The organism is Pseudomonas sp. St316 (genome assembly GCF_018325905.1).
GTDB lineage: Bacteria > Pseudomonadota > Gammaproteobacteria > Pseudomonadales > Pseudomonadaceae > Aquipseudomonas.
Window position 1 is genome coordinate 2,793,612 of the sequence record NZ_AP021901.1, and the last position, 230,686, is coordinate 3,024,297.

Annotated in this window: 184 protein-coding genes and 5 pseudogenes (2 of these 189 only partly in view); 92 read left to right on the forward strand and 97 right to left on the reverse strand. The window is 62.3% G+C overall.

Annotated elements, in window-relative coordinates; translation table 11 throughout:
- From KI237_RS12725 to tssB, 9 genes are all read right to left on the reverse strand, one after another.
- On the reverse strand, positions 1-1,200 hold the 5' portion of the coding sequence (locus KI237_RS12725) for a type VI secretion system Vgr family protein (protein WP_212800102.1). 810 nt of this gene lie to the left of the window's left edge; 1,200 of the gene's 2,010 nt are visible here — the first part of the coding sequence; its start codon is at positions 1,198-1,200; its stop codon lies beyond the left edge, outside the window.
- Positions 1,200-1,958: a hypothetical protein gene (locus KI237_RS12730; protein WP_212800103.1), complete on the reverse strand. Its 759-nt coding sequence runs from the start codon at positions 1,956-1,958 to the stop codon at positions 1,200-1,202. The genes KI237_RS12725 and KI237_RS12730 overlap by 1 nt, the downstream gene beginning before the upstream one ends.
- Before the next feature lie 7 nt (positions 1,959-1,965).
- The gene (tssH, locus tag KI237_RS12735) at positions 1,966-4,509 is read right to left on the reverse strand and encodes a type VI secretion system ATPase TssH (protein WP_212800104.1); all 2,544 of its coding nucleotides are present in this window, start codon (positions 4,507-4,509) and stop codon (positions 1,966-1,968) included.
- Between the two features lies 1 nt (position 4,510).
- Positions 4,511-5,536 (reverse strand): type VI secretion system baseplate subunit TssG, encoded by a 1,026-nt coding sequence (gene tssG, locus KI237_RS12740; protein ID WP_212800105.1) that lies wholly within the window; start codon positions 5,534-5,536, stop codon positions 4,511-4,513.
- On the reverse strand, positions 5,500-7,290 hold the full coding sequence (tssF, locus tag KI237_RS12745; protein WP_212800106.1) for a type VI secretion system baseplate subunit TssF: 1,791 nt from the start codon (positions 7,288-7,290) through the stop codon (positions 5,500-5,502). Before tssF ends, tssG begins: the two co-directional genes overlap by 37 nt.
- Positions 7,274-7,717 carry a type VI secretion system baseplate subunit TssE gene (tssE, locus tag KI237_RS12750; protein ID WP_212800107.1) on the reverse strand — a complete coding sequence of 148 codons (444 nt, stop codon included), beginning with the start codon at positions 7,715-7,717 and terminating at the stop codon, positions 7,274-7,276. The genes tssF and tssE overlap by 17 nt, the downstream gene beginning before the upstream one ends.
- Positions 7,718-7,729: 12 nt before the next feature.
- Positions 7,730-8,227, reverse strand: coding sequence for an Hcp family type VI secretion system effector (locus tag KI237_RS12755; RefSeq protein WP_109756006.1), 498 nt, complete (start codon positions 8,225-8,227; stop codon positions 7,730-7,732).
- A gap of 246 nt (positions 8,228-8,473) precedes the next feature.
- Positions 8,474-9,955 (reverse strand): type VI secretion system contractile sheath large subunit, encoded by a 1,482-nt coding sequence (gene tssC / locus KI237_RS12760; RefSeq protein ID WP_014337906.1) that lies wholly within the window; start codon positions 9,953-9,955, stop codon positions 8,474-8,476.
- A 29-nt stretch (positions 9,956-9,984) separates the two neighbouring features.
- Positions 9,985-10,545 carry a type VI secretion system contractile sheath small subunit gene (gene tssB, locus KI237_RS12765; protein WP_212800108.1) on the reverse strand — a complete coding sequence of 187 codons (561 nt, stop codon included), beginning with the start codon at positions 10,543-10,545 and terminating at the stop codon, positions 9,985-9,987.
- A 224-nt stretch (positions 10,546-10,769) separates the two neighbouring features.
- Here tssB and KI237_RS12770 point away from each other — a divergent pair, with 224 nt between their 5' ends.
- From KI237_RS12770 to tssA, 5 genes are all read left to right on the forward strand, one after another.
- On the forward strand, positions 10,770-11,219 hold the full coding sequence (locus tag KI237_RS12770) for a type VI secretion protein (protein ID WP_212800109.1): 450 nt from the start codon (positions 10,770-10,772) through the stop codon (positions 11,217-11,219).
- A gap of 64 nt (positions 11,220-11,283) precedes the next feature.
- Positions 11,284-12,615, forward strand: coding sequence for a type VI secretion system baseplate subunit TssK (gene tssK, locus KI237_RS12775; RefSeq protein WP_212800110.1), 1,332 nt, complete (start codon positions 11,284-11,286; stop codon positions 12,613-12,615).
- 18 nt (positions 12,616-12,633) lie between these two features.
- A complete protein-coding gene (locus KI237_RS12780) occupies positions 12,634-13,395 on the forward strand; it encodes a DotU family type IV/VI secretion system protein (protein WP_212800111.1) in 762 nt (253 codons plus the stop codon).
- On the forward strand, positions 13,392-17,216 hold the full coding sequence (locus KI237_RS12785; protein ID WP_212800112.1) for a type VI secretion system protein: 3,825 nt from the start codon (positions 13,392-13,394) through the stop codon (positions 17,214-17,216). The genes KI237_RS12780 and KI237_RS12785 overlap by 4 nt, the downstream gene beginning before the upstream one ends.
- On the forward strand, positions 17,213-18,289 hold the full coding sequence (gene tssA, locus KI237_RS12790; protein ID WP_212800113.1) for a type VI secretion system protein TssA: 1,077 nt from the start codon (positions 17,213-17,215) through the stop codon (positions 18,287-18,289). The genes KI237_RS12785 and tssA overlap by 4 nt, the downstream gene beginning before the upstream one ends.
- Here the strand turns inward: tssA and KI237_RS12795 are convergent.
- Entirely contained in the window at positions 18,286-19,239 is a 954-nt protein-coding gene (locus KI237_RS12795; protein WP_212800114.1) for a 2-hydroxyacid dehydrogenase, read from the reverse strand. The genes tssA and KI237_RS12795 overlap by 4 nt on opposite strands.
- Before the next feature lie 426 nt (positions 19,240-19,665).
- On the opposite strand from KI237_RS12795, the gene KI237_RS12800 reads away from it, so the two are divergent.
- Positions 19,666-20,946: a serine/threonine transporter gene (locus tag KI237_RS12800; RefSeq protein ID WP_212800115.1), complete on the forward strand. Its 1,281-nt coding sequence runs from the start codon at positions 19,666-19,668 to the stop codon at positions 20,944-20,946.
- A gap of 534 nt (positions 20,947-21,480) precedes the next feature.
- On the opposite strand, the pseudogene acnB reads toward KI237_RS12800, so the two are convergent.
- Positions 21,481-24,089: pseudogene (gene acnB, locus KI237_RS12805) on the reverse strand (bifunctional aconitate hydratase 2/2-methylisocitrate dehydratase).
- Between the two features lie 408 nt (positions 24,090-24,497).
- On the opposite strand from acnB, the gene KI237_RS12810 reads away from it, so the two are divergent.
- A complete protein-coding gene (locus KI237_RS12810; RefSeq protein WP_212800116.1) occupies positions 24,498-24,968 on the forward strand; it encodes a DUF1289 domain-containing protein in 471 nt (156 codons plus the stop codon).
- 79 nt (positions 24,969-25,047) lie between these two features.
- Here the strand turns inward: KI237_RS12810 and uspL are convergent, their stop codons facing one another.
- Complete coding sequence (gene uspL, locus KI237_RS12815; RefSeq protein ID WP_212800117.1) at positions 25,048-25,911, reverse strand: universal stress protein UspL; 864 nt, start codon at positions 25,909-25,911, stop codon at positions 25,048-25,050.
- A gap of 179 nt (positions 25,912-26,090) precedes the next feature.
- On the opposite strand from uspL, the gene KI237_RS12820 reads away from it, so the two are divergent.
- Positions 26,091-26,696: a MiaE family protein gene (locus KI237_RS12820; protein ID WP_212800118.1), complete on the forward strand. Its 606-nt coding sequence runs from the start codon at positions 26,091-26,093 to the stop codon at positions 26,694-26,696.
- 139 nt (positions 26,697-26,835) lie between these two features.
- Here KI237_RS12820 and KI237_RS12825 read toward each other — a convergent pair whose 3' ends face one another.
- The 4 genes from KI237_RS12825 to KI237_RS12840 form a co-directional block, all read right to left on the reverse strand.
- A complete protein-coding gene (locus tag KI237_RS12825) occupies positions 26,836-27,324 on the reverse strand; it encodes a GFA family protein (protein WP_212800119.1) in 489 nt (162 codons plus the stop codon).
- A 199-nt stretch (positions 27,325-27,523) separates the two neighbouring features.
- Positions 27,524-28,141: a DNA-3-methyladenine glycosylase family protein gene (locus tag KI237_RS12830; protein ID WP_212800120.1), complete on the reverse strand. Its 618-nt coding sequence runs from the start codon at positions 28,139-28,141 to the stop codon at positions 27,524-27,526.
- Positions 28,142-28,162: 21 nt separating this feature from the next.
- Positions 28,163-29,245, reverse strand: a complete 1,083-nt coding sequence (locus KI237_RS12835) for a bifunctional transcriptional activator/DNA repair enzyme AdaA (protein WP_212800121.1) — start codon at positions 29,243-29,245, stop codon at positions 28,163-28,165.
- Positions 29,246-29,363: 118 nt separating this feature from the next.
- Positions 29,364-30,818 (reverse strand): TrkH family potassium uptake protein, encoded by a 1,455-nt coding sequence (locus KI237_RS12840; protein ID WP_212800122.1) that lies wholly within the window; start codon positions 30,816-30,818, stop codon positions 29,364-29,366.
- 142 nt (positions 30,819-30,960) lie between these two features.
- Between KI237_RS12840 and KI237_RS12845 the strand changes: the two genes are divergently transcribed.
- Positions 30,961-31,548: a LysE family translocator gene (locus KI237_RS12845; RefSeq protein ID WP_212800123.1), complete on the forward strand. Its 588-nt coding sequence runs from the start codon at positions 30,961-30,963 to the stop codon at positions 31,546-31,548.
- 68 nt (positions 31,549-31,616) lie between these two features.
- Here the strand turns inward: KI237_RS12845 and KI237_RS12850 are convergent, their stop codons facing one another.
- Positions 31,617-32,441 (reverse strand): helix-turn-helix transcriptional regulator, encoded by an 825-nt coding sequence (locus KI237_RS12850; protein ID WP_212800124.1) that lies wholly within the window; start codon positions 32,439-32,441, stop codon positions 31,617-31,619.
- A gap of 138 nt (positions 32,442-32,579) precedes the next feature.
- Here KI237_RS12850 and KI237_RS12855 point away from each other — a divergent pair, with 138 nt between their 5' ends.
- Positions 32,580-33,542, forward strand: coding sequence for a GGDEF domain-containing protein (locus KI237_RS12855; protein WP_212800125.1), 963 nt, complete (start codon positions 32,580-32,582; stop codon positions 33,540-33,542).
- 316 nt (positions 33,543-33,858) lie between these two features.
- On the opposite strand, the gene fabI is transcribed toward KI237_RS12855, so the two are convergent.
- The 8 genes and pseudogenes from fabI to gloB form a co-directional block, all read right to left on the reverse strand.
- A complete protein-coding gene (fabI, locus tag KI237_RS12860; RefSeq protein ID WP_090282903.1) occupies positions 33,859-34,653 on the reverse strand; it encodes an enoyl-ACP reductase FabI in 795 nt (264 codons plus the stop codon).
- Positions 34,654-34,672: 19 nt separating this feature from the next.
- A complete protein-coding gene (locus KI237_RS12865; protein ID WP_212800126.1) occupies positions 34,673-36,283 on the reverse strand; it encodes an ABC transporter ATP-binding protein in 1,611 nt (536 codons plus the stop codon).
- 1 nt (position 36,284) lies between these two features.
- Entirely contained in the window at positions 36,285-37,304 is a 1,020-nt protein-coding gene (locus KI237_RS12870) for an ABC transporter permease (RefSeq protein WP_046062782.1), read from the reverse strand.
- A gap of 1 nt (position 37,305) precedes the next feature.
- Positions 37,306-38,379 (reverse strand): microcin C ABC transporter permease YejB, encoded by a 1,074-nt coding sequence (locus KI237_RS12875; RefSeq protein WP_212800127.1) that lies wholly within the window; start codon positions 38,377-38,379, stop codon positions 37,306-37,308.
- 4 nt (positions 38,380-38,383) lie between these two features.
- Positions 38,384-40,237, reverse strand: a complete 1,854-nt coding sequence (locus tag KI237_RS12880; protein ID WP_212800128.1) for an extracellular solute-binding protein — start codon at positions 40,235-40,237, stop codon at positions 38,384-38,386.
- Positions 40,234-42,065 (reverse strand): annotated as a pseudogene (locus KI237_RS12885) (extracellular solute-binding protein). The gene KI237_RS12880 and the pseudogene KI237_RS12885 overlap by 4 nt, the downstream one beginning before the upstream one ends.
- Before the next feature lie 261 nt (positions 42,066-42,326).
- Positions 42,327-43,775 (reverse strand): transglycosylase SLT domain-containing protein, encoded by a 1,449-nt coding sequence (locus tag KI237_RS12890; RefSeq protein ID WP_212800129.1) that lies wholly within the window; start codon positions 43,773-43,775, stop codon positions 42,327-42,329.
- 99 nt (positions 43,776-43,874) lie between these two features.
- Positions 43,875-44,642, reverse strand: a complete 768-nt coding sequence (gloB, locus tag KI237_RS12895) for a hydroxyacylglutathione hydrolase (protein WP_212800130.1) — start codon at positions 44,640-44,642, stop codon at positions 43,875-43,877.
- 65 nt (positions 44,643-44,707) lie between these two features.
- On the opposite strand from gloB, the gene KI237_RS12900 reads away from it, so the two are divergent.
- Together KI237_RS12900 and rnhA are read left to right on the forward strand one after the other, a co-directional pair.
- Positions 44,708-45,466 (forward strand): class I SAM-dependent methyltransferase, encoded by a 759-nt coding sequence (locus KI237_RS12900; RefSeq protein ID WP_212800131.1) that lies wholly within the window; start codon positions 44,708-44,710, stop codon positions 45,464-45,466.
- 89 nt (positions 45,467-45,555) lie between these two features.
- Positions 45,556-46,008, forward strand: coding sequence for a ribonuclease HI (gene rnhA, locus KI237_RS12905; RefSeq protein WP_212800132.1), 453 nt, complete (start codon positions 45,556-45,558; stop codon positions 46,006-46,008).
- A 103-nt stretch (positions 46,009-46,111) separates the two neighbouring features.
- On the opposite strand, the gene KI237_RS12910 is transcribed toward rnhA, so the two are convergent.
- Positions 46,112-48,157 carry a patatin-like phospholipase family protein gene (locus KI237_RS12910; protein ID WP_212800133.1) on the reverse strand — a complete coding sequence of 682 codons (2,046 nt, stop codon included), beginning with the start codon at positions 48,155-48,157 and terminating at the stop codon, positions 46,112-46,114.
- A gap of 185 nt (positions 48,158-48,342) precedes the next feature.
- On the opposite strand from KI237_RS12910, the gene dnaQ reads away from it, so the two are divergent.
- A complete protein-coding gene (gene dnaQ / locus KI237_RS12915; protein ID WP_212800134.1) occupies positions 48,343-49,107 on the forward strand; it encodes a DNA polymerase III subunit epsilon in 765 nt (254 codons plus the stop codon).
- A gap of 262 nt (positions 49,108-49,369) precedes the next feature.
- The gene (locus tag KI237_RS12920; RefSeq protein ID WP_060741973.1) at positions 49,370-49,984 is read left to right on the forward strand and encodes a GNAT family N-acetyltransferase; all 615 of its coding nucleotides are present in this window, start codon (positions 49,370-49,372) and stop codon (positions 49,982-49,984) included.
- On the opposite strand, the gene KI237_RS12925 is transcribed toward KI237_RS12920, so the two are convergent.
- Positions 49,950-50,843: a LysR family transcriptional regulator gene (locus KI237_RS12925; RefSeq protein WP_212800135.1), complete on the reverse strand. Its 894-nt coding sequence runs from the start codon at positions 50,841-50,843 to the stop codon at positions 49,950-49,952. The genes KI237_RS12920 and KI237_RS12925 overlap by 35 nt on opposite strands.
- 87 nt (positions 50,844-50,930) lie before the next feature.
- Positions 50,931-51,164 carry a hypothetical protein gene (locus KI237_RS12930; RefSeq protein ID WP_212800136.1) on the reverse strand — a complete coding sequence of 78 codons (234 nt, stop codon included), beginning with the start codon at positions 51,162-51,164 and terminating at the stop codon, positions 50,931-50,933.
- 185 nt (positions 51,165-51,349) lie between these two features.
- Between KI237_RS12930 and KI237_RS12935 the strand changes: the two genes are divergently transcribed.
- From KI237_RS12935 to KI237_RS12945, 3 genes are all read left to right on the forward strand, one after another.
- On the forward strand, positions 51,350-51,907 hold the full coding sequence (locus KI237_RS12935) for an NADPH-dependent FMN reductase (protein ID WP_212800137.1): 558 nt from the start codon (positions 51,350-51,352) through the stop codon (positions 51,905-51,907).
- Between the two features lie 192 nt (positions 51,908-52,099).
- Entirely contained in the window at positions 52,100-52,450 is a 351-nt protein-coding gene (locus KI237_RS12940; RefSeq protein ID WP_212800138.1) for a metalloregulator ArsR/SmtB family transcription factor, read from the forward strand.
- Between the two features lie 37 nt (positions 52,451-52,487).
- Complete coding sequence (locus KI237_RS12945; RefSeq protein ID WP_212800139.1) at positions 52,488-53,771, forward strand: arsenic transporter; 1,284 nt, start codon at positions 52,488-52,490, stop codon at positions 53,769-53,771.
- Between the two features lie 131 nt (positions 53,772-53,902).
- On the opposite strand, the gene KI237_RS12950 is transcribed toward KI237_RS12945, so the two are convergent.
- Complete coding sequence (locus tag KI237_RS12950) at positions 53,903-54,979, reverse strand: DUF1853 family protein (RefSeq protein ID WP_502937087.1); 1,077 nt, start codon at positions 54,977-54,979, stop codon at positions 53,903-53,905.
- On the opposite strand from KI237_RS12950, the gene KI237_RS12955 reads away from it, so the two are divergent.
- The 8 genes from KI237_RS12955 to KI237_RS12990 all read left to right on the forward strand — a co-directional run bounded on the left by KI237_RS12955 (position 54,971) and on the right by KI237_RS12990 (position 65,426).
- Positions 54,971-55,861: an NAD(+) kinase gene (locus tag KI237_RS12955; protein WP_003202709.1), complete on the forward strand. Its 891-nt coding sequence runs from the start codon at positions 54,971-54,973 to the stop codon at positions 55,859-55,861. The two genes, KI237_RS12950 and KI237_RS12955, sit on opposite strands and share 9 nt — an antisense overlap.
- The gene (locus tag KI237_RS12960; RefSeq protein WP_212800595.1) at positions 55,858-56,832 is read left to right on the forward strand and encodes a metallophosphoesterase; all 975 of its coding nucleotides are present in this window, start codon (positions 55,858-55,860) and stop codon (positions 56,830-56,832) included. Before KI237_RS12955 ends, KI237_RS12960 begins: the two co-directional genes overlap by 4 nt.
- The gene (locus KI237_RS12965) at positions 56,829-57,701 is read left to right on the forward strand and encodes a rhomboid family intramembrane serine protease (RefSeq protein WP_212800141.1); all 873 of its coding nucleotides are present in this window, start codon (positions 56,829-56,831) and stop codon (positions 57,699-57,701) included. Before KI237_RS12960 ends, KI237_RS12965 begins: the two co-directional genes overlap by 4 nt.
- 45 nt (positions 57,702-57,746) lie before the next feature.
- The gene (locus KI237_RS12970) at positions 57,747-58,007 is read left to right on the forward strand and encodes a YeaC family protein (protein ID WP_212800142.1); all 261 of its coding nucleotides are present in this window, start codon (positions 57,747-57,749) and stop codon (positions 58,005-58,007) included.
- Complete coding sequence (locus KI237_RS12975) at positions 58,004-58,834, forward strand: DUF2797 domain-containing protein (RefSeq protein ID WP_212800143.1); 831 nt, start codon at positions 58,004-58,006, stop codon at positions 58,832-58,834. The genes KI237_RS12970 and KI237_RS12975 overlap by 4 nt, the downstream gene beginning before the upstream one ends.
- Positions 58,835-58,847: 13 nt before the next feature.
- Positions 58,848-61,505, forward strand: a complete 2,658-nt coding sequence (gene pepN, locus KI237_RS12980; protein WP_212800144.1) for an aminopeptidase N — start codon at positions 58,848-58,850, stop codon at positions 61,503-61,505.
- Between the two features lie 449 nt (positions 61,506-61,954).
- Complete coding sequence (locus KI237_RS12985) at positions 61,955-63,007, forward strand: WD40/YVTN/BNR-like repeat-containing protein (protein ID WP_212800145.1); 1,053 nt, start codon at positions 61,955-61,957, stop codon at positions 63,005-63,007.
- 43 nt (positions 63,008-63,050) lie between these two features.
- Positions 63,051-65,426 (forward strand): efflux RND transporter permease subunit, encoded by a 2,376-nt coding sequence (locus KI237_RS12990; protein WP_212800146.1) that lies wholly within the window; start codon positions 63,051-63,053, stop codon positions 65,424-65,426.
- A gap of 86 nt (positions 65,427-65,512) precedes the next feature.
- On the opposite strand, the gene KI237_RS12995 is transcribed toward KI237_RS12990, so the two are convergent.
- From KI237_RS12995 to KI237_RS13005, 3 genes are all read right to left on the reverse strand, one after another.
- Positions 65,513-70,222 (reverse strand): dermonecrotic toxin domain-containing protein, encoded by a 4,710-nt coding sequence (locus KI237_RS12995; RefSeq protein WP_212800147.1) that lies wholly within the window; start codon positions 70,220-70,222, stop codon positions 65,513-65,515.
- Between the two features lie 106 nt (positions 70,223-70,328).
- Positions 70,329-71,048: a FadR/GntR family transcriptional regulator gene (locus tag KI237_RS13000; RefSeq protein ID WP_212800148.1), complete on the reverse strand. Its 720-nt coding sequence runs from the start codon at positions 71,046-71,048 to the stop codon at positions 70,329-70,331.
- A gap of 237 nt (positions 71,049-71,285) precedes the next feature.
- Positions 71,286-73,022, reverse strand: a complete 1,737-nt coding sequence (locus tag KI237_RS13005) for an IlvD/Edd family dehydratase (RefSeq protein WP_212800149.1) — start codon at positions 73,020-73,022, stop codon at positions 71,286-71,288.
- Between the two features lie 193 nt (positions 73,023-73,215).
- Here KI237_RS13005 and KI237_RS13010 point away from each other — a divergent pair, with 193 nt between their 5' ends.
- The 7 genes from KI237_RS13010 (at position 73,216) to KI237_RS30725 (ending at position 79,614) form a co-directional block, all read left to right on the forward strand.
- Positions 73,216-74,538, forward strand: a complete 1,323-nt coding sequence (locus KI237_RS13010; RefSeq protein ID WP_212800150.1) for an MFS transporter — start codon at positions 73,216-73,218, stop codon at positions 74,536-74,538.
- A gap of 157 nt (positions 74,539-74,695) precedes the next feature.
- Complete coding sequence (gene araD1, locus KI237_RS13015) at positions 74,696-75,688, forward strand: AraD1 family protein (RefSeq protein WP_212800151.1); 993 nt, start codon at positions 74,696-74,698, stop codon at positions 75,686-75,688.
- A gap of 12 nt (positions 75,689-75,700) precedes the next feature.
- Entirely contained in the window at positions 75,701-77,281 is a 1,581-nt protein-coding gene (locus KI237_RS13020; RefSeq protein ID WP_212800152.1) for an aldehyde dehydrogenase (NADP(+)), read from the forward strand.
- 238 nt (positions 77,282-77,519) lie between these two features.
- Positions 77,520-77,816, forward strand: a complete 297-nt coding sequence (locus KI237_RS13025) for a DUF5629 family protein (RefSeq protein ID WP_212800153.1) — start codon at positions 77,520-77,522, stop codon at positions 77,814-77,816.
- Positions 77,803-78,978: a lactonase family protein gene (locus KI237_RS13030; protein WP_212800154.1), complete on the forward strand. Its 1,176-nt coding sequence runs from the start codon at positions 77,803-77,805 to the stop codon at positions 78,976-78,978. Before KI237_RS13025 ends, KI237_RS13030 begins: the two co-directional genes overlap by 14 nt.
- A gap of 156 nt (positions 78,979-79,134) precedes the next feature.
- Positions 79,135-79,314, forward strand: coding sequence for a hypothetical protein (locus KI237_RS13035; RefSeq protein ID WP_212800155.1), 180 nt, complete (start codon positions 79,135-79,137; stop codon positions 79,312-79,314).
- Positions 79,315-79,488: 174 nt separating this feature from the next.
- On the forward strand, positions 79,489-79,614 hold the full coding sequence (locus KI237_RS30725; protein WP_283246308.1) for a hypothetical protein: 126 nt from the start codon (positions 79,489-79,491) through the stop codon (positions 79,612-79,614).
- A gap of 148 nt (positions 79,615-79,762) precedes the next feature.
- Here KI237_RS30725 and KI237_RS13040 read toward each other — a convergent pair whose 3' ends face one another.
- The 15 genes from KI237_RS13040 to KI237_RS13110 form a co-directional block, all read right to left on the reverse strand.
- Positions 79,763-80,365 (reverse strand): glutathione S-transferase, encoded by a 603-nt coding sequence (locus KI237_RS13040; RefSeq protein ID WP_212800156.1) that lies wholly within the window; start codon positions 80,363-80,365, stop codon positions 79,763-79,765.
- Positions 80,362-84,003 (reverse strand): SbcC/MukB-like Walker B domain-containing protein, encoded by a 3,642-nt coding sequence (locus KI237_RS13045; protein WP_212800157.1) that lies wholly within the window; start codon positions 84,001-84,003, stop codon positions 80,362-80,364. Before KI237_RS13045 ends, KI237_RS13040 begins: the two co-directional genes overlap by 4 nt.
- The gene (locus KI237_RS13050) at positions 84,000-85,244 is read right to left on the reverse strand and encodes an exonuclease SbcCD subunit D C-terminal domain-containing protein (RefSeq protein WP_212800158.1); all 1,245 of its coding nucleotides are present in this window, start codon (positions 85,242-85,244) and stop codon (positions 84,000-84,002) included. The genes KI237_RS13045 and KI237_RS13050 overlap by 4 nt, the downstream gene beginning before the upstream one ends.
- A gap of 276 nt (positions 85,245-85,520) precedes the next feature.
- On the reverse strand, positions 85,521-87,158 hold the full coding sequence (locus KI237_RS13055; protein WP_212800159.1) for a BatD family protein: 1,638 nt from the start codon (positions 87,156-87,158) through the stop codon (positions 85,521-85,523).
- The gene (locus tag KI237_RS13060) at positions 87,155-88,891 is read right to left on the reverse strand and encodes a vWA domain-containing protein (RefSeq protein WP_212800160.1); all 1,737 of its coding nucleotides are present in this window, start codon (positions 88,889-88,891) and stop codon (positions 87,155-87,157) included. The genes KI237_RS13055 and KI237_RS13060 overlap by 4 nt, the downstream gene beginning before the upstream one ends.
- Entirely contained in the window at positions 88,888-89,967 is a 1,080-nt protein-coding gene (locus KI237_RS13065; protein ID WP_212800161.1) for a vWA domain-containing protein, read from the reverse strand. Before KI237_RS13065 ends, KI237_RS13060 begins: the two co-directional genes overlap by 4 nt.
- Positions 89,960-90,454 (reverse strand): DUF4381 domain-containing protein, encoded by a 495-nt coding sequence (locus tag KI237_RS13070; RefSeq protein ID WP_212800162.1) that lies wholly within the window; start codon positions 90,452-90,454, stop codon positions 89,960-89,962. The genes KI237_RS13065 and KI237_RS13070 overlap by 8 nt, the downstream gene beginning before the upstream one ends.
- Positions 90,451-91,395, reverse strand: coding sequence for a DUF58 domain-containing protein (locus KI237_RS13075; RefSeq protein WP_212800163.1), 945 nt, complete (start codon positions 91,393-91,395; stop codon positions 90,451-90,453). Before KI237_RS13075 ends, KI237_RS13070 begins: the two co-directional genes overlap by 4 nt.
- 9 nt (positions 91,396-91,404) lie before the next feature.
- Positions 91,405-92,364, reverse strand: coding sequence for an AAA family ATPase (locus KI237_RS13080; protein ID WP_030142594.1), 960 nt, complete (start codon positions 92,362-92,364; stop codon positions 91,405-91,407).
- 452 nt (positions 92,365-92,816) lie between these two features.
- Entirely contained in the window at positions 92,817-94,532 is a 1,716-nt protein-coding gene (locus KI237_RS13085) for an ATP-binding cassette domain-containing protein (RefSeq protein WP_212800164.1), read from the reverse strand.
- A gap of 399 nt (positions 94,533-94,931) precedes the next feature.
- Positions 94,932-95,921: an NAD(P)-dependent oxidoreductase gene (locus tag KI237_RS13090; protein WP_212800165.1), complete on the reverse strand. Its 990-nt coding sequence runs from the start codon at positions 95,919-95,921 to the stop codon at positions 94,932-94,934.
- A 15-nt stretch (positions 95,922-95,936) separates the two neighbouring features.
- Positions 95,937-97,235 (reverse strand): MFS transporter, encoded by a 1,299-nt coding sequence (locus tag KI237_RS13095; protein ID WP_212800166.1) that lies wholly within the window; start codon positions 97,233-97,235, stop codon positions 95,937-95,939.
- Between the two features lie 92 nt (positions 97,236-97,327).
- Positions 97,328-98,302: a sugar kinase gene (locus KI237_RS13100; RefSeq protein WP_212800167.1), complete on the reverse strand. Its 975-nt coding sequence runs from the start codon at positions 98,300-98,302 to the stop codon at positions 97,328-97,330.
- Positions 98,295-99,077: a sugar phosphate isomerase/epimerase family protein gene (locus KI237_RS13105; RefSeq protein ID WP_212800168.1), complete on the reverse strand. Its 783-nt coding sequence runs from the start codon at positions 99,075-99,077 to the stop codon at positions 98,295-98,297. Before KI237_RS13105 ends, KI237_RS13100 begins: the two co-directional genes overlap by 8 nt.
- Positions 99,078-99,231: 154 nt before the next feature.
- Entirely contained in the window at positions 99,232-100,257 is a 1,026-nt protein-coding gene (locus KI237_RS13110) for a LacI family DNA-binding transcriptional regulator (RefSeq protein ID WP_283246309.1), read from the reverse strand.
- Positions 100,258-100,501: 244 nt separating this feature from the next.
- Between KI237_RS13110 and KI237_RS13115 the strand changes: the two genes are divergently transcribed.
- Positions 100,502-102,655: a WG repeat-containing protein gene (locus KI237_RS13115; RefSeq protein ID WP_212800169.1), complete on the forward strand. Its 2,154-nt coding sequence runs from the start codon at positions 100,502-100,504 to the stop codon at positions 102,653-102,655.
- A 201-nt stretch (positions 102,656-102,856) separates the two neighbouring features.
- Here the strand turns inward: KI237_RS13115 and KI237_RS13120 are convergent, their stop codons facing one another.
- A complete protein-coding gene (locus tag KI237_RS13120) occupies positions 102,857-103,210 on the reverse strand; it encodes a hypothetical protein (RefSeq protein WP_212800170.1) in 354 nt (117 codons plus the stop codon).
- A 441-nt stretch (positions 103,211-103,651) separates the two neighbouring features.
- Here KI237_RS13120 and KI237_RS13125 point away from each other — a divergent pair, with 441 nt between their 5' ends.
- Entirely contained in the window at positions 103,652-108,520 is a 4,869-nt protein-coding gene (locus tag KI237_RS13125; protein WP_212800171.1) for an NAD-glutamate dehydrogenase, read from the forward strand.
- Between the two features lie 180 nt (positions 108,521-108,700).
- Here the strand turns inward: KI237_RS13125 and KI237_RS13130 are convergent, their stop codons facing one another.
- From KI237_RS13130 to pdxR, 3 genes are all read right to left on the reverse strand, one after another.
- Positions 108,701-109,105, reverse strand: a complete 405-nt coding sequence (locus KI237_RS13130) for a cupin domain-containing protein (protein ID WP_212800172.1) — start codon at positions 109,103-109,105, stop codon at positions 108,701-108,703.
- 173 nt (positions 109,106-109,278) lie between these two features.
- Positions 109,279-109,572: a putative quinol monooxygenase gene (locus tag KI237_RS13135; RefSeq protein WP_212800173.1), complete on the reverse strand. Its 294-nt coding sequence runs from the start codon at positions 109,570-109,572 to the stop codon at positions 109,279-109,281.
- A gap of 121 nt (positions 109,573-109,693) precedes the next feature.
- Entirely contained in the window at positions 109,694-111,127 is a 1,434-nt protein-coding gene (pdxR, locus tag KI237_RS13140) for a MocR-like pyridoxine biosynthesis transcription factor PdxR (RefSeq protein ID WP_212800174.1), read from the reverse strand.
- Positions 111,128-111,322: 195 nt separating this feature from the next.
- On the opposite strand from pdxR, the gene KI237_RS13145 reads away from it, so the two are divergent.
- A complete protein-coding gene (locus KI237_RS13145; RefSeq protein WP_212800175.1) occupies positions 111,323-111,763 on the forward strand; it encodes a carboxymuconolactone decarboxylase family protein in 441 nt (146 codons plus the stop codon).
- A gap of 126 nt (positions 111,764-111,889) precedes the next feature.
- On the opposite strand, the gene KI237_RS13150 is transcribed toward KI237_RS13145, so the two are convergent.
- Positions 111,890-112,240: a hypothetical protein gene (locus KI237_RS13150; protein ID WP_212800176.1), complete on the reverse strand. Its 351-nt coding sequence runs from the start codon at positions 112,238-112,240 to the stop codon at positions 111,890-111,892.
- Positions 112,241-112,445: 205 nt separating this feature from the next.
- Here KI237_RS13150 and KI237_RS13155 point away from each other — a divergent pair, with 205 nt between their 5' ends.
- From KI237_RS13155 to KI237_RS13165, 3 genes are read left to right on the forward strand one after another with little or no spacing between them, the layout of a single operon-like run.
- Positions 112,446-113,078: a secretin and TonB N-terminal domain-containing protein gene (locus KI237_RS13155; protein WP_212800597.1), complete on the forward strand. Its 633-nt coding sequence runs from the start codon at positions 112,446-112,448 to the stop codon at positions 113,076-113,078.
- Positions 113,075-113,620, forward strand: coding sequence for a sigma-70 family RNA polymerase sigma factor (locus KI237_RS13160; RefSeq protein ID WP_079305559.1), 546 nt, complete (start codon positions 113,075-113,077; stop codon positions 113,618-113,620). Before KI237_RS13155 ends, KI237_RS13160 begins: the two co-directional genes overlap by 4 nt.
- Positions 113,621-113,657: 37 nt before the next feature.
- The gene (locus KI237_RS13165) at positions 113,658-114,599 is read left to right on the forward strand and encodes a FecR family protein (protein WP_212800598.1); all 942 of its coding nucleotides are present in this window, start codon (positions 113,658-113,660) and stop codon (positions 114,597-114,599) included.
- 1,041 nt (positions 114,600-115,640) lie between these two features.
- Here the strand turns inward: KI237_RS13165 and KI237_RS13170 are convergent.
- Both KI237_RS13170 and gspH read right to left on the reverse strand, forming a co-directional pair.
- On the reverse strand, positions 115,641-116,252 hold the full coding sequence (locus tag KI237_RS13170; protein WP_212800177.1) for a PulJ/GspJ family protein: 612 nt from the start codon (positions 116,250-116,252) through the stop codon (positions 115,641-115,643).
- Positions 116,249-116,701: a type II secretion system minor pseudopilin GspH gene (gene gspH, locus KI237_RS13175; protein WP_212800178.1), complete on the reverse strand. Its 453-nt coding sequence runs from the start codon at positions 116,699-116,701 to the stop codon at positions 116,249-116,251. The genes KI237_RS13170 and gspH overlap by 4 nt, the downstream gene beginning before the upstream one ends.
- 117 nt (positions 116,702-116,818) lie before the next feature.
- Between gspH and KI237_RS13180 the strand changes: the two genes are divergently transcribed.
- A complete protein-coding gene (locus KI237_RS13180) occupies positions 116,819-117,247 on the forward strand; it encodes a type II secretion system protein N (protein ID WP_212800179.1) in 429 nt (142 codons plus the stop codon).
- Positions 117,248-117,402: 155 nt separating this feature from the next.
- On the opposite strand, the gene gspI is transcribed toward KI237_RS13180, so the two are convergent.
- Complete coding sequence (gene gspI / locus KI237_RS13185) at positions 117,403-117,780, reverse strand: type II secretion system minor pseudopilin GspI (RefSeq protein ID WP_212800180.1); 378 nt, start codon at positions 117,778-117,780, stop codon at positions 117,403-117,405.
- Between the two features lie 149 nt (positions 117,781-117,929).
- Here gspI and gspG point away from each other — a divergent pair, with 149 nt between their 5' ends.
- The 9 genes and pseudogenes from gspG (at position 117,930) to KI237_RS13230 (ending at position 140,525) form a co-directional block, all read left to right on the forward strand.
- Positions 117,930-118,379, forward strand: coding sequence for a type II secretion system major pseudopilin GspG (gene gspG / locus KI237_RS13190; protein WP_212800181.1), 450 nt, complete (start codon positions 117,930-117,932; stop codon positions 118,377-118,379).
- A gap of 8 nt (positions 118,380-118,387) precedes the next feature.
- Complete coding sequence (gene gspK, locus KI237_RS13195; RefSeq protein WP_212800599.1) at positions 118,388-119,374, forward strand: type II secretion system minor pseudopilin GspK; 987 nt, start codon at positions 118,388-118,390, stop codon at positions 119,372-119,374.
- Positions 119,371-120,552, forward strand: a complete 1,182-nt coding sequence (gene gspL, locus KI237_RS13200) for a type II secretion system protein GspL (protein ID WP_212800182.1) — start codon at positions 119,371-119,373, stop codon at positions 120,550-120,552. The genes gspK and gspL overlap by 4 nt, the downstream gene beginning before the upstream one ends.
- A complete protein-coding gene (locus KI237_RS13205) occupies positions 120,545-121,129 on the forward strand; it encodes a type II secretion system protein M (RefSeq protein WP_212800183.1) in 585 nt (194 codons plus the stop codon). Before gspL ends, KI237_RS13205 begins: the two co-directional genes overlap by 8 nt.
- Complete coding sequence (gene gspD / locus KI237_RS13210; RefSeq protein WP_212800184.1) at positions 121,126-123,486, forward strand: type II secretion system secretin GspD; 2,361 nt, start codon at positions 121,126-121,128, stop codon at positions 123,484-123,486. The genes KI237_RS13205 and gspD overlap by 4 nt, the downstream gene beginning before the upstream one ends.
- Positions 123,487-123,670: 184 nt before the next feature.
- The gene (gspE, locus tag KI237_RS13215) at positions 123,671-125,089 is read left to right on the forward strand and encodes a type II secretion system ATPase GspE (protein ID WP_212800185.1); all 1,419 of its coding nucleotides are present in this window, start codon (positions 123,671-123,673) and stop codon (positions 125,087-125,089) included.
- Positions 125,089-126,300 carry a type II secretion system inner membrane protein GspF gene (gene gspF / locus KI237_RS13220; protein ID WP_212800186.1) on the forward strand — a complete coding sequence of 404 codons (1,212 nt, stop codon included), beginning with the start codon at positions 125,089-125,091 and terminating at the stop codon, positions 126,298-126,300. The genes gspE and gspF overlap by 1 nt, the downstream gene beginning before the upstream one ends.
- Positions 126,301-126,727: 427 nt before the next feature.
- The gene (locus KI237_RS13225) at positions 126,728-127,900 is read left to right on the forward strand and encodes a substrate-binding domain-containing protein (protein WP_212800187.1); all 1,173 of its coding nucleotides are present in this window, start codon (positions 126,728-126,730) and stop codon (positions 127,898-127,900) included.
- A 210-nt stretch (positions 127,901-128,110) separates the two neighbouring features.
- Positions 128,111-140,525, forward strand: a pseudogene (locus KI237_RS13230) (filamentous hemagglutinin family protein).
- A 676-nt stretch (positions 140,526-141,201) separates the two neighbouring features.
- Here the strand turns inward: KI237_RS13230 and KI237_RS13235 are convergent.
- Both KI237_RS13235 and KI237_RS13240 read right to left on the reverse strand, forming a co-directional pair.
- Positions 141,202-143,775 carry a bifunctional diguanylate cyclase/phosphodiesterase gene (locus tag KI237_RS13235; protein WP_212800188.1) on the reverse strand — a complete coding sequence of 858 codons (2,574 nt, stop codon included), beginning with the start codon at positions 143,773-143,775 and terminating at the stop codon, positions 141,202-141,204.
- A 179-nt stretch (positions 143,776-143,954) separates the two neighbouring features.
- Positions 143,955-144,205, reverse strand: a pseudogene (locus KI237_RS13240) (thiamine pyrophosphate-binding protein); the annotation flags it as partial.
- 186 nt (positions 144,206-144,391) lie between these two features.
- Here KI237_RS13240 and KI237_RS13245 point away from each other — a divergent pair.
- The 3 genes from KI237_RS13245 to KI237_RS13255 all read left to right on the forward strand — a co-directional run bounded on the left by KI237_RS13245 (position 144,392) and on the right by KI237_RS13255 (position 146,506).
- Positions 144,392-144,778: an EF-hand domain-containing protein gene (locus KI237_RS13245; RefSeq protein ID WP_212800189.1), complete on the forward strand. Its 387-nt coding sequence runs from the start codon at positions 144,392-144,394 to the stop codon at positions 144,776-144,778.
- Between the two features lie 107 nt (positions 144,779-144,885).
- The gene (locus KI237_RS13250) at positions 144,886-145,752 is read left to right on the forward strand and encodes an HvfB family MNIO-type RiPP peptide maturase (RefSeq protein WP_212800190.1); all 867 of its coding nucleotides are present in this window, start codon (positions 144,886-144,888) and stop codon (positions 145,750-145,752) included.
- Positions 145,745-146,506 (forward strand): HvfC family RiPP maturation protein, encoded by a 762-nt coding sequence (locus KI237_RS13255; protein ID WP_212800191.1) that lies wholly within the window; start codon positions 145,745-145,747, stop codon positions 146,504-146,506. The genes KI237_RS13250 and KI237_RS13255 overlap by 8 nt, the downstream gene beginning before the upstream one ends.
- A gap of 112 nt (positions 146,507-146,618) precedes the next feature.
- On the opposite strand, the gene KI237_RS13260 is transcribed toward KI237_RS13255, so the two are convergent.
- The 3 genes from KI237_RS13260 to KI237_RS13270 all read right to left on the reverse strand — a co-directional run bounded on the left by KI237_RS13260 (position 146,619) and on the right by KI237_RS13270 (position 149,379).
- On the reverse strand, positions 146,619-147,125 hold the full coding sequence (locus KI237_RS13260) for an HvfX family Cu-binding RiPP maturation protein (protein WP_212800192.1): 507 nt from the start codon (positions 147,123-147,125) through the stop codon (positions 146,619-146,621).
- 206 nt (positions 147,126-147,331) lie between these two features.
- A complete protein-coding gene (locus tag KI237_RS13265) occupies positions 147,332-148,642 on the reverse strand; it encodes an ATP-binding protein (RefSeq protein WP_212800193.1) in 1,311 nt (436 codons plus the stop codon).
- The gene (locus KI237_RS13270) at positions 148,639-149,379 is read right to left on the reverse strand and encodes a response regulator (protein ID WP_212800194.1); all 741 of its coding nucleotides are present in this window, start codon (positions 149,377-149,379) and stop codon (positions 148,639-148,641) included. Before KI237_RS13270 ends, KI237_RS13265 begins: the two co-directional genes overlap by 4 nt.
- A gap of 223 nt (positions 149,380-149,602) precedes the next feature.
- Here KI237_RS13270 and KI237_RS13275 point away from each other — a divergent pair, with 223 nt between their 5' ends.
- From KI237_RS13275 to KI237_RS13285, 3 genes are all read left to right on the forward strand, one after another.
- Complete coding sequence (locus KI237_RS13275) at positions 149,603-149,866, forward strand: DUF2790 domain-containing protein (protein ID WP_212800195.1); 264 nt, start codon at positions 149,603-149,605, stop codon at positions 149,864-149,866.
- 178 nt (positions 149,867-150,044) lie between these two features.
- Positions 150,045-151,253 carry a cytochrome c biogenesis protein DipZ gene (locus tag KI237_RS13280; RefSeq protein WP_212800196.1) on the forward strand — a complete coding sequence of 403 codons (1,209 nt, stop codon included), beginning with the start codon at positions 150,045-150,047 and terminating at the stop codon, positions 151,251-151,253.
- A gap of 251 nt (positions 151,254-151,504) precedes the next feature.
- Positions 151,505-151,834: a hypothetical protein gene (locus tag KI237_RS13285; protein WP_212800197.1), complete on the forward strand. Its 330-nt coding sequence runs from the start codon at positions 151,505-151,507 to the stop codon at positions 151,832-151,834.
- Positions 151,835-151,879: 45 nt separating this feature from the next.
- Here the strand turns inward: KI237_RS13285 and KI237_RS30730 are convergent, their stop codons facing one another.
- The 10 genes and pseudogenes from KI237_RS30730 to KI237_RS13330 form a co-directional block, all read right to left on the reverse strand.
- Entirely contained in the window at positions 151,880-152,008 is a 129-nt protein-coding gene (locus KI237_RS30730) for a hypothetical protein (RefSeq protein ID WP_283246310.1), read from the reverse strand.
- Positions 152,009-152,075: 67 nt separating this feature from the next.
- Positions 152,076-152,630: a DinB family protein gene (locus tag KI237_RS13290; RefSeq protein ID WP_212800198.1), complete on the reverse strand. Its 555-nt coding sequence runs from the start codon at positions 152,628-152,630 to the stop codon at positions 152,076-152,078.
- A gap of 223 nt (positions 152,631-152,853) precedes the next feature.
- The gene (locus tag KI237_RS13295) at positions 152,854-153,771 is read right to left on the reverse strand and encodes a dihydrodipicolinate synthase family protein (protein WP_003202565.1); all 918 of its coding nucleotides are present in this window, start codon (positions 153,769-153,771) and stop codon (positions 152,854-152,856) included.
- Between the two features lie 153 nt (positions 153,772-153,924).
- A pseudogene (locus KI237_RS13300) lies at positions 153,925-154,952 on the reverse strand (trans-3-hydroxy-L-proline dehydratase).
- A gap of 155 nt (positions 154,953-155,107) precedes the next feature.
- Positions 155,108-155,830 carry an amino acid ABC transporter ATP-binding protein gene (locus KI237_RS13305; RefSeq protein WP_212800199.1) on the reverse strand — a complete coding sequence of 241 codons (723 nt, stop codon included), beginning with the start codon at positions 155,828-155,830 and terminating at the stop codon, positions 155,108-155,110.
- Positions 155,823-156,473, reverse strand: a complete 651-nt coding sequence (locus KI237_RS13310; RefSeq protein ID WP_003202560.1) for an amino acid ABC transporter permease — start codon at positions 156,471-156,473, stop codon at positions 155,823-155,825. The genes KI237_RS13305 and KI237_RS13310 overlap by 8 nt, the downstream gene beginning before the upstream one ends.
- Positions 156,474-156,485: 12 nt before the next feature.
- Complete coding sequence (locus KI237_RS13315) at positions 156,486-157,151, reverse strand: amino acid ABC transporter permease (RefSeq protein ID WP_060742046.1); 666 nt, start codon at positions 157,149-157,151, stop codon at positions 156,486-156,488.
- Entirely contained in the window at positions 157,144-158,922 is a 1,779-nt protein-coding gene (lhpI, locus tag KI237_RS13320; protein WP_212800200.1) for a cis-3-hydroxy-L-proline dehydratase, read from the reverse strand. The genes KI237_RS13315 and lhpI overlap by 8 nt, the downstream gene beginning before the upstream one ends.
- A gap of 10 nt (positions 158,923-158,932) precedes the next feature.
- Positions 158,933-159,751, reverse strand: coding sequence for an ABC transporter substrate-binding protein (locus KI237_RS13325; RefSeq protein ID WP_024616202.1), 819 nt, complete (start codon positions 159,749-159,751; stop codon positions 158,933-158,935).
- 234 nt (positions 159,752-159,985) lie between these two features.
- A complete protein-coding gene (locus tag KI237_RS13330) occupies positions 159,986-160,735 on the reverse strand; it encodes an AraC family transcriptional regulator (protein WP_212800201.1) in 750 nt (249 codons plus the stop codon).
- Between the two features lie 368 nt (positions 160,736-161,103).
- Between KI237_RS13330 and KI237_RS13335 the strand changes: the two genes are divergently transcribed.
- Positions 161,104-162,251, forward strand: a protein-coding gene (locus KI237_RS13335) for an IS3 family transposase (RefSeq protein ID WP_212799811.1) whose coding sequence is annotated in 2 segments (ribosomal slippage) — positions 161,104-161,359 and positions 161,359-162,251 — 1,149 coding nt in all. Because the reading frame shifts where the segments join, the coding sequence is not laid out codon by codon here.
- A gap of 390 nt (positions 162,252-162,641) precedes the next feature.
- Here the strand turns inward: KI237_RS13335 and KI237_RS13340 are convergent.
- From KI237_RS13340 to KI237_RS13365, 6 genes are all read right to left on the reverse strand, one after another.
- Positions 162,642-163,898, reverse strand: a complete 1,257-nt coding sequence (locus KI237_RS13340) for an NAD(P)/FAD-dependent oxidoreductase (RefSeq protein ID WP_212800202.1) — start codon at positions 163,896-163,898, stop codon at positions 162,642-162,644.
- Complete coding sequence (locus KI237_RS13345; protein WP_212800203.1) at positions 163,895-164,131, reverse strand: 2Fe-2S iron-sulfur cluster-binding protein; 237 nt, start codon at positions 164,129-164,131, stop codon at positions 163,895-163,897. The genes KI237_RS13340 and KI237_RS13345 overlap by 4 nt, the downstream gene beginning before the upstream one ends.
- 74 nt (positions 164,132-164,205) lie before the next feature.
- A complete protein-coding gene (locus tag KI237_RS13350; RefSeq protein ID WP_212800204.1) occupies positions 164,206-165,321 on the reverse strand; it encodes an NAD(P)/FAD-dependent oxidoreductase in 1,116 nt (371 codons plus the stop codon).
- Positions 165,318-166,250, reverse strand: coding sequence for a 4-hydroxyproline epimerase (locus KI237_RS13355; RefSeq protein WP_212800205.1), 933 nt, complete (start codon positions 166,248-166,250; stop codon positions 165,318-165,320). Before KI237_RS13355 ends, KI237_RS13350 begins: the two co-directional genes overlap by 4 nt.
- 112 nt (positions 166,251-166,362) lie before the next feature.
- On the reverse strand, positions 166,363-167,034 hold the full coding sequence (locus KI237_RS13360; RefSeq protein WP_212800206.1) for a GntR family transcriptional regulator: 672 nt from the start codon (positions 167,032-167,034) through the stop codon (positions 166,363-166,365).
- 215 nt (positions 167,035-167,249) lie between these two features.
- Positions 167,250-168,416, reverse strand: a complete 1,167-nt coding sequence (locus KI237_RS13365; RefSeq protein ID WP_212800207.1) for an MFS transporter — start codon at positions 168,414-168,416, stop codon at positions 167,250-167,252.
- Between the two features lie 138 nt (positions 168,417-168,554).
- Between KI237_RS13365 and KI237_RS13370 the strand changes: the two genes are divergently transcribed.
- Positions 168,555-169,946, forward strand: a complete 1,392-nt coding sequence (locus KI237_RS13370) for an aminotransferase-like domain-containing protein (RefSeq protein ID WP_212800208.1) — start codon at positions 168,555-168,557, stop codon at positions 169,944-169,946.
- A gap of 233 nt (positions 169,947-170,179) precedes the next feature.
- Entirely contained in the window at positions 170,180-172,309 is a 2,130-nt protein-coding gene (locus KI237_RS13375) for a TonB-dependent siderophore receptor (RefSeq protein WP_212800209.1), read from the forward strand.
- A 111-nt stretch (positions 172,310-172,420) separates the two neighbouring features.
- Here KI237_RS13375 and KI237_RS13380 read toward each other — a convergent pair whose 3' ends face one another.
- Both KI237_RS13380 and KI237_RS13385 read right to left on the reverse strand, forming a co-directional pair.
- Entirely contained in the window at positions 172,421-173,155 is a 735-nt protein-coding gene (locus tag KI237_RS13380) for an SDR family NAD(P)-dependent oxidoreductase (protein WP_212800210.1), read from the reverse strand.
- A gap of 292 nt (positions 173,156-173,447) precedes the next feature.
- Positions 173,448-173,654 carry a tautomerase family protein gene (locus KI237_RS13385; protein ID WP_212800211.1) on the reverse strand — a complete coding sequence of 69 codons (207 nt, stop codon included), beginning with the start codon at positions 173,652-173,654 and terminating at the stop codon, positions 173,448-173,450.
- 126 nt (positions 173,655-173,780) lie between these two features.
- Between KI237_RS13385 and KI237_RS13390 the strand changes: the two genes are divergently transcribed.
- Positions 173,781-174,704 carry a LysR family transcriptional regulator gene (locus KI237_RS13390; RefSeq protein WP_212800212.1) on the forward strand — a complete coding sequence of 308 codons (924 nt, stop codon included), beginning with the start codon at positions 173,781-173,783 and terminating at the stop codon, positions 174,702-174,704.
- A 172-nt stretch (positions 174,705-174,876) separates the two neighbouring features.
- Here the strand turns inward: KI237_RS13390 and KI237_RS13395 are convergent, their stop codons facing one another.
- Entirely contained in the window at positions 174,877-175,311 is a 435-nt protein-coding gene (locus KI237_RS13395; RefSeq protein ID WP_212800213.1) for a nuclear transport factor 2 family protein, read from the reverse strand.
- Between the two features lie 221 nt (positions 175,312-175,532).
- Between KI237_RS13395 and KI237_RS13400 the strand changes: the two genes are divergently transcribed.
- From KI237_RS13400 to KI237_RS13410, 3 genes are all read left to right on the forward strand, one after another.
- Complete coding sequence (locus KI237_RS13400; RefSeq protein WP_212800214.1) at positions 175,533-176,435, forward strand: ADP-ribosylglycohydrolase family protein; 903 nt, start codon at positions 175,533-175,535, stop codon at positions 176,433-176,435.
- Between the two features lie 94 nt (positions 176,436-176,529).
- Positions 176,530-176,925 (forward strand): hypothetical protein, encoded by a 396-nt coding sequence (locus KI237_RS13405; RefSeq protein ID WP_212800600.1) that lies wholly within the window; start codon positions 176,530-176,532, stop codon positions 176,923-176,925.
- 637 nt (positions 176,926-177,562) lie between these two features.
- On the forward strand, positions 177,563-177,925 hold the full coding sequence (locus KI237_RS13410; protein WP_212800215.1) for a DUF6124 family protein: 363 nt from the start codon (positions 177,563-177,565) through the stop codon (positions 177,923-177,925).
- Positions 177,926-178,044: 119 nt separating this feature from the next.
- Here the strand turns inward: KI237_RS13410 and KI237_RS13415 are convergent, their stop codons facing one another.
- A complete protein-coding gene (locus tag KI237_RS13415; RefSeq protein WP_212800216.1) occupies positions 178,045-178,941 on the reverse strand; it encodes a LysR family transcriptional regulator in 897 nt (298 codons plus the stop codon).
- 107 nt (positions 178,942-179,048) lie between these two features.
- Here KI237_RS13415 and KI237_RS13420 point away from each other — a divergent pair, with 107 nt between their 5' ends.
- The 3 genes from KI237_RS13420 (at position 179,049) to KI237_RS13430 (ending at position 183,264) form a co-directional block, all read left to right on the forward strand.
- On the forward strand, positions 179,049-180,452 hold the full coding sequence (locus tag KI237_RS13420; protein ID WP_212800217.1) for an MFS transporter: 1,404 nt from the start codon (positions 179,049-179,051) through the stop codon (positions 180,450-180,452).
- On the forward strand, positions 180,449-181,723 hold the full coding sequence (locus KI237_RS13425; protein WP_212800218.1) for a glucarate dehydratase family protein: 1,275 nt from the start codon (positions 180,449-180,451) through the stop codon (positions 181,721-181,723). Before KI237_RS13420 ends, KI237_RS13425 begins: the two co-directional genes overlap by 4 nt.
- A gap of 356 nt (positions 181,724-182,079) precedes the next feature.
- Positions 182,080-183,264, forward strand: a complete 1,185-nt coding sequence (locus KI237_RS13430) for a porin (RefSeq protein WP_212800219.1) — start codon at positions 182,080-182,082, stop codon at positions 183,262-183,264.
- A 157-nt stretch (positions 183,265-183,421) separates the two neighbouring features.
- On the opposite strand, the gene KI237_RS13435 is transcribed toward KI237_RS13430, so the two are convergent.
- The 11 genes from KI237_RS13435 to KI237_RS13485 all read right to left on the reverse strand — a co-directional run bounded on the left by KI237_RS13435 (position 183,422) and on the right by KI237_RS13485 (position 192,711).
- Positions 183,422-184,918, reverse strand: coding sequence for a nitrite reductase (locus tag KI237_RS13435; protein ID WP_212800220.1), 1,497 nt, complete (start codon positions 184,916-184,918; stop codon positions 183,422-183,424).
- Positions 184,915-185,757: a uroporphyrinogen-III C-methyltransferase gene (gene cobA / locus KI237_RS13440; RefSeq protein WP_212800221.1), complete on the reverse strand. Its 843-nt coding sequence runs from the start codon at positions 185,755-185,757 to the stop codon at positions 184,915-184,917. The genes KI237_RS13435 and cobA overlap by 4 nt, the downstream gene beginning before the upstream one ends.
- 39 nt (positions 185,758-185,796) lie before the next feature.
- Complete coding sequence (gene nirJ / locus KI237_RS13445) at positions 185,797-186,975, reverse strand: heme d1 biosynthesis radical SAM protein NirJ (RefSeq protein ID WP_212800222.1); 1,179 nt, start codon at positions 186,973-186,975, stop codon at positions 185,797-185,799.
- A 92-nt stretch (positions 186,976-187,067) separates the two neighbouring features.
- Positions 187,068-187,634, reverse strand: coding sequence for a siroheme decarboxylase subunit beta (ahbB, locus tag KI237_RS13450; RefSeq protein ID WP_212800223.1), 567 nt, complete (start codon positions 187,632-187,634; stop codon positions 187,068-187,070).
- The gene (locus tag KI237_RS13455) at positions 187,609-188,052 is read right to left on the reverse strand and encodes an Lrp/AsnC family transcriptional regulator (RefSeq protein ID WP_212800224.1); all 444 of its coding nucleotides are present in this window, start codon (positions 188,050-188,052) and stop codon (positions 187,609-187,611) included. The genes ahbB (KI237_RS13450) and KI237_RS13455 overlap by 26 nt, the downstream gene beginning before the upstream one ends.
- A complete protein-coding gene (ahbB, locus tag KI237_RS13460; protein WP_212800225.1) occupies positions 188,045-188,557 on the reverse strand; it encodes a siroheme decarboxylase subunit beta in 513 nt (170 codons plus the stop codon). The genes KI237_RS13455 and ahbB (KI237_RS13460) overlap by 8 nt, the downstream gene beginning before the upstream one ends.
- The gene (locus tag KI237_RS13465) at positions 188,554-189,012 is read right to left on the reverse strand and encodes an Lrp/AsnC family transcriptional regulator (RefSeq protein ID WP_212800226.1); all 459 of its coding nucleotides are present in this window, start codon (positions 189,010-189,012) and stop codon (positions 188,554-188,556) included. Before KI237_RS13465 ends, ahbB (KI237_RS13460) begins: the two co-directional genes overlap by 4 nt.
- 2 nt (positions 189,013-189,014) lie before the next feature.
- Complete coding sequence (locus KI237_RS13470; RefSeq protein ID WP_212800227.1) at positions 189,015-190,193, reverse strand: cytochrome D1 domain-containing protein; 1,179 nt, start codon at positions 190,191-190,193, stop codon at positions 189,015-189,017.
- Positions 190,190-190,519, reverse strand: coding sequence for a c-type cytochrome (locus KI237_RS13475; protein WP_212800228.1), 330 nt, complete (start codon positions 190,517-190,519; stop codon positions 190,190-190,192). Before KI237_RS13475 ends, KI237_RS13470 begins: the two co-directional genes overlap by 4 nt.
- 179 nt (positions 190,520-190,698) lie before the next feature.
- Positions 190,699-191,007, reverse strand: coding sequence for a c-type cytochrome (locus tag KI237_RS13480; RefSeq protein WP_063320835.1), 309 nt, complete (start codon positions 191,005-191,007; stop codon positions 190,699-190,701).
- Positions 191,008-191,031: 24 nt separating this feature from the next.
- Complete coding sequence (locus KI237_RS13485) at positions 191,032-192,711, reverse strand: cytochrome D1 domain-containing protein (RefSeq protein WP_212800229.1); 1,680 nt, start codon at positions 192,709-192,711, stop codon at positions 191,032-191,034.
- Between the two features lie 267 nt (positions 192,712-192,978).
- Here KI237_RS13485 and KI237_RS13490 point away from each other — a divergent pair, with 267 nt between their 5' ends.
- The 6 genes from KI237_RS13490 to KI237_RS13515 all read left to right on the forward strand — a co-directional run bounded on the left by KI237_RS13490 (position 192,979) and on the right by KI237_RS13515 (position 198,613).
- Complete coding sequence (locus KI237_RS13490) at positions 192,979-193,713, forward strand: CbbQ/NirQ/NorQ/GpvN family protein (protein WP_502937114.1); 735 nt, start codon at positions 192,979-192,981, stop codon at positions 193,711-193,713.
- Positions 193,697-194,281 (forward strand): cytochrome c oxidase subunit 3 family protein, encoded by a 585-nt coding sequence (locus tag KI237_RS13495; protein ID WP_212800231.1) that lies wholly within the window; start codon positions 193,697-193,699, stop codon positions 194,279-194,281. The genes KI237_RS13490 and KI237_RS13495 overlap by 17 nt, the downstream gene beginning before the upstream one ends.
- A gap of 12 nt (positions 194,282-194,293) precedes the next feature.
- On the forward strand, positions 194,294-194,551 hold the full coding sequence (locus tag KI237_RS13500; RefSeq protein WP_212800232.1) for a cytochrome C oxidase subunit IV family protein: 258 nt from the start codon (positions 194,294-194,296) through the stop codon (positions 194,549-194,551).
- A gap of 173 nt (positions 194,552-194,724) precedes the next feature.
- Positions 194,725-195,165: a c-type cytochrome gene (locus KI237_RS13505; protein ID WP_030137671.1), complete on the forward strand. Its 441-nt coding sequence runs from the start codon at positions 194,725-194,727 to the stop codon at positions 195,163-195,165.
- A 3-nt stretch (positions 195,166-195,168) separates the two neighbouring features.
- The gene (locus tag KI237_RS13510) at positions 195,169-196,596 is read left to right on the forward strand and encodes a cbb3-type cytochrome c oxidase subunit I (RefSeq protein WP_212800233.1); all 1,428 of its coding nucleotides are present in this window, start codon (positions 195,169-195,171) and stop codon (positions 196,594-196,596) included.
- Between the two features lie 178 nt (positions 196,597-196,774).
- Positions 196,775-198,613: a nitric oxide reductase activation protein NorD gene (locus KI237_RS13515; protein WP_212800234.1), complete on the forward strand. Its 1,839-nt coding sequence runs from the start codon at positions 196,775-196,777 to the stop codon at positions 198,611-198,613.
- A 4-nt stretch (positions 198,614-198,617) separates the two neighbouring features.
- On the opposite strand, the gene KI237_RS13520 is transcribed toward KI237_RS13515, so the two are convergent.
- Positions 198,618-198,818, reverse strand: a complete 201-nt coding sequence (locus KI237_RS13520) for a protein DnrP (protein WP_212800235.1) — start codon at positions 198,816-198,818, stop codon at positions 198,618-198,620.
- Positions 198,815-199,498, reverse strand: a complete 684-nt coding sequence (locus KI237_RS13525; RefSeq protein WP_212800236.1) for a Crp/Fnr family transcriptional regulator — start codon at positions 199,496-199,498, stop codon at positions 198,815-198,817. Before KI237_RS13525 ends, KI237_RS13520 begins: the two co-directional genes overlap by 4 nt.
- Positions 199,499-200,052: 554 nt before the next feature.
- Between KI237_RS13525 and KI237_RS13530 the strand changes: the two genes are divergently transcribed.
- The gene (locus KI237_RS13530) at positions 200,053-201,243 is read left to right on the forward strand and encodes an NnrS family protein (protein WP_212800237.1); all 1,191 of its coding nucleotides are present in this window, start codon (positions 200,053-200,055) and stop codon (positions 201,241-201,243) included.
- 25 nt (positions 201,244-201,268) lie between these two features.
- Entirely contained in the window at positions 201,269-201,706 is a 438-nt protein-coding gene (locus KI237_RS13535) for a hypothetical protein (RefSeq protein WP_212800238.1), read from the forward strand.
- 154 nt (positions 201,707-201,860) lie between these two features.
- Here the strand turns inward: KI237_RS13535 and ytfE are convergent, their stop codons facing one another.
- Positions 201,861-202,535, reverse strand: coding sequence for an iron-sulfur cluster repair protein YtfE (gene ytfE, locus KI237_RS13540; RefSeq protein ID WP_212800239.1), 675 nt, complete (start codon positions 202,533-202,535; stop codon positions 201,861-201,863).
- 159 nt (positions 202,536-202,694) lie between these two features.
- Here ytfE and norR point away from each other — a divergent pair, with 159 nt between their 5' ends.
- From norR to KI237_RS13580, 8 genes are all read left to right on the forward strand, one after another.
- Complete coding sequence (gene norR / locus KI237_RS13545; protein ID WP_212800240.1) at positions 202,695-204,227, forward strand: nitric oxide reductase transcriptional regulator NorR; 1,533 nt, start codon at positions 202,695-202,697, stop codon at positions 204,225-204,227.
- A 278-nt stretch (positions 204,228-204,505) separates the two neighbouring features.
- Positions 204,506-205,153: a pyridoxamine 5'-phosphate oxidase gene (gene pdxH / locus KI237_RS13550; protein ID WP_212800241.1), complete on the forward strand. Its 648-nt coding sequence runs from the start codon at positions 204,506-204,508 to the stop codon at positions 205,151-205,153.
- 217 nt (positions 205,154-205,370) lie between these two features.
- Positions 205,371-205,925, forward strand: a complete 555-nt coding sequence (moaB, locus tag KI237_RS13555; RefSeq protein ID WP_212800242.1) for a molybdenum cofactor biosynthesis protein B — start codon at positions 205,371-205,373, stop codon at positions 205,923-205,925.
- Positions 205,922-207,157: a molybdopterin molybdotransferase MoeA gene (locus tag KI237_RS13560; RefSeq protein ID WP_212800243.1), complete on the forward strand. Its 1,236-nt coding sequence runs from the start codon at positions 205,922-205,924 to the stop codon at positions 207,155-207,157. The genes moaB and KI237_RS13560 overlap by 4 nt, the downstream gene beginning before the upstream one ends.
- An 81-nt stretch (positions 207,158-207,238) precedes the next feature.
- A complete protein-coding gene (ubiU, locus tag KI237_RS13565; RefSeq protein WP_212800244.1) occupies positions 207,239-208,234 on the forward strand; it encodes a ubiquinone anaerobic biosynthesis protein UbiU in 996 nt (331 codons plus the stop codon).
- A gap of 10 nt (positions 208,235-208,244) precedes the next feature.
- Positions 208,245-209,135, forward strand: a complete 891-nt coding sequence (locus KI237_RS13570; protein WP_003202470.1) for a U32 family peptidase — start codon at positions 208,245-208,247, stop codon at positions 209,133-209,135.
- The gene (gene ubiT, locus KI237_RS13575; RefSeq protein ID WP_003202468.1) at positions 209,129-209,599 is read left to right on the forward strand and encodes a ubiquinone anaerobic biosynthesis accessory factor UbiT; all 471 of its coding nucleotides are present in this window, start codon (positions 209,129-209,131) and stop codon (positions 209,597-209,599) included. The genes KI237_RS13570 and ubiT overlap by 7 nt, the downstream gene beginning before the upstream one ends.
- Positions 209,599-209,964, forward strand: coding sequence for a putative zinc-binding protein (locus tag KI237_RS13580; RefSeq protein ID WP_212800245.1), 366 nt, complete (start codon positions 209,599-209,601; stop codon positions 209,962-209,964). The genes ubiT and KI237_RS13580 overlap by 1 nt, the downstream gene beginning before the upstream one ends.
- Before the next feature lie 792 nt (positions 209,965-210,756).
- Here KI237_RS13580 and KI237_RS13585 read toward each other — a convergent pair.
- From KI237_RS13585 to KI237_RS13595, 3 genes are all read right to left on the reverse strand, one after another.
- Positions 210,757-211,434, reverse strand: coding sequence for a Crp/Fnr family transcriptional regulator (locus KI237_RS13585; protein WP_212800246.1), 678 nt, complete (start codon positions 211,432-211,434; stop codon positions 210,757-210,759).
- Between the two features lie 229 nt (positions 211,435-211,663).
- Positions 211,664-212,311 carry a two-component system response regulator NarL gene (narL, locus tag KI237_RS13590; protein WP_003202460.1) on the reverse strand — a complete coding sequence of 216 codons (648 nt, stop codon included), beginning with the start codon at positions 212,309-212,311 and terminating at the stop codon, positions 211,664-211,666.
- Positions 212,308-214,107 (reverse strand): HAMP domain-containing protein, encoded by a 1,800-nt coding sequence (locus KI237_RS13595; RefSeq protein WP_212800247.1) that lies wholly within the window; start codon positions 214,105-214,107, stop codon positions 212,308-212,310. The genes narL and KI237_RS13595 overlap by 4 nt, the downstream gene beginning before the upstream one ends.
- Before the next feature lie 308 nt (positions 214,108-214,415).
- On the opposite strand from KI237_RS13595, the gene KI237_RS13600 reads away from it, so the two are divergent.
- The 12 genes from KI237_RS13600 to KI237_RS13655 form a co-directional block, all read left to right on the forward strand.
- Complete coding sequence (locus KI237_RS13600) at positions 214,416-215,717, forward strand: MFS transporter (protein ID WP_502937115.1); 1,302 nt, start codon at positions 214,416-214,418, stop codon at positions 215,715-215,717.
- Positions 215,695-217,092 (forward strand): NarK family nitrate/nitrite MFS transporter, encoded by a 1,398-nt coding sequence (locus KI237_RS13605; protein WP_212800249.1) that lies wholly within the window; start codon positions 215,695-215,697, stop codon positions 217,090-217,092. The genes KI237_RS13600 and KI237_RS13605 overlap by 23 nt, the downstream gene beginning before the upstream one ends.
- 65 nt (positions 217,093-217,157) lie before the next feature.
- Positions 217,158-220,931, forward strand: coding sequence for a nitrate reductase subunit alpha (locus KI237_RS13610; protein ID WP_212800250.1), 3,774 nt, complete (start codon positions 217,158-217,160; stop codon positions 220,929-220,931).
- 1 nt (position 220,932) lies between these two features.
- Complete coding sequence (gene narH / locus KI237_RS13615; protein WP_025213361.1) at positions 220,933-222,471, forward strand: nitrate reductase subunit beta; 1,539 nt, start codon at positions 220,933-220,935, stop codon at positions 222,469-222,471.
- 2 nt (positions 222,472-222,473) lie between these two features.
- Entirely contained in the window at positions 222,474-223,229 is a 756-nt protein-coding gene (narJ, locus tag KI237_RS13620; RefSeq protein WP_212800251.1) for a nitrate reductase molybdenum cofactor assembly chaperone, read from the forward strand.
- Positions 223,222-223,902 carry a respiratory nitrate reductase subunit gamma gene (narI, locus tag KI237_RS13625; protein WP_212800252.1) on the forward strand — a complete coding sequence of 227 codons (681 nt, stop codon included), beginning with the start codon at positions 223,222-223,224 and terminating at the stop codon, positions 223,900-223,902. The genes narJ and narI overlap by 8 nt, the downstream gene beginning before the upstream one ends.
- Positions 223,903-223,912: 10 nt before the next feature.
- Positions 223,913-224,884, forward strand: a complete 972-nt coding sequence (locus tag KI237_RS13630) for a peptidylprolyl isomerase (RefSeq protein WP_212800253.1) — start codon at positions 223,913-223,915, stop codon at positions 224,882-224,884.
- 25 nt (positions 224,885-224,909) lie between these two features.
- The gene (gene moaA / locus KI237_RS13635) at positions 224,910-225,902 is read left to right on the forward strand and encodes a GTP 3',8-cyclase MoaA (protein WP_212800254.1); all 993 of its coding nucleotides are present in this window, start codon (positions 224,910-224,912) and stop codon (positions 225,900-225,902) included.
- A 1,427-nt stretch (positions 225,903-227,329) separates the two neighbouring features.
- Positions 227,330-229,345, forward strand: coding sequence for a ribonucleoside triphosphate reductase (locus KI237_RS13640; RefSeq protein WP_212800255.1), 2,016 nt, complete (start codon positions 227,330-227,332; stop codon positions 229,343-229,345).
- Between the two features lie 31 nt (positions 229,346-229,376).
- Complete coding sequence (gene nrdD / locus KI237_RS30735; RefSeq protein ID WP_109756121.1) at positions 229,377-229,538, forward strand: anaerobic ribonucleoside-triphosphate reductase; 162 nt, start codon at positions 229,377-229,379, stop codon at positions 229,536-229,538.
- Positions 229,535-230,230 (forward strand): anaerobic ribonucleoside-triphosphate reductase activating protein, encoded by a 696-nt coding sequence (locus tag KI237_RS13650; protein WP_249410732.1) that lies wholly within the window; start codon positions 229,535-229,537, stop codon positions 230,228-230,230. The genes nrdD and KI237_RS13650 overlap by 4 nt, the downstream gene beginning before the upstream one ends.
- A 112-nt stretch (positions 230,231-230,342) precedes the next feature.
- On the forward strand, positions 230,343-230,686 hold the 5' end (the start) of the coding sequence (locus KI237_RS13655) for a methyl-accepting chemotaxis protein (protein WP_212800256.1). The gene runs 1,276 nt beyond the window's last position; only the first 344 of its 1,620 coding nucleotides appear in the window; the start codon lies at positions 230,343-230,345; its stop codon lies beyond the right edge, outside the window.

Here is a 230,686-nt window from a genome sequence, read left to right on the forward strand (position 1 = left end):
CCAGGGCAAGACCACGCGGACCCAGCAGGACGAAGTCTCGTCGTTCTTGCCGGTGCGGTCCCAGGGGAACTGCAACTTGATCCGCCCGTATTCGTCGGTCCAGATCTCTTCGCCGGCCTTGCCCACCACCAGCGCCGTCTGGGTGTGCATGCGCGGTTTTGGCGTGGTGCGCGCCGGTCGATAAGGGGTGGCCTTGGGGATCGCTTCGAAGCGGTTGCGGTAGCTGTCATGGCTGGCTTCATGGCTGACCGAGGTCACCACCCAATCGATATTCAACGTCGCGTCTTCATGGCCGGCGAGGGTGAACCAGTACCCCGGCACCAGCCAGCGGCAGTCGCTTTCGCCGACAAAACGCTTCTCCTGGCTGCGCAGGCCATCCACCCGTTGTTTGGTCAAGGCATCGCCTTGACCCTTGACGGTATACCCACCCGGATGTTCGTACATCGAACTCGGCCCGGCCACGGCTTCGGCCTGGCTGTAGAGCGAGGTTGTCGGGGTGGTGAACTCATAGTCGGTCGCCTGGTAAACCCCGGCCACGGCTTGCAGGCACACTTGCCCTGAACGGATGCCGTGCAGCTCTCGCTCACCCAGTTTCTGCCCGAGATAATTCACCGTCGGCCCATTGGGAATGGGCACGAAGGCGTCGTTGCTGTCGGCCAGTACCAGCGTGTGCTTACCGTCTTCATGGCTGAAGAACCAGAACATCCCGTCTTCTTCCAGCAGTCGCGAGACGAAGGCCAGGTCGGTTTCGCCGTATTGCACGCAGTACTCGCGGGGGGTGTAGCTGCCGGTGAGCTTGAGCTGGAAGTCGGTGAAACCGTGGGCCTTGAAAATCGTGGTGACGATGTCCGAGGTGGCGAGGTTCTGGAACACGCGGTTGTTGCTAGCCAGGCTCAGCCACCAGAGCCAGGGCCGGAGCAAAAGCTGATAGCGTTCGGCGGTGGCGTCGGCGGGCAGTTGGCGGATCTCGGCCACCAGCCCATCCAGCGGGCGCAGCAAGGCGTCCTTGTGCAGGGTGGTGGTCACGTGGCTGGCGACGGCCGTGGTGAGGTCCAGCGAGGCGCCGTCGTTGATGCCGTTGAGCATGTGCGAGCCCAGGGCGTTGAGGCGCTCTTCGCCGGACAATGACTCAGGAAACAACGCCGACAGCGTGGCGGCGGTGAGGGAAAGGGTGGTGTTGCTGTCAGTGGAGCGGGGCATCAGCGAGTGCCAAGCCGGATCTCAGGCCGACTGTTATAGGTGATGTCGCCGTTAAACATCCGAACCAACAGTTGACCATCGACACTGTTGAGTCTGGCACCCAATACCGTCAGATCGATATCACTGAGATGAGTTGCGTTGTCCCCCCAATTCTCCAGATGGGTTTGGTAAGTTGAAAGCTTGAACCCCGTTAATGCATGTTCGAAATGTCGCACTCGTCCATTAAGCAGCTCGATAGATAATTTCCAGTTCGGGTCATGATCATAGATCTGGCCACCGCCTGTATCGTTCTGGAAACCGTCGTCTATCAAAATGATCGATAGCGGCAACCCGTCGGCATGGCAATGTTTGACAAGGTCGGCCGGACATTGCTGGTTACTGGCTTCGGGGGCGCCTTTATCTCCATTGATATGGCTTCCGGTGCTGATAAAGACAAGATGCCCAGGTTTCGGAGAGTTGATCTGTTGGCGCAAGCGAATGCTCAGAAGCAACATGACTTCCGGATCGAGGATTGGCACGAAGGGTAGGGATACCACAAGCGTGTAGCTGCTCTCATTTGGCAGCAGCGTTTCCGAAGCGACTTTACCCTTGCCATTGGCCAGGAAGACATTTGCGTGTGCGGGAATTGGGTGTGCACCCAATAACGGGTTGATCTCCTGAACGATGAGAGGTATGGCAGCTGCGCAAGTTGTATGATCGGCCAAGTCGATAACTTTCGACTTTATAGTTTTGAATGAAATAAATATTTGCATGGTCATTTACCCTTCATTCCAACACCCACTCCGCCAACTTCCCCGTCACCTGCGTCATCAACACATTCTCGACGTCTCGCGCCCCCGCCGCGCTGCATTTGGCCAACACAGCCTTGACGATCCCCGCGTCGAATTCGAATTGCTTGCCGGTCGCGGCCTTGTAGCGCCCGCGCAGTTTCTCCAGCTTCGCCAGCACGATCCCTTCCAGCGTCGCCTCATCCAACGGCCGATACGCCACCACCGTCATGCGCGCCAAAAACGCCGGGCGAAACGCTTGCAGCAGCACTTTGTGCAAGGCTTCGTTGAAGGTGTCGCTGCCCAATTGCGCGGCCGGTGTGTCCAGCAACAGTTCAGCGCCGACGTTGCTGGTGGCGAGCATCACGGTGTTCTTGAAGTCCACCACCAGGCCGGTGCCGTCTTCCATCAGGCCTTTGTCGAAAACGTTGTAGAAGGCTTCGAGCACATCCGGGTGGGCCTTTTCGATTTCATCCAGCAGCACCACCGAATAGGGTTTGCGCCGCACCGCTTCGGTGAGCACGCCGCCGCTGCCGTAGCCGACATAGCCGGGCGGGGCGCCTTTGAGTTGGCTGACGGTGTGGGCTTCCTGGTACTCCGAAAGGTTGATGCTGATCAGGTTGCGTTCGCCGCCGTACAAGGCGTCGGCCAGGGCGTAGGCGGTTTCGGTCTTGCCCACGCCGGTGGGGCCCACCAGCAGGAACACACCGACCGGTTTCTGTGGGTCGGTAAGGCCGGCGCGATAGGCTTGCAGGCGTTGGGCGATGGTGTTCAGCGCGGTGCTCTGGCCCATGACTCGCTGGCCCATGCGCTGGCCGAGGGTGCGCACGGCGTGGGCTTCGTCGGCGAGCATCTTGCCCACCGGAATGCCAGTCCAGCCGGCAATCACGGCGGCGACGGTCTTGCTGTCCACCTGTTCGGGCACCAGCGGATCGTCCTGGCGAATGGCATCCAGGCCGGCTTCCAGGCGCAGCAGTTCGGCGGCCAGGTGGTCGATGCGGTTATCGATCTCGGTGTCGGCTTTTTCACTGTCGGCGCGTTCGCTCAGGGCGAGCAGTTCGCGCCGGGTGTCGAGCAGTTCGCGCACGGCTTCGCGCTCTTCGCCCCAGCGGGTTTCCAGCTCGCGGATGGCTTGCACGTTGCCGGTCGATTCGCTCTCCAGCAGGGTGATGCGTTCGCGATGATCGAGCCCGGTGGCCTGTTCCCGGCGCAGGCGTTCGACTTCGTCCTTGAGACTGTTCTGCCGATGGCGCAGGCTTTCCAGCGGTGGCGGCACGTCGTGCTGGCCGAGGGCGACCCGGGCACAGGCGGTGTCGAGCACGCTGATGGCTTTGTCCGGCAACTGTCGCCCGGAGATGTAGCGGTGGGACAGCTTCACCGCTTCGTGGATGGCCGCGTCCAGCACCTGCACGCCGTGGTGCTGTTCCAATTTGCTCGCCACGCCCCGGAGCATTTCCACAGCGGTAAGTTCGTCCGGCTCTTCGACCTGCACCAGTTGGAAGCGGCGGGCCAGGGCCGGGTCTTTCTCGAAATATTTTTTGTATTCCAGCCACGTGGTCGCAGCCAGGGTGCGCAGTTCGCCCCGGGCCAGGGCCGGCTTGAGCAGGTTGGCCGCGTCGCTGCCGCCTTCCGCACCGCCGGCGCCGATCAGCGTATGAGCTTCGTCGATGAACAGGATGATCGGCTTTTCGGCACTGCGTACCGCGTCGATCACGCCCTTGAGGCGCTGTTCGAATTCGCCTTTGACTCCGGCGCCGGCCTGCAACAGGCCCAGGTCGAGGACGCGCAGGGTGACTTCCTGCAACGACGGTGGCACATCCCCGGCGGCGATGCGCAGGGCCAGGCCTTCCACCACCGCAGTCTTGCCGACGCCGGGCGCGCCCACCAGGATCGGGTTGTTCTGCCGGCGCCGGAGCAGAATGTCGATGCACTGGCGGATCTCGCCGTCGCGGCCGACGATGGGGTCGATGCGACCGTTTCGGGCGTCGGCGGTCAAGTCCTGGGTGTACTGGTCCAGCACCGGGTCCTGTTTCTGCGGCGCCTCGCCGGGTTTAGCCGGGCGCACGCCACCGACATGTTCACGGGAGCTTTCGGTCCACTCCAATAGGTGGGCGCGCAGGGCGTCGCGGGGAATGCGCAGCAACGACGAGGCGCTGTTGAGCAGCAGGCTGCGGCGCTCATCACGATCCAGCAGCGCCAGTAGCAACAGCCCGGAGCGGATGCTGTCCAGGCCCAGCACGCTGGCCTGGACCACGGCGTCTTCCAGCAGGCCGATGGTTTGTGCCGACAGGGCGGGCGTGCGGGTGCTGCCGGATTTGAACAGGTCCAAGGCCTTGTTGGTTTCGGTGGCCACTGCGTCACGCTCCAGCCCGAAGCGCGGTAGCAGGCAGGCAAAGTCGCCGCCCTCGATGTCGAGCAGTTCCAATAGCAGGTGTTCGATCTCCACGTAATGGTGGCTGCGCTGCATGCAGCGTTGCGCGGCCCGTTCCAGGGCGCGGCGGTTGTCCGGGTTGAGGCGTCCGATCAGGCTGGCCAGTTCCATTTCAGGCGATCTCCGGCTGACGAAGGCGGGTTTCGATCCGTTGCACGGCGAGGGTCGGCTGGCGTTGCAGGCCACCGTTCCAGTTCAGCCGTGGCGCTGCCTGGCGGTCCAGTTGCAGTGGGCCGGCGCCACGGATCAGCAGCACCAGGGTGCAGTCCAGGTCGGGGCCGAAGTACAGGGCATAAAGGCTGGCGAGCAGCGGATGAGTCTCGCCGTTGGGCAGCAATCCGCTGGCTTGGCCCGTGGTCAGCGGGCCGAGGGTCAGGCGCACGCCGGCATGTTCGTCCCAGACGTGGGTGCCGGTCACCGCGTTGCGGCCCAGGCACAGGTTGCGCCCGCCCGGTTGCAAGCGGCTGCGGCTGGCCGGCGGGATTTCACGCCAGCCACCTTCGTAGGCGCTCAGCTCCACGGGCAGCCCGAACTGTTCACGGACAATCGCCGCGAACCCGTCCAGGGAGCGCCGACCATCGGCGTACAGCGCGGTGCAGGCCAGTACCGCCGAATCGGGTGCTGCCTGGCGCTCCTGCAAGGCCTTGGGCAGCAGGCCGGTCAACGCCCGCAGTTGTGCATGTACGGCGGAGGCGCCTGGGGCGGTAAAACCCACGGCGATGCGATGTTTGCGCATCACCTTGTAAAGCAGGCTGAGCAGGCGATGCTGGAACAGGTCGAGAAATTCCGCCGGGGCATGATCTTTCGCCCGTGCCCGTTGTTGCAGCCATTCCTGGTAGGCGTAGGGCAACGGGCCGTCGGGGCCGCCGAGGCCAAAGATCGGCGTGGTCAGGGTTGGCGGCAGGCCGGGTTCCTGGGCCAGGCCTTCCACTTCGCTGGCGGCGAACAGCGGCGTCAAGGGCCCGCGCAGACGCAAGGCTTCGGCGTGTGGCGCGGTGCCGCTGCCCAGGGGCTCGGCCTGGGGATGTTCACGTTCGAGCAACAGCAAGGCCTGAAGCCATTCGAAGCGTTGCGGGTCGCGCCGCAGGCGCTGGCTCAGGTTCAGAGCACCAGGGGTTTGCCGGCTTGGGGTTGCCATGTCTTCACCTCCTTGTCGGACTGGACCAGCACGGTGCGCACGAAGCGATTGGCGGTGGCATAAAGGGAAAAGAATTGCGCCAGCACCCCCGAGAACAGCACGGCGCTGCTACCAACGAAGTGTTGCGGGTCCAGTTGCAGGCGCACCTCCAGCCCGTTTCGCCAGCCGCGCCAGGCGTCTTCACCGATATGGGCAATGACCCGGTCGCAGCCCAGCCCCGATACCCCTTCGATCTGGCGATGGGCGCTGGCCTCGTCCCGCAGGTTGTGCAATTGGAGAATCTCGCGCAGTGCGTCCAATGCCTGGGGGCCTTCGACCAGCGACAAATGGTTGAGGGTCAATTGCGACACCAGCCGCCAGCGCGATTCGCCGTCCAGGCGCGGCAAGCTTTGTGGGCTGGGCGGGTTGCGCAGGCGCGCCCAGGCCACCGGCCCCGGGCGCTCGAAACCCAGCGGGGTGCCGGCGGGCAGGCTCTGGGCCAGATGGCGGTTGGTGCACAGCAGTTCGGCGGTGAGGCTGTAGTCGTGTGTATCGGCCAGCGGGTCGAACTGGGTGTCCACCAGGCTGACCATCAAGTCGGTGCCCAATCGGTTCGGGCTCATGCCACTGACCCGTCGGGCATGCCAATAACAGGTCTGATCGCTGCCGTGCTGGCTGCCGTAATAGGCCGGCACTTTGCGCACGCCCTGGCTGGACATGGCGCGCATGCCACGGATGCTGTGGATCTCGACGCTGTTTTCCCGATGACTGTCGGCCACCAGTCGATACTCGCTGCGGGTGCCGTCCGGGCGCAGCGGCTCGGAAGTCCTGGGAAACAGGTTGATCACCGGCGTGCAGCCCAGGGCGATGTCGCTGGCCTGCAGCGGAAGGCGGCTGGTGGGAGGGCAGTCGAAAACGATGTACAGGTACAACGACAGGCCGTCGCTGGTGGCGCCGGCCAGTGGCAGATCGAAGAAGCCGAATTTATCCGGGAAGGCAAAGTACTCGGCCAGCAGGCGCATGCCGGGATGCACGCCGTCTTCATCCGGCAGCAAGACCTGGTCACTGGTGAAGCCGACGATCTGTGGCAAGCCTGTCAGTGACTCCGGCACGCTGCCCGGTGCACCGGCCAGGACCTCGATGGCGTGCGCGCCCAGCAGGTCGTACAGCCCGGCGTTGATGATCGGTGACGCCGCCAAGTGGACCCGCAGCGAGTCGATTCCCAACGTCGACCACTGGCTTTCGCCCAGGCACCGCAGCTCCAGGCGCAAGGCCGAGCGTGCCCGGACCACTCCGGTCAGCGCTTGGGCTTCGTCGCTGCCCAGCAGCAATGCCTCGCTGATTTCCACCGGCCACAAATGCACGGCGGCGGTGGTGCGAAAGTGAATACTCTGACCCTTGTCCGTAGTGACGAACAACGGTGTGTCGCGGGGCAACGGGTAGCCCTCGTTCAAGTTGCCTTTGCTGGGGTCGGGTTCAAATTGCACGATGGCGCACGACGGCAAGGGTCGCATGGCCAACGGGTAAAGCTGTTCGAGCAGGGCATCGCTGAATTCGGCGTAGTCGTCGTCCAGTCGGCGTTGCAAGCGGGCGGCCAACAGTGCGAAGCCCTCAAGCAGGCGCTCGACGTGGGGATCGGGGCATTCGCCGGGGGACAGCTCCAGGCGACGGGCGACCTTGGGGTAGCGCTCGGCGAACAGGCTTCCGGCATGCCGCAACCAGGTCAGTTCGCGTTGGTAATAGTCCAACAGTTGCGGGTCAATCGAGTCGCTCATGTCGTACCTCAAGGCCGTCGCCGGCGTGCTCGATGACAAAGGCCACCGGCCAGGCATGCAGGTCGCCGCGCAGCTCGCCCAGCAGCCGTATGCACAGTTGCTGCGGATGGCCCGGCACCGGGCAGACCTCGACCTCGCCCAGGCGCAGGCGAGGTTCGAAGTGGGTGATGGCCTGGCGGATTTCCCGGGTCAGTTGGCGCCGGTCATCGCTGCGCTGCTGTTGCAGCGCGGTCCAGTCGGCGATGCCGTAGTCCAGGATGCTCGGCGGTTCGGTCAGCGCCCGTGAGCCGCGTCGGGTATTGAACAGGCGCGACAGCTCGGCATGCACCGAGTCTTGCAACGCCTGTCGGTCGAACGTCCGCCCGGTATCGTTCGCCGGGCTGGCCAGGCGGTCGAACAGGGGCGGACGCAGCCCGAAGCCAGCCATGGGCCCGTTTCCCTACTTGGTCATTTTGTTGGCGGCCAGGTCCCAGGTCGTGCCCGCCGTGCCTTCCTTGGTGCCATCGTCTTTTTGCGCGGTGAGCTCCCATTTGATCTTGGTGAAGTTCAGCGACAGGGTTTCCACCGGTTTGCCGCCGGTGCCGCCGCTGACACTGACGTTGGACAGCACGACGTTGGTCAGGGTGTAGATGATGAACGGCATGAGTTTGCCGCTACCCTCGGCGGCATTGCGGCCAATGGTGATGACGGCTTGCGGGATCGGTTTACCGGCGCAGCAATACTCGTTGAGCGAAGGGGTAGAGCTGTCGATGAATTTAGTCAGGGTGAATTCGCCGATATGGGGCCGGCCGGAGGTACGCTCCGAGTTGCTGACGTCGTTGGTGACCTGCATTGCCACGTTATGGCTGTAGGACATGACCTCGATCTTGTCCGTGAACCCCTCCAGCAGGCTGTCGCCCTTGATGTCGCCGCCGAGGTCGAGAATGATTGCATCCATTGTGTGGAACTCCTGAAAAAGACGAAATGGGTGGTGCCCAATACCGATCCGTTAAAGACGAACGCCGAACCTGTGGCGAGGGAACTTGCTCCCGCCGGACTGCGCTGTAGGAGCTGTCGAGTGAAGCGAGGCTGCGACCTTTCCACTACCCATTGAATCGAAAGCGAAAGATCAAGATCAAAAGATCGCAGCCTTCGGCAGCCCCTACACATAGCCCAGTGGGAGCTTGCTCCCTTGCCAAGGCGGTCAGGCAGCTACCGGTGGCGGCAGGGTCGCCACCAGGCGGATCGAGGCGGTCAGCTCCTCCAGCTGGAAGTGTGGCCGCAGGAACACCGTGGCCTTGTAGGCGCCTGGCTTGCCGGCCACTTCCGTCACGTCCACCCGCGCTTCGCGCAACGGGTACTGCGCCTTGATTTCTTGCGGCGCGTTGTCGTTGATCAGCACGTAGTCGGCGATCCAGTTGTTGAGGTAGGTCTGCACGTTGTCGCGGGTCATGAAACTGCCGACCTTGTCACGCATGATCACCTTCAGGTAATGGGCGAAGCGCGAGGCCGCGAGTACATACGGCAACATCGCCGAGATCCGCGCGTTGGCGTTGGCCTCATTGGTGTTGTAGAGCTTGGCCTTGTTGGTGGTCTGGCCGCCGAAGAACACCGCCACGTCGCTGTTTTTCTTGTGGCACAGGGAGATGAAACCCAGGTCGTTGAGTTCTTTTTCGCGACGGTCGGTGATCGCCACTTCGGTCGGGCATTTGAGCGACAGATCCCCGGAACTGGTGCGGAACGTATGGGCTGGCAGGCCTTCGACCGCGCCACCGCCCTCGGCCCCGCGAATGGCTGCGCACCAGCCATATTTGGCGAAGGCTTCGGTGATGCGTTGCGCCAGGGTCCAGGCGGCGTTGCCCCACAGGTATTTGCTGTGGTCGGTGCCGTTGACGTCTTCGACGTAGTTGATGCCTTCCACCGGCAGCGTGTCCGGGCCGTACGGCAGGCGCAGCAGGAAGTGCGGCAACACCAGGGACACGTAGCGCGAGTCTTCGCTTTCACGGAAGGCGCGCCACTTGATCAGCTCCTGGCTCTCGAAAATCTTCGACAGGTCCCTGGGGATCGCCAGTTCGGTGAAGCTGGTCATGTCGAACAACCGCGGGCTGGCGGCAGCAATGAACGGGGCATGCGCGGCGGCGGCGACGTTCGAGAGTTTTTCCAGCAGGCCGATGTCCTGCGGGTGGCGGCCAAAGGTGTAGTCACCCACCAGCAGGCTGAACGGGTGCCCGCCGAAGGTGCCGTATTCTTCCTCGTAGATTTTCTTGAACAGCGCGCTCTGGTCGAATTCGACGGCTTTTTCCAGATCGTTCTGCAGTTCTTTCTGGGTGACGTTGAGCAGGCGCAATTTGAGCCGGGTGCTGGTTTCGGTGTTCTGCACCAGCAGGTGCAGGCCGCGCCAGGAGGCTTCGAGTTTCTGCAGGTCGGGGTGGTGCAGCACTTCGTTGAGCTGGGCGCTGATCAACTGGTCGATCTGGCTGATGCGGTCGTTGATCATCGCCACGGTGTCCTTGTCGATGGCCATGCCTTCGTCGAGAACCTGGGTGGCGAATTCGGCCAGCATGTCTCGGGCGTAGTCTTGCTGGCTGTCGTCGTGGGCCATGCGGCCTTCGGCGATGATCTTGTCCAGCAGGGACAGGGTCTGGGTCGTGCTCTCGCTGGTTTGAGCGCTGGATGAAGCAGGCATGGTGTTATCTCCCTTAATGATGCGCGCGATCAGGCCTGTGGTTCGGCCGGGGCAGGGTCATCGTTGGCGGCCACGGCGGGTAGCTCTGGCGGAACGTCCTGGGGCCGGGCCGACTTGATTTCTTGCAGGCCTTCGGTGTTGGCGATCACGTCACGCAGCAGCTTGTCCAGGTCGTCGTTGCCATCGAGTTTGGTCAACAGGTCCCGCAGGCGTTGGCGCGCTTCGAACAACCGACGCAGCGGCGTGACCTGCTCCACGACCTTGACCGGGTCGAAGTCGTCGATGTGACGGAAGTTGAGTTCGATGTTGAGCTTGCTGTCGTCGCCGCTGAGGGTGTTGTTCACCTGGAGCGTGGCGCGGGGGGAGATGGAGGCGAGCACCTCGTTGAAATTATCCCGATCGATTTCGGTAAAGCGCCGCTCATTGAGCTTGGGCAGCGGGTCCACTGGCTTGCCTGAGAGGTCGGCCAGAATGCCGACCACCAATGGCAATTCTTTTTTCTCGATGGCGTTGCCGATCTCCACGTCATAGGTGATCTGGACGCGGGGAGGACGGACTCTGTCGAGCTTGTGCTGGGTACTTTCTGCCATGGCGGCCGACTCCGATGCATGTGTGGGCGCAATGCATCGGGAGTCCCGCTCATCGCATTCCCTTGCTGATCCGCAGGTTGCAAATGGAGGGCAGAAAACCTGTCATTCCCTTGACGAACCTGGTGCATTCGACCGTGTGGGCCGAACTACCCAAGACGCTAGAACAGGTCTATAAAAAAGCAAGCAAAAACAATTTTTGACCGCTGAGAAAAGGAAAATTCATTTTGCGTGGGTTTTTTTTCGGATTTTTTTTGAGCCTGGCACTCACCGGTTGCTCGCTTTTTGCGCCCAGTGTCGACCTGGACAGCCTGACCCTGGACGTGGCGCCGCGTGCCAATGACGACACACCGATCGCGGTGGATTTCATTGCGGTGAACGACCCGGACTTGCTCAAGCAACTGTCGGGCATCACCGCCAGCCAATGGTTTGCTGAGCGCGAACAGTTCCAGCGCGACTATCGTCAACTCATGTCGGTGTGGGGGCTGGAGCTGGTTCCGGGGCAATTCATCGACCGCCAACCCTTCCCGTTGGAGGGCCGGCGCGCCGCTGGACTTTTGGTCTTCGCCAGCTATAACACTCCCGGAGCCCACCGGCTTCGGTTGGACGATCAGCGCGAGGCCTGGCTGAAGTTCGACAGTCGCGAGATGACCCTCGTGAATGATGGGGTTCGATGACAGCCAGCCTTGAGTGACCGCGGGCCGCCCTGCGCGGCGACATTGGAATGTCGAAGGGAGTCGTATGAGTCTGTTACCTGACGCGGTGTGCTGGCATGAGGGCATGCAGTTGCTGCCCCAGCATTTTCAGTTGCAAGGGCTGCGCGCCGAAGCTTTGGCTGCGTATTTTGCCGGGGCCTGCAACCCCTGGTTCTGGGGCGTCAGCCAGTTGGAAGTCGACCCCTCGGCCCTTAGCGCCGGCCAGATAAGGCTGGTGCAACTGCAAGGTACCTTGCCGGACGGCTTGCCGGTCAACCTGCAGGCTGGCGTCGGGCCGACCCTGGAGCTGGACATCGGCGAGGCGATCGACAAGACCGACGACGCCACTGTGACGGTGTACCTGGCCGTCAGCCCACTGTGGCGCGCCGGGCAATTGGTGCCGCTCAAGGGGCGCCTGCAATCGGTGGTCGGCGAGGCGTTGCCGGACCTCACCAGCGGTGCATTTCCCGAGTCGATCACTGTCTGGCGTCCCAACCCGAGGTTATGCACGCAACTGAGCAAGGCCGATTCGATCTGCCTGCCGCTGTTGCGCATCCGCAAGGAGGGCGGTGGTTTCTGGCGCGTGCCCTACACCCCGCCAACGCCGATCCTGTTGCCGGAGTCGGCCCTCGGTCGGCGGGTTGCCGGGGTGTGCGCCCGGGCCCGGGAAAAGTGCATGTTTCTCGCTGGCCGCTTGCGTCAGGCCCAGGCGGCCGGCAACCAGGACGATGCCATGGAGATCCGCCGGCAATTGACCGCCTTGTGGGCGCGCTTGCCGGAAGTCGAAGGCGCGTTGAACACTCGGGTGGCAACACCCCAGGCGCTCTATGGTTTGCTGCTTGGGCTGGCCGGGAGCTGGTCGGCCCTCGATCCACTGGCGGGCGTCCCGGCCTTCGCTCCGCTGGATTTCCTCGAATTGCAGCGCGGCTACGAGCCGTTGCTCGACTGGCTGGAAACCACCCTGGAACTGGTTCGTGCCGGCTATCGCAGCCTGGCCTTCGAACGCAATGATCAGGTCTTCTCGATCCAGTTGCCTGACGACCAACCGGACCAACGCCTGGTGATCGGCCTGCGCATGCCCAACGGCGCCAGCGAGCAGGCGGCGGGCGAGTGGTTGCGCGGGGCGATCATCGCGTCGGCGCGGCACATCCCGCTGCTGAGCCGACAACGCATGAGCGGTCTGCCCCACCAGGCCATGAGCCGCAACGAACAGGTGGCCTACAGCGTGGGCGACGACACTCGTTTGTTTGTCGTGGCCGCCAGCGGGCAATGGTTCGACGCGCAATTGCCGCTGCACATCGTGGCGCCGGCATCGGCCCAGGCCAGTAGCCCGTGGCAAGTGGTGTTGTTCGTGGCGCAAGCCAGTGAAAGTGCCTGATCGCAAAAGGGGAGTCGTATGCCTGATGGAAGTGGCGGGGCGGTTCGGAGTCTGCATGAGGCGCCGCTGAGCAGCGCTTTTCGCCAGGCCTGGCTGAAGTGGTCCCAGGAGTGGCAAGACTTGCCCAAGGACAGCGACCCTGCGGTATTGGTCAATCGGGTGGTGGAGTTTTCCGGGCGCAGCGCCCAGCGTCTGTGGCGGGTGGCCTTCGCCACCGTCGGCGATGCCGCTACCGAGCAGGTCAAGTCGCTGGTCTATGCCTTCGTGGCGCTGGTGGACGAAACCTTGCTGTTCAGCCCGTGGCCCGGACAACTGGCCTGGCAGCAGCACCCTCTGGAGTCACGCATGTATGCCAGTCGCCAGGCCGGTGAGCGCTTGCCGGCGGCGATCAAGAAACTGCTGGACGAGCAGATGCCCGGCACCCGAGACCTGGCGAATGTCTACCTGCAATGCCTGATCCTCGGGTTTCAGGGGCGATTGCGTGGCGAGCCCGGTCAGGTTCAGCATGAGAAATGGCGCCTGGCGTTGTTCACGTTTGCCTGGCAGCACGAACCCGATTATGTCGATGTCAGCCAGCGCCTGGCGCTGTCTTCGGCAACGCCGCCCGTGCGCATGCCGGTGCAGCAATCGCTGCCGGACGGCTTTCGCCTGGGGCTGGCGATCCTGGCGATGGTGTTGTTGCTGACCGGGTTGGGGCAGGTGTTCTGGCGTGACATTCGTTTGGAACTCGAACCGGTGTTGCAATTGAACGAATCGGTGGTTCAGGAGCAGGACTCATGAGCACCCTGAGCATCGTTGCCCTGGTGGTGCTCGCCATCGTCGTGGTGCTGTTGATCGCGGCCTTGATCTGGTGGCTGCGGACCCAAGGCGGGGCGGCGATCCGCAGCTTCTATGGGGCGGTGCGCCGTATGGAGCTGGAGCAGGGCACCCGGGACCGCTATCAGATGCCTTGGCTGATGATGCTCGGTAACGAAACCGACGGCGCCCAATTGTGCGCCCAATGGCGCTTGCAACCGACCGACAAGGCCGCCTGGTTCGGGCGCTGGTTTTCCGATGTCGAGGGCTCGGTGCTGGTGGTGCCCCAGGCGTTGTTCCTGCCTGAGGAAGGCATGAACCGGCAACGGGGCAATTGGTGGCGCCTGCTGGGGTTGATGTTGCGCTTGCGCAGCAAGCGACCATTGGATGCGGTGATCTGGACGGTGCCGTTCAGCACCCTCGATGACATCGAGCACACCACCGAACTGAGCCTCAAGGTCCGGCGCTGCTTTATCGACCTGTTGCAACGGTTCGGCCTCAGTCTGCCGGTGTACGTGGTGATCACCGGGATGCAAGAACTGCCCGGAGTCCAGGAACTGGTCAGCGCGCTGCCCGTCGAGGCGCGTGAATCGATGCTGGGCTGGTCCTCGCCCTATTTGCCGGATGCGGCCTGGCAGTCGCAGTGGAGTGACCAGGCCCTGGACCAGGTCAACGCGGCGCTGGCGCAGTCGATCATCGAGATCGGTGCGCTGTCAGGGCAATTGGGCAGTGATCTTTATGGGTTGCCGGAGCGCTTCGAAGGCTTGCGACGGGCCTTGCAGATCCTGCTGGAGCCGGTGTTCCAGGGCAATGCCCAAGGTGAAGCGCCGCGTTGTCGCGGGGTGTATTTCACTGCCAGCCAGGCGCCGGCTGTCAGCGGTGATGGTTTGACCGCCGCCGACAGTGCTCTTCGGCAAACCGTGTTCGCCCGGCAATTGTGGTCGCGACGGCTGGTGGCTGAGCGTGGCCTGGCCCAGCCTGTGCCGCGGCTGTTGCGTCTGCGCCAGCGCGGGCATCGGTTGGTCGCAGCGGTAGCGCTGGTGGTGGGCCTGGTCTGGTTGGGTGGCATGGTCTGGGTCTGGCACGATTCGATGGAAGAAGCCGAAGGGCTGTCGCGGTTGGTGCTCAGCACCCATAAGAACCACCTGGTGGTCGACCCTGACGAGCCGCAGCTGGAATCGACCCGGCACAACGTGCAGAACTACTGGAACATGTTGGAAAAGGCCCCGCGCTGGCGCTTTGTCTCGGTGGTCTTTCCCACTTCGTGGTTCTCTAGCGTGGACACGCAGCTGGAGAATGGGTTGCGCCTGACTGCCCGGCAACATTGGATATTGCCCCTGCGGGACCTGCTCAATTCAGACCTGGAACAGCTCAAGTCCATCCGCAACACCGAGCGGCGGGGCAATGTGGAGAACGAAGACCCGGCACAATGGCAGAGCTACGTGAAGGCCAAGGCACTGGTGGACCTGGCGGTACGCCTTGAACAGCACAACCAGATGTTCAGCCAGGTGGTGAACGATCCCAAGGCACCGCTGGACGAACTGGTGCAACTGAGCAACACCGCCTTGTCCCTGGGGCTCAACACCGGCACCTTGAGCCGGCCACGGTTCTATAACCGGGTGCTGTTCGATGCCCAGAACAGCGATTTGAAAGGGCTGGACCTGAACGCCGCGCGCCCGGTGATCTCCGATAATTTCACCGGCCTGATGCAGCGCTGGCTGGACCATTACTTCCTGGCGGACAACTTCGTGCGCCAGGCCGGTTACCTCAAGCTGCACCTGCAGCGGCTGGAGGCCGGCGGTGGCAATTCGTTGAGCGAACTCGAAGACCTGATGTCGCTGATCGACGATTTGCAGACGCTGGTCAGCCTGACCAACTCGGCCTGGGGGCGGGGCAAGGGCCAGGACCTGGTACCCGGCTACAGCCAGATGCTGGACAAGGTCAGCCACAGCACGTTGCTGGGGCCGGATATCGAGCAGGACCTGGAGAGCCAGGCGGCGAAGTTGCAGCAGAGCTTTCGTGACCAGTGGATCGTCCAGACCGGTTCCCGGGACAATCTGCTGGTGCAACAGGGCAGTGGCCTGCTGGTTTTGCAAGACCATGTCACGGCGCTGGACGGTGCGGTGCAGGCGCTGTTCAAGCGTGATTTCGTGGCGTTGGCCATGCAGAAGGATCCGTCGGGCAACAACCCCGACTCGATGGGCCAGGGCGATGGCAGCGATGATTTCAGCGTCGCCCTGAACTACTTCGCCAGCTACAAGAGCTATGCCAATGAAGAAATGCCGCGCATTCCGCCGGATTACCGTGACGCGCTGATGCAGGCCGCTGAAGGCGCTGCGGCCCGGGCTATGTGGTTGAGCCTGGATGAAAGCGACGAGGCGCTGCCCGGCATGGGCTTCAATGTGCAAACGACCCAGGCCGTTGCGCTGCAAAAAGCCTTCATGGACGTGCACCGTGGCGACCTGGCGATTCGTTTCCAACGTCTGCTCAATCGTCGCGCATTGGCGCAGATCAAGAGTGGCCTGGGCGAAATCGATGCCCAGCCGCTGTTCAGCCAGCGGGCCGATGTCCAGCGTTGGGACGGGTCGAAAAACTTCGGCTTGCAACTCTACGGTGCCAGCGATCCACAAGACCTGAAGCTGAACCTGGCCCAGCAATTCGGCGCGATGCTGCAGATCGCCGAGCAGCGAATGCCGGCGCTGGAATGGCTGATCGTCCAGCAGGACAACCTGTCGGCCCTGGAACACGACCAGGTGGCACGCTTCATGGCCCTCAACGATGAATTGCTCAAGTACAAGAACCAGAACCCGGCCAGCTCGGCGGCCCAACTGGAACAACTGGTGAGCCGGGACTTTATCGCCATGGACACCACCTCCTGCGCGCAGATCTTGCAAACCTCCAGCCTGCCCGGCGGGCGCGGTGACCTGGCGCTGCGCACGGTCGCGTTGCAGCAGGGCGCCCTGCAACGGTGTCTGTACCTGCAACAGAACCAGGCCGCGGCCGCCTGGAATGACTTGGCCAACTATTTCAATCAATACCTGGCCGGGCGCTTTCCGTTTGCCCAGGATGTGCGGGCCAGCGACGCCGACCCGGCGCGGGTCCGGCATTTGCTGGAACTGATCGACACACGCCTGCCCCTGGCCCAGGCCGGGCTGACGCTGAGCCAGACGCCAGAGCGGCTGGCGGCCGAGGACTTCCTCAACCGTTTGAAACAGGCCGGTACCTGGCTCGGGCCGCTGTTCGTACGCGACAAGAGTGGCATCCTGGGGGTGGAAATGGACGTGCGCTGGCGCACCGATCGCGATGAGGAACGCGGCGCCGACCAGGTGATCGCCTGGAGTCTGGACGCCGGCAACCAACAGATCAGCTACCCCGGCGGCGACCAGCAGAACCTGCGCTGGATGGTCGGCCAGCCCGTGCGCCTGACCTTGCGCTGGGCCCGTAACGGTTATCAGCGTCCGGCCAACGACCCGCTGCAACCGAACCTGGTGGTGCGCGACCTGGAGGCCGGTTGGGAGTACCAGGGACCCTGGTCGTTGTTGCGCCTGATGCGCTCGCTGGTGTCGGTCCAGCGCCAGCCGAATGTCGACTACACCGATTTTCCCCTGGCCCTGCAACTGCCGGTGACGGCCCAGACCCAGGCCAGCACGGCGCAGCAAACGTTGATGTTCGTGCGCCTGTCGTTAATGAGCCAGGGCTCCAAGCTGCCTTTATCGATCCCGCCGCTGCCGACGCGGGCGCCCCGTTCACCTTTCATGGCGACCGCATCGAGCCCCGCCATTGCCACCCGTGAGGAGGGCCTGTGAGCTTGCCGATATCGCCTTTACCGGAGCTGGTCACTCAGTTGCTCGAGCCGATCAGCACCGAATCGCCCTGTGGCCCGGACCTGCGCTACGAACCGGAATATGACCAGTTGCGTGAACTGCGCCGCGAGGACGACACCAGCCTGCCCACCGGTGTTTGGCAGTCTTCGATCAAGCGCGCCCTGTGGCCGGACCTGGAACGGCTCGCGACCACGTTGCTGCTTGAGCGCAGCAAGGACCTGATGATCAGCGCCTGGCTGGGGGAGGCTTGGCTGCATATGGCCGGGCTGGAGGGCTTGCCGGGCAGCCTGGCGCTGGTGGCGGGGCTGTGTGAGCGCTATCCGGAGCAGTTGCACCCCCAGGCCGAGGAAGGCGACCAGTCATGGCGGGTGATCCCCCTGGAGTGGCTGGCCCGTCGCTACAGCGAAGTGCTGCTGACGCGGGTGCCGTTGTTCGACGGCCGGGAACAGGCCTTCGCCGCTTTCTCCCTGGATGACTGGCAACGCTTGCAGCGCCAGCAAGTGTTGGTCAACGACAGCAAGAACGCCAAGGCCTCGGCTGAAGCTGCGCGCAACGATCAAAAGAAACTAGGCGAACTGATTCGCAACACCCCCTTGTCGTTCTGGTTGCATCGCCAGGGCAGCCTGATGTTGAGCCTGCAACACCTGCAACGGCTCGAAGCCTGGAGCGACGCTTACCTGGGCAACCTGGCCCCGGGCTACAAATCCCTGCAGGACGTGATGCAGGCCTTGCTGGCACTGGTAGAGGAGTTTATCGCGATGCACCCACAGCAACCCACCGTCGTGCCGGTGCAAACGTCCCCGGCGACCACGACGTCACAGCCGCAGACGGCACCTGCCCAGGTCTTCCAGGAACCGGCCAATCGTGAAGAGGCCTATCGACAGTTACTGGTGATCGCCGGTTACCTGGCCCGCACTGAACCCCACAGCCCGGTGCCCTACCTGATCCGACGCGGCGTGGAGTGGGGCAACAAGCCGTTGAGTGAGTTGCTGGGGGAGCTGATCAGTGCTGATGCCGAATCCCGGCGCTTGTGGACGTTACTGGGCGTTCTCTAACGCTCCTCGTCGGGCCACGGTACGGGCGTCAACACCGGTTTGCCGGAAAAGAACGCGGTCAGGTTCTGGCCCACCAGCTCTACCATTGCGCGGGTCGCTTCGGGCGACAGGCCGGCCACGTGGGGTGTGAGGACGACGTTGGGCAGGTTTTTCAGCGCCTGTGGCACCTCGGGCTCTTGATCGAACACGTCCAGGGCCGCTCCGGCAATTCGACGATGCTCCAGGGCGCTGATCAGATCGGCGGTGGCAACCACGCTGGCCCTGGCGACGTTCACCAGAAACCCTTTTGGGCCGAGCGCATCGAGGGTCTGCTTGTTGACCAGTTGCCGGGTATCCAGGCCGCCTGGTGTGGCGATGATCAGGAAGTCCGAGATCCGCGCCAGTTCCGTGGGCGTGGCGCAGAAGGTGTAGGGCACGTCATTGCGCACCCGCCGATTGTGATAGCTGATACTCATGTCAAAGCCCAGGGCGGCCCGTTTGGCGATCGCCATGCCCACCGCGCCAAGGCCCAACACGCCCAGCCGCTTACCCGCCAGGGAAGGGCGCGCAGCCCTTGGCCATTCGCCCCGTCGCAGGGCGGCATCGCAATGGGGTATATCACGTACCAACGCCAGCAACAGCGCCATGGCATGGTCGGCCACCGACGACGCGTTGACCCCGGCGCCGTTGGTGACCACGATGCTGCGATGGCGCGCGGCCTGCAGGTCTACTTGTTCGTAACCAGCACCGATCACGCAGATGATTTTCAGGTTGGGCAGGGCGGCGATCTCTTGCGCCGTCAAACCCAGGGGGCCGCGGGTCAGCACAGCGCTGAAGCGTTCACCGTGTTCGAAAATCGCTGTCTTGCGTTCGGCAGGCGTGGGCGCCAATTCCAGGTGATACCCCTGCCGCTCGAGAATCGGCAGGTACTCATTGACGGTTTCAACCAGTACCAGAACGGTTGCAGTCATGCTGGGCTCCTGTGGATGCCGGGGCGATTTCAAGTATTCAACTTGATTGTAGGAGCCGGGGGTAGGGGGGCTTGGCTTTATTATGTGCATTTCGGATGTTGTTGACGGGGTACATATCCATTACCTGGCTTTGGCGACTGTACTTCAATCCAACTGTGGGAGCGGGCCTGCTCGCGAAGGCGCGGTACATTCAGCGCTGATGCAAGCTGACCCACCGCTATCGCGAGCAAGTTCGCCCCCACAGGGAATGCAGGGATAATTTTATGGCAGCGATCTGATACGCATAACCGCTCCTCAGCTAAGTCTTTGCTTCTGCTCGCGAATCCCGGACAATCGCGCCCCTGTTTCGGCCAGGGCGCTGCCTGTCGGGCTTTTCCGACTCGTCCCGGCCGGGTGCATGTGACCGGAATACGGAGATCCGCCCGGATGAATGATCAGGCCAATAGCGTCCAAGAGCGCTTTGAAACGACAGTCCCAGCCACCCTCAGCCAATGGAGTCGCCAGGACACCACATGGATGCTGGGCCTGTTTGGCACCGCCATCGGTGCAGGTACTCTGTTTTTACCCATCAATGCGGGCCTGGGCGGCTTCTGGCCGCTGCTGATCCTGGCGGTACTGGCGTTCCCCATGACGTTTTATGCCCACCGGGGCCTGACCCGTTTTGTGTTATCCGGTCGCGACGGCGCGGACATCACCGAGGTGGTGGAAGAACATTTCGGCCTCAAGGCCGGTGCGCTGATCACGCTTTTGTACTTCTTTGCCATTTTCCCGATCCTGCTGATCTACAGTGTGGCGTTGACCAACACGGTGGGCAGTTTCCTGGAGCATCAGTTGCATATCCTGCCGCCTCCTCGGGCTGTGCTGTCCCTGGTGCTGATCCTCGGCCTGCTGGCGGTGGTCCGCTGCGGCGAGCAGGCGATCGTCAAGGCCATGAGCCTGATGGTCTACCCGTTCATCGTTGCGCTGCTGTTCCTGGCGGTGTTCCTGATTCCCCACTGGAGCGGTGGCATTCTGACCACGGCGTCCACGCCGCCTGAAGCTTCGGCGTTGTTGCATACTTTGTGGCTGGCGATTCCGGTGATGGTGTTCTCGTTCAACCATTCGCCGATCATCTCGGCGTTTGCGGTGGACCAGAAACGCCGCCATGGCGGCAACGCGGAGGAACGCAGTTCGCAGATCCTGTCGCGCGCCCATGTGCTGATGGTGGTGATGGTGCTGTTCTTCGTGTTCAGCTGCGTGCTGACCCTGACCCCGGCGCAACTGGCTGAGGCCAAGGCGCAGAACCTGTCGATCCTGTCGTACCTGGCCAACCATTTCAGCAACCCGACCATCGCCTTTGCCGCGCCGTTGATTGCGTTTGTCGCCATCTCCAAGTCGTTCCTGGGGCACTACATCGGCGCCAGCGAAGGCCTCAAGGGGCTGATCGTCAAGAGCGGCCGGCGACCGGCGCCCAAGACCCTGGACCGCCTCACCGCAGCATTCATGCTGGTGGTGTGCTGGATCGTCGCCACTCTCAACCCAAGTATCCTGGGCATGATCGAAACGCTGGGTGGCCCGGTCATCGCAGCCATCCTGTTCCTGATGCCGATGTACGCCATTCGCAAAGTCCCGGCCATGGCTCGCTATCGCGGCCAGGCGTCGAATGTCTTCGTGGTGTTGGTGGGGTTGGTGGCGATTACTGCACTGGTCTATTCCCTGATGGCCTGAAACGCCCGCTCCCCTGTGGGAGCGGGCTTGCTCGCGATGGCGGTGGGTCAGTTTGCACTGATGTTGATGTGCTGGCCTCATCGCGAGCAAGCTCGCTCCCACAGGGGGGGGGCTAGGTGCGCATGAGTTGTGTGTCTGCTGAAAATCCAATGTGGGAGCGGGCTTGCTCGCGAAAACGGTGGGTCAGCTTGCACTGATGTTGAATGTGCTGGCCTCATCGCGAGCAGGCTCGCTCCCACAGGGGGGCTAGGTGTGCATGAGTTGTGTGTCTGCTGAAAATCCAATGTGGGAGCGAGCCTGCTCGCGATGGCGGTATGTCAGTTTGCACTGATGTTGAATGTGCTGGCCTCATCGCGAGCAGGCTCGCTCCCACAGGGGGGGACTAGGTGCGCATGAGTTGTGTGTCTGCTGAAAATCCAATGTGGGAGCGAGCTTGCTCGCGATGGCGGCATGTCAGCTTGCATCAAAATCCCGGCATAAAAAAACGCCGCCCCTCGCAAGAAGGGCGGCGTTTTTAGTTGGGCGTTTTAAGCTTTAGGCTTGAACGACCGGGATGTTGGCGTTTGCAGCCGCTTCACGGAACTCGGCGATCTGGTCGAAGCTCAGGTAGCGGTACACGTCCGCTGCCATGCTGTCGATCTTGCCGGCGTATTCCATGTACTCCTCGACGGTCGGCAGGCGACCCAGGATCGAAGCAACGGACGCCAGTTCGGCCGAAGCCAGGTAGACGTTCGCGCCGTCGCCCAGGCGGTTCGGGAAGTTACGGGTCGAAGTCGACACCACGGTGGAGTTCGGCTCGACGCGTGCCTGGTTACCCATGCACAGCGAGCAGCCTGGCATTTCCATCCGTGCGCCGGCCTTGCCGTAGATGCCGTAGTAGCCTTCTTCGGTCAGTTGGTGAGCGTCCATCTTGGTCGGCGGCGACAGCCACAGACGGGTTGGCAGCTGACCCTTGACCTGCTCCAGCAGTTTGCCGGCAGCGCGGAAGTGACCGATGTTGGTCATGCACGAACCGATGAACACTTCGTCGATCTTCTCGCCAGCAACGCTGGACAGCAGACGGGCGTCGTCCGGATCGTTCGGCGCGCAGAGCACAGGCTCGCTGATGTCGGCCAGATCGATTTCGATGACTTCGGCGTATTCGGCGTCGGCATCGGCTTCCATCAGCTCAGGATTGGCGATCCAGGCTTCCATTGCTTGGGCGCGACGTTCCAGGGTACGTGCATCACCGTAGCCTTCGCCGATCATCCAGCGCAGCAGGGTGATGTTCGATTGCAGGTACTCGGTGATCGACTCTTTCGACAGCTTGATGGTGCAACCGGCAGCCGAACGTTCGGCCGAGGCGTCGGACAATTCGAAAGCCTGTTCCAGGGTCAAGCCTTCCAGGCCTTCGATTTCCAGGATGCGGCCGGAGAAGGCGTTTTTCTTGCCTTTCTTCTCGACGGTCAACAGACCGTTCTGGATGGCGAAGTACGGAATGGCATGAACCAGGTCACGCAGGGTGATGCCAGGTTTCATTTTGCCCTTGAAGCGCACCAGGATCGATTCCGGCATGTCCAGCGGCATGACGCCGGTGGCTGCGGCGAACGCGACCAGGCCGGAACCTGCCGGGAACGAGATGCCCATCGGGAAACGGGTGTGCGAGTCGCCACCGGTGCCCACGGTGTCTGGCAGCAGCATGCGGTTCAACCACGAGTGGATGATGCCGTCACCCGGACGCAGGGAAACGCCGCCGCGGGTCATGATGAAGTCAGGCAGGGTGTGGTGGGTAGTGACGTCGATCGGCTTTGGATAGGCCGCAGTGTGGCAGAAGGACTGCATCACCAGGTCAGCCGAGAAGCCCAGGCACGCCAGGTCCTTGAGTTCATCACGGGTCATGGGACCTGTGGTGTCCTGGGAGCCCACGGTGGTCATTTTCGGTTCGCAGTAGGTGCCAGGACGTACGCCTTGGCCTTCTGCCAGACCGCAAGCCTTGCCGACCATCTTCTGCGCCAGGGTGAAACCCTTGGTGCTTTCAGCTGGGGCTTCAGGCTTCTTGAACAGGTCGAAAGGTGGCAGACCCAGCTCGGCACGAGCCTTCTCGGTCAGGCCACGGCCAATGATCAGCGGAATACGACCGCCGGCACGGACTTCGTCCAACAGCACGGGGGTCTTCATTTCGAAGGTGGTGATGACTTCGTCGGTACCGTGCTTGCAGACTTTGCCGGCATGCGGGTACAGGTCGATCACGTCGCCCATGTTCATGTTCGAAACGTCGAATTCGATGGGCAGTGCGCCGGCATCTTCCATGGTGTTATAGAAGATCGGAGCGATTTTGCTGCCGAAGCAGAAACCGCCAGCACGCTTGTTCGGCACATGAGGAATGTCGTCGCCGAAGAACCACAGCACCGAGTTGGTGGCGGATTTACGCGAGGAACCGGTACCGACCACGTCACCGACGTAGGCGATCGGGAAGCCTTGGCCGCGCATTTCTTCGATCTGCTTCATCGGGCCGGTCTTGCCTTGCTCGTCCGGAACGATGCCGTCACGGGCCATTTTCAGCATGGCCAGGGCGTGCAGCGGGATGTCAGGACGCGACCAGGCGTCTGGTGCAGGGGACAGGTCGTCGGTGTTGGTCTCGCCGGTGACCTTGAACACGCGCAGGCTGATCTTGTCGGCCAGCACCGGGCGCTTCTTGAACCACTCGCCGTCAGCCCAGGATTGCAGCACGGCCTTGGCGTGAGCGTTGCCGTTCTTGGCTTTTTCAGCCACGTCGTGGAAGGCATCGAACATCAGCAGGGTGTGCTTGAGTTCTTCGGCGGCTACCGGCGCCAGCTCGGCGTCGTCCAGCAGCTCCACCAGGGTTACGATGTTGTAGCCGCCCTGCATGGTGCCGAGCAGTTCGACGGCACGCTTCTTGTCCAGCAGGGGGATTGGGCCTGGCCCTTGGCCAGGGCGGAGAGGAAACCGGCCTTGACGTAGGCGGCTTCGTCGACTCCAGGCGGAACGCGATTGGTGATCAGGTCAACGAGGAAAGCTTCTTCGCCAGCCGGGGGATTTTTCAGCAGCTCGATCAGGCCTGCGGTTTGTTCGGCGTTGAGCGGCTGGGGAACGATACCCAGTGCTGCGCGCTCTTCGATATGTTTGCGGTAGGCTTCAAGCACAGTTATTACCCTCATCAGTGGTCCCAAATGGGTGTCCGGGACGCTCATCCAGGAACCCACGGTACTCATGCGCGTCGACGGCTTTTTGAGCCACCACGCCAGAGTTTCCGCACGTTCCTCACAGAAGCTGCTTTCAAAGTTTTACGCCTGCAGAACGGGGAGCTGATGAGGGTTGGCGTTGGGCTTTCCCCGCTGGAAAGACCCTTCGCCAACACCGCTCTGAAGGAACGACTGTGCTCGTGACGCTTTGAAAACAGCTTCTAACGGACATTGGCGCCTTAAAAGGCTGGCTGATTCTACGGGAAAAAAAAATTAAAGGTAAGTTGGGCCTGGAAGTTTGAGGGGTGATCAATCTTAGACAAAGGGCTAACATGCCGGCCTGTCCTGCTTTTGCGTGTGCGTTTCCTTATGCCCAACCAGCTCATCAAGACCCCCTGCGTCGGCCTTTGCTCCACTGTCTACGGTGACCTGGTGTGCCGTGGCTGCAAGCGGTTCCACCATGAAGTGATTCACTGGAACGGCTACAACGAGGACGAGAAGCGCGCGGTGTGGATGCGGCTCGAGCAGCTGTTGGTGCAGGTGATGGTGGCCAAGTTGGAGGTTTTCGATCCCGGATTGCTGCGCCAGCAACTGGAGTCGCGCAAGATCCGCTTTGTGCTGCACCAGTCTGAATATTGCTGGGCCTATCAACTGATCGCCCGGGGCGCACGGGTGATCAACAACCTGGAGGCCTACGGCATGGTGCTGATGCCGGAGTTTCGCGACTGGGATCTGCCGGACCTGCGCGACGCCATTGATCGGGAGTTTTTCCTTCTGTCCGAAGCCCATTACCAGCGCTATATCGCGCCGGGGTTCCTGAAGGATGCCATCGGCGGCTGAAAAGATCGCAGCCTTCGGCTGCGCCTACAAGGATCGCGCCAGACCGCAGGAGCTGGCGAAGCCTGCGATCTTTTGATCTTCACTCCTTGACCGCCAACTCCACCAGATGGTCCTCGACCTCCTGTGGCTTGAGTACCAGCACATCGCTTTCCAGCGTATCGAGCACCGCTTCGGCGGTGTTGCCGATCAGCACCCCGGACAACCCCGAGCGGGCCACGGTGCCGATCACCGTCACCGCCGCCTGCAGCTTGCGCGCCATGTACGGAATCAAGACGTCCGCCGGGCCTTCTTCGATGTGCAGGTGCTGGTCATCGATGTCGAATTCGGCCTGGAACGCCCGGCATTGTTCGCGGTAACGGGCTTCGATGGTTTCCTTGAGCTGGAACGTAGGATCGGCGGACGAGAGCATCGGCGAGGGGTGGGCGCTGATCACATGCAGGTGCGCCTTGGCGAGGAGGGCGATGTCATAGCCATGATCGATGATGGTGGAGTGCAGGTGGCGATGCTCGCCGTCGGCATTGCCAACGTCGACGGCGGCGAGGATCACCTTGTCTTTCCAGGAACCGGCCGTTTTCACCAGCAACACCGGGGTTGGGCAATGGCGTAACAGTTTCCAGTCCGCCGGGGTCAGCAGGGCTTTTTTCAGCGGGCTGTCGGGGAAGTGCTGTTTGATCACCAGCCCGCAACCTTCCGCCTGCTGCACATCAATGATGGTTTCGTGGAGGCTTTCGTTCCAGGCCTGCTCGGTGGTGACGCTGTAGCCGTCAGCCAGCAGTGCGGCCTTGAGCACGCCGAGCAGGCCAGCATGGTCATGTTTTCTGTCGCACACCAGCAGGTGCAGGTGGGCCTGGGTCACGCCGGCGATCAGTTTGGCGCGCTTGAGCGCCAGGCTTTCCGAATGTTCGGGCTCAATGACCACCAGGATGCTGCGAATGGCTTGCATGATCGGCGTTCTCCTGCAATAAAAAGGCTGGCGTTGCTCAACTATAGTTGTTGTGGGGCAGTCTAGTCGCTGTGGGGGAGCCGTCGACTTGATGCATATCAACGGCGGTGGCTGGTGGTCTGGGGGCAGGCCGGTATAATCGGCGCCCTTCGCTCGACTACCTTTTCCCCGTGAGCCCCATGAATCTTCCCGAAATTCACGAATTCCTTGGCTGCCATACCCCCGATGCCTGGGTCCAGGCCGCGTTGGCTGACCAGGAAACGTTGCTGATCGACCACAAGAACTGCGAGTTCAAGGCGGCCAGCACTGCCCTGAGCCTGATCGCCAAATACCATTCCCACGTCGACCTGATCAATCTGATGTCGCGCCTGGCCCGGGAAGAACTGGTGCACCACGAGCAGGTCATGCGCCTGATGAAAAGGCGCAAGATCGGCTTGCGCCAGCTCTCCGCCGGGCGTTACGCCTCGGGGCTGCGCAAGGTGGTACGCAGTCACGAACCGGTCAAGTTGGTGGATACGCTGGTGGTTGGCGCCTTCATCGAGGCTCGCAGTTGCGAGCGTTTCGAGGCCCTGGTGCCGCATCTGGATGAAGAACTGGGCAAGTTCTATTTCGGTTTGCTGAAAAGCGAAGCCCGGCATTTCCAGGGTTACCTGAAACTGGCTTACCAGTACGGCGACGCCAAGGACATTGCCCAGGTGATCGACAAGGTCCGTGAGGCCGAGCGGGAGCTGATCGAATCGCCGGACGTGGAGTTTCGTTTCCACAGTGGTGTGCCGACTTTGTAGTGCCGGGTTGTCTGGACTGACGCCATCGCGAGCAAGCTCGCTCCCACATTTGAACCTCAGTGCTCACAAGTAATGTGTGCACAGAACCCCCCTGTGGGAACCAGCTTGCTCGCGAAAGGGCCTCTTGCAGCGCCGTCTCTTAAACGATCAAACCCAGGCGCTCATGCCACTGGGCAATGGACTCCTCGGGATAGACCTCGAACTGCTGGTCGCCCGGATGCGCCTCGACTTCCACCCACGGCGCCTTGGAACCCAGCATCAGGTGGGTGTGCTCCGGCGGTACCAGCAGCGGCGTGTCGATGGCCGAGGCAAACGGGTGCACCAGTTCCGGCCATTCGGGGCTGAACAGCCACAGCCCCGAACCGCACAGGGAACAAAAATGCCGTTCGGCGCTGCTGCGGTGGGCGCGCTGATCGCCTTCGTTCTTGAGCCGCGCATGATAGATCGAGATGTGCTTGCGCCCGCGCACCTTCAGGCTCTGGGCATCGCCCCCCAGGTTGATCGCAAAACCGCCGCCGCCCTGGGTCTTGCGGCAGATCGAGCAGTAACAGCGCTGATAAGGGTAGGGGTGAGCGCTGTCAAGGGTGAACGACACGGCGCCGCAGTGGCAGGAACCTTCTAGCTGCATGGGAACCTCCAATGGGGGATTGGAATGACTCAGGATAGCCTAGACGGTCGGCGGTTTTTGACAGTTGGATTTATGCTGAGTGCGCCGACGCCATCGCGAGCAAGCTCGCTCCCACATTTGAACCTCGGTGCGCACAAGTAATGTATGCACAGAAATCCCCTGTGGGAGCGAGCTCGCTCGCGATGAACGATGACACGGTCTAGCGGCCAGGCACCCGCCACAAATACCACGCCGCCACCGTCCGATAAGGGCTCCATGCCAGGCCTATCTCAACCATCTGCTTGCGGCTGGGCTGTTGCTCCAACCCCTTGAGCCGTCGATAACCCTCGCGTACGCCAAAGTCATCGGCCGGCAAGATGTCTGGTCGCTCCAGGCTGTAGATCAGCAGCATCTCCACGGTCCAGCGCCCGACGCCACGCAGGCTGGTCAGGCGTTCGATCAACGCTTCATCCTCCATCGCCCGCGCAGTGGCGTAATCCGGCACCACCCCGTCCAGTGTCGCCTGGGCGATGCCCTGGATGGTCGCGATTTTGCTGGCGGAAAACCCACAGCCGCGCAGTTGCGCAACGTCTGTCGCCAGGATCTGCCCGGGCTTGGGGAAGGTCTGCGCCGGGAATAGCGCCAGCAACCGACCCAGAATTGCATCGCCGGCCTTGGCGTGCAGTTGCTGGTAGGCAATCGCCCGCACCAAGGCTTCATAGGGATCGCGGGCCGGCTTGGGCTGTAGCAGGCAAGGGCCGATCGCCTCGACGTGACGTCGCCAGTCTTCATCGAGGCTTGCCAGCAAGGCGCTGGCGTCGTGGTAGGGCACAGGCATCAAATGTCCATTCTCCGGGGCTCAAAACGCCAGGGGCAGTGAAACCTGCACCGCGGCTTTTTCCAGTCGCAGCAGAAACGCCTTGCGCGGTTGGCCGCCACCATAACCGGTCAACGAGCCATCCGCACCGATCACCCGGTGGCAGGGAATGACGATGGCCAAGCGATTCTGCCCGTTGGCCAGGCCTACGGCGCGGCTGGCGCCAGGGCTGCCCAAGGCCGTGGCGATGCCACCGTAGCTGCGGGTTTCGCCGTAGGGGATCTTTTGCAGTTGCGCCCAGACTCGCACGGCGAAGGCGCTGCCGGGCATGTGCAGCGGGACGTTGAATGCCGTGAGCTTGCCGGCGAAATAGTCGGCCAGTTCGGTTTCGATCTGTTGCAAATGAGCGTTATGCCCCGGCGCAACGGTGTAGCCGTAGCGTTGCTGCAACTCTTCCAGCTCCTTGGTCAGGGCTGGGCGGTCGAGGAATTCCAGCAGCACCAGGCCTCGTCGTTCGGCCATGGCCAGCATGGGGCCCAACGGTGTCGTCAGGCGGGTGAACAACAAAGGTTCGCTGAGAGCGGCGCGACCCGGTGTGATGTGGAAGGATTTCACGAAGGCGTCACGAAAACCGCTCAATGACTCATAACCGGAGTCGAACGCGGCATTGTCGATGGAGCTGCCGTTCTTGATGCCGCCCAGGGCGATGCCCAGGCGGCGGGTACGCAGGTAGGCGTGAAAGGTCATGCCGAAATGTTGCTTGAACCAGCGGCGCAATTTCAGCGGTTCAATGCCTTGCTCCAATAGCAGGGCGTCGGTCCAGCGCAGGTCGGGTTCGGCGTCCACGGCTTTGAGCAGGGCCTGGATCCAGTCTGGCGCGATGGCGGCGGCGTCCAGCGGTTTGCAGCGCAGGCAGGCCCGATACCCGGCCGACATGGCTTCGTCGGCATGGGCGAAGAACTCCACGTTTTCCGGCTTCGGCTTGCGCGCGGTGCAACTGGGGCGACAGAAAATGCCGGTGGTCTTGACCGCAGTGAAGAACACCCCCTCGTAGGCGGTGTCTCGTTCGAGCATGGCGCGGACCATCTCGGCATGGGGCGGGAGCAGCGAGTCGTGTAGGTTCATGGGGCTGAGCATAGAACCGTGCCCGGAACGACTCCACCGGAAAATCGACAGTGAATTTCAAGCCGCCATGCCTGATCGAGGTGTCGCGGCTTGTTGGTCGGTCAGTCAGGCCAAGCGCTCAATACTTCCAGAACACCGGCGTGAACAACACCAGCACCGTCAGGATTTCCAGTCGCCCCAGCAGCATGCCAATGGTCAGTAGCCACTTCGCCGCGTCCGGCAAGGTCGAGAAGTTGCCGGCGGGGCCGATGATCGTGCCCAGCCCGGGCCCCACGTTGCACACGGCGGTGGCCGCGCCAGTCAAGGCGGTTGTCCAGTCCAGGCCGATCAGCGCCAGGCCCAGGGCGATGGCGCCAATGGTGATGGTGAAGAAAAACGAAAACGTCAGCAGCGAGCGGACGATTTCTTCGTCGATGGGGTGGTTGTTGTATTTTTTCCGGATCACCGCCCGGGGGTGGATCAGTTGTTTCAAACTGCCCATCAGCAGCGCCCCGGCGACTTGAAAGCGAAAGATTTTCAACCCGCCGGCCGTGGATCCCGAGCAACCGCCGACGAACGTCAAATAGAAGAACAGCAACAAGGCAAAGCTGCCCCATAGGGTGTAGTCACCCAGCGCCACGCCCGTGGTGGTGACCACTGACGTCACGTTGACGGCCACGATACGGACCGCGTCCCACCAGCCATAGTCGCTGTTCAGGCTCAGCCAGGTCCCCACGATGAGCCAAGTGATGACCAGGAACCCGACGAATCCCCTGACTTGCTGGTCCTTGAATAATGCGAGTTTGTGGCCGCGCAAGGTGGCGACATACAAAGTGAACGGCAGTGCACCGGCCATCATGATCACCACCGACACCCAGTGAATGGCTGGTTGGGGCCAATGACCCAGGGAGGCATCCGACGTGGAAAAGCCGCCCGTGGAAATCAACGACATCGCATGGTTGATTGCTTCGAAGGGCGTCATGCCGGCCAACCACAAGGCCAGGGTGGCGAGGGCGGTCAATCCGATGTAGATCCACAGGATGTAGTTCGCCGCGACATGGGAGCGCGGCGTGACTTTCTCCGACCAGTCCGACGACTCGGTCTGGAACAACCGCATGCCGCCGACCCGCAGCAAGGGCAGGATCGCCACCGCCATGCCGATGAAGCCGATCCCGCCGAGCCAGTGCAGCATCGAGCGCCAGATCAACAGGCCGGGGGAAGCGGTGTCCAGGCCGGTCAGGATGGTCGAGCCGGTGGTGGTGATGCCGGACATGGTCTCGAAAAAGGCATCGGTATAGCTGATGTGCTGGATGAATACCATGGGCAGGGCGGCGAAGGTGCAGACGATGACCCAACTGGCGGTGGTCAGTAGGTACATGTCCCGTGGACGCATCTGGGTGAGTGCCGGGCGACCGCGGGCCACCAGCGCAATGCCGCAGACGAAGGTGATCAGGCTCGACCACAAGAACGCCGAGAGATCATCGTTGCGCCCGTACATCACCAGCGTCAAAAGCGGGATTGCCATGCTGGCGGCCAGGGTGATCAGGAAAATACCGAGGATGAAACCGATGAACCGCACTACCGCAATGGACATAGAACACGCCTGAATGAATAAGCCGCACAGTATTGTTTTTGTGGGAGGGGATAAACATCCCCCTTAGGCAGTTTTGTTCAATACCGCCCGCGATTGGCAATCTACCTTGATCGCCACCTCACAGATATGAAGAAGGTATGCGATGAGTCTGATTCTTTCCATGGCGGCGTTTGCCTTGGTCGCCTCCATTACACCGGGCCCGGTCAATATCGTCGCCCTCAGTTCCGGGGCCAGGTACGGATTTCGTGCCACGTTGCGCCATGTCGTCGGCGCAACCCTCGGGTTTGTGCTGTTGCTGGTGTTGATGGGGCTGGGGTTGCACGAGTTGTTGCAGCGTTGGCCAGGGTTGACCCGAGTGGTGCAACTGGGCGGCGTGGCGTTCCTGTTGTTCATGGCCTGGAAACTGGTGATGGATAACGGGCACCTGGGCGGCGAGGACGAGGGACGGGCGCCCTCGATGTTCTATGGCGCGCTGATGCAATGGCTCAATCCCAAGGCCTGGCTGGCCTGCGTGGCGGGGATGGGGGCCTTCGTGGCCGATGGCGAGGCGCGGCTGGTGTGGCAGTTTGCGGCGATCTACCTGGTGATCTGCTACGTTTCGGTGGGCTGCTGGGCCTATGCCGGGAGTTTCCTGCGCACGTGGCTGGGTAATCCGGCGACCATGCGTCTTTTCAACCGAGCGATGGCGGTATTGCTGGTGCTCAGTGCCGTGTATCTGCTGTGGTCTTGAGAACAGAGCACATCCTGTGGCGAGGGGATAAATCCCCTCGCCACAGGATTTCGTGTGATCCCCCCACTTCAGCCGCGATATTGTCCGGGCGTGGCCGCCAGGTGTTGCTTGAAGGCACGCTGGAAATGCGCCTGGTCGGCAAACCCGCTGTCCAGCGCCACGTCGGCGATCAGCTTGCCTTCGCGCAATTGGCGGCGGGCAAACTGGATCCGGCGGTTGACCAGGAAGGCGTGGGGCGTCATCCCGTAATGGCGCTTGAATGCTCGGCTCAGGTAGGACGGCGACAGTTGCGCGGCCGCGCAAATGTCTTGCAGCTTCAAGGCTTCGCTGCAATGGTCGTGGATAAACTGTGCCGCACGCATCAGGCTTGGATGGCTGCCCCGGTCCGGGCGACCGGCAGGGTTGAGCCGTTGTTGCAGGTCAATGAAAAATGCCTCGGCGGCGGCGTGCTTGTTGTCAGGGGCGAGTTGATCGTCCACCAGTTGCTCATACAGCCTTCCCAACGCAGCGAACAGCTCCACGTCGCGGCTGTGGGTGGTGGCGAAGCCTTGGAAATCCAGGCTTTCGTCAAAGCCGATACGGCGCTGCAAGTCCCTGAGCCACTGGGTGTCGACGTACAACATCAGGTAGGACCACGGCTGATCGTCGATCGGGTTGCACGCATGGACGTCGCCGGGGTTCATCAGCACCACCGTGCCGCTTTCCACCTGGAATTTCGATCGTTCGTGAATGTAGGTGCTGCGCCCGGCGGTGATCGCGCCGATGGAAAAGTGGTCATGGGAATGGCGCGAATAGCAGACCTTGCGCCCATCGTCGATGGCCCGGGCTTCGATGAAGGGCAGGGCCGCGTCGCGCCAGAAGCGTGGGGCGGCGTCATGGGGGGCGTGCTTCATCGGTCAGCGTCCTCGTCTTGAACCTGAGTGGCAGTGTATTAGCCCTGGCCGGTAAATGCCCATCGGATTTAGCCCGTTCGGTTTGAAGGGCTGGGGGCCTGGGCTAGACTCCATGAAGTCCCGCCAATGGAGTTTCCGATGCTTGCGCCACGCAAACCGGACGACGAAGCCGCTCGTCTCAAGAATCTGCACTCGCTCAAGCTGCTTGATACCGCACCCGAAGAGCGGTTTGACCGCCTGACCCGCCTTGCCCGACGCCTGTTTGACGTGCCCATCGCGCTGGTGTCGCTGGTGGACGCCAACCGGCAGTGGTTCAAGTCCAGCGCCGGTCTGGACGCCAGCGAAACCACGCGGGAAATTTCCTTCTGTGGGCATGCGATTTTGCAGGATCAGATCCTGGAGATCTGCGACGCGGAACAGGACGAACGCTTCCACGACAACCCAATGGTCACGGACAAGCCTGGCATTCGCTTCTACGCGGGACATCCGCTGGGGCTGGGCGATGGCAGCATGCTTGGCACGTTGTGCCTGCTGGACACCAAGCCGCGCAAGCTCAATGACGAAGAGCGCGAACTGTTGCGCGACCTGGCACGCATGGCCGAGCAGGAAATGGTCGCGGTGCAGATGGCGAGCATGGACGAGTTGACGCTGCTGTCCAATCGGCGTGGATTCAGGACGTTGGCCCAGCATGCGCTGAATGTGTGTGATCGCTTGTCGCGTCCGGCGACGCTGCTGTTCTTCGACCTCAACGACTTCAAGCCGATCAATGACCGTTATGGGCACGCCGAGGGCGACAACGCGCTGAAAACCTTCGCTGATGTGCTGCGTATCGCCTTTCGCGAAAGTGATGTGATCGGCCGCTTCGGCGGTGATGAGTTCGTGGCGCTGCTCACCGGTTCTTCCCATGTCGAGATCGCGGCAATCATGGCGCGACTCCAGGAAATCCTCGATGAGCGCAACGCGATGTTGCAGCGTGGCTATGACATTCGTTTCAGTGTCGGCCAGATCGAGTACGACGCCCAGCGTCATCAGACAATCGACAACCTGCTGGCTGACGCGGATGCGGCGATGTATGCGCAGAAGCAGGTGCTTCGCAACTAGCACAGGCTGATCCCTGTGGGAGCGAGCTTGCTCGCGATAGCGTCAGCCCAGTCAACATCGCGGCAAGCTGACCCACCGCTTTCGCGAGCAAGCTCGCTCCCACAGGGGATTTATGTTGGTCGAAAAGCCGAGGCTCGGCACCCATCTATGTGGGAGCGAGCTTGCTCGCGAAGGCGTCGGCACAGGCAATATCAAGCCAGCAGACCCACCGCCATCGCGAGCAGGCTCGCTCCCACAGGGGATTTGCAGTGAGCATAAAAACGCCGCTTGCCCTTTCCAGGACAAGCGGCGTTTTTACACAGGGTGCGGGTGAAGATTACTCTTCGATGTTGCCCATGGCGGTGGTGTTGAAGCCGCCGTCCACGTACATGATTTCACCGCTGATGCCCGATGCCAGGTCCGAGCACAGGAAGGCGCCGGCGTTGCCGACTTCGTCGATGGTGACGTTGCGACGAAGCGGAGTTTGTGCTTCGTTAGCGGCCAGCATCTTGCGGAAGTTCTTGATGCCAGAGGCGGCGAGGGTGCGGATCGGACCTGCCGATACGCAGTTGACGCGGGTGCCATCCGGGCCCAGGGAGCCAGCCAGGTAGCGTACACCGGCTTCCAGGGAAGCCTTGGCCATGCCCATGACGTTGTAGTTCGGCATGGTGCGCTCGGCGCCCAGGTACGACAGGGTCAGCAGGCTGCCGTTGCGGCCTTTCATCATTTCGCGACCAGCCTTGGCCAGGGCCACGAAGCTGTAGGCGCTGATGTCGTGGGCAATGCGGAAACCTTCACGGGTGGTGGCTTCGGTGAAGTCGCCGTCCAGTTGGTCGCCCGGGGCGAAGCCCACGGAGTGCACGATGCAGTCCAGGCCGTCCCACTTCTTGCTCAGTTCTTCGAAGACCTTGGCGATTTCTTCATCGCTGGCCACGTCGCACGGGAAGCACAGCTCAGGGCTCGAACCCCAGCCTTGCGCGAACTCTTCGACACGACCTTTCAGTTTGTCGTTCTGATAAGTGAAGGCAAGCTCAGCGCCCTCGCGATGCATGGCGGCGGCGATGCCGGATGCGATGGACAGCTTGCTGGCGACACCGACGATCAGTACGCGCTTACCGGCGAGAAAACCCATGTGTTGCTCCTCTTTCAGGTTATTCGGCAGTTGTTGGGGCCAGGAAGGCGGCCTCCAGCAACTGCTGTGTATAGGGGTGCTGCGGCGCGGCGAATATGCTGCGGGCATCACCTTGTTCGACCACTTGGCCATGCTTGACCACCATCAACTGGTGGCTCAGCGCTTTGACGACAGCCAGGTCATGGCTGATAAACAGGTACGTCAGGTTGTACTTGGTTTGCAACGACCGCAACAGCTCCACCACTTGGCGTTGCACGGTACGGTCCAGGGCCGACGTCGGTTCATCCAGCAGAATCAACGCCGGCTTGAGCACCAGGGCCCGGGCAATGGCGATACGCTGCCGTTGCCCTCCGGAAAATTCATGGGGGTAGCGGTTCCGGGTTTCCGGGTCCAGGCCTACCTCCTTCAATGCCGCGATTATCGCTTGTTCCTGTTCGGCTTCGGTGCCGATCTTGTGGATCCGCAGGCCTTCGCCGACGATCTGGCTCACACACATCCGTGGGCTCAGGCTACCGAACGGGTCCTGAAACACCACTTGCATCTCCCGGCGTAGCGGCCGGACTTGTTGCTGTGTCAGGCTGTCCAACTGCTTGCCTTCGAAGCGGATCCCGCCCTGGCTGCCGATCAACCGCAGGATTGCCAGCCCCAGGGTGGATTTGCCCGAACCGCTTTCGCCGACGATGCCCAGGGTCTGGCCCTGGGGCAGGCTGAAGCGGATCCCGTCCACGGCCTTGATGTAGTCTACCGTGCGCTTGAACAGGCCTTTCTTGATCGGGAACCAGACTTTCAGGTCCTCGACCTGCAACAGCGGCGGTCCGACGACGTTGTTCGCCGGGGTACCGCTGGGTTCGGCGCCGAGCAGTTCCCGAGTGTACGGATGCTGCGGTGCGCGGAACAACTCTTCGCACGATGCCTGTTCGACGATGCAACCGCGCTGCATGACACATACGCGATGCGCAATTCTTCGTACCAGGTTCAAATCATGGCTGATCAGCAGCAGCGACATGCCCAATCGCGCCTGCAATTGCTTGAGCAATTGGAGGATTTTCAGCTGGACGGTGACGTCCAGCGCGGTGGTCGGTTCGTCGGCGATCAGCAGTTCCGGCTCGTTGGCCAGGGCCATGGCGATCATCACCCGCTGACGCTGGCCGCCAGACAACTCGTGGGGCAGGGCCTTGAGGCGCTTGTGGGGCTCGGGGATGCCGACCAGCTCCAGCAACTCAAGGGTCCGGCGGGTCGCGACTTTACCGCTCAGGCCCTTGTGAATGCCGAGCACTTCATTGATCTGTTTTTCAATGGAGTGCAGCGGGTTGAGGGACGTCATCGGCTCCTGGAAAATCATCGCGATCCGGTTGCCGCGGATATGACGGATGGTTTTTTCCTTCAGACCCAGCAAATCCTGGCCGGCGTACTGGATGGTCCCCGTGGGGTGATGGGCCAGCGGGTAAGGCAGCAACCGCAGGATCGAGTGGGCGGTGACTGATTTGCCCGAGCCGCTTTCACCCACCAGGGCCAGGGTTTCACCGCGCTTGATATCGAAGCTGACGCCCTCGACCACGCGCTGGCGGCGTTCGCCGACAATGAACTCCACCGCCAGGTCACGCACTTCGATCAGATTATCCTGGTTCATTTCACTTCCTCGGATCGAAGGCATCGCGAGCGGACTCGCCGATGAATACCAACAGGCTCAACATCAGGGCCAGCACGGCGAACGCGCTGATGCCCAACCACGGCGCCTGGAGGTTGGATTTGCCCTGGGCCACCAGCTCACCCAGGGACGGCGCGCCGGGCGGCAGGCCAAAGCCGAGGAAATCCAGGGCGGTGAGGGTGCCGATGGCGCCGGTGAGGATGAACGGCATGAAGGTCATGGTCGAGACCATGGCGTTGGGCAGAATGTGGCGGAACATGATCGCCCCGTTCTGCATGCCCAGCGCCCGGGCGGCGCGCACGTATTCCAGGTTGCGCCCGCGCAGGAATTCGGCACGGACCACGTCCACCAGGCTCATCCAGGAAAACAGCAACATGATGCCCAGCAGCCACCAGAAGTTGGGCTGCACGAAACTGGCCAGGATGATCAGCAGGTACAGCACCGGCAACCCGGACCAGATTTCCAGGAAACGTTGGCCGGCCAGGTCCACCCAACCGCCATAGAAGCCCTGCAGGGCGCCGGCGATCACGCCGATGATCGAACTGAGCACGGTCAGCGTCAGGGCAAACAGTACCGAGATGCGGAAGCCATAGATGACCCGGGCCAGGACATCGCGCCCCTGGTCGTCAGTGCCCAGCCAGTTCACGGAGGAGGGGGGCGCCGGGGCCGGGACCTTCAGGTCGTAGTTGATGCTCTGGTAGCTGAACGGAATCGGTGCCCACAGCACCCAGGCGTCCTTGGCCGCCAGCAGTTCGCGGATATAGGGGCTCTTGTAGTTGGCTTCCAGCGGGAATTCGCCGCCGAACGTGGTTTCCGGGTAGCGCTTGAGGGCCGGGAAGTACCAGCCGTCGTCGTAATGCACCACCAGCGGCTTGTCGTTGGCGATCAACTCGGCGCCCAGGCTCAGCCCGAACAGGATCAGGAACAGCCACAGCGACCACCAGCCACGCTTGTTGGCCTTGAACAATTCGAAGCGGCGGCGATTGAGAGGGGACAGGTTCATCTCAATGCTCCCGGCTTTCGAAGTCGATGCGCGGATCGACAAAGGTGTAGGTCAAGTCGCCGATCAGTTTCACCACCAGCCCCAGCAAGGTGAAGATGAACAGGGTGCCGAACACCACCGGGTAGTCGCGGTTGATGGCCGCTTCGAAACTCATCAGGCCCAGGCCGTCGAGGGAGAAGATCACTTCCACCAGCAGCGAGCCGGTAAAGAAAATGCCGATGAATGCCGAAGGGAAGCCGGCGATCACCAGCAGCATGGCGTTGCGGAATACGTGGCCGTAGAGCACCCGATGGCGGGTCAGGCCCTTGGCCTTGGCGGTGACCACGTATTGCTTGTTGATTTCATCGAGGAAGCTGTTCTTGGTCAGCAGGGTCATGGTGGCGAAGTTACCGATCACCAGGGCGGTCACGGGCAAGGCCAGGTGCCAGAAGTAATCGAGGATCTTGCCGCCCATGCTCAATTCGTCGAAGTTGTTGGAGGTCAGCCCACGCAACGGGAACCAGTCGAAATAGCTGCCGCCGGCAAACACCACGATCAGCAGGATGGCGAACAGAAATGACGGGATCGCGTAGCCGACGATGATGGCCGAGCTGGTCCAGACATCGAAATGGCTGCCGTGCCGCGTGGCCTTGGCGATCCCCAGCGGGATCGACACCAGGTACATGATCAGCGTGCTCCACAACCCGAGGGAGATGGACACCGGCATCTTTTCCTTGATCAGGTCGATGACCTTGGCGTCGCGGAAGAAACTGTCGCCGAAGTCCAGGTGGGCGTAGTTCTTGATCATGATCCACAGGCGTTCGGGGGCCGACTTGTCAAAGCCGTACATGTGCTCGATTTCCTTGACCAGTCCCGGGTCCAGGCCTTGGGCGCCGCGATAGGAGGAACCGGCCACCGACACTTCGGCACCGCCACCGGCGATACGGCTGGTGGCGCCCTCGAACCCTTCGAGCTTGGCGATCATCTGTTCCACCGGCCCGCCGGGCGCGGCCTGGATGATGACGAAGTTGATCAGCAGAATGCCGAACAGGGTCGGGATGATCAGCAGCAGTCGCCGAAAAATATAAGCCAGCATTTCGTTACTCCACGCTCGCAGGGGCGGCGATTTGCTGCTCGATGACCTGCTTCTCTACTTCATCGGCCGGCTTGACCTCCGGCTTGACCCACCAGGTGGTGGTGCCGATGTCATAGGTCGGCGTGATTTTCGGATGGCCGATGTGGTTCCAGTAGGCCACGCGCCAAGTCTTGATGTGCCAGTTCGGGATCACGTAGTAGCCCCATTGCAGAACCCGGTCCAGCGCACGGGCGTGGGCCACCAGGTTCTTGCGCGAGTCGGCGTTGATCAGTTGTTCCACCAACTGGTCAACGGCCGGATCTTTCAGGCCCATGGTGTTGCGGCTGCCGGGTTTGTCGGCGGCGGCCGACATCCAGAACTCGCGTTGTTCGTTACCCGGCGAACTGGATTGCGGGAAGCTGCCCACCACCAGGTCGAAGTCCCGGGAGCGTACGCGGTTGATGTATTGGGACACGTCCACGCGGCGGATCACCAGGTCGATGCCCAGGTCGCTCAGGTTGCGCTTGAACGGCAGCAGCACCCGTTCGAACTCGGTCTGGGCCAGCAGGAACTCCAGCACCACCGGTTTGCCCTGGGCATCGACCATCTTGTCGTCGACGATGCGCCAGCCGGCTTCTTGCAGCAATTGGTAGGCCTTGCGCTGCTGGTCGCGGATCATGCCGCTGCCGTCGCACATCGACGGCTGGAAGGCGTCAGTGAAGACCTGCTCGGGAATCTTGCCGCGCAGGGGCTCGAGAATCTTCAGCTCGTCGTCGCCGGGCAGGCCGGTGGCGGCCATTTCCGAATTCTCGAAATAGCTGCGGGTGCGGGCGTAGGCACCGTTGAACAGCTGCTTGTTGGTCCACTCGAAGTCCAGCAGCAGGCTCAAGGCCTTGCGCACCCGTACGTCCTGGAAGATCGGCCGGCGCAGGTTGTAGACAAAGCCCTGCATGCCGGTGGGGTTGCCGTTGGGGATCTGTTCCTTGATCAATCGGCCTTCGGTAACGGCCGGGATGTTGTAGGCATTGGCCCAGTTCTTGGCGGTCATTTCCAGCCAGAAATCGAACTGCCCGGCTTTCAATGCCTCGACCGCGACGGTGTTGTCGCGGTAGTAGTCGGTGGTCAGCATGTCGAAATTGTAGAAACCGCGATTGACCGGCAGATCCTTGCCCCAGTAGTCCTTCACCCGTTCATAGCGGATCGAGCGACCGGCCTTCACTTCAGCGACCTTGTAGGGGCCGCTGCCCAAGGGAATCTCCAGGTTGCCCTTGCTGAAGTCGCGCTCGGCCCACCAGTGTTTCGGCAAGACCGGCAATTGGCCGAGGATCAACGGCAGTTCGCGATTATTGGTGTGCTTGAATTTGAACAGGACTTTGAGCGGGTCTTCGGCGATGACTTCGGCGACGTCGTTGTAATAGCCGCGAAACATCGGCGCGCCGTCCTTGGTCAGGGTCTGGAAGCTGAAGACCACGTCTTCGGCGCGCACCGGATGACCATCGTTGAAACGGGCTTCGGGACGCAGGTAAAAGCGCACCCAGCCATTGTCCGGGGCTTTCTCGATTCTTTCGGCGATCAGGCCATATTCGGTGAAAGGCTCGTCCAGGCCCTGTTTGGCCAGGGTGTCGTAGATCAGGCCGATGTCATCGGCGGGCACGCCTTTGCTGATGAACGGGTTGAGGCTGTCGAAGCCACCGAAACCGCCCTGGCGGAACACACCGCCCTTGGGCGCGTCCGGGTTGACGTAGTCGAAATGCTTGAAGTCGGCCGGGTATTTCGGTGGCTCGTTGTACAGCGTCACGGCATGCTGCGGCGCGGCACAGGCCAGCCCTGCGAATAACAGGCTGCTGGCCTGCAGGAGCAGGGCGCGTAAAGGCTTCATTGATCTTTCTCCGAAGATTTCAGCCACCATGCGCTCAGGCCCAGGGTGTAGGGCGGCGTGGTGACGAAGGCGAACCGGTTGCGGTACGCCAGGCGATGATAATTGAGATACCAGTTGGGAATGCAGTAATGCTGCCACAGCAGCACGCGATCCAGGGCCTTTCCGGCGGCGACCTGTTCGTCGCGGGTCTGGGCGGCGAGCAGCTTTTCCAGCAGATGGTCGACCACTGGGTTGGCGATCCCGGCGTAGTTCTTGCTGCCCTTGATCCCGACTTGGCTGGAGTGGAAGTATTGCCATTGCTCAAGTCCCGGGCTGAGGGTCTGGTTCAAGGTCAGCAGGATCATGTCGAAGTCGAATTGGTCCAGGCGCTGCTTGTACTGGGCACGGTCCACCGTGCGCAGCCGGGCCTGGATGCCGATGCTGGCGAGGTTCTCGACGTAGGGCTGCAGGATGCGCTCAAGGTTCGGGTTCACCAGCAGGATTTCGAAGCTCAGGGGCTGGCTGTCGGCGTTCAGCAGGCGCTGGCCGTTGAGGCTCCAACCGGCTTCCTTCAATAACCCCAAGGCTTTGCGCAGGGTTTCCGGGGAATGCCGCGACCGTCGGTCGTGGGCAAGCTGAAGGGGTCGGTGAGCAGCTTGGGCGGCAATTGTTCGCGGTACGGCTTGAGCAGCAGCCATTCATGGCCCACCGGCAGGCCGGTGGCGGAAAACTCGCTGTTGGGGTAGTAACTGAGGGTGCGCTTGTAGGCGCCGCTGAACAGGGTGCGGTTGGTCCACTCGAAATCGAACATCAACCCCAGGGCTTCCCGTACCTTGACCTCGGCAAACGTGCCGCGCCGGGTGTTCATGAACAGGCCTTGGGTCTGGGTCGGGATCTGGTGGGGAATCTGCGCCTTGATCACGTCGCCGCGCTTGATCGCCGGAAAGTCATAGCCGTTGGTCCAGTTCTTGGCCTGGTGTTCGATGTAGATGTCGAACTCACCGGCCTTGAAGGCTTCGAAGGCCACTTCGCTGTCACGATAGAACTCTACGTCCATGCGGTCGACGTTGTACTTGCCGCGATTGACCGGCAGGTCCTTGCCCCAGTAATCCTTGACCCGCTCGAACACCAATTGGCGGCCAGGCTGCACTTTGGTGATGCGATAAGGCCCGCTGCCCAGGGGCGGTTCGAAGGTCGTCGCCTTGAAATCGCGGCCTTTCCAGTAATGCTGGGGCAGCACCGGCAGTTCCCCCAGGCGCAGGATCAGCAGCGGATTGCCCGCGCGCTTGAAGACAAAGCGGATTCTCAGCGGGTTGAGAATGTCGACCCGTAGCACTTCCTGCAAGTTGGTGCGGTATTGCGGGTGGCCTTCCTTGAGCAGCGTCCTGTAGGAGAACGCCACGTCATAGGCGGTGATGGGCACGCCATCGTGGAACCGCGCTTCGGGGCGCAGGTTGAACACCACCCAGCTGCGGTCTTCGCTGTATTCCACCGATTGGGCGATCAGGCCGTAGCTGGACGTCGGTTCATCACCGGACGGTGCGTACTGGCCAGTGCCGACCATCAGCGGCTCGTTCAGCTCATTGATGCCGTATTGCAGGAAATTGGGCGTGGAAACCGGGCTGCTGCCCTTGAACGTGTAGGGATTGAGGGTATCGAAGGTGCCAAATGCCATGACCCGCAAGACTCCGCCCTTGGGCGCTTGCGGGTTGACCCAGTCGAAGTGGGTGAACTTGGCCGGGTACTTGAGCGTGCCGAACTGCGCATAGCCATGGCTTTCGCTGATGGCTGCGCTGGCGGGAGAGCTCAAGGCCAGGCTGATCAGGAGCAAGAGGAGGGGACGTATCAAGTCTGAGATCCGATCCAGGCGGCTTGGGCTTATATGGCCTGTACAGTAACAGCTTGTATCGGCAGGAAAAAGGCGGGGCTTGTGTAGGCAGCGATACATCGGCAGCAGGCTGTTGTGGCGAGGGGATTTATCCCCGTTGGGCTGCGAAGCAACCCCTTGGATCAATCTGATTCAGCGCGTCGTCAGGTTCGAGGGGCGCTTCACGCCCCAGCGGGGATAAATCCCCTCGCCACAACAAGCGCCTCGCCAAAGCCTGCGTGATCAGTGCGGGGAGTAGACCGTCAGCATCTGCCCTGGCTTGAGTGCCTTGCCCATCCGCGGGTTCCAGCGCTTGAGGTGCTGCATTTCCACGTTGAAGCGCTTGGCGACGACGTACAGCGAATCACCTTGCTTGACCTTGTATTGGGTCTGCTTGTTCTGATCCTTGCTATTGGCGGCCACCACGGTGCTGATGCGCTTGCCATTGGCCTTGCTGGCCTTGGCGTCCTGCATCACCAGGGTCTGGCCGACCTTGAGATTGCTGCCGCTGAGTTTGTTCCAGCGTTGCAGGTCTTTGGTCTGGACGTTGTTTGCCTTGGCGATCTGGGCCAGGTTCTCGCCGCGCTTGACGCGGTAGGTGCGCCTGGCGCCTTCCACTTCGCTGTCGTCGACGTTCTCGAAGACCGGTTTGAGCGAACGCTGGCTGATCAGCTCTTCCGGGCGCATGGTCGACAGGCTGGCGGTCAGCAACTGGGCCTTGGAGGTGGGTACCAGCAGGTGCTGGGGGCCGTCGATGGTGGTGCGCTGCTTGAACGCCGGGTTGAGCTGGAACAGCTCGTCTTCGTCGATGTTGGCCACCGCCGCGACCTTGGACAGGTCCATGCGCTGGTTGATCTCGACAACCTGGAAATAGGGTTCGTTGGCGATTGGGTTGAGGTTCACGCCATAGGCCTCGGGCGAGAGCACCACCTGGGACAGCGCCAGCAACTTCGGCACATAGGCCTGGGTTTCGCTGGGCAGCGGCAGGTTCCAGTAGTCGGTGGGCAGGCCAAGCTTCTCGTTGCGCTCGATGGCGCGGCTGACCGTGCCTTCGCCGGCATTGTAGGCCGCCAGTGCCAGCAACCAGTCGCCGTTGAACATGTCGTGCAGGCGTGTCAGGTAGTCCAGGGCGGCGGTGGTGGAGGCGGTGATATCGCGACGCCCGTCATAGAAGCGGGTCTGGCGCAGGTTGAAGTAACGCCCCGTGGACGGGATGAATTGCCATAGGCCCACTGCGTTGGCCCGGGAATAGGCCATGGGGTTGTAGGCACTCTCGATCACCGGCAGCAACGCCAGCTCCAGCGGCATGTTGCGCTCTTCGAGGCGTTCGACGATGTAATGGATGTACAGGCTGCCGCGTTCGCCGGCGCTTTCCATGACCGAAGGGTTGCTGGCGAACCACAGTCGCTGTTGCTCGATGCGCGGGTTGACGCCGGCTGTTTCCTGCAGTTGGAAACCTTGGCGCATGCGCTCCCAGACGTCCTGGGGCACTTGGGGGCTGGGTTTCTCAGTGAGCCATACCGGCTTCTGTTTGGCGCGAGCGGCGATATTGGGCGTGTGCGCCGCGTCGGTCTGCGGTAGCTGGCTCGTGCTCTGGCAGCCCGCCAATGTGGCGGACACGGCCACCGCGATGGCTTGAGCCAAGCGGGTCAATGTGTCTGACTGGACGGACCTGCGTATAGATGACGACATTGGCTGGAAGTAAGTTCCGGGCAAAAATGTCGGCCGATTCTAGGAAGCGCACCCCAACAGGTCAACCTTTCAGAATTTTTGTATCAATCGATAGCTGCCTTAGAACGTATCTTTCCAAGCCCTCAAGGCCGCAAAAACCTCACTCGGCGTCTGGTTTCGCTGGCCGTTCCGTTCGTCTGCTTTTTGTTTAACGGATGTTTCAGTCGTGCGCAGGAACGGATTGGTGAGTTTTTCCAGGGCCAGGGTCGAGGGCAGCGTCATGATGCCTTCGCTGCGTTGGTGGCTGACTTTTTCCAGGCGGGCGGCGATGTCCGGGTTGCCGGGTTCCACGGCGGCCGCGAACTTCAGATTGCTGAGGGTATATTCATGGGTGCAGTAGACCAGCGTATCTTCAGGCAGGGCGGCGAGGCGACCGAGCGACTGGTGCATTTGCGCAGGCGTGCCTTCGAAGAGCCGGCCGCAACCGGCGGCGAACAGGGTGTCGCCACAGAACAGCAGGCCATGGTGGTAATAGGCGATGTGCCCCAGGGTATGGCCCGGCACGGCGTAGACATCAAAGTCCCAGCCGAGCACGCTGATCTTGTCGTTGTCATGCAGGGCCTTGTCCCGCGCCGGGATGTTTTCACTGGCCGGCCCATGGACGGTGGCGTTCGTCGCATTCTTCAGCGCCTGGACGCCGCCGACATGATCATGGTGATGGTGGGTGATCAAGATGTCGCTCAGGACCCAGCCCGGATGGGCCTCGAGCCACGCCTGCACCGGTGCGGCGTCACCTGGGTCGACCACGGCGCAGCGCTGGGTGGCGTGGTCCTGTAACAACCAGATGTAGTTATCGGTGAATGCGGGCAGGGCACTGATCTGTATCATCGTGGAATTCGCCAAGCGGAAAACAAAGGCGCATCTTAGAACTTCCTGACGCGTTGGAGAATGCAATGACCGATGAAGCGTTCGCTCAGGCTGATCCTGACTGGCTGGCGTTGATCAGCGCCGCCCGTGAATGGCTGTCCGGCCCTGTCGGGCAATTTTTGCTGGAAGAAGAACGGCGCATGCTCGAAGACGAGTTGGGCCGGTTCTTCGGCGGCTATCTGGTGCACTACGGCCCCTCGGCGCAAACGCCGCCGTCGGCGCCGCAAGTCCAGCGCAACGTGCGCTTGGGGGCGCCGTTGCCCGGGGTGGAAATCGTCTGCGAGGAGCAGGCCTGGCCGCTGAGCGAACATGCCGCCGACGTGGTAGTCATGCAGCACGGCCTGGATTTCTGCCTGTCGCCCCACGGTTTGTTGCGTGAAGCCGCCAGCAGCGTGCGCCCCGGCGGGCACCTGGTGATCATCGGTATCAACCCCTGGAGCGCTTGGGGCTTGCGTCATGTGTTTGCCCACGACGCCTTGCGCCAGGCCCGTTGCATCTCGGCGTCGAGGGTCGGCGACTGGCTCAACCTGCTGGGCTTTGCGCTGGAGAAACGCCGCTTCGGGTGCTATCGTCCGCCGCTTGCGTCGCCCAAGTGGCAGGCGCGCCTGGCTGGCTGGGAGCGCAAGGCCGGTGATTGGCAGCTGTCCGGTGGTGGTTTCTACCTGCTGGTGGCACGCAAGATCGCGGTCGGGCTGCGCCCGGTACGCCAGGCGCGACGCGAGCCGATGGGCAAGCTGATTCCCTTGCCAATGGCCAAGGTCAATCGTCGCCACATCGAGCCGTAATCTTTTTCGATGGTTCTTGCCGGTATTGGGCTGCGGATGTTGTCGGGCCCGATCGGCGGGCCTTTGCATTTTTTTCTGGATAGATTGGCATGAGCGATAGCGTAGAACTCTTCACTGATGGTGCCTGCAAGGGCAACCCCGGTCCGGGCGGCTGGGGCGCATTGCTGGTGTGCAAGGGCGTGGAGAAGGAGCTCTGGGGCGGTGAAGCCAATACCACCAACAATCGCATGGAGCTGATGGGTGCCATCCGTGGCCTGGAAGAACTCAAGCGGTCCTGCGATGTGCTCCTGGTGACCGACTCGCAGTACGTCATGAAAGGCATCAACGAGTGGATGGCCAACTGGAAGAAGCGCGGCTGGAAGACGGCGGCGAAGGAACCGGTAAAAAACGCCGACCTCTGGAAGCTGCTGGATGAACAGGTCAACCGCCACAACGTCACCTGGAAATGGGTGCGCGGCCACATCGGCCACCACGGCAACGAACGGGCCGACCAGTTGGCCAATCGTGGGGTCGATGAGGTGCGGGGCTACAAGCAGGGCTGATCTGGATATAGCTCCGGTGCCATCTTCCAAACAGAACTACGCCAGCTTTCGCAGGCTGGCGTGGTTCACTTCCATGTAGGGTGAAGGCTGGCAGTCAATCGTCTCAGAAGCCTGTCATGTCAATGAAAGTGCTGGTTTTTGGCTTCCAAGATATGAATGGCCTTCCAGCCGGGCCTTGTTCCGAGAGCGTTATCCTGCGGCCAATGTCATAACCCAGTGCTCGATGACCATTGACTTGTGTTCTGGGGTAATTAATGTCTTGGGTCGCGACCTGTGGAAAACGGTCACATTCGCCAAGCCATTGATGTTCGCATGCAGATAATCCCTGTTGGTAGAGCCAGACCGCTTCGCAGGAGAAATCATTGTCGCCATCGCAGTTCGACAACCTGTCACTCCAGTGTGGGTTTGGCGGCATTGCCTCATCCTGGGTCGACAGTTTGACGTACAAGACCCGGATCCGGTTTTCGGGTGTGCAGCCTTGGTCAGGACAGATATCGAAACGGAAGAATGGATCGGATTTGACGAAGTTGAATCCGACATCTTTTCGGGTAAATGTCTCACAGGCATCGGAGTCGAGAAATTTATCAGGAACGGTGGCCGCGCCTTCTACCTTGTAGAATTTCAGTCCTTCTTCCTTGCCCAAATGGCATCGCAAGCGTTGCAAGGCGTCAAATACCGCCATTCGTTGGTCGCCTTGGCTGGTCGCCTCGTGTTCTGCGTCAATCGTGATGATGTTTTTGACTCGCCTTTTCACCAGGGAATAGAGCCCGAGATTTTCCGAGTGTCCACCATCGCTCAGGTAAACCGAGTCTCGAGTCTCGTCATATTTCTGGTTGGCAGTAAAGTAGAAGGGGAACGGCAGGGCTTTGTGCCATGCACGAGTGACCGGCTCAACCCTGGGATTTGCCACGTACCGGCCGAGTGAAAGATTCAAGGCGTCAGCAAATGCGTCTAGTGGCACGTAGACCAAGGGCAGGTCGGATAATTTAAGGGCGTCGACAGCGGCTCCTGACATCATGACGGCTTCGGAGAGTCTGGGGGCTTGAGCCGGGTAACAAGGCACCCCGTAGGTTTTCCTGTTTTTGTTGTCTTGGTAGTCGCAGTACCCAAACGCGGTATTGCCGTAGGCCAGCGGCGAAAATTCATAAACGACGCTCGCAAGGTCAGAGTTGAAACCCGCGAAGTCCGCTGTGCGCAGCCATTCGACGTTTCCGCCGTAAGCCGCGGTCGTGTTAACGATGAAAAACGGTATCTCACCTCGTTTTGCCGCGTCCGCCAATTCGCCGTAACTGGGGGGCGCGTCTTTTAACGTTGAGTGCCAGTCGGTTGGATAGGCCGCAAATGTTCGATCGATCCCTTGCTGGTATGCCGATTCCCAAGGGTTCAGATTGACCTGCCACCTGAAGATGCCGTTTGCGATGATATTGAGCGGAACGGAAGGGACCCAGAGCGCCGTACGCCCGGCCATTTCAGCAAAATAGCTGCTCTGGTCGATAAAGGCGCCGTAATACGAATCCTGTGTCTTGGTGATCAGGTAGCTGTTGTTTTCAATGTAAGTCTGGAACCGCCTGCTAGTTTGATCTGCATCGTTGGGGCGCGCCATGGGTTCGATGTCCTGGCTATCCCTCACGGCCTTGTAGACGTAATAGCTTTTGAACAACTCGTCGGAAGGGACGATTTGTGCCGGGTAGTGTTTGGCTCCAAAAAGCTGGTGAGTGAGCCATAAGTTGGCATAACTGCCGCCTGATACAGACGAGACTATATCGATCTTGTCGAGTATTCCCTGTTTTTGCAGGCCTGCAAGAACCCCGATGGAAAATGTCGCGGAGCGCATCCCGCCGCCAGAAAGCGAAAGTCCGAGCTCCGGGCGATAGTCGGCAATTTCCTGTCCGGTGCAAGGGGCGCCGGTGACATTGGGTGGCGTCTGGAGCTGTTGGCGATACGAGCGCAGGTGGCAATTTTCGGCCGCCCTCAGCGCAGCGCTTCTTTCCTCATGGCGTGCGGGGTCGGGTTGCTCGCCGTCGGTACGGCCGAGATCGGGCTTATCGTCCACCGATGCGCAACCGGATAGTAACGCAAGGGTGAACGTCGCCCATTTCGTTGCACCAGAGCCGAGTTTTTTTTCATGGGGTTGAGGGATGTGATACATGTCACGCTCCTTATGATATCTGGCGTTGTGCAGCAGTCAGTGGCATGAGGCTAGCATTTGGATGGCTTAGTGCTATTGCGTGCATATATTCAATTGCAATAGCCGGATCTCGGGAAATCCCTTGGCGAAGAGAGCGTGTTAACATCCGCCCCTTTGCAAGCATGCCCGCTGAGAGCTGAACACTGATGGCCAACAGATCTGTAGTACTGGATACCGAAACCACCGGCATGCCGGTGACCGATGGTCACCGGATTATTGAAATCGGTTGTGTCGAGCTGATCGGCCGGCGCCTGACCGGTCGCCACTTCCACGTTTACCTGCAACCGGATCGCGAAAGTGACGAGGGCGCCATTGGCGTGCACGGCATCACCAACGAGTTTTTGGTGGGTAAGCCGCGTTTCGCCGAAGTGGCCGATGAGTTCTTCGAATTCATCCAGGGCGCGCAGTTGATCATCCACAACGCGGCGTTCGACGTTGGGTTCATCAACAACGAATTCGCCCTGATGGGCCAGCACGACCGAGCTGACATTACCCGGCACTGCACCATCCTCGATACCCTGATGATGGCCCGGGAACGTCACCCTGGGCAACGCAACAGCCTCGATGCCTTGTGCAAGCGCTATGGCGTCGACAACTCCGGTCGTGAACTGCACGGCGCCTTGCTCGACTCCGAGATCCTGGCCGACGTCTACCTGACCATGACCGGTGGCCAGACCAGCCTGTCCCTGGCTGGTAACGCCTCGGACGGCAACGGTACCGGCGAAGGCTCCGGCAACCAGGCCACGGAGATCCGGCGTTTGCCCGCTGACCGCCAGCCGGCGCGGATTATCCGCGCCAGCGAAAGCGACCTGGCCGAACATGCCGCGCGTCTGGAAGCCATCGCCAAGTCCGCAGGTGCTCCGGCATTGTGGACGCAGTTGGTCGAATCGCAGGCCGCCACGCACGGATGAGACCCCTCCTGTGGGCGCGAGCTTGCTCGCGATGACGGCGGCACATTCAGCATTGATGCAGGCTGAACTACCGCAATCGCGAGCAAGCTCGCTCCCACAGGGATCATCCATCGTTCATTTCTCGCCACAATCGCCACGACCTTCTAACCTGAGGTAACGGGCAGGCTACGGATCCCGCTTTGATGTGTGAAGATTTGAAAGGCAAGGGCAATGGATGGCAACACGCCGTTGGTTGCCTCAAGGAATGAGGACCTTCCCCAGTATGCAACCGGTCATGAATCCCAAGCACCCCGGGTTGTCGGTGCGCATCGTCGATGACGGCTTTGCCGCCTATATCTGGGGCAGTGACTTCAGCTTCGAAGTCAGCGACTACGCGACGGCGCAGATCGGTCGGCCCGTCAGCCAGTGGCCGGTGACGCCCATTGTTCCCTATCGCAAGTGCTATGGCATCGATCCCGAGGAGTTCAGCAGCTTCCGTGATGCCCCGGACAGCGAGATCTTCATGGCTTATCTCGATGACCAGCCCGTGGGGCATCTGGTGGTCAGTACCAACTGGAACGGCTATGCCCACATCGACGAGTTGGCGGTGCACGCCCCGGCCCGTCGCCACGGGGTGGCCAAGGCGTTGCTCGATGTCGCCCAGTTCTGGAGCCGCAAGAAAAAACTGCCGGGCATCATGCTCGAGACCCAGAACAACAATCTGGGTGCGTGCCGGCTCTATGAGCGGTGCGGCTACGTGCTCGGCGGTATCGATCACCTGCGCTATCGCGGGATTGACCGGCATACCGCCGAAGTAGCGTTGTTCTGGTACCGTCTGTTCGACGATCCGCTGGGCATGTCGATCAGTGGCTCAGCAACGCCTCGGCTTGTTCCGTAACCCGTTCCAGCAGCGATTGGACGGCGGGTGAGGGCGGCGTGCCGTTCAGGCTCAACGCATAGAGGCCAATCGCAATGGCGGGTGATACCGGACAGACGTCCAGGCCACTGCCCTTGGCACCCGAGGCGGTGAAGGGGTCGACGATGGCGAGACCTTCGCCGGCCTCGACCATGGCGCGCATCATCTGATGGGTCTGGACGCGGATCTGGATCATCGGCGCCGGACGCAGCGCCGCCAATTTATGCTCGAACGCAGGGCTCAACGGGTCATGGCCATCCAGGCCTACCAACGGCTGGCCCGCCAGGTCCTGGAGCGAAATGTATTTCTGTCGCGGTTGCAGCCAGCCGTGGGGCGCCAGCAATTGCAGTTTGCCCTGAGCGATCATCTGGCACTGGATGTCGGGGTGTTCAGGGTCGTGCAGGCTCAGGCCCAGGTCGCTTTCACGCAATAGCAGGCTGTGGACGATGTCGCGGGTCGGTTGGCTGAGCAGGGTGCAAGGCGCATCCGGATGGCGGCGACGCAAGGCGGCGATGCTCTGGGGCAACAACTGCTGGGCCAGCGGCGGGGTGCAGATAATGCGCAGGGGCGGTGCCTGATAGTGTTTCAGGCTGCTGGCCAGGCGCTGCACCGGTTCGAGGGTGTCGTACAGCCGCGTGATGCCGTCGCGCAGTTCAAGGGTTTCCCGGGTGGCCTGCAGGCGCCCGCGCACGCTGGCAAACAGCATGAAGCCCAACTGGGCCTCGGCATCGCGCAGGATCGCTTCGACCTCCGTCACCGGCAGTTGCAGCCATTCGGCCGCCGTGCCGAGGTGACCGGTCTGCAGCAGCGCCTGGATCACTTCGATGTGGCGTAAACGCATGCAAGAAGTCCATGTTCGGCGGGTGAGCCATTGAGTGGCTGAATCCTAACCCAAGTCCGGGCATGACTTCTGCTAATAACCAACAGCTTAAAGCGCTATTTGCGTTTCGGGTTCGCGCGTCAACTTGACGCCGGTCTGCACCAATTCAAACTCGTCCTCGTTGAGTTTCTTGACTCGATCACCGATCGCCAGCTTGTAAGTGGTGACAGGCTCCTTGCCGTTTCCGTCGGGCGACGGGGTCGATTCCTGAAACTCATGCACCGAGTAGACGCGACCTTCGGCGTCCCGCGCATGAAATTGTCCGACAAGTACTGCTGCCATTGCTTAGAACCTCTGGAAATAAAACACTCGATTTGCGGTTCTGTAGACCTTGGTCAAGCGCGGTAAGTTTTCCTACCTGAAAAAAATAGTCCAGCCGACAGGTTTTCGTCGCTCCACTGGTCCAATTGTCGTCCCGATCATCTATAACTACAGGCTCCTTTGAGCCGATAGTCGAGAAGCCTCTCATGAGTAATGTCTACACAGTGGCCGTTTTGGTGGGCAGCCTGCGCAAGGCATCGATCAACCGCAAGGTCGCGCTGGCACTGGCTGACCTGGCGCCCGCCAACCTCAAGCTGAACATCGTCGAGATCGGCGAGCTGCCACTTTATAACGAAGACATTGATGTAGCACCGCCGGCAGCCTACACCACATTCCGCCAGCAGGTGGGCGCGGCCGACGCTTTGTTGTTCGTCACGCCTGAGTACAACCGCTCTGTCCCGGCGCCGTTGAAAAATGCCATCGACGTCGGCTCGCGCCCCTACGGCCAGAGTTGCCTGAGTGGCAAGCCGGGCGCGGTGATCAGTGCCTCTCCAGGCGCCATCGGTGGTTTTGGTGCCAACCATCATTTGCGCCAGTCGCTGGTATTCCTTGATGTTCCCTGCATGCAGCAGCCGGAAGCCTACCTGAGCGGTGCCGGGACGGCGTTTGACGAGGCGGGCAACGTGTCGGAATCGGTGCGGCCCTTCCTGCAGAAGTTCATCGATGCCTACGGCAAGTGGGTCGAGCAACACAAGAAGGTTTGATACCCCTCTGAACTTCACCCCAAACCTTTGTGGCGAGGGGATGTATCCGCGCTGCGCCCCCAGCGGGGATAAATCCCCTCGCCACACGTGCATCGCTACCTGCAGGTGCATCGACCGCTGTAAATCCCCGCTTTACTGGATATTCGAATTTCCATATATTCGCGCCTTCGTACCTCCAGGTCGTCCTTCGCCATGCCTGATTCCCACAACCCCGTCGATGTCTTCAAGGCGCTGGCCGATGACACCCGTACGCGCATTGCGTTGCTGGTGGCCCGTGAAGGCGAGTTGTGTGTCTGTGAGCTCACCGCCGCGCTGGCCCTGAGCCAGCCGAAGATTTCCCGGCACTTGGCGCAGTTGCGTAACGCCGGCCTGCTCAGCGATCGGCGCCAGGGGCAATGGGTTTACTACCGTCTGCATCCGCAGTTGCCGGCCTGGGTCAGCACTTTGCTGGAGCAGGCGTTGGCGGCCAGCGCGGCGTGGCTGATGGCCGATGTCGAGCGTTTGGGTGCCATGGCTGATCGTCCGGTGGCGCGTTGCTGCTGATGTCCTTTTTTCAATCTTTCTTCCAAGGCTGTTGTGCATGCTGATCGCGTCGTTGATTTTCCTGCTGACCATTACGTTGGTGATTTGGCAGCCCAAGGGGCTTGGCGTCGGCTGGAGCGCGACGCTCGGCGCGCTGCTGGCATTGTTGAGCGGGGTGGTGCAGGTCGGCGACATTGCGCTGGTCTGGCAGATCATCTGGAACGCCACCGGTACGTTTGTCGCGCTGATCATTATCAGCCTGCTGCTGGATGAGGCCGGCTTCTTCGCCTGGGCGGCCTTGCACGTGGCCCGTTGGGGAAAGGGCAGTGGGCGCAAGCTGTTTGCGTTCATGGTGCTGCTGGGGGCGCTGGTGTCGGCCCTGTTTGCCAATGATGGGGCGGCGTTGATCCTGACGCCCATCGTGATTTCGATGCTGCTGGCGTTGCGGTTTTCCCCGGCGGCGACCCTGGCATTCGTGATGGGTGCCGGTTTCATTGCCGACAGCGCGAGCCTGCCGTTGGTGGTGTCGAACCTGGTGAACATCGTCTCGGCGGACTTCTTTGGCATTGGTTTCAACCGCTACGCGGCGGTCATGGTGCCGGTGAACCTGGTCAGTGTGGCGGCCAGCCTGGCGATCTTGCTGTGGTTCTTTCGTCGCGACATCCCGCGCGACTACGACCCCGATCAACTGGACGATCCGGCGACGGCGATCCACGACAAGGCAACGTTTTATGCCGGCTGGGTGGTGTTGGTAATCCTGCTGCTGGGCTGCTTTGCGCTGGAGCCGCTGGGGATTCCCATCAGTGCGATCTCGGCGGTCTGCGCTGTGCTGCTGCTGGCGGTCGCGGCCCGCGGCCACAAGATTTCCACCCGCAAGGCGATGAAGGAAGCGCCCTGGCAGATCGTGATCTTCTCCCTCGGTATGTACCTGGTGGTCTATGGCCTGCGCAACGCCGGGCTGACCGGCCACCTGGCCCATTGGCTCGACGGCTTTGCCGAATATGGCGTGTGGGGGGCGGCCATGGGTACCGGCGTGCTGACGGCGTTGCTCTCCTCGGCCATGAACAATTTGCCGACGGTGCTGGTCGGCGCCTTGTCCATCGATGCCAGCCAGGCCACTGGGGTGGTGAAGGAGGCGATGATCTACGCCAACGTCATCGGCAGCGACCTGGGGCCGAAAATCACACCGATTGGCAGCCTGGCGACGTTGCTGTGGTTGCATGTGCTGGAGCGCAAGAACATCCAGATCGGTTGGGGGTACTACTTCAAGGTCGGGGTCGTGCTGACGGTGCCGGTGTTGCTGGTGACGTTGGCGGCGCTGGCTGTGCGGTTGTCTTTCTAGACCGGGGTGGCTTCATCGCGAGCAGGCTCGCTCCCACAGTGGATTTGTGTTGTTTGCACCATTGATGATCTGCACATGACCCTGTGGGAGCGAGCCTGCTCGCGATGAGGCCCTGAAAGGCGCCGCAAAGCTCAACCGTTACCCGGCACATTGGGCCAAAGATCGGCCACCAGGAACACCCGTTCGGCTTCTTCCCACTCACCCTCGGCGTTTTCGCTCAGGCGCACCATCAACTGCGCTGGCGCCATGGGGTCCAGGGCCATTCGCCAAGTGTCCAATTGCGTGGTGCTCCAGGTTTGCTCCGCCGGATAATGCGCCGGTGCCAGCCAGGCGGCGCGGGGCAGGGGTTGCCAGCGCCCCGGTGGTCGTTGGTCGATAAACTCAGGCCAGTCTCGCTGGTGCAGCCAGCGCCCGCGCAAATGCCGCGGATGGGCACCGGCCGGCGGTTCGGCCTGGCCCGGCCAGGGGTACAGCAAGTATCCGCCCAGCCAGAGTTCGGAACGAAACAGCTCGACGCCTGAGGGCTCGATACCCAGTGCCGCGAGGGCCTCGCGGCTTTCCGGGCGGGCCGAGATCGGCAATTGGTGTTCGCGCAGATGCGCCAGCTTGCGGTCGAGCCGGTCATGGCAACCCGGGCCCAGCCATTGCGCGGCGTCCAGTCCGTTACCTTGTTGGGGGCCGAGGTACAACTTGATCGCCAGCTCCAGATGATGGATACCGTCACGATCGCGCAGCAGCAGGTCCAGTTCACCCAGGGTATGACCTTCGTGGCGGATTGGCAGGTTCGCGGCAACCAGTTCGATGCCAGGAGCGTGCTGCGCGGCAAACTGCCACAGCCGTTCGTAATACAGGCCAAGGCGTCGCGTCCTGCCCAGGGACAGGCAGTGCAGCAGTGGATAGCTGTCGCGATCCAGTTGTCGCAGCCAGTGCGCCAGCTGATCCGGTGCCTGCACCCAGTCACTGCCGGCCAGGGGATGGCGCTGGGGCCAGGGCGTGTCGATGAGCATCGGCGGGGCGATGATCGCCCACGCGAGGTCGCGCACTTCGGGATGGCGAAGGCGGCGGGGCAAGTCCAGCAATTCAGGGAACAGGATCATTTTGCGAGCATAGCCTGTGGCAAGGCTTAAAGAATTTTGTCTATGGAGCGCTTTCGCCCATAATCGTGGTTTTCGCCCGCCGCAGACCCTCGCAGGAGCCTCATGGAGCAATTTCGCAATATCGGCATCATCGGTCGCCTGGGCAGTTCGCAGGTGTTGGACACCGTTCGCCGTCTCAAACGTTTCCTCCTGGAGCGACACCTGCATGTGATCCTCGAAGATACCATCGCCGAAGTCTTGCCGGGCCATGGCCTGCAGACGTCGTCGCGCAAGATGCTGGGCGAGGTCTGCGACATGGTCATCGTGGTCGGTGGCGACGGCAGCCTGCTGGGGGCCGCCCGGGCCCTGGCGCGGCACAACATCCCGGTGCTGGGGATCAACCGGGGCAGCCTGGGGTTCCTCACCGATATCCGCCCTGACGAGCTGGAAACCAAGGTCGCCGAGGTGCTGGACGGCCACTACCTGGTGGAAAACCGCTTCCTGCTGCAAGCCGAGGTCCGTCGTCACGCCGAAGCCATCGGCCAGGGCGATGCCCTCAATGACGTGGTGCTGCACCCTGGCAAATCCACGCGCATGATCGAATTCGAGCTGTACATCGACGGCCAGTTCGTCTGCAGCCAGAAGGCCGACGGCCTGATCGTCGCCACGCCCACCGGTTCCACTGCCTATGCGCTGTCGGCCGGCGGCCCGATCATGCACCCCAAGCTCGACGCTATTGTGATTGTGCCCATGTACCCCCATACCTTGTCTGGGCGACCGATTGTGGTCGATGGCAACAGTGAGCTGAAAATCGTCGTGTCCAAGGATATGCAGATCTACCCGCAAGTGTCCTGTGACGGCCAGAACCATTTCACCTGCGCGCCGGGTGACACCATCACCGTCAGCAAAAAAGCGCAGAAGCTGCGCCTGATCCATCCGCTGGATCACAATTACTATGAAGTCTGCCGGACCAAGCTCGGCTGGGGCAGTCGGTTGGGGGGTGGAGGCGACTGATGCTCGATCCTGCGCGCAGTTACGATTTGATTGGTGACGTGCATGGATGCGCCCTGACCCTGGAACACCTGCTGGACCGACTCGGTTACCACAAGCAGGGCGGGGTCTGGCGGCATCCGTCGCGCATGGCTGTGTTCCTGGGGGACATCATCGACCGTGGTCCGCGGATTCGCGAGGCGCTGCACATCGTCCATGACATGGTCGTGGCCGGCCAGGCGCTGTGCATCATGGGCAACCACGAGTTCAACGCCCTGGGCTGGAGCACACCGGCATTGCCCGGCAGTGGCCAGCGCTACGTACGCGAACACACGCCACGCCACGCCCGCCTGCTCAACGAGACGCTGACCCAGTTCGAGCAGCATCCCGGCGACTGGCATGACTTTCTCAAATGGTTCTACGAGCTGCCGCTGTTTGTCGACGCCGGCCGGTTCCGGGTGGTGCATGCCTGTTGGGATGCGGGCCTGATCGAACCGCTGCGGGGCCTGTTCCCGGACGGTTGTGTCGATGAACATTTCCTCCAGGCCTCGGCGCAACCGGGCAGTTTTGCCTGCACGGTGTTCGATCGTTTGCTGCGTGGCACCGACATGCGCCTGCCCCATGGCCTGACGCTGACCGGTGGCGATGGCCTGACCCGTTCGTTTTTCCGCACCAAGTTCTGGGAAGACAACCCGCAGACCTACGGCGACATCGTGTTCCAGCCCGACGCCTTGCCCGAACCGGTGGCTCGCACGCCACTGTCGCCGGATGAAAAAAACAACTTGCTGCGCTATGGCGTCGATGAGCCACTGCTGTTCGTCGGCCACTATTGGCGCAGCGGCAAGCCCGCGCCCATTCGCCCGAACCTGGCCTGCCTGGATTACAGTGCGGTGCTCTACGGCAAGCTGGTGGCTTATCGCCTGGACCAGGAAACCCGCCTGGACCCGCACAAGTTTGTCTGGGTCGATGTCGAGCGGCCGGAGGTGGTGCAATGAGCGTCGTCGCGGTTTTGCGCCTGCCTCTGGCCGTGGACCTGAGTGGCTTCGTCAAGCTGCTGCAACGCATGCAGGTACCCCATCGTGTCAGCGAAGAGGCGGGCGAGCAGGTGCTCTGGGTACCGGATGAAATAAGTGAGGATGTGCGTTCGTTGTACGCACGTTTTCCCGCTGGCGATCCCGAGCAACAGTTGGAACTGCCGGACACCGGCAGCACTTCCCGGCGAGCGGGGTTCGTCCAGCAACTGACGCGCAGCCCGGTGACGGCCGTGGTGTTGTTGTTGAGCCTGATCGTCAGCGCGGTCACCCTGCTGGGGGAGAATCTTGAGGTCCTGCGCTGGCTGACCTTCCTCGAGTTCCGCATCGTTGGCGACTACATCCAGTTCACGCCATTGGCCGATAGCCTGGCGGCGGGGCAGTGGTGGCGCCTGGTGACGCCGATGCTGATTCACTTCGGCTTTCTGCACATCGCCATGAATGGCATGTGGTACTGGGAGCTGGGACGGCGGATCGAAGCGCGCCAGGGTGGCATCAACGTGTTGGGGCTGACGCTGCTGTTCAGCCTCGTCTCCAATTTTGCCCAGTACTTTTTCAGCGGCCCGACGCTGTTCGGTGGGTTGTCAGGGGTGTTGTACGGCTTGCTGGGCCACTGCTGGATCTACCAACTGCTTGCACCGAATCCGGCCTATCACTTGCCCCGCGGGGTGTTGGTGATGATGCTGGTGTGGTTGCTGCTGTGCCTGTCCGGGCTGGTTTCGCTGATCGGTTTTGGTGAAATCGCCAATGCGGCTCACGTCGGCGGGCTGCTCGTCGGGTGCTTCACGGGGTTGTTGGGCGGGCTGTTCGCTCGCCGTAAAATGGTCCTTTGACCGGCACCTGTGCCTTTTGAGAATGCGCAATTGCGCGGAGAACCCATGTCTTCCTTCAACGAAATGATCCAGAACATCACTCCCGACATCTACCGGAGCCTGAAACTGGCGGTGGAAATCGGTAAATGGGCCGATGGCAACAAGCTCACCGCCGAGCAGCGCGAGCTGTCGCTGCAGGCGATGATCGCCTGGGAAATCCAGAACCTGCCCGAAGACGAGCGCACCGGTTACATGGGGGCGCAGGAATGCCATTCGAAGTCCACTGAAGTGCCGAATATCCTGTTCAAGTCGGACGCCATCCATTGATCGAGATTGGCCGCGGTGCAATCAGCAAGATGTCGGCGCGCCTTGACGGGCCGACCGTTCAATACGCCTTTCGCCTGGGCGATGACGAGGTGCCGGTCAACCCGTTGATCGGCACCACGGTGCGCCTGGAGTACCTCGGTGCGATCCACTGTACCCACTGCGGACGCCGGACCAAGACCAGTTTCAGCCAGGGTTATTGCTACCCCTGCATGACCAAGCTGGCCCAGTGCGACCTGTGCATCATGAGCCCCGAGCGGTGCCATTACGAGGCAGGCACCTGCCGCGACCCGGCCTGGGGCGAGCAGTTCTGCATGACCGATCACGTGGTCTACCTGGCCAACTCCTCGGGCGTGAAAGTCGGCATCACCCGCGCCACGCAATTGCCGACCCGTTGGCTCGACCAGGGCGCCAGCCAGGCACTGCCGATCCTGCGGGTCGCCACCCGCCAGCAGTCGGGGTTTGTCGAAGACCTGTTCCGCAGCCAAGTGGCGGACAAGACCAACTGGCGCGCCTTGCTCAAGGGCGATGCCGTGGCGGTGGACCTGCCGGCGATCCGCGACTCGCTGTTCGAAAGCTGCGCCCAGGGATTGCAGGGCTTGCAGGAACGATTCGGCCTGCAAGCGATCCAGACCATAGCGGACGTCGACCCCATCGAGATCCGTTATCCGGTGGAGCAGTACCCGGCCAAGATTGTCAGCTTCAACCTGGACAAGAACCCGATCGCCGAAGGCACGCTGCTGGGGATCAAGGGCCAGTACCTGATTTTTGACACCGGCGTGATCAACATTCGTAAATACACGGCTTACCAGCTCGCCGTGCATCAGTAGAAGGATTCGACCCATGCGCACCGAACAACCGAAGATGATTTACCTGAAGGACTATCAGGCCCCCGAGTACCTGATCGATGAGACGCACCTGACCTTCGAGTTGTTCGAGGACCACAGCCTGGTCCATGCGCAACTGGTAATGCGCCGCAATCCCGAGCGCGGTGCCGGGCTACCGCCGTTGGTGCTCGATGGCCAGCATCTGGAACTGGTCTCGCTCAAGCTCGACGACGCCGACCTGGGGCAGGGCGACTATCAGTTGGACGACAGCCACCTGACCCTGCAGCCCAAGGCCCAGGCCTTCACGCTCGACACCACCGTTCGGATCCACCCGGAAACCAACACCGCCCTGGAGGGTTTGTACAAATCCGGCAGCATGTTCTGCACCCAGTGCGAGGCCGAAGGTTTCCGCAAGATCACCTATTACCTTGACCGCCCGGATGTGATGAGCAAGTTCACCACGACCGTGGTGGCCGAGCAGCACAGCTATCCGGTGCTGCTGTCCAACGGCAACCCGATTGCCAGCGGCCCCGGCGAAGACGGCCGGCACTGGGCGACCTGGGAAGACCCGTTCAAGAAGCCGGCCTACCTGTTTGCCCTGGTGGCCGGTGACCTGTGGTGCGTCGAAGACACCTTCACCACCCTGAGCGAGCGCACCGTGGCGCTGCGCATCTATGTCGAGCCGGAAAACATCGACAAATGCCAGCACGCCATGACCAGCCTGAAGAAGTCGATGCGCTGGGACGAAGAGGTGTACGGGCGCGAGTACGACCTGGACATCTTCATGATTGTCGCGGTCAACGATTTCAACATGGGCGCCATGGAGAACAAGGGCCTCAATATCTTCAACTCCAGTGCCGTGCTGGCCCGCGCCGAAACCGCCACCGACGCCGCGCACCAGCGGGTCGAGGCCATCGTCGCCCACGAATATTTCCATAACTGGTCGGGCAACCGCGTGACCTGTCGCGACTGGTTCCAACTGTCGCTCAAGGAAGGTTTCACGGTGTTCCGCGACGCCGGCTTCTCGGCCGACATGAACTCTGCCACCGTCAAGCGCATCCAGGACGTGGCGTACCTGCGTACCCACCAGTTCGCCGAAGACGCCGGCCCCATGGCCCACCCGGTGCGTCCGGACAGCTTTATCGAGATCTCCAACTTCTACACCCTGACCGTGTACGAAAAGGGCTCGGAAGTGGTTGGCATGATCCATACCCTGCTGGGGCCTGAGGGTTTCCGCAAGGGCAGTGACCTGTACTTCGAACGCCACGACGGCCAGGCCGTGACCTGCGACGACTTCATCAAGGCCATGGAAGATGCCAACGGCGTCGACTTGAGCCAGTTCAAGCGCTGGTACAGCCAGGCCGGCACGCCACGACTGGCGGTGACCGAGTCCTACGACGCCGCGGCCAAGACCTACAGCCTGACCTTTAGCCAGAGCTGCCCGCCGACCCCGGACAAACAGGAAAAGCTGCCGTTCGTGATTCCGGTCGAACTGGGCCTGTTGGACCGTCAGGGCGCCGAAATCCCCTTGCGCCTGGCCGCAGAAGCGGCGGCAAACGGCACGTCCCGGGTGATCTCGGTGACCGAGGCCGTGCAGACCTTTACCTTTGTCGACATCGCCGAACAGCCCCTGCCATCGCTGCTGCGCGGTTTCTCGGCACCGGTCAAGCTGAGCTTCCCGTACAGCCGCGACCAACTGATGTTCCTGATGCAGCACGACAGCGACGGTTTCAATCGCTGGGACGCCGGCCAGCAGTTGTCGGTGCAGGTGTTGCAGGAGCTGATCGAGCAGCACCAGAAGGGCTCGGGCCTGAAGCTCGATCCGCGCCTGGTCACGGCATTGCGCACGGTGCTGTCGGACGAATCCCTGGACCAAGCCATGGTCGCGGAAATGCTCTCGCTGCCAAGCGAAGCGTACCTGACGGAAATCAGCGAAGTGGCCGACGTCGAGGCGATCCATGCCGCCCGCGAGTTCGCCCGCCAGCAGTTGGCCGACAGCCTGTTCGAAGCCCTGTGGCTGCGTTATGAAGCCAATCGCGACCTGTCGAAACGCACGCCATACGTGGCCGAGGCCGAGCATTTCGCCCGTCGCGCGTTGCAGAACATCGCGCTGTCGTACCTGATGCTCACCGGCAAACCTGAAGTGCTGAGCGCGACCCTGGAGCAGTTCGACACCGCCGATAACATGACCGAACGCCTGACCGCGCTGGCGGTGCTGGTCAACTCGCCATTCGAGGCCGAGAAAGCCCACGCCCTGGAAGTGTTCGCGGAAAGCTTCAAGGGCAACCCGCTGGTCATGGACCAATGGTTCAGCGTCCAGGCCGGTAGCCCGTTGCCGGGCGGCCTGGCGCGGGTCAAGGCATTGATGGAACACCCGGCGTTCAATATCAAGAACCCGAACAAGGTGCGGGCGCTGGTGGGCGCATTTGCCGGGCAGAACCTGATCAACTTCCACGCCGCCGACGGCTCGGGCTATCGCTTCCTGGCCGACCTGGTCATCCAGCTCAATGGCTTCAACCCGCAGATCGCCTCGCGGCAGCTGGCACCGTTGACCCGCTGGCGCAAGTACGACAGCGCCCGCCAGGCGCTGATGAAAGCCGAGCTGGAGCGCATCCTGGCATCCGGTGGGCTTTCCGCCGATGTGTTCGAAGTGGTGAGCAAGAGCCTGGCGTGACCTTGGTGCCGCGGTCTGCCTGGTGGACCGCGGTGCCTTCATCGCGAGCAAGCTCGCTCCCACAGTAGATCTTCAGTGAACACATATTTGTGATCCACAGTAGATCTTCAGTGAGCACATATTTGTGATCCACAGTAGATCTTCAGTGAGCACATATTTTGTGATCCACAGGGATCTATTGTGGGAGCGAGCTTGCTCGCGATAGCGTCAGATCAGCCACCGCGATAGTCGCTCAAAGCCCAGCCATCACCCCACCGAATACCCCGTCATTCACCCTCGGCGCCAACCCCCCTGGTTAACAAAAGATAACGTGGCGTCGATTGTCAGACCTTTCGAAAGCCCGATAGGATAGGTCAGCTTCCGAAGTGGCTCTAGATTGCAGGTTTCAGGACTATGCTCCAGGACTGGCAACGTACCAAGCCATAACAATAATAATGGGGGAAAGGTCTATGAATGAGCCTGTCATGGCTGTGGGCCGCAGCCGGCCGCCGATGCTGCGCAGGGTCGCGTTGCTGGCTTCGGCGCTCTCGCTGCTGGGCTCTGCGGTGTTGTCGGCACCGGTAATGGCTGTTGCGGCGTCGACGTCCGATGTCATCTATTCCGTCGAATCGGCCAAGGCCAGCAAAACCCTGATGCTCGACGTGGTCCACGCCGGCCAGCGGCTGGTGGCGGTCGGTGACCGCGGGCACATTGTCTATTCGGACGATCAGGGCAAGTCCTGGACCCAGGCCAAGGTGCCGACCCGCCAACTGCTTACGGCGGTGTTTTTCGTCGATGACCAACACGGCTGGGCCGTGGGGCACGACGCGCAGATCCTCGCCAGCGATGACGGCGGCAGCACCTGGACCAAGCAATTCGAAGACCTTACCCGCGAAGCACCCCTGCTGGACGTCTGGTTCAAGGACCCCAGCAACGGTTTCGCCGTGGGTGCCTACGGCGCACTGTTGCAAACCACTGACGGTGGCAAGCACTGGGAAGACGCCAGCGACCGCCTCGATAACGAAGACCAGTTCCACCTCAATGCGATCGCCGCCGTGAAAGATGCCGGGCTGTTCATTGTCGGCGAGGCTGGCAGCATGTTCCGCTCCGCCGACTGGGGCCTGACTTGGGAAAAAGTCGAAGGCCCTTATGAAGGCTCGCTGTTCGGGGTCATCGGCACGGCTCAGCCTTCAACGCTGCTGGCCTATGGTTTGCGCGGCAACCTTTACCGTTCCACTGACTTCGGCGGCACGTGGGATCAGGTCGAGCTCAAGGCCGCGCGCGGTGCCCTGGAGTTCGGCCTGTCAGGCGCCACGCTGCTGACGGACGGTTCCATCGTGATTGTCGGCAACGGCGGCAGCGTCGTGCGCAGTACCGACGACGGCGAGACCTTCAGCGTGTTCAACCGTCCGGACCGAATTTCCGTGGCAGCCGTCACGGCGGCGGGCAACGGCAACCTGATCCTGGCGGGGCAAGGCGGCGTTCGTGCCACCACGTCCACCGGCGCCGAACTGAGCAAATGAGTCACGCCTGCAAGACGGGCATAAAAACAAGAAGGCGGACCCCATGAGCAGTCATCACCAAGACAAGGCGACGTTCCTCGAGCGCCTGATATTCAACAACCGCCCGGCAGTGATCATCATTTGCCTGCTGGTCAGCATTTTCCTGTTCTGGCAGGCCACGCTGATCCGGCCGTCCACCAGTTTCGAAAAAATGATCCCTCTGGAGCACCCCTTCATCCAGAAGATGCTCGAGCACCGCAACGACCTGGCGAACCTGGGCAACACGGTGCGTATTTCCGTGGAGGCCACCAATGGCGACATCTTCTCCAAGGAATACATGGAGACGTTGCGCCAGATCCACGACGAAGTCTTCTACATCTCCGGTGTCGACCGTTCCGGGCTCAAGTCATTGTGGAGCCCGAGTGTGCGCTGGACCGAAGTGACGGAGGAGGGCTTTGCCGGCGGCGAGGTGATTCCCCAGAGCTATAACGGTTCGGCCGACAGCCTCGACCTGCTGCGCAACAACGTGCTCAAGTCCGGCCAGGTCGGGCGCCTGGTGGCCAACGATTTCAAGTCGAGCATCATCGACATCCCGCTGCTGGAGTCCTATCCGGACCCGCAGGACCAGGGCAAATTGCTCGCCCTCGACTACCGGAAGTTTTCCCACGAGCTTGAAGACAAGATCCGCAACAAGTTCGAAGCCCAGAACCCCAATGTGCAGATCCATATCGTCGGCTTCGCCAAGAAAGTCGGTGACCTGATCGACGGCCTGGTCATGGTGGTGCTGTTCTTCGGCGTGGCCTTCGTCATCACCCTGATCCTGCTGTACTGGTTCACTAACTGCATGCGCAGTACCGTGGCGGTGTTGAGCACCACCCTGGTGGCGGTGGTCTGGCAACTGGGGCTGATGCACGCGGCCGGTTTTGGCCTGGACCCCTACTCGATGCTGGTGCCGTTCCTGATCTTCGCCATCGGTATTTCCCACGGGGTACAGAAAATCAACGGCATCGCCTTGCAGTCCAGTGAGGCGGACAACGCCCTGACGGCGGCGCGGCGCACCTTCCGGCAGTTGTTCCTGCCGGGGATGATCGCGATCCTGGCGGACGCGGTCGGCTTCATTACCCTGCTGATCATCGACATCGGCGTGATCCGTGAACTGGCCATTGGCGCCTCCATTGGCGTGGCGGTGATCGTGTTCACCAACCTGATCCTGCTGCCGGTGGCGATCTCCTACGTCGGCATCAGCAAGCGCGCGGTCGAGCGCAGCAGGAAAGACGCGACCCGCGAGCATCCGTTCTGGCGCGCGCTGTCGAACTTCGCCAGCGCCAAGGTCGCGCCGGTGTCCATCGCCTTGGCGGTGATCGCCTTTGGCGGCGGCCTCTGGTACAGCCAGAACCTGAAGATCGGCGACCTCGACCAGGGCGCGCCGGAGCTGCGTCCGGACTCGCGCTATAACCAGGACAATAACTTCATCATCAGCAATTACTCCACCAGCTCCGATGTACTGGTGGTGATGGTCAAGACCAAGGCCGAAGGCTGCTCGCGCTATGAAGCCATGGCCCCCATCGATGAGTTGATGTGGAAGATGCAGAACACCGAGGGCGTGCAGTCGGCGATTTCCCTGGTGACCGTGTCCAAGCAAATGATCAAGGGCATGAACGAGGGCAACCTGAAATGGGAGACCCTGTCGCGCAACCCTGACGTGCTGAACAACTCCATTGCCCGGGCCGATGGCCTGTACAACAACAGTTGCTCCCTGGCCCCGGTGCTGGTGTTCCTCAACGACCACAAGGCCGAGACGTTGGACCGCGCGGTGAAGGCGGTGCAGGACTTCGCCAAGGAAAACAACCGTGATGGCCTGGAGTTCATCCTCGCCGCGGGTAACGCTGGCATCGAAGCGGCCACCAATGAAGTGATCAAGGCGTCGGAACTGACCATCCTGGTCCTGGTGTACATCTGCGTGGCGACCATGTGCATGATCACCTTCCGCTCCTGGGCGGCGACGCTGTGCATCGTGCTGCCGCTGGTCCTGACCTCGGTGTTGGGCAACGCCCTGATGGCGTTCATGGGCATTGGCGTAAAGGTCGCGACCTTGCCGGTGGTGGCGCTGGGCGTGGGGATCGGCGTGGACTACGGCATCTACATCTACAGCCGCCTGGAGAGCTTCCTGCGCGCCGGGTTGCCGTTGCAGGAGGCTTACTACCAGACGCTGAAGTCCACCGGCAAAGCCGTATTGTTCACCGGCCTGTGCCTGGCCATCGGCGTGTGTACCTGGATCTTCTCGGCCATCAAGTTCCAGGCGGACATGGGGTTGATGCTGACGTTCATGTTGCTGTGGAACATGTTCGGTGCGCTTTGGCTGCTGCCGGCGCTGGCGCGGTTCCTGATCAAGCCTGAGAAGTTGGCGGGGCAGAAGGGCAATTCGTTGTTTGCCCACTGACCATTTGCTTGAAGTACACACTCTCACCTGTGGAAGGGGATTTATCCCCTCGCCACAAGGGCTACCTTGCGTTCTGCTCGCAGTGATCAAGGCGCCAACGGCAAGAACCTGCTTTGCGCCAAGGGCCTGCCGATTTGCCCCCGATGCACATCCACCACCGCGTAAGGGCTTTTCGCCTTGGCCAGCAGGGAATAGTAGTGCTCGCGCCGTTGCTCCTTGGTTTTCAGGTGCGCGACGCTGAAATCGGTTTTCGGCGTGTCGGCCGTTTCGTAGTGAAAGTGCGCATACCAGAGCGGCCAGCCGTCGCGGTCATTGACGGCGTATTCCTGGAGGAAATCCTTGCGCTCGCCTTTCAAGGCTTTGCGTTCGCCGAGTCGTGCGACTTGGATCAGGTTTTTCTCGAACAGGTAGCGAAGGTTGCTGTCGGTAGGCGGTAATTTCAGACTCAATTCGGTACGCAGCTCACTGCCCCGGGTGGTCAGGCGCGACACGGCGTTTGACAGTTGTTCGGTCAGTGTCCGATCGGCTGTTGTGCGTGGCGTTTTCGAGGCCGTGAAGGCCCTTTCCAGTTCTTCGGCGAGCTTGCGGTAGCGATTGGCCTCATTGTTCAGGATCTCTTCGACTTCCTGAGGAAAGCGGCATTGCGTTTTATAGCGCTCGGCGTTCAACAGGCTGTTTTCCAATTGTGCGAGCAGCTTGCGTGCGTCGCCCTTGATCGCTTTGACCGATCTTGTGCGGGGCGTCGGGGCCGGCCGTTGTACTTCGACGATGTCCCAGGCGTCGTCGTGTTGCGAGTAGATGGCGAGCAACTTGTCGTCGACTTCGGAGCGCAGCTCGACGACATCGATCGGCAGCGATGTGCCGGCCGGCTTCAGGTCACCGATCAACACGCCGCTCTTGCGTGTCTTGATCACTTTCTTCTGCGGGCGTCCGGAAGCTGTCTTGCTGCGTTTTGGCGGGCGCTTGCGCGGTTGCGGTTCGGGCTTGATCTCGGCGGCCAGTTTCGCGGATGCGTCCTCATACAGGCCCTCGACCAATCTGAACAGCCTACCGAAATAGGAGGTGTCCATTTCACTGGCGTTGAGTGCTTTCATGCCCTGCATGGTATCGATGGCCGCGCCATAGTGCTCGACCAGGCTTTCCAGGACCTCAAGATGTTCCGATGGGGTCAGCTCGTAAGTGCTCAGGTCGGACTGAGAGCGCGCCTGTTCCATCAATAGCTGGGTGACGTTGTGCAGGCTGGCGGGAAGATCGGAGTTGGGATCCTTGAATATCAGCGCTGCCAGGGTAGGTAATTGCAGTGCCTTGGTGGCCAATACCGTGCGTTCCCCCAATGGGCGGTCCTGGGTCAGACGCTCGAATGCTTGCGCGCCCGCGGCGTCCACGTTCAACAGTGCGTCCAGGTAACGATCCCTGAGTTCCAGCCAATGGATCGAGCGATCGTTGATGTCACTCAACGCGTCGAGGTAATCGAAGTAATCAACGACATTGCTGGCAACATTCGCTTCCAGGGTCGATCGGTTTTCCGTGAATTGGCTATAGGCGGCATCCAGCGCCGTTAAATCGAACTCAGTGATCAGGAAGGCTTTGCGGGCGTTGTTGACCACATTCTCCATCAAGGCGGGAATGATCTTGGGGGGTAACTGCATGTCGAGGGCGGCATATTCGGATACGTTGTCCAGCAGCCTCAAATAGCTGTCGGTCTGCTCCTGGAGCAGCTTGTAGAATCGCGCCCGTTTGTCCGCGCGTTGCGCCTCGGTAAAATTGCCTTCCTGGGTTTTGGTCATTACCTCTTGGGCTATGTCCAGGGCTCGTTGCTGGTCGGCTTCTTTTAGATAGTAATCCTTGAGGTACTGGCTCAATTCGGCCGCTCGTTGGGACTTGAGGCGACGCATGTCGGCCAGGCGTTTGGGCGGCATCCCCCCACGCAACCGCAGGCGCAAATCCATGGACCAGTTGCCCCGATTGTCCGATTGCAACACCGGGCCATTGCGTGTCGCGTCTCGCGGGGCGAGCGGGTCGACCATCGTCGCACTGCCGTCCGACTCCGGGCTGACGCGATACAACGTGTCTTCAACCAGGGCATGCCATTTATTTTGGATGACGTACAAACCTGTGTACGGGCCATATTTGATCGGTTCAGGCATGGATGCGGGGCGCGGCACCTGCAAGCGTTGCAGTCGGGTGCGTTGCTCCGGTGTCAGGCGCTGGCGGGCGCTGGCGAAACTGAGGTCCAGGTGCCTGCTGACGCCCTCGAAGTATGCGCCCGGCAAGGCCACGGACCCTTCCAAAATGCTTGGTGCGGCCGGTGCGGGCCACTGCTCAGGGATGAGGCGTGGCGCAGGGGCGCGCATGGCTTGTTGCTTGAGGGCTTCGGGCAACGGCGTACGAGCTGGCGCGCTGATGGCGGGAAACTGGTGCACCAGCATGCCGAGGTTGAGCAGCAGGTCGACGGCGGCGAGCTCTCGGGTCACCGAGTCTTCGCTGCTCAGGGCCGGGATATCCTGGCTGGCGCTGGCCATCAGGTTCCACAACCAGAAAGTGGCCATGGCCGGGCCGCGCAGCAAGGGCATCAGCAGCGTATTGAACAACAGGCTGCTGCCTTCCAGCAGCACGGCCCAGCGGCTTTCGCTGTTGGAGACCGAGTCGCGATCGGCCTGGCTGACCAGGGCTCGCGCATTGCTGCCATAGAGGTACTGCATCAGCTCACCGTTGCGCAGGAACTGCCGCAACTCATCGTTGACGCCGTCTATGGCGAGCGTCGCCGGGGCGGGTTTTTCCGGGGGAGTGAATTCGTCGCCTTGGAAAAAACGTACGATGTGCGGCTCCAGGAAACCGCCATTGGCATAGATCGGGCGCGCGGCGCCGGACATCCAGATCAGGATGCTTTTTTGCAGATCCCCAGGTGCGGCGATAGCCTGCAACAGGGCCTGGCGTGTTGGGAATTCTTGCAGCGAAGGCGCATAAAGCGGGCGGTACAGCAAGTGCGGGCCAGTTTTGACATCCTCTGGCTCGATGATGAACATGTTTGTCACCGTATCTGGATGGGCCTCGGGTCTGCGCAGGAAGGCCAGGTGGCGGATGACTACCGACTGGCCGCTGATCTGTTGACTATTCGCGTCGGGGTTGAGGAGCGCTTCAATCAGGCCCAGGCCCTGGCGGGTTATGCCGTTTTCGTTGTTGAGCATTTGCTTGAGGGCTTCAAGCGGCAGCTGTGCCGGGATCTGTTCGGCAAACATCTGCTGGCGTTCCTGCGCTTGAGGCAAATCATCCAGCAGGCGTTGTTGCAGGTAGCGAGGGTAGGTGGTGCCGATGTCCACCTGTTCGATCAGCCCGCCCTTGCGGGTGATGAAATCCGGCGTCAGCCACGCCGGAAGCGCCAGCCCCTGGCGATGGCTGAGCACCGGGCCGGCGCCGGGTCGGGCGACGAGATTGTTGATGGCCAGTTCGGTCAGGTTCATCGTTCTTTTCTCGAAGAGCCCGACGGTCCCGGGGTAGCCCGCCGCCACGCCGAAGGTCAGTTCCACATCGTCGGGCTGGTATTGGTTGGCTCGGGCCTTGGCCGTGCTGCTGTCGTTGGCTCGTTGCATTGCTTTGAGCAAGGCATCGGTGGCAAAGGCCTTGATGTCCTGGATGTCGCTGAGAAAGGTGCGACCCTGATTGCGTTTCTTGGCGCTGGCCAGCGCCAGGCTGTACTGCTGGATCTTCGTCCTGTCGACCACGCTGGCCCGTTTCAGCCAATCGGGAATCAGCGGGGCGATCCATGCCGACGTGGCCGGCATCGAGCGCGAGGCGTCGAGCAGGTAGCGGGCGGGGTCGCTCAGCTCCTCATAGAGTGCCTTGAGGCTTGGCAGCCCGATGCGCGAGGGCAATTGCACCGCCTCCAGGTCGCTCAACTGCTGCTCCAGGATCATGGCCGCCTGGGTCTCGAAGGCATTGCCATCGATCTCATGACGCTGGCAGGTCACACTGTCGACGACGTACCGGCGGGCGATACGGGTGCCCCAGTGCCGAGTGAAGGTCTCCAGGGACTCGAAGGCCTGGACAGCACCGGCAGGACTGCACAGCAGCACGACCGTGGCGTTTTTCTTGCGGTGGATCAGCAGGATCTCGCTGCCGGTCAACACGCTGCTGGTGTCGTCCTGAGTGAGCCGGGTCTGCAAGCTGTAGGCGTAGACGCCGGACGGGCCATGGCGCCGAAAGCGTTGCTCACGGTCTGGCCACTGGACCATCTGGTCGAGGGCTTCCCGGGCCTGTCCAGAGAGGTCTTGCTGCAGGCTGCGGATATGCAACAGGTTCCTGAGTACATCGCTGAGCCATCGCCAACGGCTGGTGCCAGGCTGCCGGTCGGTTTGCGGACCAGCGTCGAGGTTGGCGTTCCAATAACGGGTCAGCGCATCCTCCAGCCCGATCGGTACGCTCCAGGGCAGTTCCAGCAACAGTTTTTCGATGACCTTCATGTCCAGCTTTCCGTCGTCTGGCGACAGCAGGCGCGGTGGCGTGTCGGACAGAAAACTGCGCCGCCCGTTGCGATCCTTGAATTGCACGGGGATGCCGAGGGCCAGGTAGTCGAGGACCCGCGACATGAACGGTTCGAGTCGGTAGCCGCTGGACGCCTCATCGGGCGTCGCCAGTCGGGTTTTGGAGAGATCGAAAGTGAGCGCGGGGTATTTTGTCTTGATCGCTTGCTCAAGCATGCGTGATACGAACTGCTCGAAGGTCGGGCGATCGGCAAATTGCAGGCTGACGCTTTGTGCCAGCGCAGAAGGGCTGTCAGCCGGAGAGGGTGAGGTCATGGGAAATCCTTTTCATGGGGCGTTGAAAATGACGCCCTGAAAAGTATCGACCTCTGGTTTGCGCGCGGGTGGTACATAGATACCACCGCGGCGAATGACGTTTGTGTCAGGTGGGATCGGAGCCCAACACCACATTCAACGCGCTGCGGGCATCGTCGAGCTGCACCAGCGTGGCATGGCGAGCCCCGAGGGCGTCGCGGTTCTCGATGGCGGTGAGGATCGCTTTGTGTCGCGGCATCGCCAGCTCATGCAGGTTCGGCCGCTGGTTGGAATGCTTGAGCGCTTCGGCGATGGCGACCGAGAGCATGTTGCACAGGTTGGCCAACAGGTCGTTGTGGGTGGCATCGGCGATGCGGCTGTGGAAGTCCAGGTCCGGTTGCAGCAGGGCTTCGGGGGTCGGGGCCGCGTCCATGCGCTGGTAGGCCTCGCGGATGGACGCGATGTCGTCGTCGGTGGCGAACTGCGCGGCCAGGGCAGCCGCGGCGGGTTCGATGATGCTGCGCACGCTGGTCAACAAGCCGAAGAATTCGTTCTGCGGGCTGCTCTGCATCAGCCAGTGCAGCACGTCAGGGTCGAGCATGTGCCATTCCCGACGGGCCTTGACCACCGTGCCCACGCGCGGACGCGAATACACCAGGCCCTTGGCGACCAGCACCCGCGTGGCTTCGCGCAGCACCGGACGACTGACCGCGTACTCTTCGCACAACAGGGCTTCGGCAGGCAGTTTGTCGTCCGGCTTGAAACGCCCGGAGACGATCTGCATGCCCAGTTCCTGGACGATGCGCGCGTGCATGCTTTTGCGGTCGGAGGGTTTGCGGTAATCCATGGGACGCGGCGCGATCCTGTACGAGGGGAGTGCTGCGCATGATAGCAGGCGCGGCGAGGGCGGGTCGCTAGTGCGATTTTTTATACAGATACAGCCCCAGTGTGTGGGAGCTTTTTGTGGGAGCTGAGCTTGCTCGCGATGAGGCCCTTGCAGTCAATATCTCTATTGCCTGTTACACCGCTATCGCGAGCAAGCTCAGCTCCCACAAAAGCTTGGTCCCACAGGGGATAGGTGGGATCAGTGGGAGTGACGCGGCACCTCGGCGCCACGGCAGCCCACCAGGAAGTCGAAGTCACAACCCTGGTCCGCTTGCAGCACATGGTCGATGTACAACTGACGGTAGCCGCCCACGAGCAATTGTTGCGGTGGCGCGAGGTCGGCCAGGCGCGCGGCGAGTTCGGCGTCGGGAATGTCCAGGTGCAGGCGGCCGTTGGCGCAGTCGAGCTCGATGAAATCGCCTTCCTTCACTGCCGCCAGCGGGCCACCGGCCGCCGCTTCCGGCGCCACATGCAACACCACCGTGCCGTAGGCCGTACCGCTCATGCGCGCATCGGAAATCCGCACCATGTCCGTCACGCCCTGGGCCAGCAGCTTGGCTGGCAAGCCCATGTTGCCCACTTCGGCCATGCCCGGATAACCCTTCGGTCCGCAGTTCTTCATCACCAGGATCGAGTTGGCGTCCACGTCCAGTTCCGGGTCGTTGATCCGGGCCTTGTACTCGTCGAAGTTCTCGAACACCACCGCGCGCCCGCGATGCTGCATCAGTTCGGCGGTGGCGGCGGAGGGCTTGAGCACCGCGCCCAGTGGGGCCAGGTTGCCGCGCAGCACGCAGATACCGCCGTCGGCGCGGATCGGATTGTCCAGGGTGCGGATGACTTCATCCTGGCCGTAGATCGGTGCGTCCTGGGTGTTTTCGCCGAGGCTCTTGCCGTTGACGGTAAGGGCATTGGGGTGGGGAATCAGGTTGGCTTCACCGAGCCGACGCAGCACGGCGGGCAGGCCGCCGGCGTAGTAGAACTCTTCCATCAAGAAGCGCCCGGACGGCTGCAGGTCGACGATGGTCGGCATGCCGCGACCGATGCGGGTCCAGTCGTCCAGGTCCAGTTGCACGCCGATGCGGCCGGCAATGGCCTTGAGGTGGATCACCGCGTTGGTCGAACCGCCGATAGCCGCATTGACGCGGATGGCGTTTTCGAAGGCTTCCTTGGTCAGGATCTTCGACAGTTTCAGGTCTTCACGGACCATTTCCACGGCGCGCATGCCGGACATATGGGCCAGTACATACCGTCGTGCATCCACGGCCGGAATCGCCGCGTTGTGGGGCAGGGACGTACCGAGGGCTTCGGCCATGCAGGCCATGGTCGATGCAGTGCCCATGGTGTTGCACGTACCGGCCGAACGGGACATGCCGCCTTCGGCCGCAAGGAAATCGTCGATGGTGATGGTGCCGGCCTTGACCTGTTCGCTCAGTTGCCAGACCACCGTGCCCGAGCCGATGTCCTGGCCTTTGTGCTTGCCGTTGAGCATCGGCCCGCCGGTAACGACGATGGCCGGTACGTCACAACTGGCGGCGCCCATCAGCAGGGCGGGGGTGGTCTTGTCGCAGCCGGTGAGCAGCACCACGCCGTCAATCGGGTTGCCGCGAATCGCCTCTTCCACGTCCATGCTCGCCAAGTTGCGGGTCAGCATGGCGGTGGGGCGCAGGTTCGATTCGCCGTTGGAGAACACCGGGAATTCCACCGGGAAGCCCCCGGCTTCGATCACGCCGCGTTTGACGTGCTCGGCGATCTGTCGGAAATGCGCGTTGCAGGGCGTCAGCTCCGACCAGGTGTTGCAGATGCCGATGATCGGCTTGCCATGGAACTGATGGTCGGCGATGCCCTGATTTTTCATCCAACTGCGGTACATGAAGCCGTTTTTGTCGGCGGTGCCAAACCATTGGGCCGAGCGCAGGGAGGGTTTCTTATCAGACATGATCGAATCTCTTATTGTATGACTATATTGTTCGAGCTTGAGCGTAACATAAGCGCAAATTGTGCGCTTTGGAAGTGTTGTTGGGTAAATAGTATTACTATATAGTCCGGTGCAACGGAGGGATCATCCTGGCGGTCGTTCGCGAGAGAAATCCCCCGAGTTCTATAACAACAACAATTGGAGAACGGTCCCCATGAGCCAGGAACTGCGGCTTATTCGTCGCATCACGTTGAAACTGATTCCCTTCCTGATCCTGCTGTACCTGATCGCCTACGTGGACCGCTCCGCCGTAGGTTTCGCCAAGCTGCACATGGGCGCCGACCTCGGCATCGGTGACGCGGCCTACGGCCTGGGTGCCGGGCTGTTTTTCATCGGTTATTTCCTGCTGGAGATCCCCAGCAACCTGATGCTCGAACGCTTCGGCGCCCGGCGCTGGTTCGCGCGGATCATGATCACCTGGGGCGCCATCACCATCGGCATGGCGTTCGTGCAGGGGCCCCACAGCTTCTATGTGATGCGCTTTTTGCTGGGCGCGGCCGAAGCCGGGTTCTTCCCGGGCGTGCTGTACTACATCACCCAGTGGTTCCCGGTGCGCCATCGCGGCAAGATCCTGGGCCTGTTCATTCTTTCCCAGCCCATCGCGATGATGATCACCGGCCCGGTGTCCGGCGGCTTGCTGGGCATGGACGGTGTGCTTGGCCTGCACGGCTGGCAGTGGTTGTTCATCGTCATCGGCTTTCCGGCGGTGTTGCTGACCTGGCCGGTGCTGCGTTACTTGCCCGACGGCCCGCAACAAGTTAAGTGGATGGACCAGGCCGAGAAGGACTGGCTGACCGGTGAGCTGAAGAAAGACTTGCAGGAATACGGCCAGACCCGCCATGGCAACCCGCTGCATGCCCTGAAAGACAAGCGTGTCTTGCTGTTGGCGCTGTTCTACCTACCGGTGACCTTGAGCATCTACGGCCTGGGCTTGTGGCTGCCAACGCTGATCAAGCAGTTCGGTGGCAGTGACTTGGTGACCGGCTTCGTGTCGTCGGTGCCGTACATTTTCGGCATCATCGGTCTGCTGATCATTCCCCGCAGTTCCGACCGCTTGAACGACCGCTACGGTCACCTGGCGGTGTTGTACGTGCTGGGCGCCATCGGCCTGTTCCTCAGCGCCTGGTTGTCGGTGCCGGTGTTGCAATTGGCGGCGCTGTGCCTGGTGGCGTTCGCGCTGTTTTCCTGCACGGCGGTGTTCTGGACCTTGCCGGGACGTTTCTTTGCCGGCGCCAGTGCGGCGGCGGGCATTGCGTTGATCAACTCGGTGGGCAACCTGGGTGGCTACATCGGGCCGTTCGTGATCGGAGCGCTGAAGGAGTACACCGGCAACCTGGCTTCGGGCTTGTATTTCCTGTCGTGTGTGATGGTGTTCGGCCTGGTGTTGACCGGCGTGGTCTATCGCCTGCTGGAGCGCAAGCACGTGCTGCCGGCGGATCAGTTCGCGGCCAGTGCCCGGGGGGCGACGCGTACATAAATCCTAGGGGCAACCCAAATCAACTGTGGGAGCGAGCTTGCTCGCGATAGCGGTCTGACCGTCAACATCATGGGTGAGTGTGGCGCCTTCATCGCGAGCAAGCTCGCTCCCACAAAGGGTTAGTGTCGTATTCAAGTTTTGTTTTCAGGAGAAAACCATGCGTTTAGTTCAGTTCGAATTGAGTAACGGCGAACGCCGAGTCGGCTTGGTAGACGGCGACCGGGTGCGGGAAGTGCAGGGTGCGGGGACCGTGCGTGAGCTGGCACTGGCCGCCATCGAGGCGGGGGTCAAGCTTGAGCAGCAGGTCGACGGCCTCGGCCTGGGCGCCAGCCATGATTATGGGCAGTTACTCGATGAGCTGCGCATCCTGCCACCACTGGACCACCCGGACCCGGCGCACCTGTTGGTCAGCGGCACCGGTTTGACCCACCTGGGCAGCGCCTCGGCCCGGGACAAGATGCACCAGCAGGCTGGCGACGAAGCGGCCATGACCGACACCATGCGCATCTTCAAGTGGGGCGTGGAGGGCGGTAAGCCCCAGGCCGGGCAGGCCGGCGTGCAGCCGGAATGGTTCTACAAGGGCGACGGCAGCATCGTGGTCCGTCCGGGCCATCCGTTCCCGCTGCCGCCGTTTGCCGAGGACGCGGGCGAGGAGCCGGAAATCAGCGGCCTGTATGTCATCGGTTTCGACGGCAAGCCGTATCGCCTGGGCTTTGCCGTGGGCAACGAGTTCTCCGATCACGTAATGGAACGCAAGAATTACCTGTACCTGGCCCATTCGAAATTGCGCAGTTGCAGTTTTGGTCCGGAACTTCGCGTGGGTGAACTGCCTCAACATCTGTCCGGGACCAGTCGAATCCTGCGCAACGGCGAAGTGCTGTGGCAGAACGAATTCCTCAGTGGCGAGGCGAACATGTGCCACAGCCTCGAAAACCTCGAGTTCCACCATTTCAAGTACAGTCAGTTCCTGCGCCCGGGGGATGTCCACGTTCACTTCTTCGGCACCGCGACCCTGTCGTTCGCCGATGGCATCCGCACGCAGCCGGGGGATGTGTTCGAAATCAGCCAGGCTGAATTCGGCGCGCCGCTGGTCAACGGCATCGCCCCGGTGGACGCGGTGTTCAACCCGGGTACTATCGGCACACTTTAAAGGAGACTTGCGATGAACCAGATCCTTGGCCACAACTACATCGGCGGGGCGCGCAGCGCGGCCGGCCAGACTCGCCTGCAGAGCGTCGACGCCAGCACCGGCGAGGCCTTGCCCCATGATTTCATCCAGGCCACAGCCGAAGAAGTCGACGCCGCGGCCAAGGCCGCGGCCGCCGCTTATCCGGCCTATCGCAGCCTGAGCGCCGCACGCCGCGCTGAGTTCCTCGACGCCATCGCCGATGAGCTGGACGCCTTGGGCGACGAGTTCGTGGCCGTGGTCTGCCGTGAAACCGCGTTGCCTGCCGGCCGAATCCAGGGTGAGCGCGGTCGCACCAGCGGCCAGATGCGCCTGTTCGCCAAGGTCTTGCGCCGGGGTGACTTCTACGGTGCCCGCATCGACCGCGCGTTGCCGGAGCGCACGCCGTTGCCGCGTCCGGACCTGCGCCAATACCGCATCGGCCTGGGCCCGGTGGCGGTGTTCGGTGCCAGTAACTTCCCCCTGGCGTTCTCCACTGCCGGTGGCGACACGGCGTCGGCCCTGGCGGCCGGTTGCCCGGTGGTGTTCAAGGCCCACAGCGGCCACATGGCGACGGCTGAACATGTGGCCGATGCGATCATCCGCGCGGCTGAAAAAACCGCGATGCCGGCGGGTGTGTTCAACATGATCTACGGCGGTGGCGTTGGCGAATGGCTGGTCAAGCATCCGGCGATCCAGGCCGTGGGTTTCACCGGTTCCCTCAAGGGCGGGCGTGCCCTGTGCGACATGGCGGCCGCACGGCCCCAGCCGATCCCGGTGTTTGCCGAAATGTCGAGCATCAACCCGGTAATCGTGTTGCCCCAAGCCCTGGAAACCCGTGCCGAGAGCGTCGCGCGCGACCTGACCGCCTCGGTGGTGCAGGGCTGCGGTCAGTTCTGTACCAACCCTGGCCTGGTGATCGGTATTCGTTCGCCGCAGTTCACCGCCTTCACCCAGCAGGTGGCGGCGTTGATCGCCGACCAGGCGCCCCAGACCATGCTCAACGCCGGCACGCTGCAAAGCTACGGCAAGGGCCTGCAGAAGTTGCTGGCTCACCCGGGCATCGAGCATCTGGCGGGGCGCGAGCAGCAGGGCAACCAGGCCCAGCCACAGTTGTTCAAGGCTGACGCCAGCCTGCTGATCAACGGTGATGAGGCGCTGCAGGAAGAAGTGTTTGGCCCGACCACGGTGTTTGTCGAAGTCGCTGACCAGGCGCAACTGAGCGCCGCGCTGAACGGCCTGCACGGTCAACTGACGGCAACCATGATCGGCGAGTCGGAAGATTTCGAACGGTTCAGCGAACTGACGCCGTTGCTGGAGCAGAAGGTTGGCCGCATCTTGCTCAACGGTTATCCGACCGGGGTGGAGGTGTGTGATTCGATGGTGCACGGCGGGCCTTACCCGGCGACGTCCGATGCCCGTGGAACGTCGGTGGGCACCCTGGCGATCGATCGTTTCCTGCGCCCGGTTTGCTTCCAGAACTATCCTGACAGCCTGTTGCCCGAGCCGTTGAAGAATGCCAACCCGCTGGGAATCCTGCGGTTGGTGGATGGGGTGCCGGGGCGCGAGGCGCTCTGAGGATTGCGGTGAGGCCGTTACATTCAAGGTGACTGTGCCGGCCTCATCGCAAGCTTGCTCGCTCCCACAGTTGGATTTTCAGCGAACACAAGTTTTGTATTCACAAGAGATCCACTGTGGGAGCGAGCTTGCTCGCGATGGCGATCTTCCAGTCGAAAGCGCTTTCGAACCTTATGGCCCAAGGCCCACGCTCGCATTGGGTTATCATGGCAACTTTCCCAACGACCGACTGATCATCATGACTGCCGTAACCGACACCCTGCTGCACGCCCTCGAATCTTGCGACATGCTGATTATCGACGGGCTGCATGCATTCGATTTTTCCCTCGACGAGCAGGACCAGTTGCACGTCGAGTGCATGAACGGCCGTACCCTCGAGCACTGGCGTTTCACACCGGCGCAAATGCAGGCCGCGACGTTCGATAAGGCCTCCAGGCACTGGATCATCACCAGCGATTCGGGTGACCACCATTTGGAGTGCGTGGAAGCCACCAGCGGCCACGACGATGAGGACAACGACGATGAAAATGCGTAGGTTCTGGCCGCTGTTAGTGGCTGGCGGTTTGGGCGCCATGGGCGTTCAGGCCGATACCAACGAGCGTCATCAACTGTTGGTGGGTTCCTATACCGCCGGCCAGAGCCAGGGCATCTACCGGCTGCAATTCGACAGTCGCACCGGCCAGCTCGACGCCAACCCGTTGCAAGTGATCAAGACAGACAACCCGTCGTGGCTGACCCTTTCCAAGGACATGACCCGACTGTTCGTGGTCAACGAAAACGGGCCGGGCCAGAAAGACCCGGTGGGCAAGGTCAGTAGCTACGCTATTGACCCCAAGACCCATGAACTGAGCCTGATCAACCAGGTGCAGTCCCTTGGCAACGAGCCGACCCATTCCAGCCTCAGCGGTGATGGCCGGCATCTGCTGGTCAGCAACTATTCGGTGGTGGAAGACCCGGGTGGCACCCTGGCGGTCTTGCCAGTGGGCGCCGATGGCAAGCTGGCGCCGGTGGTGCAGTTGAGCAGTCATCAGCCGAGTAAGGTCAACCCCGAGCGGCAGATGTCGGCCCATGTGCACGCCGCAGTGTCCTCGCCCGATGGCAAGTACGTGTTCGCCAACGACCTGGGGGCGGACAAGGTGTTCATCTACCGCTACGACCCCAAGGCCAATCCAGAGCTGCCATTGACCGCTGCCGATCCAGCCTTCGTGCAGTTGCCACCCGGCAGCGGCCCGCGTCACCTGCTGTTCAGCGCTGACGGCAAGCACGCCTGGCTGACCATGGAAATGAGCGCGCAAGTGGCGGTGTTCGATTATCAGGACGGTCGCTTGACCCAGCGTCAAGTGGTCGACCTGGCCGCCGGCAAGCCGCAACCGGGCAGGGCGGCGGCTGCGCTGCATGCTTCCAGGGATGGCAAGTTCCTCTACGTCAGCAACCGTGGCACCACCAACGAAGTGTTGGTGTTCGCCATCGACCCGGCCGCCGGCACGCTCAAAGAGCTGCAGCGCCGCTCGGTGGAAGGCGATCATCCGCGGGAATTCAGCCTCGACCCGAGCGGGAAATTCCTGCTGGTTGCCAACCAGAAGAGCAACCAGATCGTGGTGATCGAGCGCGATCTTGAGACCGGCCTGCTGGGTAAAACCGTGCAGAAAATGCCAATGGATGCGCCGAGCGACTTGAAGTTCATGGTCCGTCAATAGACCGCAGGCCCCGTTTTTCGGGGCCTGCGCCGTTGTATCAACGAGACTGATATTCGCAAGTGATGCAAAGCATTTCAACGCAGGACGCCTCGGCGCGTAAGTTTGCTTCACGGCCCAACCGGGCAAGTCAGCCAACTGAATCCGAGGTCTACCGCCATGAATCTGAATCTCTTCTCCGTGATCGCCGCTTCCGCCATCTCTGCCACCGTGGTGCTGCCTGCCAGTGCCAGCATCGAGATCAGCGACAAAAGAAACCGCACCCAGAGCTACACCGAGAAATACCTGCAACAAAGCGCCAACTTCTATGCGGCGCTGGACCACAAGACCCAACACTGAAATATCACGCAACGACCGAAGCCTGCGATCTTTTCATCTTCACTGACCCTCAGGTGCAAGAGAAAAGATCGCAGGCTTCGCCGTTTCTAGAGAAATCCCGCTGTAATATCACTTGGCCATGTGTTTAAATTTGACGCTGACAAATTGACTCCTTCGCAGAAAAGGATCGACACCATGGCGATGCGTCTGGCAGTAATGCTGCTTTTTCTTTATTCCACCCCGATTGTCTCGGCGGCTCAACCGGATGCCGGTGAGTTGGAAGTGGCTCGTGAGCGATTGTTGAGCTTGCTCAACGACTGATTGGACTGGACCCGGTATTGATATTTTGTGGGAGTAAGGCTTGCCCGCGATGAAGGCAATGCGGTCCTTCAGAAATCGAGTCGCCTGTATCGCGGGCAAGCCTTGCTCACACAAGAAATCCTCTCGCCACAGGCCTGGATGCAAGCAGCTACTTGGCCATGATCGCCACGAACAGTTCGGACTCCAGGAATCGACGCAACCAGTCCTGTAGCCGAGGGTAGGGCGCCTGGGCAAACCAGTCGCGGTCGACGTGGGCGAACTGTCGTATGAAGGGCATCACCGCCACGTCGGCCAGGCTCGGGTGATGCGCCGCCAGAAACGGCCGGGTTTCAAGCAAGGCCTCAAGTCTGCGCAGAAAGGCTTCACCTTCGCTGCGGTAATGTTCCTTGGCGTACTCGGGATGGCGTTCGGGGTATTTGTAGCGATTCAAGTGCAGCTTGAACACCTGGTCGTTTTCCTCGATCAACGCCGCCGCCAGCGCCTGGCCTTCGGGGGCGTCCCGTAGCCTCCAGTCTTGCGGATCGTGCTGGGCCAAGGCCCAGTTCATGATCTCCAGGCTTTCATCGATCACCCGGCCAGCGACCTGCAGCACCGGCACCGTGCCTTTGCTGGAGAGGGCGAGCATCTCGGCGGGCTTGGCCTTCAGGCTGACTTCGACAATGTCCAGTGCGATCGCGCTGTAGCGCAGGGCCATGCGCGCCCGCATCGCATACGGGCAGCGACGAAAGGAATAGAGCGTGGCGCGGCTCATTTCACCTCCACTGTGCTCAGTCCGTTGCCCTGGCGCCGGACCTGGATCTGCACCGGGATCCGCTCGTGCATTTCCTGCACGTGGGAGATCACCGCGACCTTGCGGCCCTGGGCCTGCAGTCCGTCGAGGGCGTCCATCGCCAGTTGCAGCGATTCGGGGTCGAGGCTACCGAAGCCTTCGTCGATGAACAGCGATTCAATTTTCAGCGTGCTGGACGTCATCGAGGCCAGGCCCAAGGCCAAGGCGAGGGAGACCAGGAAGGTTTCGCCGCCGGACAACGAATGCACCGAGCGCAGTTCATCGCCCATTTCCGTGTCCATCACCAGCAGCCCGAGCATGCTGCCGCCACGCTTGAGCCGGTAGCGGCGCACCAGTTGCCGCAGTTGGGCATTGGCGTGGTGCACCAGCAAGTCGAGGTTGTAGGCCTGGGCCAGCTTGCGGAAGCGGTCGCCGGTGGCCGAGCCGATCAGGGCATCGAGGCGCGCCCAGCGCTGGTACTCGGTGTAAGCCTGATCGATCTGCTGGGCCAGGGCCTGGTTGGCGTTCTGCCGGCGTTGATCCTCGGCCTGTTCGGCGCGCAGTTCGGCGCAGTGCTGTTCGCTCGCGGCGAATTGGCCTTGCAGTTCGGTGAGGGCTTGGGCGAGTTGCTCGGGGGCCAGATTGCCGTTGTGCTGGGCCTGGTGGTTATGCAGGCGCTGCTCGCGTTCGGTGAGCAGGACGCGGGCCTGTTCGATGGCTTTTTCGCTGTTGAGCAAGCGTTGGCGCAACTGGCTGACGTGGTGGTCGTCCAGGTCGAGCAGGGCCTCGAGGGCGGCATCGTCCAGCTCCGGATGGGCGGTGCGCCATTGCGCGATACCGGCGGCCAGCGTCTGGCGTTCGTGGTCCAGGGATTGAGCCTGTTCCTGCCGAGCCTTGAGCTCGGCGGCCAGTTGCACCAGGTCGTTGCGCAATTGCTGCAACTGCTGATTGGCCGTCGCCTCGGCCTCCCGCGTCTGTTCCAGGCGCTGGTCGAGTTGTTGCTGCCACTGTTCGGCGCTGGTGTGCTCGCCGAGCAATTGCGTGAGTTTTTCCTGGCAGGCTTGTTGTTGCTCGCTCAGCGTGCTGAATTGCAGACGGGCCGCTTCCAGTTGCTGGAGGCGGGTCTGCTGGCGGTCCTGCTCTTTCTCCAGGGTCTGCTGGCGCTGGAGCTGTTCGCCCAGTTCGTCGCGCTGCTGTTCCAGTTGCTCCAGGCGCTGGGCAATCTGCTGGTCGAGCTGCAAGAAGGTTGCGGCGGGCTCACTGCGCAAGGCCTGCAGGGTTTCAGCGGGTAGCAGGGCGCTGAAGTGGCTCAGCTCCTCGTCCAGGCGCTGGCGGTCGCGGGCCAGCGCTTGCTGCTGGTGGTCCAGGTGTTGTGATGCCTGTTGGCTGGCTGCTTCGGCCTCGCGCAGGCGCTGGCTCATGCGCACCGCGTCCTGCTGCAGGGTCAGCAAGGCGGTTTGCCGTTGCTCATCCTGGCTGATGCGCAGGTTCAGTTGGCTATTGTGCTGGGTCAGCCAGGCGTCGCGCTTGTTTGCATCCTGGGCCAGCAGTTGCGCTGACAACGGGTGCGCTTCAAGGCTGGGTGCCAGGCCCTGTTGCTGGCTGGCGAGCTGTTCCTGCTGCTGTTTGAGCTCCTTGAGCTGGGCGATGACCCCGCTGTATTGCGCCCGCAGGTCGATGACTTTTTCATTGAGCAGCTCGACGGCCTTGCGAGCGTTGGCCTCTTCGGTTTCATCAAAGCGCCCGAGGTTTTCCAGCAGGGCTTCGGGCTGATGATAGGGATGCTCGACGCTGCCGCACACGGGGCAGGGCTGTTCATCGTGCAACTGTGCGCGCAGTTGCTCGACACTTTCACTGCGGGCCAGGCGCTGGCGCTCCAACAGCTCGCGGGTAACGGTCAAGGTCTGTTCGGCAATGGTCAGCTCGGCCTTGGCTTCGCCGCCTTCACGCACCAGCCGGTCACGTTCCTGCAACCCTCGTTGCTGGCGTTGTTCAAGCTCGGCGCCACGTTTGTCCAGCTCTTGCTGACTGGCCCACAGTCGGGTCAGGTCTTCGACAGCACGCAATTGCTTGCGGTTGTCTTGCAGCAGGGTGCCGAGCAACTGGATCTGTTCGGCCACTGCCTCGGGCTCGGCGTCGGCTTCCTTGTAGAGCACTTCGAGGTCTTGCCGGCAGGTGGCCAGTGCTTCGGCGGCGCGGGTGGCGCCTTGTTCCAGCGTGGCGAGTTCGGCCTGGCCCTGGTTCAGGCGATTGCCGATCAGCATCAGTTGTTGGAGGCGATCGCGATAGGCGTTCCAGGCATCGCTCAGCGGGGCCAGGTGTGTGCTTTGTTCCAGTGCGCCGGCGATGCGCTGCAAGCGCTCGGCCACCTGCCTTTGCTGTTCGAGCAAGGTGTCGAGGGTGCGCTGGCCTTCGGTGCAGGCCTGTTGCGCCTGTTGTTGGCGCTCGGCGCCCTGGCTGGCATCCCTGGCGAGGCGGGCCAGGGTGCTTTGCTCTTCAAAGGCCTGGCGCAGCAATGGCGCGCTGTCGCTGCTGTGTTGTCGGGCCGCAGCCAGCGCCAGTTGCGTGGCGCCCAGGCTTTTTTCCAGTTCGGCCTGTTGCTCATGGCGTTCGAGCTGTTGCTGGGTGAGCTGCTGGATCTGCCCGGCCAAGGGATCGAGCTGTCGGCTCAATTCGGCCTGACGGATGAACTGATGGCGTTGGGGCGCCAGTTGTTCCAGGCGGACCAGTTTCAGGCGTTCGTCGGCCAGGGCGTTCCAATCGGCCTGGGCCTGCTGCAACTGTTCGGCGGCGCTGGCGTGTTCATCCTGCAATAGGCCCAGGTCGCGCAGCCAGGTGTGTTGCTGCTCCAGTTGCTTGAGTTGCGCCTGTTGGGCCTTGAGTTGTTGCTGGGCGTCGTTGAAACGCTGGTCCAGCTCGGCCCGGGCCTCGGGGGCCAGCGGCGTGACACCGTTGGCCTGGTCTTGCAGTTGCCGGTGGCTGTCCTTGGCTTGCTTGGCCTTGTCGAAGGCTCGGCGACCGAGGCGGGTATACAGCGCGGTGTCGGTAAGTTTTTCCAACAGTTCGCTGCGATCGTTGTCATCGGCCTTGAGGAACGCGCTGAACTCGCTCTGGGCCAGCAGCACGGCACGGGTGAACTGTTCGAAGTTCAGGCCCAGGGCCGCTTCGAGCTGGGTCTTGTACTCGCCTTTCTGGCTCGCCAGCAGTTGATCGTTGTCCAGGTCCCGCAGGCTCTGGCGGCTGGCTTGCAACTTGCCGCCGGCTTTTTCCCGGGCGCGATTGGCTTCCCAGCGGGCCCGATAGCGGCGTCCGTCGATGCCGCGAAAATCCACTTCGGCATAGCCATCGCCGGTGCCACGGCGCAACAACGTGCGCGGATCGCCCGTGGCAATCTCGCCATCGACGTCCGGCACCTTGGCGTCGCGTCCGGTGTTATTGAGGCGCGGCACGGCGCCGAACAGCGCCAGGCACAAGGCGTCGAGCAGCGTGCTCTTGCCGGCGCCGGTGGGGCCGGTAATGGCGAACAGGCCCGCGCTGGCCAAGGGTTCGGCGGTGAAATCGATTTCAAACGGCCCGGCCAGGGACGCCAGGTTCTTGAGGCGGATCGCGAGGATCTTCATGGTTGCTCGCTCTCCATCTGCACGTCTTGCAACAGCACGGCAAAGTCCTTGAGGGTCTGTTCGTCCACTTCGTTGCCGTAGGTGTCCTGCCAGGCGCGGCTGAACAACTCCTGCGGGCTGAGTTGATCCAGCTCCACCAGTGCGCTGCCGTCATCGGCACTGCCGGAGCCACCGTTGCCGGCGTACTCGGCGGCGATCCGCACCAGGCGTACGGCCTTGCCTTGCAGTGCGGTTTCAACCTGGTGACGCAGGTCTGGCTGCGGTTCATCGAGGCGCACCCGCACTTCCAGCCAGGGTTGGCGCTGGACATCGGCCAGCAGGTCGATGTCGGGCAGGTCCTTGAGTTGCCCCAGCAGATCGGCCAGCGGCGCCGGGCCCAGGCGTTGCAGGTTGACGGCTCGTGGGATCAGGCGCGGCTCGACCTTGACCAGGGCCTCGCCGTCCAGGGTGATGTCGAGGATCTGATGCTGATAACCGATCTCCGAAAATGACAGCGGGATCGGCGAACCGCTGTAGCGGATACGCTCTTCACCGTTGACCTTCTGCGGCTTGTGCAAGTGGCCGAGGGCGACGTAGCTGATGCTCGGGCCGAACAGGCTGGCGGGCAGGGCCTCGGCGTTGCCGATGATCAGGCTGCGCTCGGAATCCTCGGACACCGAACCGCCGGCCATGTGCGCATGACTGATGGCGATCAGCGCCTGGCCCTTCTTGCGCTTGCTGTTGGCCGCGGCGATCAGCCACTCATGCACCTGGCCGATGCCTCGCAGGTAGTCGTCGCCCAGTTGTGCGCCGGTGACTTCGGCAGGGCGCAGGAACGGCAGGGCCAGGCACCACGCCTTGACCTTGCCCTTGGCATCGGGCAATGGCAACAACAGGCGCTCGACATCCAATTGGCCGTCGTCCAGCCACAGCACCCGGCCCAGGGCGTGGGTGCGCAGGCGTCGCATCAGCGGCGCAGGCAATTCGATACGCGAGCCGGAGTCGTGGTTGCCGGCGATCATCACGAGGGTGAGGTTGGCGTTTTGCTCATGGGCGCTGACGATGAAATCGTACAGCCGCTCCTGGGCTTTGACCGGCGGGTTGACGGTGTCGAAGATGTCGCCGGCGATCAGCAGCACGTCGGGTTTTTCGTGGGTCAGCTGACGCAGCAGCCAGTCGAGGAAGCAGGCGTGTTCGAAATCGCGTTCCTGGCCGTGCAGGTTTTGCCCCAGGTGCCAGTCGGAGGTGTGAAACAGACGCAAGGTGAACTCCAGGAAACAGATGATGGCCGCAGGTGAAGAGGGCGGCTAAAAAAGCAGAGTTTACTGGGAAACGGGGGAGAGGACTTGTTCAACTTTGTTGCGTGTACAAGCGGATGAATCGACCACTGAACTGTGGCGAGGGGATTTATCCCTGCTGGGCTGCGCAGCAGCCCCTCATAAAACTGAATGCATTTCGCCAGGCACACCGCGGCGCTTGGCTTCAGGGCCGCTGCGCGCCCCAACGGGGATAAATCCCCTCGCCACAGGAGGCAGTCGCTACTTGGGATAAAGCGGCGGTAACCCCGCCTCAACACCAGCGTCCGGCGCTCCTTCGATAGGCGGAATGGTGCGAATTGCCCGCCACAGGTCTTCGCCTTGCCAGTGTTGGCCGGTCTCGCTGTAGAGCGCGCCGTTGAGACCGTCCAGGGCGTCGGACAGCGGTACGAAACGCGCCGCCATGTCGGCCAGGGTTTCCGGTTGCTGGCGCGCCCAGGCATCCAGGGCCTGGCGGGTGGCGTGGGGGTCGTTGGCCAGGCAGGTACGTTTGAGATCATCCAGCAGGGTGCGCGGGCTCGGTCCGGTCTGGGTCGAGCGCAGGATTGCTGGCTGCCAGCGGGCGCGCCACCACAAGCCGAAGCCCAGCAGCGTGGTGCAGGCGAGGAGGAAGGTGCTCAGTTGCCAGTACCACAGGGTCTCGCTGTCGACCGTTGTCACGATCTGCGTCGTGCCGGCCGGCGTGTCCACCATCAAGCTTGGATTGTTCGCCACTTGCAGGGTCCGCGCCGGGAGACTGGTGCGGTCCAGGTGGTCTTCCAAGGTGTTCCACCAGACCACTTCCACCGGTGGCAGCTCGATGGTCCCGCTGCGGTTGGGCACCAGGGCCTCGCGGTCTTCGCGGCTGCCCACCAGCCCGCGCTCACTGTTGCGGCTGCTGAGTACCGGCTGGTCCGGATAGCGCCGCAGGCCATTGATCTCAGTGGCCGGCAGCGGTGGCAACTGGGCGCTGGCCAGGCCTTCGGCTTCCAGGGTCAGGCTGCGGGTCAGCGAATCGCCGACCTGGCTGTGGGTCGGTTCCGGGCTCCAGCTTTCACTCAAGGACAGGCTGCGTGCCGGCAGCCAGGGCACGTCGGCCGGATAACTGGCAGGCTTGGGCTTGACGCGCAGCAACAGTTGCGTGGAGTTTACCCGCATCAACTGGCCGGGCTTGGGACCCGAAGGTACGGCGTCCTGGGCCACCGGCTCGACCAGGGTAGCGCTGAAGGTCTGGGCCGGAATCGTCAGTTCGCCGCTGCGTTGCGGGTAGATGCCATAACGCAGTTCGATCACGCCGTGGCGCACATCGTTGATGACTTTTTCATAGGTGCGCGATTCGCCCAGTTGCTCGGTGCGGGCGTCGGGGATGTGCAGCGGCGTGAGGCTGCTGTCGTCGTACAGCGACACCGAATGGTAGATGCGCAGGGTCAGAATCGCCTGGGCCTGAACATACACTTCGGCCTGGTCGAGGCTGGCCTCGATGAACACTGCTGCCAGGGGCTGCGAGGCGTTGCGGGTTTCGCTTTCGATCACTTGCAGGGTGATCGGCTGGCTGGTCACTTCGCCCAGTTGCAACGGGGGAATGATCACGGTGCCGCTTTGGCGCGGCAGCAGGGTCACGATCCAACGGGTGGTGGCGCGGTTCTCACCGTCGAGGGTGGTCAACTGGTTGACCTGGCGGGTGCCGCGCACATCGAACAGGGCCTGGAGCGGGCCGAGGTCGGGTTTGCCAAACAACGTGGCGTCGTTGGATTCCAGGGTCAGCTCCACCGTTTCCCCGGAGTTCAGGCGGCTGCGGTCCACGCTGGCCGTCAGTTGTGCGGCCTGGGTCCCAGAGGCCCAGAGCAGCAAGGCGAGGAGGTACGCGGTGAAGCGGGTCATGGGTTTTTTCCCTGGGCCTGATGGCTTTGCTGTTCATACCAGAATTTACGCCTGAGCAGCTCGCCCGGATTATCGGGGATCTGGCGCAGCCATTGTTCCAGGGCCTGGCGTTGTTCTTCTTCATTATGCTGGCCAGCGGCGGGACGCAACGGCGGGGTGGTGGTCTGCTCGTCCGGCAACTCGCTGCCCGGTACATCCTGGGCGGTGGGCGGTTGCGCCGTTCGTGGCGGCTGGGATTCGTCTGGCGTCGTGGTTGCCTCGGCGGCTGGCTGTCCCGGTTCGGAAGACTGGCGCGCCGAAGCGCTATCGGGCGTTTGCTCGGCCTGGCCCGGCTCTTCGCTTTCGGCGGGGTTGGGCTCTGGCGCCGGTGGTGTTTGTTCGTTCAGCAGGTTCTGCACCAGAGCTTTGTTGGTCTGGGCAGGGCGCAAATCGGGTTGCAGCTCCAAGGCTTGCTCATAGGCATCCAGTGCCGCTTCCAACTCTCCACTGCGGGCCAGGGCATTGCCACGATTGTAGTGCGCACGGGCGTCGTTGCCTTCGGCGAAGCGCTGGGCGGCCTCGCTGTATCGGCCTGCTTCGTACAGGGCGACGCCTTGCCATTGGCGGTCCTCGAAATGGTCGGCGGCTTCGGCGGGACGCTTTTGCTTGAGCAGGTGCTGGCCCTGTTGGTCGGCGCGCAGCCACAAGTCCTGGAGCTCGAAAGCATGGCCGGTCTGCGGCAGCACGAACAGTAGCGGCAGGCAGAACAGCCAGCCTCGACGCCCGGCGCAGGCGGCCAGCAGCAACAATGGCAGGAGCAGCCAATAGCCCTGGTCGGCCCAGGTGTCCAGGCGCAACGTCTGGCCGTCGCTGCGCAGATGGCGAGGGCCGCCCAGCAGGCCCAGGCCGCGCAGGTCGCTGTCGTCCAACCGTGCCGGCCGGTAGCGCCCGTCCAGTTCGTTGGCGAAGGCCTTCAGGCCCGGGCTGTCCAGGCGTGGCACCAGGATCGCGCCCTGGGCATCCTTGAGATAACTGCCATCTTCCTGGGCCACCGGTGCGCCTTCGCGGGTGCCGATGCCCAGCATCAGCCATTGCGTGGCGGAACCGTCCAGGACCTGGTGGATGCCTTGGCGTTCCTGTTCGTTCAACGACGAACCGATCAGCAGGATCCGACCCTGTCCGAGTTCTCCCTGGTCCAACAGGGCCAAGGCCTTTTGGATGGCCAGGTCGGCGCGATGGCCGCCCTGGGGCATGATCGACGGCGCGAGGGCTTCGAGCAGGTTGACGCTGGTGGACAGATCGTCGGACAACGGCACCAGCGTGTGGGCACTGCCGGCATAAACGATGATCGCGGTCTGGGCATCGCTGCGGTTCTGCAACAGGTCCAGGACTTTGCGTCGGGCTTGTTCCAGGCGCGTAGGCGCAACGTCGGTGGCGAGCATCTCGGGGGTCAGTTCCAGCACCACCACCAGCGGATCGGCGGGTTTCTGGCTGATCTGTTCGACCCGCGCCCAGCTCGGCCCCAGCAACGCCAGCACGACCAGCAGCCAACCCAGACCCAGGGCAATCCACGGCAACCGGCTTTCACGGCCACTGCCGCCACTGAGCAGCATGGCGTGGAAGGCCGGCGGCAGGATCATCTGCCAGCGACCCACACGTTTCTGCCGGTGCCACAGTTGCCAGAGCAACCAGCCCAGCAACGGTAGCAGCAGCACGAACCAGGGGCGCAGCCAGTGCGGCCAGAGGGCGATCATCGACGCCTCCGCAAGCGCAAGCGCTTGAGCCGCTGCCGCCATTCGGTGTGTTGCGCCGGCTGGAACAATGCTTGGTTGAGTAGACGCTGCAGCGGGTTGTCCGGCCAGCGCGCCCGGGCCACCAGCAGCATGCTCAACAGCAGCGCAACGGCCAGGGGCCAGTGATACAGCGCCAGGGCAGGGCGCGCCTGGGTCGGTTGCTGGGTCACCGGTTCGAGCTGGTCGAGGGTGGTCTTGATCGCCAGCAATTGCTCACCGTCCTGGGCACGGAAATAGCGACCGCCGGTGGCTTGGGCGATTTCCTTGAGGGTCGCTTCATCCAGGTCCAGGCTCGGGTTGACGCCGAGAAAGCCCGCCGTGCCGCTTTGTTCCGGGTCGGCACCGATGCCGATCGGGTAGATTTTCACGCCTTCGTCGGCGGCCAGCCGCGCGGCGGTCAGCGGGTCGATTTCGCCGCCGTTGTTGGCGCCGTCGGTGACCAGGATCAACACGCGGCTATGGGCCGGCCGTTGGCGCAGGCGCTTGAGGGCCAGGCCAATGGCGTCGCCGATGGCGGTATTCTTGCCGGCAATGCCAATGCGTGCCTCATCGAGCCAATGGCGCACCGTGCGCCGGTCGAAGGTCAGCGGTGCCTGCAAGTAGGCCTGGCTGCCGAACAGGATCAGGCCGACCCGGTCACCTTCGCGCCCTTCAAGAAAATCCCCGAGCATATGCTGGACCAGCGTGAGGCGACTGACGTCTTCGTCTTTCCATTGCATGTCGGGAAAGTCCATGGAGCCCGAGACATCCACCGCCACCATCAGGTCGCGACCGCTGGCGGCGATGGGCAATGGCTCGCCCAACCACTGCGGTCGGGCAGCGGCGATCAGCAACAGCAGCCAGAGCAGGATGAAGGGTGCCTGTTGCCGCCAGGTCGGCAGATTGGCCCGGGCTCGCCGACCCACCAGGCCTTCCAGGTCCTCAAGGAAGCTGACCTTGAGCGCTGGCTCGCCGCTGTCGGCCGCCGGCAGCGCCAGGCGCATCAGCCAAGGCAGCGGCAACAGGGCGAATACCCACGGCCAGGCGAACTCAAACATGTTTGCGAATCCAGATTTCGACCGCCTGGGTCAGGCCGGCGATGGCTTTGTCATCGAGCTTGCATTCGGGTTTGTAGGCGCCTTCCACCAATACCATCCAGCGCGTCAGGCCAGCTGCCGGGCAGCGGTTATCCAGGAAAGCCAGCCATTTGCGCCCGTTGAGGGTGTGGCTCTGGCTGTAGGGGTAATGGTTGCGACACAGGCGCTTGAGCAGCCCGTTGAGCTGCTGCAGCCAAGCCCCGGCCGGCGCCCCATCGTAGGGTTTGGGCAGCCGGGCGAGTTCGGCCAGCGCGGCCAGGCGCACCGGGTCCAGGGGTTGTTCGGCACGGGTGCCGGTGCGCTTGGCGGGAATGAACCGGCGCAACTGCCACAGGCCCAGGCCCAGCAAGGGGATTAAAACCAGCAGCAACCACCAGCCCGGCGCCGGGGGCCAGAAACCGATAGGGGGCGGCGCTATCAGCGGCTGCAATTGATCCAGGTTGCTCATCGACTTTTCCCGGCCCGCTTGGGGTTCAGGTATTCGCGCAGTTGCTCGACCATGTCGCCCTGGGTGCTGAGGGGCATCATCAGGATCCGCAGCTTCTGCGCCAGTATTTCCCAGCGCTCCTGGCGTGCCTCGGCCTGTGCGCGATAGGCCTGGCGCAGTTCGAAGTTCAAGGTGTCGAGTTCCAACTGTGAAGCGTGTTGGGTGAAGCGCAGCAGGCCGGCGGCGGGCAGGGCGTGATCCAGCGGGTCCGACAGCGGCAGCAGCAACAGGTCGCAATGGCGCGACAGCAGGCTCAGCTGCTGTTCGGCGCTGTCGGACAACGCACGCTCGTCGCAAATCACGATCACCAGGCTGCCGGGCCGTAGCACTTCCCGGGCCCGACGCAGGGCGATGCCGAACGAGTCGCGATCCGGCTCGCCCTCGGTGTGCAGTGACTGATTGACCCGCACCAGCCGATTGAGCAATTGCAACAGGCTCTGTTTGCTGCGTCGCGGCTTGACCTCGTAATGGGTGTTATTGCCGAACACCAGGCCGCCGACCCGGTCGTTGTGCCCCAGCGCGGCCCAGCCGATGAGGCTGGCGGCCTGGGCGGCGAGCACCGACTTGAACATCAGCCCCGAGCCGAAGAACAGCCGGTGGCTTTGCTCGATCATGATGAAGATCGGCCGCTCGCGTTCTTCGTGGAACAGTTTGGTGTGGGGCTCCTGGGTCCGGGCGGTGACGCGCCAGTCAATGGTGCGGACATCGTCGCCGGCCTGGTAGACCCGCACCTGGTCGAAATCGACCCCGCGTCCGCGCAGCTTGGAGTGATGCAGGCCGATCAGCGGACTGCGCTGTCCCGGTGTCGAGAACAACTGCACCTCGCGCACGCGATGGCGCATCTCGATCAGCTCCGAAAGGCTGACGCGGATGCCCGGTGCGGGCGCCAGTGGGTTATTCATGACGCATGCTCAAGCGACAGCGACGACGTCGAGAATCCGCTGCACGACCCGGTCCTGGTCGATGCCAGCGGCCTCGGCTTCGAACGACAGGATGATGCGATGGCGCAGCACGTCGAACAGCACGGCCTGGATATCTTCCGGGCTGACAAAGTCGCGTCCTGCCAGCCAGGCATGGGCGCGGGCGCAGCGGTCCAGGGCAATGGAACCCCGTGGGCTGGCGCCGTAGGCGATCCACTCGGCCATTTCCGGATCGAACTTGGCCGGGTTGCGGGTGGCCATGATCAGTTGCACCAGGTATTCCTCCACGGCGTCGGCCATGTACAACCCGAGGATTTCCTTGCGTGCGGCGAAGATCGCCTGCTGGCTCACGCGGCGCTCGGGCTTGGTCTCGCCGTTCAGCGCTTCACCCCGGGCCTGCTGCAGGATGCGGCGCTCCACGGCAGCATCGGGAAAGCCGATCTTGACGTGCATCAGAAACCGGTCGAGCTGGGCTTCGGGCAGCGGGTAGGTGCCTTCCTGCTCGATCGGGTTCTGCGTGGCCATGACCAGGAACAGCGGCGACAGCTCATAGGTGCTGCGCCCGACGCTGACCTGGCGCTCGGCCATGGCTTCGAGCAAGGCCGACTGGACCTTGGCTGGCGCCCGATTGATTTCGTCCGCCAGCACCAGGTTGTGGAAGATCGGCCCCTGCTGGAACACGAAGCTGCCGGTTTCCGGACGGTAGATTTCTGTGCCGGTGATATCGGCGGGCAGCAGATCGGGGGTGAACTGGATGCGATGGAACTGCGCTTCGATGCCCTCGGCCAACTCTTTGATGGCCTTGGTCTTGGCCAGCCCCGGAGCGCCTTCAACCAGCATGTGGCCGTCGGCGAGCAGGGCGATGAGCAGGCGCTCGATGAGTTTTTCCTGGCCGAGAATCTGCGTTGAAAGAAAGGTTCGCAGCGCCAGCAGCGCTTCACGATGTTCCATCGGTGACTGTTCCTGGAAAGGGTGGCCCCAGGCGTTTGGATAACGTCGGGGCTGGGGGCGTTACTTTAATGCATGGCGGGGGGTGGCGACTAACGGGATTTTGTCTGGTGTGCGGATTTGTGATCGGTTTGGATTCATGGTGGGAGCGAGTTTGCTCGCGAAGACGTCGGTACATCCAGCATCATCGTCTCAGGCAGACCGCCATCGCGAGCAAGCTCGCTCCCACAGAGCACCCGATGCCATGAACACTGGAGATCAGTGTGGGAGCCGAGCTTGCTCGCGATGACGGCGCAACATTCAACTTCAATGCAGCCTGACCCACCGCTATCGTGAGCAAGCTCAGCTCCCACAGGGGATTGGCGGTGGACGCAGGATCAAGGAACGCCACAGGTCCATTGTGGGAGCGAGCCTGCTCGCGATGACTGTAGTAGATCCGGCACTTCATATTTTCGCTAGTTTTGCATCCGAATCTCATCCACCAACAGCCTGATGGCTGGCCTATCGATCAGATCCCACCACGGGCCATCCTCCACGATTGCCCCGTCATGCATCACAATGACCCGGTCAAACCGATGCAGGTGGTCAACGTCATGGGTGACACATATCAACCCCTGCCCGGCAAAAACGTCAAATAACAGGTCCCAAAGAGGCGAGGTCAGCCTGGGTTCGATCGATGCGCTTGGCTCGTCGAACATATTGAATTTTCCCGGCTTGTTGATCAGACGCAGCAGCGATAGGCGTTTGGCTTCGCCTCCGGAGATATTCGATGCACTTTCGCTGACCTGCCGTGTTTTCACGATCTCATCCAGTTCCAGTTGCCGTATGGCTCTAGACAAAATCGGCGATGCGCTGCCTCCGAACAGAACCGATTGTTCAAAAGAGCCTTCCAGAAACTGCGGTTGTTGGGGGCAGTATCTCAAGGCGTCCAAGTGAGCTTGACCGGACAAAAGTGAGACCGGTACCGAGTCGATACTCAGTGGGTCCCGCTTTGATGCATCAAGCCCGGCGAGCACTTCCAGAAAAGTGGTTTTGCCTGCGCCGCTAGGGCCCGTAACGGCCACTGACTGTCCTTGAACAAATACCAGGGAGCGCTTGATCGACAGGCGAAGCGGTCCCGTTCCTGCTACTTCGCAGGGGCCGAGTTCCAGAACTGAGGAGCGCTGGAAATCGACCCACTCCAGCCGATTGCTACGATCGAAATCCGGCAGTGATAGCAGATCCTGAAATTGACGCTGGTCTGCAAGGAACTGATCAAGAACACGATACCCTTCAGTCAAGGTTGAAATACTGAGCAGGTAACTCCCCGCGATTGAAAAAATGGCAACCAGCTGCCCGACGCTGATACTGGGCTGACCCGAAAGCTGGTCCACGACGCCCCAGTAGAGCAATCCTCCTGTGGAAAGGCTTACGAACAGTATCTTGGCGGTGCTCAGCAGGCCGCCAGAGGATGCCGTAGTCACAGCAGCGTCGGCATAACGTCCGAACGCCGCGTTCAACGGGTGCAGGGCAGTGGGTATGGCACTTTCCAGTTTTATGGTTTTTCCCGCGTTGAGGGTGTTGTAGAGGTGGGCACTTAACTCATCTTCCTGTTCATTGACTGCATCAATGTGCTTTCTCCGCCATCTGATAATTTTATGGGTAACAGCCAGATAAATAATTCCGAACACCGTCATGCTCAAAAAAATTTCACCGCCCCCTATGTAAATAAAAGCCGCCCCAACAACTATGAATTCCAAAAGTACGGGAAGCGCAATGGTTACAATGAAAGTGAGTAGTTGTTCGTGCGCGGTAATTCCGCGCTCGACCGATTTGATGAAGTGGCCGATTCTCCAGGAGTTGAACAACGAAAACTCTTTACCTATGAGTTCGCTGATCCACTCAATGGAAGCGTTCATGATAATGCTCTGTACCAGCTTGGACAGCGCATGGAGTTGCAGGGGAGTGATGATGGCATGAATGCATCCCGCGACAATCAGGCCTGTCGTCAGTGCGAGCAGGGTGCTGGATGCCGGATTTGTGTTGTCTTGCAGGGTGTCAATGATGGTTCCGAGTAACAGTGGAGGGGCAAGTGTGATGAGTTTGAGTGCGATGATTGTGACTATAGTCATCGCTAGAAGTTTGGTGTGTTGCTTGTAGGCGTTTTTTATCATTGCCCGGAGGCTATGCATGTACTCGCTCCTGATAAGTGGAACGTTCGATGACTCACTTGCGCAGCAAGAGTTGAGGCACAACCAAGCGTCCGTTCCGAATAGGTTAATTAATAGCGGCGCGGTCATGGACGGGCTAGGGTGCGACTTCCGATGTTGGTGTAGGGCTGTTCCGGGTAATCGGTAGGATGGACTCTGAGCGAGCGTTTGGGACTGGCCGTCATTTGCTTGGGGCTGCTTCACGCCCAGCGGGAGCAAGCTCCCTCGCCACGGAGTAGCTGTGGTTGGCCCGGATGTTACAGGCGATGAAAAACCACTGTGGGAGCGAGCTTGCTCGCGATGGCGTCAGGTCAGTCATACCAATGATGACGGAGGCCCCGCTATCGTGAGCAAACGCCTTTGCCGCGATGGCGCGTCGTGTCATTCCTCCTGATTGTCTTCCCAAGCCTTCAGGTTCACCAGATTCGCCGGCCGCTTCCCCGCCAACGCCGCCAGCAGGTTGTCCACCGCACAACGCGCCATCGCTTCGCGGGTCTCGTGGGTGGCCGAGCCCATGTGCGGTGTCGCCACCACGTTGTCCATCTGCAGTAGCGGCGAATCCGCACTCAAGGGCTCGCGTTCGAACACATCCAGCCCCGCGCCGCGGATCTGCTTGTTGCGCAGGGCTTCGATCAGCGCCGCTTCATCCACCACTTTTCCCCGGGAGATATTGATGAAAATGCTCTCGGGACGCATCTGCGCGAAGGCTTGGGCGCCGATCAGCCCGTGGGTTTCGGTCGTGAGCGGCAAGGTCAGGCAGATGAAATCCGCCTCTCGCAACAGCGTTTCGAGGCTGCAATAACGTGCGCCGAAACGCTGCTCCACCGCAGGCTTTGGCGAGTGGCTGTGGTAGAGCACCGGCATGCCGAAGCCGAAGTGCCCGCGCTGGGCCAGCGCTTCGCCGATGCGGCCCATGCCGATGATACCCAGCGTCTTGCCGTGGACGTCGCTGCCAAAATGCTTGGAGCCGATACTCTGTTGCCAGTGCCCGGCGCGAACCAGGTTGGCCAGTTCCACCACGCGCCGAGCCGTTGCCAGGATCAGTGCAAAACCGGTGTCCGCAGTGGTTTCGGTCAGTACGTCCGGGGTGTTGCTGAGCAGGATCCGGCGTTCGGTCAGGTAGTCGATGTCGTAGTTATCGACGCCCACCGAGACGCTGGCGATGGCTTGCAGGTTCGGCGCCAGGTCCAGTAGCGCCGCATCCAGCTTGAGGCTGGCGCCCAGCAGGCCGTGGGCGGCGGGGAGGGCGTCGCGCAGTTGCGCCAGGCCCTGGGCATCGAGGCGTTCGATGAGCGTGACTTGGGCCTGGGCTTGCAGGCGAGCCATCAATTGGGGTGACAACGCTTTGTACAGCACCACGTGCTTTTTCATGGGACGGGTCTCGATTCAGGAACGGGCGGGCGCCGGGTGTGGCGTCGCGGTATGGGAGACTTCCCGGTCGCTGGCGCCGGGCTTGAGGGCGAGGGTCAGTACCACCGACAGCAGCAACGCGCCGCTCATCAGCAGGAAGGACATGCCGGGGGAGCCGGTGGTGCCGTTGAGGTAGCCCACCAGGTACGAGCCGCCGAACGAACCCAGCGCGCCCATGCTGTTGATCAGCGCCATGGCGCCGCCGGCGACATTGGCCGGGAGGATTTCCGGAACGATGGCAAAGAACGGACCGTACGGGGCATACATGCAAGCGCCAGCGATCACCAACAAGCCATAGGACCACCAGAAATGCTCGGCGCCCAGCAGGTAGGAGGCGTAGAACGCGATGGAGGCGATCAGCAGTGGTGGCCAGACGAAACGCTTGCGCTTCTGCGCTTTGTCCGACGCCCAGGACACCACCAGCATGCCGATCACCGCTGCCAGGTAAGGCAAGGACGACAGCCACCCAGCCTCGACCATGTTCATCTGCAGGCCGGCCTTGAGGATCGACGGCAACCACAGCACAAACCCGTAGACCCCGATGCTCCAGCAGAAAAATTGCAGCGCCAGGATGATCACCTTGGGCGAGCGGAAGGCCTCGGCGTAGTTCTTCACGGCCTTGATGCCGACCTGTTCGGCCGCCAGGACGCTTTCCAGGTCCTGTTTCTCCTGATCGCTGAGCCACTTGGCCTGGGCCGGGCGATCATCGGCAAGGCGCCACCAGACAAAGGCCCAGAGCACCGCCGGCAGGCCTTCGATGATGAACATCCAGCGCCAGTCGAACTGTTGCACCAGGTAACCCGACACCACCGACATCCAGAGCATGGTCACCGGGTTGCCGAGAATCAGGAAGGTATTGGCCCGCGAACGTTCGGCCCGGGTGAACCAGTGGCACAGGTACACCAGCATCGCCGGCATCACGGCGGCCTCGACCACGCCGAGCATGAAGCGGATCACGATCAACCAGTAGGCATTGGAGACCACGCCCGTCAGGGTGGCCAGCGAGCCCCAGAGGATCAGGCTGACGAAGATCAGCTTCTTTACGCTGTGCTTTTGCGCATAGATCGCTCCCGGCACCTGGAAGAAAAAGTAGCCGAGGAAAAACAGTGCGCCGAGCAGCGATGACAGCCCCGGGGTGATGATCAGGTCCTTGGCCATGCCCGAGGCGGCGGCAAATCCATAGTTGGCCCGGTCCAGGTAGGCCAGGCTGTAGGTGATGAACACAATGGGCATGATGTACCACCAGCGGCGGGTGGCGAGGTTGAGCGTTTGCATGTCGTTGACTCCTGAGCTTGTTGTTTTTGTTGCAGCAGGTGCGTTTTGTGGTGGCTCTATCGCGAGCAAGCTCGCTCCCACATGGGGTCGGGTTAAGCCCTGTGGGAGCGAGCTTGCTCGCGATAGGCGGTTTCAAATTCAGTCAATAACTCAGTGCGCGTCGGCAATCCCTCCATGTCTCCACGACTCTGCACTGCGCGGCTGCCGATCCAGTTGGCGCGCTGCACGGCTTCGGTGACGGCGTGGCCTTCGAGCAACGCACTGATCAGGCCGACCGCGAAGCCGTCACCCGCGCCTACGGTGTCCACCACTTGGGCCACCGGTACGCCAGCGACAACGCCCTGATCTAGCTGCGTGCGGTAATAGGCGCCATCCGCGCCGAGCTTGATCACGACGATTTCGGCCCCTTGGTCCAGATAGAACGCGGCAATGTCGGCCGGGTCGTCGAAACCGGTGAGCAAGCGACCTTCGCTGAGCCCCGGCAGGACCCAGTGGGCAAGGGCGGCAAGGCGATTGATTTGCGCAATCATGGTCGACTCGCTGGTCCACAGGCTCGGCCTCAGATTGGGGTCGAACGACAGGCTGCGGCCGGCTTCGCGCATACGGGTCATCAATTCAAAGGACATCTCGCGGGCCGTGACCGACAACGCCGGGACGATGCCGGTGGCGTGCAAGTGACGGGCTTCAAGCAGCGATGGCGCGATGGAATCGATCGACAGATGACTGGCTGCCGAGCCACGACGGAAATACTCGACCTGCGGGTCGCTGCCATCGTCGCTACGGGATTTGAACTGAAAGCCGGTGGGATGCGTTGGATCGACCGCCACGTGGCGACAATCCAGGCCTTCGTTTTCCAGCGTCTGCACCACAAAGCGTCCCAGGGAATCGGCGCCAACCCGGCTCAGCCACGCTATCTTGAAACCCAGCCGCGACAGGCCGATGGCCACGTTGCTGTCGGCCCCGGCGATGCGCTTGTGGAACTGGCCGACGCTGGCCAGGTCACCGCACTGGTCAGCCACCAGCATCGTCATGGTTTCGCCGAATGACAACACATCGAACTCAGGCATGGACGGGCTCCCGGCGCGATTGCCCGAGGCGGGCAAGGGTGACGACATGTCCAGCGGTCAATTGCAGCAAGTCATCGCCTTGCAGCGGGTATTCGGCGGCGCGCATTACCCCGACGGGCATGTGCTTGAGCAATTGCTCCCACAGGTGCAGGTCGGTCATGGCCGGAGGCACGGCGACCAGTCTGCCGTCGGCGCGCCGGGCCACGGCCTTGCAATGCACATAAGCCACATACCGTCCGAGCTGTCGGGCGGCCACGGCGGCCGATTGGTCCTGCCATTGCCAGTTGCCGATGTCGAAGGTCATGCCGACGGGCAATGCGTGCTCTTCGGCTGCGGTGAAGAAACGTAGCAACGGTTCGATCCGTCCGCCTTGCAAGGTCTGGTCGTTTTCCACCAGCAACTGCACCGGGCTTGCGCCGAGCACATCGGCCAGTGCCGACAGATCATGGGAGTCGGTGAAATGCCCGAGGGAGACTTTCAGCCATGCCGAGCCGAACACCTCGGACCGTTGCAGTGCCAGCGCCAAAGCCGGGTTGGGCCTGGACTGCCCGGCAAGCCACAGCTCCAGTGGCGACGAGAAAATACTTTGCAACCCCTGGGCGCGAGCGCGAGCGGCCAGTTCGGCGGGCTGTTCGGTGGTGAGCAACTCTTCGCGCCATTCGATGCGCGAGGCACCGGCGGCGGCCAGCAGATCGATGAAGCTGCCTTGGCCTTGTTGCCGCACCAGGTCGGCACCGTAGCTGGAAAGGCTGATGGAAACGGGTGGGTTGTACATTGTTTTTATACCTCTGAAACCGGTTTCAGTTTTGTGCAAAAAAAAGGCGGTGTGCTTCAGGGCCTCATCGCGAGCAAGCTCGCTCCCACACGGGATCTGCGTCGCGCTGCAATTCCCTGTGGGAGCGAGCTTGCTCGCGATAAGGTCGGCCCGATCACCGAGAAGCCCCAAGCGTCGACCCACGCTCAATCAACCGCGCCGCAAAATCCAGGGTTCGCACCGGCCCGTTGTCCCCGCGCAAACGCTTGAGCAGGCATTCGAACGCACTGGCGCCGATCTGCGCTGTTGGTTGGGCCAGGGCCGTGATACCGCTGCCCACCAAGGGGTACCAATCCAGGTCGTCGAGGGCAATCAGGCCCACGTCGTCGAACAAGTGGCAACCCAGCTCGCGCAACACCGTCGTGGCGGCCAGCGCGGCAATGCCATTGGCGCAGAACAACGCCTTGGGGCCTTGCCCCGGTTGGGCCAGGAAGGCCTTGATGCGGGCGGTCAGTTGATCGCAGGTTTGCACCACGGCGCCAGTCAGGGCAGGGCGTCGCAAGAGGCCGGCCTTGAAACTCTCGACCCGTTCGATTCGCGAACTGGTGCCATCGAACGGTTCGGTCACCAGCAGCAGATCGCGGTAGCCCCGTTGTTCGAGGTGATCGAGGGCCATCTCGATGGCGGCTGGGTTGTCGAGGCCGACCAGGTCGCTGTCGAGGCGATCGACCTTGCGATCCACCAGCACCAGGGGCATTTCGCTGCGCAGTTCAAACAGTTCGTCGCGGTGATGCCCGAGGGTGTTCACGATCAACCCTTCGATGTTGTAGGCGCGTAACAGCGCCAAGTGCTGGCGCTCCTGCTCGTCGTCGCGGTCGGTGTTGCACACCACCAGGCTGTAGCCATGGGCACGGCAAGCGGTTTCCACGCCATGCATCACGGCTATTGAATAAGGGTTGCGGATATCGGCCACCAGCATGCCGATCAGGCGCGTGCGCCCGCGCTTGAGGCCGCGGGCCATCTGGTTCGGCCGGTAGCCGAGCTCGCTGATGGCTTGCTCGATACGCCGGGCAATGGCCTCGGAGAGCAGGGCGCGGTCTTCGCCAATGAAGCGCGAGACACTGGCCTTGGAAACCCCGGCGCGTTCGGCGACGTCAAGCATGGTCACGCGGCTGCGCTGGGCGGCGGAGAAAGAAGTCACGGATAGAAACCTGCTTATTGGATTTATTAGTGGTTCTGAAACCGGTTTCAGGAAACAACAGAACCCAATAGGACGTCAAGGGCGGCGTGTCAGAGGCGCGACCGACGGTGGTTCACTTCGGCCACGATCCAGGCAGGTCGGTATGCCGAAGTGACAGCGCAGGGGGCGTCCAGACGATTTGCAGCGCGTAAGGCCGTGTGGTTAGCTGCCTGCCTTCCCCAACCCTTTGACGACCGACGCCTCCATGAACTTTACCCAGCCTCGCGTGAGATTGCTGTCGATACTGAGCGTGACCTTGTTGGTGGTGGGCTATGCGTCCTACACCCTGTTTCGCCATAGCGGCGCGCCGGTGGATGAAGGTTTCGCCGCCGAGCAACTGAACGAAGGGGGCGTGGAAGACATCGGCACGCTGGCACTGCCCGAGGTGGAGAAACGCCTCAATTATTTGATTCAGGACACCGGTGAAACCCTCCGCTCCCTGGAGTGGGTCAGTGACGCGCAATTGAGCCTGAGTATTGAAACGACCGAGCCTGCCGACGAGCGGCCGTTGCAGTACGAGCCGCTGTTTGTCCCATTCACCAGTGCGCAACTGAAAGCTGAACTGGCCTCGATCCAAGGCCTGCGTTTTGCCCAGCGGCTATTCGCCGACGGTTCTGAAGTGAGGCTCGACACCAGCAGTCTTGATCCGCTCTGGAAGCGCGCCGCGACGCCGGATGAGCCGGCGACCGAGCAGTACATGCCGCAGCGCCTGAGGTTTCGCGATGACAGCGAAAAAACTTTCGCCGATCTCAAGGCGCCGCCCAAGGTCGAGCCAGACGATACGATCGCGTCCCATGACGCCTTTGCACTTACGGTGAACAAACCTCTGGCGAGCCTCGGCCTGACGGTCTCCTACCGCAGTTATCCGGCGTTCAGGAAAGTGGTCCTGGACAAGGATCACCCAAAGGTGACCCTGGACGACGGCCAGTCCTTCCAGCTCACCGCCCTGGGTGACGCCAGCGCCTCTGTGCGCCTGAGTACGCCGAAGACGTCGACCTTCGTGGTGCAGGGGCTGGACGACGCGGGCAAGGCGCTCTACAGCAACGGCAACAACTCCCGCGCGTTCCCCTCCGAAGGCGATATCGCGGCGCTGCATGATTATTACAAAGCGCTGCTGCAGACCAAGGACGATCTCAAGCAGCTCAAGACCGGCCAGGCGGTACAGCAGCAGTTGGAACGCCTGACCCGGGCGCTCGCCGCTCGGGTGGGGCCGTTGAAAAGCAACGAGGTCGACTATCAATTCGAAGCCACCCCACAGCGCATCGTCATTCATGTGCTCGATCCGATGGAAGACAACACCGTTGAGTTCGCCCAGGTCGACAACGTCCTGGCGCAGCAGGCGCATTACATCGCTCTGGATCGGAACACCGAGCGCTACGGCTTCATCGATCAGGCCGGCCAGTGGTTGATCAAGCCCCGTTGGGTGCAGGTGCAAGACAGCCTGATGGCGGATACCTACACATTGTTTACCCCGGAGAAATCCAGCGACCCCGAGTCGGGCTGGCAGGCATTGCGCAGCCAGCTCGCCTATTTTCCTGCCGGCAGCAACAAGCTTGTGGACCTGCCGTTCGAATACATCACCGAAGCGTTGAGCAATGGCCTGCTGCTGGTGGAGCGGGAAACCAACGGACCTTATGGGCTTTATGATGCCAAGGAGCATCGTTTCATATTGCCGATGAAATTCGTCAACCCCACCGTGACCGGCAACGTGTTCATCGCCCGTCTCGGCAAACGAACCGATGTCATGGAAGGCCTCTACGGCGCCTATACCCTGGACGGCAAGGAAATCCTGCCAGCGCAGTTCTCAGGCATTGAGCACAGCGAGGGTTTGCTCTACGCCAGCTCTGCCGACCGGAGTCGTCAGAACGTTTTCGACCTGGATGGTAAACGGATCAACCTGCCGGGTGACAACGTGATAGGCCGGTTTGTCGGACAGCAACCGCTGTTGGTGCAGGATGCTAAAAGCAGGAAGTTTGCTTTTATCAATCGCCAGGGGACGCGGCTGCCGATCAAGTTACCGTATGACGAGGTAGAACCGTTTTCCAACGGCATGGCGGTGGTGGGGCGTGACGGTAGCTACGGTGCCATCGACCTGGCGGGCAGGTTGCAGGTCCCGCTGGATTACAACCGGATCAACGCGTTCCAGACCCGTTATGCAGCTGCCATCCGCGCCGGTGGTGGTTCCGGGCTGGTCTTGATCAGTCAGGACAACAGGTTGATCAAGGAACTGGGTTCCTACACCAGCCTGGACGTGCCGGATAACGGCAATGAAGCCCGTTATTACGTCAGGGATCCGAATGATAGTGACGAGTACCTGGTCTATGACGCCGATGGCAATCTCGTGCAGAAAGACGAATAGCGGCTGATGCACTGAACCTGTGGCGAGGGAGCTTGGCGCGCTCGACTGTAGGAGCTGCCGAGCGAAGCGAGGCTGCGATCTTTTGATCTTTCGCTTGGGATTCAAGTGTCTGGGGAAAAATCGCAGCCTCGCTTCGCTCGGCAGCTCCTACACCCAGCGGGAGCAAGCTCCCTCGCCACAGGGGAGCGGTCGCCTTTGGCGTCAGAGCTGGCTTATATAGGTGCCCGTCCCCTTGAGGATGTTCTGCAACGTCAGTTCCACTTCCGCCAGGTCCGCCGCATCGGTGTCATGGGTGATTTCCAGCACATCGTCGCCATTGAGCGCATCGGCATCCGCCGGGGCAATTTCAATCAGCAAACGGGTAGGGCTGAGGGTGACCTTGACACCGTCCAGTGTCGAAGGCTCGCCATCGAGAGCGATTTCCAGTTCGTCTTCGTCGGGGTACCGGGTCATCAGGAACATTTCGCCCTGGGCGCTGTGGCAGCAGAGCATGGCCATGTTGTCTTCTTCGTCGTCGCACGGGTTGGCGATCAGAAGGGCGGTGTTCATTTGCATGGTGATGGCTCCTGGCTCGATGAGCCCTGCGGGTACGAAAAAGGCGATTTTGCCAGCCCGGAAGAATTTCTGCTGGGTTACCTGGATTCCGGACGATTTCACACGGCCAGGTGCCGTTTGTCCCTCAGGCTGCTAGGGTTGTTCGAAGCGTACCGCTAGCCGATGACCGAATATGTCGCAGCGCTGCAAGCAGGCACGGGATCGCACTCGTTAAGCTGCGCTACGAATGTGCTCCTGCAAAGTGCACTGGAGAGTGCATTTTTGCAGGTGTCCATGACATGAAATTAGATGGAAAAGGATGTGACCTGCCGGTCCTGTCCAGCTTCACCCACCTGTCATCCTGTTTCCTCTGCCCGAGAATCAGGAACGGGATGGCCGACAGCCCCGCAGGGGTTGCACGCGACGCTTCAATCAATAACAAGCCCAAGCGGAGTACCACAGATGGCGTTCTTCACCGCAGCCAGCAAAGCCGACTTCCAGCACCAACTGCAAGCGGCACTGGCGCAGCACATCAGTGAACAGGCACTGCCACAAGTGGCGCTGTTCGCTGAACAATTCTTCGGCATCATTTCCCTCGATGAACTTACCCAGCGCCGGTTGTCCGACCTTGCCGGCTGCACTCTGTCTGCCTGGCGCCTGCTTGAGCGCTTCGATCACGCGCAACCGCAGGTGCGCGTCTACAACCCCGATTACGAACGCCACGGCTGGCAGTCGACCCACACGGCGGTGGAAGTGCTGCACCACGACCTCCCATTCCTGGTGGACTCGGTCCGCACTGAGCTGAACCGTCGCGGCTACAGCATCCATACCCTGCAAACCACCGTGCTGAGCGTGCGTCGCGGCAGCAAGGGCGAGTTGCTGGAAATCCTGCCAAAAGGCACCCAGGGCGACGGCATCCTGCAAGAGTCGTTGATGTACCTGGAGATCGACCGCTGCGCCAACGCCGCCGAACTCAACGTCCTGAGCAAGGAACTTGAGCAAGTGCTGGGCGAAGTGCGCGTGGCCGTGGCCGACTTCGAGCCGATGAAAGCCAAGGTCCAGGAAATCCTCGCCAGCCTGGACAGCAGCGCCTACGCCATCGACGCTGATGAAAAGAGCGAGATCAAGAGCTTCCTGGAATGGCTGGTGGGTAACCACTTCACCTTCCTGGGCTACGAAGAGTTCGTGGTTCGCGATGAGGCCGATGGCGGCCACATCGAATACAACCCCGATTCGTTCCTGGGCCTGACCAAATTGCTGCGCGCCGGCCTGACCGCCGAAGACCTGCGCATCGAAGACTACGCCGTCAATTACCTGCGCGAACCGACGCTGCTGTCCTTCGCCAAGGCCGCGCACCCAAGCCGCGTACACCGTCCGGCCTACCCGGACTACGTGTCGATCCGTGAGATCGACGCCGATGGCAAGGTCATCAAGGAATGCCGCTTCATGGGCCTGTACACCTCTTCGGTGTATGGCGAGAGCGTGCGGGTCATCCCGTACATCCGCCGCAAGGTCGCGGAAATCGAGCGCCGTTCGGGCTTCCAGGCCAAGGCGCACCTGGGCAAGGAACTGGCCCAAGTGGTCGAAGTGCTGCCCCGTGACGACCTGTTCCAGACCCCTGTGGACGAGCTGTTCAGCACCGTCATGTCGATCGTGCAGATCCAGGAGCGCAACAAGATCCGCGTGTTCCTGCGCAAAGACCCGTATGGCCGTTTCTGCTACTGCCTGGCCTATGTGCCACGTGACATCTACTCCACCGAAGTGCGCCAGAAGATCCAGCAAGTGCTGATGGATCGCCTGAAGGCCTCGGACTGCGAGTTCTGGACCTTCTTCTCCGAATCCGTTCTGGCCCGTGTACAACTGATCCTGCGGGTGGACCCGAAGAACCGCATCGACATCGACCCGTTGCTGCTGGAAAAAGAAGTCGTGCAGGCCTGCCGCAGCTGGAAGGACGACTACGCCAGCCTCGTCGTCGAGAGCTTCGGCGAAGCCCAGGGCACCAACGTGCTGTCGGATTTCCCGAAAGGCTTCCCGGCCGGCTACCGCGAGCGCTTTGCCGCGCACTCGGCCGTGGTCGACATGCAGCACCTGCTGAGCCTGAACGAAAAAAATCCGCTGGTCATGAGTTTCTACCAGCCGCTGGGCCAGGTCTCCGGCCAGCGTGAGCTGCACTGCAAGCTGTATCACGCCGATACGCCACTGGCGCTGTCCGACGTGCTGCCGATCCTGGAAAACCTCGGCCTGCGGGTGCTGGGCGAGTTCCCGTACCGCCTGCGCCACACCAATGGCCGCGAGTTCTGGATTCATGATTTCGCGTTCACCGCCGCCGAAGGCCTGGACCTGGATATCCAGCAACTCAACGACACCTTGCAGGACGCCTTCGTCCACATCGTGCGTGGCGATGCCGAGAACGATGCGTTCAACCGCCTGGTGCTGACCGCCGGCCTGCCATGGCGCGACGTTGCGCTGCTGCGTGCCTATGCCCGTTACCTGAAGCAGATCCGCCTGGGCTTCGACCTGGGTTACATCGCCAGCACCCTGAACAACCACACCGACATCGCTCGCGAGTTGACCCGGTTGTTCAAGACCCGCTTCTACCTGGCGCGCAAGCTCAGCGGCGATGACCTGGAAGACAAGCAGTTGCGCCTGGAGCAAGCGATTCTCTCGGCCCTGGACGACGTCCAGGTGCTCAACGAAGACCGCATCCTGCGTCGCTACCTGGACCTGATCAAGGCCACCCTGCGGACCAACTTCTACCAGACCGACGCCAACGGCCAGAACAAGTCCTACTTCAGCTTCAAGTTCAACCCGCACCTGATCCCGGAACTGCCCAAGCCGGTGCCCAAGTTCGAGATCTTCGTCTACTCGCCACGGGTCGAAGGCGTGCACCTGCGCTTCGGCAACGTTGCCCGCGGCGGCCTGCGCTGGTCCGACCGTGAAGAAGACTACCGCACCGAAGTGCTTGGCCTGGTAAAAGCCCAGCAAGTGAAGAACTCGGTGATCGTGCCGGTGGGCGCCAAGGGTGGTTTCCTGCCACGTCGCCTGCCGTTGGGCGGCAGCCGGGACGAGATCGCGGCCGAGGGCATCGCCTGCTACCGCATCTTCATCTCGGGCCTGTTGGACATCACCGACAACCTGAAGGACGGCGCGCTGGTACCGCCGGCCAACGTCGTGCGTCATGACGACGATGACCCGTACCTGGTGGTGGCGGCGGACAAGGGCACTGCGACTTTCTCCGACATCGCCAACGGCATCGCCATCGACTATGGCTTCTGGCTGGGCGATGCATTCGCCTCCGGCGGCTCGGCTGGCTACGATCACAAGAAAATGGGCATCACCGCCAAGGGCGCGTGGGTCGGCGTGCAGCGCCACTTCCGCGAGCGTGGCATCAATGTCCAGGAAGACAGCATCACCGTGGTGGGCGTCGGCGACATGGCCGGCGACGTGTTCGGCAACGGCTTGTTGATGTCCGACAAGCTGCAACTGGTCGCGGCCTTCAACCACCTGCACATCTTCATCGACCCGAACCCGGAGCCTGCCAGCAGCTTCGCCGAGCGCCAGCGTCTGTTCGACCTGCCGCGTTCGGCCTGGAGCGACTACGACACCAGCATCATGTCCGAAGGTGGCGGTATCTTCTCGCGCAGCGCGAAAAGCATCGCCATCTCGCCACAGATGAAGGAACGCTTCGACATCAAGGCCGACAAGCTGACCCCGACCGAGCTGCTCAACGCCTTGCTCAAGGCGCCGGTGGACCTGTTGTGGAACGGCGGTATCGGCACCTACGTCAAGGCCAGCACTGAAAGCCACGCCGATGTCGGCGACAAGGCCAACGATGCACTGCGCGTGAACGGCAACGAACTGCGCTGCAAGGTCGTGGGCGAGGGCGGCAACCTGGGCATGACCCAACTGGGTCGCGTCGAGTTCGGCCTCAATGGCGGCGGTTCCAACACCGACTTCATCGACAACGCGGGCGGCGTGGACTGCTCCGACCACGAAGTGAACATCAAGATCCTGCTCAACGAAGTGGTGCAGGCCGGCGACATGACCGACAAGCAACGCAACCAGTTGCTGGCGAGCATGACCGAGGAAGTCGGTGGCCTGGTGTTGGGCAACAACTACAAGCAGACCCAGGCCCTGTCCCTGGCGGCGCGCCGTGCCTTCGTGCGGATCGCCGAATACAAGCGCCTGATGAACGATCTGGAAGGCCGCGGCAAGCTGGATCGCGCCATCGAGTTCCTGCCGGCTGAAGAGGCGATCAACGAGCGCGTCGCGGCGGGCCATGGCCTGACCCGTGCCGAACTGTCGGTGTTGATCTCCTACAGCAAGATCGACCTCAAGGAAGCGCTGCTCAACTCCCAGGTACCGGATGACGATTACCTGACCCGTGACATGGAGACGGCTTTCCCGCCGACGCTGGTGAACCAGTTCTCCGAGGCCATGCGTCGCCACCGCCTCAAGCGCGAGATCGTCAGCACCCAGATCGCCAACGACCTGGTCAACCACATGGGCATCACCTTCGTTCAGCGGCTCAAGGAGTCTACGGGCATGAGCCCGGCGAACGTGGCGGGTGCTTATGTGATCGTGCGCGACATCTTCCATCTCCCGCATTGGTTCCGTCAGATCGAAGCCCTGGACCACCAGGTTTCCGCCGACGTGCAATTGGAGTTGATGGACGAGCTGATGCGCCTGGGTCGCCGCGCCACGCGCTGGTTCCTGCGCAGCCGTCGCAACGAGCAGAACGCTGCCCGTGACGTGGCGCACTTCGGTCCGCACCTGGCGGCGTTGGGCCTCAAGCTCGACGAGTTGCTGGAAGGCCCGACCCGCGAAGGCTGGCAGACCCGCTACCAGGCCTACGTGGCCGCTGGTGTACCGGAGCTCCTGGCGCGCATGGTTGCTGGCACCACGCACCTGTACACCTTGCTGCCGATCATCGAGGCGTCCGACGTCACTGGCCAGAACGCCGCCGATGTGGCCAAGGCCTACTTCGCCGTGGGCAGCGCCCTGGACATCACCTGGTACCTGCAACAGATCAGCGCGCTGCCGGTGGAAAACAACTGGCAGGCACTGGCCCGTGAAGCGTTCCGCGATGACATCGACTGGCAGCAACGGGCGATCACCATCTCGGTCTTGCAGGACGGCGACTCGACCCAGGACGTGGAAACTCGCCTGGCGATGTGGCTTGAACAGCATCACGAAATGGTCGAGCGCTGGCGCGCCATGCTGGTGGATATCCGTGCCGCCAGCGGCACTGACTACGCCATGTACGCGGTCGCCAACCGCGAACTGCTGGACCTGGCGTTGAGTGGTCAGGCGGTCGTGACGGCCAACTGATCCCTGCGTTGAATGAAAAAGCCCCGCATCGAAAGATGCGGGGCTTTTTCATTTGTGATGTGAAGCAGGTATCCCCTGTGGGAGCGAGCTTGCTCGCGATGGCGGTGTATCTGTCAAACTCGATGTCGCTGACCCACCGCTATCGCGAGCTCGCTCCCATAAGCAAACCCTTGCCATGGGTTAGTTTTTCAGCGGTATCAACACCGCTTCATCCTCACCCATCACCATGAACACCAGCAGTTTTGCCGGCTGGCTCGCGCTGGCGTTTTTCGAGACCAGGTGCTCGGAACCCGCCGCTTCATACCAGAATTCCCCAGCCTTGTAGGTCTTCGCCGGCTCACCCTTGACCTGGGAAGTGATGGCGCCTTCCAGTACGTAGGCCATCGCTGTGCCCTCATGCTTATGGGCAATGGACGCTTGGCCGGGTGCATAGTTGACGGTCAGCATCATGGTTTTTTTACCTGGAACGTTTTTCAGCATTTGCTCCTGCAGCACCGTGACCTTTTCCGCAGGCGCGGCTTCGTGAGCGTAGGTCTGGGTAATGGGCAGCAGGCTGAGGGCGGCGATCAGGCAGAGTGTTTTCATGAAGGTATGGCCTGTGTGGTTTCGAGTGATTTCGCGCTGTCGCGGCGATGGATTCACCCTAAGCCCCACGGTGGGGCAAGCAAACGTCCAATCTTTCGGAAGGTGGGTAGACCAATTGGCTGGGCCGATGACGATATTGGCTGCCAGGCTAGGCAGGCATGAAGCTGCAGATCTCAGACAATCGGAAAACTGTTGAAATCCACGCTGCGCGCCAGGCGGTTGTCGATCAGGCTGATGAAGCCTTGCACGTGCGGGCAGTTGAAGTGGGCTTGCATGGCCGCTTCCGACTGCCAGCGGCCACTGACGCTCCAGCGGTCGCCATCGTCCGGACAGCGGTCGACCAGGTAGGCATTGCAGCCCGGTTGGGCGCGCAGGGTCTCGACGATTTGCTGCAATTGCCGGCCCAGTTCTTCCGAGCGACCGGCGGCGGCTTGCACCTGTACGGTATTGATCACTTGGCGAGACATTTTTCAGGCTCCTGAATCAAGTCGCAGGGGGGGACTCAACATCAATGACACCCGTGCAGGATAGGCCTGGTGGGGCAAGGCTCAAACAGCCAATGGGCGGATAAATGCGCAGTCCAATCCCTCAGGCCACTTGCTGGAGAATGTCGCGCAAGCGGTCCAGGGCGATGTCGATGTCCAGGGTTTCGATAGCGCCGAAACCAAAGAACAGGCCCGGCCGCACCGGGGCCTCGTTGAAAAAGCCATCAAGGCTGTAGAGCCCGACTTCGGCTTTTTTCGCCAGCTCGATCACCAGCGCCAGGTCCACCGGAACCTTGCACAACACCGCCATATGAAAGCCTGCCGTGGTGGGCACGGCCTCGAACCAAGGGGAGAGGTCCCCGGCCATGCGCGCCAGGATTCGCTCGCGGCGGCTGGCATACAGGGTGTGGCAGCGGCGGATGTGCTTGAGCAGGCAACCCTCGGCGATGAACTTCGCCAGCGCCCACTGGGGCAGGGTGGAGGTGTGCTGGTCGGTGAGGCGCTTGGCCAGGATCACCGCCTCGAGGATCGCCGGCGGCAGGATGGCGTAACCGAGGCGAAGCTCGGGCAGCAGGGTCTTGGAGAACGTGCCGACGTACGCGACGATCCCGCGCTCATCCATGCTCTGCAATGAATCGGCAGGCCGGCCTTCGTAGCGGAATTCGCTGTCGTAGTCGTCTTCGATGATGATCGCCCCCAGCTCATAGGCCCGCGCCAGCAAAGCCTTGCGGCGGGCCTGGCTCATGGGCATGCCCAAGGGAAACTGGTGGGAGGGCGTGACATAAATCAACCGCGTGCCGTCGGGGATCAGGTCCACGCGCAGACCTTGCTCGTCCACCGGTACCCCGGCCACCGTGGCGCCCTGGGAGCCGAACAGCAAGCGCGCCGGCGGATAGCCCGGGTCTTCCATGGCCACCAGGCTGCCGGGCCGGGTCAACACCCGCGAGATCAGGTCCAGGGCCTGCTGCGCGCCGTTGCAGACCACCACGTCTTCATCCTGGCAATTGACCCCGCGGGAAAACGCGATGTGCCGGGCAATGGCATTGCGCAGCGACGGCAGGCCTTCGGGCTGGCTGTAGAAACCCTTGGCGCTGGCGATCTGGCGTAGCGCGTGGGCAGTGCAGCGCCGCCAGTCATCCAGTGGAAACTGGCCCTTGCCCGTGGCGCCGCCGATGAAGTCGTAGCGCAACGCACCTTCGAGGGTGGGATGGCGCATCAGGTCGGGCATGGTGCGCCAGGCTTCGACGACGTCGGCACCGGCCAGCTCGCGGTGGCTCTGCTTGCGCACGATCCTGGCCGGCCGAGCGTTGACGTAGGTGCCTTTGCCGATGATGCCGGTGAGCAGGTTCTCGTAGGTCAGTTGGGCATAGGTGTCGGAGACGGTCTTGCGCGAGACCCCCAGTTGCTCGGCCAGCAGGCGGCTGGGCGGCAGCTGCGTGCCGGCCGCCAGGCGACCGCTTTCGATGGCGCTGCGCAATTGTTGATACAACTGGCCCGACAGGTCCTTGCGGCCGTTGATGACAACATGAAGTTCCATACCCGCAAGCTCCTGGGCGATTGTTTGGCCGCCAGCGTCAAAGGCGCAAGATTACCCGCATTGTGCGTCTGCATAGAAGTTGCGTGGGGAAAATCCCGCCCATTGGACTTGCCTCCGGTTTTTTCGACGAATTGGACCTGTCATTGACCGGGCCCTGGGCCTACCGTGAAGGTCTCGAATGCCACGGAGCCCGCCATGAGCCCGCGTCTGGATTACTACACTGCATCGCCTGGGGCGATGAAAGCCATGATCGGCCTGGAAGCCCTGACCAGTCGCCTGAGTATCGAACCGGCGTTGCTGCACCTGATCAAGATCCGCGCTTCACAACTCAATGGCTGCGCCTTTTGCACCGACATGCATTCGGTGGAGGCACGGCGCCAGGGCGAGACCGAACGACGGCTCTACGCGGTGGCGGTGTGGCGCGACAGTGGTTTTTTCACGGCCCGCGAACGCGCTGCCCTGGCCTGGACCGAGGCGGTGACGCTGTTGGCTGAAAGCCAGGTGCCGGACGACGTCTATGCCCAGGCCCGGGCCTGCTTCAGCGAGGAGGAGCTGGTGGACCTGACCCTGGCGATCAGCACCATCAACAGCTGGAACCGGTTGGCGGTGAGTTTTCGCCAGAGTCCCAGTGCCTGATCCGCGAGAGCCAACTGTGGGAGCAAGGCTTGCCCGCGATGAACGATGATGAGGTGAATCTGGCGTACCGTGTCGCCTGGATCGCGAGCCAGCTTTGCTCCCACAGAGCAGGCCTGTCGTTTGTCTCTATTTATTTCCATTGGGCAGCGGTGAGTTGTTGGCCGGAACCGGCGGCCGCTGGGGCTTGACCGATGTGCCAAACGTATTGCCCATGCGCACCCCAGTAGCCGCCGGGGTCGCCAGGCCGATGCTGTTCGGTGCGCGTTCGTTGACCGGCACATTCATGGCGTCCTGGGCCCGTTGCGCAGCTGCTGCAGCTTGTGGGTCGTTGCCCATCTGCCGGCTCAGGCAGTTGTAGTCGGGGGTCTTGTAGCCACCGACGGTCACCTCGACACAGGCCGGGGCCTCTTCGCCCTGGGCCCAGGGCAGGGCGAAGAGCAGCCCGAGGCCTGCCATCATTTTCGTCCACTGTTTCATCACCGACCTCCTGGCCCGTCACACCGGACTGTTTGTTGTCAGGGCATCAGTCTAGTGCGGCCCGGAGGATTTGTATCAGATGTCATACGACATTCATAAACACCCCTCAGGATGACGGTTTTCAACGGATACGTCAGTCGTGCAGCAGGGCAGAGCCGGGGGCGGACGCGGGCGTGGATTGACCAGGGCGCCCTTGCGCTGGCTGATGGTGTTGTCGTGTCTGTTGGCCGGGCCGATCCAGGCGGTCGACCTGGTGGACCTGGACATCGCGCCCCAGGAACTGACCACGGCGCTGGAGCAGTTCAGCCGTGCGACGGGTATGGCGGTGCTGGTGGATCACTCGTTGTCGAGCCATCGCCACACGCTGGGGGTCCAGGGGCAGTTCACTCCCTCGGAAGCGTTGAGGGTGTTGCTCAGCGGCACCGGGCTGGCCGCGCACTATGCCCGGGCGGATGCGTTCACGTTGCAGCCGGTGCGGGTCCGCGAGGTGCCGCTGCCTCCCGGTGTCACGCCGGGCTTGGGTGACAGCAACTACGCGGCAGCCATCCAGGCGGTCATCCAGCGCAACTTGTGTCGTTCACCGTTGACCCGCCCAGGCAGTTTCCGGGCGGTGCTGCAAGTGTGGATCGGCCGGGACGGCGTGGTCCAGCACAGCCGCCTGGTCAGTTCCACGGGCGATCTGATGCGCGACAAGGCCTTGGTCAACAGCTTGCAAAACCTCAGGATCGGCCGCCCGGCGCCCAGTTCGTTGCGCCAGCCGGTGACCCTGCTTTTGTTACCCGACTCATCAGGAAGAAGCATGGAATGCATAGCAGGGGAAGGGGTGTCCGGGCGATGAAAGACTCCGGTCGCAGCCCGTTGGTGAAGTTGTTTCTCACCTCGTATGAGGATTTCAAGGTGCGCCTGCGCAGGCGTCTGGGCTCCGAAGAGCTGGCCAACGATGTGTTGCATGAAACCTACCTGCGGGTCGATCGCATGGTCGATACCCAGGAGATCGCCCAGCCCAACGCTTATTTGTATCGCATGGCCCTGAACATCGCCGCCGATCGTCGACAGGCCGATGCGCGCCTGCTCACGGGTGACGAAATCGAGGAATTGCTGCAGGTCTCGGATGAAGCGCTGGATCCGGCCCGCGTGGTGGGTGGGCAGAAGGAGCTGCAGACCCTGCTCAAGGCCTTGTACGAACTGCCGGCGCGCCGTCGCAGGATTTTCATTGCCGCACGCCTGGAGGAAGCGCCGCACCTGGAAATCTCCCAACGCTTCGGTATTTCCACGCGCATGGTGGAGAAGGAAATCAAGGCTGCGTTGGGGCACTGCGCCCAGCGCCTGGAAAGAAAAGTCATTCAGCGGTTCGGTCCCGGCGCGGGAAAACCGTCTTGAGAGTAGAGACCCGACCCTTTCGTGAGTGTGTGTGCGCTTGAACATCTTCAGCATCGCTTCCCCTGACGCCACGCCCCAGGCCCGATTGGCCAGCGAGGCCCGAGACTGGCTGATCCTGCTGACCTCGGGGCGCGCCACCGTGGCCGATGCACGGGCCTTGCGCCTGTGGTGCGGGCAAAGCCCCGAACATGCCCGGGCCTTCGAACAGGCCAAGGCGCTGTGGCAGGGGCTGCAACCTGCCGCCGCGGCGGTGCAGGCGCCCCGGCATTTCGGCCGTCGGGCGTTATTGGGTGGCGCCATCGCGGCGTCGGCAGCTTTGCTGTTGATCCGCGCCACGGTGCCCGGTGGTGTTTCCGGACTGGGAGCCGACTACATCACCGATGTCGGCGAGCAGCGCCGGGTGGAACTGGCCGAGGGCGTCAGCCTGGAACTCAACACCCAGACCCGCCTCAGCCGTCGCCCGCTGGCCGATGGCGAACAAGGGTTGCAATTGCTCAGCGGCGAGATTGAAGTGCAGGGGCGCAGTGCCCAAGTAGTCAGCGTCCAGGCCGGCGCCGGCTGGATCAGCGCCGCCCGGGCACGCTTCAACATCCGCTACACCGACCAGAGCGTCTGCGCGACCTGCCTGGAGGGCGTGGTGCAGGTTGAGGTGCAAGGCCAGCGGTTTCGCCTGGAACCGGGCATGCAGCTGACGTACGACCCTGGCCGGGTGGGCGCTCCCCAGCGTGCCGATGTGTCAGCAGCGATTGCCTGGCGTGAGCAGGTCCTGGTGTTCAACGACGCGACCCTGGCCAGTGTCATCGATGAAATCAATCGCTATCGGCCCGGTATGTTGCTGCTGCTCAATCGCGAACTGGGCCAGCGTAAGGTCCAGGCGCGGTTTCGCCTCGACCAACTGGCGGGCGTGGCGCTGTTGATCCGCGATGCCTATGGCGCCAAATGCACTGAATTGCCAGGTGGGGTGGTGGTGCTGAGCTGAAGCCAGTGGCGCCAGGCCAGGCCCCATCGCGAGCAAGCTCGCTCGCACACTGGATTTTCAGCGGACATAAAATCCATGTGCACCCAAGCCCCTGTGGGAGCGAGCTTGCTCGCGATGGGGTCGGCACAGCTGGCATTATCTTCAACGGGCCCACCGCTATCGCGAGCAAGCTCGCTCCCACATTGGATTTTTGGCGGACACAAAACTTATGTGCCCCCCCGGCCCATTCTGTGGGGTAGGTTGGCACACACTGGATTTTCAGCGGATATAAAATCCATGTGCACCCAAGCCCCTGTGGGAGCGAGCTTGCTCGCGATGGGGTCGGTACAGTTGGCATTATCTTCAACGGGCCCACCGCTATCGCGAGCAAGCGCTCCCACATTGGATTTTTGACGGACACAAAACTTATGTGCCCCCCGGCCCATTCTGTGGGGTAGGTTGGCACACACTGGATTTTCAGCGGACATAAAATCCATGTGCACCCAAGCCCCTGTGGGAGCGAGCTTGCTCGCGATGGGGTCGGCACAGCTGGCATTATCTTCAACGGGCCCACCGCTATCGCGAGCAAGCGCTCCCACATTGGATTTTTGGCGGACACAAAACTTATGTGCCCCCCGGCCCATTCTGTGGGGTAGGTTGGCACACACTGGATTTTCAGCGGATATAAAATCCATGTGCACCCAAGCCCCTGTGGGAGCGAGCTTGCTCGCGATGGGGTCGGTACAGTTGGCATTATCTTCAACGGGCCCACCGCTATCGCGAGCAAGCGCTCCCACATTGGATTTTTGGCGGACACAAAACTTATGTGCCCCCCGGCCCATTCTGTGGGGTAGGTTGGCACACACTGGATTTTCAGCGGACATAAAATCCATGTGCACCCAAGCCCCTGTGGGAGCGAGCTTGCTCGCGATGGGGTCGGCACAGCTGGCATTATCTTCAACGGGCCCACCGCTATCGCGAGCAAGCGCTCCCACATTGGATTTTTGGCGGACACAAAACTTATGTGCCCCCCGGCCCATTCTGTGGGATAGGTTGGCTTGGTCACTCTAGCGGCCCGAGCACCTGTCGATACTGTTCTGCCCCCTGAGGTGTCTGGCGAGTCAGGCTGATTTCGACGCCCACCGGGTTTTCCTGGCGGTTGCCGCTGAGCTTGCGCCAGCCTTTTTCCGTGTCCCAGAACCGCAGCCCGGCATCGCTGACTTCACTCAGTACGGCCACGCCCGGGCCGGGTGCTGGCAGTGGGTAGCGATCACGGGGCTGGCCTTGGGCGCGGTAAAGCGTGTCGCCCTTGAGCCACCAGCGCACCCGTTGCAGTTCGCCTTCCTGGGCCGCCGCCACGCGAATCACATCCAGGCGAAAGCCCCGGCCTTCGGTGCTGCGCACGGTGAGGGCGGGCGGGGCGGTCGAGGGCGCGTCGTCGACACCGGGTTTGACCGGCTCACTCAGCTCGATGCTGGCGCGCAGCGCGACGTCGCGCTCCAATTGGTTCAACACCCGCAGCAGCGCTTCAGTCTGTTCGGTACTGGCCTGCAAGTGGCTGTCGGCACGGGTCACGCTGTCCAGCCCGCGCCAGGCGATCAGGCTGACCACCGCCATCAGCAGGATCGCCACCATCACTTCCAGCAAGGTGAAGCCCGTCTGCCGGGCGCTCATTGAAGTTGCACCCGCCCGGCGGCACTGCGTTGCACAGTGAGACTGTTCAGGCCGTCCGACAAGCGGATCTGCAAGGGCTCGCCGAGCCATTCGGCATTCAATACGACCCGCTGCCGGGGTTCCACGCGAACCTCCATCGACGGGCTCTGCCAACGACGTGGGTGCAATTGCGGGTCGTCCTTGAAGCGATCCAGTCCGCTGCCTTGATCGGCGCGACGACTGAAGCCAAACCCCTTGGCGTCCCAGCGCCAGGTAATCGGTCGCCCGTCGGTGCGGGCTTCGGTCTGGGCCAGCTGCAACAGTTGCACCAGTCGCTCACCGTCCTGGCGCAGCAGCTTCAATGGATCCGGCTTGATGCTCAGGCTCACGGCGGCGCTGGCAATGCCGATGATCACCAGCACCACCATCAGTTCGATCAGGGTGAAACCGCGTTGCTTGCCGAGGTTCATGCGCGCTCCTTTGCGTGAAAACCATCCTGCACGGTGAAGATGATAAGGATGTGAAATAAAACGGAGAGAATTGACGCGTACGCTGCAGGTTGGAATCAAAACAAGGAGCTTCAGGCCATGGCGTTCATCGAGCGTGTGTCCCCGGCGCAAATCGTCCAGGCCGTGGGCTTGTTGGCGGCGTTGGCCGGGGTGGCGACCTGGTCTTCGCTGCTGCTCACGTCGGCCGAGTCGCGCACGCCGGATGTCGCCCCGCAACGCATGGCCGAACGTTCCGATAACCCGGCGCTGCAATGGTTCTCCAACCAGCCGGCAGCGGTGGACATCAAGGTCAGTGGCGTGATGGCCGGCGCCCGCACGCCCGTGGCGATCCTCACGCTCAACGATGGACCGCCGCGCAGTTTCCTGGTCGGTGAACGGGTGGCCCAAGGGGTGCGGCTGGTGGCGATCGAGGCGCAGGCGGTGGTGATCGAGCGGGGTCACGAGCAGACCCGGCTGGCGTTGGCGCAGTTACCGGATTCGGTGGTTCTGCCCTTGCTAACCCGCTGAAACCCTTGTGGCGAGGGGATTTATCCCTGTCGGGCTGCGCAGCAGCCCTGTGTCTGGCGCCTCGGTGTGCCAGGCTGACTTCGTTCGATTTTGGGGGCTGCTTCGCCGCCCAGCGCGGATAAATCCCCTCGCCACAGGGGGGCTCCCACATGGATTCAGGGTTTTTCCCGAGCAACCAACGTCTCCAGGCGCGCCAGCGGCGGTGCTTCGTGGCTGCGGTCGGACACGGTCAGTTCAACCCGCAACATCCGGCCATTTTCCGCCGGGCGCAGGGTCTGTTCGCAACGCAACAGCAAGCGCCCCTGGTCGCACTCGAATACTTTCGAGCCCTGGGCAAATCGTCCTTCCAGGCGCAACTGCGCGAGTTGACTCCGGGCGGCCAGCAGGGCGATGGATTTGTCGCGCAGCAGGCCGTTGCTCTGTGTCATCACGGCAGCCACGCGCACAGCGGCCGACATGGCCACGGCGATGATCGCCAGGGCCACCAACACTTCGATCAGGGTGAAGCCGGCTTGTGGCGCAGGGCGTGACATGGCGCGGGCTCGGGGGGCGAGGGCAGCCTTCAAGGCTAGCCGCCGTTCATGACCAATTGACGACGCAAGCTCCTGAGCAATTTCAATATCACTGACATATTTTCTTGCAACACTGCGCCTCGAATCGAATCCAGCGAAGGACCGTCGAGATGCAGATCGCCCGTTACAAAGCCCGTTCCCCAGGCCCTCGCGGGCAGTCGGGTTTCACCCTGATCGAAATCATGGTCGTGGTGGTGATCCTCGGCATCCTGGCGGCGATGGTGGTGCCCAAGGTCCTTGATCGTCCAGACCAGGCGCGGGCAACGGCGGCGAAACAGGACATTGGCGGCCTGATGCAAGCCTTGAAGCTGTATCGCCTGGACCACGGCAGTTATCCGAGCATGAACCAGGGCCTCAAGGTGCTGGTGGAGAAGCCGGCCGATGCGAAAAACAGCACCTGGCGCTCTTATCTGGAGCGCCTGCCCAACGATCCATGGGGCCGCCCCTACAACTACCTCAACCCGGGTGCCAACGGCGAAGTCGATATCTTTTCCCTGGGGGCCGACGGTCAGCCTGACGGCGACGGCGTGAATGCCGACATTGGCTCCTGGCAGTTGTAAGGGCCGTGATGCAGACGGACTCGCCCTTCGCGGCGAAGCAGCGCGGCATGGCGGTGATCAGTGCCTTGCTGATCGCTGCCGTGGTGGCGGTCATCGCCGGCGGCATGCTGACCCGCCAGACGCTGTTCACCCGCGGCCTGGAGGCCGAGCAGTTGCGCGTCCAGGGCACGGCGCGGTTGCAGGGTGGCCTGCAACTGAGTCGCCAGTTGCTCTGGGACGCCCGCCAGCGTGATCCGCTGACGCGCCTTGGCCAACCCTGGGCCAAACCCATCGTGATGCCGGGTTCGGGCCAGATCGACACGCCGTTCGAAGGCCAGTTGGACGATGAGCAAGGCAAGTTCAACCTGCGCAACCTCGTTGCCAATGAGCGTGTGGATGCAGAACAAGTACGCGCCTTCGAGCGCCTGTGCGACCAGCTTGGCGTGGCCGCGACGGTCCGTGCGCGCATCGTCGAAAGGGTCGTCGAGGCTTATCCGCGCCTGTTGAATCCGCCGCGGGCGGACCAGGCGCTAAAGGGCAATACCTTCGACAGCGGCCGCGAAACGTCGCCACAGGCCGACAACACGCCGCAGGCGCCGACGCGCCCGATGCTGCGCACCTTGCAAGACCTGCGCAGCGTCAAGGGCGTCAATGTGCGGTTGCTGGAAACACTGGCGCCTTACGTAACGATCCTGCCGACCAACACCTGGCTCAATGGCAACACCGCCAGCGCTCCGGTGCTGGCCGCCTATGTGCCGGGGCTGCCGCTGCAACGGGCCGAGGCCCTGGTCAGGGAACGCGACGGCGGCCACTGGTTTATCAATCGTGGGGATTTCGTCAATCGCCTGCGCATGCCGGAGCTGGACATCGCCAGCGTCAAGGTCGGCATCACCAGCGACTGGTTTCGCCTGCGAGGCCAGGCACGCAGTGGACAACGGCGAGTCGAACTGGAGGCGTTGCTGCAACGCACCCAGGACCGCTTGCCTCAGGTGATCTGGTCAAGGGTGGGCGTATGACGCGCTTGCGCATCGCCCTGGCGCCGCTGGGCAGCCTGGATCTCGACAGCGAGGTGGCATTTGCCTGGCTGGATCGCCAGGGCCAGGTCCGCGAACAAGGTCGCGGCAGCCTGCGAGCGTTGGGCCAAGGCGATAAGACGATTTCGGTGGAATGCTTCCTTCATCCCCGCGACAGTTTGCTGACCCGCCTGGAGCTGCCGCTGTTGCCAGCGGCCAAAATCACCGCAGCGGTGACGTGCGCGGCCCAGGCCCTGATGCTCGGTGCCAGCGAGCACATGCAGGTGGCGCATGGCCCGCGTGACGTGGACGGGCAGGTGCAGATCGCCTGGCTAGACCGTGAGTCGCTCGCCACGCTTGGCCGGCTTGTGCACCAGGCTGGCATGAAACTGCGCGGCCTCTATCCAGCCGCCTATGTCTTGCCAGTGCTGTCGGGGCCGGTGGCCTGCATCGAAGACGACCATCTGCTGGTGCGCCATGGCCTGCAGCACGCCGTGGTGCAACCATTGCAGGAGGAGGCGCTAGACGAGTGGCTGCTGGAAACGGGGCCCGGGTTGCACTGGGTGGGCGACGCGCCGCCGCAATCTTCGATCAATGCCTTGGCCCAAACCCAACGCTGGATGGGCCCTGCGCCAGGCTGGGGGCTGCATGCCGGCCTTTCACGCAACGCCGTCGAGCGCGGTGGTTGGGGCCGGGCGGCGACGATCAGCGCGATAGCGCTGGCGGTGTGGGTAATTGGGCTGAACCTCTACGCCGCCCGTGAAGCGGCCCAGGGCCAGCGCCTCAAGGCGCAGATGAGCCAGCGGGTGAAGCAGGCGTTTCCCGAGTTGCCGGTGATTCTCAACCCGCTGCAACAGGCGCGTCAGCAAATCGCTGCGCGCCAGAGCGGTGCGGCGACCGACCCGGCCCAACGCTTTGCCAGCCTGGTACAACAGGCGGGCAGTGCCATGCCGTTCATGAGCGGCAATGTCCAGGCGCTGGTGTTCGAGCGCGGTGAGTTGCGCCTGAGTGTCGCGGCCGAGGCACAGAAAATCACCGCCGAAGAGGATTGGAAAATCCCCCTGGTCCAGGCCGGCATCGACGTCGCCGCCATCGATCAGGGCTGGACCCTGCGTGTGGCACCGGCCGGCCAGGGCAGCCAGGACACCCCCGACGAAACCCCGGACGCCGATGATGAATAAGCATTCGTTGGCACTGGCGTGGGGGCGCTGGGCAACCTATCGCACCCGTTTGCGCACGTTCTGGCGGGGGCTGGCGGTGCGCGAGCAAGCCGCCGTGGCCCTGGCTTCGCTGGTGTTGGGCGGCTGCCTGGCCTGGCTCGCACTGATCCAGCCACCGCTCAAGACCATCGCCTACTGGCAAGCCGAAACCCCGAAGCTGCGTTCACAGACCGAAGCCCTCGAAGTGCTGTTGCGTGACGTCGCTGGACCTGTACCCGACCAGCCCCTTGAAGCCGCCTTGCGCCAGAGCCTCGACGCCAGCGGCTTGAGCCAGCACTACCAACTGCAAACACCTGACGCCGAGCATCCCAAGGCCTTGCAGCTCACGTTCGACAAGGCTCCGGCCGAGGCGGTGATCAACTGGCTATTGGGCAACCCACGGCAATTCTCCCTGGAAGTGATCGAGGCCCGTTTGCAGCGCACCGCCCTTGCCAATCCCGACAACCACGACAACGACAGCAACCACGACAACACCGCCGGCACACTGTCCGGAACCGTTCGCATGGATCAGGCGCAAGGCGCTAAGGAAGCTTCATGAAAGGGGTCAGATACCCACGTCATTGGCGCAAGGCTGCACCGCTGTTGTTGCTCGCGTTGAGTGCGTGCAACAACACGCCACCCGCGTCGCAGTCACCCTTGCTGGTGGACAGTGAGTTGGGCATTCCGTTGGGCAGTACCCAACGCAGCGGCGATGCATTGCTCGATCGCCAGCGGGCCCAGGACCTGCGTGAACGCAAGCCAGCGGTGCGGCATCAGGTCGACCTCACCACCCGTGCCCGTGAGCCGCGTAGCAATACGCCAGCGCGCACGCCCCTGGGGGATCAGCCGGTGACGCTGAATTTCGTCGAGGCGGATATCCAGGCGGTGGCGCGGGCCTTGTCCCGTTCCACCGGCCAACAGTTTCTGGTGGACCCGCGGGTCAAGGGCAACCTGACGCTGGTTTCCGAAGGCCAGGTCCCGGCCCACCAGGCCTACGACATGCTGCTGGCCGCGCTGCGCATGCAAGGCTTCAGCGTGGTGGACGTCGGCGGCGTCGCCCAGGTGGTGCCGGAGGCCGATGCCAAGCTGCTGGGCGGGCCGATCTACAGCGCCGACAAACCGGCCGGCAACGGCATGCTCACCCGCACCTTTCGCCTGCAATACGAAAACGCCGTGAACCTGATCCCGGTGCTGCGACCGATCGTGTCGCCGAACAACCCGATCAATGCCTACCCGGGCAACAACACCATTGTCGTCACCGATTACGCCGAGAACCTGTCGCGGGTCGCGCAACTCATCGAAGGCATCGACACCCCAAGCGCCATCGACACCGACGTGGTGCCGGTCCACAACGGCATCGCCGTCGATATCGCGCAAATGGTCTCTGACTTGCTGGAAACCCAGGGCGGCGACCAGACCCAGAAGATCAACGTGATCGGCGACCCGCGCTCCAATTCCATCATCATCCGCGCGGGCAGCCCCGAGCGCACCGAGCTGGCGCGCAACCTGATCTACAAGCTCGACAACGCCCAGAACAATCCGAGCAACCTGCATGTGGTGTACCTGCGCAACGCCCAGGCCGGCAAACTGGCCCAGGCCCTGCGTGGTTTGCTCACCGGGGAAAGCGAAGGCGAGGGCAGCGACAACGCGCGCTCGGTGCTCAGTGGCATGGGTGGCAGCACCAACGGCCAGGGTGTGCAGGGCAGCAGTGGCGATGGCTCCAGCACCACCACCAGCGGCAGTGCGTCGACCAGTGGCAACGGCTACGCCCAAGGCAGCACCGGCACGACTTCCGCTTCGACGAAAAACGAACAGGGCACTGCCTTCAGCGCTGGCGGCGTGACCATCCAGGCCGATGCCACCACCAACACCTTGCTGATCTCCGCGCCGGACCCGTTGTACCGCAACTTGCGGGAAGTCATCGACCTGCTGGACCAGCGTCGCGCCCAAGTGGTGATCGAAAGCCTGATCGTCGAGGTCGGCGAGGACGACGCCAGTGAGTTCGGCGTGCAATGGCAGACTGGCAACCTCGGTGGCAGCGGCGTGATCGGCGGGGTCAATCTCGGCGGCACGGCGCTCAACCTCAATGGCAAGACCAGCATCGATGTGCTGCCCCAGGGCCTGAACCTGGGAGTGGTCAACGGCACCGTGGACATTCCCGGCATCGGCAAGATCCTCGACCTCAAGGTCCTGGCCCGGGCCTTGAAAAGCAAGGGCGGCACCAATGTGCTGTCGACGCCGAACCTGCTGACCCTGGACAACGAAGCGGCGAGCATTTTCGTCGGCCAGACCATTCCCTTCGTCAGTGGCAGCTATGTCACCGGCGGGGGCGGCACCAGCAATAACCCGTTCCAGACCGTCACCCGCGAGGAGGTGGGTTTGAAGCTCAATGTCCGGCCGCAGATTTCCGAAGGCGGGACGGTCAAGCTCGATATCTATCAGGAGGTCAGCAGCGTCGATAATCGCGCCTCAAGCACCACGGGCATCGTCACCAACAAGCGCGCCATCGACACCAGTATCCTGCTCGATGACGGTCAGATCATGGTCCTGGGCGGGCTGCTGCAGGATGGCTACAGCCAGAGCAACGACGCAGTGCCGTGGCTGTCGACGATCCCCGGGATTGGCGCGCTGTTTCGCAACGAACGGCGGCAGATTACCAAGACCAACCTGATGGTGTTTCTGCGGCCCTATATCATCCGCGACACGGCGGCGGGACGCGGCATCACCCTCAACCGCTACGACTTCATGCGCCGCGCCCAGGGCCTGCTGCAACCGGAACGCAGTTGGGCCCTGCCGGACATGCAAGCCCCGCAACTGCCGGCCTCGGCCCGGGCGATCCCGGGGGCGGCGCCGGTGAGCTTGCAGACACCCAGGGCGGCGATCAAGGCCGTGCCGGTCGAAGGAGGCACTCGCTGATGAACACCCAACCTGTGGGAGTTCGCGGTATGCACAATACTGAGGCCACCCCAAGACACTGTGGGAGCGAGCTTGCTCGCGATGACGGCAGTTCGCTCAACATCATTGCAACTGACCCACCGCTATCGCGAGCAAGCTCGCTCCCACAGAAGTTATGTGTGCTTCTTGGGCCTGAGGCGTCGGCATGAACACCCTCCCATACGCCTGGGCCAAGGCCCAACGCCTGGTGTTGCGTCAGTCCGACGAGGGAACGGTGCTGATGGTGTGCCCGTCCACGCCGGGCTGGTCCATCAGTGAAGTGCGCCGTCAGTTCGGCGACGTGCGGCTGGAGCGGGTGCGCGACGAGGAGCTCGACGGCTTGCTCAACACCGCCTACGCCGACACCGGCAGCGCCGCCGCCGTGGTAGGCGCGGCGGAAAACGAGGTGGACCTCGACCGGCTGATGCAGGACATCCCCGAAATCACCGACCTGCTGGACACCCAGGACGGCGCGCCGGTGATTCGCATGATCAATGCCTTGCTGACCCAGGCCGCGCGGGACGAGGCCAGCGACATCCACATCGAACCCTACGAGAGCCATTCGATGGTGCGCTATCGGGTCGACGGCACCCTGCGCGACGTGGTTTCGCCGCGCAAGGCCCTGCACGGCGCGCTGGTGTCGCGGATCAAGATCATGGCCCAGCTCGACATCGCCGAAAAACGCCTGCCCCAGGACGGGCGCATTGCCTTGCGCGTGGCCGGTCGACCGATCGATATCCGCGTCTCCACGGTGCCCACCGGCCATGGCGAACGGGTGGTGATGCGCCTGTTGGACAAACAGGCCGGGCGCCTGCAATTGGAAACCCTGGGCATGGATCCGGACGTGCTGGGCAAGCTCGATCACCTGATCCGCCAGCCCCACGGCATCGTCCTGGTCACCGGCCCCACCGGCAGCGGCAAGACCACTAGCCTCTACGCCGCCTTGGCCCGGCTGGACGCCAGCGTCCACAACATCCTCACGGTGGAAGACCCGGTGGAATACGACCTGCCGGGCATCAGCCAGATCCAGGTCAACGCCAAGATCGACATAACCTTCGCCTTGGCGTTGCGGGCGATCCTGCGCCAGGACCCGGACATCATCATGATCGGTGAAATCCGCGACCTGGAGACCGCACAAATTGCCGTGCAAGCATCCCTCACCGGTCACCTGGTCCTGGCGACCCTGCACACCAACGATGCGGTGTCGGCCATCAACCGCTTGATCGACATGGGCGTCGAGCCGTTCCTGCTGGCCTCGTCGATGCTCGGGGTGTTGGCCCAGCGACTGGTGCGTCGGTTGTGCCCGCAGTGCAAACAGCCGGATCCGGCCACGCCCGGCACCTGGCGCCCGGAGGGCTGCCCGAGCTGTAACCAGACCGGCTACAGCGGGCGCACCGGTATTCATGAGTTGTTCTGCATCGACGATGACATCCGCACGCTGATTCACCAGGGGGCTGGGGAGCAGGCCTTGCGCGCCGCTGCCCGCCAAGCCGGGATGTTCAGCATGCGCGAGGACGGCGAACGCTGGGTCCGCAGTGGCACCACGGCGCCTGAAGAAATCCTGCGCGTGACACGGGACGCCTGATGAATCGCTACCGTTTCGAGGCCGCCGACGCCCAGGGCAAGATCGAATCCGGACACTTGGAAGCCGATAGCCAGGGGGCGGCCTTCAACCTGTTGCGCAGTCGCGGATTGACCGCGCTGCAGGTGCAGTTGGAGCGCAACACGACGCAGGCCAATGGCGGTGGGCTATTCAGCCCTAAACTTTCGGACAACGACCTGGCCTGGGCCACCCGGCAACTGGCGAGCCTGCTAGGCGCGAGCCTGCCATTGGAGGCGGCGTTGAGCGCCACGGTGGAGCAGGCCGAGAAGAAGCACATCGCCCAGACCCTCAGCGCGGTGCGGGCCGATGTGCGCAGCGGCATGCGTTTGGCCGAAGCCCTGGCGGCGCGGCCTCGGGATTTTCCGGAGATCTATCGGGCGTTGATCGCCGCTGGCGAGGAGTCCGGCGATCTGGCCCAGGTCATGGAGCGCCTGGCCGATTACATCGAGGAGCGCAACAACCTGCGCGGCAAGATCCTCACGGCGTTCATCTATCCCGGCGTGGTCGGGCTGGTGTCGATTGCCATCGTGATTTTCCTCCTCAGCTATGTGGTGCCGCAGGTGGTCAGCGCGTTCTCCCAGGCCCGGCAAGACCTACCCGCGCTGACCGTGGCGATGCTCACCGCCAGTGATTTCATTCGTGCCTGGGGCTGGTTGTGTTTTGGCGTGCTGGCCGGTGGCTTCTGGAGTTGGCGCATGTACTTGCGCAAACCGGCGGCGCGGTTGAGTTGGCACGCGCGGGTGCTGCGCCTGCCGCTGATCGGGCGTTTTGTTCTGGGCCTCAACACCGCGCGGTTTGCCTCGACCCTGGCAATTCTCGGTGGCGCCGGGGTGCCATTGCTGCGGGCCCTGGAGGCGGCCCGCCAGACCCTGTCCAACGACCGCCTGAGCCTGAGTGTCAGCGATGCCACCGCCAAGGTTCGCGAAGGGGTCAACCTGGCGGCGGCGCTACGGGTGGAAAAAGTCTTCCCGCCGGTGCTCATCCACCTGATCGCCAGCGGCGAGAAAACCGGTTGCCTGCCACCGATGCTCGAACGCGCCGCGCAAACCCTGTCCCGGGACATCGAGCGCCGCGCCATGGGCATGACCGCGTTGCTGGAGCCGCTGATGATCGTGGTCATGGGCGGCGTGGTGCTGGTGATCGTCATGGCCGTGTTGTTGCCGATTATCGAGATCAACCAGTTGGTCCAGTAAGCACACAATCCGTGGCGAACATTGATTTTGTGGCGAGGGGATAAATCCCCTCGCCACAAAAGTGGTGATCGGTCAGAAGTTTTTTCGACGCCGCAGCCACCTCCCGAGCCCCGTGCGGATCAAACTCGGGTTCCTCGTTCTGTCATGTTCGCCCGCCAGGCAACCACCCGCCGCGACCTCCACTGCCGCCCCGCATGGTACGACTGTGAAACCTGCTCGAAACCCCGATCCAGAGCCCTTGAACACCCGAGGAAAATGCCTTCGAAAGCGCCTCCAGCTCCCGAGGTTTTTTCCTTTATCTGTCACCGGAACCTGCGAATTTCTACTCCATGGCCTCACCCCAACGCCTGCGGCACCGGACCGAGCGCCATGACGGCAAGCACGCGTCACCCAACCTACGTACGAACACGATGAAAGGAGATTCTTCATGTTTAAGCGCAACGTTCTCGCGGTATCCCTGACCCTCGCCGGCCTCTGCGCCGCTCAGGCCGCCATGGCTGATGTCAACGGTGGTGGCGCTACCTTGCCTCAGCCGCTGTACCAGACTTCCGGCGTTTTGACCGCCGGTTTCGCCCCCTACATCGGCGTGGGCAGCGGTGCAGGCAAGGCTGCTTTCCTGAACAACGACTACACCAAGTTCGTGGCTGGCAACACCAGCAAGAACGTGCACTGGGCTGGCAGCGATTCGAAGCTCAGTCAGGCTGAACTGGACGGCTACGTGACCAATCATGGTGCTGCATGGGGTCCACTGATCCAGGTGCCTTCGGTGGCCACTTCGGTTGCCATTCCGTTCAACAAGACTGGTACTGCCAACGTTGACTTGAGCGTCAACCAGTTGTGCGGCGTGTTCTCCGGCCGTCTGACCGACTGGAGCCAGATCACCGGTTCCGGCCGTACTGGCGCCATCACCGTGGTCTATCGCGCTGAAAGCAGTGGCACCACCGAGCTGTTCACCCGTTTCCTGAACGCCAAGTGCGCTGAAACCGGTGCTTTCGCCATCACCACCAACTTCGCCTCCAGCTACAGCAACGGCTTGCCTGCCGGCGCTGTAGCCGCCACTGGCAGCCAGGCTGTGATGACTGCTGTGAACGCTGCCCAAGGTCGCATCACCTACATGAGCCCGGATTACGCCGCCACCACCCTGGCCGGCCTGGACGACGCCACCAAGGTCGCTCGCGTTGCCGGTGTTTCCCCAGCCCCGGCCAACGTGTCGGCCGCAATCGCAGCCGTCGCCGTGCCTGCTGCCGCCAGCCGCGCCAACCCTAACGCCTGGGTGCCGGTGTTTGCCGCAACTACCAACGCTAACGACCCAAGCGTCGTGGCTTACCCAACCACCGGCTATCCGATCCTGGGTTTCACCAACCTGATCTTCAGCCAATGCTACGCCAACGCTGCCCAGACCACCCAGGTGCGTGATTTCTTCACCCGTCACTTCAACGCCACGGCCGCTAGCAGCAACGATGCCGCTATCACCGCCAACCGCTTTGTGCCTCTGCCGGCTGCCTGGAAGCAAGCTGTGCGTAGCAGCTTCCTGACCACTACCAACGCTCAAAGCATCGGCAATACCAACGTGTGCAACGGCATTGGTCGTCCGCTGTAACCCACGCTTGAGCGACACGCAACACCGATCAGCAACGGCTTAAGCCGTTGCTGATTTTTTGCGTAATGCCTGAACCAACATAGCCACATGAAATTTTCATGACATCCGTTCGGTCCCGAGCGGTTGTAACCGCCTATTCCCTATAGCCAACGCTGGCAGCTTGATAGCACTGCGTTGCGCCCCTGAAAGCAAACCGAAAGGATAAGTAGGATGCTGCGCTGCAAATCCCAGACAAAACTGAATGCATCACGTCGCGACAGCGAATTATCGATGTTGCGGCTCAAGCCGTTGGCCCAGGCCATTGCGCTGCTGATGGTGGCCGGCAATGCCCAGGCGGCGACGGCGTTCAGTTCCGCCTGGTTCGCGGCCAAGGGTACGCAGCAGTCCGGTGGTGCGACGCGGCCCACGAACGGGACGCCGGGAATGCCGCCGCCCCTGGCGCAACAGCAACGGGCCAATGCGCAGTTGCAGCGTTCGCTGACCAATCTCAACAACACCGTGGCCGCCATCGCGGCGCAGCAGGCAGCGCAGGCCGCCGGGCGGCAAGCGGCGTTCGGGCAGATCCAGACTGTGCCGGACGGATTGGGCGAGGGCGGTCTCAAGGTCGACAACAGCCTGACCCAAGGTTGGCTCAACGCCAAGGGCCCGCAGCAGACCCAGGCCGGCGGCAAGACCACGGTGAAGATCGAGCAGACCGCCGACAAGGCGATTCTCAACTGGGAAACCTTCAACGTCGGGCGCAACACCACGGTGGATTTCCAGCAGCAAGCGGATTGGGCCGTGCTCAACCGGGTCAACGACCCCCAGGCCCGGCCGAGCCAGATCCAGGGCCAGATCAAGGGCAACGGCACGGTGATGCTGGTCAACCGCAACGGCATCATTTTCAGTGGCAGCAGCCAGGTCAACGTGCGCAACCTGGCGGCGGTGGCGGCCACTATCTCCGACGAGCAGTTCAGCAAGCGCGGGCTGTACGTGGATGCCACCGGCACCCAGCCGACCTTCACCGACGCCGCCGGCAAGGTCGAAGTGCAGCAGGGCGCACTGATCGAAACCCATCGTGCCGCCACCTCCACGGCGGGAGGCGGCTATGCCTTGCTGTTGGGCTCGGAAGTGGAGAACGCCGGTTCCATCATCACCGCCAAGGGCCAGACCACCCTGGCGGCGGGCGACAGTTTTTATATTCGCCGGGGCCAGGGCACCAGCGGCAACTTGCGTTCCACCACCCGTGGCAACGAAGTGGCAACGTCCCTCAAACCCGGCAGCAGCGCCGGCACGGTGATCAACAGCGGTCTGATCCAGGCCAGCACCGGCGACATCACCCTTACCGGGCACAATGTGCAGCAGAACGGCGTGGCGGTGGCGAGCAGTTCGGTAGACATCCGCGGCACCGTGCATTTGCTTAACTCCTTCAGCGACAGCAGTGGCAGCGTGACCCTGGGGCAGGGCAGTGCCACGGCGGTGCTGCTCGATGCTGCGGGCGGCAGCGCCCTGGACAGCCAGCGCAATGCCGGGCCCGTCGGCCTGGATGGCACGCCGAACAACCTGATCACCGGTCAGTTCAACAACCTCAGCAGCGTGGTGGATCGCACTGACCAATCCCGGGTCGAGATCGTCAGTGGCGGCAGTGTCGACTTCCAGAAGGGCTCCATCACCCTGGCCACCGGTGGCCAGGTCGCGGTCAGCGCCGCCGGTCGCAGCCTGGTGCGCGATGGTGCGGTGATCGATGTGTCCGGTGCCATCGGTGTGAAGGTGGCGATGGAGTCCAACTCCATCAAGGTCAACGTGCAGGGCAATGAGCAGCGTGATGCCCCGGTCAACCGCGAGGGTGGCAAGCTGACCAGCAACGATGTGTGGGTGGACGTGCGTGATTTGATTTATGTGCCGGCGGGCACCAATGGCTATGCCACCGACCGCTGGTACACCGCAGGCGGATTGCTGGAAGTCGGCGGTTACCTGGGCACCCGAGGACACAGCGTTGGCGAGTGGGCGGGCCAGGGCGGCACCCTGACGTTCACCGGTAATGACGTGGTGACCCAGCAGGCCGCTCAGTTGAACCTGTCCGGCGGGACCCTGGATGTGCAGAGCGGTTACGTGCGCCAATCCTGGCTCAAGGGCGCCAATGGGCGCTTGTATGAGTTGTCCAAGGCACCGGGAGACATCCTCTACGCCGGCCTCTACAAGGGCTACGAAGACCACAGCCAACGCTGGGGCCAGACCGATTACTACTACAACCCGCTGATCGCCCCGCGCGAGCGTTTTGAGGCCGGCTACACCGTCGGCCGTGATGCCGGCAAACTGGTGGTGTCGACCCGCAACGCAGTGCTGGAAGGCCAGATCGTCGGCGAGGTCTACCAGGGCGAACGCCAGACCCAGGCGCCGAACCTCAACCTCGATGGCTACCAGCAATCACAAAACGCCGTGGCCCGACGGGCGCAGTTGTGGGTGGGCAGCTACACGCCGATCTATGACAAGACCAGCGGCGTGATCAACAGCGGCCTGAATCCCACGTTCGACCAGGTCACCATCGGCGAAGTGACGGACAAGATCGCCGCGGGCCTGGACCTGACCTCGGTGGTCGGCAGTGACCGGCAAGGCAAGTTGGTGCTGGATAACGCGCTGCTCAACGGCTTCCAGCTCGGCGCAGTCAAGGTGGCAGCGGCGCAAGGCATTAAAGTCGATGGCACGCTCAACGTGGCCGATGGGGGTGATATCACGCTATTCGCGCCGCAGGTCGACGTGAACGCCGACCTGACCGCCCGGGGTGGTCGCATTGCCTTGGGTAACGTGCTTAAACAGATCCGAACCGATAATTTCCAGATGGGAGACGTCGTGCTTTCGCCTGCCACCGGTGAGCGTGCTGGGGTTACGTTGGGCGAGGGCGTGACGCTGAACACCGCTGGCCGGTGGAGCAACCTGCTGCTTGACGGCACTGACCGCCAGGGCCTGCCGTTTATCAACGGCGGAGCGGTGTCCATGCGCAGCAGCGGTGATATCGATGTGGGCCAGGGCAGCCTGATCGACGTCAGTTCCGGTGCCGCCGTCATGGCCGATGGCAAGACCCGTGGCGGCAAGGGCGGTGACTTGACCCTGACGGCGGGCACCAACGCACCGTCCGGTAACGGCGCCTTGAAGCTGGATGGTGAACTGCGCGGCACCGGGGTCAGCGGTGGCGGGACCTTGAAGCTCGCGGCCAATAAAGTGCTGATCGGCAACAGCGGCTCGCCGCTTGAACCGGGCACCCTGCAACTGGATGGCGATTTCTTCGACAAGGGTTTCTCGGCCTATGACATCACCGGTAATCAAGGCCTGACGGTGGCAGAAGGGGCCCGGGTCGATGTGACGATGCCGGTGTACCGTTTCGGTGAGCAGGCGTTGAGCACGGGCACCGGCGCAGACGCGGCCGATGCTCTGGAGCGCTGGACGCCGGAGCTGTATCAGGAAGATGCGATTAAAGGTGTCCTCACCCAGCGTCGCGGCGCGAGCCTGATTCTCAACGCGGGCACCTCCAATTCCAGTGCCGCTGATATGGCCAGTACGGTGTTGAACCTGGGCAAGGGCAGCGTGATCAGCGTCGATCCGGGCCAGAGCATCGACGTGCGCAGCATCGGTCAACTGACCGCCAACGGCACCCTCAACGCCTGGGGCGGGCGGATCAGCCTGACCGGGTTGGGCGACAGTGTGGTCACCGATGAGGCCAACGCCGCAGGTCACGGGCGTTCCATCTGGCTCGGCGAGCAGGCCTTGATCGACGTCTCCAGTCGTGCGGTGACCGCCCAGGACACGCGCGGCCAGACCTATGGTTTGGTGCGCGACGGTGGGCAGATTGTCATTGGTGGCGAGATTGACGTCGCGAAGGGGTCGACTTCGGCATCCGAATTGTTTGTGGTGGTGCGCGAGGGTGCGCGCCTGCAAGCGGACGGCAGCCAGGCCGTTCTGGATATTCCCGGCCAGGGGCGCACGGCGGTGGCGAGCAATGGCGGCAGCATCTCCCTGGTGTCGGCCAACGGCCTCTACCTGAACGGCGATTTCAGCGCGCGTTCGGGCGGCGCGGGGGCCGCCGGGGGCAGGTTGTCGGTGGCGCTCGAAACCCCTTATTACCTCAATAGCGCGCTCAAGAACCGGGTTTTGCAGGTGCGTGAGTTGGTGTTGGAACAAACCGCCCAGGCCAGCCCACTGGCCGATACGGCCGAGGCCTCGGCCGATTCCCTGGTCTACGGTCACGGACGCTTGGGCATGGATCAGGTCCAGGCGGGTGGCTTCGACAGCCTGTCTCTGTTGAGCAACGGCTTGATGAGTTTCGATGGCGATCTGTCGCTGTCCCTCGGCCAGAGTCTGAGCCTGCATGCTCGCAGCTTCGGGTTGAGCGCAACCGCGCCAGCCAATACGCGAATCCAGCTCAATGCCCCCCATGTTTTGCTGGCGCATGCGACGGGGAAGCAGAGCAGTCGCCCGAGTTGGGATGTTTATACCCGACCAGTGATCGATGGCGAAGATTCCTCTCAGTTGGCGAACACGGCGGTGTTTTCCGTTAATGCGGCTCTGCTGGACGTGCAAGGCAATGTCAGGTTCAGCAGCAAAGGCGCACTGAGACAGGCCGATGGCACCACGGTCGGGCTTGAACGCGCCGGGTTCGACCGGGTCCAGTTAAGCAGCCGCGGTGATTTGCGCTTCCTGGCGGGATTCTCCAGCGAAGGATTGCCTACGGGCTTTACCACGCAATTGGTGACCCCTTCGGACATGATCCTGCAAGCGGCGCAACTGTATCCGGCGACCGGGGTCGGGGCTCGGGTATTGGCGGGGTATGGCTTGAGTGAAGGCAGCCTCGTCTACGACCCGACGCGCAGCCTGGTCATCGGGCGCACGACCCAGGTGACCCCTCAGGTGCCTTATTCGGCATTCGGTCACTTACAACTGGGCAGTGCGAATATCGAGCAGGGCGGGGTAGTCCGGGCCCCGCTGGGGTTGATTGAGGTCGGCACCAACAACGACACCAGCGTCACTACCCGAGTGGACTTGCTCCCCAATAGCCTCACCTCGGTGAGTGGCCTCGGTCTGGTGCTGCCTTATGGCGGTACCGTCGATGGTCAGAGTTATGAGTACGCGGGCAAGAAGGTGGTGTTTCTGGGGCAAGGGGCCATGCCCTCTGCCAACGGTGACCTGAATATCGGTGTGATTCTGGGCGCAAAGTCTGTAACGGCCCAGGAAGGCTCGGTACTCGATCTTTCCGGGGGCGGAGATCTGCTCGGTGCCGGTTTTATCTCCGGCCGTGGCGGTTCCACCGACGCGCGCTTCAACCCGCTGGTGCAAATCGGTGCCAACGGCGGCTTTACGTTGCCGGGCCTGTCCAGCAACCCGGTCTATGCCATTGTGCCGGGTAACCAGAGTGCATACGCGCCAGTGGCGCCTGAGGGCGGCGCCGTGGACCCACGGGTCGGCCAGCAGATCACCATCGGTGCCGGTGTGCCGGGGCTGGCCGCCGGTACCTATACGTTGATGCCGTCCACCTATGCCTTGCTGCCGGGAGCGTTCCGGGTCGAGGTCAATGGGCTGGCGGGCCAGGGGGCCACGGCGGGTGCGTTGCAGATGCGCAACGGCTCCTGGACCACCGCCGGGGTGCTGTCGGTGGCCAATACCGGGCAGCGCAACAGCCTCTCCAGCCAGCTCATCCTGACGTCCGGCGATGTGCTGCGTCGCTATTCGCAGTACAACGAAACCAGCTATGCCCAGTTCGCCGTAGCCGACGCCGCGCGCCTGGGCGTACCACGAGCCTTGTTGCCGGTGGACGCCAAGACCTTGAAGTTGAAGCTGGCCCCAGGGGCGGGAGACCAGGCGTTTTCCTTCAAGGGCATTGGTAAGTTCGCGCCTCAGAAAGGTGGCTACGGCGGCACTGTCACGGTGGTTGGTAACGTTGGGGGCGCGCTGGAGGTGGTGGCCGATGGGCGCGGGGCCACGGCCGGCTTCGAGGGGGTGACACTCAATGCCGAAAGCCTCAATGCGTTGAATGCCTCGCGGCAGGTGATTGGCGGCCAGTTCTATGCACTTTATGGCCAGGGCGCAAAATACATCACGCCGACATTTGCAGCGTCGTCCAGGGTGATCTTGCGTGAAGGCGCGACGTTAGCGGCACCGGAAGTTTTCCTGCTGGCCAACGGCGAGTTGTCGATGGAACAAGGCGCGGCCATCAACACCATCGGCCGTGGCGCGGCTGCCTACGATGCCCGTGATGGTTTTGTCTATGACCTCAATGTGAATGGCCAGAATATGAGCTTGCTGGCCGCTTCCAACGGCGTGCTCAACGTGTTGGCACCTTCATCGGGCAGCAGCGGCACGATCAACATCGGTGGATGCAGCCTGACGCCCTGCAGCGGCGTCACCCGGATTCATTCCGAAGGCAGCATCGTCGCCGCTACCGGGGGCAGCCTGGAATTGGACGATCGAGTGCGCTATGGCACCCGCCACCTGACCCTGGCCCTGAGCAATATCAACGTCGGTACCGCCCCGGCATTGAGCGACGCAGCGGCGCGCGAGGTCTTGCCGGCCGGTCTGACCCTGAGCCAGACGGTACTCGATCGCCTGTTGCGCGGGGACACCGAATACGGCGCCCCGGCCCTGGAAACCCTGGAACTGTCGGCCCGTGAGGCGTTGAATTTCTATGGCACTGTCAGTCTCGACACCTATGACCCGGCGACGGGCAAGTCGCGGTTGGCCAACCTGATGCTCAGCACGCCGGCCATTTATGGCGCGGGCAGCGCCAGCGACGTGGCGACGATCCGTACCGCCAACCTGATCTGGAACGGTGCCGTCGATACGCCGGGCTCGGTCATCGCCGGCGGGGCCGGCACCGGAGCCGGTCGCCTGGACATCCAGGCCCAGCGTATTGAGTTCGGCTACGGTGAATTCGCCCAGCCCAGCTCGGTTACTACCCTGGACCGACTGGCGTTGGGCTTTGCCAATGTCAACCTCAACGCCAGCGAACGCCTGACCGCCAATCACAAAGGCAGCCTGGCGGTATATCAGAGCCAGGGGGCCTATGACGCGAAAACGGGCTACGCCTACAGCGGCGGCAACCTGAACATCCTCACCCCGCTGCTAACCGGTGAAGCCGGCTCGGTCAATCGCATCACGGCGGGCGGCGCGGTCAATGTGACGGGCACCACCGCCAAGCCGGGCAGCGTTTCCGGGCTCGGCGGCGAGCTGTCCCTCAAGGGGGCGAGCCTCAACCTGGCCAGCGCGGTGGTACTGCCCAGCGGCAAGCTGACCCTGAGCGCAACGGATGATCTGACCCTGACTGATGAGGCGCTGATCGACGTGGCTGGCCGCTCAGTCACCTTCAACGATGTGACCCGCTACAGCGCCGGTGGCGAGGTGATTCTGCAAAGCCAGAATGGCGACATTCGCCAGGCCGATGGATCGAGCATCGACTTCTCGGCTCGCAACAACCAGGCCGGTCGCCTCAGTGCGGTGGCGCTGGGCGAGGCGGCTGGAATCGTTGATTTGCAGGGGCGGATTCTCGGCACCAGCACCGGCGAATATGACGCCGGGGGCACCGTCCTGCCTTACCTGGCCGGCGGCGTGGCGGTCCAGGCCCGGCGCCTGGGCGGCAGCGGCAGTCTCAGCGAGCAATTTGCGGCGTTGAACCAACGGTTGAATGACGGGCAGGTATTCGGTTCCCGCAGCTTCCAGCTCAAACAGGGCGATTTGGTGATTGGCAACGAACTCAAAGCCTCGTCCATCAGCGTTTCCCTGGACAATGGCAGCCTGCTGGTCAACGGTAAGGTGGACGCCAGCGGCGAGCGGGTCGGCAGCATCCGGCTCGCGGCCGGACGATCCCTGACCCTGGGCGGCGACGCGGTGCTCGATGCCCACGGCAGCCGTCTGCGGGTGGACAGCTACGGCAAGATCATCGATTCGCCAAACCGCGCCATCGTTGACCTGACTTCCCGCGACGGTGTGCTGACCCTGGCCGACGGTGCACGTATCGATCTGCGTCATGGCACGGCGGCGCCTGCCGGGCAGCATGACGGTCGTGCCCGCGGCACGCTGGAACTCAATGCACGGCGTGCCGGCTCGGTTCCGACCCAGGGCGACATTGCCATCGACGCCAGCGGTAGCCTGGACATCCAGGGCGCGCGTTCGATTGCTGTCAACGGTACGTGGCAGTACAACGACGCAGCCTACGGCAGCGATCCGGCGGCCAGCGGGCGCCCTTATCAGGTCATCGACCAGGCGTACCTGGATGGCAAGCACCAGGACAGTATCGCTTTCATCGACGGGGCGCTGGCCAACGGTGACTTGATGCAACGCAAGCTCGCCGGGCTGTACAACGCTCGATATGCCGATGCGTTCCACCTACGGCCCGGTGTGGAGATCGTCAGTGCGACGGCCGACGGTGACCTGGTGGTGCGGGGGACCTGGACCTGTCCGGCTATCGCTACACCAGTGTGAATCCGCATACTCGTAAAACCGCCGTGTACGGCTCCGGTGAGTCGGGTGCGCTGACGCTGCGCGCCGGGGTGACCTGAACATCTACGGCAGCATCACCGACGGTTTTGCCCGGCCGCCCGCCACCAACGACGATAAGGGCTGGGTGCTGTTGCCGGGAATCGATTTCGCGGCGGGGGATATTGTCGTACCCGGTACCGGCGTGACCCTGGCGGACGACACGGCGTTTCCGGCGGGCTCGGTGCTCAACTTCGACGTGCCGCTCAAGGGTGCCACCCTGGCGGCGGGAACGCGTCTGCCGGTGGCCGCGACGCTTGATCAACCGCTGGTGCTGCCAGCGGGCACGGTGCTGGCCGCCTCTGTGCATGACGCCTCGGGCAACCTGTTGTTCGCGGCTGGCACTTTGGTGGCTTCGACCCAGACCCTTGAGGCGGGCACAGTGCTGGGAGCAGGTAGCCTGCTGAGCAGTAGCGCAACCCTAGGCAGCCTGATTTGGCCTAAAGGGGTTGCGTTGCCAAGTATTGCGGACGCGAGCAACGGCCTGACCAACGTCCTGCGTCTCAACGGCGCCCTGGCACTGAGCGTGGGTGCGAAAATTCCTTCCGGTACCGACATCAAGTTGCCGGCCGGTGTCGAGTCGGTGCAGTTGCGTCCGGAAGTAGCGGGGAGCAACTGGGCCATTGCACCGATGCTGGCCGAGGGTTCGCAGTCCTGGTCGTTGCGACTGGTGGCGGGGGCCGATACGCAGGCGGCGGACAGTCGGGTCGTGCGGCCTGTGTTGGCGGGTGGTGACCTTCATCTGGCTGACAGTCACTACGGGACGTTTGGCGTGGCGTCAATGGTGTGGACCGAAGCAGGATCGCTGGAATGGTACGGTGACACCAGCATGGTAGGGCAGCCGGTTGATTATGAGGCATTTGGTTACCCCACCCTATGCATCGACAATCCACTTCACTGTGAAGCTGGCGGATTACCTGAATACGAGCCCGGCAGCCAGCGTTGGAGTGTTATTCGTACCGGTGCGGCAGATCTTGAGCTGTTATCGGCGGGTGATTTGAAAATGGACTCGCTGTACGGCGTCTACACCGCAGGCAGTTCAGCCAGCGAGACTCACGCCAACGACCCATACAACCAGCGCAAGGCGCAAGGGACGGCGGGCCGGGTGCTCAATGACGCGTTGGGTGAAAACGAGCAGTTTGTGGATGGCGGTACCAACAGTCTTTATCGCGCTTGGTACCCGGACTTTGGCGGCAACCTGACCTTGAAGGTTGGTGGGAACCTGACCGGCAACAGTTTGGATGCCTCCGCCACAGGGTTTGGGCGACCCAATACGAGCGACTGGGGTTACGACACTGCAAATGTCGGCAACTGGTTGTGGCGTCAGGGCAACGGTAACGTCGCAACGGGCTCTTCGACCCAGCCTACGGCATGGTGGATCAATTTTGGCAGTTACACCGCCCAGGATAATGGCAAGGCTGACCTGATGGTTGGGTTTACCGGCTTCGGTACCCTGGGCGGTGGTGACCTGAATGTTCAAGTAGCGGGCGATGCCGGGGTACTCGATCAACTGGCGGGCAGCAAACTTCAACCTGGCAGTAACAGTCGCAGCCAGGGGTTGGTGCTGGCGGTGGGCAGCACCGGGCGCGTGGGCGCCGACGGCAAGCTGCAGCTCACCGGTGGCGGTGACCTCAATCTGCGGGTCGGCGGTGCTTTGAATCCCGCTAGTGAGTTTATCAGCGGATCTCTCAACGGCTCGGTAACCAACCTGCGTGGGCATGCCCGGATCGACAGCGGTGCCATCGGCCGAATCAATTTGATCTACGGCAATACGGTCGCTGATCAATCCCCAGGAGAAACACGGGCCTATGACTCCTTCCAGGCTACTCGTGGCATAGCAACGGGTGGGCTGACCCTGGTGCCGGGCGATGCCACCTTTGATCTGACCACCTTGGGCGACTTGGTGGTACAGGAGGTTACCGATCCGGGCAGGGCACTGGCGATGAGTGTGTCACCCTTCAAAGACGGAAATAGTAACGGATCGGGTGTGAGCTGGTTTACGTTATGGACGGCCAATACAGCGGTGGACTTGTGGTCTTCGGGAGGCAATCTGACGCCGATGACTGTCGGTAAGTCTACGGATCTGGCAGTGGTCTACCCATCCATCCTGCGGGCTGTGGCAGCCAGTGGCAGCCTTTACTACGGTGCGGCCAAAACGACTCAAAACGGAAACTTCGATGCTGGTACGCGTCCAGCGCTGCTGCTCGCACCCGGCATCAACAGCGAGTTGCAGTTCCTGGCTGGCGATTCCATTTATGGCGGCGACCTGACGGTCAGTCGTTCTGGCGCCTCGTCCGCCGCCCTTGCCACGCCGTTGCGGCCGGCCTTTGCCGGGCTCGTCAATGGCAGCGTGGTGGTCAGCAACCTCTCCGCCGATGCTAATCGTGTGCGTCCCAGCTCGGGTATATTCCCGCTGTTTGCCTTTGACAGCACCAGCGCCTCCGGCGAATGGGCTCTTAACACCGATCCCGCACGCTTCTATGCGCTCAAAGGCGACTTGCTGGCCGTCAATAGCGGGCGGGCGATGACGTTCACCACCACGAACGACAGCCGACTCGGCCAAACCTACTACGAAGGTGCAGGGCCCGTATGGATGATGGCCGGGCGGGACATTGTCAGCAGTGGTACACCGCTGAGCGGCGGCAAGGGTGGTTTACCCGACGTGGGAAACTACACCAGCACCGGCAACCTCTTCATCCACAACAACCCAGCCGACATCTCCATCGTTTCAGCTGGGCGCGACATCCTCTACAGCAGCTTCAATGTCGCCGGTCCCGGCCTGCTGGAGATCACCGCCGGGCGCAATATCCTGATGGACGACAAGGTCAGCATCACCAGCCTCGGCGCCGTGGTGCCGGGTGATTCTCGCCCTGGCGCGAGCCTGGTGCTGCAAGCTGGCGCCGGTCTCGACGGGGCGGACTACGAGCGCTTCGTCAAGGCCTACCTGGACCCGGCCAACCAGGCCCTGGCCGGCACGCCGCTGGCGAGCCAGGCGGGCAAGGTCGCCAAGACCTATGAGACCGAGCTGGTGGCCTGGCTCAAGGAACGCTTCGGCTTCAGTGGCGACACCGAGCAGGCCCGTGCCTACTTCGCGGCACTGCCGGCCGAGCAGCAGCGGGTGTTTGCCCGCGATGTGTACTTCGCCGAACTCAAGGCCGGTGGCCGCGAGTACAACGAAGCCGGTGGCGTGCGCCAGGGCAGCTACCTGCGTGGGCGGGAGGCTATCGATTTGTTGTTCCCGGCCAAGGATGTGGCGGGCAACCCGATCAGCTACAAGGGCGACATCACGATGTTCGGCGGGGCGGGCGTGCACACCGATTTCGGTGGCAATATCCAGATGCTCACTCCGGGTGGCGGGCAGACCTTCGGCATCGAGGGCAATGCGCCGCCGTCCACCGCCGGGGTGATCACCCAGGGCGAGGGCGATATTCAGTTGTATGCGCAGAACAGCATCCTGCTGGGGCAGAGCCGGATCATGACCACCTTCGGTGGCTCGATCCTCGGCTGGTCGGCCCAGGGCGATATCAACGCCGGTCGTGGGTCGAAGACCACCGTGGTGTACACGCCGCCCAAGCGCCTGTACGACACCTGGGGCAACGTGACCCTGTCGCCGTCGGTGCCAAGCACCGGGGCCGGTATTGCCACCCTCAACCCGATCGCCGAAGTGGCGCCGGGGGACATCGACCTGATCGCGCCGTTGGGCACTATTGATGCGGGCGAGGCGGGGATCCGGGTGTCGGGCAACGTCAACATCGCGGCGTTGACCGTGGTGAATGCGGCCAACATCCAGACCCAGGGCAAATCCTCCGGCGTGCCGCTGGCGGCCTCGGTCAACACCGGGGCCATCACCTCGGCCAGTTCGGCGGCGTCGTCGGCGACGCAGGCGGCTGAGGACGTGGCCCGTCAGCAACAGAACGCGGCGCGGCAGAACCAGGCGTCGGTGTTTACCGTGCAGGTGGTGAGTTTTGGCAACGAGCAACTGGCACCTTCACGCGATGGCGCCAGCCGCGAAGCCCCCCGCGCCTACGACCCCGCCAGCCCGGTTCAAGTCCTGGGCGCAGGGCCTTTGGATGAACAGAGCCGCCAGCGGTTGACCGAGGAAGAGCGGGGGCGGTTGAGTTTGTAAGCGGATTGAGCTTGCAGTGGGGTTGGCTGTGCTGGCGCCATCGCGAGCAAGCTCGCTCCCACAGGGGGGGTGAGGTGTTCATGGGCTTTGTGTCCGGCGCTGAATCATTGTGGGCGCTGGGAATGTTCGTGGGCGCGGATGGTTAAAAGCTTTTTGTGGCGAGGGAGCATGCCGTTCCCGGAATCCAGTGTGGGAGCAGGCTTGCTCCCACACTGGATTTGAGGTGTTCATGGGCTTTGTGTCCGGCGCTGAATCATTGTGGGCGCTGGGAGTGTTCGTGGGCGCGGATGGTTAAAGGCTTTTTGTGGCGAGGTAGCATGCCGTTCCCGGAACCCAGTGTGGGAGCAGGCTTGCTCCCACAGGGGATTTGAGGTGTTCATGGGCTTTGTGTCCGGCGCTGAATCATTGTGGGCGTTGGGAGTGTTCATGGGCGCGGATGGCTAGAGGCTTTTTGTGGCGAGGGAGCACGCCGTTCCCGGAACCCAGTGTGGGAGCAGGCTTGCTCCCACACTGGATTTGAGGTGTTCATGGGCTTTGTGTCCGGCGCTGAATCGTTGTGGGCGCTGGGAATGTTCGTGGGCGCGGATGGTTAAAAGCTTTTTGTGGCGAGGGAGCATGCGGTTACCGGAACCCAGTGTGGGAGCGAGCTTGCTCGCGATGGCGTCGGGGAGGTGGGTTACAGCCACCGCGGCGTGGTGAAAAACGAGGCCATTTCCGAGCGGGCCAGGGCCGCGCCGAAGTAGGGGCCTTGGACATGGTCGCAGGCCACGTTGCGCAGTTGGCTGAACTGTCGCGCGTTTTCGATGCCTTCTGCGGTGACCATCAGCCCTACGCTGCGGCTCAACCTGATCATCGCCAAGACACCTTCCTTGTCGTCCTCCAGGCCCAGCTGCGACAGGATGTTGCGATCGAAGCGGATGCCATCGAACGGCTGGTCCAGTACTTCGCGCAGGGAGGCGATGCTGGTGCCGAATTTGTCGATGTTGATCCGCACGCCGAGGTTCTTGAGCGCATGGAGGGTGTTGGCGACGGTCTTGTGGTCGGCCAGAAGGACCCCTTCGGCCACTTCCAGGGTCAGCCGGTGGGGCTCAAGGCCGCTTGTTTCGAGGGCCTCTTGCACCTGGTTGAGCAGGAAGCTGCTGTTGAACCACCGGGGTGAAACCGCGATGGAGACACTGATGGCGCTCGGCCAGGTGGTGGCCTCTTCACAGACGTTGATCAACATCCAGGTGCCCAGTTCTTCAAGCTGGCCCGAGGTTTCGGCCACCGGTATGAAGTCGGCCCCGCCCAGCTCACCTTTTTCGGGGTGGTGCCAGAAGGTCTGGGCTTCGAAACCGTGCAGTTGTTCAGCGCTCACATCGAAGCGGGGCAGGTAACGCAGTTCCAACTGATCCCGCTGCATGGCGTCGCGCAGCTGCTGTTCGTATTGCCGCCGGTCGCGGGCCAGGTTGCCCATGGCTTCCACATACACCCGCCAGGTATTGCGGCCCGCTGCCTTGGCCGCATACAGGGCGATATCGGCGTGGCGCAACAGTTCATCGGCACGCTCGTCACCGGGTTGCGACCAGGCAACGCCGATGCTCACCCCCAGGTACAGCGTATTGCCGTCCAGGTGCATGGGCCGTTGCATGCAATCGATCAGTCGTTCACAGAGTTGATCGAGATCGTCGGCATCGCCCGGATCGGGCATGACGATGACAAACTCATCACCGCCCAGCCGCGCCACCAGATCGGTGCCGCGCACGTTCTGCTGGAGAATATGCGCCACTTCCTTGAGCACTTTGTCGCCCACGGCATGGCCCAGGGAGTCGTTGACCGGCTTGAATCGGTCCATGTCCAGGTTCAACAGCGCCAGGGACGGGCGGTCAGGTCGGTCCAGGTGTTCGCGCAGGCAATCGAACAGGCGATTGCGGTTGGCCAGCCCGGTCAGTGGATCATGCAGGGAAAGGTGCTTGATCTGGGCCAGTGCCCGCAATTCGTCGGTGATATCGGTGGCCGTACCGCGAAAACCCAGGGTGCCGGCTTCGATGGCCCGCACCGAGAGTTTGCAGGTGCGGATGCGCTGGTTGCGCGCAGTGTACTCGCACAGCAGTGGTGCCGAAGAGACGCTGTTGGCACCACCGAGCAGCCATTGGGCAATCGAGATCGAGCCGCCATGGGGGTGAAGCAGCCGGTGCAGAGGTTTGCCCAGCCATTCCGTGGGACTGAAACCGGTCACTTGTTCGAAGCGCTCCGACAGATAGGTCAGGGTCCCGGTCGAATCGACCTCCCACAACCAGTCGGATGAGACTTCGGCAATGTCGCGGAAACGTTCTTCACTGCGTTCCAGCGCCTTGCGGTGGTCCAGCAGGCTGGCGTACTGGCGTTCCTGGGCGCGGAGCATGGCCAAGGCATGGCGCAGAACCGCCAGCGCCAGGATCCCCAGCACTAGTAGCGCCACGGCCAGCAACGGCAGGAGGAATTTGCGCAGATCCTGGCCCGGGGTTTGCGGCCGCCAGGCCAAGGCTTCCAGGGTCAGGTTGTCGAGCAGCAGCTGAGCGGTATCGCCCGAGCCCGGCGTCCTGGCGATATGGGCATCGGGCAAGGCGAAGTCCCGCGCCAGGTTTTCCAGGGCTGCGGGATCAAGGACCTTGACGAAAAGCATCAGGCTGGGCGGGCCGGGGATTTCGGGCACGCTGCTATCCGTGCCGACGGTGATGGCGGACGCGGCGACAAACGCCGGGGCGTCCTCGTGATGGAGCATCTCGACGACCACTTCGTCGTGATTTTGCGCAGCGGCGGCTTTTTTCAACAGCGCTCGCAAGTCGCCGGTCAGCCAGGTGTCGGCATCGACCTCGCTCATCTGGCCATCGATCACCGAATAAACCGTCTTGCCGGTTGGGGAAATGACAAACACGGCCTGGTAGCCATAGAGCGAATACACGCTGCTGCCGACGTTTTCCTGGTCATAGGCCCATTCCTTGTCCACGCTGATATGCAGATGTCGGTAGGCGTCGCTCCACTTGGAGTAGTCGCTCAGGTCCCGTCCGATACCCTTGCGAAGCCCCTCGATGGCCCGCTGGGCGAAAAACAGGCTCTGTTCACGGGCGCGCCGATCCTGGGCAGCGGTGATGTTGAGCAGCACGGCGATCGCCAGTGCAGACATGACAAACAGCAGCAGCATGATGGCCGGGAAGGTGCGACGGGTGAAGCTTCGGGTTGGCGAGCCCGGAGAAAGGACAGTCGAGTCATTGTCAGCATCTTCATTCATAGAAATAAGTCATCAGCCAAAAAGCGATTTCACCCGCACCTATCTTGTATCGGCAGTCGCGCTGATTTACTTAGTCGTGTTAACGATGGGGCTGACGGGCCGGGTCATCGCCGTCATGTACGGGTCTTGAAGTGTGATGCCCACGCGAGGGCGACGTCCCGACGGCGCAGGTGACTGACCCCGGCTACGTCCTTGAACAGGCTGACCAGGTCCAATTCCTGCTGGTAGTGCCCGCCCAGCGCGGCGCGTGCCTGTTGGCCGCTGATGGCGAGCACTGGCATGTGGTCCATCCGCGCGTCGTAGACGTCGGTCACCAGTGGGATGCGCCGGGTCCGGAGGTGGCGATGCAGACCCCCAGCTCGCCGGTGAACGTGGCGTGGGCACAGGCCATGAACGCGGCCATTTCCTCGTGGCGAGCCTGGATGAGCGGATTTCCCCCCGGGCGGGCGTGTATCGCAGTGTGTACCACGCAGGTCCAGATACATCTGCTTGACGAAGGCCCGGGCCAGCGACACAGGCCGGATACACACCGGCGATTAACTACGCCAGCCAGCCGGCACCGAGCCTCGGTGCGGGTGACTGGCACATTTATCGTCAATCGTCAGAGGAATACCCCATGCTCAACTTCTCCCGCCATTCATCCCTTGCACTCGGCCTGGCCCTGGTCGGCGGCCTGGGTCTTTCCACGGCGGCTTCGGCCTTGACCATGCACGACCTGGCCCAGGGCTACACCCTGGCGGCCGCCGATACCGTGAAGAAACCCGCCGAAGGCAAGTGTGGCGAAGACAAGTTCGCCAAGACCGATACCAACCACGATGGCCGGGTCTCACGCGATGAGTTCATCGCCGCAGCGCCGCAGCGCGCCGCTGAGTTCGACAAGATCGACGCCGACCACGACGGCGGTATCTCATTGCCGGAAGCCAAGCAATACCTGTCGGCCCAGGCGAAAACCGCAGAGGGCAAATGTGGCGAAGGCAAGTGTGGGGCGGCTATCGAGTCCTGATCTTCATCCTTGGGGGGCGATTGCGCGTAATGGGACCAACGTCTGCCGTGGCGATCGATTGGTGCCATTAGCTGCGCCCCTTCATCTCTTGATTCCAGAGATATGTCATGTCTATAGAACTCAGCCTGGAGTGGCCCACCACGCAACCCTCGGCAGGCCTTGGCCTGCGCCGGGCCTTGCTCGGTGAACTGCGCCAGGCGCCGGCCGGGGATTTCGACTTTCTCGAAGTGGCCCCGGAAAACTGGATCGGAATCGGCGGCGCCCATGGCGCCGCCTTGCATTGGCTGGCCGAGCGCTATCCGCTGTCGTGCCATGGCCTGTCGTTGTCCCTGGGTGGGCCGGCGCCGCTGGACCTGGCGTTTCTCGGCCAGGTGCGTGCTTTTCTCGAACGTTTCAACGTGCCGTTGTACAGCGAGCACTTGAGCTACTGTGGCGATGAAGGGCATTTGTACGACCTCTTGCCGCTGCCCTTTACCGAGGAAGCGGTGCATCACGTGGCGGCGCGGATTCGTCAGGCCCAGGATGTGCTGGGGCGGCGCCTGGCGGTGGAAAACGTCTCCTATTACGCCGCCCCCCAACAAGACATGAGCGAGCTGGAATTCACCCGGGCGGTGTTGCGCGAAGCCGACTGCGACCTGTTGCTGGACGTCAACAATGTCTACGTCAACTCGATCAATCACGGCTTCGATCCCCAGGCATTCCTGGCGGGCCTTGAGCTGGGGCGGGTGGTGGCGATGCATGTGGCCGGGCATTACGACGAATCCGACACGCTGAAAATCGACAGCCATGGCGCGCCGGTCAAGCCGGTGGTCTGGGCGCTGCTGGAGCAGGCCTACGCCCGTTTCGGCGCGCAGCCGACCTTGCTCGAACGGGACTTCAACTTCCCGCCCTATGCCGAGCTGGTGGTCGAATTGCAGACCATTCGCCAGTTGCAACACCAAGCCGTTACCCGGCAGGCGGTGTCCCATGGCTGATCCCCGGCAGACGCTGCATCAGCAGCAACAGGCGCTGACCCGTTACCTGCGCGACCCTGAGCACTGCCCGGTTCCGGCCGGCATGGATGCGGTGCGGGCGCAGGTGTACCGCGACCTGATCTTCGAGAACATGCGCTCGCTGCTCAGCGGCACCTTCCCGGTGCTGGTGAGTGTGCTGGGGCAGGGCCACTGGCGTGCCTGCGTGCGCCGTTTCCTGCGCGAACATCGCTGTGCCACCCCCAGGTTCGGTGAAATCGCCGAGGAGTTCGTCGGATACCTCGCGACCCACGCGTCGCCGGACTGGCCACCGTTTGCGGCAGAGCTGGCGCATTACGAGTGGGTCGAAATGGCACTGCAGCAATCCCAGGCCGAGCCGTTGCCGACTTGTGACGAGGCCTCCTTGCTCGACTCACCGCTGTGTGTTTCGCCCCTGGCGTGGCCGCTGGCGTACCAATGGCCGGTGCATCGCCTGGCGCCGAGCCACCAGCCCTCGACGCCGCCGGCACAGCCGACGTTGTTGCTGGTGCGGCGAACGCCGGGGTTCGATGTGCGTTTTTCCGAACTCAGCCCGTTGGCGTGGCGGCTTTTGCAGCGCATCGAAGCGTATCCCAAGTTGACGGGGCGAGGACAGTTGCTGGCGTTGGCGCGGGAGGCGGGGGTGGCATCATTCGAGTTCATGGACAGCGCCGTGGCGCTGTTACGGCGGATGCAGGAAGAAGGGGTTGTTGGCGTACAGCAACACCTCGACAATTAACTCGAAACCAGTGTGGGAGCGAGCTTGCTCGCGATGACGGTGCATCAGTCACTGTTGAGGTCGACTGATCCGCTGCCATCGCGAGCAAGCTCACTCCCACAAGGGATTTTTGTCAGGCCTTGTTTCGCTGGTGCACACCGGTCTTGAGCAGGGCATCCACACTCAACTTCCCAGCCCCTTGCAGCAGCAATGGCAGCAACGCCACCAGGTAGATCACCGGCAGCTTGAAGTTGCCATGGCCTTTATTGGTAATCCCATAGCCTTGGGCCAACTCGCTCAAGCTTGACCAATCCGCTGGCCAGTGCACGGCGGCGGTCGCCACCACGGTGACGACGAGCAGCACCAGCGCCGACAGGCGCGTACCCAAGCCGATCAACAGGGCGATGGCGCCGATCAGCTCGGCCCACATCGCCAGTTCCCAGTTCCACTGGGCCGGCACATGATTGAAGGGGAACGGGAAGGCGGATTGGATTTCGGCGAACCAATTCTGGCCATTCCATTTCTCCAGGCCGGATTCGAAGAACTCCCAGGCCAGGAACAGGCGCAGGCCCAGCGGCGCCAGCCACGCGCCAATATTATCGAGAGGGAGGTGCAGTGTGTTCAGCGTTTTTGAATACATGATCGGAGGACTCCATGGGCCCGGTCATGACAGTCGCCGGGATACGCAGGAGTCTTTCAAGCCGATGTAAGCGGGGTGTGTCCCCTAACGCAGCACTGTGCAAGTTTGTGTATGCCGGTGAACCGCAGACACACTGACATACAAACCCGCCTACCAACCTCGTGCCAAGCCCCTGTGGGAGCGAGCCTGCTCGCGATAGCGGTGTATCAGCCAGCGAATGCCAGGCGCAATTCGGCACAGAGGCCGCCGCCGTCGCGGTTGCTCAGGATCAGTGAGCCGCCCATGGCGATCGCCAGTTGCTGGGCGATGGCCAAGCCCAGGCCGGTGCCGCCGGTTTCCCGGTTGCGCGAGCTTTCCACCCGGTAGAATGGCTTGAGCACTTCGGCCAGTTCCTGTTCGCTGATCCCGGGGCCACGGTCCAGTACCTGGATCGCCAGTTGGCCGTTGTCGGCCGGTTGCACCTGGATCTGCGCCGCGCCGCCGAACTTCAAGGCGTTGTCCACCAGGTTGACCAGCACCCGCCTCAGGGCGTGGGGGCGGGTGTCGATGACGGCGGCGTTTTTTCCGGACAATTGCACGTCCTTGCCCGTGTCCTGGTAGTCGAACACCAGGCTGTCGAGGAACGCATCCAGGCTGATCCGGCAACTGGCCTCGGTGGCGCCGTGGATGCTGCGGGCATAGGCCACGCCTTCACGCACCAGATGCTCCATTTCGCTCAAGTCGCTCCACAGCTTGTCCTTTTCGATTCCCTCGTCCATGAATTCGGCGCGCAGCTTCATGCGCGTGATCGGGGTCTGCAAGTCGTGGGAAATCGCCGCCAGCAACTGCATGCGCTCCTTGAGGTAGGCAGCGATGCGGTCCTGCATGGCGTTGAATGCTTTGGCGGCATGCACCACTTCGGTCGGGCCTTTCTCGTCCAGACGCACGCTGTGGGCGTTCGGGTCGAGGGTTTCCACCGCGTCGGCCAACCGAGTCAGGGGGCTCACGGCAATGCGCACCGCCAGCCAGGTGCAGCCGATCAACAGCGCCAATTGCCCCAGCAAGACCACCGGTAGCCAGGGGGAGAGGGGCGTCATTGCCGGGCGTACGTCGATGGTCAGTGGGCTACCGTCGGCCAGGCGCAAGTGCGCCTGATAGTGCATGTTCGACCCGGGTATGCGTTTGAAAGCCAGGCCATAGGCCTGGCCGATGGCGTCCTGGATCGAGCTGACCGAGATCGGCGCGTCGGCAAGATCCATCGGTTGCCCGGGCTGGCCTTCGTCGAGCAGGTAGCCGTAATTGCGCCGGGCGAGCTTCGGCAGCCAGGCCTGGCGTTCGGCGGCCGGCAGGCGGTCGAGAATGGCGACGGAGGTCGAGACATCGGTTTCCAGGTTGCCGAGCATGGTCGACTTGGCGCTCTGGTAGCGCTCGTAGTACTGGACGCCGAACGACAGCCCCTGGGCCAGGACCAGGCCGATCAGGAAGATCAGCGACAGCCTCGAGGCCAGCGTACGCGGCCAGCGCAACGACAGGCTCATACCGAGGCCCCGAGGATCTCCACCGGCAGCGAGAACACGTAGCCTTCGCTGCGCACGGTCTTGATGTAGGCCGGCTCCCGGGCGTCGTCCAGCAGGCGCTGGCGCAAGCGGCTGACCAGCAGATCGATGGAGCGATCGAACAAGTCGGCGTCCCGCCCCTGGGTCAGGTTTAGCAACTGGTCGCGGTTGAGCACCCGTTGCGGATGGTCGAGAAATACCCGCAACAACCTATATTCGGCGCCGCTCAAGGCCACCAGGGTGCCGTCGGTGTCCAGCAGGTGGCGGGCGGTGGTGTCCAGGCGCCAGCGCCCGAACGCCAGCAGGCGACCGCTTTCGGTGACCACCAGGTTGGGCGGCAGCATGCGGGTGCGGCGCAGCACGGCGTTGATGCGCGCCAGCAGCTCGCGGGCGGCGAAAGGCTTGACCAGGTAATCGTCGGCGCCCATCTCCAGGCCGATGATGCGGTCGGTTTCATCGTTGCGCGCGGTGAGCATCAGCACCGGGGTGGCCTTGTGCTTGCCAGCCCGCAATTCCCGGCACAGCACCAGGCCGTCGTCGCCGGGCATCATGATGTCCAGCACGATCAGGTCCACCGGGGTGGTTTCCAGGAAGGCGCGCATCTGCCGGCCATCGGCGACGACGGTGGTGCGCAGGCCGTTCTTTTTCAGGTAGTTGCCAACCAGCTCTCTAATCTCGCGGTCGTCATCCACTATCAACACGTGATCGACATGATCCATGGTGCCCAGCTCCTCGACGTTTCGTTGTGAGCAGTCTACAGACGCCGGACGGCCCGGCTCGCGGCGGTTTGTATTGCAGTGTATCTGGCACGCGACGGATACACAGCGATGCAAAAAGCCACCTGGCTCGATACAGGCGCGATACCTGCGCGGCATTCAATGGCGTCCATCGAGGCCACACAACAGGCCTCGGCAGATAAACCCATTGAATCGAGGACTCGCCATGAACAGCAAAGCCATCTACGCCGCCTGCCTTTTCGCTGCACTGAACATTTGCACCCTGTCGGCCCGGGCCGAAAGCAACGTGCAGGCGCAAACCTACACCTACGGCACCCACCTGGACATCCAGAACGTGCTGTCCCTTAGCGAAGACTCCGAGCCGACCTGCGGCGTGGTCAACGCCCATATGACCTACCTGGATTCGGCAGGTCACAAGCAAGCCTTGGACTACCGCAAGTTTTCCGATCATTGCAGTGACGATAACTGAGTCGCCGTGGAAGCCAACTTGTGACAGTAAACCCGTGGGAGCAAAGCTTGCTCGCGATAAACGATGACGCGGTTATTACCAGTAATCGAGGCGCCTGCATCGCGAGCAAGCTTTGCTCCCACAGAGGCGCTGCCCGATTTGGTGTGTTCTGTCTATCTACCTACATTGAGGTGATGCCATGTTTCTGATCGCTTTTCTCGGCGGGGTCCTGACGATCCTCAGCCCTTGTATCCTCCCCGTGGTGCCGTTTCTGTTTGCCCGGGCCAATCGCTCCCGTGGCTCTGTGTTGCTGACATTGGTCGGCATGGTGCTGACGTTCGCCCTGGTGTCGAGCCTGGCGGTGGCCAGCAGCGAATGGGTGCTGCGTGCCAGCAGCGTCGGCCGGCAAGTTGCCTTGGTGGTGATGGTGGTGTTTGCCTTGTCGCTGATCTTCAGTCGGGTCGGCACCTGGCTGGCGCGACCGCTGGTCAGCCTGGGCAATCGCCTGGACGCCGGTGCCGGGCGGATGGCCGGGCCTGTGGCTTCAGTGCTGATCGGAGTCGCCACCGGGTTGCTCTGGGCGCCGTGCGCCGGACCGATACTCGGGGTGATTCTGACCGGGGCCATGCTGCAAGGCGCCAGCGCACAAACCAGCCTGCTGCTGCTCGCCTACGGCCTGGGCAGTGCCTTGTCCCTGGGGACGCTGATTCTGGCCGGGCGCGGACTGGCCACACGCCTGAGACTCTCGCTGCCGATCACCACCTGGTTGCGTCGGGGAACAGGAGCGGTGGTGTTGCTGGCGGCCGTGGCGATTGGCACCGGGGCGGATGACCGCTTGCTGGCGGCGACTTCCTCGCAACAATCGGCTTCCTTGGAAAAAAGCTTGCTGGAGAACGTGCCCAAGGCCATCGACTATGTGGTGAGCAAGGCTGGCGCAAGTTCCATGCCGGCCCTCGAATCCCAGGGCGCCATGCCTGCGCTGGACGGCGCGGTGCAATGGCTGAACTCGCCCCCGCTGAGCAGCGAATCACTCAAGGGCAAGGTGGTGCTGGTTGATTTCTGGACCTACGACTGCATCAACTGCCAGCACACCTTGCCCTATGTGAACGATTGGGCGAAGAAGTATGAAAAGGACGGGTTGGTAGTGATCGGTGTCCACACCCCGGAATACGGCTACGAGAAGATCATCGACAACGTGCGCGAGCAGGTGCGCAAGCTGGACATCCATTACCCGGTGGCGATCGACAACCAGTATGCGATCTGGCGCGCCTTCAACAATCAGTACTGGCCGGCTCATTACTTCATCGATGCCAAGGGGCAGGTGCGCTACAGCCATTTTGGTGAAGGACGTTATGGCGAGCAGGAGCAGGTGATCCAGCAGTTGTTGCAGGAGGCGAAGGCGGGCTGAGATCGGTGGCGAGGCGCTTGTGGGTGGCTAGGGGACCTGTGTGAGCAACTGTGGGAGCAAGGCTTGCCCGCGACGAACGATAACGCGGTTCACTTGTTAGACCGCGGCGCAGCTATCGCGGGCAAGCCTTGCTCCCACAGTTGCCCCACAGATAAATTCCTCAGCACAAGAAATTGCCCAGCCGTGCTGGCCCCTTGCTCATTTGCATACAGTCAAACTTCTTTCCTTTCAGAAAGTTGGGCGACAAACCTATGCGTATTTCTATGTGGGTCGTAGCGACGTTTCTCCTGGTTGCCGTCTCGCTTGAGGCCCAGGCCAGGGCACTGACGCAAAACCAGCAGTCGGTGTGCCGCTGGGGTTCGGATATCGCGGCAGGGGCGCAGGCGTCGAAGCTCTCTGGCGTCAGCCTGTACGGCGCGCGCAAGAAGCTGCAAGTGCGCAAGTTTTCCCGGCCCTGGATGCGCATGACCGCCCTGGGCATTACCGAGCAGACCTACAACAGCGCTTCGCGCCTCAAGCCGGTTGCGGTCAAGCAGACCTACTACGAACAATGTGTCCGTCATGAGCTGGCGCGACGATAGGTCCTCAGGCTGGGCTGCGGCGGTGGGTTTGCAGCGATGGCGCACCTAGGCACGAGCAGCGCCTGACGTGGGTGATGGCCGGCAGCGGACATCCTTGAGGGCGCCGTCGAGTTTCACGGGGTTGCTGGCGTTGTATTCGCTCCAGTCGTGATAAGCCAGTGCTGCCGTGGTCATCGGTATTACGCAAAACCGATTCAGCAAAGGATAACGTTCATGGCAAGGTCTCCTTTGGCTGGTGGGTTCAACCGGGCAGGTATTGGCGCCAGACCTTCCGTTCATCGAGTTGAAGCAACTGTTCCTCGCCTTCGCGGAACCGACGGTCGCAATCGAGGAAAAATTCATCGAGCTGCGGCGGTTTGATGCCGGTGCCACTGAGCATCCCATGGACTTGGCCACGGTGGTGGATCTGGTGTTCGAACAGATGCAGCAACAGCCGGTCGATCCGTTCGCGGACCACGCCATCCACGCGTACCAGATCAACGGAGCGGGCGAGGTCTTTTTCTCGTAGGGTTTCGCACAATGCCAGCAGTTGCTGGTCGGTTCGGGTTTGGCTTTCCTTCAGTTGGGCAAAGACCAGGGTCTGGGAGAAGTCCTTGATCTGGCCCTCACGGTCGCCTTCCAGGGCGGTGAGGTAATAGCGGTCAACTTCCAGGATGTGGCAAAGCGTGGCTTGGATGGACGGGAAGAACCCCGTGCGCGGCGCCACGTATTCGGCCTCGCTCAACTGCGCGCAGGCAGTGAGCAGTCGGTGATTGGCCCATTGATTGTTCAGGGCCTGGGCCAGGAAATAATTCATGGGAGTCTCCCGTTCGCGTCGATGCGCCGGTGCAAAAGAGTAGCAAAGTCTGTCAACGGGGACGTGCGGCTGGTCGGCTGGTTCCAGGGCACAGGGTGAACCCTGTGGGAGCGAGCCTGCTCGCGATGGCGCCGGCACATTTGGCACCATCGGGCCAGACATTCCGCTATCGCGAGCAGGCTCGCTCCCACATGGATTTCATCCGCTTCGGGAAGAGGCGGACCTAAAGCCCCACATCCGGCAACACCGGCCGATTGGCCAGGGCCTTGGCCATGATCTGCTCCACATACACCCGGTCCGCTTCCGGCAAGGCCAGGCGCGGTGGGCGGGTGAGGGCGCTGCCGCGGCCGGCGATGGCTTCGCACAGCTTGATGCATTGCACCAGGTCGGCGCGGGCGTCCAGGTGCAGGATCGGCATCAGCCATTCGTAGATCGGCATGGCCTCGGCGAAGCGCCCGGCGCGGGCCAGGCGGAAAATGGTCTCGCCTTCCTGCGGGAATACGTTGGACATGCCCGAGACCCAACCTTCGGCCCCCACGGCGAGGCTTTCCAGCACCACGTCATCGAGACCTGCGAACAACACAAAGCGATCGCCGACTTCGTTGCGCACGTCGATAAAGCGCCGGGTGTCGCCGGAGGAATCCTTGAAACACACCACGTTGTCGCAATCGGCCAGGGAAATCAGGATGTCCGGGGTCACGTCATTCTTGTAGATCGGTGGGTTGTTGTAGACCATCAGCGGCACGTCGGCGTGGCGGGCCACGTAGCGGAAATGCTCGGCGGTCTCGAAGGGCTTGGAGCCATAGACCAGCGCCGGCATCAGCATCACCCCATCGACGCCGACCTTGCGCACCGCGTTGGCAACCTTGGCGGCTTGCACGCTGGTGAATTCGGCCACGCCGCAGATCACCGGCACACGGCCACGGGAGGCATCCACCGCCACTTCGGTCACGGCGATTTTTTCCTCGGCGCTCAGGGAGGTGTTTTCCCCCACCGACCCGCAGACCACCAGGCCGGAAACACCGTCACGAATGACGTTGGAAATCACTTGGTGGGTTTTTTCCAGGTTGATGGAAAAGTCATCGTTGAATTGGGTGGTGACGGCTGGGAAGACGCCGCTCCAGTTGATGCGTTTGCTCATGGTTGTCTCCGGTTGTTAATGGTTTGTGGCGAGGGAATTTGTGGGAGCACAGCTTGCTCGCGATGCAGGCGCCTCGTTTCCCCTGGAAGACCGCGTCATCTTCATCGCGGGCAAGCCTTGCTCCCACAGGGGGCGAAGCCAGTTCAAAAAGAGTCATGCGCCGGGCCAGGTGTCCGAAAGCCGATAACCCTGTGGCCACGGGTCGGCGGGGTCGAGCAACAACTGATGCGTGCCGGTGATCCACGCGCGGCCGGCGATGCACGGATAAATCGCCGGGCGTCCGGCCACGTCGGTCAGTGAGTCGATGCGGCAGTGGAATTCGGAACCGATGATCGAGCGGCCGATAAAACGCTCGCCGACCTGCATCAAACCCTTGGCCTGCAACACCGCCATGCGCGCCGAGCAGCCGGTGCCGGTGGGGGAACGGTCGATTTTGCCGGGCTGGATCACCACGGCATTGGCGCCGGTGGCGATGCCGTTTTCCCGGACGATGGGCGCTGCAATCTGGCAGAACGAGATGTGCGACCAGTCGGGGTTCAGCGGATGCACGAAGCCCAGTTGTTCGTTGGCGGCGCGGGTGATCTTCAAGCCCACGGCCACCAGTTCGGCGGCTTCATCGGGGCGGATGGCAAAGCCCAGGCGCTGGGCGTCGACGATGACAAAACTGTCACCGCCGTAGGCGGTGTCCACCTGTAACGAGCCCAGGCCCTCGACTTCGATCCAGGCATCAAGGCGGTCGGCGAAGGAGGGCACGTTCTTGATCTCGACCCGTTGCACCTTGCCGTCGCGGCAGTCGGCCACCGCTTCGATCAGGCCGCCCGGCGCTTCCAGCACCAGGCGGGTCTGGGGTTCGGTCATCGGCAGGATGCCGCTGTCCAGCAGCACGGTGGCCACGCACAACGAGTTGGAGCCGGACATCGGTGGGGTGTCGGCCGGTTCCATGATGATCCAGGCCATTTGCGCCCGTGGGTCCTTGGCCGGCACCAGCAGGTTGACGTGGCGGAACACACCGCCACGGGGCTCGTTGAGGACGAAATTGCGCAGGGTCTGGTCCTGGGCGATCCAGCGGGATTGCTCCCACACCGTGGCGCCGGGGGTGGGGCGACGCCGCCGACGATCACATCGCCGACTTCGCCTTCGGCGTGGCAACTGACTACATGGATGATTTTCGATGAGCGCATTGGCTGCTCCTTGTGTTGTCTTGGCGGGCTTCATCGCGAGCAAGCTCGCTCCCACACTGATTTGGGTGCACCACCGAATCTGTGAAAGTGACCAACTGATTGGTGAGCACTACCGAACCCTGTGGGAGCGAGCTTGCTCGCGATAGGGCCATTCGCTATTTCACCGACTTGAGAAACGCCGCCGTCTCCGGCTGCACCGGATTGCCAATCACCTGGTCCGGCGACCCGATCTCATGGACCCGGCCATTGCAAAAGAACGCCACGCGGTCGGACACGTCTCGGGCGAAGCGGATCTCGTGGGTCACCAGCACCATGGTCATGCCGTCTTCGGCGAGCATGCGCATGGTGTCCAGTACTTCGCCCACCAGTTGCGGGTCGAGGGCCGAGGTGGCTTCGTCGAACAGCATGTAGTCCGGCGACATCGCCAGGGCCCGGGCAATGGCCATGCGTTGCTGCTGGCCGCCGGAAAGCTTGCCGGGAAAGGCCTTGAGCTTGTCCCCCAGGCCCACGTGCTCAAGTTGCTTCACCGCCAGGGCTTCGGCGTCCTGCCGGCTCTTGCCCAGCACCTTGCGCGGCGCCAGCATCACGTTTTCCAACACGGTCAGGTGGGGGAAGGCGTTCCATTGCTGGAACACGATGCCGATCTTCTGCCGCAAGCGATTGAGGTCGGTGGCGCGGTCATGGACCTCGATGCCGTCCACGCGGATGCTGCCTTTCTGGATCGGTTCCAGGCCGTTGATGCACATCAGCAAGGTCGACTTGCCAGAGCCGGATCCGCCGATGATCGACACGACTTCGCCCTTGTTCACCGTCAGGCTTACACCCTTGACCACTTCCAGGGCAGCGAAGGATTTGTGCACGTTTTCGATCTCAATCATTTTCCTGCCACCTTCTTTCCAGGCGTGCGCCAAGGCGGGCGACCACCAGGCTCATGACGTAGTAAATGAGGCCCGCGATGCACAGCACCAACAGGGGTTCTTGGATGCGCGTGACGATGGTTTGCGAAGCCCGGAGCAATTCGACGATGCCGATCCACATCACCAGCGCGGTGTCTTTCATCACGCCCAGTACCAGGTTCAGCCAGCCGGGAAAGGCCACCCGCGTGGCAATCGGCAGGACGATGAACCGCAGGTCTTGCACATAGCTCAGGCCCAGTGACCGACTGGCCCGACGGGTGCTCAACGGCACCGCCAGCACGCCACCGCGGACGATCTCGGTGAAGTAAGCGGCGGCGTAGACTCCGAGGACGATGCAGCCGACGGCGAAGGCGCTGAGGTTCAGGCCGGCGATGCTCTTGAGCGAGTTGAACAGCACGAACTGGATCAGCAGCGGCACGCTGCGGAACACGTCCAGTAACCAGGCCAGTGGCAGGCTGGCCCGCGGCAACAACGCCCGCAACAGGCCGAACAGCAACCCGGCCAGGGTGCCCAGCAGGATCGACCATACGGTCAGTTGCAGCGTGACCCAGGCCCCTTCGAGCAAATACAGCAGGTCGTTAACGCTGAGGCTTGTAGAAAACATGTCCCACCCTCCTCAATAACGGAACAAGCGCCAGGACAACAGTCGGGCCAGCCCGACGATCAGCTTGGCGATCAGGTAATACAGCACCGCCGCGAGGGCGAAGTACTCGAAGGTGCGGAAGGTCTTGACGTTGTATTCCTGGGTGACACCGGTGAGGTCGTTGTTCAGGCCAACCACCACCCCAAGGGACGTCATCAGCACCGCCCAGACCATCTGGTTGGTCAACGGGTAGAACACGATGCGCAACAGTTGCGGGACGATGATCATCCGGTAAGCCTGGAAGGCGCTCATCCCCAAGGAACGGGCGGCGCGCATTTGCGTACCCGGCACGGCCTTGAGGCCGCCGCGAAAGTTTTCCGCCAGGTAGCCGGCGTTGTTGAAGGTGATCCCGGCCAGCAAGGCCAGCCAGGAACTGACGTGCAGCCCGAGGGAGCCGAGGCCGAAGTAGAGGATGTAGATCTGGAACAGCGAGGGCGTGTTGCGGGCGATGGACACCCAGCCATTGCCCACGCCTCGCAGCAAGCGATTCGGGGCCTGGCGCATGACCGTCAGCACCAGGGCGATCAGCACACCGAAAATCATCGACAGTGCGGCCGTCTCGAACGTCACCCAGGCCCCGGCCAGCATGTCGGGCAGGGCGCGCAAGGCCGGGCGCCATTGGAAGCTGTAGTCAAACATGGGTCGGGCTCCCCGTGCGGGTGGTGGGTAGCAGCCACGCCGGCGGCTGGCCGGCGGTAGCGGCGGTGCACGCGGCCTCGACGCATTCGGCAAGGGCGGCAAAATGCACGCCGCGACCGACCAGGCCGGGTGCGTAGTGAGCGTATTTGCCCGAGTTGGTCATCAGGGTGGTGGCGTGGGGTGGGATCACCGGTTCGCCCAACATGCACCAGCAGGTGTCGGTTACCAGCACCGCGCCGAAGGTCTCGATGGCGGCCAGATACCCGGCTTTGCGCGCCTGTTCCAACACCGTCCGACCGCAGGTGATCGCCAGCACCACATACGGGTGTTTGACCCGGCCGGCGCACAAGGACGCAAGGGTGGCGAATTCGCTGAGGGAGAAGTGCGGATTGCCCAGGGACACCACGTCCACCCAGTTGTCCCGGGCGCTGTTGAGCTCGCGCCAACTGGCAAGCAGGCCGACGGCGTCGACGCTTTCCTGCGCCAAGGTGGTGTCGTTCTCGAGCACATCGGCAGGGTCGAGGGCTTCGGGCGTTATCCCGGCGATGTGGAACAACGGCGCGGCGCTGGTGGTAGCGAACGCGGCGCCGAAGGCCTTGAGGTCGTCCAGGCTCGGGGCGGCATGTTCCAGGCCGCGTATCAGCGGGATGCGCCGGCCGGCCAGGTTGCCGATGTGGTAGCCCAGCAGCGGATAGAAACTGTCATCGACCTGACCCAGCGCCGGCACGTCGACGATCAACTGGGCCTTACGCTGGGCGTCGAGATGGCAGCCAGTCAACGGCGCCCGCCCGCAGAGGGCAATGCAGATGTCGAGAAAGTCCGGGTACTTCTGCGTACGCGCGCCCAGCACGCTGTTGGCGTAGACCACGGCGTTGGATTCGGCCCAGACGATTTGTTCGCCGGCCTTGGGCGCGGTGTCCAGCAGGTAGGGCGCGCAAGTGAAACTCAGTTGCGCGCCCATCGCCATGTAGGCATCGCCCAAGGCGCTGGCCGGTTCGCCCAGGGTCGGATCGACACCCAGCTCACGCCAGCGACGCTGGTCCACGGAGATGGAATTGAGGGTGGTGGGCACGCGGACTTTCGCGCCCCATTGCACCAGTTGTTCGGCAAAGCGCAGGCTGGCCGGGCCGGTGTAGATGCAGCCGTCGATGTGGGCCTGGGTCACGTCCAGCAGTTGCGTGGCGCCCTGGATCTGGGCCATGCGCAGCACGATTTGCATCGCCACTTGGGCGGCCTTGCCGTGGGTGCCGTCCAGTAACGCCCGGTCCTGTTCGCTCAGCTCCAGGGTTGAGGACGTGGGCGGCTGCGGCGTTGGGTCAGAACTTTGCCAACCGTCATTTGGGGGCCGGCCAGACAGTGTCAGGAGGTCGCCTTCCAGGCGCACGAAACCGTGGCCGCGCAGCCTGTTGAAGGCCTCGTGCCCCATGCACACCACCGGCAGCGAGCGTTGGAAAATCACCTGCGCCACCAGCACGCCCAGGGTCAGGATTTCATCGGCTTCGGCGAGCACCAGGGCTGCCGGTGCATGGCCGTTGCTGATCAGTTCCATCAAGACGCTGCTGCCGGTGCAGGAGCCGCGTCCGCTGGGGATCGCCAGCACACGCCCGGCCAGGCGCTGGCCACTCAAGGGATGGTGCCGGTCGATGACCTCGCCGCTGGCTGGATCGACCCCGCCCCAGAAACTCAGCCCCACCTCGGCGAACAGCAGGGCGCCCTGGGCGGCACCCTCCACCAGGCTGCGGCCTTTCAGACGGACAGGCGTGCTTGGCATGCGCCGATCCTCAGTAATAGACCTGGGGAACGGTCAGGTTGGCCGGCGGGATGTCGGTGCCCACCCATTTGACGAACAGTTCCTTGTAGCGACCCGTGCGCACCTGCTGGTTGACGAACAGGTTGAGGTAGTTGAGCAGGCCGTATTCGCTGCGCTTGGCGCCGAGGGACACGTAGTCGATGACGTAGGGCGCGTCACCGGCGATCTTCAGGCCCTTGTACTTGCCCGACTTGAGGGTCGCGGCGGCCACGGTGTTGGTCACCACGGTGGCATCGATGTGCCCCTGGGCGACGGCCAGCAAGGTGTCGTTCTGCGATTGGTAGGCGCGGAAGCTGCCGCTGCCCCAGCTCTTCTGGTCCTTCTCCAGGGCGATGGCCTCATAGGTGCTGCTGGTGTTGCCCAGGGCTTTGCCCTTGAGGTCGGCGTAGCTGTTGATGCCGGTGTTGTCGCGGGTCAGCACGACCATCTGGAAGGCGAAGTAGGGCACGGTCAAGCCCACGGTCTTGGCCCGTTCCAAGGTGTCGGATGTGGAGGCGACGATGACATCGGCGCGGCCGGACAGCAGCGCGGGGATTCGGTCGGAGAATGGGGTTTCCACCACTTCGGCATCTACACCGAGGACCTTCGCCAGATCGTTGCAATAGTCCACGTCGAATCCCGCCGGTTTGTTGCTTTCGTCGCGAAAGCCCATGGGCGGGAAGTCCAGGGTCACGGCGCAACGCAGCTTGCCGGAGCCGATGATGTCATCGAGCTTGTCAGCGTGGGCGGGGGCGATGAAAAGCGGGGTGAGAACAACGCTGAGGGCTACGGCCAATGCAGGGTTTTTCATAAGTGCCTCGCTGTCGAATAAGTGCGGTGAGATATCGTATTGAGGATTTCGTATACGATATTAGATAAGCAATCAGCGTGCCTGTTTCTGGCAGAGCGGCAGTAATGCCACCGCAGGGCTGGTCTAGAGGCTTTCATGCCGGGCGGTAACAAGCAGGGCAAGGAGGCGGTGCTGGGGTGGGGTGTTACAGATGGGAGCAACCACGGGGCCCGACGCCCCATCAGGGAACAGGAATCAGCGTTGATTCTCGCGATACTGGCTGGGCGACAGGCTGGTCAGGGCCCGAAACTGGCGGCTGAAGGCGCTGTGGTCGGTGTAACCGCAGCGCAGGGCAATCTCGGTGATCGGCAGGTCTTTGTCGAGTAACAGCCGCGAGGCTTCTTCCAGTCGTGCCTTGTGAATCATCTGACGCGGCGTGAGTTGGAAGATACGTTTGCAGTGCCGCTCCAGTTGCGCCGCCGATAATTGGGCAATGGCGGTCAGCTCGGCGAGGCTGATGGGGCGGGCGAAGTGGTGCTTGATATGGGCGTCCACCGCGGCCAGTTTGTGGAACGCCGGATGGCTCGATTGCGGCAGTTGAAGGTCGCGGGAAATACCGGCCAGGCCGACGATCTGGCCGTTTGGATCGTGCAGGGCGAGCTTGCGGGTCAGGCACCATACGGGCTGGTTACCGTAATACAAATGCAGTTCGAGCTGGTCGGCCAACTCCCTCCCGCTGGCCAGCACCCGGCGGTCCTGTTCGGTGTACAGCGGGCCGAAGCGCTCGGGAAACACCTGTTCGGCGGTGCGGCCGAGCAGGTCGCCGCTGTGTTTGAAACCGCAGCGCCGGGCCAGGGTCTGGTTGACGAAGGCGTAGCGGGCTTGCTTGTCCTTGATGAAAAACACCACGTCCGCGAGGGTGTCCAGCAACGGAGCGATGGGCTGCAGGCTGCGCAGCAGGGTGTCGAGGTCGCAGGGGGCGAAGGAGGTGAGCGAGGGGTACATGGCCGGCGTCGTCTTTTTTGTGGGAGCGATGGCGGAGTGTCAATCGAAAATGTGCTGCCTGTCACGCCGCCATCGCGAGCAAGCTCGCTCCCACATTGACACTCGGGTCTTCAAAAGTCTGGCGTCCACCACACATCCCCTGTGGGAGCTGAGCTTGCTCGCGATAGCGGTGGGTCTGCTTGCATTGATGTTGAATGTCGCGATGTCTTCGCGGGCAAGCCTTGCTCCCACATTAACTCGGGTCTTCACAAGTCTGGCGTCCACCACACATCCTCTGTGGGAGCTGCTTGCTCGCGATAGCGGTTTGAGCTGGTCTAATGACCCCGGACACCTCAATAGGTGAAACTACACCTATTGAGGAATATTTCATGACCAAGAAGTACAGAAAGTTCGACCCCGATTTCAAGCTGAAGGTCTGCAAGATGATTGTCGATCAAGGCCTCAGTGTGAATTCAGTTTGTACAGACTTAGGCTTGAGCGACACGGCCGTGCGCCGCTGGGTTCAGCAGTACCAAGCCGAGCAATTGGGCGGTGCAGGGATTGGTAAGCCATTGACCAGCGAGCAACAGCGTATTCGCCAGCTTGAACAGCAAGTCCGCGAGCTGAAGACGGACAATGAAATATTAAAAAAAGCTACGGCCTTCTTTGCCCGCGAGTTGAAGTGATCCATCGTCTGGTTCACCAAATACAATGCAAGGCCTACCCGGTGGCGCGTGTCTGCCGGGTGTTGCGGATTAGTCGTTCGGGCTTCTATGAAGCTCGTCAGCGGCGCCTGAAGCCAAAACCTGCCTGCTCGGTTGCGGCCCAGGTCAAGGCTGCATTCGTGTCCTATGAGCACTGTTACGGCAGCCGTCGTTTGGTGAAAGCACTGTGCGGCGATGGCGTGTCCATCGGACGACACAAGGTCCGTCGCCTGATGAAACAACAGGATTTGCGTCCGATCTGGAAGCGTAAGTTCGTTCATACCACCGACAGCAATCACAATTTTCCGGTGGCTGAGAACCTACTCAATCGCCAGTTCAACCCCGGGCGCATCAACCAGGCATGGGTCGCTGACATCACCTACATCCGCACCCGAAGTGGTTGGTTGTACTTGGCGGCCGTCATGGATTTGTACTCACGCAAGATCGTGGGCTGGGCCATGGCACCGCACATGCGGGCAGAGTTAGTGTGTAGTGCGATGCAACTGGCCATCGCGCAGAGACAACCTGAACCGGGTCTGACCGCGCATTCGGATCGAGGCAGCCAATATGCGGGCACTGCTTACCAGGACTTGCTGACGCGGCATGGAATGCGCTGCAGCATGAGTCGCCGGGGTAACTGCTGGGACAACGCGGTCATGGAGCGCTTCTTCTTGAATCTGAAGATGGAGCGTGTTTGGAGGAAGGATTACGCCAACCATGGCGAAGCGATCAAGGACATCACGGACTACATTGTGCGGTTCTATAACGAAAGGCGAATGCACTCATCCTTGGGCTATTTGCCGCCCAATCAGTATGAGCGGCAAGCAGCCTGAAAAACACCGATTGAGGTGTCCGGAAAAAGTTGACCACTACAGTGGGTCTGCTTGCATTGATGTTGAATGTCGCGATGTCTTCGCGGGCAAGCCTTGCTCCCACATTGACTCGGGTCTTCACAAGTCTGGCGTCCACCACAAATCCCCTGTGGGAGCTGAGCTTGCTCGCGATAGCGGTGGGTCTGCTTGCATTGATGTTGAATGTCCCGATGCCTTCGCGGGCAAGCCTTGCTCCCACATTGACTCGGGTCTTCACAAGTCTGGCGTCCACCACACATCCCCTGTGGGAGCTGAGCTTGCTCGCGATGGCGCTGGGTCTGCTTGCATCGATGCTGGATATGCCGCCGCATTCGCGAGCAAGCCCGCTTCCACAGAAGAGTTTGTGTGGGTTCAGGTGGGTGGGCTTTCTTCCAGGTTCAGCAAGGTTTCGATTCGCGCCGGGCTGAAGGGCGGGCGGGGTGTGGGCGGTGTCCAGCCGAACAGGTGTTCCAGGGCTGCGCCGCACACCCTGCCTTGGCAGGCGCCCATGCCGCAGCGGCTGGCCAGTTTTGCTTCGCGCCAGTTTTCGTGGCCGACCAGTTCGCCATACGGTACGTCTTCGCAGCGGCAGACCAAGGTGTCGTTGCGGGCCAAGGTCTTGAGCCGTGGATCGAGGGCGAAGGCCTTGTTCAATGTCTCGGCGAAACCCTGCCAACGGGCGCGGCGCGGCCACAGCTGCTGGGCAGCTGTGCTATCGCCGACGGCGGCATGGCCGGCGATGGCGCCTTCCACCTGCGCCAGTTCGCTGCCGCCAAAACCAGTGCATTCTCCGGCGGCGTAATGTTCGACGCGGGTGGTGGCTTGCCAGGTGTCAACCGCCAGCGCCTGGTCTTCAACCGCGCAGCCCAGGGCCTGGCCCAGCTGAATATTGGGAATGAGCCCAAAGCCACAGGCCAGCCGGTCGCAGGCCAACTCAATCGTCCTGCCTTGTTGCTGCAGGCGCACGCCCTCGAGCCGATCCCGACCGAGCGCCTCCACCACATGGGTGTCGGTGCGGTAGTGCCGGTCGAACAGACTGAGCGATTGGTAAAACTTCCCCGGCCAGCGCGGCAGTTGCGCGGCGAAACCGGCGACAGCGGTGCGACTGGCCTGCTCGGCGATGCGCAACACCTGTGCACCGTGATGCTTCGCGGTGGCGGCGCTGGCCAGCAACAAGGGGCCGCTGCCGGCGATGACCAGCCGTTCGCCGCGCACCGGCAAGCCCCCCTTGATCAGCGCCTGCAAGCCGCCAGCCCCGGTCACGCCGGGGAGTGTCCAACCGGGAAACGGCAGCAGCCGTTCGCGGGCACCGGTGCAGAGAATCAGGCGCTCGTAGCTGATCTGCCAGCCGCGCTCGGCATCTTCCACCAGCAAGGTTTTATCCGCCGCGCAGGCGATCACGCGGGTGCCAGAATGGCAGCGTATGTTGGCATGGGTACGCAGTTGCTCGCGCAGGCGTCGGGCGGCGCTGGGCAGGTTGGCCTGGGGGCCGTCGCGCCAGATCTGCCCACCGGGCAGCGGGTTGTCGTCCAGCAGCACGATGCGCGCGCCGCTGCTGGCTGCGGCGAGGGCGGCGGCCATGCCTGCGGGGCCGGCACCGATGATCAGCAGGTCGGTGGTTTCGTTCATGGTCGGGTCTGCACCTGCATGCCGTCGAGGCAGAGGGTTTGGCAGGCCAGGCGTCGATGGCCGTCGATCAGCACGCGGCATTCCTGGCAGATGCCCATGCCGCACAGGGGAGCACGTCGCTGGCCGCTGACCGAGGTACGGCTGCAACCGTCCGCGCCTAGCGCCAATGCTGCCGCGACGCTGGTGCCGTTGGCGACTGACAGCGGGCGGCCGTCGAGGAATAGATCAGGCATGGGGCCAATCCTCCTTGGCTAAGCGAATGTCAGAAGCACCCCCCAAACCTGTGGCGAGGGATGTTTGTCGGGCTTTAGGCATGGACAGGTTCTCCCAGGAAACGCTGCGGCAGGTAAGGCTGCACGGGCAGTGGCGAGGTTTCGTCGAACAACTGTGCAACCAGCAAATCGGCCGTCGCGGGCGCTGTGGTGACGCCTAGGCCTTCATGACCCACCGCCAGCCACAGCCCCTTGCGCTGCGGATGCTCGCCTACCAGCGGCAAACCGTCGGGGCTCGCTGCGCGAAAACCGGTCCAGGCCCGGATGCCGTTCAGATGTGCCAACCCCGGCAGGTAATCGACGGCGCGCTTGAGCATCTTCGCCAGCATCCAGCCTTCCACCTGCGGGTCGACGGTGTCGAACTGCCGCGAGGCGCCGATGAACAATTGCCCGGTCGGACGCGGTTGGATATTGCACGCCACCGACGGCCCGCTGGCGTTATGGGCGCTGGTGACATAGCCCAGTTCCACCAGGGTATGGGTGACGGTGGCGGGGTAGCGGTCGGTGATCAGCAGGTGGCCTTTCTTTGGCACGATCGGCAACTCCGGGCACAATTCAGTGGCCTGGATGCCATTGGCGAGGACCACCGCTTCGGCGCTCAGCCAGCGACCGTCGTCGAGGCGCACGCGATGACCGTCGACTTCGCTGACTTGCACCCGTTGCTGGCGAATGTTGGGCGCGTCCAGCATCCAGCGAGCCGCCGCCGGCGCGTACAGAATGCCGTCACCCTTGATCAGCAGCCCGCCTTCCAGCCCCGGGCGCAGCTCGGGCTCACGCTGATGCAGCGCGGCATGGCCGATCAATTCACAGGCTTCGCCATGGGCCAGCAGATTCAGGTATTTGCTATGGGCCACCGCCATTTCTTCGGCATTGGCCGCCAGCCACAGGGTGCCATTGTTGCGCCAGGCGCAGGCCTCGGGCAGGGCCGGGGCCAGCTCGCGCCAGCGTTGCAGGGAATATTGACTCAGGGCCAGTTCCGCCGGGTTGTCATCCAGCACCAGCAGATGGCCCATGCCGGCCGCGGTCGCGCCGTGCCAACCAGCGTCCAGCACCAGGACTTTCAAGCCGCGTTGGGCCAATGTCCGGGCGCAGGCAGCGCCGATGATGCCGGCACCGATGATGATCACGTCGGCGACCTGGCCCTCGCTCACGGACGAATGCCCCAGGCGAACGGGTCATCCGCTTCGATGATCAGTGTGGTTTCGGCGCTGATATAGGCGCGGCCGCGAATGGTCGGCACGATGCGCTCGCCCGAGCCCTCGTAGGAAGCCTCGAACTCGCTGCCAATGACACTGGCCTGGCGCCAGATCTGGCCGGGTTGCAGTTTTCCATCGGCCGCCAGGCACGCCAGTTTGGCGCTGGTGCCGGTGCCGCACGGCGAGCGGTCATAGGCCTTTCCCGGGCAGAGCACGAAGTTGCGGCTGTCGGCTTGCGGGTCGTCGGCAAACAGTTCGATGTGGTCGATCAGGCCGCCGTCCTCGCCGCGAAAACCCTGCTGTTCCAAGGCTTGCTGCACGGCGTAGGTGTAGGCAGTCAACGCGTCGAGGTTATCGCCGGCCACGTGTTGGCCATGTTCGGCGATCAGGAAAAACCAATTGCCGCCCCAGGCCACGTCGCCCACCACCTGGCCGATGCCAGGCACCTCCAGCGCCAGGGCCTTGCGGTAACGGTAGGCCGGCACGTTGCGCACGCTGACCGAGCGGTCTTCGTGCAAGGTGGCCTGTACCGTGCCCACCGGGGTTTCGATGCTGTGCACGCCGGGACCGATCCTGCCCAGGTGGGCCAATGACGCCACCAGGCCGATGGTGCCGTGGCCGCACATGCCCAGGTAGCCGCTGTTATTGAAAAAGATCACGCCCGCACAGGCGCTCGGGTCCACCGGCTCACAGAGCAGCGCCCCCACCAGCACATCGCTGCCCCGGGGTTCCAGCACGCAGGCGGTGCGCCAGGCGTCGTGGTCCGTGGCCAGGCGTTGCTTGCGCTCGGCCATGCTGCCCTGGCCCAGGTCAGGAAAACCGTCGGTGACCAGTCGGGTCGGTTCGCCGCCGGTATGGGAATCGATCACGGTGATGCGTTTCATGGGAGGGCCACGTCCGTTCAGATGAGTGACGGCAAGCGTGGCCCGCGCCCGGGGGTGACGGCTTGATGGTTTTATCTGTCGCCGATGACGAAATCGGCACAGTGCCGGCCCATCAATGGCTTGAAGGCAGGAACTTGAACAAGGTCTCGCAGACCCCGGCGATGTGTTCGTCCAGCAGCATCACGGCGCGCTCGACATCACCGGCGCGGCAGGCCTTGATGATTTCCCGGTGCTCGTGATCGGCGCGCTCCTTGCCCGCCGAAAGGCTCATCTGCATGCGCAAGTAGCGCTCCAGCTTGTCGTGGACCGAGCGGATCAAACCCACCATGAAGGGCCGTTGCGCCGGTTCGTAGAGGCAGGCATGCAGTTGCCAGTTCAGTTCCGCCCAGCGCCCTACGTCGTCTTCACCGATGAACTCCCGGCAGATGCTTTCGGCACGGGTGAAGGTGGCTTCGGTCATGTTGGGAATTGCCAGGCGCAGCACTTTGTCTTCCAGCAACATCCGTACCTCGAACATCTGCGCCAGCTCCGCCTCGGAAATGCGCGTCACCATTGCCCCGCGATTGCGCTGGAACATCACCAGGCCCTCGGCCTCCAGACGCTTGAGGGCTTCGCGCACGGGGATCTTGCTGACGTTGAACTGCCGGGCGATGTCATCCTGGCGAATCGGCTCGTCCTCGGCAAAGTGCCCGGCCACGATGGCATCGCGCAGGTGGCGGGTGATGATCTCCGAGGTGGAAGGGGTGTTGCCCAGGTCAGGCAGGTTGAACTTGGATAAAGTCACGGCGGCGGGTCGTTCGGCTTAGGTGGGGATATGGTATACGACTTTCGCGGGGTGGTCGTCGCGCCCAGTTCGAGCGACACCTGTGGCGAAGACGCTTATGTGGGAGCAAGGCTTGCCCGCGATGAAGACGATGCGGTCGCAGGGAAAACGAGGCGCCTGCATCGCGGGCAAGCCTTGCTCCCACAGACAAATCCCTCACCCTAGAGTAACTGGGTTCAACCGTGGGACAGTTGGGTGGCATCGGCCTGCGTCCGGACGATGATCAATCCAGTGATGCACGCGCCGACAGTCAGCGCCAGGCCGAATAAAACCAGTGCCACATCGGCACCGAAATAATCTGCCAACAAACCGGTCACCACCACCGGGAGACTGAACCCGACATAGGCGAACAGGAAGAACCCGGCGCTGACCCTGGCTTTTTCCGCGCCGGCCATGGCCGTGACGGCTGACAACCCGCCCAGGTACAGGAAACCGTAGCAAGCGCTGCTGGCGCCCAGTGCTCCCAGCAGCACGGCGAGCAGGGAGCCGACGCTCGCACCCCAGGCCAGCAAGGCGTAGCTCAACGGCAGGATCAGCAATCCCAAGCCCGTGGCCCTGGCCGGCTGCATGCGCCGCGCCCAGGGCTGGAACAGCAAGCCGCAACTGATGACCGTGAAGGTCGACAGGCCCGACCAACGCTGCAAGTCGTGGGTCGCCAGTACCGAGGGCAATATGGCGATAACCAGGCCCGACGTCGCCCATGCCAACAGCATGGAAAAGCTGTAGGGCAGGCTGCCGGCGGGAAACACAGGTAGGCGCAGCAGCGGTGCGTCTTTGATTTTCAGCGCCGGGTCCGGTAGCCGCCAGACCACGACGATCGCCAGGGTGGCCAATATCAGCTGCAACCAGAAGCTGCCAGGCGTGGCGCTGTGATGGACGAACAGGAACAGACTGGTCAACGCCGCGCCCAGGCCAAAGCCCAGGGAGGTGCTTGCGGTGACCCGGTTGGCGGGCGAGCGGGGATCGCGGGTCGCCATGAGCTCGGCCATATAGGCGGTTGATGTGGCCGAGGCCAGCCCTGTGCCGACCCCCATCATCAGACGCGCTACGCCCAGCGCCTCCAGGCATGGCCAGAGCAGTGTCACCAGCGTCGCGAGCATCGACAGCCCGAGCGCGACCAGGATCAACGGCTTGCGTCCCACCCGGTCGGCCAGCCCGCCGAACGCCAGCAGGACAGGCAGTACGCCCAGTACATAACCGGAAAACGCCACCGCCGTGGCGCCAGCCCCGTAGCCGGACAACTGCGCGTAGGTGGTGTACAGCGGCGCCTGCAGGTTGACCGCGAGGGTGATCAGGCAAAGGCCGAAAGCCAGCCCCCAGGAATGTCGACGCGATGGGTTCAAGGGTGTTCCTTTAAGGGTGTGCATTGAAGTCCCGGGGACTATCACTGCCGGGCACAGCGCAAACAAGGAACAGCCCCAGGCCATTTGTGCTTAACTGTTCGCTCAAAATTCGAGAACACTTAGCCAAGAGTGCCGGCCGTGGACCTGAAGATCGATCGCAACGTTGCCGAGCCCGTGATCCGGCAGCTCGTGACGCACCTCATGGGCTGGATCAACGCTCATGGCATCCGCCCCGGCGCGCGTATGCCGTCCATTCGTCAACTGGCCCGGGAAAACGGCCTGAGCCAGTCGAGCGTGATCAAGGCCTACGACCAACTGGTCGCCAGCGGGGTGCTGGAGTCCCGGCATGGCGCGGGTTTTTTTGTCGCGCAGCAGTTGGCCCAGCCGGTGGAGCCTGCACCTGAAGCGGATAACGCACCGTGGCGGTTGTTCGACAATGAATCGACGCAGCTCAAGCTCGGTTGCGGCTGGCTGCCCGATGCCTGGCGCGATGACACCGACCTGGGCCAGGCGATCCGCCAAGTGGTGCGCAACGACAGCCACGCGTTGTTCAACTACAGCACCCCGTTGGGCTCACCTCATCTGCGCCTGCACATTCAAAAGCGCCTGGGCCTGATCGATATCCATGTCGACCCGGCGCAAATCATCACCACCCAAGGGGCCAGCCAGGGCCTCGACCTGCTGGTGCGCACCTTGCTCAAGCCCGGTGACCTGGTGCTGGTGGAAAGCCCCGGCTACTACAACCTGTTCAATCTGCTGAAGCTGCATGGGGTCAAGACCGTGGCGGTGCCAAGAACCACGCAAGGCCCGGACATCGCCCACTTGGAGCAGCTTCTCGGCGAGCATAAACCCTCGTATTTCTTCATCAACAGCATGTATCAGAACCCCACCGGCACCAGCCTGGCGCCGAGCGTGGCCTATCGTCTGCTGCAACTGGCGACGGCCCATGACTTTCGTCTCATCGAGGACGACATCTACGCCGATTTCCAGAATGGCCCGACGTCCCGCCTGGCCACCCTGGATGCCCTGGACCGGGTGATCTACCTGGCGAGTTTTTCCAAGACGCTGTCCAGTTCGTTGCGCATCGGTTACGTGGTCGCCCATCCCGAGATCATCCAGCGCCTGGCCGAAGTCAAGATGATTACCGGCATCGGTTGTTCGTTGTTGGCTGAAAACGTGGTGGCGACGTTGCTGGCCAACGGTGCTTATCGCAAGCTGATCCAGCGCTTGCGCCAGCGCCTGAACAAGCAGATGGCAAGTACGCTGCGCCAATTGGACCCGGCCCACTGGGAGGTATTTGCCGAGCCGATGGGAGGCTTGTTCGTCTGGACCCGGCCTAGGTGCCTGGCGGCACAACGGGTGCAGCAGATCGCCCGGGAGCTGCAAATCCAACTGTCCCAGGGCTCGACGTTCCTGCCCCAGGGCGAGGCGTGCGACTGGTTGCGGTTGAACGTCGCTTATACCCAGGATCATCGTGCGCAGATGTTCTTCCAGCGGGTGGAGCAGGAGTCGATAGCGGCGGGCCAATAGGCAATGGGGGATTGTTCTGGCGCCATCGCGAGCAAGCTCGCTCACACAGGTTGAACTGCACCCAATCCCCCTGTGGGAGCGAGCTTGCTCGCGATAGCAGACTGACAGGCAACAAAAAAAGCTGACGTTAATGGGAATAAATATCAAACGTGAATGAGTTGCTGTATCTTTCGCAACACATTCTTGTCAGCCTCCCGATGGGGTGGCTTTTTTTCCATTAGGATTGTGCATCGATGCGTCGGATTCTCGTTTCACTGTGTGTGCTCCAGGCTTACTCCGTTTCCACCTGGGCACAAGAGCCAGCCCCTGCCACCCCGGCGACCCTTGAGCTGCAAGCCACGGACATTGTCGGCACTGCAGACTTTGAATCAGCACAGGGCCCGGTGAAGGGCTATCACGCCACCCGTTCGGCCAGCGCCACCCGTACCGACACGGCTATCCATGAAACCCCGCAATCCATTTCCGTGGTGTCTCGCGATGTTGTCGAAGACCTCGGTGCCACGCGCCTGCAAGATGCCCTTGATTATGCCGGCGGGGTAGGCCGGGCCAATAACTTCGGCGGCCAGGGCCTGACCACGTTCACCGTACGCGGTTTCACCACTGGGGAGTTCTACCGTAACGGTTTCCCGATCAACCGTGGCTACCCGAACATGCCGGACGCCAACACCATCGAGCGGCTGGAAGTGTTGCGGGGGCCGGCGACCATGCTGTACGGCCGTGGCGACCCGGGCGGTACCTTCAACGTGGTGTCCAAGCAGCCATTGGCCGAGCGCACAGTGACGCTGGGCAGCCAGGTCAGCGATCAGGGGATGCGTCGCGGTACGCTGGACGCGTCCGGTCCGTTGGATGAAGAAGGGCGCCTGGCTTATCGTCTGAACGTGATCGGCGAGGGCGGCGACACGTTCCGCGACCACGTCGAGACCGAGCGTTACGGCGTTGCGCCAGTGGTGACCTGGCAGGTCAACGACACCACGCGCCTGACCTTCGAAGGCGACTTCATGCGCAACAATGCGCCCCTGGACCGTGGCTTGACCCATTACCCTGGCCAGCGCGGCACTGCGTCGCGCGATACATTCTTCGGCGAAAAAGACGCCGGCAAGCTGCACAACGACAACAACATGCTGCAGGTGCGCTTCGAACACATGCTCAACGATGACTGGACCCTGGCCGGCGGTACCCAGTGGCTCGACGGCACCTTGCAGGGCAACGCGGTGGAAGGCAACGGCATCGCCGCCGATGGCCGCACCCTGGGTCGCAACTTCAACTACCGCAAGCTGGAGTGGACCGACCGCGACACCCAGCTCAACCTCACCGGGCATTTTTCCACCGGGGGCTTGGAACACACGTTGTTGACGGGCATCGAGTATGAAGACTACGACTATCAGTCCATTATCCAGCGTTCCGCCGCCGGCACCGGTGCCTACCCGATCGACATCTTCGATCCGGTCTATGGCCAGTCGCGCCCGGCGCTGACCCGCACGCCGACCAACGACCAGGAAAACCTCAAGACCCTGGGTGTGTTCATCCAGGACCAGGTGGCGCTCACCGAACGCCTGAAACTATTGGCCGGTGCGCGTTTCGAGCGGTTCGAGCATCAGTACGAGAACTTCACCACCCGCAACGGGGACTGGGATGCCAGCCATAACGCCACCACTCCGCGCCTGGGCGTGATCTACGACCTGACCGACACCGTGGCGGTTTATGCGAACACGGCCCGTTCCTTCAAACCCAACACGGGGCGTAGTCGCCAGGGGGGTGGATTCAAGCCGGAAGAGGGCAAGTCCTACGAAATGGGTGTCAAGTGGGAGGCCCTTGACCGTCAGTTGAGCGTCGATGCGGCGATTTACCAGATAGAAAAACGTAACGTGCTCACCAGCGATCCGGTGGATTCCACTTTAAGCGTGGCTGCCGGCGAAGTGCGCAGCCGTGGGTTCGACCTGAACGTGGCGGGCAACCTGACCCCCGAGTGGCGCATGATCGGTGGCTACGCTTACGTCGATGCCGAAGTGACCAAGGACAACCGCATCCCGACCGGCACCCGTCTGCTCAACGTTCCGGAACACACCTTGAGCCTGCTCAACGTCTATGAATTCCAGGACGGCGGCCTCAAGGGCTTGGGCCTGGGCATGGGCGCCCGTTATGTCGATGAACGGGCCGGCCAGACCGCGGCGAATGCGTTTTCCATGGACAGCTACACCGTTGTCGACCTGCTCGGCTACTACAAGGTCAACGAGCGGATCCGTCTCAACCTGGACCTGAAAAACCTGTTTGACGCTGACTACGAAGAAGGCGCTTTCGGCAACGTCTATGCCTACCCAGGCGCACCGCGCACCGTGCAGGCCGGGATTTCCTACACCCTCTGAGGCCGCGTGCAATCCTTGTGGGAGCGAGCGTGCTCGCGATGGCGTCGGGTCAGCCAATGAACTATTGACTGACCAGGCCCCATCGCGAGCAAGCTCGCTCCCACATTTTTTCTACCACTTGCCGGTGCTCATCCCACCGTCCACCGGCAGTATCGCGCCAGTCGTGAAATCAGCGCCCGCCAGGTACAACACGGCCTCGGCAATTTCCTCGATGGTGCCCACGCGACCGGCTGGGGCCAGGTTGTCGAGGAACTCGCGATGAGCCGGGTCGTGCATGGGCGTGTCGATGATGCCGGGGGCGACCGCGTTGACCTTGATGTTGTGGGGCGACAGTTCCAGGGCCAGGGCGCGGGTCATCTGGTTGACGCCGCCCTTGATCAACACCGGCAGTGCTGCTGGCACCTGGATGTTTGGTTGCAGGGCCACGGCGGCGGAAATGTTGATGATGAAGCCTTGCTGGCGCCCGATCATGTGCGCGGCAGCGGCCTGGCTGGCGTAGACCAGACCCTTGAGGTTGGTGTCCAGCAGCGCGTCCAGGTCTTGGGGGCTGTATTCGACGAAGGGTTTTGGCAGGAAGAAACCGGCATTGTTCACCAGCCCGTCAACGGCGCCAAACGCCTCGACGGCTTGGGTGATGAGGGCGGTTGAAGTGGCCGGGTCCGCGATGTCGCCGGCCACGCCAATGAAACCAGCCGGGTGGCCGAGGTCGGCGGCGGCAGCCTCCAGGCCGGACGGGGAGCGGGCATTGCCCACCACGTTATAACCCCGACCCAGGAACGCTTTGACCAAACCCAGGCCGATCCCGCTGGAAGCGCCGGTGATGATGACGGTTTTATTGAGGCTCATGATTGACTCCTGATCACATTGAGTTGAACCGGTGCGCCTGTGTTGGCGATGGTTGAGCTCAGGGTATTGATGCGTCAGGGTTTGATAAATACGGCTGCTGGCACTTGAGTTGATACGTCATGTAATTAATGACCAAGGCCACATACCCCTGTGGGAGCGAGCTTGCTCGCGATAGCGTCAGGCCTGTCGCTATTGATGTTGACTGACACACCGCCATCGCGAGCAAGCTCGCTCCCACAGGATTGTCAGAAAAAAGCCCGGTCAGTTGGACCGGGCTCGGGAGGGCAAAGCGTTATTCCTTGGGAAGACTTCGAAACTCCGTCGTGGTCACCCCCGCGTATCCCCAGTTATCCGTGTCGACTTCCTCGATCACGATATGGGTCAAATGCGGGTCCTTGCCCAGTACGCGCTGGAGGGTTTCGGTGATCTCGGAAATCACTTGGGCTTTCTGTTCACGGGTGACGCCGTCTCGGGTAATTCGCACATTGACGAAAGGCATGTTGCACTCCAAATGATGGAAATGAGCGCAGGACAACCCTGCGCGGTGGAAGGCCACTGTATTTATACGCCGCGGACTGATAAACAAGCCTTTGGAAACTTCAGTTGATACGCGGTGTAATGAATCATGAAGCGTCATTTCGAAGACCTGCAGTTGGGCAGCATAGAACTTTTCTGCCTGGCGGCGGAGGCGGGCAGTTTCACGGCGGCGGCGCAGTTGGCAGGGGTTACCCCGGCTGCTGTGAGCCGCTCGATCTTTCGCCTGGAAGAGCGCCTGGGTTCACGGCTTTTCGTGCGCACCACCCGCAGCATTCGCCTGACCGAAGCCGGCAAGACCTATTTCGAGCAATGCCGGCAGGCATTGACGCAACTGGTCGAGGCGCAACAGGAAATGATGGGTGCGCAATCGGTGCCGTCCGGGCAACTGCGCATCAGCCTGCCCACCACCTACGGTCATCACCGCATCCTGCCCTTGCTGCCGGCCTTTCGGGCGCTGTACCCGCAAGTGACTGTGGACCTGCACCTGAGCAATCGAAACATCGATTTCGTTGCCGAAGGCTATGACCTTGCCATCCGGGTGCGGGCCCAACCCGATTCGTCGATGATCGCCCGGCTGCTGGAAGACGCAAAACTGGTGGTGGTCGCGTCCCCTGACTATCTGCGCAAGACCGGCACGCCGCAGCTTCTCGAAGACCTGGACGACCACGAGTGCATCCAGTTCGAATTGCCCAGTAGCGGGCGACGGATTTCCTGGTTGTTCAATGTCGAGGGCAAGGAAAAGGAAGTGTTCGGCGAAGGGGGCTATTGCTGTTCGGACGATGTGCTCGGCGGCGTGACGCTGGCCAAGCATGGCGCGGGCTTGTTCCAGACCTACAAATTCATCGTGGAACAGGAGTTGGCCAACGGGCAACTGGTGGAGGTGCTTGCGCCTTTCGCGGGGCGCTCACGTCCGTTCACCTTGCTCTATCCCCACGGCCGGTATGTACCGCAGCGGGTGCGCGCGTTTGTGGATTTCCTGCTGCAGTACCGGGAGCAGTGGGCCGCGATTTAAGGCGGAAAACAACCGGCGACCCGTGGCGAGGGAGCTTGCTCCCGCTGGGCTGCGTAGCGGCCCTTTTTTATGAGCGCTTCGCACTCAAGCGGGAGCAAGCTCCCTCGCCACGGAGTATCACTGCCGCCTCAAGTGAGCGTCTGCCACAGAGGTATTTCCGGCCAACCGGCTATCAGAACTTGAACGCCTGGCGACCGATCAGCAGCCATTTGCCGTTCTTCTGTTTCTGCCAGATCTGGAAGTTCTCGATTTCGGTCGGCACGATGTCGCCGCCCTTGATCGCCTGGGCCGAGAAATGATTGCGCACCAGGGCGGTGTCGCCCGAGAGGGTGATCTTCTGATTCTGCATTTCCAGGGTCTTGAACGCGCTCTTGCCCGTTTCGATGTCGGCGATGAAGGCTTTCTTGTCCTGGATGTTACCGCTGGAGTGCCCGTAGGTCAGGTTTTCGGCAGCCAGTGCCTGAAGTTGTGGGATGTCCTTGTGCAGCATGGCTTGGGTCAAATGGTCGACGGCCTGGGCCACGTCTTGCTCGGCCGAAGCAGACGCTGTCGCCGCGTAGCCGCCGAACAGGCACAGGAAGCCGATGGCCAATGTGGTTTTTTTCATGGGGATTTCCTTATTTTTGTAGGTGGCGAGAACGCTAGCGATACGTTCTCGTCTGTCATCGTACAACTTGTTTTGAGAGGGGGGAACTGCCGAATGAATGTACGTTGTGTTTTCGATAAAAAAGATTTGCCAATCAGGTTCCTTGGGCATGCCCAGCCGTTATGATCTCGCGGGTTGTACGCTGCTCTTGCGCGGACGAACTCGGAACAGAAGGAATCAGGATGTCCCCGACACTTTCAGACCGCTATCGCGGATGCTTACTAGGCTTGGCATGTGGTGACGCCGTTGGCACAACTGTTGAATTCCAGCCACGGAATTCCTTTGCCCCTGTGACCGACATGGTCGGTGGCGGCCCCTTCAGTCTCAAGCCTGGCCAATGGACCGATGACACATCGATGGCTTTGTGTCTGGCTGAGAGCCTGTTGCAAAAGCGTGGTTTTGATGCGGCTGACCAGATGGGCCGATACCTCAATTGGTGGCGTTGGGGTTATCTGAGTTCCACTGGCGATTGCTTTGACATTGGTATGACCGTTCGCGGTGCACTGGAAAGCTATCAGTCCCATGGCAACCCCTTCGCGGGGGATACCGCTCCTGATACGGCTGGCAATGGCTCGCTGATGCGACTGGCACCGGTCGTGTTGTTCTTTTATCCGGATCGCGAACGCATTCGCGATTTTGCGGCTCTGAGTTCACGCACAACCCATGGGGCAACAGAGGCGGTGGAGTGTTGCCAAGTGTTAGCCGATGTCATTGGCAACGCATTGAACGGCGCTTCAAAGACGGAGGTGTTGCGTGTGGCGTCCGAGCAACTGACCGAGGCCAAAGTGATAGCGCTCGCCCAAGGGGCCTATCAGGGAAAAGGTCGTAGTGAAGTGTCAGGCTCTGGTTATTCGGTGGCTTCCTTGGAAGCGGCGCTGTGGTGCTTTCATCAGACGGACAGTTTCACTGATGCGGTGCTGACCGCGACGAACCTGGGCGACGACGCTGACACCACCGCTGCCATTGTCGGTCAGGTAGCGGGGGCATTTTATGGGGTGCAGGCTATTCCCTCCGATTGGTTGCAGAAATTGTGGATGCGACAGGAGATTGAAGCCATGGCGGATGCGCTTCACTTGCAGGTCTGAGCCGCGGGCAAGGTCGCCCTGCGTCATATTCATAGCCATCGCCCTATAACCCGTGGCTGCAATCCCCAGGAGCCTCATCACTATGGAAGTAACTATGCCCCAACCTTGGTACAACACTCGTCCCGCCCCCGTCTTCATGACCGTCTTTTACTGCTTCATCGTCTTGATCCAAGCTGGCGTTTGGGTAGCAGAGGAAGGTTTCGAGCAGGCACGTTTTGGTGACATTTCTATCTTGGTGTTTCTCAATATCTGCACGGTAGCGCTGCTGATGTTCGTAGGCGGATTGATGCTTTTCGCGAGGAAAAAGGGCAGCTCGCTTTGCTTCGTTCTTGCCTTGGCGTTAGGCGTAACGATCTCAGTTAGCCGGATGGGAAGCGATTCTATTGTCCATCTGCTCACGCTGCCGATGTTTAAGGAGTACGCGTTGGTCTTCGGGATCTGGGTCTATAGCCTTCAATTGCGCACCACCGATTACTTCTTGTCCAAATAAGATACCGGCTAATCCAGTAGGTGCCGGCGCACCAAAAGTTGAGCCAAAAAAAGGCAATGCCAGTCAGTTAAGCTGTCTGGCATTTTTTTCCACCATTTGATAACGCAACAAGTTGTAGCCGGTCAGCTATAGGAAAATTCCCTATAGCATCCGTCAACGTATTATCTACTGCATGACCTCGTTTAATATCGATGAGGCCAAAGCGTCCCATAAGACACTGTATTTACACCAATACAGCCCCAAGAAATAACGAAGAAAAGTCGCCCCGTTTAATTGCTGTAAACATATCCGGCGCGACACGTTTAAATACATTCTACATTACGCCCTAAAGGCTACGAGACCTTGCGTCCTTACTTACGCATGCGTCAGAATCCGCTGGCTTGTGCGCTTTGCCCCTGGCCTCTATCGTTTCCCTGCCACTGCCCATCAGTGGTCGGGTTTAGTCGCTCGGTCGGTTTTAGTAAAGTGTATAAGTACCATTCAGTCAGGTCATTTATTCCTGTACTTGATGGTGGTTGTGCGCAGGGCGCCCTTGGGCGCGCCGGGTTTGCTAATTCCACCGGTCGACTAACCTGCGTACAGCCGCCACCCTCTTTTAGTCGAGAGCGGTTGCGGCCCCAACTCTGGAATTAGTCATATGTTCAAGGTTACTCCCAACCCTCCGGATATCGATTCGGTACTCTACGGCGACTCTCTCGACCCCGAAAAGTTGAAAGAGGCGGCAGACCGCGCGCTCAAGTTCTACCTGAACCCCGGGGCGACGAAAACGCAGATACAGCCCCGCAAGCCCAGCACGATCTTCACCATCGACGCAGCGGTGGATGACGAAACGTTGCTCGTTGAGGCGTGCGAATCCTTGGCATCCGCCAGCGTGATGGTCAGTGACCTCACCGATTTGACGGACGGCCCAAGACGCCAAACGATGCTGGTGCTGCAACGGGTCATCATGTTGGGTGAGTTAGCGGTCAATCGAGTACTGGATAACCACAAGCCTGGGTAGTCGCCAGGTAGTGTTGTGGGGGGCGCCGCAAGCGCCCTCACAACCTAGGTCCACGACGATCGGTGGAACGTTGGGTTCCGTCAGGCACTGCCAAGCGCATGGGCCTTGTTGCTCCGCCTTCACAAGCCTTCCCGCACCGCCCCCCGAATCCCTTCCAGCAACATGGTGAACGCCGGATTGTCGTTGTCTTCGCGCCACACCAAGTGCAACTCGCTCTGCACCCCTTCGCCCAGGTCGATCTCGCGAAACACCACCTGCTTGAACACCACGTTGGTGGCGCAACGCGGTACCAGCGCCAGGCCCATGCCGGCGTTGACCAGGGCCAGGATCGTCAGCGACGACCCCAGCCATTGCACGAATTGCGGCGCGACCTGGGCCGAGCGGAGCATGCCGGTGAGCAATTCGTTGAAGGGCGGGTAGGCGGCGTGGGAGTACATCAGGAACGGTTGGGCGTCGAGGTCCTGGACGCTCACGGTCTCGGCGCTGGCCAGCGGATGTCCGGCGGGCACCGCCAGCACGAAGGGCTCGCGCACCAGGCATTCGGTGGCATAGCCGGTTTCCAGCAGTGGCGAGCGGACGATGCCCAGGTCGATGCGCCGGGCGCGCAGGGCTTCATGTTGCTGGTAGGTGTTCATCTCCGCCAAGACAATTTTGACCTGAGGCTGTTTCAGCCGGGCCTCGGCAATCACCTTGGGCAGAAACTCGTATACCGCGCTGCCGACGAAGCTGATGGTCACCGAGCCGATGTCACCCTGGGCAAAGCGCCGGGCGGCGATGGCGGCCTGTTGCGCCTGTTCCAGCAGGTTCTGCGCTTCGATGAAAAACGCCCGGCCGGCGGCGGTGAGCGCCACGCTGCGGGTGCTGCGGGTGAACAGCTCGACGCCCAGGTGATGCTCCAGCAATTGGATCTGCCGGCTCAGCGGTGGTTGGGTCATGTTCAGGCGTTCGGCGGCTCGACGAAAGTTGAGTTCGGTCGCCACGGTGGTGAAGCAGCGCAACTGGGCCAGTTCAAACATTGATTCAATCCGAGTATCAATCAAGTGCCAAGTTAGATTAGACGGGAACAATCCGCCGCGTCCATCATCGTCCCGTTCCTCACAAAAACAATGATCGGGAGGCACCCTTGAATAACGTAACGGACTCCACCCATGACAGCACCCTGGCGCTCGCGGCGGCCAAGGTCAAACGTCATGTACTGCCGTTGGTGGTGGTGATGTTCATCGTCAACTACATCGACCGGGTCAACATCGGCTTCGTGCGCAGTCACCTGGAAACCGACCTGGGCATCGGCGCCGCAGCCTATGGGCTCGGCGCCGGGCTGTTCTTTGTCGGCTACGCGCTGTTCGAAGTGCCGTCCAACATGCTGTTGCAACGCTACGGCGCGCGGGCCTGGCTGACACGCATCATGTTCACCTGGGGCGCGGCGGCCATGGCCATGGCTTTTGTGCGCGGTGAGACCAGTTTCTATGTGCTGCGCTTCATCCTCGGTGCGGCGGAGGCGGGGTTCTTTCCTGGCATCATCTACTACTTCACCCAATGGTTGCCGGCCAACGAGCGTGGCAAGGCGATGGCGATCTTCCTCAGTGGTTCGGCCATCGCTTCGGTGATTTCCGGGCCGGTGTCGGGGGCGCTGTTGCAGGTCAGTGGGATGGGCCTGCACGGTTGGCAATGGATGTTCCTGATCGAAGGCTTCGCTTCCATTGTGTTGTGCGGGTTTGTCTGGTTCTGGCTGCAATCGCACCCAAGCCAGGCCAAATGGCTGAGCGTAGAAGAGAAGACCGTGCTGATCGCGGCCATTGCCGAGGAGCAGCGGGCCCGGGAAGCGGCGCAGGTGATCAAACCGTCGGTGTTCAAGTTGCTGGCCGACCGACAGATCGCGTTGTTCTGTTTCATCTACTTCTCCATCGCCCTGACCATCTACGGCGCCACGTTCTGGCTACCGAGCATGATCAAGAAAATGGGCAACCTGGGAGACTTCCAGGTCGGTTTGCTCAATTCCATTCCGTGGATCATTTCCATCATCGCGATGTACGGCTTTGCCGCCCTGGCCGGCAAATGGAAATTCCAGCAGGCCTGGGTCGCGGTGACGCTGGTGATTGCCGCGTTCGGCATGTTCATGTCCACCACCGGCGGGCCGATCTTTGCTTTCGTGGCGATCTGTTTCGCCGCCATCGGTTTCAAGGCCGCCTCGGCGCTGTTCTGGCCGATTCCCCAAGGCTACCTGGATGCGCGCATCGCCGCGGCAGTGATCGCCCTGATCAACTCCATCGGTAACCTCGGTGGCTTCGTGGCGCCCACGGCCTTCGGCTTCCTGGAGCAGACCACCGGGTCCATCGAAGGTGGGTTGTATGGGCTGGCTATCACCTCCCTGGTTGCCGCCGTGGTGATTTTCTTTGCCCGCACCAAGCCGGGCCGTGATACGCCGAATTCACTGTCTGGCCGACCTGAAACCGTTGCCCAGACCGCTGTCGACCACTCGGAAAAAAACCAAGCCTTGAACCCTGTCCCATCGGGAGCCGCTGTATGAAGATCAAACGCGTCACCGTCACCCCCATTGCTTTTCGCGATCCCCCCTTGCTCAACGCCAGCGGCATTCATGAGCCGTTCGCACTGCGCTCGATCATCGAGATCGAGAGCGACAACGGTTACATCGGCCTGGGGGAGAGCTACGGCGATGCGCCGGCCCTGGCGATCCAGCAGCAGTTGCAAAGCCAGTTGATCGGTCTGGATCCGTTCAACCTCAACCAGTTGCGGGCTATCGTCCAGGCGACCGTCGCCGCGCAGAAACCGGTCAGCGTTGCCGGTGCCGAACTGGCGCCGGGTTCCCATGCGAGCAAGGCGGTGAGCAATGCTTATTCGGCGTTCGAAGTGGCCTGCCTGGACTTGCAGGCCCATTACCTGAATGTGCCGCTGGTGGACCTGTTGGGGGGCGCGATTCGCGACGAGATTCCGTTCAGCGCCTACCTGTTTTTCAAGTATGCCGAGCACATCGATTCACCCTATCCGCCAGACAGTTGGGGCGAAGCGCTCAACGAGGAGCAGATCGTCGCCCAGGCCCGGCGGATGATCCAGGACTACGGCTTCAAGAGCATCAAGCTCAAGGCCGGTGCCCTCGATCCGGAGCATGAAGTTGCCTGCATCAAGGCGCTGAAACGGGCGTTTCCAGGGTACCCGTTGCGCATCGATCCCAACGGCAACTGGTCCCTGGAAACCTCGATTCGCATGGCCGAGCTGCTGGGCGATGACCTGCAGTACTACGAAGACCCGACGCCGGGGCTGGAGGGCATGGCCGAGCTGCACAAACGCACGGGGCTGCCGCTGGCGACCAATATGGTGGTCACCGATTTCGATGAGTTCCGCCGCAGCGTGGCGCTGAACAGTGTGCAGATCGTGTTGGCCGACCACCATTACTGGGGCGGCCTGCGCGACACCCAGGCCTTGGCGAAAATGTGCAGCACCTTCGGCCTGGGCGTGTCGATGCATTCCAACTCGCACCTGGGCATCAGCCTCATGGCCATGGCCCATGTGGCGGCGGCGGTGCCGAACCTGGACTACGCCTGTGACACCCACTACCCGTGGCAGGAACCGGATGAAGAGGTGATCAAGGGCGGCAAGCTGCCGATTGTCGACGGCTGCGTGAAGATCACCCGGGCGCCTGGCCTGGGCTTGGAACTGGACCGCGATCAACTGGGCAAGCTGCATGAGCAGTTCCTCAGTTGCGGCATCCGCCAGCGCGACGATGTGCGCCAGATGCAGCGCTACAAGCCAGACTGGAAAACCGTCAAGCCGCGCTTCTGAAGGTGAGAGGCCGCCTGTGGCTAGAGGGTATCTGTGGGAGCAAGGCTTGCCCGCGATAGCCACGCCGCGGTCGAACAGCTGAACCGCGTTATCGTTCATCGCGGGCAAGCCTTGCTCCCACAGATACCCCCTGGCCACAGGTCGGGGGTCCTCATCTGCCCCTACATTCCCCCGGCTATCCTGCGGCCCACACCCAAAGTACCGCGCCCGTCGGCAGCCCGGTCCTACTCCCAAACTGCCGCGCCGGGCCGGCGCTTCCAAAGCCTCCGCCAATTGCCTCCAAGGCAGCGTATGACGCGCCCGGGCACCTTTCGATAATCGCCTCCGACATCCCGTCCCCTGTTGCGGAGCGCGCCATGCACAACAATAAAAATACCCGCCAACGTTTTTTGCCTGCGGTCATCGCAGGTGTTTCGAGCCTGGGCCTGATGCCTTGGGCCAACGCCGAAATCATGCTGTACGACAAGGACCAGACGACCTTTTCCACCGACGGCTACATCAATGCGTTTTACGTCAACAGCGACGTCGACCGCGCGGGTGAGCAGTACGACCGTAGGCAGGCGCGGGTCAAGATGGGTTTCTTGCCAAACTATCTGGGCTTCAACATGGGCAAGCAGGTCGACGACCTCAAGCTCGGTGCCCGGGCCTCGTTCTGGGTGACCATCAACGACAGTGAAACCAACGGCACCGACACCGCCATCGACGTGCGCCAGTTCTACGGCACCGTGGCCAACCCGGAGTGGGGCGAGGTGCTGATCGGTAAGGACTTCGGCCTGTTTGCCCGCTCCAACATCCTGCTGGACGAACTGCTCACCGGTTACGGCCAGGTCAGCGACACCCTGGGGCTGGTGGACGGCGGCGGCGTGTCGTTCGGCAACATCGGCAGCGGTTATCCGTACCCGTTCCCGACCTCGCAGATCACCTACCGCACGCCGGTGATGGAGGGCTTGCGGGTGGCGGTGGGGATCATGGACCCGGTGGACACCAACGACAACAGCGCCACCGGCAAGGCCTACCAGAAAAACCCGCGCACTGAGAGCGAGATCACCTACCAGTTCGACTTGGGCGGGGCGAAGATCTACAGCTGGCTGAACGGCAGCTACCAGACCTCCGACAACACCGACTCCACCGTCGAGTCGGTCACTTCCAAGGGCCTGGGGTATGGTGTGCAGGCCAAGATGGGTGGGTTGTCGCTCACCGGTTCGGGGTTCCAGGCCAAGGGCATCAATCCGTTCTTCACCAACAACGCCGGTGAAGCCACGCTGCGCAATGTCGACAGCAAGGGCTACCTGTTGCAGGGCTCCTACAAGCTGGGCAAGAACCGCCTGGCGTTGTCCTATGGCAAGACCGATGACGACGGCAACGGCGTGGTGGGCAGTGGCGCCGATTATGAAACCCGTGGCATCGCGCTGTTCCACGACATCAACGACAACCTCAAGCTCGTGGCCGAGTACAACCAGTTCGAAATCAACGGCCACGATACCAGCGCCCAGAATGAAGACACCGACACCTTTGCGGTGGGGGCGGTGCTCACCTGGTGAGGGTTGGATCCTTTTGACCCGGCGCCGTCTGTGGGAGCAAGGCTTGCCCGCGATAGCCGCCCCGCGGTCAAACAGCGGAACCGCGTTATCGTTCATCGCGGGCAAGCCTTGCTCCCACAGGCTTTTGCTCCAGGGGCTGCGCATCAGCCCCCTTTTTTCAGTGTGACGTCCCCTCGGCGAATTCGATCTTGTTGCCGACGTTGTACTTGCCCGAAGGCTTGTTCATGGGCAGGCGCTTGATTTCCTTGAGGGTGTTGCTGTCGTAGACGATCAGCGCGCCATCGGTATCCCAGATGCTCAGCAGCAGGTAGCGGCCGTCGCGAGTGAACTCGACGTGGGCGGCGGTTTTGCCGGGCATGGGCCGCAGGGTGTGGGCGATTTCCAGGGTCTGTTTGTCGATCAGGTGGATGGCATCGTTGTCCGGGCCGAAGAACACGTCGGTCCAGGCGTAGCGGGAGTTGGCGTGGCTGCGCAGGAAGAAGCCCGGCCCCAGCGTGGGGATCTGCTTGATGACTTTCCAGGTGTCGAAGTCGATCACCGAAATCAGCCCCTTGCTGATATTGGGCGTGGCGAACACCCAGTGCCCATTACGTTTCCAATAGGTCCCCGAGCCCAGGTGCGGCATACCCGGCAGGGCGATGTCGGTGACGATCCGCCCCGTGTCGAGGTCGATCACCTGGCCGCCCTGGGCCTTGCGCGAGGTGGCGAGCAATTGCCGGTAATCGGGCGAGAAGGAAAAGTCATCAAGGTAATCCTCGGCCTCGATCCGCCGGGGTACAAAGTCCGGATTCGGGCCGGTGGACAGCTCCCAGAGCTCTTTCACATCTTTCAAGGCCACGATGAAGCTGTTGCGCGGCGGCGCGGTATAGACCGCACTGACCCGCGACGCCTGGCCGTCCAGCCCCACGGTTGCAACGGTCTTGACCCATGACAGGTCGCGGGCATCAAGCACCACCAGGTTGCCGGGCAGGGTGTTGCCCACCAGCACCCAGCGCCCGTCCTTGCTGACCGCCAGGTTGCGGGTATTGAGCCCGGCCCGTACTTCGGCGATGAGCGTGAGGTTGTGCAGGTCATACAGGCTGATCCAGCCGTCCCGGGAGGCGAAATAGACGAAGCGTCCATCCGGCGAAAACTTCGGTCCGCCATGCACCGCGAAGTGTGAGGCGAAGCGCGCCAGGACTTCGAAGCGATCTCCGTCGACGATGTCGATGTGATGATCGCCAGCCTCCACCACCACGAACAGGTTCAGCGGGTCGGCGTGGTGCTGGGGTTTATCGGGCAGGCTGGCGACATCCGCCAGCAGGCGATGGCTGCGGCGCGTGTCGTCCTCGCTCCAGGTCGGTTCGACCGCGGGCGGACGCTGGAGATAGTGGGTCAGGCCATCGATCTGCGCAGGCTCCAATACCGCACCGAACGCCGCCATCTGGCTGGCCGGGCGACCATTTTCGATCACCTGGCGGATCTCGTCGGGCTTGATCCGACTCAGGCTTTGGGGCAACAGCGCCGGCCCGGGGCCACCGATGCGATTCACCCCGTGGCATTGCTGGCAGTGTTGCTGGTAGTTCTGTTCGGCCAAGGCCAGGTCCGGTTCAGGCGCCGTGGCGCCGTGGACGGCACCGATCCACAGCAAGGGGGCAAGCCAGCCGATTCTCATGAGGCCGCCCTCGCGACACTTGGCTGGAGTGGTAGTGCCGGGTGCAGGCGAGCCGGATGCTCCAATACCTGATGGGCAAACAAGCCAACCACCTTGCCGATCACCGTCAAGGTCGGCAGGCCCTCGGCGCATGCCAACGCCATCTGCGGCAGTTGCTGGAGGGTGCCGCGCAGGACCTGCTGGTCGGGGCGCGTGCCGTTGCTGATCAGCGCCGCTGGCGTATCAGCCGCCAGGCCCGCCGCGATCAGCCGTGCGGCGATGGTGCCGAGGTTCGACAGACCCATGTAGAACACCAGGGTCTGGCTGTCATCGGCCAGGCTTTGCCAGGGCAGGTTCAGATCACCTTCGCGTTGCAGGTGACCGGTGATGAACCGGCAGGAATTGACCAGGTCGCGATGGGTCAGGGGAATGCCGGCATAGGTGCTGCAACCGGCCGCGGCGGTGATGCCGGGCACGACTTGGCAATCGATACCTCGGGCCAGCAGATACTCCAGCTCCTCGGCGCCGCGACCGAAAATGAACGGATCGCCGCCCTTGAGTCGCACCACCCGCTGGCCCTGTTCGGCCAGGTCGGCCAGCAGTTCGTTGATCTGCGGCTGGGGCAGGCTGTGGCAACCGGCGGCCTTGCCGACGTAGTGCCGGGCGCAGGTCAGCGGGATCAGGCTGAGCAATTGCGCGCTGATCAAACGGTCGTAGACCACCGCGTCGGCCTGCATCAACAGGCTCCAGGCGCGCAATGTCAGCAGGCCCGGGTCACCGGGGCCGGCGCCGACCAGGGCGACTTCACCCGGTCTGAAGGGTGATTGCAGGGCAGCGGGCAAAACGATAGAGGAGGGCATGGAAATTCCTTGGTTCGGTATCAGGTTCGCCGTCGGTTATCAGGCGCAGGGCATCGCAACACTAGGGATCGCGTGCAAGCCGATTTCTTCGTCGCTGAGGTGGCAGCCGGGGTCCTGGCCCCACAGGTCGCCGTCGGCCCAGGCCCGGGTGCGGGTATTGCCGTTGCAGATCGCCAGCCAGCGGCATTGCCCGCAGCGACCGCCCACGGCCCGTGGGTGTTCGCGCAGCTTGAGCAGCAGGGCATCGGGGCGATCGAGCCAGAGTGTCTTGAATGGCGTCTGGCGGACATTGCCCACCGAGTGCTGCCACCAGTAGGTGTCGGGATGGACCTCGCCGGTATTGTCGATGTTGGCGATGCCGCTACCCGACGCGTTGCCGCCCCAGGCCCGCAGCATCTGCTCCAGTGCGGCGTAGTGTTGAGGCAGGCGGCGGGAGACCCATTGCAGCAACAGGATCGCGTCGGCGTCGTTGTTGCCGCTGACGAAGTCACTGTCGCGACCCTGTTCGATGTCGCGCCAGGCCCGCTCGAAGATCAAGGTCATGGCCTCGCGGCTCATCTGCTGATGGGCATCAAGCTTGCGACTGCGCTTGCCCCGCCCGCTGTAGTTGAGGTGCGACAGGTAGAATTTCTGTACGTCGTACTCATTCATCAAGTCCAGCAGGCGCGGCAACTGGGCATGGTTTTGTTGGGTGAGGGTGGTGCGCAATCCGACCCGGATGCCTTGCTCGCGGCAAAGCCGGATGGCCGCCATGGAGCTGGCGAAACTGCCCTTGAGCTGGCGGAATTCATCGTGGATGGCTTCCAGGCCGTCGATGCTGATGCCGACGTAGTCGAAGTGTGATTCGCTGATTTGCTGGATATTGCTCGCGTCGATCAGCGTGCCGTTGGTGGACAGGGCGAGGAAAAAGCCCTTGCCGCGTGCATAGGCGCTGAGCTGGAACAGGTCGTCGCGTAGCAAGGGTTCGCCACCGGACAGGATCAGCACGCGCACGCCGGCATCGTGCAGGTCGTCGATGACCTGGAGCGCCGCCGGGGTGTCCAGTTCATCGCGAAACACGCTGTCGGCCGACGTTGCATAGCAGTGTTTGCAGGTCAGGTTGCAGCGCCTGAGCAGGTTCCAGATCACCACGGGCGGGCGGTGGCTGCCCGGTGGCGCGACGCGTGGGGCGGGGCAATGCCCGGCCAGGGCTCGCAGGTAGTGACTGATCCTCAACATAAGACGCTCCTTGAGTCGGCGTGTGGCTTGAGCGCGGCTTATCTCCCCTTGGTGGGAGCAAGGCTTGCCCGCGATGAAGCCGATGCGGTCTTTCAGAAACCGGCGCCTGTTTCGCGAGCAAGCTTTACTCCCACAGGCGACAGGCGCAGGCCGGTTTTTTTCAGGATGCGGCTGCTCACCAGCATGTCGTCGGCGGCGCAGGCGTCCCCCAGCAGGTAGCGCAGGTGTTCGCGGTAGCTGTCGATTTCTTCGCGGCTGCGGCCATGGACCATGGCGAACAAGTTGTAGCGCCAGCCGGGCCGGCGCGGGCGCCGGTAGCAGTGGCTGACGAAGGGCTGCGCCCCCAGCAGGGCACCCAGGCGTGAGATGTCGACGTCGGCCACGTCCCAGACCGTCATGCCGTTGTGGCGATAGCCCAGGCGATAGTGATTGGGCACGGCAGCGATGCGGCGGATCGCGCCTTCGGCCTGCAAGCGCTTGAGCAGGTCGAGGGTGGATTCCACGCTCAAGCCCAGTTGCTCAGCCAGCCAGGCCCAAGGGTCTTCAAGCAAGGGCAGGCCGGCCTGGGTCAACTCCACCAGCCGCAGCGCCAAGGGCGTTTCATCCAGTCGTGGTGGCGCTTGCGACAAAGACTCAGACGGGGAAATACAGGCCGACATGGTAGGTCTCCTCTTTGGGCAGGTTCAGCGGCACCAGGCCGGTCAGGTGTTCGATGCGCAGCAGGGTGTCGTTGATCGCCTGTTCGCTGGGGCAGGCCAGCACGAACCACATGTTCCAGGTGTGCTCGCGGCGGTAGTTGTGGGCGACCTCGGGCATGTCCATGAGCAGTTCGGCGATGGCCTCGAAGCGCGGCTCGGGCACCGCCAGCGCCGCCAGGGTGAAGGCACCGCCCAGGCGATCGATGTCGAACATCGGGCCGAAGCGGGTGAGTACGCCGTCGTTGAGCAGCTCATGCACGCGATCGAGCAATTCGCTACTGCTGCTGTCCAGCTCTTGGGCCAGGGCCTGCCAAGGGTGGCGCACCAGCGGCAGGCCCAGTTGCAGGCGGTTGATCAGGCGCCGGTCCAGGTCATCCATCGATACGGGCTCCGGCCGGCGCGGCGTAACGTGCGCCGCATTGCTTGAACAGGTGCGTGCTGAACAGCAACTGGTGGGGCAGGTCGTCTAGCCGATGTTCTTCCAGCAGCGCCTGGACCTGGGCTTCGACACGGTCACGCTGGCGACCGTGGATCATGCAGAACAGGTTGTATTGCCACTGGGGCAGGCGCCGAGGACGTTGGTAGCAAAGGTTGATGCCCGGGGCTTTTCCGAGGCGGCGTCCGACCTCATCGACCAAGGCGTCCGGCACATCCAGCACCAGCATGGCGTTGGCGGCAAACCCCAAGGCGCGATGGTTGACCACCAGGCCGACACGACGGAACAGCCCCTGTTCATGCCAATGTTGCACCTGCTCGAGCACCTGTTGCTCGCTGGCCTCGATCTGCTCGGCCAGGGCCTGGAAGGGACGCGATGTCAGGGGCAGGCCGGTTTCCAGCAAACGGCGCAGCGCCAGTGACTGTTGTTCGCTCAGGGTGTTTTTCATGAGGTGGCCTCCAGGGCGAAGCCCAGGTCGATGCGGTAGGCGGTCAGCATGGGCAGGTCCAGTGGCGTGAGACCGGTGTCGTTCTCCAGTTCCTGGAGAATGTTTTCCAGGTGGGCGCGGTTGGGGCCGGTCAGCACGAACCAGAGGTTGTAGCGATGTTCCCGGGCATAGTTGTGATTGACTTCCGGGTATTGGCTGATGCGTGCGGCCACCTGGTGCAAGCGGTCTTCGGGCACGGCCAGGGCGGCCAGGGTGCTGGCCCCGGCCCGGGTGTGTTCGAACACCGGGCCGACCCGCGATAAGGTCCCGGCCACTTGCAGGTGCTGCAGGCAGTCGATGACCTGGGCCTCGCTGCAACCCAAGGTCTCGGCCATGGCCCGATAGGGCTCGGCGCACAACGGCAGGCCATGCTGGAACTGATCGATCAGGCGCCGGGCCAGTGAGCTGGAGGTCATGGTCAGTACCCCGGCTTGTGCGCGCGGCTGCTGAAGAAAATCCCGCTGGGGCTCAGGGCCGGCAGGCTGCCCAGGCGCTCGAGCCGATACGGGTTCCAAACCTGTACCTCGCCACCGTCCCGGGCGGACAACCACAACTGGTCACCCCGTGCGGTGAATTCCATGTGCAGCACCGCCGGGCCTGGCCGCAGGTCGGCGACGATGGCGTGGGTCTGGGTGTCGATGACCTGGACGCGGTCGTTGTCCGGGTAGGCGAAGTTGACCCACAGCTGCCGGCCGTCCGGGCGCGCCGTGACGAACACCGGTTGGCCGGCCACGGCAATGGCGTCGGTCTGCTGCCAATCCTGGGCGTTCATCACCAACACCTGGTGATGCCCGACGGCAGGCACGAAGGCTTGCTGGTCGGCCAGGGCCCAGCCTTCCAGATGCGGCATCTTGTACACCGGGAGCCGATCCTGGCCGCGGCCGTAATGGCCCAGTACCCGTTTCACCCCGCGCTCCGGGTGCCAGAGATCGAGTTGGGCCATGCCGTCTTCACCGAACAGCCCGGCCATGTAATAACGCCCGTCCGGGGTGATCAGTGCGTCGTAGGGTTGTTGGCCGATGGCGGTGAAACGCTCGATGCGCGGGGTTAGGCCCAGGCTGAAGTCGGCGGTCCAGATTTCGCCGGTGTCGAACAGGCTGAACACAAAGCGCTGTCCCGGGGCGTCCACCAGCCCCACCACGCGCGAACGTTTCTTGCCGTCAGGCAAGGGTGTGGCTGGAATGTCAGCGACCTGTTCCAGGGTCCGGGCATCGAACACCTTGACCCCGCCGGGCTCGTAGTTGGAGACGGCGATCAGCTTGCCGTCCTGGCTGATTGCGCCGCCGATGCTGTTGCCGCCCTGGATGATCCGGCGGTCGATGCGTGCGCTCAGCAGGTCGACTTTGCTCAGGCCCCCATCGCGGCCGAACACGTAGGCGTAGCGCTGGTCGCGGGAGAACACCACCGAGGCGTGGGACAAGTCGCCCAGGCCTTCGACGCGGCCCAGGGCGGTGCGGGTGTCGCTTTCAATGATTTGCAGGCTGCCGCTGGCACGCTCCACCACCACGCCCAAATCGCCGGTGCCGCGCAACGGTGTCTGGGCGCAACCGCAGAGCAGCAGGGCGATGGCGGTGGAGGAGAGGAAAAAACGGATCATGAGGCGGGTTTTCCTTGAAGGAGCCGGTCCACCAGCCAGCGAATGTCGTCGGGCGCGAGCAGCGGTGCCCAACCGGGCATGGCGCTGCCGGGCCGTCCGAGGGTGACGGTGGCGATGAGGCTGTCGCGGGATTTTCCAGCCAGGGCCTCGAGGGTCAGGGGTGGGCCGAGGCCGCCGGTCATGTACAGGCCGTGGCAGGCGCCACAATCCTGGTCCAGCAGGTGTTGCAGTTGGGCCTGGCGCTGGCTGTCGGGAGCGGCCAGCACGCAGGAGGAGAAAACAAAGAGGAGGGTGGTGATCAAGGTTGCAGAGCTGTGTCGTTCCATGACGTCCTCCTGATCAAGCAATAAAGTCGGGCGCGGCCCCTGTGGTGAGGGGATTTATGTGGGAGCAAAGCTTGCTCGCGAAACAGGCGCCTTGATCTCTCAAAGACCGTACCGTCCCCATCGCGGGCAAGCCTTGCTCCCACATAATTCCCGTCGCCACGCAGGTGTGCTCTTTAGTGTTATTTAAGGGTCAAGACCCACGCAGCCAGGATCTTGGCTTCCTCTTCCGTCACAGGGTTGGCCGGCATCGGCATCGGTCCCCAGTTGCCTTGCGTCCCTTCCTTGATGTGCTTGGCGAGTAAATCCTGTGCTCCGGCGACGCCGGCGTTTTTCGCCGCGACGTCCTTGAGCGCCGGGCCAACCACTTTGGTATCAATGGAATGGCAGGCCGCGCAGGGCTTGCTCTTGAACAGTGTCGGGCCGTCTTGTGCCAACGCCGGCAGGCTGTAGGCGGCGGTCAGGGCCAAGGCAATCAGAATAGGCTTCATGGTTTTTCCTCTTATTGATGGGGCTCAATAGATGTCGTGTTGGGTGTTGTAGACGTTGAATTTTCCGGTTGGGGTGATCAGGCGCTTGTCCTTGATCACGTTCTTGACCTTGAGGGTCTTGTCATCGATGACCACCAGCGCCGACTCGTCTTCCTGGCCACTCCAGACCGAGAACCAGACCTCGTCGCCGGCCTTGTTGTATTCCGGCTGCACCACACGCAGTGCGCCTTTCTTGATGCCGGCGTACTCGGCAATCGGCAGCACGGTGTAGCCGGCGTCGAGCTTGTCAATGTTGAACACCGCCACCGACTGACTGAGCTTGGCGTCAGGGCTGAGGGTGGTGTCGACATACAGGTGGCGAGACGCGGGGTGGGTCTTGATGAACAGCGAGCCGCCGCCCTGGCCCTGGAGCGTAGCCACCTGCTTCCAGGCGTATTGCGGGTGTTTGACCGGGTCGGTGCCGATCAGCGAAACCCCGGCATCGCCCAAGTGGCTGGTGGCCCAGACCGGTCCGTAGAGTGGGTGGTTGAAATTGGCGCCGCGTCCCGGGTGCGGGGTCTTGCCCACATCCACCAGGGCGGTGAGCTTGCGTTCCTTGGAGTCGATCACCGCGACCTTGTTGGAGTTGTTGGCGGCCGTCATGAAGTAGCGATGGCTGCTGTCCCAACCGCCGTCATGCAGGAACGGCGCGGCGTCGATGCTGGTGATGGTGAGGTTCTTGATGTCCTGGTAGTTGACCAGCATCACTTTGCCGGTTTCCTTGACGTTGACGATGAACTCCGGCCATTCGTGGGAGGCGATGATGGCCGCGACCCGAGGTTCCGGGTGGTATTGCTGGGTGTCGACGGTCATGCCGCGGGTCGAGACGATCTGCTTGGGCTCCAGGGTCTCGCCGTCCATGATGGTGAACTGCGGCGGCCAGTAGGAACCGGCAATGGTGTACTTGTCTTCGTAGCCCTTGAACTTGGACGTTTCCACCGAACGGGCTTCGATACCCACCTTGATTTCCGCGACCTTGGTCGGTTCTTTCGGCCATAGGTCGATCATGTCGATCTTGGCGTCCCGGCCAATCACCAACAGGTAGCGACCCGACGCCGAGATGCGCGAGATGTGCACCGCATAACCGGTGTCGATCAACTTGACGATCTTCTTGCTGTCGCCGTCGACCAGGGCGATTTTGCCGTCATCGCGCAGGGTCACCGAGAACAGGTTCTGCAGGTTGAGGGAATTGAGCTGCTTGGTCGGCCGGTCCTCAGGCTTGACCAGCACTTTCCAGGTCTTGAGGGTTTCGGCCATGCCCCATTCCGGTGGGGTCGGCGGGGTGTGCTGGATGAACTTGGCCATCGTCGTGATCTGGTCTTTGGTCAGGGCATTGGAGGTGCCCCAGTTCGGCATGCCGGCGGCCGAGCCGTAGGTGATCAGCGCCTCCAGGTAGGCCTGGCCGCGCGATTGGGTGATGTCGGGTGTCAGCGGCTTGCCGGTGGCGCCTTTGCGAAGGACCCCGTGGCAACCGGCGCAGCGCTGGAAGTAGATTTCCTTGGCCGAGTCGAAGTCGGCCTGGCTCAGGTCGGGCGCGCCTTCGGTCTTGACTATGCGCGGTTGCTCCGGCGCAGTGGGTTGGTCGGCGAAGGTGTAGGGAGCGGCCAGCGCTGTACACAGCGCCGTGACCCGCAGGGCCCACGATTTTTTGTGGCTGATCAGCATTCCATTTCTCCTCAGGCGTGACCCGCGCTGCGCTGTAATTGACGTTCGGCGCGCAGGTTCTTGGTGCGATGCAAGGCTATGCCCAGGCCGGTGGTTAGCCGCTTGACCGCGATCAAGTTTGCCGGCCGCAGCCCTTGCCAGGTTGTCGCAGGGCACCGTAGCGTGGCCTGCAATCGTGTTGTCTGATCAGGCCCTGCCATGAACGCTATCCACACTTTGCAGCACCCCGACGAACCCTTTTATCAACCCCAGGACAACGAGCAGGCGATGTTCGAACAGGCCTGGCATCACGGCATGCCGGTGCTGATCAAAGGCCCTACCGGCTGCGGCAAGACCCGTTTCGTCCAGCACATGGCCCACCGCCTGAAACTGCCGCTGTACACCGTGGCCTGCCACGATGACTTGAGCGCGGCCGATTTGGTGGGCCGTCACTTGATCGGTGCCCAGGGCACTTGGTGGCAGGACGGCCCCTTGACCCGGGCCGTGCGCGAGGGCGGTATCTGTTATCTGGATGAGGTGGTCGAAGCGCGTCAGGACACGGCCGTGGTGTTGCACCCGCTGGCCGATGATCGTCGCCAGTTGTACCTGGAGCGCACCGGCGAAGTACTGCAGGCGCCGCCGTCCTTCATGCTGGTGGTGTCGTACAACCCCGGTTACCAGAACCTGCTCAAGGGCATGAAACCCAGCACTCGCCAGCGTTTCGTGGCGATGCGTTTCGGTTATCCGGCGGTGGCCGATGAAGAGCGCATCGTTGCCCGTGAAGCGGGTGTGGATATGGCCTTGGCGGCCCAGGTGGTGCGATTGGGGCAGGCGCTGCGCCGGCTGGATCAGCATGACCTGGAGGAAGTCGCCTCGACGCGCTTGCTGATTTTCGCCGCGCGCATGATCGGCTCCGGCATGGACCCGCGCCAAGCCTGCCTGGCGTGCCTGGCCGAGCCATTGAGTGACGACCCGCAGACTGTTGCCGCGCTGATGGATGTGGTCGATGTCCACTTCGGCTGAACCCGCGACGGTGTCCCGGCGGTTGCCCGGGGATTTGGCGATGTGGTTTTTCATTCTCGCCGAGCTGTCGGTGTTCGCATTGTTGATCCTGACGTTCACCGTCGCTCAGGCGTTGTACCCGCAGACTTTCAGCGAAGGCCGGCAGCTGCTGGACCGCTCCACGGGCCTGGCGATGACCCTCAGCCTGCTGACCGCTGGCCTGTTCGCGGCCCTGGCCCAGGAGCAAGTCAGGCAGGACCGGCCGCGTCGAGGCGCGCTGTTGTTGTGTGTGGCGTTGTTGCTCGCTTGCGGCTACGTGGGGATCAAGCTCACGGAGTATGCCCATCTGTTGGCGAACGGCCTGGGGATGGAGCACGACACGTTCTTCACCTTGTACTGGATCCTCACCGCGTTTCATTTCCTCCATGTGCTGCTGGGCATGGTGATCCTCGCCTGGCTGGCCGAGGGTTGTCGGCGACGTCGTCATGGGGCGCAGCGCAGCAGTGGGCTGGAATCCGGCGTGCTGTATTGGCACATGGTCGATCTGGTCTGGGTGCTGCTGTTCCCGGTTGTCTACATCCTTGATTGAGCGGAGGTGCTCATGTCGGCTTCCCGTGTCTTGATCGCCTGCTGGATGACGCTGGCCGTGTTGAGCACCGGCACCGTCGCCCTGGGCCAGGTCGCGGCTACCGGGCTGGTGTCCATCGCCATCCTGGTGCTGGCGGTGACCAAGGCCTGGCTGATCGCCGACGGCTTCATGGAACTGCGCCACGCGCCGCGGTTGTGGCGACGGTTGGTGTTGAGTTGGGCGGCGCTGCTGGCGGTTGTGATCGGGATCGTCATCTCATCCACGCTCTGACCCCTGCAAGCACAAACCTGTGGTGAGGGGATAAATCCCCTCGCCACAGCAAGCTCTCTCGCCACCCGAGCGCGAACAACCCACCAAAACCATCGGAGATTCTTGATCGCCATCAAGCGGTTTCCGACCCCGCGCTTCCTAGAATGAACACGCCAAGCAATGAGGAAGTGACCATGTCAGATACCTTCACCAAAGGCATGGCCAGGAATATTTATTTCGGGGGAAGCATCTTCTTCTTCCTGATATTCCTGGCCCTGACCTACCACACGGAACAGACCTTTCCAGAACGCAGCAACCAGGCGCAATTGACGGAATCGGTGATACGCGGCAAGGGCGTCTGGGAGCGCAACAACTGCATCGGCTGCCATACCCTGCTGGGCGAGGGCGCGTACTTTGCGCCGGAGCTGGGCAACGTGGTCAACCGTCGCGGTGGCGAGGAAGCCTTCAAGCCGTTCCTGCAGGCCTGGATGAAAATGCAGCCGCTGAACGTTCCGGGGCGTCGGGCCATGCCGCAGTTCAACCTGAGCGAGCAAGAAGTCGACGACATCGCCGAGTTCCTTAAATGGAGCTCGAAAATCAATACCAATGGCTGGCCGCCAAACAAGGAGGGCTGAGAGATGAGCATGGCTAATCCGCATCTGAAATTCGCCTCGCAGGCCGTCGCCAAACCCTACTTCGTGTTTGCCCTGATGCTGTTCCTGGGGCAGGTATTGTTCGGTTTGATCATGGGCCTGCAATACGTGGTCGGCGACTTCCTGTTCCCGCTGATCCCTTTCAACGTGGCCCGCATGGTCCACACCAACCTGCTGATCGTCTGGCTGCTGTTCGGCTTCATGGGCGCGGCGTACTACCTGATACCGGAGGAGGCCGATCGCGAACTGCACAGCCCGAAACTGGCGCTGGTGCTGTTCTGGGTATTCGCCGCCGCAGGCGTGGCGACGATCCTGGGCTACCTCTCGGTGCCTTACGCGACGCTGGCGAAGTTCACCGGCAACGACTTGCTGCCCACCATGGGACGCGAGTTCCTGGAGCAGCCGACCATCACCAAGATGGGCATCGTGGTGGTGTGCCTGGGGTTCCTCTACAACATCGGCATGACCCTGCTCAAAGGTCGCAAGACCACGGTCAGCATGGTGATGATGACCGGGCTGATCGGCCTGGCGGTGTTCTTCCTGTTCTCCTTCTACAACCCGGAAAACCTCGCTCGCGACAAGTTCTACTGGTGGTGGGTGGTGCATCTTTGGGTGGAAGGCGTCTGGGAACTGATCATGGGGGCGATGCTTGCCTTCGTCCTGATCAAGATCACCGGCGTGGACCGCGAAGTGGTCGAAAAATGGCTGTACGTGATTATCGCCATGGCGTTGATCACCGGGATCATCGGCACCGGTCACCACTTCTTCTGGATCGGTGCGCCCGAGGTCTGGTTGTGGGTGGGTTCGATCTTCTCGGCGATGGAACCGCTACCGTTCCTGGCGATGGTGGTGTTCGCCTTCAGCATGGTGAAAAACCGCCGGCGGCAACACCCGAACCGCGCCGCCACGTTGTGGGCCAAGGGCACCACGGTCACCGCGTTCTTCGGCGCCGGCGTCTGGGGTTTCCTGCACACCCTGGCACCGGTCAACTACTACACCCACGGTTCGCAACTGACCGCGGCCCACGGTCACCTGGCCTTCTACGGTGCCTACGCAATGATCGTGATGACCCTGATCAGCTACGCCATGCCACGCTTGCGCGGCTTGGGTGAAGCAGCAGACGAACGTTCGCAGCGCCTGGAGATCTGGGGCTTCTGGTTGATGACCCTGTCGATGGTGATGATCACCTTGTTCCTCACCGCGGCCGGTGTGGTCCAGGTGTGGTTGCAGCGCTGGATGACCGATGGCAGTGCCTTGCCGTTCATGGCCACGGTGGACCATTTGAAGCCGCTGTTCTGGGCAAGACTGGTCAGCGGTGTCGGGTTCCTGGCCGGGTTGCTCTGCTACCTGTTCAGCTTCCGTCAACGTGGCCGTGCGGCACTGCGTGCGCCGGCGGCGGTGGTGCCTTCGTGAATCACCACAACTACTGAGCCGGACTCATTTGTGATGAGAGGGCCTATGTGGGAGCAAGGCTTGCCCGCGATGGGGGCGATGCGGTCTTTCAGAGATCAAGGCGCCTGTTTCGCGAGCAAGCTTTGCTCCCACATGAATCCCCTCGCCACAATGGGTTCGGCTCAAGAGGAGAATAACCATGGCATTCACCCTTGAGCTGGAAGAATGGGTCGGCAGTGTCTGGCACCGGTTTATCACTCGCCGCGCCAGTGTGGATTTTCCCGAAGCGCGGGTGGAGCTGATCCCCCGGCAACGCTCGTTGCAGGTGCTGTTTCGCGCCACCGGCGGTGCGCCTCACCTGGGAGTGGAAGCGGTCAGCGACCGCGACCTGTTGCTGCGTCGCAACCTGTTGCAGCAGATCGCTGGCACCTGCAAGCAAGTGCCTCTGGCCTGTTGCGATGGCGACAATCTACGGTTGCCGGCGAGCCTGGCGGCGTTTCCCGATGTCGGGCTCAACGAAGAGTTGTATCGCTGGCTTGCGTTGCTGGCCGCGCAGTCCGGGCCGATGAAACACTGGGGGCGGGACAATCAGCGCTGGACCCTGGCGGTGTTGAAACGCTACCCGGCGCTGCGTCCTCGCTACCGGCGACTGGTGGACGCGCACCTGTCCCTGCGCCCCGATCCGGCCACGCTCAACCTGGCCGAAGCGGCCCTGGAACGGGCGTTGTGCCAAGCCTTGCGCGAACCGGGCAGTGTCGAACATTTTCCACGCAGCGAGCGGGCGGCCTGGCCGTTGCCGCTGTGGCTGTACCCACCCCAACACCTGGCCAATCCCCAGGCCGCCAACCTCGAGGAGTCCGAGCAATACCTGGCGACGCCACCCGGTGAACAGCAGGGCGGGCGCAAGCGCGCCGAGCGAATCGACGACACCACCCGTGACGGTGGGTTGCTGATCGTGCGCCTGGAAAACCTGTTCAGCTGGACCGAACACGTGGACCTGGATCGCTGGGCGGATGACAGCGAAGACCCGGACGCTGCCCGCGTCGCCGAGGACCTGGACCAATTGACTCTATCGCGCACCCGCGTGCGCAAGGGCGGTGGTTTGAAACTGCACCTGGACCTGCCCCCGGCGGATGTGGATGACATCCCGTTGGGCGCAGGCATCCTCTTGCCGGAATGGGATTACCGCAAACAGCGCCTACAGGACGACTTCGTCAGCCTGCAAACCTTCACCCCTCGCGATTGCCAGCCCCAGCCGTTGCCCGCACGTCTGCGAAGCTCGGCCCAGCGCTTGCGTCGCCAGTTCGAACACTTGCGTAACGATCGCCAGTGGTTGCGCCAGCAAACCCAAGGCTCGGAGCTGGACCTGCAAGCCTGGCTGGACTTTCATGTCGAGCGCCAGCACGGGCAATGCAGCGAGCGCGGGTTGTTCATGGACCAGCGCCAGACTCGCCGCGACCTGGCGTGTTTGCTGCTGGCCGATCTGTCGATGTCCACCGACGCGCACCTCAATGATGAGCACCGGGTGATCGATGTGATTCGCGACAGCCTGTTGCTGTTCGGCGAAACCCTGTCGGTGCTGGGAGACGACTTTGCCTTGTACGGGTTCTCTTCCCTGCGTCGTCAGCAGGTGCGCATGCATGAACTCAAGGCCTTCAACCAGCGCTATGACGACCACACCCGGGGGCGAATCCAGGGGCTCAAGCCCGGTTACTACACGCGCATGGGCGCCGCCATTCGCCAGGCCACGCAGCGCCTGGAAGGGTGCAAGCGACGGCGCAAGTTGTTGTTGCTGCTCAGCGATGGCAAGCCCAATGACCTGGATCTCTATGAGGGCCGCTACGGTGTGGAAGACACCCGCCAGGCGGTGCTGGAAGCGCGGCGCCAGGGGTTGACGCCGTTTTGCATCACCATTGATCGGGAGGCGGGGGATTACCTGCCGTACATGTTCGGGGCCAACGGCTACACCTTGATTCGCCAGCCCGAGCAACTGCCGCTGCGTTTACCGCAGTTGTACCGGCAATTGACTCAGGATTGAGGGCTCAGGCGATGCTGCGGGGCAGCCAGAAGAACATGACGATGCAGAAGATCGTCAAGCCGACGCAAAACCAGGTGAAGCGCCGCAGCCGGCGTTCGCCGGCCATCGCCGCTTCGGCCGGCAGGGGCATGCCGCACTGGTGGCACTCGGTTTCATCGGCAGGGTTGGCCTCCTGGCAATACAGGCAGGTGGGCTGCGCGCTCATTCGAATTGCTCCAGGCGCAGGCGATCGAGAATGGCGATCTGGCGACCGTCCTGAGTGATGATTTTTTCATCGATCAGGCGCCGGATGATCCGCGAGAAGGTTTCCGGCTGGATCGACAAGTGCCCGGCGATCAACTGCTTGGCCATCGGCAATTCGAACTGGCAATCCACCGCTTGCAGGCGCACCAGCTGCGTCAGCAGGTAGCGCACCACGCGGTGAGTGGCGTTCTTCAGCGACAGGGTTTCAATCTCGTTGACCCGTTGGTGCAGGCGCACGCAGAGCTTGCCGAGCAGGGCGAAGGTCAGCCGGCTGTTGCTTTGCAGCAGCCGCATGTAGGTGGCGTTGGACAGTCGGTACACCTGGGTCGGGCCAACGGCTTCGGCGGACGCCACGTAGTTGGGTGTGTCCATCAGCATCATGGCTTCGGCGAAGGTCTGGCGCTCGCCGATCACCTCGAAGACCTTTTCCTGGCCATCCGGGGTCAGCCGGTAGATTTTCACGGCCCCGGAAATCACGAAGTAAAACGCCTGCGCCGGCTCTCCCTGACGGAACAGTGGGTCGCCCTTATCGATGTTCAGGAGTTGGCTGTTGCTCATCAATTCGTTGAGCTCTTCTTCGTTCAAGGGCTCGAACAGGTGATGGCTGCGCAGAATCTGGTGATGGACGCGGTGGAGCACCATGGCATGGAATCCTTGTAAGGGCGAAAGAGGTGATCGGGGTCAGACCAGGGTCAGGGACAGGCCGCTGGCAAGCGCCACGACGCAGGAGAGCAAGACGAACCAGGTAAGCGGCAGAACTACGGATTTCATGGATGACCCCGACAAGAAAGGTGATGCAGTGCCTGAGCAAGAGACGGGCCATGCTTGCGGGCATTGATTCGTCGGGCTTTAGGATCGATGAGGGTATAAATGACCCTGGCGAGATAGGGTAAAAACAACCACGAAAGGGTATTTAGTACCCTTATCAGCTACAGTCGTTGTGGGAGCCGAGCTTCTGTGGGAGCCGAGCTTGCTCGCGATGAAAGCGCCGCGGTCCACGCAGGACGGCGTTATCGTTCATCGCGAACAAGCTCGGCTCCCACAACGGCAAGCCCCTTGCAAGTACCTGTTCGAGACGGGAGGTTGCCGATGCGCTGGCTTGATCTGAGACAAGGCCGGCCGGCGTCGATAGCCGATCATTCGAACCCTGGTTTGTCGTACCTCGCTGGCGGTTCAGCGAGGCAAAGGAGTGGTGTATGCAAGTGCTTGACCGTCGCAAGGCCATGGCCATTTCGCCGTTGTGGCGCCTGGCGTTCCGGCCGTTTTTTTTGGCCGGGTGTGTATTGGCGCTGTTGGTCGTTCCCCTTTGGCTCGCGGCGTTCACTGGACGCTTGTCGGCCTGGCAGCCGGCTGGCGGCTGGTTGGCCTGGCACCGGCATGAACTGTTGTTCGGTTTCGGCCTGGCGATCATCGCCGGGTTCCTGCTGACGGCGGTGCAAACCTGGACGGGAATCCCCGGCCTCAGCGGCAAGCGCCTGGCCACCCTGGCGTTATTGTGGCTGGGCGCGCGGCTGGCCTGGCTGGTCGATGCGCCCTGGCCGTTACTGACGCTGCTGGAGCTGGGTTTTGCCCTGGCGGTCGCGGCGTTGATGGGCGTGATGTTGTGGCGTGTGCGGCAGAAGCGCAATTACCCGATTGTGCTGGTATTGCTGCTGTTGGCCGCCGCCGATGGGTTATCCGTATACGGTCTGGTGCAGCACAACGAGGGCTTGCAGCGCCAGAGCGTGCTCACCGGCCTGTGGCTGGTGGCGGCGATGATGGGGTTGATCGGCGGGCGCGTGATTCCATTCTTTACCCAGCGCGGCCTCGGTCGGGTGGAGGGCGTTGCCCCTTGGCCGTGGCTCGATCGCCTGTTGCTGGCAGGGTCGGCGTTAGTGGCGTTGTTGTATGCCTTCGGTCCGGCGCTGGTGACCAGCGTCTGGGTCGGCCTGTTGTTCGCCGCGTTGGCGGTGGGCCACGGGATTCGACTGGTGCGTTGGCATGATCGGGAGTTGTGGCGGGTGCCGCTGCTGTGGTCGTTGCACCTGGCCTACGCCTGGCTGGCGGTTGCCTGCCTGGGCATGGCGCTGTGGCACTTCGGCGTGCCGGTGAACCCGAGCCTGGCGGTGCACGGCCTGACCATCGGCGCCATGGCCGGGTTGATCCTGGCGATGATTGCCCGTGTCAGCCTGGGCCATACCGGGCGCGCCCTCGAGCCGCCGACGGGCATGACCCTGGCATTCATCCTGCTGAACCTGGCGTGCCTGAGCCGCGTGCTGTTGGTGCTGCTGTTGCCGTTGGCCGGGCTGTGGCTGGCGGCGCTGTGCTGGACGTTGGGGTTCGGTCTATACGCCTGGCGTTATGGCCCGATGCTGTTGCGCGCCCGGGTGGACGGGCATCCGGGATGAGCCGGTTGGGCAGAGGGGATCGATAATGTATGGGATCTTGCTGGTCACGCACCTGCTGGCGGCCATCGCTTTCATTGGCACGCTGTTTTTCGAGGTCTTCATCTGGCATAGCGCCCGCCGGCCCTTGGCCCAAGGCGTCAAGGACGCTGCCGACCAAGCCATCGCCCAGCGTTCGCGGCATGTGTTGCACGGCGTCGTGCTGGTGCTGTACGGCGCCGGCATGGCCCTGGCCTGGCAGCATCGCGGCGCATTGAGCCAGCCATTTAACAACAGCTTCGGCCTGCTGCTGAGCCTGAAGATCCTGCTGGCATTGAGCATCATCGGTCACTATTTGTGGTTGGCGTATTGGCTCAAGAGCGGCCGGCTGACCCCGCGCCGAGCCTGTTGGCTGCGGCGCAGCATCCTGGGGCATATGGTGCTGATCGTGGTGTTGGCCAAGGCGATGTTCTATTGGCAGTTTTGAGCAGCGGATGAGGGCGGCAAATGAGAGCTGAAGATGCCTGTGGGAGCAAAGCTTGCTCGCGATAGCGGTGAATCAGTCAACATTGATATTGACTGACACTACGCCATCGCGAGCAAGCTTTGCTCCCACAGGAGTAATGGGCAATGTTTGAGGCTCAGCGTACTGGTTTCATCGCATTGACGAACAACACGTTGTTTTCCAGGTGGATGTGCTGCATCAGGTCGTCGCGAAATTCCACCAGCCCGCGATACAGGGCGCGCCAGGTGTTGCAGGCGTCGGAGGGCGGGGTGATCTGGTCGGTCAGGGTGAGCATGGTTTCCAGGGCTTCACCGTGCTGGTCGTGTTCGTAGCGCAAGACCTGGATCGGCGCCGAGGCCCGTTCGCCCAGGCCCTGTTGCAGCATCGGGAACAGCACCTGTTCTTCCTTGAGCATGTGGCCTTCGAGTTCCTGATACATGTCCTGCAAGTGATCGGCCAGGCCGTTGGGGCAACTGGCTCGTGCGCCATGGACCAGCTCGACGCGCCGGGCCAGGCGGATCAGTTCCGGCAGTTGTTCGCGATGACGCGCGTGGTAGCGCTCCAGGATGTGGGCAATCAAGGTTGCCTGGGGTTCGTCGCGCCAGTCATGGCCCAGCTCTCCGGCCGCTTGCAGGGTGCGCAGGGCATCGGCGATCAGCAGTGGGTTCAGGCCCTTGCCGAGCGCGGCTTCGCGCAAGGATTTTCGCCCGCCACAACAGAAGTCGAGGTTGTAATGATGGAAGGTACGGGTAGCACCGGGAATGTCGCAGGCCAGTTGGCCGAGGCTTTGTTCCAGCAGATCGAGGCTCATCGTGTTTCCTTGGGTTGAATCCCGGCAGGGACAGATGAGTGGACTTTGCAGCCGGTGTGCCAGATTTAACTGACTGAAAATAAAGCATTAAATTTTTTGAAGGGTGATTGTCACCCTGATTGTGAAGGGTCAAACGAACCCTGGAGGGTCATCATTACCATGCTGCGTGAAAGCCTGGCCGCCGACCTGATCGTCGAGTTGCCCAATGCGGTGCGATTGCAGCGCCTGGTGCAGACCCTGCGCGAATACTTCAACAGTGGCGCCGTGGGTTTGTTGCGCCTGGACGATGACAGCCTCAGGCCCGTGGCCACCGTAGGGCTGGTCCACGAGGCGTTGGGCCGGCGCTTCGTGATTGCCCAGCACCCGCGCCTGGCGGCGATCATGGCGTCGCGCGAACCCACCTGGTTCGAGCCGGACAGCCGTTTGCCGGACCCTTATGACGGCTTGCTCGACAACCACGTCGGCGAGCCGCTGCCGGTGCATGACTGCATGGGCGTAAGCCTGTACGTGGAGGGCCGGCTCTGGGGCGCGATTACCCTGGATGCGTTGCACGCCGGTACCTTTGACAGCCGCGCCCGGGAGGAACTCAAGCGCTGTACGTTACAGATCGAGGCAGCGGTGCGAGTCACTCGGCTGGAACAGGAAAACCGTAGCTTGCGGGCGTCGCGCAGCGACCAGACCGACCTGCGGTTACCAGCGGAGGAGGGCGAGATCCTCGGGCGCAGCGAAGGTTTACAGCAATTGCTCAATGAGTTGGATGTGCTGGCCGACTCCGAACTGCCGGTGCTGTTGCTGGGGGAAACCGGTGTCGGCAAGGAGTTGTTCGCCCGGCGCTTGCATCGCTTGTCCCGGCGCGGCCACAAGCCGCTGGTTCAGGTCAACTGTGCGGCGTTGCCGGAGTCCCTGGCCGAAAGCGAGTTGTTCGGCCATGTCAAAGGTGCATTTTCCGGCGCGACCACCGACCGTGCCGGGCGTTTCGATGCGGCCAATGGCGGCACGTTGTTTCTCGATGAGGTCGGTGAATTGCCGCTGAGCGTGCAGGCCAAGTTGTTGCGCACTTTGCAGAATGGTGAGATCCAGCGCTTGGGGGCGGATAAGCCGCTGCACGTCGATGTACGGATCATCGCTGCCACCAACCGGCATTTGCCCGACAGTATCCGCGACGGGCTGTTTCGCGCCGACCTGTACCACCGGCTTTCGGTCTACCCGGTGCCGATCCCGCCGCTGCGCGAGCGCGGCCACGATGTGTTGATGCTGGCCGGGCACTTTCTCGAACTGAATCGTACGCGCCTGGGCCTGCGCGGCTTGCGCCTGTCACCGGCCGCCGAACAGGCGTTGTTGGCGTACAGCTGGCCCGGCAATGTCCGGGAGCTGGAGCATGTGATCAGTCGCGCCGCGTTGAAGCAACTGAGCCATGGCGCCAGTCGCAGCTTGATCATGACTTTGGAGCCGCAGGTGCTGGACCTCGATGTCAATGCCAGCGCAGGCGTGATGCAAGCGATACCGGAGCAGGCCCTGCAAGCGTTGGATGCGCCCGTGCAACCCTTGAGCGAGGCTGTCGATGGTTGCCAGCGACAGGCGATCCTCAGGGCCTTGGAACGCTGTGGGCAAAACTGGGCGGGCGCGGCGCGGCTGTTGGAGGTTGATCCCAGCAACCTGCATAAACTGGCGCGGCGGTTGGGGCTCAAGTAGCTGTTTACCTGTTAACCCGAGTTGCATTCATCGCGAGCAAGCTCGCTCCCACAGGGGGGGTGAACACCGCCGATCCTCTGTGGGAGACCGAGTTGCCTTCATCGCGAGCAGGCTCGCTCCCACAGGGGTGGTGTGAACACCGCAGATCAATTGTGGGAGCGAGCTTGCTCGCGAAGGCAGCCTCCCATTCACCACAAGAGGTGCCATTGACAACGATCAAGGCCAGCTAACGCAGTCGACTCCACACTGGCTCAAACCCACAGTGGAGATCACCCCAGATGCCCCTTTCCCTGGCCAACATGCGCCGTCAGTACACCCTCGATGGGCTGGGTGAAGCCCAGGCACCCGCCGACCCCATGGCATTGTTCGCGCTCTGGATGCAGCAGGCCCGCGACACCGAAAGCCCTCCGGTGGAAGCCAACAGCATGGCCCTGGCGACCGTGGACGAGCAGGGCCGGCCTCACTGTCGGGTGTTGTTGCTCAAGGGCTTCGACGCCCAAGGCTTTTCTTTTTTTGGCAACTACGACAGCGGCAAGGGGCAGGACCTGGCGGCCAATCCCTGGGCGGCCATGACGTTTTTCTGGCCAGGACTGGAACGCCAAGTGCGCATCGAAGGGCCGGTCGCCAAGCTCGCCCCGGCGTTGTCGGATGCCTATTTTGAGTCCCGTTCCGTGGCCAGTCGCCTGGGGGCCTGGGCGTCGCCACAAAGCCGAGCACTGGCAGATCGTGCCGCGCTGGACACCTTGCTCGCGCAGACTGAACAACGCTTCGCCGAGCAACCGGTGCCGCGTCCCGCACATTGGGGTGGCTATTGCCTGCGACCGGAACGATTGGAGTTCTGGCAGGGCCGTGCCGACCGTTTGCATGATCGCCTCGACTACCGCCTGCAAGATGGCGCCTGGCAGCGCAGCCGCCTGGCACCCTGAAGGGATGCCTTTGTAGGAGCTGCCGAAGGCTGCGATCTTTTGATCTTCGCTTGAGACTCAAGTGGCCCGGGAAAGATCGCAGCCTCGCTACGCTCGGCAGCTCCTACGGGGACAGAATCGTTCCTGCTGATGCCGAGGGAGGTACCTCCAAGGAGGAATAGGCCCGGCAACGATTGCAGTTCAGGCTGGGCCATCTTTTCTGACAGGACGGCTGATCATGGCCCATCTGACGCAACGCCTCTTTCAACCGCTGAACATCGCGGTCCTCACCATCAGTGACACCCGCACCTTCGAGACCGACACCTCGGGCCAGACCCTGGCGGACCTGCTGCAAACGGCCGGGCATGTGCTGATCGACCGTGGGCTGGTGAGGGACGATATCTACCAGATCCGTGCCCAGGTCTCACAGTGGATCGCCGACCCCAAGGTGCAGGTGGTGTTGATGACCGGCGGTACCGGTTTCACCCCGCGCGACAACACGCCCCAGGCGGTGGCGCCGTTGCTGGACAAACAGGTAGACGGTTTCGGCGAGCTGTTCCGTCAGGTGTCACTGGCAGAGATCGGCATGTCCACCCTGCAATCGCGCGCCTTGGCGGGCATGAGCAATGGGGTGCTGGTGTGCTGCTTGCCGGGTTCGCCGGGCGCTTGCCGGACCGGTTGGGAGCAGATCCTGGCCGGGCAGCTGGACAGCCGCACCGGTCCGTGCAATTTCACCCCGCACCTCAAGCCCCAGGACGGCATCGCCCCGACGGCTTGCGAGACGCGCTCATGAGCGGCCGGGTGTGCGACAGCGGCGTGCTGATGCCTGTGGATGAAGCGATCCGTCATTTGCTCGACCAGGCTCCGCCGCCACCGCCCGTGCAGCGGGTTGGCCTGGACCAGGCCCTGGCCCGTGTGCTGGCTACCGATATTTTCTGCCCGATGAACCTGCCAGCCTGGGACAACAGCGCGATGGACGGCTATGCCCTGCGTGCCGCTGACCTGCCGGTTGACGGCGGCTACCTGCTGTTGGGCGGGCGGATCGCCGCGGGTGACGATCCGGGCGAACCGTTGCAGGCAGGGCAGGTCGTGCGGATTTTCACCGGCGCGCCGCTGCCGCCGGGGGCCGATACGGTGGTGCCACAGGAAAGCTGTCGCGTCGATGGCGAGCGGGTCTGGTTGCCGTCGGTCAACGGGGGTGACCATGTGCGCAAGGAAGGTGAGGAGCTGCGTCGAGGTGATCGCCTGCTCGCGGCCGGCAGGCGTTTGCGCGCCCAGGAGTTGGGTTTGCTCGCTGGCGCCGGAGTCGGCCAAGTGGACGTTTATCGCCCCTTGCAAGTGGGCTTGCTCAGCAGCGGCGATGAGCTGCGCGAACCGGGCGAGCCGCTGGCGCCGGGGCAGATCTACAACAGCAATCGTCATAGCCTCGCCGCACTGTTGCGCGGCTGGGGTGTCGAGGTGCATGACTTCGGGGTCATGCCCGACCAGTTATTGGCCAGTCGACAAGCGTTGCGCCTGGCCGCCGCCGAATGCGATGTGCTGATCACATCGGGCGGTGTATCGGTGGGTGAAGAAGACCATCTCAAGCAAGCCATCGAAGCTTTGGGCAGCATTGACCTCTGGCGCCTCGCCATCCAGCCGGGCAAGCCCTTGGCCTTTGGGGATGTGGAAGGCAAGCCTTGGATCGGGCTGCCGGGCAATCCGTCGGCGGCATTGATTACCGCGCTGATCGTCGTGCGTCCGTTCCTGTTCCGGGCCCAGGGCATGGGCGACGTGTTGCCGGTACCGTTGCAGGTGCCGGCCGGGTTCGACTGGCTCAAGCGCAACCGGCGCCGACAGTACCTGCGGGCCAGGTTGGTTCCGGATGCCAACGGCCACCTGTGCGTGGAACTGCACCCGCAGCAAAGTTCGGCAATGCTGACGGCCGCCTGCTGGGCCGATGGGCTGGCGGTGGTGGAGTGTGAGGCGCAACTGCACAAGCACGACAAAGTGCTGTACCTGCCATTCGCCGAACTGATGCATTGACGGCAATTGATTGCCGTCAAGGTCGCCGGCCAAGGGCTGGCTAGACTGGCGGCGGCCTTAGTTTTCTCACGAGGATGCCCCATGCAACTGGTTTGCCCGGCAGGGAATCTGCCTGCCCTAAAAGCGGCGGTGCGCCAAGGCGCCGATGCTGTCTATGTCGGTTTTCGCGATGACACCAACGCCCGGCACTTCGCCGGGCTGAACATGGACGACAAACAGTTCGACGCAGCGGTCGCGCACATCCGTCAGCACCAACGCAAGCTGTACGTGGCGGTCAATACCTACCCGCAACCCAAGGGCTGGGAGCGCTGGCAACGTGCCGTGGACCGTGCCGCCGATTTCGGCGTGGACGCGCTGATTGCCGCCGATCCCGGTGTGCTCAGCTACGCCAGCCAGCGCCATCCGCAACTGGCGCTGCACCTGTCGGTACAGGGCTCGGCGACCCACGCCGCGGCGCTGGCGTTTTACGCCGAGCGCTACGGTATCCGTCGCGCTGTGCTGCCACGGGTACTGTCCCTGGCCCAGGTACGGCAGGTGGCGGCGGCCAGCCCGGTGCCGATCGAAGTCTTTGGTTTCGGCAGCCTGTGCATCATGGCCGAGGGCCGTTGCCACTTGTCTTCCTACATCACTGGCGAGTCGCCGAACCTGTGCGGCGTCTGTTCGCCCGCCAAGGCGGTGCGCTGGAGCGAGGATGCCCAAGGCCTCAGCGCACGTCTGAGCGAGGTGCTGATCGACCGCTACACCCCCGAAGAGCCGGCCGGTTACCCGACCTTGTGCAAAGGCCGCTTCCTGGTAGGCGGCAAGCGCTTCCATGCGCTGGAAGAACCCACCAGCCTCGACACCCTCGACCTGCTGCCGGAGCTGGCGGCCATCGGCGTCGAAGCGGTGAAGATCGAGGGGCGCCAACGCAGCCCGGCCTACGTGGAACAAGTCACCCGGGTCTGGCGCGCCGCACTGGATGCTCACCAGGTCGCGCCGCAACGGTTCCGGGTACAGGAAGAATGGCGCCAGGTGCTGGCTGGCTTGTCCGAAGGCAGCCAGACCACCCTGGGTGCCTACCATCGATCATGGCAATGAAGGAGGCCAGATGAAACTCAGCCTGGGACCGGTCCTGTTTTACTGGGACAAAGCGCAACTGGGGAATTTCTATGCCGAGATGTCGGCATTGCCGCTGGACGTGATTTACCTGGGGGAAACCGTGTGTTCGAAACGCCGGGCGTTCTCCCTGGATCAGTGGCTGGGGTTGGCGCGCGAGCTGCAAGCGTGCAGCCAGGCGCAGATTGTGTTGTCGAGCCTGACGCTGATCGAAGCAGCCTCGGAGCTGTCCTCACTGCGACGCCTGTGTGACAACGGCCAGTTGTTGGTGGAAGCCAATGACATGGGCGCGGTGCAGTTCATGGCTGAACGCAAGCTGCCTTTCGTCGGCGGCCCGGCGCTGAACTTGTACAACGGCCACGCCCTGGGGCAATTGCTCGACAGCGGCATGATCCGTTGGGTGCCGCCCGTCGAGTGCTCGGCGGCGCTGATCGGCGATGTGCTGGAGCAGGTACGGGACATGGACCGTGAGGTGCCCGAGGTGGAGATTTTCGCCTACGGTCATCTGCCCTTGGCGTACTCGGCGCGCTGCTTTACCGCCCGAGCCGAAAATCGCCCCAAGGACGACTGTCAGTTCTGCTGCATCAACTACCCCGACGGCCTGGCGTTGAGCAGTCAGGAAGGCCAACAGCTGTTCACCCTCAACGGCATCCAGACGATGTCCGGCGAGGTGACGAACCTGCTGGCCGATTACAACGCGCTGATGGCCTGCGGCGCCGATGTGCTGCGCCTGAGCCCGCGCGCCCAGGGCATGGCCGAGGTGGTCACGGCCTTTGACAAAGTTCGCCAGGGCGAGGCACCACCGTTGTTCGTGGACGGTTGCAATGGTTACTGGCACGGCCATGCCGGCATGTTGAAGGTAGAGGAGGCGGGCCTGTGTTGAGTCCAAAGAAGTGGGTGCTCAAAGGTGCCGACCGCTTGCTGCCGCTGGTGGGCAAGGTACCGTTCGTGGTGCAGCGCCTGGCGTTGCAGCAGGCGCTCAATCGTTGCCTGGCCGAGCCGCTGCGCGATGGCGGGTTCGATGTGCTGCGTGGACGCTGGTTGTGCCTGCGCGTGCCGGACCTCAAGCTCTGCTGGTACCTGACCCTGGCGCGCGACGGCTTACGCATCGCCGAGCGGGCTGAGGCCCAGGTCACCATCAGCGGCAACTGGCGCGAGTTCCTGTTGCTGGCCAGCCGTCAGGAGGATCCGGACACGTTGTTCTTTCGGCGGCGGTTGGTGATCGAGGGCGACACCGAACTGGGGCTGGCGCTTAAGAATCTGATCGACAGCCTCGATCCTGATGTATTGCCGCCGTGGCTGTGGCGCAATCTGGAGCGGGCGGGCAAGGGGTTGGCGACCGTGTGATGAAAGCGCCGAGCCCGCTGCCCCTGGTGTATTCCTGTTCCGGTTGTTCCAATGTGGCGCAACTGGCCAACACTGTCGCCCTGCGCCTGGACCGCGCCGGCCTGGCCGAGATGTCCTGCATCGTCGGGGTCGGCGGGCATGTCGCAGCGCTGGTCAACAAGGCCCGCTCGGGGCGGCGGATCATTGCGCTGGATGGGTGTCCTTTGCAATGCGTCCAGGCGTGCTTGCAGCAGCATGACCTCGAGGCGGATGTGCATGTGATTCTGAACCAGCTGGGGTTGCGCAAGCGGTTTGGGGTTGAGTGTGGTGAGCCCGAGATGGAGTTGGTGTTTTCGCGGGTGGTTGCGTTGATTGATGTGGGCTAGGGTTGGGTGAATATCCATTTCTTCGGTAACGACGGCTTATGGTTCCGCCCTTACATTTGCCCCACCGCGAGGCGGCCTTATAGCCGACCTGGTTCTTGGTGCAGACCGCGTTTCCCTGTGGGAGCGAGCCTGCTCGCGAAAACGGTGGTTCTGTTTGCGGTGATGTTGGATGTACCAACGTCATCGCGAGCAGGCTCGCTCCCACAGGTTCTTGTGTCGTGTGCGGATGCGTTGAACACCCGCTGCCCCCTGTGGGAGCGAGCCTGCTCGCGAAAGCGGTGGTTTAGTTTGCGGTGATGTTGGATGTACCAACGTCATCGCGAGCAAGCTCGCTCCCACAGGTTCTTGTGTCGTGTGCGGATGCGTTGAACACCCGCTGCCCCCTGTGGGAGCGAGCCTGCTCGCGAAAGCGGTGGTTCAGTTTGCGGTGATGTTGGATGTACCGACGTCATCGCGAGCAGGCTCGCTCCCACAGGTTCTTGTGTCGTGTGCAGATGCTTTGAATATCCGCAGCCCCATGTGGCGGAGTATCAGTTTGTGGTGAGGTGGCTGTGCCAACGCCTTCGCGAGCTACCCGCTCCCACAGGAGAAACGCGGTCTGCACCAAGAACCAGGTCGGCCTCGCGGCGGCCCACGGAGCAATGCCTTCGTTCAGGCACACCGAGCCTGGGCGAGGTGCCGAGTGGTGGGGCAGAAGCGCTTTGGTTACTTTCGCGCTTTTTTCGAAAGTGACCCGCTGTAAGGGCGGAACCATAAGTCGCCGTGACCTAAATAACGGATACTCACACAAACCTACTGCTGATAACCCTCAAGCCCATCCTCGGACAAGATACGAATCTGACGTCGCTCCATGGCAATCAACCCCCCATCCACCAACCGATGAAGAATCCGCGAAAAGGTCTCCGGCTGAATCCCCAGCTTGGAAGCCACCAAGCGTTTGGATACCTGCAACACCAACTGACCATCCCGCGGATCGCGCTCTTGCAGCAGGAAATTGATCACCCGCCGGCTGGCGCTGGCCAAGGTCAGGTTGTCGATGTCCTTGAGGCGCTGGTGCAGATGAATGCTCATGCTTGCCAGGATCGCCAGGCAAACCTTGGGCTGGTCCTCCAGGGCCTTGCGGTAATGCGTGCCCTCGATGCTCACCAGCACGCTGTCCTTGATCGCCGACGCGCTGACCGGGTAGCAACGGGCCTGGCTGAACAGTAGGGCCTCGGCGAAGGTCTGTCCGGGCTGGATGATCTCCACCAGGTTTTCCTGGCCTTCGCCAGTGACTCGGAACAGCTTGATCTGGCCACTGACCAGCAAGAAAAACCGCTTGGCCGGATCGCCTTGGTGCATGAGCGTGCTGTTGCATTCCAGGCGCCTGAGGACGGCCAGGCTGCAGACATCTTCAAAGACCCGCTCCGGCAGTTGGCTGAACAGGTGATGACGACGCAACAGTAAAACGATGGAAGGGTGGGTCAGCATGGCGTACCTCCGCGTGCCGTCATGGTAGAGCCCAAATCGCCGTGGGCCTATGCCTCGGCAGGCCTACCTCGGAAGAGGGATGAGCCCCGCTCAAAACACAAACCTTGTGGGAGCAAAGCTTGCTCGCGATAGCGGTGGGTCAGCTTGCCGGGATGCTGAATGTGCCGCCGTCATCGCAAGCAAGCTGTGCTCCCACAGGGGGTAGGGGTAGGGGTAGGGGTTGGCTGGGTTAGCCCGCTCCGCGCAAATGCTCCATCGCCCACACCGCCGCTTCTACCCGGGAGCGCAAGCCGAGCTTGTGCAGCAGGTTCTTCACATGGACCTTGACCGTGCCTTCAGTGATACCCAGCTTGTGCCCGATGACCTTGTTGCTGTAGCCGCCGGCGATGGTCTTGAGCACCTGGCGTTCGCGCTCGGTCAGTTCCACATCGGCCTGGCGCGGCGGGGAGCGCAGGGCCTGGGCCATGACGCGGGTCAGGCCGGGGCTGATCACCAGGGCGCCGTTGAGGGCGTCGCGGATGTACTGGATCAGCAACTCGGGCTCCATGTCCTTGAGCAGGTAACCATTGGCATCCAGGCGCAGGGCATCGCGGATGTCGTCCTCGGCATCGGACACGGTGAACAGCAGCACCTTGCCGGTGTAGTGCATGGCACGCAGCCGGCGCAGGGTCTCGATGCCGTTCATCTGCGGCATGTTGTTGTCCAGCAGCACCAGGTCGGGCTTGAGCGGCTCTATCAGGGTCAGGGCCTCTTCGCCGTGGCTGGCTTCGCCGACAATCTGCAGATCGTCTTCAAGTTCAAGCATCTGGCGGATGCCGCGACGCATCATCGGATGATCGTCGACCAGTAGCAGGGTATGGCGCAGGGGGGCGTTCATGTTGCGAGGCCTTCGGTGTGTTGGCCCAGGAATTCCGGTTGGAAATGCACCTGGATACGGGTGCCCTGGGGTGTACGGGAGAGAATCTGCAGTTGGCCACGCAGGCTGCGGGCTCGTTCGTTCATGATGTTGAGGCCATGGTGTTCGCGCTGGTCCACTTCGCCGCTGAAGCCGCGGCCATCGTCTTCGATCGACAGCCGTACGGTCTCGCCTTCCTGGCGTAGTTCAAGCCAGGCGTTCTCGGCATGGGCATGGCGCAGGCAATTGGACAAAGCCTCGCGGGTGATCTGCAGGATGTGGATCTGCTCGCTGGCCGACAGCTCGAAGGCCAAGGTGTCGACGAACAGGTGCACCTGGAAATCCCCTCGGTTGGAGAACTCCTCGGCGGTGTCCTTGAGCTCCTCCACCAGGCCATCGTCGTGGATCTGCAAGCGAAAGGTGGTGAGCAGTTCACGCAGTTGGCGATAAGCGTTGTTCAGCCCTTCGCGCAGCTCGCCGGTGACGGTTTCCAAGGTCTGCACCGGCTCGCCCCGACGCATCAGGGTCTGCATGCGGCTGACTTGCAGCTTCATGTACGACAAGGCCTGGGCCAGGGAATCATGCAGCTCGCGGGCAATGATCGTGCGTTCATCGAGCAGCAGCAGGCGATGGTCCTGTTCCCGCTGGCGCTTGAGGGACAGCGACGTGCCGATCAGGTTGGCCAGGGCCTGGATCAATGCGGTTTCCCAGGGCTGCGCGGCGTGGCCGTCGACAAAATGCGCCTTGAGCTCACCCAGCTCGTTGCCCTGGTTGCTGATGCTGAAGGCCTGCGGGCGTGCAGCGTTGTGTTTATGGCAACTGGCGCAATCGCTGCTGGCGCAGACCTGACGGCTGTCGGCGCCATGCAGGGCCAGCAAATGCCTGGCCGGTGTCTGCAATTGCCCTTGCAGGCACAGCGTCAGGCGCAGGCCCGGCAGGCGCTGCTGGAAGCGCCGGATCAACTCGTCCAGCCCTTCGGCATTGGCCTGTCGCGTCGCCAGGCTGCGACTGCTCTGGTACAGCAGCTCCAGGGCGGCGTTGGCTTGTTGCAGGTTCAGGGTCTTTTGCTGGACCTGGTTTTCCAGGGTGCGGTGCGATTGTTCGATGGTTTCGGCCATGGTGTTGAAACTGGTCGCCAACTGGCCCAGCTCATCTTCGGACTGGTGATTGACCCGCACCTGGAATTCGCCACGGCGAAAGCGCTGGGTGGCGTCCACCAACTCCTGCAAGGGCGTGACCACGCCGTACTGCAACTCATACAGGCCAATCAGCAGGATGATCATGGTGCTGAACAGCGCCGCGCCCTGGATCGTCTGTTGCCAGCCTTGTTTGTGTTCGCTCTGGCGTTGCAGCAGGGTAACGAACTGGTCCAACTGCTCAACGAAAGAGCTGGCGCTGCTTTGGAAAAACGCCGAATCGCCGCGCTCGATGGCCGGGCGCAAGGTCTGGTCCCAGCGTTGCACAAGGTTCTGGTAGCTCTGGCGCAGGGAGGTTGTCGGCCCGTCTTCCAGTACGGCGCGCAGGGCAGGGCTGTCGAGGCGTTGTTGCAGGCTGGCGATGATCGCCGGGATGTCCTCGTTGTCTCCCGCCGCCAGCTTCCAGCTCAGGTGGTAGGTCTCCATGCGCACGGAACCGGCGGTGTTGATGGCGGCAGCGTCGCCCTGGCTGAACCAGGCGATCAATCCGGCACTCAAGGAACTGGCCAGGGCCAGGATGGCGATCAGGATCACCGCCAGCCCGGCGCGAGCGGGCAGGGAACTGCGCAGCCAACGCATCATCGACGCGGGCCTGCGAGGCAAAACTGTGAACCGAGCATAGGGGGCGCCCTGGACCTGGGGGTGTAGCAGCCAATCCTGGGCGCACTACCTCTAAAGAGTTGTCGGCCGCTCCATTTCCATAAAAGCTTCGGCAGACTTGATCAAGGTATTGATAAATAAAGGGTTGTATCAATATCCGGGTCTACCTCCTTGGAGGTAGATGGGCCAAGCATAGACCTGGACCGCCTCGGCGTACGTTGACCCAGGTCAAGTTTTCGCGGGGTTCGTATCACTAGGCTGCGCTCATCGAACTGACGGAGTGCATCGTGATGCGAGCGCAAGTGCAACAAGGGCTGGTACTAGGGATGAGTACCCTGGCCTTCACCGTGTGCTTCATGGTCTGGATGATGTTTGCTGTGCTGGGCGTTCCGATCAAGGAAATGCTGGCCCTCAATGAAACCCAATTCGGCCTGCTGGCCGCCACACCGGTGTTGACCGGTTCGCTGGTGCGCTTGCCCCTGGGGCTTTTGACTGACCGCTTCGGCGGGCGGATCGTGTTCTTCCTGTTGATGCTGTCCTGCGTATTGCCGCTGTACCTGATCACCCTGGCCACCGCCTTCTGGCAGTTCCTGGTGCTGGGCCTGTTCGTCGGCCTGGCCGGCGGTTCGTTCTCGGTGGGCATTGCCTACGTCGCCAAGTGGTTCGATAAACAGAACCAGGGCTTCGCCATGGGCATCTTCGGCGCCGGCAACGCGGGGGCCGCGGTAACCAAGTTCCTGGCCCCGGCCTTGATCGCGTTTGGCTCCTGGCACTTGGTGCCGAAAGTGTTCAGCGCCATCCTCTTCATTACCGCGCTGCTGTTCTGGTTTCTCACCAGCGAGAAAAAGGAACACAGCGGCGCGGGTGGCGCCACTTTGCGCGAGCAGTTGAAAACCCTGAAAGAACCGGCCGTGTGGCGCTACTGCCAGTACTACTCGATTGTGTTTGGTGGCTACGTGGCCCTGGCCCTGTGGATGACCAAATACTACGTGCAGGAATACGGTTTCAACCTACAAAGCGCAGCGTTGCTGGCGGCATGTTTCTCCCTGCCCGGTGGCGTGTTGCGGGCTGTCGGTGGCTGGATGTCCGACCGCTGGGGCGCCCAGAGCGTGACTTGGTGGGTGCTGTGGGTCAGCTGGATCTGCCTGTTCCTGTTGTCCTATCCCCAGACTCAACTGCAAGTACAGACCGTCAACGGCATCGTCGATTTCCACATCGGCCTCAGCCCCACGCTGTTCACCGTGCTGCTGTTCGTGATGGGCATTGCCTTCGCGTTCGGCAAGGCCTCGGTCTTCAAGTACATCGCCAACGACTATCCGAAAAACATGGGCGCAGTGTCCGGCATTGTCGGCTTGGCCGGCGGCCTGGGCGGGTTCGTGCTGCCCATCATGTTTGGCGCCTTGATGGACCTCACCGGCGTGCGCTCGTCCTGCTTCATGTTGATGTACGGCGTGGTTTGGGTCTCCCTCATCTGGATGTACTTCAGCGAAATACGCAAGCGCCCACTGCTGGGTAAGCAGTCGTCGGCCAGCCAATCCTCGTTTTCCAGCATTGCCCAAGGAGAAGAACATGTCCGTTCTACAAACGCCTGAAAAAGGCCCGGTCATTCATGACTGGCGTCCGGAAGACCCTGCTTTCTGGGGCAGTAGCGGCAAACTGACTGCCCGGCGCAACCTGTGGATTTCCATCCCGGCGCTGCTGTTGGCCTTCGCGGTATGGATGGTCTGGAGCACGGTGATCGTGCGCCTGAACGCCATCGGCTTCAGTTTCACCACTGACCAGTTGTTCTGGCTGGCGGCCCTGCCGGGGTTGTCGGGTGCCACCTTGCGCATCTTCTATTCGTTCATGGTGCCGATCTTCGGCGGCCGGCGTTGGACCGCCCTGAGCACCGCGTCGCTGCTGGTGCCGGCACTGTGGATGGGCTTCGCGGTGCAGAACCCGGCTACACCCTACAACGTGTTCGTGCTGATCGCGTTGCTCTGCGGGTTTGGTGGCGGCAACTTCGCCTCGAGCATGTCCAACATCAGCTTCTTTTACCCCAAGTCTCAACAGGGCACGGCCCTGGGCTTGAACGCCGGGTTGGGTAACCTGGGTGTGTCGGTGATGCAGTTCTGCGTGCCGCTGGTGATTTCCTTCGGTGTGTTCGGCTTTATGGGCGGGCAGCCACAGGTGCTGGCTGACGGCAGCTCGCTGTGGCTGCAGAACGCTGGCTTTATCTGGGTACCGTTCATTGCCGCCGTCACCTTGATCGCCTGGTTCGGCATGAACGACCTGTCCAGCGCCCGGGCATCGTTCAGCGAGCAGGCCGTGATCTTCAAGCGCAAGCACAACTGGCTGATGTGCTGGTTGTACCTGGCGACCTTTGGTTCGTTCATCGGTTTCTCCGCCGCGTTTCCACTGCTGATCAAAACCTCGTTCCCAGAGGTCATCGCCCTGAAATTTGCCTTCCTCGGCCCGCTGGTCGGTGCACTGGTGCGGCCGTTGGGCGGTTGGCTGGCGGACAAGCTCGGTGGTGCGAAGGTCACCCTGTGGAACTTCGTGCTGATGATCGTGATGGTGTTCGGTGTCTTGCACTTTCTCCCGCAAGGCGGCCAGGGCGGCAACTTCTACGGTTTCCTGGGCATGTTCATGTTGCTGTTCATCACCACCGGCGTTGGCAACGGTTCGACCTTCCGCATGATCCCGGTGATCTTCCGCACCCTGCACGAAAAGTCCGCCAAGGGGAAAAAGCCCGAGGTGCGCGAACAAGCGCTCAAGAACGCCGGCAAGGAGTCGGCCGCGGTGCTGGGGTTCAGCTCTGCCATAGGCGCCTTCGGAGCGTTCTTCATCCCCAAATCCTTTGGCACTTCGATGGCCCTGACTGGCGGCCCGGAGATGGCCTTCTACATGTTCGTCGGCTTCTACCTGAGCTGCATCGTGGTGACCTGGTGGTGGTACGCCCGCAAGGGCGCGGCGACACCCTGCTAAGACGAATTCAACTATTGCGTGGGCGGGGCGCAGACCCCGCGGAGCAAGCCTGAGAGGAACACACTGTGAGTCATTTATTGGATCAACTGCGGTTTTTCAACCGCAAGCAAGGCGAGTTTTCCGATGGTCACGGCGAGACCCGCAAGGAATCCCGGGACTGGGAGAACGTTTACCGTTCCCGCTGGCAGTACGACAAGATCGTACGCTCCACCCATGGGGTGAACTGCACCGGCTCGTGCTCGTGGAAGATCTACGTCAAGAACGGCCTGATCACCTGGGAAACCCAGCAGACCGACTACCCGCGCACCCGTAACGATCTGCCCAACCACGAACCACGCGGCTGCCCTCGCGGCGCGAGCTACAGCTGGTACATCTACAGCGCCAACCGGCTCAAGTACCCGAAAATCCGCAAGCCATTGCTCAAACTGTGGCGCGAAGCCCGGCTGACCCTGCCGCCGGTGGAAGCCTGGGCCAGCATCGTCGAGGACAAGGTCAAGGCCGACTCCTATAAAAGCAAGCGCGGCATGGGTGGCTTCATCCGTTCCAACTGGGAAGAAGTCAACGAGATCATCGCTGCAGCCAACGTCTACACCATCAAGGAACACGGTCCGGACCGGGTGGTGGGCTTCTCGCCGATCCCAGCCATGTCGATGGTCAGCTATGCCGCCGGCTCGCGTTACCTGTCGCTGATCGGTGGCGTGTGCCTGAGCTTCTATGACTGGTATTGCGACTTGCCGCCCGCCTCGCCGATGGTGTGGGGCGAGCAGACCGACGTGCCGGAATCGGCCGACTGGTACAACTCCAACTACATCATTGCCTGGGGCTCCAACGTCCCGCAGACCCGTACCCCCGACGCCCACTTCTTCACCGAGGTGCGCTACAAGGGCACCAAGACCGTGGCGATCACCCCGGACTACTCGGAAGTCGCCAAGCTCACCGACCTGTGGCTCAACCCCAAGCAGGGCACCGACGCCGCGTTGGCCCAGGCCTTCAACCATGTGATCTTCAAAGAGTTTCACCTGGACAAGCCCAGCGCCTATTTCACCGAATACGCCAAGCGCTACACCGACCTGCCGGTGCTGGTGATGCTCAAGCCAATGCTCGGCGTGGCGCCGGGTGCGGGCTACCAGCCCGATCGCTTCCTGCGCGCCAGTGACTTGACCGAAAACCTGGGTCAGGAAAACAACCCGGAATGGAAAACCATCGCCCTGGATGCCAGCGGCGAACTGGTTTCACCTCAAGGCTCCATCGGCTATCGCTGGGGCGAGAAGGGCAAGTGGAACATCCTGCCGCGCGAAGGCGGCGAGGGGCGTGAGATCGACCTCAAGCTGAGCCTGATCGGCGGCGACGTCGCCGAGGTGGCGTTCCCGTACTTCGCCGGCGAAGCCCAAGAGTACTTCCAGCACGTGGCCGGTGACGCGGTGCAGTACCGTCGCGTGCCAGTGCACAGCGTGGTGCTGGCCGACGGCAGCGTGGCGAAAGTCGCCACCGTATTCGACCTGTCGGCCGCCAACCTGGCCATCGACCGTGGCCTGGGCGGCGCCAACGTTGCCAAGGATTACGACGACGCTTCGGTGCCTGGAACCCCGGCCTGGCAGGAGCAGATCACCGGCGTGAGCCGCGAGAAGGCGATCCAGATCGCTCGCGAATTCGCCGACAACGCCGACAAGACCCGTGGACGCTCGATGATCATTGTCGGTGCGGCGATGAACCACTGGTACCACATGGACATGAACTACCGCGGGCTGATCAACATGCTCATGCTCTGCGGTTGCGTCGGCCAGACCGGTGGTGGCTGGGCCCACTACGTCGGCCAGGAAAAACTCCGTCCGCAATGCGGCTGGCTGCCCCTGGCCTTCGGCCTGGACTGGAACCGTCCGTCACGGCAGATGAACGGCACCAGCTTCTTCTACGGCCACAGTTCGCAATGGCGCCACGAGAAGATGAGCATGCACGACGTGCTCTCGCCTTTGGCCGACAAATCACAGTTCCCCGAACACGCCCTGGACTACAACATCCGCGCTGAACGGGCCGGTTGGTTGCCGAGCGCACCGCAGCTCAACACCAACCCGCTGCACATCTGCCGTGATGCCGCCGCCGCGGGTCTGGACCCCAAGGACTACGTGGTCAAGTCGCTGCAGGACGGTTCGCTGCGCTTTGCCTGCGAGCAGCCTGACAGCCCGGTGAACTTCCCGCGCAACATGTTCATCTGGCGTTCCAACCTGCTGGGCTCCTCGGGCAAGGGCCACGAGTACATGCTCAAGTACCTGCTGGGCACCAAGAACGGCGTGATGAACGAAGACATCGGCCATAGCAGCGAGTGCAAGCCCACCGAGGCCGAATGGGTCGACGAAGGCGCCATTGGCAAGCTCGACCTGGTGACCACCCTGGACTTCCGCATGTCCTCGACCTGCGTGTATTCCGACATCGTCTTGCCGACCGCTACCTGGTACGAAAAAGACGACATGAACACCTCGGACATGCACCCGTTCATCCACCCACTGTCGGCCGCTATCGATCCGGCCTGGGAGTCGCGTTCGGACTGGGAAATCTACAAAGGCATCGCCAAGGCGTTTTCCGCCATGTCGGTCGGGCACCTGGGTGTCGAGAAAGACCTGGTCACCGTGCCGTTGATGCATGACAGCGTCGGCGAACTGGCCCAGCCCTTTGGCGGTACCGACTGGAAAAGCGCCGGTGTGGCGCCGGTGCCGGGCAAGAACGCGCCGAACCTGCAAGTGGTGGAGCGCGACTACCCGAACATCTACAAGCAGTTCACGTCCCTGGGCCCAATGCTCGAGAAGCTCGGCAACGGCGGCAAGGGCATCAACTGGAACACCGACACTGAAGTCAAATTCCTTGGTGAACTGAACCACAAGGAAGTCGAGGCCGGCATCAGCCAAGGGCGGCCGAAGATTGACAGCGCCATCGACGCTGCCGAAGTGATCCTGTCCCTGGCCCCGGAAACCAACGGCCATGTCGCGGTGAAAGCCTGGGCGGCGCTGTCGGAGTTCACCGGTATCGACCACAGCCACCTGGCCGTGTCCAAGGAGCACGAGGCGATTCGTTTCCGCGACATCCAGGCCCAGCCGCGCAAGATCATTTCCAGCCCGACCTGGTCTGGCCTGGAAGACGATCACGTGAGCTACAACGCTGGCTACACCAACGTTCACGAGGCGATCCCATGGCGCACCATCACCGGTCGCCAGCAGTTCTACCAGGATCACCCGTGGATGCAGGCGTTCGGCGAGCAGCTGATGAGCTACCGGCCACCGGTCAACACCCGCACCATCGAAGGCGTGAAAGGCAAGCGCAGCAACGGCGAGACCGAGATTGTCCTGAACTGGATCACCCCGCACCAGAAGTGGGGCATTCACAGCACCTACAGCGACAACCTGCTGATGCTGACCTTGAGCCGTGGCGGACCGATTGTCTGGCTCTCGGAAATCGACGCCAAGCGCGCCGGTATCGAGGACAACGACTGGATCGAATGCTTCAACGTCAACGGTGCACTGACCGCCCGTGCGGTGGTCAGCCAGCGTGTCAAGGAAGGCATGGTGATGATGTATCACGCCCAGGAACGGATCGTGAACGTGCCGGGCTCGGAAACCACCAAGACCCGTGGCGGCCACCACAACTCGGTGACCCGCGTGGTGCTCAAGCCCACCCACATGATCGGTGGCTACGCCCAACAGGCCTACGGCTTCAACTATTACGGCACGGTCGGATGCAACCGCGACGAATTCGTCGTGGTGCGCAAGATGTCCAAGGTCGATTGGCTCGACGGTTCCAGTGGCGATGATCTGCCGCGTCCACTGCCGACTGATATCGAGGAGAACTGAGATGAAGATTCGCTCACAAATCGGCATGGTCCTGAACCTGGACAAATGCATCGGCTGCCACACCTGCTCGATCACCTGCAAGAACGTCTGGACCAGCCGTGAAGGCATGGAATACGCCTGGTTCAACAACGTTGAGTCCAAGCCTGGCATCGGCTATCCCAAGGAGTGGGAAAACCAGGACAAGTGGAAGGGCGGCTGGATCCGCAACGCTGACGGCTCGATCAACCCGCGCATCGGCGGCAAGTTCCGCGTGCTGGCGAACATCTTCGCCAACCCGGACCTGCCGAGCCTGGACGATTACTACGAACCGTTCGACTTCGACTACCAGCACCTGCACACCGCGCCACTGGGCGAGCATCAGCCCACTGCACGGCCGCGTTCGCTGGTGTCTGGCAAACGCATGCAGAAAATCGAATGGGGCCCGAACTGGGAAGAAATCCTGGGTACCGAATTCGCCAAGCGGCGCAAGGACAAGAACTTCGACAAGATCCAGGCGGACATCTACGGCGAGTACGAAAACACCTTCATGATGTACCTGCCGCGCCTGTGCGAGCACTGCCTGAACCCGGCGTGCGCGGCGTCGTGCCCAAGCGGTGCGATCTACAAGCGCGAGGAGGACGGCATCGTCCTGATCGACCAGGAAAAGTGCCGCGGCTGGCGCATGTGCATCAGCGGCTGCCCGTACAAGAAAATCTACTTCAACTGGAAGAGCGGCAAGTCGGAAAAATGCATCTTCTGCTACCCGCGCATCGAAGCCGGGATGCCGACCGTTTGCGCTGAAACCTGCGTTGGCCGGATCCGTTACCTCGGCGTGTTGCTGTATGACGCCGACCGCATCAGCGAAGTGGCCAGCACTGCCAATGAGCAGGACCTGTACGAGAAACAACTGGAGATCTTCCTCGACCCGAACGACCCGGCGGTGATTCGCCAGGCCCTGGCCGATGGCGTACCGCAGTCGGTCATCGACTCGGCGCAACGCTCGCCGGTCTACAAGATGGCCGTGGACTGGAAACTCGCGCTGCCGCTGCACCCGGAATACCGCACCTTGCCAATGGTCTGGTATGTGCCGCCGCTGTCGCCAATCCAGAACGCCGCCGCTGCTGGTACCGTAGGCATGAACGGGGTGATCCCGGATGTCGACAGCCTGCGCATTCCGCTGCGTTACCTGGCCAACATGCTCACCGCGGGCGATGAAAAACCAGTCAAGCGCGCCCTCAAGCGTCTGCTGGCGATGCGCGCCTACAAGCGCTCCGAACAGGTCGACGGCGTACAGGATCTGCAAGTGCTGGCCGACGTTGGCTTGAGCGTGAACCAGGTGGAAGAGATGTACCGCTACCTGGCCATCGCCAACTACGAGGACCGTTTCGTCGTGCCAAGCGCCCACCGCGAAGACGCCATGAGCGACGCATTCGCCGAGCGCTCCGGCTGCGGCTTCAGCTTTGGCAGCGGTTGCAGCGGCAGCTCCGACACCAACATGTTCGGTGGCAAGAAGGCCAACCGCCGCGACGTGATCAAAACCGTGCAGTTGTGGGAGGAATGAGCATGCGCATTCTCAAGGTGATTTCGTTGCTGCTCGATTACCCGACCGAGACCCTGGTGGCCGGTCGGGATGAGCTGGAACAAGCGATTGTCCAAGCACGGGAAATCAGTCCCAACCAGCGTGCCGGGCTGTTTGAATTGCTGGAAGTGATCTGCGGCAAGGACCTGATGGACGGCCAGGAGCACTACGGTGCGCTGTTCGGCCGGGGGCGTTCGCTGTCACTGTTGTTGTTCGAACACGTGCACGGCGAATCCCGTGATCGGGGCCAGGCCATGGTCGACATGATGGCCCAGTACGAGGAAGCCGGTTTCGCCATCGGCGTCAAGGAACTGCCCGACTACATCCCGCTGTACCTGGAGTACCTCTCCACCCGCGAAGACATCGAGGCCCGCGAGGGCCTGGCCGATGTGGCGCACCTGCTGGCCTTGCTCGCGGCGCGCCTGGACGAGCGTGAAAGCGTCTACGCCAGTTGCTTCCGGGCCTTGTTGCAAATCGCCGGGGCCGAACCCCAGGGCGCGGTCGCCGAGTTGCGTGAGCAAGTGAAGGCCGAGCCACGGGACGACTCCCTCGAAGCCCTGGACAAGATCTGGGAGGAAGAGGCGGTGGATTTCATGAAGGCTGAGCAGCAGGACCGTTGCAGTTCACTGCCCAGCGCGCCAGGCAAGGCGCGGGGCGAAAGCGCGGTGCCGTTGCACTGGGTGGATTTTCAGCATGAAGGGCTGGCCGCAGCGCCAGCCGGGGAGGTGGGTAATGTCTAAATGGGATCTGTTGTTGTTCGGGGTCTACCCCTATGTCGCGTTGGCGATTTGCCTGCTGGGCAGTTGGGCACGGTTTGACCTGTCCCAGTACACCTGGAAGGCCGGTTCCAGCCAGATGCTGAACAAGCGCGGCATGCGCGTAGCCAGCAACCTGTTCCATGTCGGCGTGCTGTTCGTGCTGGCCGGCCACTTCGTCGGCCTGCTGACACCGGCGGCGATCTACCACCACGTGCTGAGCACCGAGAACAAGCAGTTGCTGGCGATGGTCTCCGGCGGTTTCTTCGGCGTGCTGGGCCTGATCGGCCTGGTGATGTTGCTCAACCGTCGCCTGACCGACCCACGGGTGCGTGCCACGTCCAATCCCTCGGACATCCTCGTGCTGGTGGTGTTGCTGGTGCAGTTGGTGCTGGGGCTGATGACCATCGTGGCGTCCACCGCCCACATGGACGGCTCGGTGATGGTGATGCTGGCCGACTGGGCCCAGAACACCGTGCTGTTGCGTCCGGTGGAAGCGGCCACCTCGATCGCACCGGTGGGCTTGGTCTACAAGCTTCATGTGGTGCTGGGCCTGACCCTGTTCGTGTTGTTCCCGTTCACCCGTCTGGTCCATATCGTCAGTGCGCCGGTCTGGTACCTGGGGCGTCGTTATCAAATCGTTCGGCAGAAGTTTTGAGGAGAAGATCATGGCGAGTGGATGCGGATGTGGCGGTGGTGGTGGCGGCAGCGGCGGTTGTGGTTCTTCGGCAAAAGCGGCACCGGTGATGGCGCCGGTTGCCGAGGTCGAACCGACCGGGGCGGTGCAGTTCGAGCCGGCCCAGGCCGGGCCGGCGACAGGCGATGAAGCCGAGCCTCAATTGATTGCCAGCAGTGAGCAGGAATGGCCGATCATCAGCGTTAACGGGGTCTCGATCACCCCGCAGGTGATGGCCCAGGAGCTGCAATATCACCCGGCTGACAGTCGCGAGGAGGCGGTCTACCAGGCCGCGCGGGCTCTGGTGATTCGCGAGTTGCTCCAGCAGCGTATTGCCGAGTTGGGCCTGGCGTTGCAGGTCGGTGCCGGTGAAAACGAAGAGGAAGCAGCGACGCGGTTGTTGCTCGAACGTGAGGTGCAGGTGCCGCAGTGTGACGAGGCCACTTGCCTGCGTTACTACGAAAGCAACCGGACGCGCTTTCACAGCGCACCGTTGCTGGCGGTGCGGCACATCCTGCTCGAATGTGCGCCGGACGATGCCGAGGCGCGCAGCCTGGCTCATGTCCAGGCCGAGCTGCTGCTGGAGCGGCTGGACCAGTTCCCGGGCAGCTTCGCTGAGCTGGCGCTGAAGTATTCAGCATGTCCGTCCAAGGAGCAGGGCGGTTCTCTGGGGCAGATCAGCAAGGGCCAGACCGTGCCTGAGCTGGAGCGCCAGTTGTTCACCCTGCCGGCGGGCCTGGCCAGCAAACCGCTGGAAAGTCGCTACGGCTGGCACGTGATCAGCATCGACCAGCGAATCGATGGCCAACCATTGCCGTATGAAGCCGTGGCGACGGCGATTCGTACCCAGTTGCAGCAGGGAGTGTGGCAAAAGGCACTGGTGCAGTACCTGCAAACCCTGATCGGTGCGGCGGACATTCGCGGCATTCACCTTCAGGGCGCCGACTCGCCGCTGGTGCAGTGAGCACGGGCTCAATCGGGAGATCTTCATGAACGCGGTGTTGCAGGACGGATTTGGGCGCCAGATCGATTATTTGCGGATGTCGGTGACCGATCGTTGTGATTTTCGTTGTGTGTATTGCATGGCGAAAAACATGACTTTCCTGCCGCGCCAGCAAGTGTTGACCTTGGAGGAGTTGCAGCGCCTGGCGCGGCTGTTCGTCGGCCTGGGGGTGAAGAAAATCCGCCTGACCGGTGGTGAGCCGCTGATTCGTCCGGGCATCGTCGGGTTGTGTCGCGAAATCGCGGCGCTGCCCGGCCTGCGGGAACTGGTGATGACCAGCAACGGCTCGCAGCTGGGGCGACTGGCCCAGCCGCTGGTCGAAGCGGGCGTCAAGCGCATGAACATCAGCCTCGACAGCCTGGACGACGAACGCTTTCGGGCGATCACCCGCAACGGCAACCTGGACCAGGTGTTGGCCGGCATTGAAGCGGCGAAGGTGGCCGGGTTCGAGCGGATCAAGCTCAACTGCGTGGTGATGAAAGGGCGCAACTTCGACGAAGTTCCGGCCCTGGTGCAATACGCCATCGACCAACGCATCGACATCAGCTTCATCGAGGAAATGCCGTTGGGTGAGGTCGGGCGTTCCCGGGGCGAGTCGTTCTGTTCCAGCGACGAGGTCCGGGCCGTGATCGCCAGCCATCACCGGCTGCTCGACAGTGCCGAGAACAGCGGCGGGCCGGCGCGCTATGTGCGCCTGGAGCGTCATCCGGATACCCGGATCGGTTTCATTTCACCCAACACCCATAACTTCTGCGCCAGTTGCAACCGCGTACGCATGACCGTCGAAGGGCGGTTGCTGTTGTGCCTGGGGCAGGAGGACTCCCTGGATCTGCGGGGCTTGCTGCGGCGTTATCCGCTGGATGACCAACCGCTGATCCAGGCGGTGCAACAGGCGCTGCGTGGCAAACCGTTGCGCCATGACTTCACCCCGGACGGGGAGGTGCAGATTGTGCGGTTCATGAACATGAGCGGGGGCTGAGCAGTACAGGTCTCACAGGGGATTTGCGGTGGTTGCGGATCCTGCGGTCAGCCCAGAACCAATGTGGGAGCGAGCCTGCTCGCGAAGGCGGTGGGTCAGCTTGCATGGATGTTGACTGTGCTGGCCTCATCGCGAGCAGGCTCGCTCCCACAGGGGCGGCGGCGGTGCGGATCCTGCGGTCAGCCCAACACCCACAGGGGATTTGTGGTGGTTGCGGATCCTGCGGTCAGCCCAGAACCAATGTGGGAGCGAGCTTGCTCGCGAAGGTGGTGGGTCAGCTTGCATGGATGTTGACTGTGCTGGCCTCATCGCGAGCAAGCTCGCTCCCACAGGGGCGGCGGCGGTGCGGATTCTGCGGTCAGCCCAACGCCCACAGGGGATTTGTGGTGGTTGCGGATCCTGCGGTCAGCCCAGAACCAATGTGGGAGCGAGCTTGCTCGCGAAGGCGGTGGGTCAGCTTGCATGGATGTTGACTGCGCTGGCCTCATCGCGAGCAAGCTCGCTCCCACAGGGGCGGCGGCGGTGCGGATCCTGCGGTCAGCCCAACACCCACAGGGGATTTGTGGTGGTTGCGGATCCTGTGGTCAGCCCAGAACCAATGTGGGAGCGAGCCTGCTCGCGAAGGCGGTGGGTCAGCTTGCATGGATGTTGACTGTGCTGGCCTCATCGCGAGCAGGCTCGCTCCCACAGGGGCGGCGGCGGTGCGGATCCTGCGGTCAACCCAACGCCCACAGGGGATTTGTGGTGGTTGCGGATCCTGCGGTCAGCCCAGAACCAATGTGGGAGCGAGCTTGCTCGCGAAGGCGGTGGGTCAGCTTGCATGGATGTTGACTGTGCTGGCCTCATCGCGAGCAGGCTCGCTCCCACAGGGGGGGCGGCGGTGGGATCCTGCGGTCAGCCCAGAATCAATGTGGGAGCGAGCTTGCTCGCGAAGGCGGTGGGTCAGCTTGCATGGATGTTGACTGCGCTGGCCTCATCGCGAGCAAGCTCGCTCCCACAGGGGCGGCGGCGGTGCGGATCCTGCGGTCAACCCAACACCCACAGGGGATTTGTGGTGGTTGCGGATCCTGTGGTCAGCCCAGAACCAATGTGGGAGCGAGCTTGCTCGCGAAGGCGGTGGGTCAGCTTGCATGGATGTTGACTGTGCTGGCCTCATCGCGAGCAGGCTCGCTCCCACAGGGGCGGCGGCGGTGCGGATCCTGCGGTCAGCCCAACACCCACAGGGGCGGCGGCGGTGCGGATCCTGCGGTCAACCCAACACCCACAGGGGATTTGTGGTGGTTGCAAAAATGACTTTTCGAGCCTGAATGTGGCTCGCTCCCGATTCTTGATGCCGATCAATTGCAACCCTGCCATTTGCCCGTACCCTCCACTGCATATTGTGTTTGTAAAAATCAAAAAGCCTATATGTAGTGTCTGGAGCCAAAATGCAGAGCACGTTGATCGCAGTAGGATGTAACCGCTTGCACAAGCGCGATGGCAGTGTGGTTGCCTTTGACGCGGACAAGATCCGCCAGGCGCTGATCGCCGCTGGCAAGGCCACTGGCGAATACGCCGAAGCCGAGGCCGAAGGGTTGCTGGAGGTGGTGCTGGCCCGGTTGGAAGGGCAAACGCGTTTGAGCGTCGAGCAGATCCAGGACCGTGTCGAACGGGTGTTGATGGACGCTGGGTTCTTCCTCTCCATGCGGGCCTATATCGTCTACCGCGAACAACATGGACGCCTGCGTCGGGACCGTCGCACCCTGGTGGAAGTCGCCACCTCGATGAACGAATACCTGGACCGCGAAGACTGGCGCGTGCAGGCCAACGCCAACCAGGGTTATTCCCTCGGCGGGCTGATCCTCAACGTTTCGGGCAAGGTCACCGCCAACTACTGGCTCGACGAGGTCTACAGCCAGGCCATCGGCCAGGCGCACCGCGAAGCCGACCTGCACATCCACGACCTGGACATGCTTGCCGGCTACTGTGCCGGTTGGTCCTTGCGCACCCTGTTGCACGAGGGCCTCAACGGTGTACCGGGTCGGGTCGAGGCTGGGCCACCCAAGCACTTGAGCAGCGCCCTGGGGCAGATGGTCAACTTCCTCGGCACCCTGCAAAACGAATGGGCCGGGGCCCAGGCGTTCAGCTCGTTCGACACTTACTTGGCGCCCTACGTGCGCAAGGACGGGCTCAGCTACGACGAGGTCCGCCAGTCGTTGCAGGAGTTCATCTACAACCTCAATGTGCCGTCGCGCTGGGGCACGCAAACCCCGTTCACCAACCTCACGTTCGATTGGGTCTGCCCGGACGATCTGCGCGAACAGATCCCGGTGATCGGTGGCGAGGAGATGCCGTTCGCCTACGGTGACCTGCAAACGGAAATGGAACTGATCAACCGCGCCTACATCGAGGTGATGCAGGCCGGCGACGCGAAAGGGCGGGTATTCACCTTCCCGATCCCAACCTACAACATCACCCATGACTTCCCCTGGGACAGCGAGAACGCCGATCGGCTGTTCGAAATGACCGCCCGCTACGGCCTGCCGTATTTCCAGAACTTCCTCAATTCGGACATGCAGCCCAATCAGGTGCGGTCGATGTGCTGCCGCCTGCAACTGGACGTGCGTGAATTGCTCAAGCGTGGTGGTGGCCTGTTCGGCTCAGCGGAACAGACCGGCTCCCTGGGGGTGGTGACGATCAACTGCGCGCGCCTGGGCTACCTGTACAAAGGTGATACCAGCGCATTGCTGCAACGCATCGATACGCTGATGGAACTGGCGATGGAGAGCCTGGAGGTCAAGCGCAAGGTTATCCAGCATCACATGGATGCCGGTTTGTACCCCTACACCAAGCGCTACCTGGGCACCCTGCGCAATCACTTCTCCACCATTGGCTTGAATGGCCTGCACGAAATGCTGCGCAATTTCACTGATGACCAGCAAGGCATGCACACCGAGCAGGGCCGGGCATTCGCCCTGAAACTGCTGGATCACGTGCGGGCCACGCTGCTGCGTTTCCAGGAAGAAACCGGCCACCTCTACAACCTCGAAGCCACGCCTGCCGAAGGCACCACTTACCGCTTCGCCAAGGAAGACCTCAAGCGCTACCCCGACATCCTGCAGGCCGGCAGCCCGGTCGCACCGTACTACACCAACTCGTCGCAACTGCCGGTGGGGTTCACCGACGATCCATTCGAAGCCCTGGAGCTGCAAGACGAACTGCAATGCAAATACACCGGCGGCACCGTGTTGCACCTGTACATGGCCGAGCAGATTTCCTCGACCCAGGCCTGCAAACAGCTGGTGCGCAAGGCCCTGGGGCGTTTCCGCCTGCCGTACCTGACCATCACGCCAACCTTTTCCATCTGCCCGGTGCACGGTTACCTGGCCGGCGAACACGAGTTCTGCCCCAAATGCGACGAAGCCTTGCTGCTGCAACAGCAGTTGGCAGGCAGCGTTCACTGATCCGATCCATCCACCGCAAGGAGCTTCATCCATGAGCGCATCACAATCTCTTCCGCAGGCACAGCGTCAACGTTGCGAAGTCTGGACCCGAGTGATGGGGTATCACCGCCCGGTGGCGGCCTTCAACCCGGGCAAGCAATCTGAGCACCGTGAGCGGGTGCACTTCACCGAACGCGCGGCCGGGCGTCCATGAGTCGAGTGCTACGGGTCGGGGGCATGGTGCCCCTGACCACCCTCGATTATCCGGGCCAACTGGCGTGCGTACTGTTTTGCCAGGGGTGTGCCTGGCGTTGTCGTTATTGCCATAACCCGCAACTGATCCCGCCACGCGGTAGCGAGGAGGTGGATTGGTGCCGGGTGCTGGCGTTTTTGCAACGCCGTCAGGATCTGCTCGACGCCGTGGTGTTCAGCGGCGGTGAGCCAACCCTGCAAGACGGCCTGGCGCCGGCCATGGAGGAAGTGCGGCAGATGGGCTTTCGCATCGGCCTGCACAGCGCTGGCATCAAGCCGGCGGCCTTCGCCAAAGTGGTCGGGCAAGCCGACTGGGTGGGTTTCGACATCAAGGCCTTGCCCGAAGATGCCCTGGACGTGACCCGGGTCGAAGGCAGCGGCGCCGCCAACTGGCGCAGTCTCGACCATCTGCTGGCCAGCGGCGTGGATTATGAATGCCGCACCACGGTGCACTGGCATCTGTTCGACCCCGAGCGCCTGTTGACCCTCGCCCGGCGCTTGAGCGAACGGGGCGTCACCCGGTTTGCCGTGCAACTGGTACGTACCGCGCGGATGCTCGATCCGCATCTTTCCAGCGTCTCGGCACACGGCTTGCAACCTGAACTGTGGGCCGCGATGCGCGAGCTGTTTCCTTCGTTCGTGTTGCGCAGTTGACCGAGTGTCGGCGTGAGCGACCGACAGCGGTCCGGGATCACCGGGCCACTCTTTTTTCATGGTTTTCAAATGCGCTGCCAGTGGGCAGGTAGTTGAACAGGGAGCATTTGACATGACCAGACTCACCACCGCCCGACGTATCGTGCTTGGTTTCGCCATCGCGCCGTTGGCCTTGATCGCCTTGACGATCTACGCCTTGAGCGACCTGGCGATGTTGCGCGATCAGGCCGAACAGATCGTCAGGCAGGATTGGCCGAAGATCGATCCGATCATGGTAATCGCCACAGGCGTGCGCGATAACGCCAGGAACACCCGGGACTTGCTGATCGACAAGAACAATGCGCAGGTCCAACAATCGATCGATGCCACCCGGCAACGGATTACCCAGGCTTTTGCCACGCTGGAGCCGCTGTTCGATCAGCCTGAAGGCAAGGCCGCGTATGCCGAGCTGAAGAA

Bases quoted from the DNA above. Each gene is read 5' to 3' on its own strand.
- moaA (WP_212800254.1), top strand. From the start codon at position 224,910: ATGAACGCGGTGTTGCAGGACGGATTTGGGCGCCAGATCGATTATTTG.
- KI237_RS13305 (WP_212800199.1), bottom strand. From the start codon at position 155,830: ATGATTGAGATCGAAAACGTGCACAAATCCTTCGCTGCCCTGGAAGTG.
- KI237_RS13115 (WP_212800169.1), top strand. From the start codon at position 100,502: ATGAACTTTACCCAGCCTCGCGTGAGATTGCTGTCGATACTGAGCGTG.
- KI237_RS13000 (WP_212800148.1), bottom strand. From the start codon at position 71,048: ATGGATTACCGCAAACCCTCCGACCGCAAAAGCATGCACGCGCGCATC.
- KI237_RS13395 (WP_212800213.1), bottom strand. From the start codon at position 175,311: ATGAAAAAAACCACATTGGCCATCGGCTTCCTGTGCCTGTTCGGCGGC.
- KI237_RS12850 (WP_212800124.1), bottom strand. From the start codon at position 32,441: ATGAAGCACGCCCCCCATGACGCCGCCCCACGCTTCTGGCGCGACGCG.
- KI237_RS13025 (WP_212800153.1), top strand. From the start codon at position 77,520: ATGACTGCCGTAACCGACACCCTGCTGCACGCCCTCGAATCTTGCGAC.
- ahbB (WP_212800225.1), bottom strand. From the start codon at position 188,557: ATGAAAAACACCCTGAGCGAACAACAGTCACTGGCGCTGCGCCGTTTG.
- lhpI (WP_212800200.1), bottom strand. From the start codon at position 158,922: ATGCCAAGCACGCCTGTCCGTCTGAAAGGCCGCAGCCTGGTGGAGGGT.
- KI237_RS13375 (WP_212800209.1), top strand. From the start codon at position 170,180: ATGCGTCGGATTCTCGTTTCACTGTGTGTGCTCCAGGCTTACTCCGTT.
- nrdD (WP_109756121.1), top strand. From the start codon at position 229,377: ATGAGCGCATCACAATCTCTTCCGCAGGCACAGCGTCAACGTTGCGAA.
- tssK (WP_212800110.1), top strand. From the start codon at position 11,284: ATGAGTCTGTTACCTGACGCGGTGTGCTGGCATGAGGGCATGCAGTTG.
- KI237_RS12835 (WP_212800121.1), bottom strand. From the start codon at position 29,245: ATGAACCTACACGACTCGCTGCTCCCGCCCCATGCCGAGATGGTCCGC.
- KI237_RS13245 (WP_212800189.1), top strand. From the start codon at position 144,392: ATGCTCAACTTCTCCCGCCATTCATCCCTTGCACTCGGCCTGGCCCTG.
- KI237_RS13525 (WP_212800236.1), bottom strand. From the start codon at position 199,498: ATGGTGCTCCACCGCGTCCATCACCAGATTCTGCGCAGCCATCACCTG.
- KI237_RS13640 (WP_212800255.1), top strand. From the start codon at position 227,330: ATGCAGAGCACGTTGATCGCAGTAGGATGTAACCGCTTGCACAAGCGC.
- narI (WP_212800252.1), top strand. From the start codon at position 223,222: ATGTCTAAATGGGATCTGTTGTTGTTCGGGGTCTACCCCTATGTCGCG.
- KI237_RS12820 (WP_212800118.1), top strand. From the start codon at position 26,091: ATGAATCTTCCCGAAATTCACGAATTCCTTGGCTGCCATACCCCCGAT.
- KI237_RS13160 (WP_079305559.1), top strand. From the start codon at position 113,075: ATGAAAGACTCCGGTCGCAGCCCGTTGGTGAAGTTGTTTCTCACCTCG.
- tssH (WP_212800104.1), bottom strand. From the start codon at position 4,509: ATGGAACTGGCCAGCCTGATCGGACGCCTCAACCCGGACAACCGCCGC.
- norR (WP_212800240.1), top strand. From the start codon at position 202,695: ATGCTGCGTGAAAGCCTGGCCGCCGACCTGATCGTCGAGTTGCCCAAT.
- KI237_RS12995 (WP_212800147.1), bottom strand. From the start codon at position 70,222: ATGACCTCACCCTCTCCGGCTGACAGCCCTTCTGCGCTGGCACAAAGC.
- KI237_RS13435 (WP_212800220.1), bottom strand. From the start codon at position 184,918: ATGAGAATCGGCTGGCTTGCCCCCTTGCTGTGGATCGGTGCCGTCCAC.
- rnhA (WP_212800132.1), top strand. From the start codon at position 45,556: ATGAGCGATAGCGTAGAACTCTTCACTGATGGTGCCTGCAAGGGCAAC.
- KI237_RS12965 (WP_212800141.1), top strand. From the start codon at position 56,829: ATGAGCGTCGTCGCGGTTTTGCGCCTGCCTCTGGCCGTGGACCTGAGT.
- KI237_RS12985 (WP_212800145.1), top strand. From the start codon at position 61,955: ATGAATGAGCCTGTCATGGCTGTGGGCCGCAGCCGGCCGCCGATGCTG.
- KI237_RS13345 (WP_212800203.1), bottom strand. From the start codon at position 164,131: ATGCCTGATCTATTCCTCGACGGCCGCCCGCTGTCAGTCGCCAACGGC.
- KI237_RS13315 (WP_060742046.1), bottom strand. From the start codon at position 157,151: ATGTTTGACTACAGCTTCCAATGGCGCCCGGCCTTGCGCGCCCTGCCC.
- KI237_RS12970 (WP_212800142.1), top strand. From the start codon at position 57,747: ATGTCTTCCTTCAACGAAATGATCCAGAACATCACTCCCGACATCTAC.
- KI237_RS13405 (WP_212800600.1), top strand. From the start codon at position 176,530: ATGCCCCAACCTTGGTACAACACTCGTCCCGCCCCCGTCTTCATGACC.
- KI237_RS13205 (WP_212800183.1), top strand. From the start codon at position 120,545: ATGAATAAGCATTCGTTGGCACTGGCGTGGGGGCGCTGGGCAACCTAT.
- tssC (WP_014337906.1), bottom strand. From the start codon at position 9,955: ATGCCTGCTTCATCCAGCGCTCAAACCAGCGAGAGCACGACCCAGACC.
- gspK (WP_212800599.1), top strand. From the start codon at position 118,388: ATGCAGACGGACTCGCCCTTCGCGGCGAAGCAGCGCGGCATGGCGGTG.
- KI237_RS12780 (WP_212800111.1), top strand. From the start codon at position 12,634: ATGCCTGATGGAAGTGGCGGGGCGGTTCGGAGTCTGCATGAGGCGCCG.
- KI237_RS13515 (WP_212800234.1), top strand. From the start codon at position 196,775: ATGGCATTCACCCTTGAGCTGGAAGAATGGGTCGGCAGTGTCTGGCAC.
- KI237_RS12910 (WP_212800133.1), bottom strand. From the start codon at position 48,157: ATGTATCACATCCCTCAACCCCATGAAAAAAAACTCGGCTCTGGTGCA.
- tssG (WP_212800105.1), bottom strand. From the start codon at position 5,536: ATGGCAACCCCAAGCCGGCAAACCCCTGGTGCTCTGAACCTGAGCCAG.
- KI237_RS13145 (WP_212800175.1), top strand. From the start codon at position 111,323: ATGAGCCCGCGTCTGGATTACTACACTGCATCGCCTGGGGCGATGAAA.
- KI237_RS13065 (WP_212800161.1), bottom strand. From the start codon at position 89,967: ATGTTTGAGTTCGCCTGGCCGTGGGTATTCGCCCTGTTGCCGCTGCCT.
- KI237_RS13355 (WP_212800205.1), bottom strand. From the start codon at position 166,250: ATGAAACGCATCACCGTGATCGATTCCCATACCGGCGGCGAACCGACC.
- KI237_RS13090 (WP_212800165.1), bottom strand. From the start codon at position 95,921: ATGAAAAAGCACGTGGTGCTGTACAAAGCGTTGTCACCCCAATTGATG.
- gspG (WP_212800181.1), top strand. From the start codon at position 117,930: ATGCAGATCGCCCGTTACAAAGCCCGTTCCCCAGGCCCTCGCGGGCAG.
- KI237_RS13500 (WP_212800232.1), top strand. From the start codon at position 194,294: ATGTCGGCTTCCCGTGTCTTGATCGCCTGCTGGATGACGCTGGCCGTG.
- KI237_RS13650 (WP_249410732.1), top strand. From the start codon at position 229,535: ATGAGTCGAGTGCTACGGGTCGGGGGCATGGTGCCCCTGACCACCCTC.
- KI237_RS13170 (WP_212800177.1), bottom strand. From the start codon at position 116,252: ATGAGCGCCCGGCAGACGGGCTTCACCTTGCTGGAAGTGATGGTGGCG.
- KI237_RS13455 (WP_212800224.1), bottom strand. From the start codon at position 188,052: ATGGATGACCTGGACCGGCGCCTGATCAACCGCCTGCAACTGGGCCTG.
- KI237_RS13180 (WP_212800179.1), top strand. From the start codon at position 116,819: ATGGCGTTCATCGAGCGTGTGTCCCCGGCGCAAATCGTCCAGGCCGTG.
- KI237_RS13060 (WP_212800160.1), bottom strand. From the start codon at position 88,891: ATGATCGCCCTCTGGCCGCACTGGCTGCGCCCCTGGTTCGTGCTGCTG.
- KI237_RS13070 (WP_212800162.1), bottom strand. From the start codon at position 90,454: ATGAGCAACCTGGATCAATTGCAGCCGCTGATAGCGCCGCCCCCTATC.
- KI237_RS13490 (WP_502937114.1), top strand. From the start codon at position 192,979: ATGTTCGAACAGGCCTGGCATCACGGCATGCCGGTGCTGATCAAAGGC.
- uspL (WP_212800117.1), bottom strand. From the start codon at position 25,911: ATGCAAGCCATTCGCAGCATCCTGGTGGTCATTGAGCCCGAACATTCG.
- narH (WP_025213361.1), top strand. From the start codon at position 220,933: ATGAAGATTCGCTCACAAATCGGCATGGTCCTGAACCTGGACAAATGC.
- KI237_RS13135 (WP_212800173.1), bottom strand. From the start codon at position 109,572: ATGTCTCGCCAAGTGATCAATACCGTACAGGTGCAAGCCGCCGCCGGT.
- gspH (WP_212800178.1), bottom strand. From the start codon at position 116,701: ATGAACCTCGGCAAGCAACGCGGTTTCACCCTGATCGAACTGATGGTG.
- KI237_RS12755 (WP_109756006.1), bottom strand. From the start codon at position 8,227: ATGGATGCAATCATTCTCGACCTCGGCGGCGACATCAAGGGCGACAGC.
- gspI (WP_212800180.1), bottom strand. From the start codon at position 117,780: ATGTCACGCCCTGCGCCACAAGCCGGCTTCACCCTGATCGAAGTGTTG.
- KI237_RS13585 (WP_212800246.1), bottom strand. From the start codon at position 211,434: ATGCTGACCCACCCTTCCATCGTTTTACTGTTGCGTCGTCATCACCTG.
- gspF (WP_212800186.1), top strand. From the start codon at position 125,089: ATGAATCGCTACCGTTTCGAGGCCGCCGACGCCCAGGGCAAGATCGAA.
- KI237_RS13340 (WP_212800202.1), bottom strand. From the start codon at position 163,898: ATGAACGAAACCACCGACCTGCTGATCATCGGTGCCGGCCCCGCAGGC.
- KI237_RS13055 (WP_212800159.1), bottom strand. From the start codon at position 87,158: ATGACCCGCTTCACCGCGTACCTCCTCGCCTTGCTGCTCTGGGCCTCT.
- araD1 (WP_212800151.1), top strand. From the start codon at position 74,696: ATGCGTTTAGTTCAGTTCGAATTGAGTAACGGCGAACGCCGAGTCGGC.
- KI237_RS12810 (WP_212800116.1), top strand. From the start codon at position 24,498: ATGCCCAACCAGCTCATCAAGACCCCCTGCGTCGGCCTTTGCTCCACT.
- KI237_RS13410 (WP_212800215.1), top strand. From the start codon at position 177,563: ATGTTCAAGGTTACTCCCAACCCTCCGGATATCGATTCGGTACTCTAC.
- KI237_RS13285 (WP_212800197.1), top strand. From the start codon at position 151,505: ATGCGTATTTCTATGTGGGTCGTAGCGACGTTTCTCCTGGTTGCCGTC.
- KI237_RS12900 (WP_212800131.1), top strand. From the start codon at position 44,708: ATGACCGATGAAGCGTTCGCTCAGGCTGATCCTGACTGGCTGGCGTTG.
- KI237_RS13505 (WP_030137671.1), top strand. From the start codon at position 194,725: ATGTCAGATACCTTCACCAAAGGCATGGCCAGGAATATTTATTTCGGG.
- KI237_RS13275 (WP_212800195.1), top strand. From the start codon at position 149,603: ATGAACAGCAAAGCCATCTACGCCGCCTGCCTTTTCGCTGCACTGAAC.
- KI237_RS12800 (WP_212800115.1), top strand. From the start codon at position 19,666: ATGAATGATCAGGCCAATAGCGTCCAAGAGCGCTTTGAAACGACAGTC.
- KI237_RS12945 (WP_212800139.1), top strand. From the start codon at position 52,488: ATGCTGATCGCGTCGTTGATTTTCCTGCTGACCATTACGTTGGTGATT.
- cobA (WP_212800221.1), bottom strand. From the start codon at position 185,757: ATGCCCTCCTCTATCGTTTTGCCCGCTGCCCTGCAATCACCCTTCAGA.
- KI237_RS12935 (WP_212800137.1), top strand. From the start codon at position 51,350: ATGAGTAATGTCTACACAGTGGCCGTTTTGGTGGGCAGCCTGCGCAAG.
- KI237_RS13630 (WP_212800253.1), top strand. From the start codon at position 223,913: ATGGCGAGTGGATGCGGATGTGGCGGTGGTGGTGGCGGCAGCGGCGGT.
- KI237_RS13520 (WP_212800235.1), bottom strand. From the start codon at position 198,818: ATGAGCGCGCAGCCCACCTGCCTGTATTGCCAGGAGGCCAACCCTGCC.
- KI237_RS13255 (WP_212800191.1), top strand. From the start codon at position 145,745: ATGGCTGATCCCCGGCAGACGCTGCATCAGCAGCAACAGGCGCTGACC.
- KI237_RS13225 (WP_212800187.1), top strand. From the start codon at position 126,728: ATGTTTAAGCGCAACGTTCTCGCGGTATCCCTGACCCTCGCCGGCCTC.
- KI237_RS13470 (WP_212800227.1), bottom strand. From the start codon at position 190,193: ATGATCCGTTTTTTCCTCTCCTCCACCGCCATCGCCCTGCTGCTCTGC.
- KI237_RS13600 (WP_502937115.1), top strand. From the start codon at position 214,416: ATGCGAGCGCAAGTGCAACAAGGGCTGGTACTAGGGATGAGTACCCTG.
- KI237_RS13235 (WP_212800188.1), bottom strand. From the start codon at position 143,775: ATGAATGAAGATGCTGACAATGACTCGACTGTCCTTTCTCCGGGCTCG.
- KI237_RS13480 (WP_063320835.1), bottom strand. From the start codon at position 191,007: ATGAAGCCTATTCTGATTGCCTTGGCCCTGACCGCCGCCTACAGCCTG.
- KI237_RS13570 (WP_003202470.1), top strand. From the start codon at position 208,245: ATGAAACTCAGCCTGGGACCGGTCCTGTTTTACTGGGACAAAGCGCAA.
- pepN (WP_212800144.1), top strand. From the start codon at position 58,848: ATGCGCACCGAACAACCGAAGATGATTTACCTGAAGGACTATCAGGCC.
- KI237_RS13045 (WP_212800157.1), bottom strand. From the start codon at position 84,003: ATGAAGATCCTCGCGATCCGCCTCAAGAACCTGGCGTCCCTGGCCGGG.
- KI237_RS13310 (WP_003202560.1), bottom strand. From the start codon at position 156,473: ATGTTTTCTACAAGCCTCAGCGTTAACGACCTGCTGTATTTGCTCGAA.
- KI237_RS13035 (WP_212800155.1), top strand. From the start codon at position 79,135: ATGAATCTGAATCTCTTCTCCGTGATCGCCGCTTCCGCCATCTCTGCC.
- KI237_RS13125 (WP_212800171.1), top strand. From the start codon at position 103,652: ATGGCGTTCTTCACCGCAGCCAGCAAAGCCGACTTCCAGCACCAACTG.
- KI237_RS13495 (WP_212800231.1), top strand. From the start codon at position 193,697: ATGTCCACTTCGGCTGAACCCGCGACGGTGTCCCGGCGGTTGCCCGGG.
- KI237_RS13260 (WP_212800192.1), bottom strand. From the start codon at position 147,125: ATGTATTCAAAAACGCTGAACACACTGCACCTCCCTCTCGATAATATT.
- KI237_RS12870 (WP_046062782.1), bottom strand. From the start codon at position 37,304: ATGAACCTGTCCCCTCTCAATCGCCGCCGCTTCGAATTGTTCAAGGCC.
- KI237_RS13385 (WP_212800211.1), bottom strand. From the start codon at position 173,654: ATGCCTTTCGTCAATGTGCGAATTACCCGAGACGGCGTCACCCGTGAA.
- narL (WP_003202460.1), bottom strand. From the start codon at position 212,311: ATGAACGCCCCCCTGCGCCATACCCTGCTACTGGTCGACGATCATCCG.
- ytfE (WP_212800239.1), bottom strand. From the start codon at position 202,535: ATGAGCCTCGATCTGCTGGAACAAAGCCTCGGCCAACTGGCCTGCGAC.
- narJ (WP_212800251.1), top strand. From the start codon at position 222,474: ATGCGCATTCTCAAGGTGATTTCGTTGCTGCTCGATTACCCGACCGAG.
- KI237_RS13270 (WP_212800194.1), bottom strand. From the start codon at position 149,379: ATGGATCATGTCGATCACGTGTTGATAGTGGATGACGACCGCGAGATT.
- KI237_RS13085 (WP_212800164.1), bottom strand. From the start codon at position 94,532: ATGCATAGCCTCCGGGCAATGATAAAAAACGCCTACAAGCAACACACC.
- KI237_RS13290 (WP_212800198.1), bottom strand. From the start codon at position 152,630: ATGAATTATTTCCTGGCCCAGGCCCTGAACAATCAATGGGCCAATCAC.
- KI237_RS12840 (WP_212800122.1), bottom strand. From the start codon at position 30,818: ATGTCCATTGCGGTAGTGCGGTTCATCGGTTTCATCCTCGGTATTTTC.
- KI237_RS13605 (WP_212800249.1), top strand. From the start codon at position 215,695: ATGTCCGTTCTACAAACGCCTGAAAAAGGCCCGGTCATTCATGACTGG.
- KI237_RS13415 (WP_212800216.1), bottom strand. From the start codon at position 178,941: ATGTTTGAACTGGCCCAGTTGCGCTGCTTCACCACCGTGGCGACCGAA.
- KI237_RS12990 (WP_212800146.1), top strand. From the start codon at position 63,051: ATGAGCAGTCATCACCAAGACAAGGCGACGTTCCTCGAGCGCCTGATA.
- ubiU (WP_212800244.1), top strand. From the start codon at position 207,239: ATGCAACTGGTTTGCCCGGCAGGGAATCTGCCTGCCCTAAAAGCGGCG.
- moaB (WP_212800242.1), top strand. From the start codon at position 205,371: ATGGCCCATCTGACGCAACGCCTCTTTCAACCGCTGAACATCGCGGTC.
- KI237_RS13465 (WP_212800226.1), bottom strand. From the start codon at position 189,012: ATGACCTCCAGCTCACTGGCCCGGCGCCTGATCGATCAGTTCCAGCAT.
- KI237_RS12855 (WP_212800125.1), top strand. From the start codon at position 32,580: ATGCTTGCGCCACGCAAACCGGACGACGAAGCCGCTCGTCTCAAGAAT.
- dnaQ (WP_212800134.1), top strand. From the start codon at position 48,343: ATGGCCAACAGATCTGTAGTACTGGATACCGAAACCACCGGCATGCCG.
- KI237_RS13295 (WP_003202565.1), bottom strand. From the start codon at position 153,771: ATGAGCAAACGCATCAACTGGAGCGGCGTCTTCCCAGCCGTCACCACC.
- KI237_RS13485 (WP_212800229.1), bottom strand. From the start codon at position 192,711: ATGCTGATCAGCCACAAAAAATCGTGGGCCCTGCGGGTCACGGCGCTG.
- KI237_RS13380 (WP_212800210.1), bottom strand. From the start codon at position 173,155: ATGAGCCTCAATAAAACCGTCATCATCACCGGCGCTTCCAGCGGGATC.
- tssB (WP_212800108.1), bottom strand. From the start codon at position 10,545: ATGGCAGAAAGTACCCAGCACAAGCTCGACAGAGTCCGTCCTCCCCGC.
- KI237_RS13560 (WP_212800243.1), top strand. From the start codon at position 205,922: ATGAGCGGCCGGGTGTGCGACAGCGGCGTGCTGATGCCTGTGGATGAA.
- KI237_RS13390 (WP_212800212.1), top strand. From the start codon at position 173,781: ATGAAGCGTCATTTCGAAGACCTGCAGTTGGGCAGCATAGAACTTTTC.
- KI237_RS12940 (WP_212800138.1), top strand. From the start codon at position 52,100: ATGCCTGATTCCCACAACCCCGTCGATGTCTTCAAGGCGCTGGCCGAT.
- KI237_RS13030 (WP_212800154.1), top strand. From the start codon at position 77,803: ATGAAAATGCGTAGGTTCTGGCCGCTGTTAGTGGCTGGCGGTTTGGGC.
- KI237_RS13530 (WP_212800237.1), top strand. From the start codon at position 200,053: ATGCAAGTGCTTGACCGTCGCAAGGCCATGGCCATTTCGCCGTTGTGG.
- KI237_RS13020 (WP_212800152.1), top strand. From the start codon at position 75,701: ATGAACCAGATCCTTGGCCACAACTACATCGGCGGGGCGCGCAGCGCG.
- KI237_RS12875 (WP_212800127.1), bottom strand. From the start codon at position 38,379: ATGCTGGCTTATATTTTTCGGCGACTGCTGCTGATCATCCCGACCCTG.
- fabI (WP_090282903.1), bottom strand. From the start codon at position 34,653: ATGGGTTTTCTCGCCGGTAAGCGCGTACTGATCGTCGGTGTCGCCAGC.
- KI237_RS13105 (WP_212800168.1), bottom strand. From the start codon at position 99,077: ATGTACAACCCACCCGTTTCCATCAGCCTTTCCAGCTACGGTGCCGAC.
- KI237_RS13535 (WP_212800238.1), top strand. From the start codon at position 201,269: ATGTATGGGATCTTGCTGGTCACGCACCTGCTGGCGGCCATCGCTTTC.
- KI237_RS13075 (WP_212800163.1), bottom strand. From the start codon at position 91,395: ATGAATAACCCACTGGCGCCCGCACCGGGCATCCGCGTCAGCCTTTCG.
- nirJ (WP_212800222.1), bottom strand. From the start codon at position 186,975: ATGTTGAGGATCAGTCACTACCTGCGAGCCCTGGCCGGGCATTGCCCC.
- KI237_RS12930 (WP_212800136.1), bottom strand. From the start codon at position 51,164: ATGGCAGCAGTACTTGTCGGACAATTTCATGCGCGGGACGCCGAAGGT.
- KI237_RS13005 (WP_212800149.1), bottom strand. From the start codon at position 73,022: ATGTCTGATAAGAAACCCTCCCTGCGCTCGGCCCAATGGTTTGGCACC.
- KI237_RS13595 (WP_212800247.1), bottom strand. From the start codon at position 214,107: ATGATGCGTTGGCTGCGCAGTTCCCTGCCCGCTCGCGCCGGGCTGGCG.
- KI237_RS13425 (WP_212800218.1), top strand. From the start codon at position 180,449: ATGAAGATCAAACGCGTCACCGTCACCCCCATTGCTTTTCGCGATCCC.
- KI237_RS13400 (WP_212800214.1), top strand. From the start codon at position 175,533: ATGTCCCCGACACTTTCAGACCGCTATCGCGGATGCTTACTAGGCTTG.
- KI237_RS13510 (WP_212800233.1), top strand. From the start codon at position 195,169: ATGAGCATGGCTAATCCGCATCTGAAATTCGCCTCGCAGGCCGTCGCC.
- KI237_RS13430 (WP_212800219.1), top strand. From the start codon at position 182,080: ATGCACAACAATAAAAATACCCGCCAACGTTTTTTGCCTGCGGTCATC.
- KI237_RS12925 (WP_212800135.1), bottom strand. From the start codon at position 50,843: ATGCGTTTACGCCACATCGAAGTGATCCAGGCGCTGCTGCAGACCGGT.
- KI237_RS12830 (WP_212800120.1), bottom strand. From the start codon at position 28,141: ATGCCTGTGCCCTACCACGACGCCAGCGCCTTGCTGGCAAGCCTCGAT.
- KI237_RS13095 (WP_212800166.1), bottom strand. From the start codon at position 97,235: ATGCAAACGCTCAACCTCGCCACCCGCCGCTGGTGGTACATCATGCCC.
- KI237_RS12920 (WP_060741973.1), top strand. From the start codon at position 49,370: ATGCAACCGGTCATGAATCCCAAGCACCCCGGGTTGTCGGTGCGCATC.
- KI237_RS13100 (WP_212800167.1), bottom strand. From the start codon at position 98,302: ATGCCTGAGTTCGATGTGTTGTCATTCGGCGAAACCATGACGATGCTG.
- gspE (WP_212800185.1), top strand. From the start codon at position 123,671: ATGAACACCCTCCCATACGCCTGGGCCAAGGCCCAACGCCTGGTGTTG.
- gspD (WP_212800184.1), top strand. From the start codon at position 121,126: ATGAAAGGGGTCAGATACCCACGTCATTGGCGCAAGGCTGCACCGCTG.
- KI237_RS13040 (WP_212800156.1), bottom strand. From the start codon at position 80,365: ATGAGCCGCGCCACGCTCTATTCCTTTCGTCGCTGCCCGTATGCGATG.
- KI237_RS13080 (WP_030142594.1), bottom strand. From the start codon at position 92,364: ATGGAACATCGTGAAGCGCTGCTGGCGCTGCGAACCTTTCTTTCAACG.
- KI237_RS13250 (WP_212800190.1), top strand. From the start codon at position 144,886: ATGTCTATAGAACTCAGCCTGGAGTGGCCCACCACGCAACCCTCGGCA.
- pdxH (WP_212800241.1), top strand. From the start codon at position 204,506: ATGCCCCTTTCCCTGGCCAACATGCGCCGTCAGTACACCCTCGATGGG.
- KI237_RS13150 (WP_212800176.1), bottom strand. From the start codon at position 112,240: ATGAAACAGTGGACGAAAATGATGGCAGGCCTCGGGCTGCTCTTCGCC.
- ahbB (WP_212800223.1), bottom strand. From the start codon at position 187,634: ATGTCGGCCTGTATTTCCCCGTCTGAGTCTTTGTCGCAAGCGCCACCA.
- KI237_RS12955 (WP_003202709.1), top strand. From the start codon at position 54,971: ATGGAGCAATTTCGCAATATCGGCATCATCGGTCGCCTGGGCAGTTCG.
- KI237_RS30725 (WP_283246308.1), top strand. From the start codon at position 79,489: ATGGCGATGCGTCTGGCAGTAATGCTGCTTTTTCTTTATTCCACCCCG.
- KI237_RS12865 (WP_212800126.1), bottom strand. From the start codon at position 36,283: ATGAACCAGGATAATCTGATCGAAGTGCGTGACCTGGCGGTGGAGTTC.
- KI237_RS13010 (WP_212800150.1), top strand. From the start codon at position 73,216: ATGAGCCAGGAACTGCGGCTTATTCGTCGCATCACGTTGAAACTGATT.
- gspL (WP_212800182.1), top strand. From the start codon at position 119,371: ATGACGCGCTTGCGCATCGCCCTGGCGCCGCTGGGCAGCCTGGATCTC.
- KI237_RS13120 (WP_212800170.1), bottom strand. From the start codon at position 103,210: ATGCAAATGAACACCGCCCTTCTGATCGCCAACCCGTGCGACGACGAA.
- KI237_RS13155 (WP_212800597.1), top strand. From the start codon at position 112,446: ATGGTGTTGTCGTGTCTGTTGGCCGGGCCGATCCAGGCGGTCGACCTG.
- KI237_RS13325 (WP_024616202.1), bottom strand. From the start codon at position 159,751: ATGAAAAACCCTGCATTGGCCGTAGCCCTCAGCGTTGTTCTCACCCCG.
- KI237_RS13330 (WP_212800201.1), bottom strand. From the start codon at position 160,735: ATGTACCCCTCGCTCACCTCCTTCGCCCCCTGCGACCTCGACACCCTG.
- KI237_RS12795 (WP_212800114.1), bottom strand. From the start codon at position 19,239: ATGACTGCAACCGTTCTGGTACTGGTTGAAACCGTCAATGAGTACCTG.
- tssE (WP_212800107.1), bottom strand. From the start codon at position 7,717: ATGGCTGGCTTCGGGCTGCGTCCGCCCCTGTTCGACCGCCTGGCCAGC.
- KI237_RS12785 (WP_212800112.1), top strand. From the start codon at position 13,392: ATGAGCACCCTGAGCATCGTTGCCCTGGTGGTGCTCGCCATCGTCGTG.
- KI237_RS12825 (WP_212800119.1), bottom strand. From the start codon at position 27,324: ATGCAGCTAGAAGGTTCCTGCCACTGCGGCGCCGTGTCGTTCACCCTT.
- KI237_RS13475 (WP_212800228.1), bottom strand. From the start codon at position 190,519: ATGGAACGACACAGCTCTGCAACCTTGATCACCACCCTCCTCTTTGTT.
- KI237_RS12730 (WP_212800103.1), bottom strand. From the start codon at position 1,958: ATGACCATGCAAATATTTATTTCATTCAAAACTATAAAGTCGAAAGTT.
- KI237_RS13280 (WP_212800196.1), top strand. From the start codon at position 150,045: ATGTTTCTGATCGCTTTTCTCGGCGGGGTCCTGACGATCCTCAGCCCT.
- KI237_RS12845 (WP_212800123.1), top strand. From the start codon at position 30,961: ATGAGTCTGATTCTTTCCATGGCGGCGTTTGCCTTGGTCGCCTCCATT.
- tssF (WP_212800106.1), bottom strand. From the start codon at position 7,290: ATGAGCGACTCGATTGACCCGCAACTGTTGGACTATTACCAACGCGAA.
- gloB (WP_212800130.1), bottom strand. From the start codon at position 44,642: ATGATACAGATCAGTGCCCTGCCCGCATTCACCGATAACTACATCTGG.
- KI237_RS13580 (WP_212800245.1), top strand. From the start codon at position 209,599: ATGAAAGCGCCGAGCCCGCTGCCCCTGGTGTATTCCTGTTCCGGTTGT.
- KI237_RS13130 (WP_212800172.1), bottom strand. From the start codon at position 109,105: ATGAAAACACTCTGCCTGATCGCCGCCCTCAGCCTGCTGCCCATTACC.
- KI237_RS13265 (WP_212800193.1), bottom strand. From the start codon at position 148,642: ATGAGCCTGTCGTTGCGCTGGCCGCGTACGCTGGCCTCGAGGCTGTCG.
- KI237_RS30730 (WP_283246310.1), bottom strand. From the start codon at position 152,008: ATGACCACGGCAGCACTGGCTTATCACGACTGGAGCGAATACAACGCC.
- pdxR (WP_212800174.1), bottom strand. From the start codon at position 111,127: ATGGAACTTCATGTTGTCATCAACGGCCGCAAGGACCTGTCGGGCCAG.
- KI237_RS12880 (WP_212800128.1), bottom strand. From the start codon at position 40,237: ATGAAGCCTTTACGCGCCCTGCTCCTGCAGGCCAGCAGCCTGTTATTC.
- KI237_RS12890 (WP_212800129.1), bottom strand. From the start codon at position 43,775: ATGTCGTCATCTATACGCAGGTCCGTCCAGTCAGACACATTGACCCGC.